The 219093-nt window shown below is 72.2% G+C and carries 192 protein-coding genes, 7 tRNA genes, 3 pseudogenes and 1 riboswitch (1 of these 203 only partly in view); of the genes and pseudogenes, 140 read left to right on the forward strand and 62 right to left on the reverse strand.

Annotated elements, in window-relative coordinates:
• The 3 genes in view from argB to ACIQ6R_RS25650 are tightly spaced (at most 32 nt apart) and all read left to right on the forward strand, a layout consistent with a single transcriptional unit that may run on beyond the window.
• On the forward strand, window positions 1–884 hold the 3' portion of the coding sequence (gene argB, locus ACIQ6R_RS25640; protein WP_404223667.1) for an acetylglutamate kinase. Its footprint begins 19 nt before the window's first position; the window shows 884 of its 903 coding nt (coding positions 20–903); its start codon lies beyond the left edge, outside the window; the stop codon is at window positions 882–884.
• A gap of 32 nt (window positions 885–916) precedes the next feature.
• Window positions 917–2125: an acetylornithine transaminase gene (locus ACIQ6R_RS25645; protein ID WP_404179608.1), complete on the forward strand. Its 1209-nt coding sequence runs from the start codon at window positions 917–919 to the stop codon at window positions 2123–2125.
• 7 nt (window positions 2126–2132) lie between these two features.
• A complete protein-coding gene (locus tag ACIQ6R_RS25650; RefSeq protein WP_404179605.1) occupies window positions 2133–2672 on the forward strand; it encodes an arginine repressor in 540 nt (179 codons plus the stop codon).
• 200 nt (window positions 2673–2872) lie between these two features.
• Here ACIQ6R_RS25650 and ACIQ6R_RS25655 read toward each other — a convergent pair whose 3' ends face one another.
• From ACIQ6R_RS25655 to ACIQ6R_RS25675, 5 genes are all read right to left on the reverse strand, one after another.
• On the reverse strand, window positions 2873–3610 hold the full coding sequence (locus ACIQ6R_RS25655; protein WP_404223860.1) for an FAD:protein FMN transferase: 738 nt from the start codon (window positions 3608–3610) through the stop codon (window positions 2873–2875).
• Window positions 3611–3665: 55 nt separating this feature from the next.
• The gene (locus tag ACIQ6R_RS25660) at window positions 3666–4460 is read right to left on the reverse strand and encodes an FMN-binding protein (protein ID WP_404223669.1); all 795 of its coding nucleotides are present in this window, start codon (window positions 4458–4460) and stop codon (window positions 3666–3668) included.
• Window positions 4461–4487: 27 nt separating this feature from the next.
• Entirely contained in the window at window positions 4488–5870 is a 1383-nt protein-coding gene (locus ACIQ6R_RS25665; RefSeq protein ID WP_404223670.1) for a ferric reductase-like transmembrane domain-containing protein, read from the reverse strand.
• Window positions 5871–5957: 87 nt separating this feature from the next.
• Window positions 5958–6677, reverse strand: a complete 720-nt coding sequence (locus ACIQ6R_RS25670) for a L,D-transpeptidase (protein WP_404223671.1) — start codon at window positions 6675–6677, stop codon at window positions 5958–5960.
• A gap of 3 nt (window positions 6678–6680) precedes the next feature.
• A complete protein-coding gene (locus ACIQ6R_RS25675) occupies window positions 6681–7268 on the reverse strand; it encodes a pyridoxamine 5'-phosphate oxidase family protein (RefSeq protein ID WP_404223673.1) in 588 nt (195 codons plus the stop codon).
• Window positions 7269–7387: 119 nt separating this feature from the next.
• Here ACIQ6R_RS25675 and argH point away from each other — a divergent pair, with 119 nt between their 5' ends.
• From argH to ACIQ6R_RS25695, 4 genes are all read left to right on the forward strand, one after another.
• Entirely contained in the window at window positions 7388–8815 is a 1428-nt protein-coding gene (argH, locus tag ACIQ6R_RS25680) for an argininosuccinate lyase (protein WP_404223675.1), read from the forward strand.
• 72 nt (window positions 8816–8887) lie between these two features.
• Window positions 8888–9859: an aldo/keto reductase gene (locus tag ACIQ6R_RS25685; protein ID WP_404223677.1), complete on the forward strand. Its 972-nt coding sequence runs from the start codon at window positions 8888–8890 to the stop codon at window positions 9857–9859.
• 118 nt (window positions 9860–9977) lie between these two features.
• Window positions 9978–10529, forward strand: coding sequence for a TetR/AcrR family transcriptional regulator (locus ACIQ6R_RS25690; RefSeq protein WP_404179584.1), 552 nt, complete (start codon window positions 9978–9980; stop codon window positions 10527–10529).
• On the forward strand, window positions 10526–12058 hold the full coding sequence (locus tag ACIQ6R_RS25695) for an MFS transporter (RefSeq protein WP_404223679.1): 1533 nt from the start codon (window positions 10526–10528) through the stop codon (window positions 12056–12058). The genes ACIQ6R_RS25690 and ACIQ6R_RS25695 overlap by 4 nt, the downstream gene beginning before the upstream one ends.
• A gap of 411 nt (window positions 12059–12469) precedes the next feature.
• On the opposite strand, the pseudogene ACIQ6R_RS25700 reads toward ACIQ6R_RS25695, so the two are convergent.
• Window positions 12470–13214, reverse strand: a pseudogene (locus ACIQ6R_RS25700) (lysophospholipid acyltransferase family protein).
• A gap of 125 nt (window positions 13215–13339) precedes the next feature.
• Between ACIQ6R_RS25700 and ACIQ6R_RS25705 the strand changes: the two are divergent.
• From ACIQ6R_RS25705 to ACIQ6R_RS25720, 4 genes are all read left to right on the forward strand, one after another.
• The gene (locus ACIQ6R_RS25705) at window positions 13340–13567 is read left to right on the forward strand and encodes a hypothetical protein (protein WP_404179577.1); all 228 of its coding nucleotides are present in this window, start codon (window positions 13340–13342) and stop codon (window positions 13565–13567) included.
• A 178-nt stretch (window positions 13568–13745) separates the two neighbouring features.
• On the forward strand, window positions 13746–14918 hold the full coding sequence (locus tag ACIQ6R_RS25710) for a glycerophosphodiester phosphodiesterase (RefSeq protein WP_404179574.1): 1173 nt from the start codon (window positions 13746–13748) through the stop codon (window positions 14916–14918).
• A gap of 75 nt (window positions 14919–14993) precedes the next feature.
• A complete protein-coding gene (locus ACIQ6R_RS25715) occupies window positions 14994–15488 on the forward strand; it encodes an RNA polymerase sigma factor (protein WP_404223680.1) in 495 nt (164 codons plus the stop codon).
• 57 nt (window positions 15489–15545) lie between these two features.
• On the forward strand, window positions 15546–16043 hold the full coding sequence (locus tag ACIQ6R_RS25720; RefSeq protein ID WP_404179568.1) for a GNAT family N-acetyltransferase: 498 nt from the start codon (window positions 15546–15548) through the stop codon (window positions 16041–16043).
• A 31-nt stretch (window positions 16044–16074) separates the two neighbouring features.
• Here ACIQ6R_RS25720 and ACIQ6R_RS25725 read toward each other — a convergent pair whose 3' ends face one another.
• Entirely contained in the window at window positions 16075–16491 is a 417-nt protein-coding gene (locus ACIQ6R_RS25725; protein ID WP_404223862.1) for a hypothetical protein, read from the reverse strand.
• 1 nt (window position 16492) lies between these two features.
• Complete coding sequence (locus ACIQ6R_RS25730; RefSeq protein WP_404179562.1) at window positions 16493–16852, reverse strand: hypothetical protein; 360 nt, start codon at window positions 16850–16852, stop codon at window positions 16493–16495.
• Window positions 16853–17113: 261 nt separating this feature from the next.
• Here ACIQ6R_RS25730 and ACIQ6R_RS25735 point away from each other — a divergent pair.
• The 9 genes and pseudogenes from ACIQ6R_RS25735 to ACIQ6R_RS25775 all read left to right on the forward strand — a co-directional run.
• Window positions 17114–17260: pseudogene (locus ACIQ6R_RS25735) on the forward strand (HAD family hydrolase); the annotation flags it as partial.
• Window positions 17261–17687: 427 nt separating this feature from the next.
• Window positions 17688–18746, forward strand: a complete 1059-nt coding sequence (locus ACIQ6R_RS25740; protein WP_404223682.1) for a methionine ABC transporter ATP-binding protein — start codon at window positions 17688–17690, stop codon at window positions 18744–18746.
• Complete coding sequence (locus tag ACIQ6R_RS25745; RefSeq protein WP_404179556.1) at window positions 18743–19480, forward strand: methionine ABC transporter permease; 738 nt, start codon at window positions 18743–18745, stop codon at window positions 19478–19480. Before ACIQ6R_RS25740 ends, ACIQ6R_RS25745 begins: the two co-directional genes overlap by 4 nt.
• A gap of 74 nt (window positions 19481–19554) precedes the next feature.
• Complete coding sequence (locus ACIQ6R_RS25750; protein WP_404223684.1) at window positions 19555–20382, forward strand: MetQ/NlpA family ABC transporter substrate-binding protein; 828 nt, start codon at window positions 19555–19557, stop codon at window positions 20380–20382.
• Window positions 20383–20528: 146 nt separating this feature from the next.
• Window positions 20529–21167 (forward strand): GNAT family N-acetyltransferase, encoded by a 639-nt coding sequence (locus tag ACIQ6R_RS25755; protein WP_404223686.1) that lies wholly within the window; start codon window positions 20529–20531, stop codon window positions 21165–21167.
• A gap of 119 nt (window positions 21168–21286) precedes the next feature.
• Complete coding sequence (cbiE, locus tag ACIQ6R_RS25760) at window positions 21287–22513, forward strand: precorrin-6y C5,15-methyltransferase (decarboxylating) subunit CbiE (protein ID WP_404179547.1); 1227 nt, start codon at window positions 21287–21289, stop codon at window positions 22511–22513.
• Between the two features lie 396 nt (window positions 22514–22909).
• Window positions 22910–26785: a nicotinate-nucleotide--dimethylbenzimidazole phosphoribosyltransferase gene (gene cobT / locus ACIQ6R_RS25765; protein WP_404223688.1), complete on the forward strand. Its 3876-nt coding sequence runs from the start codon at window positions 22910–22912 to the stop codon at window positions 26783–26785.
• A gap of 185 nt (window positions 26786–26970) precedes the next feature.
• Window positions 26971–28203 (forward strand): uroporphyrinogen-III C-methyltransferase, encoded by a 1233-nt coding sequence (gene cobA, locus ACIQ6R_RS25770; RefSeq protein ID WP_404223690.1) that lies wholly within the window; start codon window positions 26971–26973, stop codon window positions 28201–28203.
• Between the two features lies 1 nt (window position 28204).
• On the forward strand, window positions 28205–29023 hold the full coding sequence (locus tag ACIQ6R_RS25775; protein WP_404223691.1) for a TrmH family RNA methyltransferase: 819 nt from the start codon (window positions 28205–28207) through the stop codon (window positions 29021–29023).
• A gap of 247 nt (window positions 29024–29270) precedes the next feature.
• Here the strand turns inward: ACIQ6R_RS25775 and ACIQ6R_RS25780 are convergent, their stop codons facing one another.
• Window positions 29271–30782, reverse strand: coding sequence for a protein kinase (locus tag ACIQ6R_RS25780; RefSeq protein ID WP_404223692.1), 1512 nt, complete (start codon window positions 30780–30782; stop codon window positions 29271–29273).
• Between the two features lie 588 nt (window positions 30783–31370).
• Here ACIQ6R_RS25780 and ACIQ6R_RS25785 point away from each other — a divergent pair.
• The 3 genes from ACIQ6R_RS25785 (at window position 31371) to ACIQ6R_RS25795 (ending at window position 33094) form a co-directional block, all read left to right on the forward strand.
• A complete protein-coding gene (locus ACIQ6R_RS25785) occupies window positions 31371–31553 on the forward strand; it encodes a hypothetical protein (protein ID WP_404179536.1) in 183 nt (60 codons plus the stop codon).
• A 174-nt stretch (window positions 31554–31727) separates the two neighbouring features.
• Window positions 31728–32657, forward strand: coding sequence for a phosphotransferase family protein (locus tag ACIQ6R_RS25790; RefSeq protein WP_404223693.1), 930 nt, complete (start codon window positions 31728–31730; stop codon window positions 32655–32657).
• Window positions 32658–32788: 131 nt separating this feature from the next.
• Window positions 32789–33094, forward strand: a complete 306-nt coding sequence (locus tag ACIQ6R_RS25795; RefSeq protein WP_404223695.1) for a zf-TFIIB domain-containing protein — start codon at window positions 32789–32791, stop codon at window positions 33092–33094.
• A gap of 56 nt (window positions 33095–33150) precedes the next feature.
• Here the strand turns inward: ACIQ6R_RS25795 and ACIQ6R_RS25800 are convergent.
• The 5 genes from ACIQ6R_RS25800 to ACIQ6R_RS25820 all read right to left on the reverse strand — a co-directional run bounded on the left by ACIQ6R_RS25800 (window position 33151) and on the right by ACIQ6R_RS25820 (window position 33625).
• Window positions 33151–33222, reverse strand: a tRNA-Val gene (locus ACIQ6R_RS25800).
• 22 nt (window positions 33223–33244) lie between these two features.
• A tRNA-Val gene (locus ACIQ6R_RS25805) sits at window positions 33245–33316 on the reverse strand.
• A 51-nt stretch (window positions 33317–33367) separates the two neighbouring features.
• Window positions 33368–33439: transfer RNA gene (locus tag ACIQ6R_RS25810), tRNA-Val, on the reverse strand.
• A gap of 1 nt (window position 33440) precedes the next feature.
• A tRNA-Cys gene (locus tag ACIQ6R_RS25815) sits at window positions 33441–33514 on the reverse strand.
• Window positions 33515–33552: 38 nt separating this feature from the next.
• A tRNA-Gly gene (locus ACIQ6R_RS25820) sits at window positions 33553–33625 on the reverse strand.
• 177 nt (window positions 33626–33802) lie between these two features.
• Here ACIQ6R_RS25820 and ACIQ6R_RS25825 point away from each other — a divergent pair.
• The 3 genes from ACIQ6R_RS25825 to ACIQ6R_RS25835 are packed head-to-tail and all read left to right on the forward strand — an operon-like array spanning window position 33803 to window position 36549.
• Complete coding sequence (locus ACIQ6R_RS25825; RefSeq protein ID WP_404223696.1) at window positions 33803–34855, forward strand: chorismate-binding protein; 1053 nt, start codon at window positions 33803–33805, stop codon at window positions 34853–34855.
• Complete coding sequence (locus tag ACIQ6R_RS25830; RefSeq protein WP_404179525.1) at window positions 34852–35673, forward strand: aminotransferase class IV; 822 nt, start codon at window positions 34852–34854, stop codon at window positions 35671–35673. Before ACIQ6R_RS25825 ends, ACIQ6R_RS25830 begins: the two co-directional genes overlap by 4 nt.
• A gap of 51 nt (window positions 35674–35724) precedes the next feature.
• The gene (locus ACIQ6R_RS25835) at window positions 35725–36549 is read left to right on the forward strand and encodes a GNAT family N-acetyltransferase (protein WP_404223697.1); all 825 of its coding nucleotides are present in this window, start codon (window positions 35725–35727) and stop codon (window positions 36547–36549) included.
• Window positions 36550–36587: 38 nt separating this feature from the next.
• Here the strand turns inward: ACIQ6R_RS25835 and ACIQ6R_RS25840 are convergent, their stop codons facing one another.
• Window positions 36588–37112 (reverse strand): DsbA family protein, encoded by a 525-nt coding sequence (locus ACIQ6R_RS25840; RefSeq protein WP_404223700.1) that lies wholly within the window; start codon window positions 37110–37112, stop codon window positions 36588–36590.
• A gap of 190 nt (window positions 37113–37302) precedes the next feature.
• On the opposite strand from ACIQ6R_RS25840, the gene ACIQ6R_RS25845 reads away from it, so the two are divergent.
• Together ACIQ6R_RS25845 and ACIQ6R_RS25850 are read left to right on the forward strand one after the other, a co-directional pair.
• Window positions 37303–37752: a hypothetical protein gene (locus tag ACIQ6R_RS25845; RefSeq protein WP_404180118.1), complete on the forward strand. Its 450-nt coding sequence runs from the start codon at window positions 37303–37305 to the stop codon at window positions 37750–37752.
• Window positions 37753–37938: 186 nt separating this feature from the next.
• Complete coding sequence (locus tag ACIQ6R_RS25850) at window positions 37939–38118, forward strand: hypothetical protein (RefSeq protein ID WP_404179516.1); 180 nt, start codon at window positions 37939–37941, stop codon at window positions 38116–38118.
• 87 nt (window positions 38119–38205) lie between these two features.
• Here ACIQ6R_RS25850 and ACIQ6R_RS25855 read toward each other — a convergent pair whose 3' ends face one another.
• Window positions 38206–38766, reverse strand: coding sequence for a CGNR zinc finger domain-containing protein (locus ACIQ6R_RS25855; protein WP_404179513.1), 561 nt, complete (start codon window positions 38764–38766; stop codon window positions 38206–38208).
• A gap of 427 nt (window positions 38767–39193) precedes the next feature.
• On the reverse strand, window positions 39194–39607 hold the full coding sequence (locus ACIQ6R_RS25860) for an SsgA family sporulation/cell division regulator (protein ID WP_004002642.1): 414 nt from the start codon (window positions 39605–39607) through the stop codon (window positions 39194–39196).
• Between the two features lie 191 nt (window positions 39608–39798).
• Between ACIQ6R_RS25860 and ACIQ6R_RS25865 the strand changes: the two genes are divergently transcribed.
• The 9 genes from ACIQ6R_RS25865 (at window position 39799) to ACIQ6R_RS25905 (ending at window position 48156) form a co-directional block, all read left to right on the forward strand.
• Window positions 39799–40251: a TIGR02611 family protein gene (locus ACIQ6R_RS25865; protein WP_404179510.1), complete on the forward strand. Its 453-nt coding sequence runs from the start codon at window positions 39799–39801 to the stop codon at window positions 40249–40251.
• A gap of 79 nt (window positions 40252–40330) precedes the next feature.
• Window positions 40331–40402, forward strand: a tRNA-Val gene (locus tag ACIQ6R_RS25870).
• A gap of 436 nt (window positions 40403–40838) precedes the next feature.
• On the forward strand, window positions 40839–42140 hold the full coding sequence (locus tag ACIQ6R_RS25875) for an ABC transporter substrate-binding protein (RefSeq protein ID WP_404223702.1): 1302 nt from the start codon (window positions 40839–40841) through the stop codon (window positions 42138–42140).
• Entirely contained in the window at window positions 42140–43141 is a 1002-nt protein-coding gene (locus tag ACIQ6R_RS25880) for a carbohydrate ABC transporter permease (protein ID WP_404179504.1), read from the forward strand. Before ACIQ6R_RS25875 ends, ACIQ6R_RS25880 begins: the two co-directional genes overlap by 1 nt.
• Entirely contained in the window at window positions 43138–44067 is a 930-nt protein-coding gene (locus ACIQ6R_RS25885) for a carbohydrate ABC transporter permease (RefSeq protein ID WP_404223703.1), read from the forward strand. The genes ACIQ6R_RS25880 and ACIQ6R_RS25885 overlap by 4 nt, the downstream gene beginning before the upstream one ends.
• Window positions 44068–44079: 12 nt before the next feature.
• Window positions 44080–44679, forward strand: coding sequence for a hypothetical protein (locus ACIQ6R_RS25890; protein WP_404179499.1), 600 nt, complete (start codon window positions 44080–44082; stop codon window positions 44677–44679).
• Between the two features lie 132 nt (window positions 44680–44811).
• Window positions 44812–47547 (forward strand): Tat pathway signal sequence domain protein, encoded by a 2736-nt coding sequence (locus ACIQ6R_RS25895; protein WP_404223705.1) that lies wholly within the window; start codon window positions 44812–44814, stop codon window positions 47545–47547.
• A 39-nt stretch (window positions 47548–47586) separates the two neighbouring features.
• Window positions 47587–48045: an SRPBCC family protein gene (locus tag ACIQ6R_RS25900; protein ID WP_404179493.1), complete on the forward strand. Its 459-nt coding sequence runs from the start codon at window positions 47587–47589 to the stop codon at window positions 48043–48045.
• 39 nt (window positions 48046–48084) lie between these two features.
• Window positions 48085–48156, forward strand: a tRNA-Val gene (locus tag ACIQ6R_RS25905).
• 140 nt (window positions 48157–48296) lie between these two features.
• On the opposite strand, the gene ACIQ6R_RS25910 is transcribed toward ACIQ6R_RS25905, so the two are convergent.
• Window positions 48297–49022 (reverse strand): 3'-5' exonuclease, encoded by a 726-nt coding sequence (locus ACIQ6R_RS25910; RefSeq protein WP_404223707.1) that lies wholly within the window; start codon window positions 49020–49022, stop codon window positions 48297–48299.
• 171 nt (window positions 49023–49193) lie between these two features.
• Between ACIQ6R_RS25910 and ACIQ6R_RS25915 the strand changes: the two genes are divergently transcribed.
• From ACIQ6R_RS25915 to ACIQ6R_RS25930, 4 genes are all read left to right on the forward strand, one after another.
• On the forward strand, window positions 49194–49760 hold the full coding sequence (locus ACIQ6R_RS25915; RefSeq protein ID WP_210961489.1) for a DUF4365 domain-containing protein: 567 nt from the start codon (window positions 49194–49196) through the stop codon (window positions 49758–49760).
• On the forward strand, window positions 49757–51028 hold the full coding sequence (locus ACIQ6R_RS25920) for a hypothetical protein (protein WP_404223709.1): 1272 nt from the start codon (window positions 49757–49759) through the stop codon (window positions 51026–51028). Before ACIQ6R_RS25915 ends, ACIQ6R_RS25920 begins: the two co-directional genes overlap by 4 nt.
• A gap of 91 nt (window positions 51029–51119) precedes the next feature.
• The gene (gene thrS / locus ACIQ6R_RS25925; RefSeq protein ID WP_404223710.1) at window positions 51120–53096 is read left to right on the forward strand and encodes a threonine--tRNA ligase; all 1977 of its coding nucleotides are present in this window, start codon (window positions 51120–51122) and stop codon (window positions 53094–53096) included.
• A 149-nt stretch (window positions 53097–53245) separates the two neighbouring features.
• Window positions 53246–53794 (forward strand): HIT family protein, encoded by a 549-nt coding sequence (locus ACIQ6R_RS25930; RefSeq protein WP_404179481.1) that lies wholly within the window; start codon window positions 53246–53248, stop codon window positions 53792–53794.
• Between the two features lie 112 nt (window positions 53795–53906).
• Here ACIQ6R_RS25930 and ACIQ6R_RS25935 read toward each other — a convergent pair whose 3' ends face one another.
• Both ACIQ6R_RS25935 and ACIQ6R_RS25940 read right to left on the reverse strand, forming a co-directional pair.
• Window positions 53907–55568, reverse strand: a complete 1662-nt coding sequence (locus ACIQ6R_RS25935; protein WP_404179478.1) for a hypothetical protein — start codon at window positions 55566–55568, stop codon at window positions 53907–53909.
• 266 nt (window positions 55569–55834) lie between these two features.
• Window positions 55835–58033, reverse strand: a complete 2199-nt coding sequence (locus tag ACIQ6R_RS25940) for an elongation factor G-like protein EF-G2 (protein ID WP_404223712.1) — start codon at window positions 58031–58033, stop codon at window positions 55835–55837.
• A gap of 263 nt (window positions 58034–58296) precedes the next feature.
• Between ACIQ6R_RS25940 and pgsA the strand changes: the two genes are divergently transcribed.
• From pgsA to relA, 15 genes are all read left to right on the forward strand, one after another.
• Window positions 58297–58965, forward strand: coding sequence for a phosphatidylinositol phosphate synthase (gene pgsA / locus ACIQ6R_RS25945; protein WP_404179472.1), 669 nt, complete (start codon window positions 58297–58299; stop codon window positions 58963–58965).
• Window positions 58962–59894, forward strand: a complete 933-nt coding sequence (locus ACIQ6R_RS25950) for a phosphatidylinositol mannoside acyltransferase (RefSeq protein WP_404223713.1) — start codon at window positions 58962–58964, stop codon at window positions 59892–59894. Before pgsA ends, ACIQ6R_RS25950 begins: the two co-directional genes overlap by 4 nt.
• Window positions 59891–61054 (forward strand): glycosyltransferase family 4 protein, encoded by a 1164-nt coding sequence (locus tag ACIQ6R_RS25955; protein WP_404223714.1) that lies wholly within the window; start codon window positions 59891–59893, stop codon window positions 61052–61054. Before ACIQ6R_RS25950 ends, ACIQ6R_RS25955 begins: the two co-directional genes overlap by 4 nt.
• A 196-nt stretch (window positions 61055–61250) precedes the next feature.
• Window positions 61251–61793 carry a hypothetical protein gene (locus tag ACIQ6R_RS25960; protein ID WP_404223716.1) on the forward strand — a complete coding sequence of 181 codons (543 nt, stop codon included), beginning with the start codon at window positions 61251–61253 and terminating at the stop codon, window positions 61791–61793.
• A 143-nt stretch (window positions 61794–61936) separates the two neighbouring features.
• Window positions 61937–62848, forward strand: coding sequence for a pyridoxal 5'-phosphate synthase lyase subunit PdxS (pdxS, locus tag ACIQ6R_RS25965; RefSeq protein WP_393802068.1), 912 nt, complete (start codon window positions 61937–61939; stop codon window positions 62846–62848).
• Between the two features lie 18 nt (window positions 62849–62866).
• Window positions 62867–63475 (forward strand): pyridoxal 5'-phosphate synthase glutaminase subunit PdxT, encoded by a 609-nt coding sequence (pdxT, locus tag ACIQ6R_RS25970; RefSeq protein ID WP_404223718.1) that lies wholly within the window; start codon window positions 62867–62869, stop codon window positions 63473–63475.
• A gap of 51 nt (window positions 63476–63526) precedes the next feature.
• Complete coding sequence (locus tag ACIQ6R_RS25975) at window positions 63527–64279, forward strand: YebC/PmpR family DNA-binding transcriptional regulator (protein WP_121745926.1); 753 nt, start codon at window positions 63527–63529, stop codon at window positions 64277–64279.
• A 117-nt stretch (window positions 64280–64396) separates the two neighbouring features.
• The gene (gene ruvC / locus ACIQ6R_RS25980) at window positions 64397–64963 is read left to right on the forward strand and encodes a crossover junction endodeoxyribonuclease RuvC (RefSeq protein ID WP_404223720.1); all 567 of its coding nucleotides are present in this window, start codon (window positions 64397–64399) and stop codon (window positions 64961–64963) included.
• A complete protein-coding gene (gene ruvA, locus ACIQ6R_RS25985) occupies window positions 64960–65565 on the forward strand; it encodes a Holliday junction branch migration protein RuvA (protein ID WP_404179454.1) in 606 nt (201 codons plus the stop codon). Before ruvC ends, ruvA begins: the two co-directional genes overlap by 4 nt.
• A 27-nt stretch (window positions 65566–65592) precedes the next feature.
• On the forward strand, window positions 65593–66666 hold the full coding sequence (ruvB, locus tag ACIQ6R_RS25990; RefSeq protein ID WP_404223722.1) for a Holliday junction branch migration DNA helicase RuvB: 1074 nt from the start codon (window positions 65593–65595) through the stop codon (window positions 66664–66666).
• A 175-nt stretch (window positions 66667–66841) separates the two neighbouring features.
• A complete protein-coding gene (gene yajC / locus ACIQ6R_RS25995) occupies window positions 66842–67354 on the forward strand; it encodes a preprotein translocase subunit YajC (RefSeq protein ID WP_404223723.1) in 513 nt (170 codons plus the stop codon).
• A 133-nt stretch (window positions 67355–67487) separates the two neighbouring features.
• Window positions 67488–69287: a protein translocase subunit SecD gene (secD, locus tag ACIQ6R_RS26000; protein ID WP_404223725.1), complete on the forward strand. Its 1800-nt coding sequence runs from the start codon at window positions 67488–67490 to the stop codon at window positions 69285–69287.
• Between the two features lies 1 nt (window position 69288).
• On the forward strand, window positions 69289–70431 hold the full coding sequence (secF, locus tag ACIQ6R_RS26005; protein ID WP_404223726.1) for a protein translocase subunit SecF: 1143 nt from the start codon (window positions 69289–69291) through the stop codon (window positions 70429–70431).
• Window positions 70428–70976: an adenine phosphoribosyltransferase gene (locus tag ACIQ6R_RS26010; protein WP_404179439.1), complete on the forward strand. Its 549-nt coding sequence runs from the start codon at window positions 70428–70430 to the stop codon at window positions 70974–70976. Before secF ends, ACIQ6R_RS26010 begins: the two co-directional genes overlap by 4 nt.
• A gap of 172 nt (window positions 70977–71148) precedes the next feature.
• On the forward strand, window positions 71149–73686 hold the full coding sequence (relA, locus tag ACIQ6R_RS26015) for a GTP pyrophosphokinase (RefSeq protein WP_404179436.1): 2538 nt from the start codon (window positions 71149–71151) through the stop codon (window positions 73684–73686).
• Window positions 73687–73753: 67 nt separating this feature from the next.
• On the opposite strand, the gene ACIQ6R_RS26020 is transcribed toward relA, so the two are convergent.
• Window positions 73754–74983, reverse strand: a complete 1230-nt coding sequence (locus ACIQ6R_RS26020) for a DUF349 domain-containing protein (RefSeq protein ID WP_404179433.1) — start codon at window positions 74981–74983, stop codon at window positions 73754–73756.
• 135 nt (window positions 74984–75118) lie between these two features.
• Window positions 75119–75943 (reverse strand): peptidylprolyl isomerase, encoded by an 825-nt coding sequence (locus ACIQ6R_RS26025; protein WP_404223728.1) that lies wholly within the window; start codon window positions 75941–75943, stop codon window positions 75119–75121.
• Between the two features lie 183 nt (window positions 75944–76126).
• Here ACIQ6R_RS26025 and ACIQ6R_RS26030 point away from each other — a divergent pair, with 183 nt between their 5' ends.
• The 5 genes from ACIQ6R_RS26030 (at window position 76127) to rpsD (ending at window position 81320) form a co-directional block, all read left to right on the forward strand.
• Complete coding sequence (locus tag ACIQ6R_RS26030) at window positions 76127–76834, forward strand: MBL fold metallo-hydrolase (protein WP_404179427.1); 708 nt, start codon at window positions 76127–76129, stop codon at window positions 76832–76834.
• An 11-nt stretch (window positions 76835–76845) separates the two neighbouring features.
• Window positions 76846–78108 (forward strand): histidine--tRNA ligase, encoded by a 1263-nt coding sequence (gene hisS / locus ACIQ6R_RS26035; RefSeq protein WP_404223730.1) that lies wholly within the window; start codon window positions 76846–76848, stop codon window positions 78106–78108.
• Between the two features lie 200 nt (window positions 78109–78308).
• Window positions 78309–78971, forward strand: coding sequence for a vitamin K epoxide reductase family protein (locus tag ACIQ6R_RS26040; protein WP_404179421.1), 663 nt, complete (start codon window positions 78309–78311; stop codon window positions 78969–78971).
• An 82-nt stretch (window positions 78972–79053) separates the two neighbouring features.
• Window positions 79054–80409 (forward strand): replication-associated recombination protein A, encoded by a 1356-nt coding sequence (locus ACIQ6R_RS26045; RefSeq protein WP_404179418.1) that lies wholly within the window; start codon window positions 79054–79056, stop codon window positions 80407–80409.
• Window positions 80410–80705: 296 nt separating this feature from the next.
• Entirely contained in the window at window positions 80706–81320 is a 615-nt protein-coding gene (gene rpsD, locus ACIQ6R_RS26050) for a 30S ribosomal protein S4 (protein ID WP_003977321.1), read from the forward strand.
• Window positions 81321–81368: 48 nt separating this feature from the next.
• Here rpsD and ACIQ6R_RS26055 read toward each other — a convergent pair whose 3' ends face one another.
• Complete coding sequence (locus ACIQ6R_RS26055; protein ID WP_404223732.1) at window positions 81369–83555, reverse strand: ATP-binding protein; 2187 nt, start codon at window positions 83553–83555, stop codon at window positions 81369–81371.
• A gap of 165 nt (window positions 83556–83720) precedes the next feature.
• On the opposite strand from ACIQ6R_RS26055, the gene ACIQ6R_RS26060 reads away from it, so the two are divergent.
• The 13 genes from ACIQ6R_RS26060 to nusB all read left to right on the forward strand — a co-directional run bounded on the left by ACIQ6R_RS26060 (window position 83721) and on the right by nusB (window position 96877).
• Complete coding sequence (locus tag ACIQ6R_RS26060) at window positions 83721–84173, forward strand: DUF948 domain-containing protein (protein ID WP_404179412.1); 453 nt, start codon at window positions 83721–83723, stop codon at window positions 84171–84173.
• Between the two features lie 7 nt (window positions 84174–84180).
• Window positions 84181–84537, forward strand: coding sequence for a hypothetical protein (locus ACIQ6R_RS26065; protein ID WP_404179409.1), 357 nt, complete (start codon window positions 84181–84183; stop codon window positions 84535–84537).
• Entirely contained in the window at window positions 84537–87209 is a 2673-nt protein-coding gene (gene alaS / locus ACIQ6R_RS26070; protein WP_404223734.1) for an alanine--tRNA ligase, read from the forward strand. Before ACIQ6R_RS26065 ends, alaS begins: the two co-directional genes overlap by 1 nt.
• A gap of 86 nt (window positions 87210–87295) precedes the next feature.
• Complete coding sequence (gene ruvX / locus ACIQ6R_RS26075; RefSeq protein ID WP_404223735.1) at window positions 87296–87760, forward strand: Holliday junction resolvase RuvX; 465 nt, start codon at window positions 87296–87298, stop codon at window positions 87758–87760.
• A gap of 130 nt (window positions 87761–87890) precedes the next feature.
• Window positions 87891–89606: an endolytic transglycosylase MltG gene (gene mltG / locus ACIQ6R_RS26080; protein WP_404223737.1), complete on the forward strand. Its 1716-nt coding sequence runs from the start codon at window positions 87891–87893 to the stop codon at window positions 89604–89606.
• Window positions 89587–90426 carry a shikimate dehydrogenase gene (locus ACIQ6R_RS26085; RefSeq protein WP_404223739.1) on the forward strand — a complete coding sequence of 280 codons (840 nt, stop codon included), beginning with the start codon at window positions 89587–89589 and terminating at the stop codon, window positions 90424–90426. Before mltG ends, ACIQ6R_RS26085 begins: the two co-directional genes overlap by 20 nt.
• A gap of 207 nt (window positions 90427–90633) precedes the next feature.
• Complete coding sequence (gene aroC / locus ACIQ6R_RS26090) at window positions 90634–91818, forward strand: chorismate synthase (RefSeq protein ID WP_404179394.1); 1185 nt, start codon at window positions 90634–90636, stop codon at window positions 91816–91818.
• A gap of 32 nt (window positions 91819–91850) precedes the next feature.
• Window positions 91851–92333, forward strand: a complete 483-nt coding sequence (locus tag ACIQ6R_RS26095; RefSeq protein ID WP_404223864.1) for a shikimate kinase — start codon at window positions 91851–91853, stop codon at window positions 92331–92333.
• Window positions 92330–93421 carry a 3-dehydroquinate synthase gene (gene aroB / locus ACIQ6R_RS26100; RefSeq protein WP_404179391.1) on the forward strand — a complete coding sequence of 364 codons (1092 nt, stop codon included), beginning with the start codon at window positions 92330–92332 and terminating at the stop codon, window positions 93419–93421. The genes ACIQ6R_RS26095 and aroB overlap by 4 nt, the downstream gene beginning before the upstream one ends.
• A 161-nt stretch (window positions 93422–93582) precedes the next feature.
• Window positions 93583–94497, forward strand: a complete 915-nt coding sequence (locus ACIQ6R_RS26105) for a Pro-rich N-terminal domain-containing protein (RefSeq protein ID WP_404179388.1) — start codon at window positions 93583–93585, stop codon at window positions 94495–94497.
• Between the two features lie 201 nt (window positions 94498–94698).
• Window positions 94699–95805: an aminopeptidase P family protein gene (locus ACIQ6R_RS26110; protein ID WP_404179385.1), complete on the forward strand. Its 1107-nt coding sequence runs from the start codon at window positions 94699–94701 to the stop codon at window positions 95803–95805.
• A 68-nt stretch (window positions 95806–95873) separates the two neighbouring features.
• Window positions 95874–96440 (forward strand): elongation factor P, encoded by a 567-nt coding sequence (gene efp / locus ACIQ6R_RS26115; protein ID WP_404179382.1) that lies wholly within the window; start codon window positions 95874–95876, stop codon window positions 96438–96440.
• A gap of 2 nt (window positions 96441–96442) precedes the next feature.
• Window positions 96443–96877, forward strand: a complete 435-nt coding sequence (gene nusB / locus ACIQ6R_RS26120) for a transcription antitermination factor NusB (protein ID WP_055415925.1) — start codon at window positions 96443–96445, stop codon at window positions 96875–96877.
• A 210-nt stretch (window positions 96878–97087) separates the two neighbouring features.
• Here nusB and bldD read toward each other — a convergent pair whose 3' ends face one another.
• Entirely contained in the window at window positions 97088–97591 is a 504-nt protein-coding gene (gene bldD / locus ACIQ6R_RS26125) for a transcriptional regulator BldD (protein ID WP_007447547.1), read from the reverse strand.
• A 297-nt stretch (window positions 97592–97888) separates the two neighbouring features.
• Here bldD and pyrR point away from each other — a divergent pair, with 297 nt between their 5' ends.
• The 14 genes from pyrR to ACIQ6R_RS26195 all read left to right on the forward strand — a co-directional run bounded on the left by pyrR (window position 97889) and on the right by ACIQ6R_RS26195 (window position 114474).
• Entirely contained in the window at window positions 97889–98458 is a 570-nt protein-coding gene (gene pyrR, locus ACIQ6R_RS26130; protein WP_121745901.1) for a bifunctional pyr operon transcriptional regulator/uracil phosphoribosyltransferase PyrR, read from the forward strand.
• Window positions 98459–98571: 113 nt separating this feature from the next.
• Entirely contained in the window at window positions 98572–99552 is a 981-nt protein-coding gene (locus tag ACIQ6R_RS26135; RefSeq protein WP_404179378.1) for an aspartate carbamoyltransferase catalytic subunit, read from the forward strand.
• A gap of 4 nt (window positions 99553–99556) precedes the next feature.
• A complete protein-coding gene (locus tag ACIQ6R_RS26140; protein WP_404179375.1) occupies window positions 99557–100843 on the forward strand; it encodes a dihydroorotase in 1287 nt (428 codons plus the stop codon).
• Window positions 100840–101406, forward strand: a complete 567-nt coding sequence (locus tag ACIQ6R_RS26145) for a hypothetical protein (protein WP_404179372.1) — start codon at window positions 100840–100842, stop codon at window positions 101404–101406. The genes ACIQ6R_RS26140 and ACIQ6R_RS26145 overlap by 4 nt, the downstream gene beginning before the upstream one ends.
• The gene (gene carA, locus ACIQ6R_RS26150) at window positions 101403–102545 is read left to right on the forward strand and encodes a glutamine-hydrolyzing carbamoyl-phosphate synthase small subunit (protein WP_404223741.1); all 1143 of its coding nucleotides are present in this window, start codon (window positions 101403–101405) and stop codon (window positions 102543–102545) included. The genes ACIQ6R_RS26145 and carA overlap by 4 nt, the downstream gene beginning before the upstream one ends.
• Window positions 102538–105846: a carbamoyl-phosphate synthase large subunit gene (gene carB / locus ACIQ6R_RS26155; RefSeq protein WP_404223743.1), complete on the forward strand. Its 3309-nt coding sequence runs from the start codon at window positions 102538–102540 to the stop codon at window positions 105844–105846. The genes carA and carB overlap by 8 nt, the downstream gene beginning before the upstream one ends.
• A gap of 51 nt (window positions 105847–105897) precedes the next feature.
• A complete protein-coding gene (locus ACIQ6R_RS26160) occupies window positions 105898–107004 on the forward strand; it encodes a quinone-dependent dihydroorotate dehydrogenase (RefSeq protein ID WP_404223744.1) in 1107 nt (368 codons plus the stop codon).
• The gene (gene pyrF / locus ACIQ6R_RS26165) at window positions 107001–107846 is read left to right on the forward strand and encodes an orotidine-5'-phosphate decarboxylase (RefSeq protein ID WP_404223746.1); all 846 of its coding nucleotides are present in this window, start codon (window positions 107001–107003) and stop codon (window positions 107844–107846) included. The genes ACIQ6R_RS26160 and pyrF overlap by 4 nt, the downstream gene beginning before the upstream one ends.
• A gap of 223 nt (window positions 107847–108069) precedes the next feature.
• The gene (locus ACIQ6R_RS26170) at window positions 108070–108393 is read left to right on the forward strand and encodes an integration host factor (RefSeq protein WP_003977346.1); all 324 of its coding nucleotides are present in this window, start codon (window positions 108070–108072) and stop codon (window positions 108391–108393) included.
• A gap of 37 nt (window positions 108394–108430) precedes the next feature.
• The gene (gene gmk / locus ACIQ6R_RS26175) at window positions 108431–109024 is read left to right on the forward strand and encodes a guanylate kinase (protein WP_398136643.1); all 594 of its coding nucleotides are present in this window, start codon (window positions 108431–108433) and stop codon (window positions 109022–109024) included.
• 62 nt (window positions 109025–109086) lie between these two features.
• Window positions 109087–109359 carry a DNA-directed RNA polymerase subunit omega gene (gene rpoZ, locus ACIQ6R_RS26180; RefSeq protein ID WP_003977348.1) on the forward strand — a complete coding sequence of 91 codons (273 nt, stop codon included), beginning with the start codon at window positions 109087–109089 and terminating at the stop codon, window positions 109357–109359.
• 131 nt (window positions 109360–109490) lie between these two features.
• The gene (gene coaBC / locus ACIQ6R_RS26185; RefSeq protein ID WP_404179357.1) at window positions 109491–110693 is read left to right on the forward strand and encodes a bifunctional phosphopantothenoylcysteine decarboxylase/phosphopantothenate--cysteine ligase CoaBC; all 1203 of its coding nucleotides are present in this window, start codon (window positions 109491–109493) and stop codon (window positions 110691–110693) included.
• 240 nt (window positions 110694–110933) lie between these two features.
• Window positions 110934–112142, forward strand: coding sequence for a methionine adenosyltransferase (gene metK / locus ACIQ6R_RS26190; RefSeq protein ID WP_375913815.1), 1209 nt, complete (start codon window positions 110934–110936; stop codon window positions 112140–112142).
• Between the two features lie 181 nt (window positions 112143–112323).
• The gene (locus ACIQ6R_RS26195; protein WP_404223748.1) at window positions 112324–114474 is read left to right on the forward strand and encodes a primosomal protein N'; all 2151 of its coding nucleotides are present in this window, start codon (window positions 112324–112326) and stop codon (window positions 114472–114474) included.
• Window positions 114475–114600: 126 nt separating this feature from the next.
• Here ACIQ6R_RS26195 and ACIQ6R_RS26200 read toward each other — a convergent pair whose 3' ends face one another.
• Window positions 114601–115152: a hypothetical protein gene (locus ACIQ6R_RS26200; RefSeq protein WP_404223749.1), complete on the reverse strand. Its 552-nt coding sequence runs from the start codon at window positions 115150–115152 to the stop codon at window positions 114601–114603.
• A gap of 322 nt (window positions 115153–115474) precedes the next feature.
• Between ACIQ6R_RS26200 and fmt the strand changes: the two genes are divergently transcribed.
• The 10 genes from fmt (at window position 115475) to ACIQ6R_RS26250 (ending at window position 125685) form a co-directional block, all read left to right on the forward strand.
• Entirely contained in the window at window positions 115475–116407 is a 933-nt protein-coding gene (gene fmt, locus ACIQ6R_RS26205; protein WP_404179347.1) for a methionyl-tRNA formyltransferase, read from the forward strand.
• Window positions 116408–116487: 80 nt separating this feature from the next.
• Entirely contained in the window at window positions 116488–117915 is a 1428-nt protein-coding gene (locus tag ACIQ6R_RS26210; RefSeq protein ID WP_404179344.1) for an RsmB/NOP family class I SAM-dependent RNA methyltransferase, read from the forward strand.
• A 150-nt stretch (window positions 117916–118065) separates the two neighbouring features.
• Window positions 118066–118752, forward strand: a complete 687-nt coding sequence (gene rpe, locus ACIQ6R_RS26215; protein WP_055415908.1) for a ribulose-phosphate 3-epimerase — start codon at window positions 118066–118068, stop codon at window positions 118750–118752.
• Between the two features lie 77 nt (window positions 118753–118829).
• A complete protein-coding gene (locus tag ACIQ6R_RS26220; RefSeq protein WP_310874331.1) occupies window positions 118830–119873 on the forward strand; it encodes a sugar-binding domain-containing protein in 1044 nt (347 codons plus the stop codon).
• Window positions 119874–119917: 44 nt separating this feature from the next.
• A complete protein-coding gene (locus tag ACIQ6R_RS26225; protein ID WP_404223750.1) occupies window positions 119918–120271 on the forward strand; it encodes a barstar family protein in 354 nt (117 codons plus the stop codon).
• A gap of 108 nt (window positions 120272–120379) precedes the next feature.
• The gene (locus ACIQ6R_RS26230; RefSeq protein ID WP_404179336.1) at window positions 120380–121822 is read left to right on the forward strand and encodes a GuaB1 family IMP dehydrogenase-related protein; all 1443 of its coding nucleotides are present in this window, start codon (window positions 120380–120382) and stop codon (window positions 121820–121822) included.
• A 67-nt stretch (window positions 121823–121889) separates the two neighbouring features.
• A complete protein-coding gene (locus tag ACIQ6R_RS26235) occupies window positions 121890–122030 on the forward strand; it encodes a hypothetical protein (protein WP_404179333.1) in 141 nt (46 codons plus the stop codon).
• A 297-nt stretch (window positions 122031–122327) separates the two neighbouring features.
• Entirely contained in the window at window positions 122328–123815 is a 1488-nt protein-coding gene (locus ACIQ6R_RS26240) for an amino acid permease (protein WP_404179330.1), read from the forward strand.
• Window positions 123816–123842: 27 nt separating this feature from the next.
• The gene (locus tag ACIQ6R_RS26245) at window positions 123843–124295 is read left to right on the forward strand and encodes an Lrp/AsnC family transcriptional regulator (RefSeq protein ID WP_055415902.1); all 453 of its coding nucleotides are present in this window, start codon (window positions 123843–123845) and stop codon (window positions 124293–124295) included.
• A gap of 157 nt (window positions 124296–124452) precedes the next feature.
• Window positions 124453–125685 carry an MFS transporter gene (locus ACIQ6R_RS26250; RefSeq protein WP_404179328.1) on the forward strand — a complete coding sequence of 411 codons (1233 nt, stop codon included), beginning with the start codon at window positions 124453–124455 and terminating at the stop codon, window positions 125683–125685.
• Here ACIQ6R_RS26250 and ACIQ6R_RS26255 read toward each other — a convergent pair.
• Window positions 125633–126178 (reverse strand): Repetin, encoded by a 546-nt coding sequence (locus tag ACIQ6R_RS26255; RefSeq protein WP_404223751.1) that lies wholly within the window; start codon window positions 126176–126178, stop codon window positions 125633–125635. The two genes, ACIQ6R_RS26250 and ACIQ6R_RS26255, sit on opposite strands and share 53 nt — an antisense overlap.
• Window positions 126179–126740: 562 nt before the next feature.
• Here ACIQ6R_RS26255 and ACIQ6R_RS26260 point away from each other — a divergent pair.
• The gene (locus ACIQ6R_RS26260) at window positions 126741–127529 is read left to right on the forward strand and encodes a carbon-nitrogen hydrolase family protein (protein ID WP_404179323.1); all 789 of its coding nucleotides are present in this window, start codon (window positions 126741–126743) and stop codon (window positions 127527–127529) included.
• Between the two features lie 55 nt (window positions 127530–127584).
• Window positions 127585–129282, forward strand: a complete 1698-nt coding sequence (locus tag ACIQ6R_RS26265) for a flavin monoamine oxidase family protein (protein ID WP_404179320.1) — start codon at window positions 127585–127587, stop codon at window positions 129280–129282.
• 8 nt (window positions 129283–129290) lie between these two features.
• Here the strand turns inward: ACIQ6R_RS26265 and ACIQ6R_RS26270 are convergent, their stop codons facing one another.
• Together ACIQ6R_RS26270 and ACIQ6R_RS26275 are read right to left on the reverse strand one after the other, a co-directional pair.
• Entirely contained in the window at window positions 129291–130220 is a 930-nt protein-coding gene (locus ACIQ6R_RS26270; RefSeq protein WP_404223753.1) for an LLM class F420-dependent oxidoreductase, read from the reverse strand.
• Window positions 130221–130323: 103 nt separating this feature from the next.
• Window positions 130324–131019, reverse strand: a complete 696-nt coding sequence (locus ACIQ6R_RS26275; protein WP_404223755.1) for a DUF5995 family protein — start codon at window positions 131017–131019, stop codon at window positions 130324–130326.
• Window positions 131020–131194: 175 nt separating this feature from the next.
• Between ACIQ6R_RS26275 and ACIQ6R_RS26280 the strand changes: the two genes are divergently transcribed.
• On the forward strand, window positions 131195–132334 hold the full coding sequence (locus ACIQ6R_RS26280; protein WP_404223866.1) for a glycoside hydrolase family 6 protein: 1140 nt from the start codon (window positions 131195–131197) through the stop codon (window positions 132332–132334).
• Here ACIQ6R_RS26280 and ACIQ6R_RS26285 read toward each other — a convergent pair.
• Window positions 132316–133734, reverse strand: coding sequence for a uracil-xanthine permease family protein (locus tag ACIQ6R_RS26285; RefSeq protein WP_404223757.1), 1419 nt, complete (start codon window positions 133732–133734; stop codon window positions 132316–132318). The two genes, ACIQ6R_RS26280 and ACIQ6R_RS26285, sit on opposite strands and share 19 nt — an antisense overlap.
• Before the next feature lie 207 nt (window positions 133735–133941).
• Here ACIQ6R_RS26285 and ACIQ6R_RS26290 point away from each other — a divergent pair, with 207 nt between their 5' ends.
• Complete coding sequence (locus tag ACIQ6R_RS26290) at window positions 133942–134400, forward strand: acyl-CoA thioesterase (protein ID WP_404223759.1); 459 nt, start codon at window positions 133942–133944, stop codon at window positions 134398–134400.
• Here the strand turns inward: ACIQ6R_RS26290 and ACIQ6R_RS26295 are convergent.
• Window positions 134360–135571, reverse strand: coding sequence for an MFS transporter (locus tag ACIQ6R_RS26295; RefSeq protein ID WP_404223761.1), 1212 nt, complete (start codon window positions 135569–135571; stop codon window positions 134360–134362). The genes ACIQ6R_RS26290 and ACIQ6R_RS26295 overlap by 41 nt on opposite strands.
• 141 nt (window positions 135572–135712) lie before the next feature.
• On the opposite strand from ACIQ6R_RS26295, the gene ACIQ6R_RS26300 reads away from it, so the two are divergent.
• Window positions 135713–136927, forward strand: coding sequence for an ROK family transcriptional regulator (locus ACIQ6R_RS26300; RefSeq protein WP_404179303.1), 1215 nt, complete (start codon window positions 135713–135715; stop codon window positions 136925–136927).
• Between the two features lie 106 nt (window positions 136928–137033).
• On the opposite strand, the gene ACIQ6R_RS26305 is transcribed toward ACIQ6R_RS26300, so the two are convergent.
• The 4 genes from ACIQ6R_RS26305 to ACIQ6R_RS26320 all read right to left on the reverse strand — a co-directional run bounded on the left by ACIQ6R_RS26305 (window position 137034) and on the right by ACIQ6R_RS26320 (window position 141800).
• On the reverse strand, window positions 137034–137468 hold the full coding sequence (locus ACIQ6R_RS26305) for a hypothetical protein (protein WP_404223763.1): 435 nt from the start codon (window positions 137466–137468) through the stop codon (window positions 137034–137036).
• A gap of 31 nt (window positions 137469–137499) precedes the next feature.
• Entirely contained in the window at window positions 137500–138264 is a 765-nt protein-coding gene (locus ACIQ6R_RS26310) for an SDR family oxidoreductase (RefSeq protein WP_404223765.1), read from the reverse strand.
• Between the two features lie 105 nt (window positions 138265–138369).
• Window positions 138370–139257, reverse strand: coding sequence for an RNA polymerase sigma-70 factor (locus ACIQ6R_RS26315; protein WP_404223767.1), 888 nt, complete (start codon window positions 139255–139257; stop codon window positions 138370–138372).
• A gap of 167 nt (window positions 139258–139424) precedes the next feature.
• Complete coding sequence (locus tag ACIQ6R_RS26320) at window positions 139425–141800, reverse strand: chitinase C-terminal domain-containing protein (RefSeq protein WP_404223769.1); 2376 nt, start codon at window positions 141798–141800, stop codon at window positions 139425–139427.
• Between the two features lie 216 nt (window positions 141801–142016).
• Window positions 142017–142147: riboswitch (FMN riboswitch) on the forward strand.
• 152 nt (window positions 142148–142299) lie between these two features.
• Here ACIQ6R_RS26320 and ACIQ6R_RS26325 point away from each other — a divergent pair.
• The 9 genes from ACIQ6R_RS26325 to ACIQ6R_RS26365 all read left to right on the forward strand — a co-directional run bounded on the left by ACIQ6R_RS26325 (window position 142300) and on the right by ACIQ6R_RS26365 (window position 149631).
• On the forward strand, window positions 142300–142911 hold the full coding sequence (locus ACIQ6R_RS26325; RefSeq protein WP_404223771.1) for a riboflavin synthase: 612 nt from the start codon (window positions 142300–142302) through the stop codon (window positions 142909–142911).
• Complete coding sequence (locus tag ACIQ6R_RS26330; RefSeq protein WP_404179285.1) at window positions 142908–143552, forward strand: nicotinamide riboside transporter PnuC; 645 nt, start codon at window positions 142908–142910, stop codon at window positions 143550–143552. The genes ACIQ6R_RS26325 and ACIQ6R_RS26330 overlap by 4 nt, the downstream gene beginning before the upstream one ends.
• Window positions 143549–144838 carry a bifunctional 3,4-dihydroxy-2-butanone-4-phosphate synthase/GTP cyclohydrolase II gene (locus tag ACIQ6R_RS26335; protein ID WP_404223773.1) on the forward strand — a complete coding sequence of 430 codons (1290 nt, stop codon included), beginning with the start codon at window positions 143549–143551 and terminating at the stop codon, window positions 144836–144838. The genes ACIQ6R_RS26330 and ACIQ6R_RS26335 overlap by 4 nt, the downstream gene beginning before the upstream one ends.
• A 21-nt stretch (window positions 144839–144859) precedes the next feature.
• Entirely contained in the window at window positions 144860–145345 is a 486-nt protein-coding gene (ribH, locus tag ACIQ6R_RS26340; RefSeq protein ID WP_404179279.1) for a 6,7-dimethyl-8-ribityllumazine synthase, read from the forward strand.
• 34 nt (window positions 145346–145379) lie between these two features.
• Window positions 145380–145652, forward strand: a complete 273-nt coding sequence (locus tag ACIQ6R_RS26345; protein ID WP_030951748.1) for a phosphoribosyl-ATP diphosphatase — start codon at window positions 145380–145382, stop codon at window positions 145650–145652.
• A 48-nt stretch (window positions 145653–145700) separates the two neighbouring features.
• Complete coding sequence (gene hisG / locus ACIQ6R_RS26350) at window positions 145701–146558, forward strand: ATP phosphoribosyltransferase (RefSeq protein WP_404223775.1); 858 nt, start codon at window positions 145701–145703, stop codon at window positions 146556–146558.
• 20 nt (window positions 146559–146578) lie between these two features.
• Complete coding sequence (locus ACIQ6R_RS26355; RefSeq protein WP_404179273.1) at window positions 146579–147046, forward strand: PH domain-containing protein; 468 nt, start codon at window positions 146579–146581, stop codon at window positions 147044–147046.
• A 204-nt stretch (window positions 147047–147250) separates the two neighbouring features.
• Window positions 147251–148585: a hemolysin family protein gene (locus ACIQ6R_RS26360; RefSeq protein ID WP_404179270.1), complete on the forward strand. Its 1335-nt coding sequence runs from the start codon at window positions 147251–147253 to the stop codon at window positions 148583–148585.
• Entirely contained in the window at window positions 148582–149631 is a 1050-nt protein-coding gene (locus tag ACIQ6R_RS26365; protein ID WP_404179267.1) for a hemolysin family protein, read from the forward strand. Before ACIQ6R_RS26360 ends, ACIQ6R_RS26365 begins: the two co-directional genes overlap by 4 nt.
• A gap of 65 nt (window positions 149632–149696) precedes the next feature.
• Here the strand turns inward: ACIQ6R_RS26365 and ACIQ6R_RS26370 are convergent, their stop codons facing one another.
• On the reverse strand, window positions 149697–151556 hold the full coding sequence (locus tag ACIQ6R_RS26370) for an AAA family ATPase (RefSeq protein ID WP_404223777.1): 1860 nt from the start codon (window positions 151554–151556) through the stop codon (window positions 149697–149699).
• A 450-nt stretch (window positions 151557–152006) separates the two neighbouring features.
• On the reverse strand, window positions 152007–152642 hold the full coding sequence (locus tag ACIQ6R_RS26375) for a uridine kinase (protein ID WP_404223780.1): 636 nt from the start codon (window positions 152640–152642) through the stop codon (window positions 152007–152009).
• Between the two features lie 251 nt (window positions 152643–152893).
• On the opposite strand from ACIQ6R_RS26375, the gene ACIQ6R_RS26380 reads away from it, so the two are divergent.
• From ACIQ6R_RS26380 to ACIQ6R_RS26390, 3 genes are all read left to right on the forward strand, one after another.
• On the forward strand, window positions 152894–154279 hold the full coding sequence (locus ACIQ6R_RS26380; RefSeq protein ID WP_404223781.1) for a peptidase C39 family protein: 1386 nt from the start codon (window positions 152894–152896) through the stop codon (window positions 154277–154279).
• A 164-nt stretch (window positions 154280–154443) separates the two neighbouring features.
• Window positions 154444–154584 carry an SCO1431 family membrane protein gene (locus ACIQ6R_RS26385; protein ID WP_404179255.1) on the forward strand — a complete coding sequence of 47 codons (141 nt, stop codon included), beginning with the start codon at window positions 154444–154446 and terminating at the stop codon, window positions 154582–154584.
• Between the two features lie 82 nt (window positions 154585–154666).
• Entirely contained in the window at window positions 154667–155326 is a 660-nt protein-coding gene (locus ACIQ6R_RS26390) for a TetR/AcrR family transcriptional regulator (RefSeq protein ID WP_404223783.1), read from the forward strand.
• 63 nt (window positions 155327–155389) lie between these two features.
• Here the strand turns inward: ACIQ6R_RS26390 and ACIQ6R_RS26395 are convergent, their stop codons facing one another.
• Complete coding sequence (locus ACIQ6R_RS26395; protein ID WP_404223785.1) at window positions 155390–156640, reverse strand: glycoside hydrolase family 18 protein; 1251 nt, start codon at window positions 156638–156640, stop codon at window positions 155390–155392.
• Between the two features lie 358 nt (window positions 156641–156998).
• Between ACIQ6R_RS26395 and ACIQ6R_RS26400 the strand changes: the two genes are divergently transcribed.
• Window positions 156999–158171 carry an acyl-CoA dehydrogenase family protein gene (locus ACIQ6R_RS26400; RefSeq protein WP_404179246.1) on the forward strand — a complete coding sequence of 391 codons (1173 nt, stop codon included), beginning with the start codon at window positions 156999–157001 and terminating at the stop codon, window positions 158169–158171.
• Here the strand turns inward: ACIQ6R_RS26400 and ACIQ6R_RS26405 are convergent.
• On the reverse strand, window positions 158134–158433 hold the full coding sequence (locus ACIQ6R_RS26405; RefSeq protein ID WP_404179243.1) for a hypothetical protein: 300 nt from the start codon (window positions 158431–158433) through the stop codon (window positions 158134–158136). The genes ACIQ6R_RS26400 and ACIQ6R_RS26405 overlap by 38 nt on opposite strands.
• A 234-nt stretch (window positions 158434–158667) precedes the next feature.
• Window positions 158668–159105: a hypothetical protein gene (locus ACIQ6R_RS26410; RefSeq protein ID WP_404179240.1), complete on the reverse strand. Its 438-nt coding sequence runs from the start codon at window positions 159103–159105 to the stop codon at window positions 158668–158670.
• Window positions 159106–159373: 268 nt separating this feature from the next.
• On the opposite strand from ACIQ6R_RS26410, the gene ACIQ6R_RS26415 reads away from it, so the two are divergent.
• From ACIQ6R_RS26415 to fxsA, 4 genes are all read left to right on the forward strand, one after another.
• Window positions 159374–159814, forward strand: coding sequence for an Lrp/AsnC family transcriptional regulator (locus ACIQ6R_RS26415; protein WP_404179237.1), 441 nt, complete (start codon window positions 159374–159376; stop codon window positions 159812–159814).
• 115 nt (window positions 159815–159929) lie between these two features.
• Complete coding sequence (locus tag ACIQ6R_RS26420; RefSeq protein WP_404179234.1) at window positions 159930–161534, forward strand: amidohydrolase; 1605 nt, start codon at window positions 159930–159932, stop codon at window positions 161532–161534.
• 525 nt (window positions 161535–162059) lie between these two features.
• The gene (locus ACIQ6R_RS26425) at window positions 162060–162920 is read left to right on the forward strand and encodes a polyprenol monophosphomannose synthase (RefSeq protein ID WP_404223787.1); all 861 of its coding nucleotides are present in this window, start codon (window positions 162060–162062) and stop codon (window positions 162918–162920) included.
• A gap of 46 nt (window positions 162921–162966) precedes the next feature.
• On the forward strand, window positions 162967–163539 hold the full coding sequence (gene fxsA / locus ACIQ6R_RS26430) for an FxsA family membrane protein (protein ID WP_404179229.1): 573 nt from the start codon (window positions 162967–162969) through the stop codon (window positions 163537–163539).
• 175 nt (window positions 163540–163714) lie between these two features.
• Here the strand turns inward: fxsA and ACIQ6R_RS26435 are convergent, their stop codons facing one another.
• The 4 genes from ACIQ6R_RS26435 to ACIQ6R_RS26450 form a co-directional block, all read right to left on the reverse strand.
• Window positions 163715–164089, reverse strand: a complete 375-nt coding sequence (locus ACIQ6R_RS26435; RefSeq protein ID WP_003977404.1) for an RNA polymerase-binding protein RbpA — start codon at window positions 164087–164089, stop codon at window positions 163715–163717.
• Window positions 164090–164367: 278 nt separating this feature from the next.
• Window positions 164368–165732 carry an MFS transporter gene (locus ACIQ6R_RS26440; protein ID WP_404223788.1) on the reverse strand — a complete coding sequence of 455 codons (1365 nt, stop codon included), beginning with the start codon at window positions 165730–165732 and terminating at the stop codon, window positions 164368–164370.
• A 75-nt stretch (window positions 165733–165807) separates the two neighbouring features.
• Complete coding sequence (locus tag ACIQ6R_RS26445; RefSeq protein WP_404179224.1) at window positions 165808–166584, reverse strand: glycerophosphodiester phosphodiesterase; 777 nt, start codon at window positions 166582–166584, stop codon at window positions 165808–165810.
• Window positions 166581–167246, reverse strand: a complete 666-nt coding sequence (locus ACIQ6R_RS26450) for a YitT family protein (RefSeq protein WP_404223790.1) — start codon at window positions 167244–167246, stop codon at window positions 166581–166583. The genes ACIQ6R_RS26445 and ACIQ6R_RS26450 overlap by 4 nt, the downstream gene beginning before the upstream one ends.
• 101 nt (window positions 167247–167347) lie before the next feature.
• Here ACIQ6R_RS26450 and ACIQ6R_RS26455 point away from each other — a divergent pair, with 101 nt between their 5' ends.
• A complete protein-coding gene (locus ACIQ6R_RS26455; protein ID WP_404223792.1) occupies window positions 167348–168847 on the forward strand; it encodes a PLP-dependent aminotransferase family protein in 1500 nt (499 codons plus the stop codon).
• A gap of 193 nt (window positions 168848–169040) precedes the next feature.
• On the opposite strand, the gene ACIQ6R_RS26460 is transcribed toward ACIQ6R_RS26455, so the two are convergent.
• Together ACIQ6R_RS26460 and ACIQ6R_RS26465 are read right to left on the reverse strand one after the other, a co-directional pair.
• A complete protein-coding gene (locus ACIQ6R_RS26460) occupies window positions 169041–170807 on the reverse strand; it encodes a hypothetical protein (protein WP_404223794.1) in 1767 nt (588 codons plus the stop codon).
• A gap of 52 nt (window positions 170808–170859) precedes the next feature.
• On the reverse strand, window positions 170860–171054 hold the full coding sequence (locus ACIQ6R_RS26465) for a hypothetical protein (protein ID WP_003977410.1): 195 nt from the start codon (window positions 171052–171054) through the stop codon (window positions 170860–170862).
• 299 nt (window positions 171055–171353) lie between these two features.
• On the opposite strand from ACIQ6R_RS26465, the gene ACIQ6R_RS26470 reads away from it, so the two are divergent.
• The 5 genes from ACIQ6R_RS26470 to ACIQ6R_RS26490 all read left to right on the forward strand — a co-directional run bounded on the left by ACIQ6R_RS26470 (window position 171354) and on the right by ACIQ6R_RS26490 (window position 177219).
• Window positions 171354–171746, forward strand: coding sequence for an ankyrin repeat domain-containing protein (locus ACIQ6R_RS26470; protein ID WP_210961399.1), 393 nt, complete (start codon window positions 171354–171356; stop codon window positions 171744–171746).
• Window positions 171747–172078: 332 nt separating this feature from the next.
• Window positions 172079–173497 (forward strand): HEAT repeat domain-containing protein, encoded by a 1419-nt coding sequence (locus ACIQ6R_RS26475; protein ID WP_404223797.1) that lies wholly within the window; start codon window positions 172079–172081, stop codon window positions 173495–173497.
• A 601-nt stretch (window positions 173498–174098) separates the two neighbouring features.
• Window positions 174099–175226, forward strand: coding sequence for a glycosyltransferase family 4 protein (locus ACIQ6R_RS26480; RefSeq protein ID WP_404223799.1), 1128 nt, complete (start codon window positions 174099–174101; stop codon window positions 175224–175226).
• The gene (locus ACIQ6R_RS26485) at window positions 175223–176383 is read left to right on the forward strand and encodes a glycosyltransferase (RefSeq protein ID WP_404223802.1); all 1161 of its coding nucleotides are present in this window, start codon (window positions 175223–175225) and stop codon (window positions 176381–176383) included. The genes ACIQ6R_RS26480 and ACIQ6R_RS26485 overlap by 4 nt, the downstream gene beginning before the upstream one ends.
• Complete coding sequence (locus ACIQ6R_RS26490; protein WP_404223804.1) at window positions 176380–177219, forward strand: SGNH/GDSL hydrolase family protein; 840 nt, start codon at window positions 176380–176382, stop codon at window positions 177217–177219. Before ACIQ6R_RS26485 ends, ACIQ6R_RS26490 begins: the two co-directional genes overlap by 4 nt.
• 190 nt (window positions 177220–177409) lie before the next feature.
• Here ACIQ6R_RS26490 and ACIQ6R_RS26495 read toward each other — a convergent pair whose 3' ends face one another.
• Genes ACIQ6R_RS26495 through ACIQ6R_RS26515 form a run of 5 tightly spaced genes read right to left on the reverse strand, consistent with a single transcriptional unit; the run spans window position 177410 to window position 181868 of the window.
• Window positions 177410–178279 (reverse strand): biotin-dependent carboxyltransferase family protein, encoded by an 870-nt coding sequence (locus ACIQ6R_RS26495; protein ID WP_404179201.1) that lies wholly within the window; start codon window positions 178277–178279, stop codon window positions 177410–177412.
• Window positions 178276–178914 carry an allophanate hydrolase subunit 1 gene (locus tag ACIQ6R_RS26500; RefSeq protein ID WP_404223806.1) on the reverse strand — a complete coding sequence of 213 codons (639 nt, stop codon included), beginning with the start codon at window positions 178912–178914 and terminating at the stop codon, window positions 178276–178278. Before ACIQ6R_RS26500 ends, ACIQ6R_RS26495 begins: the two co-directional genes overlap by 4 nt.
• The gene (locus tag ACIQ6R_RS26505; RefSeq protein WP_404223809.1) at window positions 178911–179669 is read right to left on the reverse strand and encodes a LamB/YcsF family protein; all 759 of its coding nucleotides are present in this window, start codon (window positions 179667–179669) and stop codon (window positions 178911–178913) included. The genes ACIQ6R_RS26500 and ACIQ6R_RS26505 overlap by 4 nt, the downstream gene beginning before the upstream one ends.
• Window positions 179670–179715: 46 nt before the next feature.
• On the reverse strand, window positions 179716–180549 hold the full coding sequence (locus ACIQ6R_RS26510) for a putative hydro-lyase (protein ID WP_404223810.1): 834 nt from the start codon (window positions 180547–180549) through the stop codon (window positions 179716–179718).
• Window positions 180546–181868 (reverse strand): MFS transporter, encoded by a 1323-nt coding sequence (locus ACIQ6R_RS26515; RefSeq protein WP_404223812.1) that lies wholly within the window; start codon window positions 181866–181868, stop codon window positions 180546–180548. The genes ACIQ6R_RS26510 and ACIQ6R_RS26515 overlap by 4 nt, the downstream gene beginning before the upstream one ends.
• A gap of 185 nt (window positions 181869–182053) precedes the next feature.
• Here ACIQ6R_RS26515 and ACIQ6R_RS26520 point away from each other — a divergent pair, with 185 nt between their 5' ends.
• The 4 genes from ACIQ6R_RS26520 (at window position 182054) to ACIQ6R_RS26535 (ending at window position 190106) form a co-directional block, all read left to right on the forward strand.
• On the forward strand, window positions 182054–182749 hold the full coding sequence (locus ACIQ6R_RS26520; RefSeq protein ID WP_375916848.1) for a GntR family transcriptional regulator: 696 nt from the start codon (window positions 182054–182056) through the stop codon (window positions 182747–182749).
• 150 nt (window positions 182750–182899) lie between these two features.
• Window positions 182900–184426, forward strand: a complete 1527-nt coding sequence (locus ACIQ6R_RS26525; RefSeq protein ID WP_404179185.1) for a hypothetical protein — start codon at window positions 182900–182902, stop codon at window positions 184424–184426.
• A gap of 76 nt (window positions 184427–184502) precedes the next feature.
• Complete coding sequence (locus tag ACIQ6R_RS26530) at window positions 184503–185384, forward strand: hypothetical protein (RefSeq protein ID WP_375916842.1); 882 nt, start codon at window positions 184503–184505, stop codon at window positions 185382–185384.
• 51 nt (window positions 185385–185435) lie between these two features.
• Window positions 185436–190106 carry a hypothetical protein gene (locus tag ACIQ6R_RS26535; protein ID WP_404223815.1) on the forward strand — a complete coding sequence of 1557 codons (4671 nt, stop codon included), beginning with the start codon at window positions 185436–185438 and terminating at the stop codon, window positions 190104–190106.
• Here the strand turns inward: ACIQ6R_RS26535 and ACIQ6R_RS26540 are convergent.
• From ACIQ6R_RS26540 to ACIQ6R_RS26560, 5 genes are all read right to left on the reverse strand, one after another.
• Complete coding sequence (locus ACIQ6R_RS26540) at window positions 190103–191293, reverse strand: aromatic ring-hydroxylating dioxygenase subunit alpha (protein WP_404223817.1); 1191 nt, start codon at window positions 191291–191293, stop codon at window positions 190103–190105. The two genes, ACIQ6R_RS26535 and ACIQ6R_RS26540, sit on opposite strands and share 4 nt — an antisense overlap.
• Window positions 191290–192462, reverse strand: coding sequence for an N-methyl-L-tryptophan oxidase (solA, locus tag ACIQ6R_RS26545; protein WP_404179176.1), 1173 nt, complete (start codon window positions 192460–192462; stop codon window positions 191290–191292). The genes ACIQ6R_RS26540 and solA overlap by 4 nt, the downstream gene beginning before the upstream one ends.
• Before the next feature lie 21 nt (window positions 192463–192483).
• Window positions 192484–194937: an FAD-dependent oxidoreductase gene (locus ACIQ6R_RS26550; RefSeq protein ID WP_404223819.1), complete on the reverse strand. Its 2454-nt coding sequence runs from the start codon at window positions 194935–194937 to the stop codon at window positions 192484–192486.
• The gene (locus ACIQ6R_RS26555; RefSeq protein ID WP_404223820.1) at window positions 194934–196019 is read right to left on the reverse strand and encodes an S-(hydroxymethyl)mycothiol dehydrogenase; all 1086 of its coding nucleotides are present in this window, start codon (window positions 196017–196019) and stop codon (window positions 194934–194936) included. Before ACIQ6R_RS26555 ends, ACIQ6R_RS26550 begins: the two co-directional genes overlap by 4 nt.
• Before the next feature lie 315 nt (window positions 196020–196334).
• Complete coding sequence (locus tag ACIQ6R_RS26560) at window positions 196335–197159, reverse strand: IclR family transcriptional regulator (RefSeq protein WP_404223822.1); 825 nt, start codon at window positions 197157–197159, stop codon at window positions 196335–196337.
• 204 nt (window positions 197160–197363) lie between these two features.
• On the opposite strand from ACIQ6R_RS26560, the gene ACIQ6R_RS26565 reads away from it, so the two are divergent.
• Both ACIQ6R_RS26565 and ACIQ6R_RS26570 read left to right on the forward strand, forming a co-directional pair.
• On the forward strand, window positions 197364–197687 hold the full coding sequence (locus ACIQ6R_RS26565) for a bifunctional 3-phenylpropionate/cinnamic acid dioxygenase ferredoxin subunit (protein WP_404179164.1): 324 nt from the start codon (window positions 197364–197366) through the stop codon (window positions 197685–197687).
• Window positions 197684–198844, forward strand: a pseudogene (locus ACIQ6R_RS26570) (NAD(P)/FAD-dependent oxidoreductase); the annotation flags it as partial. The gene ACIQ6R_RS26565 and the pseudogene ACIQ6R_RS26570, both read left to right, overlap by 4 nt.
• 250 nt (window positions 198845–199094) lie before the next feature.
• On the opposite strand, the gene ACIQ6R_RS26575 reads toward ACIQ6R_RS26570, so the two are convergent.
• Entirely contained in the window at window positions 199095–199655 is a 561-nt protein-coding gene (locus tag ACIQ6R_RS26575; protein ID WP_404223824.1) for a hypothetical protein, read from the reverse strand.
• A gap of 426 nt (window positions 199656–200081) precedes the next feature.
• Here ACIQ6R_RS26575 and ACIQ6R_RS26580 point away from each other — a divergent pair, with 426 nt between their 5' ends.
• The 4 genes from ACIQ6R_RS26580 (at window position 200082) to ACIQ6R_RS26595 (ending at window position 204635) form a co-directional block, all read left to right on the forward strand.
• Window positions 200082–203060, forward strand: coding sequence for a nitrate- and nitrite sensing domain-containing protein (locus ACIQ6R_RS26580; RefSeq protein ID WP_404223825.1), 2979 nt, complete (start codon window positions 200082–200084; stop codon window positions 203058–203060).
• Window positions 203057–203491 (forward strand): roadblock/LC7 domain-containing protein, encoded by a 435-nt coding sequence (locus ACIQ6R_RS26585; protein ID WP_404223827.1) that lies wholly within the window; start codon window positions 203057–203059, stop codon window positions 203489–203491. Before ACIQ6R_RS26580 ends, ACIQ6R_RS26585 begins: the two co-directional genes overlap by 4 nt.
• Before the next feature lie 10 nt (window positions 203492–203501).
• Window positions 203502–203897, forward strand: a complete 396-nt coding sequence (locus tag ACIQ6R_RS26590; RefSeq protein ID WP_404223828.1) for a DUF742 domain-containing protein — start codon at window positions 203502–203504, stop codon at window positions 203895–203897.
• Window positions 203898–204029: 132 nt separating this feature from the next.
• Window positions 204030–204635, forward strand: a complete 606-nt coding sequence (locus ACIQ6R_RS26595; protein ID WP_404179152.1) for a GTP-binding protein — start codon at window positions 204030–204032, stop codon at window positions 204633–204635.
• 57 nt (window positions 204636–204692) lie between these two features.
• Here ACIQ6R_RS26595 and glpK read toward each other — a convergent pair whose 3' ends face one another.
• From glpK to ACIQ6R_RS26610, 3 genes are all read right to left on the reverse strand, one after another.
• Window positions 204693–206219 carry a glycerol kinase GlpK gene (glpK, locus tag ACIQ6R_RS26600; protein ID WP_404223831.1) on the reverse strand — a complete coding sequence of 509 codons (1527 nt, stop codon included), beginning with the start codon at window positions 206217–206219 and terminating at the stop codon, window positions 204693–204695.
• A gap of 73 nt (window positions 206220–206292) precedes the next feature.
• Window positions 206293–207042: an MIP/aquaporin family protein gene (locus tag ACIQ6R_RS26605; protein ID WP_375916798.1), complete on the reverse strand. Its 750-nt coding sequence runs from the start codon at window positions 207040–207042 to the stop codon at window positions 206293–206295.
• 580 nt (window positions 207043–207622) lie between these two features.
• Complete coding sequence (locus tag ACIQ6R_RS26610) at window positions 207623–209248, reverse strand: EAL domain-containing protein (protein WP_404179144.1); 1626 nt, start codon at window positions 209246–209248, stop codon at window positions 207623–207625.
• 149 nt (window positions 209249–209397) lie between these two features.
• Between ACIQ6R_RS26610 and ACIQ6R_RS26615 the strand changes: the two genes are divergently transcribed.
• On the forward strand, window positions 209398–210207 hold the full coding sequence (locus tag ACIQ6R_RS26615) for a M15 family metallopeptidase (RefSeq protein WP_404223833.1): 810 nt from the start codon (window positions 209398–209400) through the stop codon (window positions 210205–210207).
• Window positions 210208–210254: 47 nt separating this feature from the next.
• A complete protein-coding gene (locus tag ACIQ6R_RS26620) occupies window positions 210255–210791 on the forward strand; it encodes an NUDIX domain-containing protein (RefSeq protein ID WP_404223834.1) in 537 nt (178 codons plus the stop codon).
• Here the strand turns inward: ACIQ6R_RS26620 and ACIQ6R_RS26625 are convergent.
• Window positions 210782–213148: a TIM-barrel domain-containing protein gene (locus ACIQ6R_RS26625; RefSeq protein ID WP_404223836.1), complete on the reverse strand. Its 2367-nt coding sequence runs from the start codon at window positions 213146–213148 to the stop codon at window positions 210782–210784. The genes ACIQ6R_RS26620 and ACIQ6R_RS26625 overlap by 10 nt on opposite strands.
• 213 nt (window positions 213149–213361) lie before the next feature.
• On the opposite strand from ACIQ6R_RS26625, the gene ACIQ6R_RS26630 reads away from it, so the two are divergent.
• Entirely contained in the window at window positions 213362–215338 is a 1977-nt protein-coding gene (locus ACIQ6R_RS26630; RefSeq protein WP_404223837.1) for an acetoacetate--CoA ligase, read from the forward strand.
• A gap of 122 nt (window positions 215339–215460) precedes the next feature.
• A complete protein-coding gene (locus ACIQ6R_RS26635; protein WP_404223838.1) occupies window positions 215461–216351 on the forward strand; it encodes a hypothetical protein in 891 nt (296 codons plus the stop codon).
• Between the two features lie 72 nt (window positions 216352–216423).
• Here ACIQ6R_RS26635 and ptsP read toward each other — a convergent pair whose 3' ends face one another.
• Both ptsP and ACIQ6R_RS26645 read right to left on the reverse strand, forming a co-directional pair.
• A complete protein-coding gene (gene ptsP / locus ACIQ6R_RS26640) occupies window positions 216424–218094 on the reverse strand; it encodes a phosphoenolpyruvate--protein phosphotransferase (RefSeq protein WP_404223840.1) in 1671 nt (556 codons plus the stop codon).
• A 77-nt stretch (window positions 218095–218171) separates the two neighbouring features.
• Entirely contained in the window at window positions 218172–218621 is a 450-nt protein-coding gene (locus tag ACIQ6R_RS26645; protein WP_404179123.1) for a PTS glucose transporter subunit IIA, read from the reverse strand.
• Between the last annotated feature and the right edge of the window lie 472 nt (window positions 218622–219093).

A 219093-nucleotide genomic window follows, 5' to 3' on the forward strand; every position in this document is an offset into this window, starting at 1 on the left:
ACACCGCGCTCCCCAAGGCCCAGATCCTCATCGAGGCGCTGCCCTGGCTGACCCGGCACCACGGCAAGACCGTCGTCATCAAGTTCGGCGGCAACGCCATGATCGACGAGGACCTCAAGGCCGCCTTCGCCCAGGACGTCGTCTTCCTGCGCCACGCCGGCCTCAAGCCCGTCGTCGTGCACGGCGGCGGGCCGCAGATCAGCGCCGCGCTCGACAAGCACGGCATCGTCAGCGAGTTCAAGGCCGGCCTGCGCGTCACCACCGAGGACGCCATGGACGTCGTACGGATGGTGCTGGCCGGGCAGGTGCAGCGCGAGCTGGTCGGACTGCTCAACCAGCACGGCCCGTTCGCCGTCGGCCTCACCGGCGAGGACGCGCACACCATCACCGCCACCAAGCACCGGCCCGAGATCGACGGCGAGACCGTCGACATCGGGCGGGTGGGTGAGATCACCGAGATCGACACCGGCGCCATCGAGGCGCTGCTCGCCGACGGCCGCATCCCGGTCGTCTCGTCGGTCGCCCGCTCCCAGGACGATCACCATGTCTACAACGTCAATGCTGATACGGCGGCTGCGGCACTCGCTGCGGCGCTCGGCGCCGAGACTCTCATGGTCCTCACCGACGTCGAGGGCCTCTACGAGGACTGGCCGGACTCCGACGAGGTGATCAGCCGCCTCACCGCCGCCCAGCTGGAGAAGCTGCTGCCGGACCTGTCCTCGGGCATGGTGCCGAAGATGGAGGGCTGCCTGCACGCCGTACGCAACGGCGTCACCACCGCCCGCGTCATCGACGGCCGGGTCCAGCACTCGATCCTGCTGGAGATCTTCACCGACGAGGGCATCGGCACGATGGTCGTGCCGGACGAACAGGGGGAGCCGTGAGCAACACCGGGGGACCGACCACAGGGGGCGTCGTGAGCAACGAAGAGCTGACCGGGCGATGGCAGGGCGCGCTCATGAACAACTACGGCACCCCGCGCCTGCCCCTCGTGCGCGGCGAGGGCAGCCGGCTCTGGGACGCCGACGGCAACGAGTACCTCGACTTCGTCGGCGGCATCGCGGTCAACGCCCTCGGCCACGCCCACCCGGCGGTGGTGGAGGCGGTGAGCCGGCAGATCGCCTCCCTCGGCCACGTCTCCAACCTCTTCGTCGCCGAGCCGCCCGTCGCCCTCGCCGAACGGCTGCTCCAGCGCTTCGGCCGCGACGGCAAGGTCTACTTCTGCAACTCCGGCGCCGAGGCCAACGAGGGCGCCTTCAAGATCGGCCGGCTGACCGGGCGGCCGCACATGGTCGCCACCCACGGGGGCTTCCACGGCCGCACCATGGGCGCCCTGGCGCTGACCGGCCAGCCCGGCAAGCGGGAGCCGTTCCTGCCGCTGCCCGGTGACGTCACCCACGTACCGTACGGCGACCCGCAGGCGCTGGCCGCCGCGGTCACCGAGGAGACCGCCCTCGTCGTCATCGAGCCGATCCAGGGTGAGAACGGCGTCGTCGTCCCGCCCCCCGGCTACCTGAAGGCGGCCCGCGCCATCACCGCCGCCACGGGCGCGCTGCTCGTCCTGGACGAGGTGCAGACGGGCATCGGCCGGACCGGGCACTGGTTCGAGTACCAGGCCCACGAAGGCGTCCTGCCGGATGTCGTCACCCTCGCCAAGGGCCTCGGCGGCGGACTGCCGCTCGGTGCGACGGTCGCCTTCGGCCGCGCCGCCGAACTCCTCCAGCCCGGCCAGCACGGCACGACCTTCGGCGGCAACCCGGTCGCCTGCGCCGCCGGACTCGCCGTCCTCGACACCATCGCGGACGAGGGACTGCTGGACAACGTCAAGCGGCAGAGCGAGAAGATCCGCGGCGCGGTCGAGGCGCTCGGCCACCCGTTGATCGGCCACGTCCGGGGCGCGGGCCTCCTCCTGGGTATCGTGCTCACCGAGCCGCTCGCACCCCAGGTGCAGCAGGCGGCTCAGGACGCCGGAATCCTGGTGAACGCGCCCGCACCCGATGTCGTACGGCTGATGCCCGCGCTGAACCTCGGCGACGACGTGGTGGAGGCGTTCCTCGGGGCGCTGCCCGGCATCCTTGACCAGGCCGCCGACGCGGCCCACGGGGACGGACGATCCGGAGAATGAGACGACGATGAGCCATGCGCAGGAGCACGAGCAGACGGCCGGGCCCGCCCTTCCGCAGACCCGCACCGCACGCCACCGCCGGATCGTGGACATCCTCAACCGGCAGGCGGTGCGCTCGCAGAGCCAGCTGGCGAAGCTGCTCGCCGACGACGGGCTGACCGTCACGCAGGCGACGCTCTCCCGGGATCTGGACGAGCTGAACGCGGTGAAGATCCGCAACACCGACGGCGACCTCATCTACGCGGTCCCCAGCGAGGGCGGCTTCCGCACCCCGCGGGCCCCGCTCGGGGAGTCGGCGAAGGAGGAGCGGATGCGGCGGCTCTCGGCGGAGCTGCTGATCTCCGCGGAGGCGTCCGCGAACCTCGTGGTCCTGCGGACCCCTCCGGGGGCGGCGCAGTTCCTCGCCTCGGCGATCGACCAGGCCGAACTGCACGACATCCTGGGCACGATCGCGGGTGACGACACGCTGATGCTGATCAGCAGGGAGCCGACGGGCGGGCAGGCGCTGGCGGATCATCTGCTGCGGCTGGCTCAGAACCACCACTGAGCGCTGCGCGGCTTGTGCCGTCCATCGGGTGCGGGTGGTCGGTGGCCGGTCGCGCAGTTGCAGTTCCCCGCGCCCCTAAAGGCGTTGCAGTACGGCCGCCCGCCGCTGCGCCCACCCGTGGGCGCAGCGGCACCCCGCCAACGCGGGTGAGTGACAGCCCGGTGCCTCAGCCGCAGCGCAGGTCACACCAGAAACCCCACTCACCCCAGCCACCCTGCCAAACCCCCCGTACACCGCACCTCATCCCCCGCAGTCACCAACAGCCCCTCCACCCCGTCCAGAGACTCCAGCCACCGCAGCCCCTCCCGCGACCCCATCGCGAACGCCGCCGTCGCCCAGCAGTCCGCCCAGGTCAGCCGCGGCGCCACCACCGTCACCGCCACCAGATCGGTCACCGCGGAGCGCCCGGTGCGCGGATCGACGACGTGCGCGCCCCGCTCCGCGCTGCCGGACGTCGCCACGGCCAGCTCGGCCGCCCCCGCCGCCGACACGACCGCCGCCAGTCCGCCCGGACGCAGCGGGTCCGACACACCGACCCGCCACGGCCGCCCCGCCCCCGGCGTCCCCAGCACCTGCACGTCCCCGCCGCCGTTGACGCTGACGCCACTCGCACCGGCCGCCGCGACCCGCCGCGCGGCGCGCTCCACGGCCCAGCCCTTGACGATCCCGGTCGGGTCGAGACGGCCCTGGTACGACGTGCTGAACCAGCCGTCGCTCACCCGCTCCGCCTCCGCCGCCAGCTCCAGTACCTCGGCGACCTCGGGCGCGCACGCGTCGACGGTCAGTTCGCCGCGTGCCAGACGGGAGACCTGGCTGTTCTCCCGATAGGTGCTGAACACCTCGTCGACCCGGTGCAGCCCCGCGACCGCCTCGTCCAGTGCCGCTCGGACGGCCGCGGGTTCCCCGCCGCGGACGTCGAGGGAGAAGACGGTCCCCATCGTCTCCTCCACCCGACGCACCGCGGCGGGAGCCTGTGCGGGTTCGGCCACGGCGTCAGCCACCGGCCTGATCCAGCGCGGACTGGAGCGACTGCTTGTAGCCGGCGCTGGTGTAGGTGGCGCCGGAGACGGCGTCGATGTCGGCGGTGCCGGCGGCGATGGCGGCCTGGTTGAGTTCGGGTACGGCGTCGGCGGTGACCTGGTCGCTCTGCCCGCCCTTGGGAGCCTGGAGGGCCTCGGCGCCCGTGATCTTGCCGCCGCTGACGGTGACCCGGACCTGCACGGGCCCGTACTGGGTCTGCGCGGCGGCGCCGGTCAGCGTCTGAGTGCCCTGGGCGCCCCCGTCGGAGTCCTCGCCGCCCGAACCCTGTCCGGCGGACCCCGCGGACCCCGACCCCGCGGACCCCGCGGCCACCTTGTCCAGCGCGGACTGCAGCGACTGCTTGTAGCCGGCGCTGGTGTAGGTGGCGCCGGAGACGGCGTCGATGTCGGCGGTGCCGGCGGCGATGGCGGCCCGGTTGAGTTTGGGTACGGCGTCGGCGGTGACCTGGTCGCTCTGCCCGCCCTTGGGAGCCTGCACGGCCTCGGCGCCCGTGATCTTCCCGCCGTCCACGGTGAGCCGGACCTGTACCGGGCCGTACTGCGTGCTCGCCGCGTCACCGGTGACCGTGCCGGCACCCGCGCCCCGCCCGCCCTGCGGCGACTGCGCGGCCACCGGCGGCGCCGCGCCGCCCGCCGCCGCCGACGAGCCCGGGTCGGACGCCGGTTTCAGCGACAGCAGCAGCACGATCCCGGACACGGTCGCGGCGCCGGCGAGCACGGCACGCCGAACGGGGTGGCTTTTCCTCATCTGTCCTGGACTCCTGATGTCCGTCGCTCACATCTCGAACGACTCGTGATGGATACGGCGGGCGGGGACTCCCGCGCCGCGCAGTGCCTCGTACACCGACTGGGCGAAGCCGGGCGGCCCGCACAGGAAGACGTCGTGACGGTCGACGTCCGGGATCTTGCGGCTCAGGGTCTCCGCGGAGATGTCGGGGCGCTCCCCACCCGGGCTGTTGACCGCGTACATCAGCCGGGCCCCGCGCTCGTCGGCGATCCCGGCCAGCTCGTCCCACAGGGCCAGGTCCTGGGTGCTGTTGGCCCGGTAGAGCAGGGTGATGTCACCGGACGCGCCGGGCAGCGTCTCGAACAGCGCCCGCATCGGGGTGATGCCGACCCCGCCTGCCACCAGCAGTACCTTGCCGCGGCTGCGGCGCTGTGCGGTCAGCGCGCCGTACGGGCCCTCCGCCCACACCCGGGTGCCGGGCTCCAGCTCGCGTAGCCGGGCGCTGTGGTCGCCGATCGCCTTCACGGTGATCCGCAGCATGTCCGGGCGCGGCGCCGCCGACAGCGAGTACGGGTGCGAGCTGAACCGCATCCCCGGCGCCAGGAACCGCCAGCGGAAGAACTGCCCGGCCTCCGCACCCATCCGGTGCAGCCGGCGCCCGCCGATCAGCACCGACACGATCCCCGGCGTCTCCTCGATCACCGCCTCGACCCGCATGCGGTGCCGCAGGTTGAGGCGGAGGGGGGTCAGGACGCGGTACCAGAGGACGAGCGCGGTCACCGTCCCGTACAGCGCGTACCAGACGGTCTTCGCGACCGGCTCGACGGCGAAGTCGTTGCCGGTGGTGAGCTGGTGCCAGAAGGTCAGGAACACCGCCACGTAGGTGAGCAGGTGCACGTGGTACCAGGCGTCGTACGGGATCCGGCGGCGGACCGGGCCGGCGGACAGCAGTCCGATGAGGACCAGCAGTCCGGTGCCGATGGCGGCCTTGCCCATGTCGGGCAGCTGGTTCACGGAGCTGACCGTCTGCTGCACGATGTCGCCGAGGCCCTTGCCGGCCTGGGCGGCGTACCCCCACATGATCAGGAAGACGTGGGCGAGGACCAGGCACAGGGTGTAGCGGCCGGTCATGGCGTGCCAGCGGGCGACCCGGTCGGAGCCCACCCGCCGCTCCAGCGCCGGCACGCGCGCCATCTGGAGCACCACCAGCGCCATCAGGTACCCGGCGAGCAGACCGGTGATCCGGCCCGCGTTGAGGATCATGCCGGTCTGGTCGGAGATGGCGGGCGTGTTGCGCCACCACAGCCACAACACGCCCGCCGCGCCCGCCCACACGGCGAGCAGCAGGGGGACGGCGGGGGAGCGGCGCGGACGGATGCGCCGCATCGTCTGACGGCGGGCGGCACGGCCGCCGGCGAGCGTGGTGGTCACGGTTCCTCCGTGGGACTCGGCCCTTGGCCCACAGATACGCGCCGCACCACCGGAGCGTTCAGCCCGTGCCGGTACTCCCGCCTCCGTTCAGTAGCGCGTGATCGCCGTCGCCCCGTCCGAGGTGCCGATCGCGATGTGCGGCCGGGCCGCCGGGTCGGCCCACCGCAGGATGCGCCGCATCGCCTCCGCCGGCACCGACACGCAACCGGCCGTCGCCCCGCGCCCGTTGACGTGCAGGAAGATGCCCGCGCCGCGTCCGCGCACCGGGCGGTGGTAGTTGAAGCCGACGACCAGGGCGTGCGCGTACTGCGCCGTGTAGGTGATTAGGTGCTCGGCCTCGGCGGCCCGGCAGTCGGCGGGGCGCGGTTCGGTCCAGCGGTTGTAGGCGCGGGAGGCGTTGTCCTGGCACCACCAGGCGTCCTGGGTCACCGGACGGTATCGGTACGCCGTCCCGCGCGGCGCCGCCTGGATGCCGAAGGCGTACGGCAGGTCGTACAGCCCGGTCGGGGTGGTGTTCGTGCCCTGTGCGCGCGTCGCTCCGTCGGCCAGCCCGTTGGCGCCGAAACGGGCCGGTGCGGAACCGGCCTTCACCCATCGGCCGCCTCCGCCGCCGCCCCCGCGGTCCCACCAGGTGACCCGGCCCTCGGTCGAACCGGTCCGCGGGGCGACCGCGGTGATCAGCTGGGTGCCGCCGCCGGTGTCCGCCATCCGGGCCGGCAGCGGCCGGGGAGCGGGCCCGCCGGCGGGCGCGGCACCGAGCACGAGGAGGGAGGCGGAGACGAGGACGGCGGTGACACCGGGGCGCATGGCTCAGACGGTAGAGGGGGGCAGCGGCAACGGCAGCCCGGGGAGGCCGTCCAGGCTCGTCGCGATGTGGTCCTTCTTGGTGAAATACGCGCTGAGCGAGGCGTCGTCCTCGCGGGCGAACCGTCTGCCGTGCAGGTCCCGGTCGTTCTCGTACGCCATGTAGGGGACGGCGTAGCCGCAGCTGTCGCGGACGAGTTCGGCGGTGACCACGATGATCGCGCGCAGTCCGTGCGCGGTGGTGTCGATGTCCGGGAAGTGGGTGAGCAACTCCGGGAAGCGGGGGTCGTCGCGGAAGACCGGCTCGCCGCGACCGTGCACCCGGACGATGTTGGGCGGCCCCTGGAAGGCGCACCACATCAGCGTGATCCGCCCGTTCTCGCGCAGGTGGGCGACGGTCTCGGCGGTGGAGCCCGCGAAGTCGAGATAGGCCACGGTGAGTTCGTCGAGCACCGCGAAGCTGCCCGTGAGGCCCTTGGGGGACAGGTTGACCGTGCCGTCGCCGGCCAGGGGAGCGGTGGCGGTGAAGAAGAGGGGCTGTGCCTCGATGAAGGTGCGGAGTCTGCCGTCTATGCGTTCATAAGTCTTTCCCATGTCTAACGATTATGGAGTGCGAGGTGCGGCGGCGTCCCGTCGGCCTGCGAAATTGACGAATCATGCATCCCTCTGCATACTCATGCAAGACGGTGATGGCACGGTGAGGAGCGACACGAGTGAGCAACAACAGCGGTGACGTCCGGCTCTGGGGCGGCCGTTTCGCCGACGGCCCGGCCGAGGCCCTCGCGAAGCTGTCCGCGTCCGTCCACTTCGACTGGCGGCTCGCGCCCTACGACATCGCCGGCTCGCGTGCCCACGCGCGCGTGCTGCACGCGGCCGGGCTGCTCACCGAGGACGAGCTGACCCGGATGATCGCCGGGCTCGACCGGCTCGAAGCGGACGTCGCCGACGGCTCCTTCACCGGCACCATCGCCGACGAGGACGTCCACACCGCCCTGGAACGCGGCCTGCTGGAGCGGCTCGGCCCCGACCTCGGCGGCAAACTGCGCGCCGGGCGGTCCCGCAACGACCAGGTGGCGACCCTCTTCCGCATGTACCTGCGCGACCACGCCCGGACCGTCGGCGGCCTGATCGCCGACCTCCAGGACGCGCTGGTGGGCCTGGCCGAGGCCCACCCCGACGTGGCGATGCCCGGCCGCACCCACCTCCAGCACGCCCAGCCGGTGCTCTTCGCCCACCACGTCCTCGCCCACGTCCAGGCGCTGTCCCGGGACGCGGAGCGGCTGCGCCAGTGGGACGAACGCACGGCCGTGTCGCCGTACGGCTCGGGCGCCCTGGCCGGTTCCTCCCTCGGCCTGGACCCGGAGGCGGTGGCGAAGGACCTCGGCTTCGAGCACGGCAGCGCGGGCAACTCCATCGACGGCACGGCCTCCCGCGACTTCGTCGCCGAGTTCGCCTTCATCACCGCGATGATCGGCGTGAACGTCTCCCGGATCGCCGAGGAGATCATCATCTGGAACACGAAGGAGTTCTCCTTCGTGACCCTGCACGACGCGTTCTCGACGGGCTCGTCGATCATGCCGCAGAAGAAGAACCCGGACATCGCGGAGCTGGCCCGGGGCAAGTCCGGTCGCCTCATCGGCAATCTGACCGGCCTGATGGCCACCCTCAAGGCCCTCCCGCTCGCGTACAACCGCGACCTCCAGGAGGACAAGGAGCCGGTCTTCGACTCCATTGACCAGCTGGAGGTCCTGCTCCCCGCCTTCACCGGCATGATGGCCACCCTCACCGTGCACAGGGAGCGGATGGAGGAGCTGGCCCCGGCCGGTTTCTCGCTCGCCACCGACATCGCCGAGTGGCTGGTCAGGCAGGGCGTGCCGTTCCGCGTCGCCCACGAGGTGGCCGGCGAGTGCGTGAAGGTGGCCGAGGCCGACGGCAAGGAGCTGGACGAGCTGACCGACGAGCAGTTCGCGAAGATCTCCGCCCATCTGACCCCCGAGGTGCGCACCGTCCTCAACGTCCCCGGCGCCCTCGCCTCCCGCGGTGGCCGCGGCGGTACGGCGCCCAGCGCGGTCGCCGTCCAGCTCGCCGAGGTGAAGGCGGACGTGGCCGGCCAGCACGCGTGGGCGCACGCGAAGAAGTAGCGGCCGTGTGGCCGAGGGACATCGCGGTTACGTTGGTCAACAGCTCTAGCAGCCGACCGAACGGAGCCCGCGATGCCCTTCGCCCGCCTGGCCGCGGCCACGACCCCTACCTGTCACATCGGCCTGGGTCTCGCCGCCGTCGGCCGCCCCGGCTACATCAACCTCGGCCGTGACCGGGACCTGCCGGCCGACCGCAGCGTCGAGGCGATGCGCGAGCGCACCCACGACCTTCTCGACGCCGCCTACGCGCAGGGCGTCCGGTACTTCGACGCCGCCCGCTCCTACGGCCGCTCGGAGGAGTTCCTCGCCGACTGGCTCCGGGAGCGGCCGGACGTGGACGACGTGGTCGTCGGCAGCAAGTGGGGCTACACCTACACGGCCGACTGGTCGGCCGAGGCCGAGCGGCACGAGGTCAAGGACCACGGCGTCGCGACGTACGAGCGCCAGCGCGTCGAGACCGACGCCCTGCTCGGCGACCGGCTCGACCTCTACCAGATCCACTCGCTGACCCCCGACAGTCCGGCCCTCACCGACAAGGAACTGCACGCCGAGCTGGCCGAGGCCGCCGCGCGGGGTGTCACCGTCGGTTTCTCCACCAGCGGTCCCGCCCAGGCCGACGCGATCCGTGCCGCGCTCGCCGTGACCGTCGACGGGGAACCCCTCTTCCGCACCGTCCAGTCGACGTACAACGCGCTGGACACCTCGGCCGGGCCCGCGCTGGCCGAGGCGCACGAGGCCGGCCTCACCGTGATCGTCAAGGAGGGCATGGCCAACGGCCGCCTCGCCGAGCCGCATGCGCCGGCGGCCCTGAGGGCCGTGGCGGAGGAGACCGCCCTGGGCTGCGACGCGGTCGCCCTCGCGATGGTGCTGCGGCAGCCCTGGGCCGGTGTCGTCCTCTCCGGCGCCGCGACCGTGAACCAGCTCGGCTCCAACCTCCACGCCGCCGTCGTCGACCTCGACGACGACCAGGTGGCGCGCCTCGGCGCGCTCGTCGAGGACCCGGACACCTACTGGGAGCGGCGCGGGCAGCTGCCCTGGCACTGAGCCCCATCGGTGCGGGCAGCCGCCCGCACCGACTCCGGGAGGCCGTGAGATGCCCGAGAGGTGAGTCACGCATGCCCCACGTGAGACAGAGATGTCTCACGTGGGTTATCGTTGTCTCATGGCTGTTGATCGTGACCAGGTACTGCGCAGTGCCGCCGCCCTGCTGACCCGCAGGGCCACCGCGACCATGGACGAGGTCGCCAGGGCCGCCGGGCTGAGCCGCGCCACGCTGCACCGGCACTTCGCCGGGCGGGACGCCCTGGTCCGGGCCCTGGAGTCCCTCGGCATCGCCGAGTGCGAGGCCGCCCTGGACGCGGCCCGCCTCGACGACGGGCCGGCGGCCGACGCGGTGCGCCGGCTCGTGCGCGAGATCGAGCCCGCCGCCGGCCTGCTCGCCTTCCTCTACACCGAGAACCAGCTGTTCGAGGGCGAGGAGCAGAACGAGGGCTGGGCCCGCATCGACGCCCGGATGGCCGCGGTGTTCCGCCGCGGCCAGGAGAGCGGCGAGTTCCGCATCGACCTCACCCCCGCCTGGCTCACCGAGGCGCTCTACGGCCTGCTGGCCTCCGGCGCCTGGGCGGTGACCGAGGGCCGCGTGGCCCGCAACGACCTGACCCACATGATCGTCGAGCTGCTGCTCGGCGGCGCACTCCGGAGAGAGGAACCATGAACCGCACCCTGCGGCCGGCGCACACGAACGAGGCGGTGAAGCGCCCCGGCCGCTGGCTCGCGCTGTCCGTCCTCGTGCTGGCCGTGCTGCTGGTGGCCGTCGACGCGACCGTCCTCGGTCTCGCGACCCCCTACATCAGTGAGGACCTCGCCCCCACCGGCACCCAGCTGCTCTGGATCGGCGACGTCTACTCCTTCGTCATCGCCGGTCTGCTGGTCTCCATGGGCAGCCTCGGCGACCGCATCGGCCGCAAGCGGATTCTGCTCATCGGCGCCACGGCGTTCGGCGCGATCTCGGTCCTCAACGCCTACGCGTCCACGCCCGAGCTGATGATCGTCGCCCGGGCCCTGCTCGGCGTCGCGGGTGCCACCCTGATGCCCGCCACCCTCGCCCTGATCCGCAACCTCTTCCACGACCCGCGCGAACGCAGCCTCGCCGTCGGCATCTGGGGCGCCGCGGCGTCGGCCGGTGCGGCGGTCGGCCCGGTCGTCGGCGGGTTCCTGCTGGAGCACTTCTGGTGGGGCTCGGTCTTCCTCATCAACCTGCCGGTGATGGCCGTCCTGGTCGTCGTCGGCATCAAGCTCCTGCCCGAGTCCCGCAACCCGAACCCGGGCCCCTGGGACCTGCTCAGCGTCACCCTCTCGCTGGTCGGCATGGTCGGTGTCGTGTACGCCGTCAAGGAGGCCGCCGCGCACGGGTTCGCGTGGGCCACGCTCGCCGCCGGTCTGCTGGGCGCCGCCGCGCTCTACGGCTTCGTCCGCCGCCAGCTGACCATGCCGGTCCCGCTGCTCGACATGCGGCTGTTCCGCAATCGCGGCTTCAGCGGTGCGGTCCTGGCCGACCTGCTGACCATCCTGGGCCTGTCGGGGCTGGTGTTCTTCCTCTCCCAGTACCTGCAACTCGTGCAGGGCAGGCGCCCGTTCGAGGCCGGCCTGGCCGAACTGCCCGCCGCCGTCGGCGCGGTGGCGGCCGGTCTGATCGCCGGCCGCGTGGCCCGGCGCTTCTCGGTGCGTGCCGTGGTCTCCGGCGGGCTCGCCGCCGTCGGTCTGGCGCTGGCCGCGCTGACCGTCATCGGCCAGAACACGGGCTACCCGCTGCTCGGCGCGGTCCTGCTCGTGGTCGGCGTGGGCGCCGGCTTCTCGTTCACCGTCACCGCCGACGTGATCCTGTCCAGCGTGCCGGGCGAACAGGCGGGAGCCGCCTCCGCGGTCTCCGAGACGGCGTACGAACTCGGCGCCGCCCTCGGCATCGCGGTGCTCGGTTCCATCGTGACCGGCGTCTACCGCGACTTCACCGGCCCGGACGGCACCCCGGCCGCGGCACACGAGTCGCTGGGCGGTGCGGTGGAGGCCGCCTCGGACCTCCCCGCGCACACGGCCGAGGCCCTGTTGAGCGCCGCCCGCCAGGCCTTCGTCGACGGCCTGACCCTCGCGGCGGGCGTCGGCGCGGCCGTCCTCCTGGCCGCCGCCGTGGCCTCCTGGTTCCTGCTGCGGGGCCAGCGCCTGGAGGACGGGATGGAGCACCCGTAGGGAGCCGGGAGCCGGGAGCCGGGAGCCGGGAGCCGGGAGCCGGGAGTCGGGAGCCGGCCGGGGCGTGCCTCCGGCCGGCCGGACCGGCCGCGCGGGAACACCCGCCGTCGGCTACGCGCCGGCCCTCGCCGAACCCGCCCAGCACCGCGTCCTGCGGAACACCGGTGCGACGAGGGCGCGCCGGGCGGACCGGCGCCGGTCCGCCCGGCCGCTCCGGCAGCCGACGGCAGTCAGCGGCGCCCCGCCGGGACAGGCCCGGATGGCGGCCCCGCCTCGGTTCGGCCGGCCTCCGCGCGGCCGGACGCCGTCGCACCGACGCCGACGGCCTTGGGAAGGGCGGACGCCCACAACGCACGGACGGCGGGCCGCTCGATGAGCGGCCCGCCGTCCGTATCCCCGCGCTTCGCGGCCCTACGCGGCCTTGGCCTTGCTCGCGTACATGTCCACGTACTCCTGGCCGGACAGCCGCATGACCTCGGTCATCACGGAGTCGGTCACGGCGCGCAGGACGTAGCGGTCGCGGTCCATGCCCTCGTAGCGGGAGAACTCCATCGCCTCGCCGAAGCGGACCGTGACCTTGCCCGGCCGGGGCAGGCCCGCGCCCCCCGGCTGGAGTTTGTCGGTGCCGATCACGGCGAACGGGACGACGGGGGCGCCGGTCATCAGGGTGAGCCGGGCGATGCCGGTGCGGCCGCGGTAGAGGCGGCCGTCGGGGGAGCGGGTGCCCTCCGGGTAGATGGCGAAGACCTTGCCCTCGTCCAGCACGCGGCGGCCGGTCATCAGTGCCGCGACTCCGCCCCGGCCGCCGTCCCGGTCGACCGGGATCATGCCGACGCCGGTGAAGAACCAGGCCATCAGCCGCCCCTTGAGGCCCTTGCCGGTGACGTACTCGTCCTTGCCGATGAAGAAGACCTGCCGGTCGCACTTCAGGGGCATGATCACCGAGTCGATGAAGGTGAGATGGTTGCCGGCCAGGATCACCGGGCCGTCGCCCGGGATGTTCTCCACGCCCTCCACCTGTGGGCGGAACATCAGGCGCATGATCGGGCCGAGCACTGCCTTGATGAGCGCGAAGCGGGACAACGGGTCCTCCGGTGTCGGGGATGCGGTATGAGTCTGTGCAGGTGAGGACATTACTCGCGGCCGAGGGTGTCACGCACGTCGGGTCATCCGGGCGTTACCCGGTGTTGACACGCGTTCACCTGCGGTGCGGGAGGTTGTGCGGCTGTGACGCCCGTACGAGGATGTGAGGCAGGTCGCGTCCCGGGGGGAAGGAACCGCGTGCCGATCCTCGCCGTACTCGCCGTGCTCTGTGTCGTCATGGCCGCCGCCGTCACCGTCCTGGTCCGCAGGGACCGGCGTCGTTGGTCCGGGAGTCCGGACACGGCCCGGATCGAAGCACACGCGACGCGCGGACTGCGCGAGGCGCGCCGCTGGAGCCGTGCCGCCGACCCCTGCTCCGTGGCCACGGGGCTCGTCGGGCACCGCCACGACGACCGCGGCCACTGACCGCGTACCCCGCCCGGCCGCCCCGAAGCCGACGACACGTCAGACATCCCGCCCCACCGGCCCCTGGGCACCCGTACGACATCCCCACGCACCCGCGTGTTCCGGCCGCGGTCTCCCGCTCGTCATGTACGCGCCCCTACGATCGGCCCGCACCGACGGTCAACGACAGGAGGCCCTGATGGGAACACGGGAGTCGGACGAGCAGGCGGGCGGCACCGGACGGCGGGCGCTCCTCGGAGCGGTGGCGCTCGGAGCGGGCGGAGCCGTACTCGGCCTGTCCGGCACGGCGAGAGCCGCCGACGCCCGGCACGGCGGGGGACGCGGCGGCGTGCGGAGCCTGCCCGTCCCGACGGTCATCGGCCACCGCGGTGCCAGCGGCTACCGTCCCGAGCACACCTTCGGCGCCTACGAACTGGCCCTCGACATGGGCGCCGACATCGTCGAGGCCGGCGACCTGGTCCCCACCAAGGACGGTCACCTCGTCTGCCGGCACGAGCCGGAGATCGGCGGCACCACGGACGTCGCCGACCACCCCGAGTTCGCCGGCCGCAAGCGCACGAAGTCGCTCGACGGTGTCTCCGTCACCGGCTGGTTCACCGAGGACTTCACGCTCGCCGAGCTCAAGACGCTCCGCGCGACCGAGCGCATCCCGGCCAACCGCCCGCACAACACCCTCTACGACGGCCGCTGGGAGATCCCCACCTTCGAAGAGGTGCTCCGCTGGCAGAACGAGCAGACCCGCAAGCGCGGCAAGCAGGTCTGGATCTACCCCGAACTCAAGCACCCGACCTACTTCCGCAAGCTGGGCCTGGGGACGGAGGAGCGCCTCGCGCGGCTGCTGCGCGAGTACGGCAAGGACCGGAAGAACTCGCCCGTCATCATCCAGTCCTTCGAGCCCACCAGCATCCAGCGGATGAACAAGCTCGTCGGCAACCCCCTCGCCGTCCTGCTGTCCGGCGCGAAGAGCCGCCCCTGGGACTTCGTCGAGACGGGCGACCCGCGCACGACGGCCGACCTCATCACGCCGAAGGGCCTGAAGGAGATCGCCTCGTACGCGCAGGGCATCGGCCCGACCCTGGACCTGATCATCCCGAAGGACTCCGCCGGCCGGCTCACCGAGCCGACCACGCTGGTCCGCGACGCGCACCGCGCCGGCCTGATCCTTCACCCGTACACCATGCGCAACGAGAACCCCTTCCTGCCCGCGGACTTCCGCAAGGGCAGCGACCCGGATGCCTACGGCGATGTCTTCGGCGCGTTCCGGACCTACTTCGCCACCGGCATCGACGGCGTCTTCACCGACCACCCGGACACGGGCGTGCTGGCCCGCGAGGACTTCGTCAACAACTGAGCGACCGACCCCGGTTGGGGTGACCTTCGGCCGCCCGGTGCAACCCGCCGCCCGGGCGGCCGCGTCGACCTGCATATGACGCACGACCTGGTCACCTCCCTGCGCCCCCTGCTCGCCGCCGAGGCATCGGCCGAGGCGTATGCGTCGGGGGCCGAGCCCGGCGACCTCGAACAGGCGGTCTGGCTGCGCCTTCTGGAACGCCTGGAGGCCCACGGCCCGCCCCGCGACCCGCCTCGCTGGCTGCGCAGCGCCGTCCGCCTCGAGGCCCGCCGCACCCGCCGTACGGCCCGCGACGAGCGGCCGTACGAGACCGAACCGGCCGGCGCGGCCGAGTACGAACCCGAGCAGCTCGCGCTCACCGCGGCCAGGCACCGCGCCCTGCGCGACGCCGTGCGCCGGCTGCCCGGCCGCTGCCCCAGGCTCATGGAGGCCCTGCTGTCGCCGAAGGACCTCACATACCGGGAAATCGCGGGGGAGTTGGGTATCTCACAAGGCAGTCTTGGCCCGGAACGTTCCCGATGTCTGGGTTGTCTGCGCCGATTGCTGACGCCGGAGGTTGCGGCTTACTGAGGACGGGGATAGGAGTGGGGGACCACAGGTGATCAGGTGAGCGGGAGGCATGCACACATGGGCATGAGCGTGACCATCTCGGCGGCGACCGAGCAGGATGCCGAGCAGATCTTCCGGCTGCAGTACCTCTGCTTCCAGAGCGAGGCGGCGCTGTACGGCAACTACCGCATCGACCCGCTCGTCCAGACCCTCGACTCCGTGCGCCAGGAGGTCGCCGACGACTGCGTCTTCGTGGCGCGGCTCGGCGACGAGGTCGTCGGCTCGGTGCGCGGCGGGGTGACCGAGGAAGGGGCGGCGTCCATCGGCAAGCTGTGCGTCCATCCCCGCCTCCAGGGCCACGGCATCGGCGCCCGCCTGCTGCGTGCCGCCGAGTCCGCCCTCGCCGAGGAGCGCGGCGCCAAGCGCTTCCGCCTGCACACCGGTCACCGCAGCGAGAACAACCTGCGGCTGTACCGGCGGGTCGGCTACGAGACGGTGGGGACCGCGCAGGGAGCGGACGGCGTGCCCATGATCGTCCTGGAGAAGCCGGCCGAGGCGTACGTGACCACGGCCTGAAGGCGCCGCAGCCGTCCGGGCCCGGTCGCCGCTACGCGGTGCGGGCCCGGCTCAGCCAGTACACGGCCGAAAGCGGCAGCAGGACGGGGATGAAGAGGTACCCCATCCCGAAGTCCGACCACACGGTCGCGTCGGCGAAGGCGGACGGCTCCACCATCGTCCAGGTGCCGACCGTCAGGACGCCCACGAGCTCGGCGGCGCAGCACACCAGCGCCGCCTTGCGGGCCGTCTCGCCGCCGCGCACCAGGGTGTACGTGATGAAGCCGTAGACGACGCCCGCGACGGCCGACAGCGTGTAGGGGAGCGGCGCCCGGTCGAACTCGGTCGCGATCTGGTACGCCGACCGGGACACGGCGCCGACCACCATCACGCCGTACAGCCACACCAGCAGGATCCCGGGGCCGGCGATCAGCCGCCTCCGGTCCGTCTTCTCCTCCGCGGCCACCATCTCAGCCTCCCCAGATGTCATACAGCCGCACCTCCAGGACGGCGAGGACCACACCGCCGGCGGCGACCGTCACCGACCCCCAGCGGGTGCGCTCGGCCAGGGACATGAACCCCGCCGCCGGGACGCAGGCGAAGGCGCCCAGCAGATACGCCACGAAGATCGTCGTGCCCTGGCCGGGCTCCTCGCCGCGCGCCAGCTGCACGATCCCGACCACGAGCTGGACCAGCGCCAGCACCGAGACCACGGCCATGCCGATGAAGTGCCAGTCCTTCGTCGGCTGGTCACGGTAGGCCGCCCAGCCGCACCAGGCGGCGAGCAGCAGCGCGGCGACTCCGGTCACCAGCGTCAGGGCGTCAAGCATGGCAGCGACCCTATTACGGCCCAAAAGGCCCGCCGCCCCCGGCCCCGTCCGGCGAGGACCGGGCGCCCGTAGGGTCGGGACACAGAGATCCACGCCCAGGCCGTCCCGTGTCGACAGCGACGGAACCCTCGTCTCCTCCCTCGTCTCCTCCCTCGAATCCGTGCGGCGCTGCCGGACGCGCTGAGCCGGTGAGTGCGGGATCACAGCGCGGGAGTTCGCGCGGGCCGAGCTGCACGGCCGGCCGGCCGCGGAGACAGCCGCGAGGGTGGTCGCGCCGCCGGCGTGACCACCGTGGTGTTGGCCACAACCCACCGCGCCGACGCACTCGACGCCGACCTGGTGGTCACCGACCTGTCGGCCTTGTCGACACTGGTCACCGACGCGGGAGTCGAGACCTCCGTCCGGGGCCGATCCGCGCCCCCCGTGACCGACCGGCGTCCACCGCTGTCCAGTATCCGGACAGCGGTGACCGGTCAGGACCGTACGTCTGCTTTACTGATCGCATGAGCACGACGAGCGACCGCACCCCTGCGACCGAGGCGACCATGACGCCCGGTGCTCGTTGTATGTGTCGAATGTGCGCCTTCTAGAGGGCCCCCGCACCACCTGAGCCTCGCGCCCCGAAGCGAGCGCCCGGCTCGTACCCGCCACCGCGCCCCGCGCACGCGGCCGAGCCACGCCCCGCGCACACGTTTCTCCCCGGTTCCCCACGCCACCGCGCATCGCCGCCGCGAGAACCGTGCCGCGTTCCGAAGGACCCCAAGCCCCCGAAGAACAACGCCCCGTGCCCGGCGCACACCACCGCGCCGCGCACTCGACAGTGACGGAAACCCACGTGATCACCACATCGGGCCTCACGAAGGTCTATCGCTCACGCGGCCGCGAGGTCACCGCCCTGGACGGCGTCGACCTGCACGTCCGCGAGGGCGAGGTGTACGGCGTCATCGGTCAGTCCGGCGCCGGCAAGTCCTCGCTCATCCGCTGCGTCAACCTCCTGGAGCGCCCCACCGCCGGCACGGTCACCGTCGCCGGCCAGGACCTCACCGCGCTCGCCGGCCGCGGCCCCCGCGCCGGCAAGGAACTGCGGCAGGCGCGCAGCCGTATCGGCATGGTCTTCCAGCACTTCAACCTGCTCTCCACCCGGACCGTGCAGGACAACGTCGAACTGCCGCTGGAGATCCTCGGCAGGTCCAGGAAGGAACGTTCCCGCAAGGCGCTGGAGCTGCTCGACCTCGTCGGTCTCGCCGACAAGGCCAAGGCCTACCCGGCCCAGCTCTCCGGCGGCCAGAAGCAGCGCGTCGGCATCGCCCGCGCCCTGGCCGGCGACCCCAAGGTCCTGCTCTCCGACGAGGCGACCAGCGCCCTCGACCCGGAGACCACCCGCTCCATCCTCCAGCTGCTGCGCGACCTGAACCGGCAGCTCGGCCTGACCGTCCTGCTCATCACCCACGAGATGGACGTCGTCAAGAGCGTCTGCGACTCGGCCGCCCTCATGGACAGGGGCCGCGTCGTCGAGTCCGGCACGGTCGGCGAGCTGCTCGCCACCCCGGGCTCCGAACTGGCCGCCGCCCTCTTCCCGGTCGGCGGCGAAGCGTCCGGCGCCGACCGCACCGTCCTCGACGTCACCTTCCACGGCGAGGCCGCCACGCAGCCGGTCATCTCCCAGCTGTCCCGCACCTACAACATCGACATATCGATCCTCGGTGCCGCCATCGACACCGTAGGCGGCCTCCAGGTCGGCCGCATGCGGATCGAACTGCCGGGCCGCTACGAGGACAACGTGGTGCCCGTCGGCTTCCTGCGCGAACAGGGCCTGCAGATCGACGTGGTGAGCGAGACGCCGGACGAGCACGCGGACGCGCCGTCCCCGCTGGTGAAGGAAGGTGCCAAGTGACCTGGTCCGAGATGTGGCCCCTGCTGGAGCAGGCGTCCTGGGAGACCCTGATCATGGTCGGCTGGTCCACCCTGATCGCCGTGGTGGCCGGGCTCCCGCTCGGCGTGCTCCTCGTCCTCACCGACAAGGGCGGCCTGCTGCAGAACGTCCTCGTCAACAAGGTCATCGGCCAGATCGTGAACGTCGGCCGCTCGATGCCGTTCATCATCCTCATGGTCGCGCTGATGAGCTTCACCCGCTGGGTCACCGGCACGACCATCGGCAGCGAGGCCGCGATCGTGCCGCTCGCCATCGGCGGCATCCCCTTCTTCGCGCGGCTCGTCGAGACCGCCGTCCGAGAGGTCGACGGAGGGCTCGTCGAGGCCGTCCAGTCCATGGGCGGCAACAGCTGGACCGTCGTCCGCAAGGTCCTGGTCCCCGAAGCGCTTCCGTCGCTGATCGCCAGCACCACCACCACGATCATCGCCCTCATCGGCTACTCGGCCATGGCCGGCACCGTCGGCGGCGGAGGTCTCGGCGACCTCGCCGTCCGCTACGGCTACCAGCGCTTCGAGACCGGGCTGATGTGGATCACCGTCGCGATCCTCGCCGTCGTCATCTCGCTCATCCAGTTCGCCGGCGACTACGCCGCCCGCACCCTGCACCGCCGCGGCGGACGCGGGGGCGCCGGTCCCAGGCTGCGGCTGCTCAAGGCCAAGGAGCCCGCCGCGGCCGACGTGAGCAAGGCCGCGTAACCGGCCGCTCGACTTCTCCACGGACTCCCCGTCACCCGTAACGGGGTCGCACCACCTCAGGAAAGGCACTTTTCGTGCGTAACACCGCCAAGATCACCACCGCTGTCCTCGCCGCCGGGGCGCTCACCCTCGGACTCTCCGCCTGCGGCTCGGGCAAGGACTCCGCCTCCGACACCTCCGGCCCGCTGATCGTCGCCGCGAGCCCCACCCCGCACGCCGAGATCCTGAACTACGTCAAGGACAACCTGGCGAAGGACGCGGACCTCGACCTCGAGGTCAAGGAGTTCACCGACTACGTCACGCCGAACACGGCGACGGAGGACGGCTCGGTGGGGGCCAACTACTTCCAGACCCAGCCGTACCTCGACGACTTCAACAAGAAGAACGGCACCCACATCGTGTCCGTCGTCGACGTGCACCTGGAGCCCCTCGGCCTCTACTCCCACAAGGTCGACAAGGCCGACGGCCTGAAGAGCGGTGCGACCGTCGCCGTCCCGAACGACACCGTCAACGAGGGCCGCGCCCTGCAGCTGCTCGCGGCCAACGGGCTCATCACGCTCAAGGACGGCGTCGGCACCTCGGCGACCCCCTCGGACATCACCAAGAACCCGAAGAACCTCAAGTTCAAGGAGCTGGAGGCGGCCCAGACCCCCCGCTCCCTGGACGACGTGGACGCGGCCGTCGTCAACGGCAACTACGCCATCGAGGCCGACCTGAAGCCGGCCGAGGACTCCCTCCTCCTGGAGAGCGCCGAGGGCAACCCGAACAGCAACCTCCTCGCCGTCAAGGAGGGCCAGGAGGACGATCCGCGCGTGAAGAAGCTCGCCGAGCTCCTCAACTCGCCCGAGGTGAAGAAGTTCATCGAGGACAAGTACGCCGGCGCCGTCCTGCCCTCCTTCTGACCACACCGCCGGTCCCGCACGGGGTCCGTTCCGCGCGGGGTCCGCTCCGCACCGGGGCGGACCCCGTGATGTGGTTGAGTGCTTTCATGCTGCATGCTGGGCAGTTCGAGTAGGCCCTGACGGTTACACAGGTTACGGAGCGGCGCATGACGAGCACCTTCCCCAACATCTCCATCAGCACGGAGCGGTTGGTGCTGCGCCCCCTCGACGAGGACGACGTCCCCGCCCTCGCCGCCATGATGAACGACGAGCAGGTCGCCGCCTGGACCCACGTCCCCCAGCCCTTCTCCGAGCAGGCCGCACGTACCTGGATCGGCGAGTACGCCCCCGCCGAGCGCACGTCCGGCCGGGGACTCGACCTCGCGGTCACCGAGTTCCTCACCCAGCGCCTGGTCGGAGTCGTCCAGCTGACCAGGACCAACTGGCACGTACGGTCCACCGAGCTGTCGTACATCGTCGCCCCCTGGGCCCGGGGCGAGGGCTACGCCTCCGAGGCGGCGCTCGCCACCGCCCAATGGCTCTTCGGCGACCAGAAGTTCGAACGCATCGAGCTGCGCACCGCCGCCGACAACACCGCCTCCCAGCAGGTCGCCCAGAAGATCGGCTGCATCAGCGAGGGCGTCCTGCGCAACGCCTGCATAGCCCGGGTCCGCGCCGACGACGGTGTCTGGACGGACGTACGCACCGACTTCATCGTGTGGAGCCTGCTGCCGGAGGACCTCGAAGGCGCGGCCGGGCCACTGACCGACAACGACGGTTTCACCACCTTCACCGACTGGAACTGACCCGCGGGCGCTCCGACCACGCCACCGCCCCGCCCCCAGGCCGCACCAGGTACCCTCACGGAGCGCGCCGGCCAACGGTTCCGCGACCACGACCTGCGACATCCTGGAGACTGACGACGATGGCCGACCGGGTCACGGTGATCGGCTGGGACGGTTCGCCACTGACCGCCGCGGCACGCTCCGCACTGGGCGCCGCCACACTGGTGGCCGGTGCCGCCCACCACCTGGCACTTCCCGAGGTACCGCCCGCCGCCGAACGCATCCGCCTCGGCAGCGTCGCCCTCGCCGCCCGCCGCGTCGCCGCCCACCGCGGCACGGCGGTCGTACTCGCCGACGGCGACCCCGGCTTCTTCGGCGTCGTACGCACCCTGCGCGCCCCCGAGTTCGGCCTGGAGGTCGAAGTCGTCCCGGCGGTCTCCTCCGTGGCCGCCGCCTTCGCGCGCGCCGGTATGCCGTGGGACGACGCCCATGTGGTCGTCGCCCACCCCCGCACGCTGCGACGCGCGGTGAACGTATGCCGGGCCCACACCAAGGTCGCGGTTCTCACCTCCCCGGGCGCCGGCCCCGCCGAACTCGGCCTGCTGATGGAGGGCATCCACCGCACCTTCGTCATCTGCGAGGAACTCGGCACCACGCGCGAACGGGTCACCGTCGTCACCTCCGACAAGGCCGCCGACCACACCTGGCGCGACCCGAACGTCGTCATCGTCGTCGGCGGAAGCGTCGGCCCCGGCACCGCGACCGACGGCACGGGCTGGGTCGCCGGCCGCGACCCCGCCGCCGGTCCGCGCGGCTGGGCCCTGCCCGCGGAGGCGTACGGAGGCGAACTCGGCGAGGGCGAGACCGACCTGCTCCGCACGGCCCAACTCGCCCGGCTCGGCCCGCGCCTCGGCGACCTGGTGTGGGACATCGGCTGCGGCAGCGGCGCCTTCGCCACCGAGGCCGCCCGCGCGGGCGCCGCGGTCATCGCGGTCGACCGCGCCCCGGACGCCTGCGCCCGCACCGAGGCGACCGCCCGGCACTTCGGCGCCCAGCTCCAGATCGTGCACGGCACCGCCCCGTACGTCCTGGAGAACCTCCCCGAGCCCGATGTCGTCCGGGTCGGCGGCGGGGGAGCGGCCGTGGTCTCCGCGGTCGCCGACCGGCGGCCGCAGCGCATCGTCGCGCACGCCGCGACCCGGGACGCGGCCGAACTCGTCGGCCGGGACCTGACGGAGCACGGCTACCGGGTCGAGTGCGCCCTGCTGCAGTCCGTCGGACTCGACACCCGGGCCTGGACGGAGACCGAGCGGAGCGTCGCGTTCCTGCTCACCGGAGAAATCGTGCGGCGCGAAGCGCCTCGTTGAGGGGCGGTGGTCGGGCGACGGGCGGGACTTCCGGACCGCGCCCCGTGATCGGCTTGTCATACCGCGCGGGGTAGGCTGGCGGATTGTTGTACCGCACTCGGACACCCGGCAGTTCGTCGGTCATTGTCCGTAAAAACCCGCCCGATCCGGGCTGGGTGTGGTACGGCAGAACCGGAGGACGCGCAACGTGGCGCAGTCCACAGCGGGCCGTCGCGGATCAAGCTGTCGTGGCGGGGGAACGACCGCGACAATGCCACTCAATGGCTTTGTCGTCTTTTCCGGCGGGTCGTTCGTGCCGCTGGGCACGCACGCTCGTTCTTCACTACGGGGCGGTCGGTGCGCCGTCCCGGGTGTAGCTGGTCGTAGAAGCACTAACCGATGGGCGAGGGGTTACGCATGACCGACACCGGCCAGATCCCGGGCGAGGGGCTGCCGGAGGACGCAGGCATGGTGGAGCAGCCTGGCGTCCCCGCACCCGGCGCGTACGCCTACCTCTCCGAGTCCACCGCCGAGGACGAGGACCTGTTGCTGCTGCCGGGAGCCCAGGGCGCCTGGGGCAACGAGGTCGCGCCGCCCGCGCCGGAGCCGGTCGTCGAGACCGTGCACCAGCCGGGCCCGCACGAGATGTCCGGCCGTGACAGCGGCTCGGTCGACCTCGGCGGCGTCCGCCTGCCGGAGCCGGAAGTGGCACCCGAGCCCGCGTCCGCGCCGGCGCCACCGCGCAGGCCGCTGCACCTCGGTCCGCCGATCCCCGACACCTCCGCGAGCCCGGTCCGTTCCCTCGCCGACCGCGGCCCGGCCGACGCGCCGGTGCGGCACGCCGGCCCGCCGACCGCCGGTCCGGAGTACCTCGACGTCCCGCAGGCGGCCGCGATGTCACCGCAGGGGGCGGCGCCCTGGGGCGCGCACGCGGCGCCGCGGGCCCCGCAGCTCTCGGAGGCCCCGGTGAACGCCGAGGCGGTGCATGCGGAAACGGTTATTCCGGTACCGGAACAGGTGTCCGATCCGGTGGGCGCGGCCCAGGCGCTCGTGACCCGCGTGGCGACGGGGGCAGTGGCGGCGACGGGCGGGGAGGCCGGCGAGTCCGGCGAAGCGGGAGAGGCCGAGGCCCCGGTTGCCGACGCCCCCGCCGAGGCCCGGACCGAGACCGAGACCGAGACCGTGGTCGGCGACGGCGACGGCGACGGCGCCGATGCCGTGCCGGGCGACGAGACGACGTACGGTCCGCAGACGCCGATCGTCGGCGGCGCGGGCCAGGAGGCCGTGGCGGACGAGGTGCCCGCCCCAGAGGCTGCGGCGGAACAGGTCGAGCCCGACCCGGGTCCCGACCCCGCGGAGGAAGCCGCTCCGTCCCCCGAGGCGGTCACTGCGCAGCCCGCGCCCGCGCCCGCGCCCGCGCCCGCGCCCGCGCCCGCGCCCGCGCCCGCCCAGCCCGTCCAAGAGGCCCCCGAGCAGCCGGTGTCCGTGGACCCCCAGGTTGTCGAGGCCGCCGAGGAACCCGCGCCCGCGCCCGTCCAGGCGGTGGTGCCGGCCGAGGCTCCCGCGCCTGTCCAGGCGGTTGTGCCTGCCGAGGCTTCCGAGCCCGTCCAGGCGGTTGAGTCGACCGACGCTCCCGAGCCCGCTCAGACGGTTGTGCCCGCCGAGGCTCCCGAGCCGCACGAGGCCATGCTCACCGAGGCGCCCGCGGCCCCGGACGACCAGACCCCCGAGACGGTCGCGGGCGACCAGGTCCCCGAAGCACCCGCGGTCGTGCAGAACCCCGACGCGGCCGTGCCCGAGCACGCCGAACCCGAGCCGTCCCCGGAGGCACCGGCCGCGCCGCCCGCCACGGAGCAGCCCGTACCGCCACAGGAATCGGTCGAGCAGCCGGTACAAGGCGCGGCCCATCCGCAGCCCGAAGCGCGGCCCGAGCCGGCCGCGCAGCCCGCGCAGACAGCGGCGGCACACCCGCAGCCGGGCACGCAGCCCGACCCGCAGGACGCCGCCCCGCAGCCGGACGCCCAGCCCGCCGCCGAGATGCAGCCGGACCTCCAGCCCACCGCCGAAGGCCTGCCCGACGCCCAGCCCGCCGCCGGGATCCAGCCGGACGCCCAGCCCGTCCCGGACGACCCGCAGCCCGCTCAGGGCCCCCAGTCCCTCGTGGCCGCCGAAGTACCGCGGGAAACGATGGCGCCCCACAGCGTGCCCGAGCCAGGGGAGTCCGAGGTCACGATGACGGGCACCGTCGAGCCGGCGCCCCGCCCCGACGAGGCCGTGGGCGACCGCCCGGAGCAGCCCGTCGGTCAGTTCGTGCCGGTCGACGGCGGTCAGGTGCCCACCACCCCGCACCTCGCCCCGACACCGCCCGAGGCCCTTCTCCTCCCCTTGGAGGCGCAGGCTGACGCACAGGCGCCGGAGCACGTCGCCCCGGTCCCCGCCCCGCGCGAGGCCGGCCCCGAAGTCGCCCAGAGCGCCGACGACCTGGACACCCGCGCCGCCGACCAGGAAGACCCGCACGACGTGAGCACGGCCGCCGTGGCGGAAGTACGGCAGTCCACCGGCCCCGCGGCGCCCGCCTACGACGACGCCGAACGCGAGGCCGTCCTGAAGGTCATGCGCGAACGCCGCGACATCCGCAACGGCTTCCGCAGCGACCCCATCCCGCACGAGGTGCTGCTCCGCGTCCTGGAGGCCGCCCACACCGCGCCCTCCGTCGGCCACTCGCAGCCCTGGGACTTCGTCGTCATCCGCTCCGCCGACACCCGCCGCGCTATGCACGAACTGGCGATGCGTCAGCGCGAGGCCTACGCGAAGTCCCTTCCCAAGGGCCGGGCGAAGCAGTTCAAGGAACTGAAGATCGAGGCCATCCTCGACACCCCGGTCAACATCGTCGTCACCGCCGACCAGACCCGCGGCGGCCGGCACACCCTGGGCCGGCACACCCAGCCGCAGATGGCGCCGTACTCCTCCGCGCTCGCGGTCGAGAACCTCTGGCTCGCCGCCCGCGCCGAGGGCCTCGGCGTCGGCTGGGTCAGCTTCTTCGACGAGCGCGAGATGGTCCGCGCGCTGGGCCTGCCCGAACACCTGGACGTCGTCGCCTACCTGTGCGTCGGGTACGTCGACGAGTTCCCGGACGAGCCCGAGCTGATGCAGGCGGGCTGGTCCAAGCGCCGCCCGCTGTCCTGGGTCGTGCACGAGGAGACGTACGGCCGACGCGCCCTGCCCGGAGAGGACCCCCACGACCTGCTTGCCGAGACCGTCGCACAGATCCGCCCGCTCGACGCCAAGGCGCTCGGCGAGGCCTGGGAGCGGCAGAAGCGTATGACCAAGCCGGCCGGCGCGCTCGGCATGCTGGAGATCATCTCCGCCCAGCTGTCCGGCCTGTCCCGCCAGTGTCCGCCGCCCATCCCGGAGCCCGCGGCCGTCGCGGTCTTCGCCGGCGACCACGGGGTGCACGCCCAGGGCGTCACCCCCTGGCCGCAGGAGGTCACCGCCCAGATGGTGGCCAACTTCCTGGGCGGGGGAGCGGTCTGCAACGCCTTCGCCACCCAGGTCGGCGCCGAGGTGTGCGTCGTGGACGTCGGCGTCGCCACCGACCTGCCCGCCACCCCCGGCCTGCTGCCCCGCAAGGTCCGCGCGGGCACGTCCGACATGACCACCGGTCCCGCGATGACCCGCGAGGAGGCCAAGCAGGCCATCGAGGTCGGCATCGAGACCGCCCGCGACCTGGTGGCGGCCGGCAACAAGGCACTGCTCACCGGTGAGATGGGCATCGCGAACACCACCGCGTCCGCCGCGCTCATCTCCGTCTTCACCGGTGCGGACCCGGCCGACGTCACCGGCCGGGGCACCGGCATCAACGACGAGACGCTCGCCCGCAAGACCGAGGTCGTCCGCCGCGCGCTGGAAGTCCACCGGCCCGACCCGGCCGACCCCATCGGCGTCCTCGCCGCGGTCGGCGGCTTCGAGCACGCGGCCATGGTCGGCCTGCTGCTCGGCGGCGCCTCCCTGCGTACGCCGGTGATCCTGGACGGCGTCAGCGCCGGCGCCGCCGCCCTGGTGGCCCGCGCCATCGCTCCCGAGGTCCTCGCGGCCTGCATCGCGGGCCACCGCAGCGCCGAGCCCGGCCACGTCGCCGCGCTCAACAAGCTGGGCCTGCGCCCGCTGGTCGACCTGGACCTCCGCCTCGGCGAGGGCACGGGCGCGCTGCTCGCCCTGCCGATGGTGCAGAGCACCGCGCGGGCGATGCACGAGGTCGCGACGTTCGACTCGGCGGGCGTCACCGAGAAGTAGCAGCGGGGCGGGGCACGGCGACGCGACCGGCGATCCGTCGCCCGCCGCCCCGCTCCACCCCGCCGTACGCCGGACCGACCTCGTGCCGCCTCCGCGCGTCTCCTAGAATCCGCACGTATCCCCACGTCAGGGCCGCTCCATCGCCGCAGCGCCCACCGCACCGCCAGGACGAGGAGCCCTCCCTCATGGCCGAACACCCCGCCTACCCCGTAGGCCTCCGCCTCACCGGCCGTCGCGTGGTCGTCCTCGGTGGCGGTCAGGTCGCCCAGCGCCGCCTGCCCGCCCTCATCGCGGCGGGCGCGGACATCCGCCTCGTCTCTCCCGAGGCGACCCCCTCGGTGGAGGCCATGGCGGACGCGGGCGAGATCACCTGGGAGAGGCGCCCGTACGCGGAAGGCGACCTCGCGGACGCCTGGTACGCCCTGATCGCCACCAGCGACACCGACGCCAACACCGCCGCCTCCGCCGAGGCCGAGCGGCACCGAGTGTGGTGCGTCCGCTCCGACGACGCCGACCGGGCCACCGCCTGGACCCCGGCGACCGGCCACAGCGAGGGCGTCACCGTCGCCGTGCTCACCTCGAACGCGCGCGACCGCGACCCCCGGCACACCGCCGCCATCCGCGACGCGGTCGTGGAGGGCCTGCGCGACGGCACCCTCGTCGCCCCGCACCAGCGCACCCGCACCGCCGGAGTCGCCCTGGTCGGCGGCGGACCCGGCGACCCCGACCTGATCACCGTCCGCGGCCGCCGCCTGCTCGCCGAGGCCGACGTCGTCATCGCCGACCGGCTCGGCCCCCGCGACCTGCTCGCCGAGCTGCCGCCGCACGTCGAGGTCATCGACGCGGCGAAGATCCCGTACGGGCGCTTCATGGCCCAGGAGGCCATCAACAACGCACTGATCGAGCACGCCCGGCAGGGCAAGGCGGTCGTACGCCTCAAGGGCGGCGACCCCTTCGTCTTCGGCCGGGGCATGGAGGAGGCGCAGGCGCTGGCCGAGGCGGGCATCCCGTGCACCGTCGTCCCCGGTATCTCCAGCTCCATCTCCGTCCCCGGCGCTGCGGGCATCCCGGTCACCCACCGGGGCGTCGCCCACGAGTTCACCGTGGTCAGCGGCCACGTCGCCCCCGACGACGAGCGCTCCCTGGTCGACTGGCCGTCCCTCGCCAAGCTCACCGGCACGCTCGTGATCCTCATGGGCGTGGACAAGATCGGCAAGATCGCCGAGACCCTCGTCGCGCACGGCAAGTCCCCGAAGACCCCGGTCGCCCTCGTCCAGGAGGGCACGACGGCCGCCCAGCGCCGGGTCGACGCGACCCTTGCCACGGTCGCCGAGACGGTCGTCGCGCAGGAGGTCAAGCCACCCGCCGTCATCGTCGTCGGCGAGGTCGTCGGCGTCGGCCCGCACGGGGCGGCGTGACATGGCCGACCTCATCACGATCGACGATCCCGACGACCCGCGCCTGCACGACTACACCGGCCTGACCGACGTCGAACTGCGCCGCAGGCGCGAACCCGCCGAGGGCCTGTTCGTCGCCGAGGGCGAGAAGGTCATCCGGCGGGCCGGTGAAGCGGGCTACGCGATGCGGTCGATGCTGCTCTCGGCCAAGTGGGTCGACACCATGCGCGACATCATCGACGAGGCCCCCGCTCCGGTGTACGTCGTCGACCCGGCGCTCGCCGAGCAGGTCACCGGCTACCACGTGCACCGCGGCGCCCTCGCCTCCATGCAGCGCAAGCCGCTTCCCACGGCGGCGGACCTGCTGCGGACCGCCCGCCGTGTCGTCGTCATGGAGTCGGTCAACGACCACACCAACATCGGTGCCATCTTCCGCTCCGCCGCCGCGCTCGGCATGGAGGCGGTCCTGCTCTCGCCGGACTGCGCGGACCCCCTGTACCGGCGCAGCGTGAAGGTCTCGATGGGCGCGGTCTTCTCCGTGCCGTACGCCCGCCTCGGCACCTGGCCGGCCGGTCTTGAGGCGGTCCGCGAAGGGGGCTTCACGCTCCTCGCCCTCACCCCCGACGAGCGGGCCGAGTCCCTGGACGAGGTCGCCCCGCACCGGATGGACCGGGTGGCCCTCATGCTGGGCGCCGAGGGCGACGGCCTGTCCCGGCGGGCCCTGGCGGCGTCCGACGCGTGGGTCCGCATCCCGATGTCCCACGGCGTCGACTCCCTCAACGTGGGCGCGGCGGCGGCGGTCGCCTTCTACGCGGTGGCGACGGGCCGCCCCTCGGCGTAGAACCGGCAGGCCGACCAGCCACGGGCCTACGGGCCGGCCACCGGGCTAGGGGCCGGCCACCAGGTCTACGGGCCGGCCGCGCGGCCCAGGCCCCGGGCCGCGCGGCCGAGGACCGCAGGCCGGTCGCCGTCCGCCCGGGACCCCGACCGTCCTGACCCCGACCGTCCTGACCCCGCCGGCCCACAGCCCGTCAACGGTCCGCACCTCATCCGTCCACAGCCCGCCGACGGCCCGCGCCCCGCCCCGTCTACAGCCCGGACGCCCGGCCTCCGGGAGCGTAGTCCCCTACGTCCACCGGCTGCTGCCGCTCCTGCTGCGTCCGTACGCCGCCCCGTTCGTCGCCGAGGCCCCGTGCCGGCCCCTGGCAGCCCTGCGCGGCGGCGATGCCCAGTGCGACCAGCAGCGTCACGACCACGAACACGAACAGACGCTGCCGCAGCAGCCGCGGGTTGGCGGGCCGTCGCCAACGGGTTCCCGTGGGCCTCGACGCCGTACGGCCGGCTCCGCTGCGCGGCGCGGATCGTCCGCCGCCGTCGTTGCGGGAGGTGTTCCGGCCGGTGGTGTTCCGGCCGGTGGTGTTGCGTCCGGTGGTGTTGCGGGAGGCGGGAGTTGGCCGCGACCCGGACCGCGCCCCCGCTCCGCCGCCGCGCGAGGCGCTGCCGCCCCGGGCGGCGGATCCGTTGCGGGACGGCGTACCACCGCGCGCGGGTGAGCCGCCGCGTGACGGGTCGCCGCCGCGCGACGGATCGCCACCGCGTGCCGGAGCCGGGCCCCGCCCGCCCGAAGCGCTCCGCGGCGCGGGTGTGCCCTGAGCGCCCGGCCGGCCCTGCGGACGCCGCTGAGCACGCTCCGGGTAGGTGTCGGCGAGCCGCCCCGTGGGCAGGTCGGCCTCCGCGCTGCGCGGCGCGGGCGGCCGTACGTCGGCCAGGCCCTGGGCCTCCCGGGCGGCGATCTCCTTGAGCCGCAGCGACAGTTGCAGCGTGCTGGGACGCTCCTCGGGGTCCTTGGCCAGGCACGCCCGGACCAGCGGGGCGACGGCGTCGGGGACCCCGTGCAGCTGGGCCTCCTCGTGCACCACGCGGTACAGCATCACCTCGGAACTGCCGTGTCCGAAGGGCGAGTCTCCCATCGAGGCGTACGCCAGTGTGGCGCCCAGCGAGAACACGTCCGTGGCCGGTGTGACGGCCGCCCCGCGCACCTGCTCCGGCGCGAGGAACCCGGGGGAGCCGACCGCGGTGCCGACGTGCGTGAGCGTGGAGGCGCCCGTCGCCCAGGCGATGCCGAAGTCGATGATCCGCGGCCCCTTCGGGGAGAGCAGGATGTTGGACGGCTTCAGGTCCCGGTGCACCACCCCGGCCTCGTGCACCGCGACCAGGCCCTCGGACAGGGCGGCGCCCACGGCTGCGACGTCCGCCGCGCCGAGCGGGCCACCGTCGGCGACCTTGTCGTGCAGGGAGGGGCCGGGCACGTACTGCGTGGCGAACCACGGCCGGTCCGCCTCCAGGTCGGCGGCGACCAGCCGGGCGGTGCAGCCGCCGCGGATGCGCCGGGCCGCCGAGACCTCACGGGCGAACCGCGAGCGGAACTCCTGGTCCTCGGCCAGGTCCGGCCGGATGACCTTCAGCGCGACCCGCTGCCCCTTCTTGTCGGAGCCCAGGTAGACCACGCCCATTCCACCCGCGCCGAGCCGCCTGTGAAGCCTGAACGAGCCGACGACGCGCGGGTCCTCGCGCCTCAGGCGCATCATCGCCATGTTCATCCCCGCTGCCCGGTCCCTGTGACGAGCCACAGCTTACGTTTCCACGGCCGCCCGCGCGCAGAGGCCGCGCCCTCTCGGAACGACGGATTGTCAGTGCCGGGTGCGAGAGTTGAGGAGCGGTCAGGGAACGGGTGAGCGGCTCGGCACCGAGCCACCGGTGATCCCAACCACCCGCCGTGGGGAGGGGATTGGACCTGGAGAGGCGGAGCGGGTGGGGACGGCGGCGGGCACCGGAGAGGCGCCCCGCCCCCGCGGTGTGGCGACGGACGGCCTCGTGCGCAGGGCCGGGGCAGGAGTGCGCCCGGACCCGGCGGACGTGAGCGAAGTCACCGGACGGCGCGCGGATACCGGGGCACGGCGGGCTCCCCTCCGGGAAGACCCCGAGACCCGGGACCCGGTCTCCACCCAGGGGAGTACACCGCCGGTCATGGCTCATCCTCCGGGAGGCCCGGCAATCGGTACGAGGGCATGACGTCCGAGGAGCGCCGGACGCCTAGATTTGAGGTCAAGCGGCGGGTGCAGCACTCGTCCCCCGAGGTCAGACGCCCGCCGCTGCCAGAGACAACGGAATCGGTCAGGAGAGGGACCATGGCCCAGACGGTAACGCGGACGCTGGTCCGCACGCGGCGAAGCCGCCGTCAGGGACGTCGCCACCCCGCGGTGGCGACGCTCATGGCCCTGCCCCTGGCGGTCCTGCTCCTCCTCGTCTTCGACGGGTGGGAGACAGTGGCCACACAGGCGTCGTCCGTGGGTGTGATGCTGGGGCGCTGAGCGGCGACCCCAGGCCCGGAAGAGCGGTCCGGGCGGGGACATCCATCCATGAAACCCCGTGGGGACGGGGGTGCGGCGGACGGCAAAATGCCGGCGCAGCTGGGGAGCTGCGCCGGCATTGCTGTGCCTCCAGGGCCGAGCGGCGGCTGGCCGACGCCTGCGTACCCTCACCCCGTGACAACGGACCACCTCCTGCCCGCCCTGACGGCCCGCGTCAGGGAGACGGCCCACGCCGCCGCCTCGGCCTGCCCCTGCGGCGGTGCCCCCCTTGCCGACGCCACCCTCGCCGACCGCCCGGACGCCACTGTCGTCCGGCACGCCGGCACCGTCGCCAAGGCTCACGCGGCGGACGCCGACCCCGCCGAGCTGGCTCTCCGCGTCACCGTCGCCGCCCGCCTCCCCGGCATCCTCCTGCCGCCGCTCGCCCCGACGCCGGTGGCCCTGCACGGGCGGCTCGTCACGTCCTGGCCGTACGGCACCCCCGTGGACCCAAAGGACCCGGACGCGGCGCCCTGGGAGGACGCGGCCACCCTCCTCGCCCGCCTGCACCGGACACCGGCTCCCACCGCCGTGCCCGCCATGCGCGGCCCCGTGAAGGCCGCGCGGGCCGTCGCCCGCCTGCGGACCGCCGCCCCGCACCACCCCGCCACCGCCGCCGTGCTGCACGCCTGGGCCGCCCTCCCCGCCTGGGCCCGTGGGGAGGCCGCCATGCCGGACACGACCACCCTCTGCCACGGCGACCTCCACCTCGGCCAGTTCATACGCCACCCCGCGCCCGAGGGGCCCTGGCTGCTGATAGACGTCGACGACCTCGGCACCGGCGTCCCGGCCTGGGACCTGGCCCGCCCGGCGGCCTGGTACGCCTGCGGACTGCTTCCGCCCGACGACTGGAACCGCTTCCTGACCGCCTATCGCGCGGCCGGCGGCCCGGCCGTCCCGCCGCACGGCGACCCCTGGCCGGCCCTGGACGTCCCGGCCCGCGCCCTCACCGCGCAGACCGCCGCCCGGGCCGTCGCGAAGGCGGTCGCGGCGGACCGGCCCCTTGACGAGGCGGAACGGTCACTGGTCGACGCCTGCGCCCGGATGGCCCCCGTCGGCCCCTGAGGCCCCTGAGGCCCCCGGCCACGCGGTTGAGCCGAAGTTTCGCGCAGTAGGGTGCAACCGACCCGCGGCCGGACAGAGTCTGTCCTGGCGAAACGCGAAGCAGGACCGACCGGCGAGGAGTTGAGCCGAGCATGCAGTGCCCCAAGTGTCGCGCACCGATGCACACCTACAACCGCAACGGCGTTCAGATCGAGCAGTGCAGCGGTTGCCGCGGGATCTTCCTCGACTACGGCGAGCTGGAGTCGCTGACCCGGCTCGAAGCCCAGTGGTCCCAGTCCGCTCCGCCGTCGGCCCCGCCCGCCGCGCCGCAGGCCTACCCGCCTGCCGCGCCGCAGGCCTACCCGGCCGCTCCGGCTCCCGCCTGGGGCGCCCCGCAGCACGGCCACCACGGTCACCACCGTCAGAAGGGCTTCGGCCGCATGCTCTTCTCCAGCTGAGCGGGCGGGCGCACGACGAAGCCCCGGCCGTACGGAACGGCCGGGGCTTCGGTGTGTGGACGATACTGGGATTGAACCAGTGACCTCTTCCGTGTCAGGGAAGCGCTCTCCCGCTGAGCTAATCGTCCTGGGAGTGGTGCGAGTACTGCGTGCGCGATACTGGGATTGAACCAGTGACCTCTTCCGTGTCAGGGAAGCGCTCTCCCGCTGAGCTAATCGCGCGGGGATCCATACGGAGATGATCCGTACGGGTCGGTGATCCTTGCGGATCAGTGGACGATACTGGGATTGAACCAGTGACCTCTTCCGTGTCAGGGAAGCGCTCTCCCGCTGAGCTAATCGTCCTTGGAGGTGGAGACGGGATTTGAACCCGTGTAGACGGCTTTGCAGGCCGTTGCCTCGCCTCTCGGCCACTCCACCAGGAGTGCAGGAGACCCGGGAGGCCCCCTGTTCCCGCGAGCGGACGACGAGGTTCGAACTCGCGACCTCAACCTTGGCAAGGTTGCGCTCTACCAACTGAGCTACGTCCGCCTGTCGGTGCGGTCCGCTTGCGCGTCCCGGCGACGTCATGAACTCTAGCGGATTCCGGGGCCAGTACAAAAACGCGTTTGTGCAGCGTGCTGCGGTGCGTCCGCTCGCGGACCTGGTCAGGGCACCCGGAAGGACAGGTTCGGGTCACCTCCGGGACACCGGCCTAGACTCGACAACGTGCTCGACCTCCCTCCCCTCGCCCGCTTCGGCGACCGCCTCGCCACCGGTCTCCTCGACGTCACGAGCGATCCCGCCGCCCTCGACTCCACGGGGTTCTGGGCCGTCTGCGCGGACTTCGAAGGCCGTCTGACCTGCGCACGCTTCGCCGAGGTGCGGACCGCCCCGGTACCGGCGCCGGTACCGGGCGGGTGGCGGGGACCCGCCGTCGGTGACTGGGCGTCCTCCCTCGACCGCACCGCGTACACCGCGGCCGTACGGCGCATCCGCGAGCACATAGCCGCCGGCGAGGTCTACCAGGCCAACCTCTGCCGGGTCCTCTCGGCGCCGGTCGCCCCCGACGCCGACGTGGACGCCCTCACCGCCCTGCTCGCCCGCGGCAACCCGGCGCCGTACGCGGGAACGATCCGGCTGCCCGGGCGCGGCGTCGAGATCGCCACCGCCTCGCCCGAGCTGTTCCTGCGCCGGGACGGCCGGATCGTCGAGTCCGGGCCGATCAAGGGGACCGGGCGGACCGAGGCCGATCTGCTGGAGAAGGACTACGCCGAGAACGTGATGATCGTGGACCTGGTCCGCAACGACATCGGGCGGGTCTGCGCCACGGGGACCGTGACCGTGCCCGACCTGTGCGCCGTCGAGAAGCACCCGGGTCTCGTGCACCTGGTGTCGTCGGTACGCGGCGAGCTGCGCGCGGGCGCCGGCTGGCCGGAGCTGCTCGACGCGGCCTTTCCGCCCGGGTCCGTCACCGGCGCGCCCAAGTCGAGCGCCCTGCGGATCATCGACGCCCTGGAGACCGCGCCCCGGGGCCCGTACTGCGGGGGCATCGGCTGGGTCGACGCCGACCGGGGCGCCGGCGAGCTGGCCGTCGGCATCCGCACCTTCTGGATCGACCGGGCCGCAGGGCTCCTGCGCTTCGGCACCGGCGCCGGCATCACCTGGGGATCCGACCCGGAGGGGGAGTGGCGGGAGACCGAACTGAAGGCGTCCCGGCTGCTCGCGGTAGCGTCGGGCGCGTACGAGGTGAACGGAAGCGGAGAGGCGCTACTGACGTGAAGATCTGGCTCGACGGCGGGCTGCAGGACATCGAGTCCGCCCGCGTCTCCGTCCTCGACCACGGACTGACCGTGGGCGACGGCATCTTCGAGACGGTGAAGGCGGTGGACGGCAGGCCGTTCGCGCTGACCCGGCACCTCGACCGGCTGACCCGTTCGGCGCGCGGCCTGGGTCTGCCCGATCCCGACCTCGACGAGGTGCGCCGCGCCTGCGCCGCCGTCCTCGAAGCCAACCCCATGCCGCTGGGCCGGCTGCGCGTCACCTACACCGGCGGCCACGGCCCGCTCGGCTCCGACCGCGGCGAGCACGGCCCGACCCTCGTCGTCGCCCTCGGCGAGACCGGCCGCCGTCCCGACTCCACGGCCGTCATCACGGTGCCCTGGACCCGCAACGAGCGCGGTGCGCTCACCGGCCTGAAGACCACCTCGTACGCCGAGAACGTCGTCGCCCTCGCCCGCGCCCGCGAACGGGGCGCCTCGGAGGCGCTGTTCGGCAACACCGTGGGGCAGCTGTGCGAGGGCACGGGGTCGAACGTCTTCGTCGTCCTCGACGGCGAGATCCACACCCCGCCGGTCGCCTCCGGCTGCCTCGCCGGAATCACCCGGGCCCTGGCCGTCGAGTGGACCGGCGCCCGCGAGACCGATCTGCCGCTGGACGTCCTGGACCGCGCCGACGAGGTCTTCCTGACCTCCACGCTGCGGGATGTGCAGGCCGTGCACCGCGTCGACGACCGTGAACTGCCCGGCGCCCCGGGACCGGTGACCGCGAAGGCCATGAGGATCTTCGAGGAGCGGTCCGGGAACGACCTGGACCCGTAGAGCGCGGATATTCGGCTGCACTTCGCACCCCCGGCGGGTAGAACACCCGTGATGACCACGACCCTGCGGCCGACCGAGCCGCTTCAGCGCGCCGCCGACGGAACGCGTTCACGCCACTACCAGGTGTGCGTGAACAGCCGTCCCGCCGGCGCGATACACCTCGGCACCTCGAAGGCCTTCGGTGACTCGGTGGCCGTGATCCACAAGCTGCGCATCGACGAACCGGACCGCCGGCGCGGCCGTGGCACCGTGGCCGCCCTCGCGGCCGAGGAGATCGCGCGGGGCTGGGGCTGCGGGCAGATCGAGGTGAGCGTCGCCCCCGACGCCGGGGCGGGCCTGCGGCTCGCCCAGGCACTCGGCTACGTCCTGCGCACCCGCGGCATGACCAAGCCGCTCGGCGACACCCCGCCCGCCCTGCCCGCGGACAGCCGGGCGCGGCCCATGACACCGGACGAGTTCGGCGCCTGGCACGCCTATGAGTCGGAGCAGTACGCCCGGACCTGGATCGAGCGGGGCATGCCCGAGGCGGAGGCCCGCGAAAAGGCGCGCAGTGATCACGAGACGCTGCTCCCGCAGGGGCTGGACACGGAGAACATGCTGTTCAGCGTGGTGGAGCACGAGGGGACGCGGGTCGGTGTCCTGTGGCTGGCGCTGTACGAGGACCGGGCCTTCGTCTTCGACGTCGAGGCCGACGCGGCCCACCGGGGCCGGGGACACGGCCGCACGCTGATGCTGCTGGCCGAGGCGCAGGCCATCGCCGCGGGCCGAGCGCTGATCGGGCTCAACGTCTTCGCGGGGAACACCGCGGCCGAGCGCCTCTACGAGTCGCTCGGCTACGGGACGACGCGGTACAGCTTCTACAAACCGCTGCTCTGACAGCGGGTGGGGTGGGGCCGAGGGGGAGCGTTCCCGGCTCAGTCGGACTGTTCGGCCAGCAGCCGGTCCGCGATCTCCTCGACGCGCTCGCGCAGCCCCTCCTGACTCTTGCCGCCGTCGAGGCGCTCGCCGCCGATCACGTACGTGGGGGTGCCGGTCACGCCGATCGCCTTGCCCTCGGCCTGGTCGGCGTCGACGATCAGGATGTGCCGGCCGTCGATCAGCGCGGTGTCGAACTCCTCCGCGTCCATTCCCAGTTCCCGGGCCACCTCCACCAGGAAGGGCTCCCCCTCGCGGTCCAGCTCCGCCACCCGGCCCAGCACGGCCTCGGCGTACGGCCACCCCTGCCCCTGGGCGACGGCCTCCTCGGCGGCCTGGGCGGCGGCGAAGGAGTGCTTGTGCTTCTCCAGGGGGAAGTGCCGCAGCCGCAGCTCCAGGCGGTCGCCGTAGCGGGCGCGCAGGGCTCGGAGGTCGTCCAGGGCGGTGCGGCAGTCCGGGCACTGGAGCTCGCACCAGACGTCGAGGACGGGCGTGGCGGGACGGGCGGGGGAGGAGTCGCTCATGGCCCCATTCTCCCAGCCGGCGGGACCGTGCCCCGACCACAGCCGTACGACGGCCACCGGCACCTGGGGAGGAGCCGACCCCGAGATCTCCCTGATCTCGGGCCGCGGCATGGCCCCAGGGCGTCCGGACGGTGCAGGATGGAAGGGACAGAAGTACTCATGCCCGACCGAGCCCAGCCTGGAGGACCGGATGATTGCCGAGACCATCTGCTCCGCGGTGTCCGCGGCAGGCCTGGGCATCGCGGCGGTCACCGCGTACCGCAGGCGCTTCCTCACCGCGGTCCGCATCGCCGCCTACTCCCTCGTCCCGGTCGGCCTGGTGATGGCCGGGGTAGTCGAGTGGCTGGCCGACACGGCCTTCAGCCCGGTCGCCTGGGCCGGCTTCGCGGTGCTGGGTGTGTCCTGGGTGCTGTTCATGACCACGCGCACCGTGGAGCGCCGCCGCGGCGGCACCCGCAAGGAGCGCAAGGAGGCCCGCGCCGCCGCACAGCGCGACGCGGTCGCCCCGGCGGCCTCGGAGCCCTCCCTGGGTGCCGGCTCCGGCCCGGCCGCCCGGCCCGCGTCCCGACCTGCGACGACGTCCCGCGGCGAGGACGACTTCAGCGACATCGAGGCGATCCTTAAGAAGCACGGGATCTGACCGTCGGCCGACCGCCGACCCTCCGTCGGCGCCCCGGACTGAAACGACACAGCGGGTCCGACGCCGTCAGAGCATGCTCCGGAATGATCACGATCCGACCGGACATTGCGATATTCAACGAACTCCCGGTCGTTACGGGCGTGTTGATCGCGTAGGCCCCGCGCGCTGCGTCATCATCGCGGCGAGATGCCGGACACCACGCAGCTGGATACCCAGCTGGACCCGAGACAGAGCGAAACCGCGCGGACGCGGAGCGAACCGCGTGGCTGCCTCTTCGCCCTTTCCCAGCCACCGCTCATGATCTTCCTTGCGGTGATCGGGTGTCTGCTGCTCATGGCCTCGTTGCACGATCTGCTGATGCTGTGAGCCGTACCCGCGTTCCCCGGCGCCACCCGCCGGGGAACGCGTCGCCACCAAGGGCATCGGAGTGGGCACCGGTCGGGAAGGGCGGCGTCAGCCGGCTGCCTCTTTGCGCCGCGCCCGGTACGCCGCCACGTGCAAGCGGTTCCCGCACGTGCGGCTGTCGCAGTACCGTCGCGAGCGGTTCCGGGACAGGTCGACGAAGGCGCGCCGGCAGTCGGGCGCCTCGCACCGCCGCAGCCGCTCCTGCTCCCCGGCGACGACGAAGAACGCCAGCGCCATTCCGCAGTCGGCGGCCAGGTGGTCCGCGACGGAGGCGCCGGGCGCGAAGTAGTGGATGTGCCAGTCGTAGCCGTCGTGGTCGGTGAGCCGGGGCGTCGTTCCGGCAGCGGCGACCAGGTCGTTGATCAGACCCGCCGCGGCCCTGGGCTCGGGGGCCGCGAAGACCGCGGCGAACCGACCGCGGATCTTGCGCACCGCCGACAGGTCGAGCTCCGAGAGCACGCCGACGTCGCTGATCTCGTGCGTTCCCACAAATTCCTGGAGGGCCGCGACATCCGGCAGTCCGTCCGGCGCCGTTTCGTCCTCCGGCACGGTGTTCACCAGATCCACCACGGTGTCGAGGGCGCACCGGGTGTCGTGGGTGATCAGCACATTTCGCTCCCTGGCCTGGGGTCGGGCGGGCGCCCGCCGATGCTGGCCGATGGTAGTGGTTTCCGCGGCGGGCCAACCGGCTCCGATCGCGGTCCCGGCCGTCGGTCGCCGGTACAACGGCGACCGGCCTGCCTTCGTTCCCCGGAGAGGCCGCGGGAAGCGTCAGAAGCGGCGGGAGCCGGCAGGAGCGGTAGAAGCGGCGGGAGCCAGCAGGAGCGGTAGAAGCGTCAGAGGCGGCAGGAGGCAGCGCGAGGCGCGGTAGTGCCGGGCCCCGGCGCCGCACGCACACAGTCGCCGCCGGACGCGCACCGGCGCCGCCCCCGCGGAGATCCGCGGCGACGACGCCGGTGTGTGCCGTATTGCGCTTGTCCGGGCCCGTGCCGTCACCCCGAGTCGACGGCGACGGGCGGCTTCACGGTGCCTCGCCCTAGCTTTCCGCCAGGATGTGCGAGAGCTCCTGATCGAGATCGAAGTGCCGGTGTTCCGTGCCGGGGGGCACGGCGGCGTCTGTGCGCTTCAGGAAGGACTCCAGGGCCCGTGCCGGGGCCTCGAGCAGTGCCTCGCCCTCCGGGGAGCTCAGGGCGATGCACACGACGCCCTGGCCGTGACTGCGGGACGGCCAGACACGGACGTCGCCGGTCCCGGTGGGGCGGTGGAGACCTTCGGCGAGGAGGTCGCGGGCGAACACCCACTCGACGGTCTCCTCGGCTCCGGTGTGGAAGGTGGCGTGCACGGCGTAGGGGTCGGCCGTGTCGTACCGCAGGCCTGCGGGGACAGGCAGGGAGGACTCGCTCGACACAACGAGGCGCAGGTGCAGCTCGCAGCTGACCGTGGTGTTCATAAGCGCCAGGGCCTTTCGCTCAGTGTGCGCTCGGGGATTCGCACGTCGGCGAAATCGACATGCCACCTACGGTGCCGTTGTAAACCCCTCTGAGTGTTTTGCGTGTGTTTATGTAACTCTTCCGGCCGATAGATCGTTCGGGCTGTGCGCCCATTCCGGTGACAGGTTTCGCTCCGGTAGTGTTTGGCTGTATGAACACGGGGAGTAACACGTCCGGCGAGGCAGTCGTGGCGGAAGACCGTACGGGGACGGACGAGGCCGCGGTCGACCGCGCGCTGGGCTCGCGAGCGCCGGAATTCATCAAGGCGCGCCGCGCCCTGCACCTGAGCTGGCAGGTCGGCGTCTTCATCGTCGGCCTCGCGGTCGTGGTGGCCGGCGTCGCCATGCTGGTGCTGCCCGGGCCGGGCTGGGTCGTGATCTTCGGCGGCATGGCGATCTGGGCGACCGAGTTCGTCTGGGCCCAGCTGGTCCTGCGCTGGACCAAGCGAAAGGTCACCGAGGCGGCGCAGCGCGCCCTGGATCCCAGGGTGCGGCGCCGGAACATCATCCTGACCTCGATCGGCGTGGTCATCGTGTGCGTGCTGGCCGCGATCTACCTGTACAGGTTCGGGCTCCAGATGCCGTGGAAGATCGAGGACCAGTGATCCGCGGCGGGGGCCCGGCGACCCGGCCGCCGCTGGTCACGGGCACCCCCTGACATGGGGTAATGTTCTTCCTGCGTCCGGGCGATTAGCTCAGTGGGAGAGCGCTTCGTTCACACCGAAGAGGTCACTGGTTCGAACCCAGTATCGCCCACCGGATCATCAGACGGCCAGGCTCACCCTCGTGAGCCGGGCCGTTCTGTCATGCGGGTGCCCGGACGGTCCCGAGGTGTGCCCGAACGTCACGCGCCGCGCGTCCCGGGCGAGGCGTGCCCGAGCGTCGCGCCCCGCGTCCCGGGCCCGCCGCGCGGCCGTTCCGCTTCCGCGCACCTTCATCCAACCGTGACCTTCCGCGCCGCCCGGCCCGACGGCCCCGTCCGCGTTCGGCCCGTCGGCCACACCGCGCCGACCTCGGCCTTTCCGGCGCCGCCGACGGCGCGGCCGGGACGGTCGTCCGCGCTGTCCGCTCCCGGCGCCCATGAATTCCTGTCCGAATCATTGACGCGCCCCCGGGCCCTCCGTAACTTGTGCCAGCAAGCGCTTACTTGAAACGATTCATGGAGCGAAGGCGACGTCGCGGGGAGGCTCGTATGCAGCAGGGCGGGAATGCGGAGAGGCAGACCGGGAGGCGCACGATCCTCAAGGCGGCGGGAGCCTCACTGGCCGTCGCGGGGCTGGGTGCGACGGCCACCGCGTGCGGCGGCGGCAGCGGTTCGGGGGACGGAACGGTGACGATCCGTTACTCATGGTGGGGCGCCGAGGACCGGGCCGAACGCATCAACAAGACCATTGCGCTCTTCGAGAAGAAGTACCCCAAGATCAAAGTCAAGACCGACTTCCAGCCGTACACCGACTTCTGGAAGAAGTTCAACACCCAGGCCTCCGGCGGGAATCCGCCGGACGTCTTCCAGAATGCCATCGGATTTCTCCGCAAATACGACGCCAAGAATGTCCTGCTCGACCTGAGCGGCCAGGCCGAGGCGGGAAACCTCTCCATGGACGGCTTCCGGGCAGGCCTGGAGAAGTTCGGTGAGATCGACGGCAAACTCCTGGGCGTGCCCGTCGGTTCGAATTCGATGGCACTTGTCATCGACAAGCCCGTCTACACCAGGGCCGGCGGCAAGCCCGAACAGGGCTGGACCTGGGACGACTTCGACGAGGCGATGAAGAAGATCCGGGACAGGACGGGCCGCGCCGGAGACAGCGGCATGTACGGCGTCATGTACCTCTACGACCTGTACCTGCGGCAGAACGGCAAGGCCTTCTTCACCGAGGACGGGCTCGGTTTCTCCGAGGCGGATCTGACCGAGTGGTGGACGAAGGCGGAGAAGGGCGTGAAGTCCGGTCTGTTCGCCGACCCGAAGAAGGTCGCGCAGATCAAGCCCAAGTCGGCGCTCTCCGCGGAGCTCGCCGGCAGCGAGTTCACCTGGGACAACTTCACCGTCCGCTACACCTCCGAGGGCAAGAGCGAGTACGGTCTCGCGCCGATCCCCACCACGGACGGCAAGCGCACCGGCCAGTACCTCGGCTCGCTGATGCTCAGTGCCTACAAGCGCACCGAGCACCCCAAGGAAGTCGCCCAGTTCATCGACTTCATGGTCCACGACCCCGAGGTCGCCAAGATCATGGGCTACGACCGCGGCGTCCCGGCCACGCAGGCCCAGTACGAGGCGTACCGGCCGACCGACCCGGTCAACAAGGCGATCGCCGCCTACGAGGCGTCCCTCGTCGAGGCGGGCGTCCTGGAGCAGATCACCCCGCACCCGAACGGTGCCGACATCTGCGAGGCCGCCTTCCTGCGCATCGCCGAGGAGATGGCGCTCGGCGAGCGGTCCGTCGAGGACGCCGTGAAGCAGTTCTTCACCGAGTCGAAGACGGCTCTCGTCGGCTGATGGGAAGCGCCGTGACACACGCCCCTGCGAGGGAGGGCCTGGCCGAGGACTCCGAGCCGCGGCACGGTCCGGTGAAGTCCCCGCGCCCCGTCGGGCTGAAGCGGCGGGGCCGCCGGGAGAACCTGGCCGGCTATCTCTTCATGTCCCCCTGGATCGCCGGTTTCCTGCTGCTGACGGCGGGACCGATGGTCGCCTCGCTCTACTTCGCGTTCACCGACTACAACCTGTTCGACGCCCCCCGGTGGATCGGGTTGGACAACTTCTCCGAGATGTTCGGCGACCCGCGCTGGCGCCACTCGGTCCAGGTGACGCTGTGGTACGTCGTCGTCGGTACGCCGATCAAGCTGATCGCGGCCCTCGGCGTCGCGCTGCTGCTGGCGCAGAAGCGGCGCGGACAGGCCTTCTACCGGGCCGCCTTCTACGCGCCGTCACTGATCGGCGCGAGCGTGTCCGTCGCCATCGTGTGGAAGGCGATCTTCTCGGACGACGCGGTCGTCGACCGTACGCAGCAGTTCTTCGGGATCGGCGCCGGCGGCTGGACCGGCGACCCCGACCTGATCATCTACAGCCTGGTGGCCCTGACCGTATGGCAGTTCGGTGCCCCCATGGTCATCTTCCTGGCCGGCCTCAAGCAGGTGCCGCGCGAGCTGTACGAGGCGGCCGACGTCGACGGGGCGGGCAAGCTGCGGCAGTTCTGGAACATCACGCTGCCGATGATTTCCCCGGTCCTCTTCTTCAACGTCCTGCTGGAGACCATCCACTCCTTCCAGATCTTCAGCTCGGCCTACATCGTCGGCGGCGGTGCCGGAGGCAACGCCTGTGGTCCCGCGGACGGCACGATGGTCTACACCTGTTATCTGTACGTCCAGGGCTTCGAGAACAGCCGCATGGGCCTGGCCTCCGCCATGGCCTGGATGCTGCTGGTCGCGGTCGCTCTGGTCACCGCGGTGCTGTTCTGGTCGCAGAAGCGCTGGGTGCACTACGAGGAGGGCGGCCGATGAGCACGCAGGCCACTGGCGTCACCACGCAGGCCAGCGGCGCCACGCCGCCCCCGTCCACGAGGACCCCGTCCACCGGGGCGGCCGCGCTCCGGCGCGGGCTGCCCGGGTCGCTCGCCTGGCATCTCGGGTCGCTGGCGATCCTCGCCGTGATCCTCTACCCGGTGCTCTGGGTGATCGGCGGCTCCTTCAAGGAGAGCGGGGACATCGTCGGCAGCGTGGACCTCTTCCCGGGCGACCCGATCCTCTCCAACTACACGAGCCTCGCCGACGGCATCGCGGACATCTCGATCTCCACGTTCTTCTTCAACTCGCTCTTCCTCGCCGTCGGTTCGGTGATCGGGATCGTGGTGTCCTGCTCACTCACCGCCTACGCCTTCGCGAAGATCAGGTTCGCGGGCCGCAACCTGCTGTTCACGCTGATGATCGGCACGCTGCTGCTGCCGTACCACGTGCTGCTGATCCCGCAGTACGTGCTGTTCCGCAACATGGACATGATCAACACGTACACCCCGCTGCTGCTGGGGAAGTACCTGGCCACGGAGGCGTTCTTCGTCTTCCTGATGGTGCAGTTCATGCGCAACCTGCCCAGGGAGCTGGACGAGGCCGCCCGTCTCGACGGCTGCGGGCACTTCCGCATCTACTGGTCGATCGTGCTCCCGCTGTGCAGGCCGGCCCTGATCACCAGCGCGATCTTCACCTTCATCAACTCCTGGAACGACTTCATGGGCCCGCTGATCTACCTCAACGAGCCCGGCAAGTACACCGTCTCCCTCGGCCTGAAGATGTTCGTGGACCAGGAAGGGCTGGCGAACTACGGCGGCATGATCGCCATGTCGCTCGTCGCCCTGCTGCCCGTCCTCGCCTTCTTCCTGGCCTTCCAGCGTTATCTGATCGACGGCATGGCGACGTCCGGTCTCAAGGGCTGAGGTGAACCGATCATGACCGAGGTGCGTGCCAAGTCCGGTACGGAGCGGGGGGAGTCGCGGTTCGCGCAGGGGTTCGCCCTGTTCGCCGAGTGCCTGCTCACCGGGGTGTGGATCGCGGTGGCCTCGCTGCCGCTGGTCACCTACCCCGCCGCGTTCGCGGCCGGCGCGCGACATCTCGGGCGCCGGCTCGCCCACGAGCGCGGTGGCTGGCGGGAGTTCACGGCCGACTTCCGGGCGGCGGTGCGCCGCGGGTGGCTCGTCGGGCTCGCCGGGTGGGCCGCCCTGGCCGCGGTCTGGGTGGACGTGCAGGCCGTACGCAGCGGTCTGCCGGGCGGCCCGTTCGTGGGTGCCGTCGGGGTGCTCGCCCTGATCGGCGCCGCCGTGGCCGGGCTGCGCGCGGCGGCGGCCTGGCGGCCCGGCTCCTCCTGGCGCTCGCTGCTCGCACAGGCCGGGCGCCGCACCGTGCTCGACCCCGCGGGCTCCTTCCTGATCGTGGGCGGGCTGGCCGTCGTGGTCTGCTCGGCCTGGTTCAGCGCGCCGCTTGCGGTCGCCGTCCTCGGCGCCGTCGCGGCGGCGGCCGTCGCCGTGGAGGAGCGCTACCGGCGCCGCTGACGGCGGCGCCCCCGTCCCGGAGTCGGCGCCCGGCGCCGCCCCTCTTCCTGTCATGTGCGTGACAGCTCAGTCGCACGTCAGAGCCATGTCCTCGACACGCCCCGCACCCGCACGGAACGGAAAGGAAAGGCCATGTCCCCCATCCCCCGCAGGTCCCTCCTGAAGGCGGCCGCCGTCGCCGGAGCCGCCGCCCAGTTCAGCTGGACACTGGGCGCCGGGAACGCCCAGGCCGCACCCACCGCCAAGGACGCCGACGCCGACCCCGTCACCCTGGACTGGCTGGAGGACGGCGGCCTCGGCGCCGCACCCGGCTCCACCGTCGGCGTCCCCTGGCCCAAGGGCACGTACCGGGAGGACCAGGCGTTCGCCGTCACGGACGCGGACGGCAAGGCCGTACCCGTGCAGTCCTGGCCACTCGCGTACTGGCCGGACGGCTCCCTCAAGTGGACCGCGCACGCCGTCGCCTCGGGCGACGGCAGGCTCACCCTGACCGCCGGCACCCCGTCCGCGCCCGCGAAGAAGGTCACCGTCGACCAGCGTGGCGGCACCATCGACATATCGACCGGTGTCATCACCGCGAGAATCGCCAGGTCGGGATCGAAGCTGATCAAGTCGGTCACCAGAGGCTCCACCGAGATCGCGAGGAACGGCCGCCTCGTCCTGCTGCGCCAGCCCGAGATCGAGGACGGCGACCAGGGCACGGTCAAGTACGAGCGCTTCGACGGCGCCATCGACGCGGTGAAGGTCGAGCAGGACGGCCCGGTCCGCGCGGTCGTCCGGATCGACGGCAAGCACCGCAAGGGAGGCCGCGGCTGGCTGCCCTTCTCCATCCGCCTCTACTTCTACGCGGGCGCCGACTCCTTCCGCATGGTGCACACCATCACGTTCGACGGGAAGCAGGAGCCCGGCAAGGCGAGCGGCGACTTCATCCGCGGCCTCGGCGTCCGCTTCACCGTCCCGATGCGCGACGAGTCCTACGACCGGCACATCCGCATCGGCGGCGAGGGCACCGGCCTGCTGCGCGAGGCCGTCAAGGGCATCACCGGCCTGCGCCGCGACCCCGGCGCGGCCGTGCAGGCGGCGCAGTTCGCCGGCGAGAGGCTGCCCGACCCGTCCACCTGGGACCAGCGGGTCACCACCCGCCTGAAGTACATCCCCGAATGGGGCGACTACACCCTCTCCCAGCTCTCCGCCGACGGCTTCTCCCTGCGCAAGCGCACCAAGAAGGGCCACGGCTGGATCGGCGCCGGCGGCGGCCGTCGCGCCTCCGGCTTCGGCTACGTCGGCGGAACGAGCGGCGGACTCTCCTTCGGCCTGCGCGACTTCTGGGAGAAGCACCCCGCCCAGCTCGACATCCGCGACGCCCAGACCGACGAGGCCGAGGTCACCCTCTGGCTCTGGTCGCCCGAGGCCCAGCCCATGGACCTGCGCTTCTACCACGACGGCCTGGGCCAGGACACCTTCCCCGAGCAGCTCGAAGGCCTCAACATCACCTACGAGGACTACGAGCCCGGCTTCGGCACCCCCTACGGCATCGCCCGCACCTCCGAGCTGCTGTTCTGGGCCAACGCCGCCACCCCGAGCGCGGAGCAACTGGCCGAACAGGTCGAGGCCGTGCGCGTACTGCCCCAGTTGGCAGCCCCGCCGAAGCAGCTCATCAAGTCCAAGGTCTTCGGCCCTGGCCTCTATTCCGAGCCCGACCGCTCCACACCCGCCAAGGCGAAGATCGAGGACCACCTCGACTTCCTCTTCACCTACTACAAGGACCAGGTGGAGCAGCGCCGTTGGTACGGCTTCTGGGACTACGGCGACATCATGCACACGTACGACACCGCCCGCCACCAGTGGCGCTACGACATCGGCGGCTACGCCTGGGACAACTCCGAACTCTCCCCGGACCTCTGGCTCTGGTACGCCTACCTGCGCTCCGGCCGCGCCGACATCTTCCGCTTCGCCGAGGCCATGACCCGGCACACCGGCGAGGTCGACGTCTACCACCTCGGCGAATGGGCCGGCCTCGGCACCCGGCACGGCGTCCAGCACTACGCCGACAGCGCCAAGCAGCAGCGCATCGCCAACACCACCTACCGGCGCTACTACTACTTCCTCACCGCCGACGAACGCGTCGGCGACCTCATGCACGCCAACGTCGACTCCGACGAGACGTTCCTCGCCCTCGACCCGCTGCGCAAGATCCGCACCGAGCCCTACACCCCCGACCGGCACGCCCTGTCGATCGGCTTCGGCACCGACTGGAGCGGACTGGTCTCGGCGTGGCTGACCGAGTGGGAACGCAAGGGCCCCAAGTGGGAGAAGGCCAGGGCCCGCGTCCTGTCCACCATGGAGACCATCGCCGCCCAGCCCAACGGCTTCGTCCAGGGCAGCGGCCTGTACGACCTGGACACCGGGAGGTTCACCGTCGCCGACACCCCGAAGGTCGAGGTCTCCCACCTGTCGGCCGTCTTCGGGCTGAACGAACTGTGCGCCGAGCTGATCGACCTGGTCGACATGCCGGAGTTCGACGAGGCGTACTACGACTACTGCCGCTACTTCAACGCCTCCAAGAGCGAACAGGCGGCACGGTACGGCAGCAACTTCGGCAGCCTCATCCTCTTCCAGGGCCACTCGCGCCTCGACGCCTACGCGGCCGTGCGGACCGGGGACGAGAAGCTCGCCACGCGCGCGTGGGACAAGTTCTACAACTCCGACGGCTACAAGGAGTCCGCGCCCTGGAGGACGGAGAAGCTGAGCGGCCCGACCACGCTGGTGCCGGGCAGCGAGGCGAGCTGGGTGTCCACCAACGACACCGCGCTCTACGGCCTCGCGGCGATCGAGAACCTGGCACTTCTGGGGGACAGGATGCCGTAGCCGGCACGTGACGGACGCGGGCGGGGGCACACTCCACAGGTGGACTGGAACCATTACCGATTCCGCAGCCTGTGGGCGCTGCCCGCGCCCGTCCCGGCCGTCTACCGCGCGCTGGAACGGATCGAGGACTACCCCCGCTGGTGGCCCCAGGTGCGCGAGGTCACCCGGCTCGACGACACCAGCGGGATCCTCCGCTTCCGCTCCCTCCTCCCGTACGACCTGACCGCGACCCTGCGCGAGGGACGGCGCGATGCGGGCGCCGGGGTGCTGGAGGTCGCCATGACCGGCGACATGGAGGGCTGGGCGCGCTGGACGGTCGCCCCGCGCGGCTCCGGCGCCCTCGTCCGCTACGACCAGGAGGTCGACGTACGCAAGCCCCTGCTGCGCCGCCTCGCCGTGCCCGGGCGACCCCTGTTCCGGGCCAACCACCGGCTGATGATGCGGGCGGGACGGCGCGGACTGGCCGCCCACCTGGAAAGCGGTCGCCGAGCGGTTTGAAGGAAACGTGCCGGGCCCTGTATTGTTCAGTGCGTTCCCGGGCGATTAGCTCAGTGGGAGAGCGCTTCGTTCACACCGAAGAGGTCACTGGTTCGAACCCAGTATCGCCCACGTTCGCGAGAGCGACGTGTGTCCGCGGAAACGCGGACCACGTCGCTCTTTTCGTGTTCCGCGCGGCTTCGCCGCGCGAAGTGAGGGCTCCGCCACCCACACCCCCGCGCCCGACGTCGCCCTCGGCCGAAGTGGTGCGCTCACGCCGCCGCCGGCAGGTCCGGCCGCAGCGGCCAGGCCGGGTCCACCGCCTCCTCGGTCCCGTTGAGCGCGAACCACGCCTGCAGCCCCCGCGCCTGCCCCGCGTGCCAGACCGCCTGGAGCGTGTGCAGCTCGGCGGGGGACAGGCGCTCCAGTCGCCCCGGGAAGCGGCGCCCCACCGCCCGTACGACCTCCAGCGCGGCCTGCGCGTCGGCCGCCGCGTCGTGTGCGCCCTCCAGTTCGACGCCGTAGTGCGCGCACAGGTCGGTGAGGGTGCGGCGGCCCTTGCGGTACCGGTCCAGGTGTTTGTCGAGCACGCGCGGATCGAGGACGTGCAGCGACGTCCGCTCCACCCAGCGGCCGAGGGAGGAGGCGCGGTGCCGGCGCAACTCCCGGTCCAGCAGCGTGAGGTCGAACGGCGCGTTCATCACCACGAGCGGACGCCCGGCGCGGGCCTGCTCGGCCAGCGCCTCCGCTATCTCGTACATCACCGGCGCCGGCCAGCGGCCGTGGCGCTGCACATGCTCCTCCGTCAGCCCGTGCACCGCCGTCGCCGCCTCGGGCACCGGCACGCCCGGGTTCACCAGCCACCGGGTCACGCGCGGCCTCAGCCCCGGTGCGTCCTGCACGACGAGGGCCGCCGACACGATCCGGTCGGTCTCGACGTCCACACCCGTCGTCTCCGTGTCGAAGGCGGCCAGCGGCCCCTCGAACCAGCTCGTCATTGGGCACTCAACTCCTCGTCCGGATACGGCGGCTGACGCGCCGTCCTCTGTCCCGATTCGGTGATACCCGGGCTGTTTGCGGCGTACGCCGGAAGGACACAACAGGAGTACGAGTCTTCGCAGTTCAGCGACCCGCAGTGGGGATACACCAGTTCTGGAAGGCTGTTGGCCATGGCCATAGCGCAGCCCGAACGGGGCGGGCTGCTGCCCGAGCGCACGGCGCCCTCTCGCGGCTCTCTCGCCACCACCGCCTGCATGGAGACCTTGCAGGTCGGCTACCTCCACGCGGTCGCCGCGGCGGCGGGCTGCTCGCTCTCCCAGCCCTTCCCGGACAACGGCATCGACTGGCACGTCAGCCACAGCGCCCCCGGGCACACGGTCGACGACGAGGTCACCATCAAGGTGCAGCTCAAGGCGACGTACCAGATCCCGCCGAGCCCGCCCGGCCGCTTCTTCTCCTTCACGCTCGACAACGACCACCTGGCGAAGCTCGCCCGCACTCCGGTCTCGGTGCACAAGATCCTGGTCGTGATGATCGTCCCCCGGTCCCGTGACCAGTGGCTGCGGGCCGGGCACGACCGGCTCGACCTGAGGCACTGCTGCTACTGGACCAACCTCGCCGGACACCCGGTCACCGGCCGGCGGCGCACCACCGTGCGGATACCGACCGCGCGGGTCTTCGACGACCGGGCGCTGTGCGAGATCATGACGCGGGTCGGGACGGGAGGGAAACCATGACGCACCGCCCGACCGGCGAGCCCCTGCGCGCCGTGCGGCCGCACCCCGCCGACACCGTCGGCGACCCGGCGGGGTACGACGGCCGCCCGCCCGAGTCCGGCACCGTCGACCCGGCCGTGCTGACCGCCCTGCTCCACCGGCACGGCTGGCGGCGTCGCGGCGGCGCCCCGGGCCGCTACGGCCGCTGGACCCCGCCCGGCCCGGCCGCCGGCGCCACCAGCCTGCTGGTCCCCGTCAGCCGCGCCTTCCCCGACAGCGACGACCTGCTCGGCGAGGCGCTGCTCGCCCTGTCCCGCAGCGGCACGCCCGCCGCCCGCGAGATCCTCCTGTCCCTCGCCGTGCCCAGCGACGAGATCCGCTGGGGGCGCGACGTACCGACCGGGCCCGGCGGCACCGCCTCCTGGACCGTGGAGGAACAGCTGCGCTCCGCCGCCCGCCGGATGCTGCTCGCCGGAGCGCTCGCCACGCGCGCGCGTGCGGGCTACTACGGCGCCCGGCACCGGCGCGCCGCCGCCGAGACCCTGGAGAACGTCCTGGTCGGCCCTGCCCCCGGCGGCCGCCGGCTCACCGCGTTCGTGCCGGTCACCACCGGCCGCCCCCTCGCCGTGCGCCTCCACCACGCCCTCTACGCCGCCCGCGAGGCCGTCGACTACCGGCGGGCCACCGGCGGCATGGAGGCCTTCGACGCGGCCGTCGCGGCGGGCGTCAGCCACGAGCTGACCGAGGCGCTCGTCGCCCTGGTCCGCGGCACGGAGGGCGCGCGGATCGCCGTCGGCTGGGCGCCGGCCGCCGGTGTCCCCGAGGGCTGTGCCGCCCTCGCCGAGCCCGTCGAGTTCTCGCCCGGCGACCTGCCCGCCCTGCGCGAGGCCGCCGCCCGCTACCTGCGCGCCGAGCCCTCCGTGCCGGTCCGGATCACCGGCACCGTGGTCCGCATGCGCCGGTCCGGGCCACGTGGCGCGGGCACCGTACGGCTGCGGGTGCTGGCCGGAGCGGACGTCCCGCACGTGAGGATCTCGCTGGACGAGGAGGGCTACCGGATCGCCGGGCACGCCCATCTCGTCGGGCTGCCGGTGCGGGTGCTCGGCCGGCTGGAGAGCCGGGGCGGGTTCCGCCGGCTCACCGGCGCCTGCGAGATCGCCCCCGTACAGGTCGACGACGCGGAGCGGGACCGGCTGCTGAAGGCGGTCCAGGAGCATGTGGAGGTGGCGGCCTTCTTCGAGGAGACCTGCGGAGGTGACGGCGAGGACGACGGCGACCGCGGGGACTGATTTCGCGGTGAGCGGGCCGGGGTCGGTACGATCGCCCTCATGCGTGCGCTTTGGTATGGCGCCGCAGCCCCACTTCAGTCAGGAGAGACCGGTGTCAGACGTCCGTGTGATCATCCAACGCGATTCCGAGCGGGAAGAACGCGTGGTGACGACGGGCACGACGGCCGCCGAGCTCTTCGCCGGCGAGCGCTCGATCGTCGCCGCCCGCGTGTCCGGTGAGCTGAAGGACCTCGCCTACGAGGTCCAGGACGGCGAGACCGTCGAGGGTGTCGAGATCTCCTCCGAGGACGGCCTGAACATCCTGCGCCACTCCACCGCGCACGTCATGGCGCAGGCCGTGCAGGAGCTGTTTCCCGAGGCCAAGCTGGGCATCGGCCCGCCCGTCAAGGACGGCTTCTACTACGACTTCGACGTCGAGAAGCCCTTCCACCCCGATGACCTCAAGGCCATCGAGAAGAAGATGCAGGAGATCCAGAAGCGCGGCCAGCGCTTCTCGCGCCGTGTCGTCACCGACGACGCCGCCCGCGAGGAGCTCGCCGACGAGCCGTACAAGCTGGAGCTGATCGGCCTCAAGGGTTCCGCGTCGCACGACGACGGCGCGGACGTCGAGGTCGGCGCCGGCGAGCTGACGATCTACGACAACCTGGACGCCAAGACCGGCGAGCTGTGCTGGAAGGACCTCTGCCGCGGTCCCCACCTGCCCACCACCCGGAACATCCCGGCGTTCAAGCTGATGCGCAACGCCGCCGCCTACTGGCGCGGCAGCGAGAAGAACCCGATGCTCCAGCGCATCTACGGCACCGCCTGGCCGTCCAAGGACGAGCTGAAGGCGCACCTGGAGTTCCTCGCCGAGGCCGAGAAGCGCGACCACCGCAAGCTCGGCAGCGAGCTGGACCTGTTCTCCGTCCCGGAGCAGATCGGTTCCGGCCTCGCGGTCTTCCACCCCAAGGGCGGCGTGATCCGCCGGGTCATGGAGGACTACTCGCGGCGCCGCCACGAGGAGGAGGGGTACGAGTTCGTCTACACCCCGCACGCGACCAAGGGGAAGCTCTTCGAGACCTCGGGCCACCTGGACTGGTACGCCGACGGCATGTACCCGCCCATGCAGCTCGACGAGGGCGTGGACTACTACCTCAAGCCCATGAACTGCCCGATGCACAACCTGATCTTCGACGCGCGCGGCCGCTCGTACCGTGAACTGCCGCTGCGCCTGTTCGAGTTCGGCACCGTGTACCGGTACGAGAAGTCGGGCGTCGTGCACGGCCTGACCCGGGCCCGCGGCTTCACCCAGGACGACGCGCACATCTACTGCACCCGCGAGCAGATGTCGGAGGAGCTCGACAAGACGCTCACCTTCGTGCTGAACCTGCTGCGCGACTACGGCCTGACCGACTTCTACCTGGAGCTGTCCACCAAGGACCCGGAGAAGTTCGTCGGCTCCGACGAGGCCTGGGAAGAGGCCACCGAGACGCTGCGCCAGGTCGCCGAGAAGCAGGGCCTGCCCCTGGTCCCGGACCCGGGCGGCGCCGCCTTCTACGGCCCGAAGATCTCCGTCCAGACCAAGGACGCCATCGGCCGCACTTGGCAGATGTCGACCATCCAGCTCGACTTCAACCTGCCGGAGCGCTTCGACCTGGAATACACCGGCGCGGACGGTGCCAAGCAGCGCCCGGTCATGATCCACCGCGCGCTGTTCGGCTCGATCGAGCGCTTCTTCGCGGTGCTCCTGGAGCACTACGCGGGCGCCTTCCCGGCGTGGCTGGCCCCCGTCCAGGCCGTCGGCATCCCGATCGGCGACGCGCACGTCGAGTACCTGGAGAAGTTCGCCGTGGCGGCCCGGAAGCAGGGCCTGCGCGTCGAGGTCGACTCCTCCTCCGACCGCATGCAGAAGAAGATCAGGACGGCTCAGAAGCAGAAGGTCCCGTTCATGATCATCGTGGGTGATGACGACATGAACGCGGATACGGTGTCGTTCCGCTACCGCGATGGTTCGCAGGAGAACGGCATTCCGCGTGACCAAGCCATCGCCAAGCTCGTTGACGTGGTGGAGCGCCGCGTGCAGGTGTAGTGCTCCCCGCCGACGCGGGGATGGTCCGAAGATCCGCAAGGCGCACAAGCACAAGGTGCCGTGCTCCCCGCCTATGCGGGGTTCAGGCCCTCGGGGGTTACCTCGGGGGCCTTTCCCTGTCGCCGCACGCGACGCCATATGCTGCACGTATGACGAGTGAGCCGGAGCAGCAGTGGGGAGTGGGGACCCAGGACGCGTTCCAGCGCCTGTGGACGCCCCACCGGATGGCCTACATCCAGGGCGAGAACAAGCCGAGCGGCCCCGGCGCCGACGACGGCTGCCCCTTCTGCTCGATCCCGGCCAAGTCCGACGAGGACGGCCTGGTCGTACGGCGCGGCGCGCACGTGTACGCGGTGCTCAACCTGTACCCGTACAACGGCGGTCACCTGATGACGGTGCCGTTCCGGCACGTCGCCGACTACACCGAGCTGACCGACGTGGAGACCGCGGAACTCGCCGAGCTGACCAAGCAGGCGATGACGGCCCTGCGCACCGCGTCGGGCGCCCACGGCTTCAACATCGGCATGAACCAGGGCACCGTGGCCGGCGCGGGCATCGCCGCCCACCTGCACCAGCACGTCGTGCCCCGCTGGGGCGGCGACACCAACTTCATGCCGGTCGTCGGCCACACGAAGGTGCTGCCGCAGCTGCTGGGCGACACCCGCAAGATGCTGGCGGAGGCGTGGCCGGCGGCGTAGCCGCGGGCAGTCGTGCCGCTGGGGCGGCACGGGTGGGCGCAGCGGCACCTCGTCAGCGCCGGGTCGCGTGCCCCTCCCCGAGCCGCAACGCGCCCGGCACCTGAAAACAGACCTACGCGTTGTACAGGTCCGCTTTACCCGGCGTCGGATCCTGCACCGCCGTACTGAGGAACGCCGACCGCGTTCCGAACTTCTCCGTGTCCACGCCGTTCTCCTCCAGCACCCTGATCGCCGACGAGTGCACCACCCGCAGCACCGGCGCCGCCGCCCGCAGCGCGTCGTCGGCCATGAAGCGGTGGCGCCACGGCTGGTCCGCCCACGCGTGCCGCAGCCCGAACGGCTCCGGCAGGACGATCGTGCCGCCGAGCCAGTTCAGCAGCGGCGGATACCAGGTGAGCGGGGCGCGGACGGCGAGCCGTACGACCTCGTTCGCGGTGACCAGCGGGAGCATCACCTTGCGCGTCTCCCACGGCTTGAACGACTTGGCGACCTCCTTAGAGGGAGCCTCCGGCTTGGTGGTGAACAGCGGGTTCACCGGGCCCAGGGCGTGACCGGTGACCTCGATGCGCAGCGTCTCGTGCAGCACGGTCACCGTGATGAGCATGGTGATGACCAGCTGGCCGTCCCACAGGGTCCACTGGACGCCCAGGTAGTGCCGGTCACCGGCGCCGAACTGCTGCTTGTTGCAGATGTCCTGTATCGCGTGCGACTTGACCTGGTACGCCTCGACGTCCGTGCCCTCCGGACGGGACACCGCCTTGGCGTTCTCCCCGATGGGCGTCACGACCCAGTGCCGTATGGACGGCTTCGTGAAGCCGCCGGTGTTCAGCGGGCCGCGTTCCAGCATGCGCAGCTGGTCGTGGATGGCCCGGACGACGTCCCAGCTGCGGAAGGGGTGGATCTCCCGGGTCGGGTCGGCCGGCACCAGGTTCTCGGCGAGCTGCCAGCTGCCCCAGCGGGTGCCCATGCCGAGTATGCCCTTGGGGCCGGCGTAGAAGACCGAGTTGGACTGCTGCTCGGCGCCGAGCTTGGCCAGTGACTGGCGCAGCTGCTCGGCCGCGGTCTCGCCCGGGTTGCTGGGCACCGCCTCGGGGACCTTGGCGCCGACGCCGCTGCCCGACAGGAGGCTGTCCCAGCGCTCCCGCAGGTCCTTCGCCGTGCCCTCGCAGATCCGCTTGGCCCAGAACCAGCCGACGACGGGCAGGACGACCGCGGCGCGCGCGTACCAGGCCCAGAAGCCGGAGAAGGGCATCTTGACGAGGAACAGCACGGCCAGCGCGGCGATCGCCACGAGCACCGCGGTACCCAGCGCCCCGGCCTGCTTGTTCTCCGCCTTGGCGACGGTGGTGCGGATCTGGAAGCCGATCAGCCAGACCAGCATGCCGGGCAGGAACAGCAGACCGCACAGCACGATCACCGTGGACAGCCGGGCGTCGCGCGCCTTGCGGATGCCGTTGGCCGCCAGGCAGTGCTCGACGACCACCTGCGGCTCGGCGCCGAAGGACTGGATGAGGGGCTTGCGGCCGCTGCCCAGCATCCGGTCGGCCACCGCGCGGGAGAAGGCCTCGCCGAGGTTGGGACGGAAGATCGTGGCCCAGGGCCGGCCCGCGTTGAGGGTCGTCTGGTGCCACTCGTTGTCGGCCTTCTTGATCTCCTGCAACTCGCTGTCCCGGTAGGCGGCCGAGGCCAGCGCGAAGGTGGCCGTCTGGCCTCCGTCGTCCGTACGCGGCACCTGCGGTCCGAAGAAGTCCGCGTAACCGCCGTCAACGGTCATTCCCGCCCCCGATCGCCACCACTGTCGCTCCTGCGGCCTTCCCGACTTCCCTGCCCGGCACACCTGTTGATCAGGTCATCAGCGTATCCGCCGACACCGACATGCGGCACCGGACGGCCAAAAGAGCCCCCGCGCGCGCGGGCTGCCCCGGTGTTGCGCCGTCGTGCGCCCTGACCCGGCAGGCCGGTAACGAGCCTCTCCTGGACGGGAGTCGGACGCGCCACCGGCGCGGAGGGAGGTCCGCGCCGGCTCTCTGCCGCGAACCCCTAGGACGCCGCCCGCAGCTCCTCCCGGAGACGTTCCGCGATCTGCGGCGGCATCGGTTCGTGCCGCGCGTAACGGCGGCCGAAGCGCGCGGTGCCGTGCGTCAGGGAGCGCAGGTCCACCGCGTACCGGCCGATCTCCATCTCCGGCACCTCGGCCCGGATCAGGGTCCGTCCGCCGCTCGTCTGCTCGGTGCCGAGCACCTTGCCGCGCCGTCCGGACAGGTCGCTCATCACGGCGCCCACGTAGTCGTCGCCGACCAGCACGCTCACCTCGGCCACCGGCTCCAGCAGATGGATCCTCGCCTGCGCCGCGGCCTCCCGCAGCGCCAGCGCGCCGGCCGTCTGGAAGGCGGCGTCGGAGGAGTCCACCGAGTGCGCCTTGCCGTCCCGCAGCGTGACCCGCACGTCGATCAGCGGATGGCCTGCGGCGACGCCCTTGGCGGCCTGCGCGCGGACGCCCTTCTCGACGGACGGGATGAACTGCCGGGGCACCGCGCCGCCGACCACCTCGTCCACGAACTCGACGCCCGAACCGCCCGGCAGCGGCTCCACCTCGATCTCGCAGATGGCGTACTGACCGTGCCCGCCGGACTGCTTCACGTGCCGCCCGCGCCCGGCCGCCCGGTCCCCGAACGTCTCCCGCAGGGAGACCCGGTGGGGTACGACGTCGACCTGGACGCCGTAGCGGCTGCGCAGCCGTTCGAGCGCCACGTCGGCGTGGGCCTCGCCCAGGCACCACAGGACCACCTGGCGCGTGTCCTGGTTCTGCTCCAGGCGCATCGTCGGATCCTCGGCCACCAGCCGCGTGAGCCCCTGGGAGAGCTTGTCCTCGTCGGGCTTGCTGTGCGCCTGGATGGCGAGCGGCAGCAGCGGGTCGGGCATCTCCCACGGGGCCATCAGCAGCGGGTCGTCCTTGGCCGAGAGCGTGTCCCCGGTCTCCGCGCGGCTCAGCTTCGCCACGCACGCCAGGTCGCCCGCGATCACGTGCGAGACCGGCCGCTGCTGCTTGCCGAACGGCGTCGACAGGGCGCCGATCCGCTCGTCGACGTCGTGGTCCTCGTGGCCGCGGTCGGCCAGCCCGTGCCCGGAGACGTGCACCGTCTGGTCGGCGCGCAGGGTGCCGGAGAACACGCGGACCAGCGAGATCCGGCCGACGTACGGGTCGGAGGACGTCTTGACGACCTCCGCGACCAGCGACTCGTCGGGATCGCACATCCGCAGCTCGCGCGGAGCGCCGTCGGGTGTGGTGACCCGGGGCGCCTCGCGCTCCAAGGGGGTCGGGAAGCCGCGCGTGATCAGCTCCAGCAGCTCGACCGTGCCGAGCCCCTGCCGGGCGCCCTCGGCCGCGGGGGCGGCGGCCAGGACGGGGAAGAACACCCCGCGCGCCACGGCCCGCTCCAAATCCTCGATGAGCGTCTTGACGTCCACCTGCTCGCCGCCGAGATAGCGCTCCATGAGGGTCTCGTCCTCGCTCTCCGAGATGATCCCCTCGATCAGCATCGAGCGGGCCTCGTCGATCAGCGGCAGCTGCTCCTGGCCCGGCTCGGACTCCTCGCGCTCGCCGGACGCGTAGTCGAAGAGCTTCTGCGACAGCAGCCCGATGAGCCCCGTCACGGGCGCGTGCCCGTCGGGCGCCTGCGGCCCGTGCAGCGGCAGGTACAGCGGCAGCACGGCGTCGGGGTCGTCGCCGCCGAAGGCCTCCGCGCAGATCCGCGTCATCTCCTCGAAGTCCGCGCGGGCGGCCTCCAGGTGCGTGATCACGATGGCGCGCGGCATGCCGACGGCGGCGCACTCCTCCCACACCATGCGGGTCGAGCCGTCCACCCCGTCGGAGGCCGAGACGACGAAGAGGGCCGCGTCCGCCGCGCGCAGACCGGCCCTCAGCTCACCGACGAAGTCGGCGTACCCGGGAGTGTCCAGGAGGTTGATCTTGATGCCGTCCCATTCGACCGGCACCAGGGAGAGCTGTACGGAGCGCTGCTGCCGGTGCTCCATCTCGTCGTAGTCCGAGACGCAGCCGCCGTCCTCCACGCGGCCCGCCCGGTTCAGTGCTCCCGCCGTCTGCGCGAGAGCCTCCACCAGAGTCGTCTTGCCCGATCCGGAGTGGCCGACCAGCACCACATTCCGTACGGACGTGGGGTGGTCGGCCGCCGTAGCCCTTCCGGCGGCTCCGGGACGGGTGTGTGCCTTGTCGCCCATGTCCTTGCCTCCCGTGCACGGTGAGGTCACTGTGGGCGCGGACACGCGGGACCGCGTGCACTGGCGGCTCCGGCGACGCCCGCGGTCCTTCGAGCTTTCCACTCCCGTCACGCCGCGTCCATACGACGGACCCGATCCCGCCGCCCCACCGGCCGCCCACCAGGGGGTCAGGGTGCCCGTCCGTCGCCCACGCGCGCGCGTGGCTACGATGGGCCAGCCGGCGGCCAGCAGGGGCCGCGGCCACACCGACCGTCGGGAAGGCCATGCTGAACAAGTACGCGCGTGCATTTTTTACGCGTGTCCTCACACCGTTCGCCGCGTTTCTCATCCGCCGGGGCGTCAGCCCGGACACGGTCACGCTGATCGGCACCGCCGGGGTGGTCGCGGGTGCGCTGGTCTTCTACCCCATGGGTGAGTTCTTCTGGGGCACGGTCGTGATCACGCTCTTCGTCTTCTCCGACCTGGTCGACGGCAACATGGCACGCCAGCTCGGCCGCTCCAGCCGCTGGGGCGCCTTCCTGGACTCCACACTGGACCGGGTCGCCGACGGCGCGATCTTCGGCGGCTTCGCCCTCTGGTACGCGGGCGGCGGTGACGACATCGTGCTGTGCGCCGTGTCGATCTTCTGTCTGGCCAGCGGCCAGGTGGTGTCGTACACCAAGGCGCGCGGCGAGTCGATCGGCCTGCCGGTCGCCGTCAACGGGCTCGTCGAACGCGCCGAGCGCCTCGTCGTCTCGCTGGTCGCGGCCGGACTCGCGGGGCTGCACGCCTTCGGCGTGCCGGGCATCCAGTACCTGCTGCCGATCGCCCTGTGGATCGTCGCCGTGGGCAGCCTCGTCACGCTGATCCAGCGCGTCGTCACGGTCCGCCGGGAGGCGGCCGAGGCGGATGCCGCCGCGCAGGAGAGCCAGGGCACCGAGGCGGCGAAGTGAGCGCTCGGGACCGGCTGACCGACGGCCTGTACGGCGCCGGCTGGAGCACCGTGAAGAAGCTCCCCGAGCCGGTCGCCGCGCGGCTCGGACGCACCGTCGCGGACGTCGCCTGGAAGCAGCGCGGCACGGGCGTACGGCGCCTGGAGAGCAACTACGCGCGCGTGGTGCCGGACGCGAGCCCGGAGCGGCTCGCCGCCCTCTCGCGCGCGGGCATGCGCTCCTACCTGCGCTACTGGATGGAGTCCTTCCGGCTCCCGGCGTGGAGCGACGAGCGGATCAGGACGTCCTTGACCGTCAAGGACCTGCACTACCTCACCGACGGCATGGACGTGGGCAAGGGCGTCGTCCTGGCCCTCCCGCACCTGGCCAACTGGGACCTCGCGGGCGCCTGGGTCACCACCAGGCTGGGCATCCCCTTCACCACCGTCGCCGAACGCCTCAAGCCGGAGACCCTCTACGACCGCTTCGTCGCCTACCGCGAGGGCCTCGGCATGGAGGTCCTGCCGCACAGCGGCGGCACCGCCTTCGGCACGCTGGCCCGGCGGCTGCGCGACGGCGGCCTGGTCTGCCTGGTCGCCGACCGCGACCTGTCCGCCTCCGGCGTGGAGGTCGACTTCTTCGGCGATACGGCCCGGATGCCCGCGGGGCCCGCCCTGCTCGCGCTGCAGACCGGCGCCCGGCTGCTGCCGGTGACGCTCTGGTACGACGAGTCGCCCGTCATGAAGGGCCGGGTGCATCCGCCGGTCGAGGTCCCCGAGTCAGGTACCCGGGCCGAGAAGACGTCTGTCATGACACAGGCGCTGGCCGATGCCTTCGCCACGGGGATCGCCGACCATCCGGAGGACTGGCACATGCTCCAGCGTTTGTGGCTGAAGGACCTCGACCCCGCCAAGGCCCCCGCGGCGGCCGACGGGCAGGGCGCCTCGTGAGGATCGGCATCGTCTGCCCGTACTCCTGGGACGTGCCCGGCGGCGTCCAGTTCCACATCCGGGACCTGGCCGAGTACTTCATCCGTCTCGGCCACGAGGTCTCCGTCCTCGCCCCCGCCGACGACGACACCCCGCTGCCGCCGTACGTCGTCTCGGCCGGCCGCGCGGTGCCGGTCCCGTACAACGGCTCGGTGGCCCGGCTGAACTTCGGCTTCCTGTCGGCGGCCCGGGTGCGGCGCTGGCTGCACGACGGCGCCTTCGACGTCATCCACATCCACGAGCCGACCTCGCCCTCGCTCGGCCTGCTCACCTGCTGGGCGGCGCAGGGCCCGATCGTGGCGACCTTCCACACGTCCAACCCGCGCTCCCGCGCGATGATCGCCGCGTACTCGATCCTCCAGGCCGCTCTGGAGAAGATCAGCGCCCGGATCGCGGTGAGCGAGTACGCCCGCCGCACCCTCGTCGAGCACCTCGGCGGGGACGCCGTCGTCATCCCCAACGGCGTCGACGTCGACTTCTTCGCCGACGCCGAGCCCAATCCCGAGTGGCAGGGCGACACGATCGGCTTCATAGGGCGCATCGACGAACCCCGCAAGGGCCTGCCGGTGCTGATGCGGGCGCTGCCGAAGATCCTCGCCGCCCGCCCGGAGGCCCGGCTGCTGGTCGCCGGGCGCGGCGACGAGAAGGAGGCCGTGGCCTCGCTCCCCGCCGAACTGCGCTCCCGCGTGGAGTTCCTCGGCATGGTCAGCGACGAGGACAAGGCCCGCTTCCTGCGCAGCGTCGACCTGTACGTGGCCCCCAACACCGGCGGCGAGAGCTTCGGGATCATCCTGGTCGAGGCCATGTCGGCGAGCGCCCCCGTGCTCGCCTCGGACCTGGACGCCTTCGCCCAGGTCCTCGACCATGGCGCCGCCGGTGAGCTGTTCCCCAACGAGGATGCCGACGCACTGGCCGACGCGGCGGTGCGGCTGCTGGCGGACCCGGAGCGCAGAACCGCGCTCAGGGAGCGCGGCAGCGCCCACGTACGGCGCTTCGACTGGTCCACGGTCGGCGCGGACATCCTCTCGGTCTACGAGACGGTCACGGCGGGCGCGGCCGCGGTGGCGACGGACGACCGGGCGACCGGCCTGAGGGCACGCTTCGGACTGGCCCGGGACTGAGACCGGACTTCTCAGCCGAGGTCGGGCATCCTCAGCCCGTCCGGCGTCCGGCGTCCGGCGTCCGGCGTCCGGCGTCCGGCGTTCGAGGACGAGGCCGTTCAGGCCGAAGCGGGGGCCCGGGGGCGGCAGCCCCCGGCGACGGTCACCGTGAGGCACCCCGCCAACCCGGCGGAGCGCTCCCGTAGGGTTGCGCCCCGTGACCGCAACCCTCATCTGGATCCTGGTCGTCCTCATCGCGATCGGCCTGTACCTGAGCTGGACGGCGGGGCGGCTGGACCGGCTGCACGCCCGGATCGACGCCGCCCGTGCCGCCCTCGACGCGCAGTTGCTGCGCAGGGCGTCCGTGGCCCAGGAACTCGCCACCAGCGGTGTGCTCGACCCGGCCGCCTCCATCGTCCTGTACGAGGCCGCGCACGCCGCCCGGCAGGCCGAGGAGGAGCACCGGGAGGTCGCCGAGAGCGAGCTGAGCCAGGCCCTGCGGGCGGTGTTCGCCGACCCGCAACAGGTGGACGTCCTGCGCGAGGCGCCCGGGGGGGTGGAGGCGATCCGCGAGCTGGCCGAGGCCGTACGGCGCGTCCCGATGGCCCGGCGTTTCCACAACGACGCGGTGGGAGCGGCGCGCAGGCTGCGCGAGCACCGCAAGGTCCGCTGGTTCCGCCTCGCCGGACACGCTCCCTTCCCGCTGGCCTTCGAGATGGACGACGAGTCGCCGACGCCCCTGGTGGACAGGGCGGCGTAGAGCCGGCGCCCCGTCGGCCCGGCGGGCGTTCCGCGCCTCCGGGCCCAAAAGGATCCACCGGCTGTCCATTGGCCCTTGCTGTGGCCTGGTCCGTTCGCGTTTCCTCGGAGCTGCACAAACCCCCTTCCTTCAGTGAGGTACCCGTGTCCAGCACGCTCTCCGAGAACCAGGCCCCCGAGACCGGCACCGCCCGCGTGAAGCGCGGCATGGCCGAGCAGCTCAAGGGCGGCGTGATCATGGACGTCGTCACGCCGGAGCAGGCGAAGATCGCCGAGGACGCGGGCGCCGTCGCCGTCATGGCCCTGGAGCGGGTCCCGGCCGACATCCGCAAGGACGGTGGCGTGGCCCGGATGTCCGACCCGGACATGATCGAGGGCATCATCGGCGCGGTCTCCATCCCCGTGATGGCCAAGTCCCGCATCGGCCACTTCGTCGAGGCCCAGGTCCTGCAGTCCCTCGGCGTCGACTACATCGACGAGTCCGAGGTCCTCACCCCGGCCGACGAGGTCAACCACAGCGACAAGTTCGCCTTCACCACCCCCTTCGTCTGCGGCGCCACCAACCTCGGTGAGGCCCTGCGCCGCATCGCCGAGGGCGCCGCGATGATCCGCTCCAAGGGCGAGGCCGGTACCGGCAACGTCGTCGAGGCCGTCCGCCACCTGCGCCAGATCAAGAACGAGATCGCCCGCCTGCGCGGCTACGACAACAACGAGCTGTACGCCGCCGCCAAGGAGCTGCGCGCCCCGTACGAGCTGGTCCGGGAGGTCGCCGAGCTGGGCAAGCTGCCCGTGGTCCTCTTCTCCGCCGGTGGCGTCGCCACCCCGGCCGACGCCGCGCTCATGCGCCAGCTCGGCGCCGAGGGCGTCTTCGTCGGCTCCGGCATCTTCAAGTCCGGCGACCCGGCCAAGCGCGCCGCCGCCATCGTGAAGGCGACCACCTTCTACGACGACCCGAAGATCATCGCGGAGGCGTCCCGCAACCTCGGCGAGGCCATGGTCGGCATCAACTGCGACACCCTCCCCGAGACCGAGCGCTACGCGAACCGCGGCTGGTAGGACGAGGACACCGGATCCATGAGCGACACCCCCGTCATCGGCGTCCTGGCCCTCCAGGGCGACGTACGGGAGCACCTCGTCGCCCTGGCCGCGGCCGACGCCGTGGCCAGGCCGGTCAGGCGCCCCGAAGAACTCGCCGAGGTCGACGGCCTGGTCCTGCCCGGCGGCGAGTCCACCACCATCTCCAAACTGGCCGTCCTCTTCGGAGTGATGGAGCCCCTCCGCGCGCGCGTGCGGGACGGCCTGCCCGTCTACGGCACCTGCGCCGGCATGATCCTGCTGGCCGACAAGATCCTGGACCCGCGCTCCGGGCAGGAGACGGTCGGCGGCATCGACATGATCGTGCGACGCAACGCCTTCGGACGCCAGAACGAGTCCTTCGAGGCGGCCGTCGACATCAAGGGCGTCGAGGGCGATCCTGTGGAGGGCGTGTTCATCCGCGCACCCTGGGTGGAGTCCGTGGGCGCCCCGGCCGAGGTGCTCGCCGAGCACGAGGGCCACATCGTCGCGGTCCGCCAGGGCAACGCGCTGGCCACGTCGTTCCACCCGGAGCTGACCGGCGACCACCGCGTGCACCGCCTCTTCGCCGACATGGTGCGCGCGAACCGGGCGGCGGAGTCCTTGTAGGATTCCTGCGTTCGTTCGTTCAAAGACGGGTTACGCGAAGGAGACAGGCAGATGTCCGGCCACTCTAAATGGGCCACGACGAAGCACAAGAAGGCCGTCATCGATGCCAAGCGCGGCAAGCTCTTCGCGAAGCTGATCAAGAACATCGAGGTCGCGGCCCGGATGGGGGGCGTCGACATCGAGGGCAACCCGACGCTCTACGACGCCATCCAGAAGGCCAAGAAGCAGTCGGTCCCGAACAAGAACATCGACTCCGCGGTCAAGCGGGGCGGTGGCCTCGAGGCCGGCGGCGCCGACTACGAGACGATCATGTACGAGGGTTACGGCCCGAACGGTGTCGCGGTACTCATCGAGTGCCTCACCGACAACCGCAACCGCGCCGCCTCCGACGTCCGCGTCGCGATGACCCGCAACGGCGGCTCCATGGCCGACCCGGGCTCGGTGTCGTACCTGTTCAACCGCAAGGGCGTCGTGATCGTCCCCAAGGGCGAGCTGGGCGAGGACGACGTTCTCGCCGCCGTCCTGGACGCGGGCGCCGAGGAGGTCAACGACCTCGGCGAGACCTTCGAGGTGCTCAGCGAGGCCACCGACCTGGTCGCGGTCCGCACCGCCCTCCAGGACGCCGGCATCGACTACGAGTCCGCCGACGCCAACTTCGTGCCGACCATGCAGGTCGAGCTGGACGAGGAGGGCGCGAGGAAGATCTTCCGGCTGATCGACGCCCTGGAGGACAGCGACGACGTGCAGAACGTCTTCGCCAACTTCGACGTGAGCGACGAGGTCATGGAGAAGGTCGACGCGTAGCGCCGCCGCGCACACGACGATTCCGGCGGGCCGGGGACACGTCCCCGGCCCGCCGCCGTTGTCGGTGGCACCCGATAGCCTGCACAAACAGGCGATCGATGTGAGGGGAGCCGTGCGTTGCGCGTACTGGGGGTGGACCCGGGACTGACCCGCTGCGGGATCGGTGTCGTGGAGGGCGTCGCGGGCCGGCCGCTCACCATGCTCGGCGTCGGAGTGGTCCGCACACCCGCGAACGCCGAACTCGGCCACCGCCTGGTCGCCGTCGAGCAGGGCATCGAGCAGTGGCTGGACGAGCACCGGCCGGAGTGCGTCGCCGTGGAGCGCGTCTTCAGCCAGCACAACGTCCGCACGGTCATGGGCACCGCCCAGGCCAGCGCGGTCGCCATCCTGTGCGCCTCACGCCGCGGCATCCCCGTCGCCCTGCACACCCCCAGCGAGGTCAAGGCCGCCGTCACCGGCAGCGGACGCGCCGACAAGGCGCAGGTCGGTGCCATGGTCACCCGGCTGCTGCGGCTCGCCGAACCGCCCAAGCCCGCCGACGCCGCCGACGCCCTCGCGCTCGCCATCTGCCACATCTGGCGCGCCCCCGCACAGAACCGGCTCCAGCAGGCCGTGGCCCTGCACGCCGCCAAAGCCCCGAAGACCCCGAGAACCCCGACCGCACCGAAAGGCCGTACGCCATGATCGCCTTCGTCAGCGGCACGGTCGCCGCCCTCGCCCCCGACGCCGCGGTGGTCGAGGTCGGCGGCGTCGGCATGGCCGTCCAGTGCACGCCGAACACGCTCTCCACCCTCCGCCTGGGCAAGTCCGCCAAGCTCGCCACCTCCCTCGTCGTCCGCGAGGACTCGCTCACTCTGTACGGCTTCGCCGACGACGACGAGCGCCAGGTCTTCGAGCTGCTCCAGACGGCCAGCGGCGTCGGCCCCCGCCTGGCCCAGGCGATGCTCGCCGTGCACAGCCCCGACGCCCTGCGCAGAGCCGTCTCCACCGGTGACGAGAAGGCGCTCACCGCCGTACCCGGCATCGGCAAGAAGGGCGCGCAGAAGCTGCTCCTGGAACTGAAGGACCGGCTCGGCGAGCCCATCGGGGCCCCCGCCGTCGGCGCGCCGGTCAGCACCGGCTGGCGCGACCAGCTGCACGCGGCCCTCATCGGCCTCGGGTACGCGACCCGCGAGGCCGACGAGGCCGTCTCCGCGGTGGCGCCCCAGGCCGACGCCGCCGGGGGCACGCCCCAGGTGGGGCAGCTGCTGAAGGCGGCCCTGCAGACCCTGAACCGCGCCCGATAGCCCGTACCGAGAGCCGAGGCACACCTGATGAACTGGGACGACACGACCGACACGGACGCCGCGGGCGAACGGCTGGTGGGTGCGTCCGCCGATGGCGAGGACCAGGCCGTGGAGGCCGCCCTGCGCCCCAAGGACCTGGGCGAGTTCATCGGACAGGAGAAGGTCCGCGAGCAGCTCGACCTCGTGCTGCGTGCCGCACGCGCGCGCGGGGCGACCGCCGACCACGTGCTGCTCTCCGGCGCTCCCGGCCTCGGCAAGACCACCCTCTCGATGATCATCGCGGCCGAGATGGGAGCCCCCATCCGCATCACCTCCGGCCCGGCCATCCAGCACGCCGGCGACCTCGCGGCGATCCTCTCCTCCCTCCAGGAGGGCGAGGTCCTCTTCCTCGACGAGATCCACCGCACGTCGCGGCCCGCCGAGGAGATGCTCTACATGGCGATGGAGGACTTCCGCGTCGACGTCATCGTCGGCAAGGGGCCGGGCGCCACCGCCATCCCCCTGGAGCTGCCGCCCTTCACCCTGGTCGGCGCCACCACGCGCGCGGGGCTGCTGCCGCCCCCGTTGCGCGACCGCTTCGGCTTCACCGCGCACATGGAGTTCTACGGACCGGCCGAACTGGAACGCGTCATCCACCGCTCGGCCGGCCTGCTCGACGTCGAGATCGACACCGCCGGCGCCGCCGAGATCGCCGGCCGCTCCCGCGGCACCCCCCGCATCGCCAACCGCCTGCTGCGCCGGGTGCGGGACTACGCCCAGGTCAAGGCCGACGGCCTGATCACCCAGGAGATCGCCGCGGCGGCCCTCGCCGTCTACGAGGTGGACGAGCGGGGCCTGGACCGCCTGGACCGGGGTGTGCTGGAGGCCCTCCTCAAGCTGTTCGGCGGCGGGCCCGTGGGCCTGTCCACACTCGCCGTCGCCGTGGGGGAGGAGCGTGAGACAGTGGAAGAGGTCGCCGAGCCCTTCCTCGTCAGAGAGGGTCTGCTCGCCCGCACCCCGCGCGGGCGCGTGGCGACCCCGGCCGCATGGGCGCACCTCGGCCTCACCCCGCCGCGTTCGCAGACTTCCGGAAACGGACAACAGGACCTGTTCGGGGCGTGACGGCACCGTCACGAAGAGGACATTCGCCGGAGCAGGAACCCCGGTGCCATGCTGAGCGTTGTTCCATGCGCGCGGACTCGCTTAGACTCCGCCGATGCCGCCCTTGTCGGCGGCGCACACACCCCCAACCATCAGGCCGCTCACCATCGCGGTCGTGTGAAGGAAGTACCGACCCGTGAGTCTCGTGACCCTCCTCCCGTTCATCGTGCTCATCGGGGCCATGTTCCTGATGACCCGGTCGGCGAAGAAGAAGCAGCAGCAGGCCGCCGACATGCGGAACCAGATGCAGCCCGGTTCCGGAGTCCGCACCATCGGGGGCATGTACGCCACGGTCAAGGAGGTCAGCGAGGACACGGTCCTCCTCGACGCCGGGCCGGGCGTCGAGCTGCTCTTCGCCAAGAACTCCATCGGTGCCGTCCTCACCGACGACGAGTACAACCGCATCGTCCACGGCATCGAGCACGACCTGAAGTCCGACACCGACGTCGTCCCGGACGACGCCTCCTCCCTCACCGAGACCGACGCCTCCGCCGACGACGCTGCCGCCTCCGACGGCAAGTCCGTCGACCTCGGCAAGAAGGACGCGACCGACGAGCCGGCCGACGAGCCGACGGTCGACGCCGCGTCCGCCGAGGCGAAGACGGACGAGCAGCCGAAGAAGTCCGACGGCGGTTCCGAGGCGAAGTAGCCGTGCTCCGGGGTTGCGCGGGTCGATCCCGCGCGCCCCGTGTGACGCGCGGCTCGCACGGATCCGGACACCATGTGATGGCCGCCGGTGACGCCTACCCGGCGCGAAGCGGCCCGAGAGGGAGTACGCAAAGGTGGTAGCACCTAAAAAGGGAAAGAATGCGAGCGCTCAGAGTAAGCCCGGGCGCTCGCTGGCCCTGATTCTGATCGCCATCGTGGCGCTCACCGGAGGCATGTTCGCCTCCGGACACACGACTCCGCGTCTCGGTATCGACCTGGCCGGCGGCACGAGCATCACGCTCCGGGCCGTACCGGAGGCAGGCCAGGAATCGGCGATCAACAAGTCGAACATGGATACGGCCGTCGAGATCATGGAGCGCCGCGTCAACGGACTCGGCGTCCAGGAGGCCGAGGTCCAGACCCAGGGCGACCGGAACATCATCGTCAACATCCCCAAGGGGACGAACTCCAAGGAAGCCCGGGAGCAGGTCGGCACCACCGCCAAGCTCTACTTCCGTCCGGTCCTCGCCACCGAACTCTCCGGCGCGAACGCGACCGGCAGCCCCTCGCCGAGCAAGACCGGCGGCGCGTCGGACAAGGCGACGGACAAGGCCACGGACGGCGCGGCCGACAAGGACAAGGCCACCGACGGGGACAAGCCGAGCGGCTCGCCGTCCGACTCCGCCTCGGCGAGCGCCACCACCCAGGGCCGCGCCGCGAGCGACGCCCTGAAGGCCGACCCCAGTCCGTCAGCCAAGACCTCCGACGGCGCCTCCCCGTCCCCGAGCGCCAGCGCCTCCGGTGACGACGCGACCGCCAAGCTCCAGGCCGAGTACGCGAAGCTCGACTGCACCGACGCGGGCGCCCGCGCCAAGGCCGGTGACGGCTCCAAGCCCGGCGACTCGATGGTGGCCTGCGGTCAGAACTCGCAGGGCCAGTGGCAGAAGTACATCCTCGGCCCCGCGGCGGTCGACGGCACCGACGTCGACAAGGCCGAGGCCGTCTTCAACACGCAGACCGCCGCCGGCTGGACCGTGACCATGAAGTTCACGGACGGCGGTGCCAAGAAGTTCGCCGACATCACCGGCAAGCTCGCGCAGAACCAGTCCCCGCAGAACCAGTTCGCCATCGTCCTGGACAACGACGTCGTCTCCGACCCGTACGTCAGCCAGGCGCTCACCGGCGGCAGCGCGGAGATCTCCGGAAGTTTCACCCAGGAGGAGGCGCAGGGCCTCGCCAACATGCTGTCCTACGGCGCTCTGCCGCTGACCTTCAAGGAGGACAGCGTCACCACCGTCACCGCCGCGCTCGGCGGTGAACAGCTTCAGGCCGGTCTGATCGCCGGTGCGATCGGCCTCGTCCTGGTCGTCCTCTACCTGCTGTTCTACTACCGCGGGCTGTCGTTCATCGCCATCGCCTCGCTGCTGATCTCCGCCGCCCTCACCTACGTGATCATGTCGCTGCTGGGTCCGACCATCGGTTTCGCGCTGAACCTGCCGGCCGTCTGCGGTGCCATCGTCGCCATCGGTATCACGGCGGACTCGTTCATCGTGTACTTCGAACGCGTCCGGGACGAGATCCGCGAGGGCCGCTCGCTGCGCCCGGCGGTCGAACGGGCCTGGCCGCGCGCCCGACGCACCATTCTGGTCTCCGACTTCGTGTCCTTCCTCGCCGCCGCGGTCCTCTTCGTCGTCACCGTCGGCAAGGTCCAGGGCTTCGCGTTCACCCTGGGGCTGACCACACTGCTGGACGTGGTGGTCGTCTTCCTCTTCACCAAGCCGCTGCTGACGCTGATGGCCCGCCGGAGGTTCTTCGCGAGCGGCCACAAGTGGTCCGGCCTCGACCCGAAGAGCCTGGGTGCCAAACCGCCTCTGCGCCGCACGCGCCGTCCCGCCCGTCCGGCCGCCGGCCATGTCGACCCGAAGGAGGCGTGAGATGGGAAAGCTCGGCAACCTCGGCGCCCGACTGCACCATGGCGAGATCGGCTACGACTTCGTCAAGAACCGCAAGCTCTGGTACGGCATCTCCATCCTCATCACCATCACGGCCATCGTCGGCCTGGCGGTGCGCGGTCTGCACATGGGCATCGAGTTCCAGGGGGGCGCGGTCTTCACCACCCCGAAGAACATGAGCGCCTCGGTGGCCCAGGCCGAGGAGTACGCGGAGGAGGCTTCCGGCCACGACGCGATCGTCCAGAAGCTCGGTGACGGCAGCCTGCGCATTCAGATCGGCGGCACCGACACCGAGCAGTCGGACCGGATCAAGGAGGACCTCGCCAAGGACCTGAACGTAGAGGCCGAGAAGATCAACGCGGACCTGGTCGGCCCCAGTTGGGGTGACCAGATCGCGAACAAGGCCTGGCAGGGCCTCGGGATCTTCATGGTCCTGGTGGTGATCTATCTGGCGATCGCCTTCGAGTGGCGCATGGCGCTCGCCGCGTTCGTCGCGCTGGTCCACGACATCACCATCACGGTGGGCATCTACGCCCTCGTCGGGTTCGAGGTCACACCGGGCACGGTCATCGGTCTGCTCACGATCCTCGGTTACTCGCTCTACGACACGGTCGTGGTGTTCGACAGTCTCAAGGAACAGACGAGAGACATCACCAAGCAGACCCGCTGGACCTACGGCGAGATCGCCAACCGTTCGATCAACAGCACCCTGGTCCGCTCCGTCAACACCACGGTGGTCGCGCTGCTGCCGGTGGGCGGCCTGCTGTTCATCGGTGGCGGTGTCCTCGGCGCCGGCATGCTCAACGACATCTCGCTGTCGCTGTTCGTCGGCCTCGCCGCGGGCGCGTACTCGTCGATCTTCATCGCCACGCCGCTCGTCGCCGACCTCAAGGAGGCCGAGCCGCAGATGAAGGCGCTCAAGAAGCGCGTCCTCGCCAAGCGTGCCCAGGCCGGCGCCAAGGGCGAGCCGGCGGAGTACGCCGTCGACGAGGAGCGGTACTCCGACGCCGACTACGCCGACGACATCGACGGGCCCGAGGGCGCGGCCGCCGCGGTCGTCGGCCCCCGCAATCAGCCCGCGTCCCGTACCAGGGGCCGCGGCCGACCCTCGGGGAAGCGCCGATGACCGAGACGACCGACATCACGGAGCTGCTGCTCAGCCGCATCCGGGATGTGGCGGACTACCCGGAGCCGGGCGTGGTGTTCAAGGACATCACCCCGCTCCTGGCCGACCCGGCCGCGTTCGCCGCCCTGACCGACGCGCTCGCGGACGTCGCCGAGCGCACCGGCGCCACCAAGGTCGTCGGCCTGGAGGCCCGCGGCTTCATCCTCGGGGCCCCGGTGGCCCTGAGGGCCGGCCTCGGCTTCATCCCCGTGCGCAAGGCGGGCAAGCTCCCCGGAGCCACGCTCGGCCAGGCGTACGACCTGGAGTACGGCTCGGCCGAGATCGAGGTGCACGCCGAGGACCTGACCGCCGACGACCGCGTCCTGGTCGTCGACGACGTCCTCGCCACCGGCGGTACGGCCGAGGCCTCGCTGGAGCTCATCCGCCGGGCCGGCGCACAGGTCGCCGGCCTCGCCGTCCTCATGGAGCTGGGCTTCCTCGGCGGGCGGGCCCGTCTGGAGCCGGCCCTGGCCGGGGCGCCGCTGCGAGCGCTGCTCACGGTCTGACAGCTCTCGTCGCTCAGTGGAGGCGGGCCCGGAGGAATCCGGCGCCCGCCTCAGGCGTTTCTCGGGTTGACGGCCCTCACAGTGGCCGGAAGGCGATCCCCGGGCGCGGGATCGCTACCATGGGGTTTCCGGAGCCTGACCGGGGGACCCGGATCGCGCACGAGGAGTCCTCTTGCCAGACGAGGCCCAGCCACTGACCGCCGCAAAGCCCGAGTCCGCCTCGGCGCCCGCGGCGAAGCCCGCGCCCAGTTCGCCACAGGCGAAGAACGACACCCGCGGGCCGATCCAGCACGCCCCGGCCGCGCCCGTCGACAAGCCGGCCGATCAGCAGCCGCGTCCCAAGCCGATCCCGCCCGAGCGCGAACGGAACGCGCCCGTGGTCCGCGCGCCGTCCGGCCAGCCCGCCCGCTCCGGCTCCTCCAACCGCGTCCGCGCCCGCCTCGCCCGCCTCGGCGTGCAGCGCGCCAACCCGTACAACCCGGTCCTGGAGCCGCTGCTGCGGATAGTGCGCAGCAACGACCCCAAGATCGAGACGGCGACCCTGCGCCAGATCGAGCGCGCCTACCAGGTCGCCGAACGCTGGCACCGCGGCCAGAAGCGCAAGAGCGGCGACCCGTACATCACGCATCCGCTCGCCGTCACCACCATCCTCGCCGAGCTGGGCATGGATCCGGCCACGCTGATGGCCGGGCTGCTGCACGACACCGTCGAGGACACCGAGTACGGCCTGGAGGACCTGCGCCGCGACTTCGGCGACGTGGTCACCCTCCTCGTCGACGGCGTCACCAAGCTCGACAAGGTCAAGTTCGGTGAGGCCGCCCAGGCCGAGACCGTGCGCAAGATGGTCGTCGCCATGGCCAAGGACCCGCGCGTCCTGGTCATCAAGCTCGCCGACCGCCTGCACAACATGCGCACCATGCGCTATCTCAAGCGCGAGAAGCAGGAGAAGAAGGCGCGCGAGACCCTGGAGATCTACGCGCCGCTCGCCCACCGGCTGGGCATGAACACCATCAAGTGGGAGCTGGAGGACCTCGCCTTCGCGATCCTCTACCCCAAGATGTACGACGAGATCGTCCGCCTGGTCGCCGAGCGCGCCCCCAAGCGCGACGAGTACCTCGCCATCGTGACCGACGAGGTCCAGCAGGACCTGCGCGCGGCCCGCATCAAGGCGACCGTCACCGGCCGTCCCAAGCACTACTACAGCGTCTACCAGAAGATGATCGTCCGCGGCCGTGACTTCGCGGAGATCTACGACCTGGTGGGCATCCGCGTCCTCGTGGACACCGTCCGCGACTGCTACGCGGCGCTCGGCACCGTCCACGCGCGATGGAACCCGGTCCCCGGCCGGTTCAAGGACTACATCGCGATGCCCAAGTTCAACATGTACCAGTCGCTGCACACGACGGTCATCGGACCCAACGGCAAGCCGGTCGAGCTGCAGATCCGCACCTTCGACATGCACCGCCGCGCCGAGTACGGCATCGCCGCGCACTGGAAGTACAAGCAGGAGGCCGTCGCCGGCGCCTCCAAGGTCCGCACCGACGCGCCGAAGTCGTCCGGCAAGGGCAAGGACGACCACCTCAACGACATGGCGTGGCTGCGCCAGCTCCTCGACTGGCAGAAGGAGACCGAGGACCCCGGCGAGTTCCTGGAGTCCCTGCGCTTCGACCTCTCCCGCAACGAGGTCTTCGTCTTCACCCCCAAGGGCGACGTCATAGCGCTGCCCGCGAGTGCCACTCCCGTCGACTTCGCGTACGCGGTGCACACCGAGGTCGGCCACCGCACCATAGGGGCACGGGTCAACGGCCGGCTCGTCCCGCTGGAGTCCACCCTGGACAACGGCGACCTGGTGGAGGTGTTCACCTCCAAGGCGGCCGGCGCGGGTCCCTCCCGTGACTGGCTCGGCTTCGTCAAGTCGCCGCGCGCCCGCAACAAGATCCGCGCCTGGTTCTCCAAGGAGCGCCGCGACGAGGCGATCGAGCAGGGCAAGGACTCCATCGTCCGCGCGATGCGCAAGCAGAACCTGCCGATCCAGCGCATCCTGACCGGCGACTCCCTGGTCACGCTCGCCCACGAGATGCGCTACTCGGACATCTCCGCGCTGTACGCGGCGATCGGCGAGGGCCATGTCTCCGCGCAGAACATCGTGCAGAAGCTGGTGCAGGCGCTCGGCGGCGAGGAGGCCGCCACCGAGGAGATCGACGAGTCGGTCCCGCCGGCCCGCGGTCGCAAACGCCGGACCAACGCCGACCCGGGCGTCGTGGTCAAGGGCGTCGAGGACGTGTGGATCAAGCTGGCCCGCTGCTGCACGCCCGTCCCCGGCGACCCGATCATCGGCTTCGTCACCCGCGGCAGCGGCGTATCCGTTCACCGCAGCGACTGTGTGAACGTGGACTCGTTGTCCAGGGAGCCCGAGCGCATCCTGGAGGTCGAGTGGGCCCCCAGCCAGTCCTCCGTCTTCCTGGTCGCCATCCAGGTCGAGGCCCTGGACCGCTCCCGGCTGCTGTCGGACGTCACGCGCGTGCTGTCCGACCAGCACGTCAACATCCTCTCCGCGGCCGTCCAGACCTCCCGCGACCGCGTCGCCACCTCCCGCTTCACCTTCGAGATGGGCGACCCGAAGCACCTCGGGCACGTCCTGAAGGCCGTACGGGGCGTCGAGGGCGTCTACGACGTGTACCGGGTGACGTCGGCGCGCAGGCCGTCGTAGCGGCCACCCACACAGGCAGAGGGGCTCCCGTACGGCGTGTACGGGAGCCCCTCTGCCTGTGCGGGTGTCAGCCGCCGAACTCGTGCAGACCCTTCACGGCCTGGTCCAGCAGCGCCTGCCGGCCCTCCAGCTCACGCTCGAGCTTGTCGGCCTTCGCGTTGTTGCCCTGGGCGCGAGCCTGCTCGATCTGCGAGCGCAGCTTGTCCACGGCGGCCTGGAGCTGACCGGTCAGACCCTCGGCACGCGCGCGTGCCTCCGGGTTGGTCCGGCGCCACTCGGTCTCCTCGGCCTCCTGGAGCGCCCGCTCGACCGCGTGCATCCGTCCCTCGACCTTCGGCCGGGCGTCGCGCGGTACATGCCCGATGGCCTCCCAACGCTCGTTCACCGCGCGGAACGCGGCCCGGGCCGCCTTCAGGTCGGTGACCGGGAGGAGCTTCTCGGCCTCCTCGGCCAGCTCCTCCTTGAGCTTGAGGTTCTCCGTCTGCTCGGCGTCCCGCTCGGCGAAGACCGAACTGCGGGCGGCGAAGAACACGTCCTGGGCGCCGCGGAAGCGGTTCCACAGGTCGTCCTCGTGCTCGCGCTGGGCGCGGCCCGCGGCCTTCCACTCGGACATCAGGTCGCGGTAGCGCGCGGCCGTCGGTCCCCAGTCCGTCGAGTTCGACAGCGCCTCGGCCTCGCCGACCAGCCGTTCCTTGATCCGGCGGGCCTCCTCGCGCTGCGCGTCCAGCTGCGCGAAGTGCTGCTTGCGGCGCTTGGAGAACGCCGAGCGCGCGTGCGAGAAGCGGTGCCACAGCTCGTCGTCGGACTTGCGGTCCAGGCGCGGCAGGCCCTTCCAGGTGTCCACCAGGGACCGCAGCCGCTCACCGGCCGCCCGCCACTGGTCGGACTGCGCCAGCTCTTCGGCCTCGGCGACCAGCGCCTCCTTGGCGCCGCGCGCCTCGTCGGACTGCTTCGCCCGCTGCGCCTTGCGCTCCTCGCGGCGCTTCTCCACCAGCGCGACGAGCTTGTCCAGCCGGGCCCGCAGCGCGTCCAGGTCGCCCACCGCGTGGTGCGCGTCGACCTGTTCCCGCAGGTGGTCGACGGCGGTCTGGGCGTCCTTCGCCGACAGGTCGGTGGTCTTCACCCGCTTTTCGAGGAGGCCGATCTCGACAACCAGGCCTTCGTACTTGCGTTCGAAGTAGGCCAGCGCCTCCTCGGGGGAGCCTGCCTGCCAGGAACCGACGACCTGCTCGCCGTCGGCCGTACGCACGTACACGGTCCCCGTCTCATCGACGCGGCCCCACGGGTCGCTGCTCACAGCGCCTCCTCCACATGATGCCTGCGGAGGGCTTCGCTACCCCCGGGCATCGTCCACAGTTTCGTCACGGCCAACATAGGCGACCGGCGGGTGACCTGTCCGCATCCCGCGCGACCGAACTTTCGCTGATGAGGGTCAGGATTTCGTGACGGTGGCCTTGTCGATCACGACCGTCGCGTTGGGTGCCCCGTCGCCCGCTCCGGTGCTCTCGCCCGCTGCGGCGATCTTCTTCAGCACCGCCATTCCCTCGTCCGAGATGGTGCCGAACGGCGTGTAGCTGGGAGGCAGCGGGCTGTTCTGGTACACGAGGAAGAACTGGCTGCCGCCGGTGTTCGGTTGGCTCGTGTTCGCCATCGCCACCGTGCCCGCCGGGTACATGTTCTCCTTCAGGCTCTTGTCCTTCAGGTTCTCGTCCGGGATGTTGTATCCCGGACCGCCGTTGCCCTGGCCCGTCGGGTCGCCGCACTGGAGCACGTAGATCCCGTTGGTGGTCAGCCGGTGGCACGGCGTGTGGTCGAAGAAGCCCTTGCCGGCCAGGAAGTTGAACGAGTTGACGGTGTGCGGCGCCGCCGAGGTCTTCAGCGCGATGTCTATGTCGCCGCAGGTCGTCGCCAGCTTCATCGTGTACTTGGCAGACTTGTCGATGGTCATCGCAGGTTCCTTCTTCCAGGTCTGCGTCTTGACCTTGCCCTCGGCCGGCTTGTCGCACGGGTCCGGCGCCTTGCTGCTCGCCGAGGCGCTCGGGGTGACCTCGGCGCTCGCGTTCGTCTTGCCGTCGTCGTCCCCCAGGACCACGCCGGTCGTGTACAGCGCGACACTGCCGATCAGAATCACGCCGAGCACCGACGCGATCGCGGCGTTGCGCATGCGCGCCCTGCGCCGCGCGGAGGTGCGTCGCTGCTGCTGCCGCAAGAACTTCTCCCGGGCGAGCTGACGCCGCCGCTGCTCCTGGGTGACCACCGGGTTCTCTCCTCATGCGTCTTCGTGTGCCGACCGGTACGCGTGGATGCGATGAGCCGACCGTGGGCGTGTAGCCCCGTACCGTATATGGGTTCGCTGAGGAAACGGCACCGCCGGTAGGCTCTGACCATGGGCGCGGCCCGTTCGCAAGCCCACCCGTACCGACACAAACGAAGGACGATCGTGCTCATTGCCGGGTTCCCCGCCGGGGCCTGGGGGACGAACTGCTATCTCGTCGCCCCCGCCGCCGGTGAGGAGTGCGTGATCATCGACCCCGGCCATCAGGCCGCCCAGGGAGTCGAGGAAGCACTCGCCAAGCATCGGCTCAAGCCCGTCGCCGTCGTCCTCACCCACGGCCACATCGACCATGTGGCCTCGGTCGTCCCGGTGTGCGGCGCGCACGACGTGCCGGCCTGGATCCACCCCGACGACCGCTTCATGATGAGCGACCCCGAGAAGGGGATCGGCCGCACCATCGGCATGCCGCTCATGGGCGAGCTGACCGTCGGGGAGCCGGACGACGTCAAGGAACTGACCGACGGCGCGAAGCTGGAACTGGCGGGCATGGAACTGACCGTCGCGCACGCGCCGGGCCATACCAAGGGGTCGGTGACCTTCGGCCTGCCCGAGGCGGCGGACATCCCGCCGATCATGTTCTCGGGAGACCTGCTGTTCGCCGGCTCCATCGGACGCACCGACTTCCCCGGTGGCTCCATGGACGACATGCTCGAGTCCCTGGCACGCGTGTGCCTGCCGCTCGACGACTCGACCGTGGTGCTGTCCGGACACGGCCCCCAGACGACCATCGGCCAGGAGCGCGCCACCAACCCGTACCTGCGGCAGGTGGCATCCGGCCAGGGAGTCCCCGGGGCTCCCCGACGAGGAATGTGACGAGACCTTCCGTGAGCACCTTCAAGGCCCCCAAGGGCACGTACGACCTGCTGCCGCCGGACTCCGCCAAGTACCTGGCGGTCCGCGAGGCGATCGCCGCCCCGCTGCGCAACTCCGGCTACGGCTACATCGAGACGCCCGGTTTCGAGAACGTCGAGCTCTTCGCGCGCGGTGTCGGCGAGTCCACCGACATCGTGACCAAGGAGATGTACGTCTTCGAGACCAAGGGCGGTGACCGGCTCGCCCTGCGCCCGGAGACGACGGCTCCCGTGCTGCGCGCGGTCCTGGAGGCCAACCTGCACAAGGCGGGCAACCTGCCGGTGAAGGTCTGGTACTCGGGCTCGCAGTACCGCTACGAGCGCCCGCAGAAGGGGCGTTACCGCCACTTCTCCCAGGTCGGTGCCGAGGCGATCGGCGCCGAGGACCCGGCGCTGGACGCCGAACTGATCATCCTCGCCGACCAGTCGTACCGCTCGCTGGGCCTCCAGGACTTCCGCATCCTGCTCAACTCCCTCGGCGACCAGGAGTGCCGTCCGGTCTACCGCGCGGCGCTCCAGGCCTTCCTGCGCGGCCTCGACCTGGACGAGGAGACGCTGCGCCGCGCCGACATCAACCCGCTGCGCGTCCTGGACGACAAGCGTCCGGAGGTGCAGAAGCAGCTGACCGACGCCCCGCTGCTGCGCGACTACCTGTGCGACGCCTGCAAGGCGTACCACGAGGAGGTGCGCGAGCTGATCACGGCGGCCGGCGTGGTCTTCGAGGACGACCCGAAGCTGGTGCGCGGCCTCGACTACTACACGCGCACGACCTTCGAGTTCGTCCACGACGGGCTGGGCTCCCAGTCCGCGGTGGGCGGCGGCGGCCGCTACGACGGCCTGTCCGAGATGATCGGCGGCCCGTCCCTGCCGTCCGTGGGCTGGGCCCTCGGCGTCGACCGCACCGTCCTCGCCCTGGAGGCGGAGGGCATCGAACTGGACATCCCGTCCGTCACCTCCGTCTTCGCGGTACCGCTCGGCGAGGAGGCCCGCCGGATCCTCTTCGCCAAGGTCACCGAGCTGCGCAAGAACGGCGTCGCCGCCGACTTCTCCTACGGCGGCAAGGGCCTGAAGGCCGCGATGAAGGCCGCCAACCGCTCGGGTGCGCGCTACGCCCTGGTCCTGGGCGAGCGCGACCTGGCCGAAGGCGTCGTCCAGCTCAAGGACATGGAGTCCGGCGAGCAGGCGGCGATCGGCGTGAACGAGATCGTCGCGGAGCTGGAGTCGAGGCTCGGCTAGCAGGTCCGCGCGCCCCGTCACCCCTGGGGGCGCCCGTGTTCGCGCACGTGTGCCCCCGGGGAACGGACATCGGCCGGAACGCGCCGCTCCAGTGCGATCACCGGTGCGTTCTTATGTTCATCGAACGGTGGCCACACAGGTCCGTGCGGCACAATGGCCCTGCCCGAAGCAGGTCCGACTCAAGTGACGGAATCGGCGTGATGAGCAAGACGACAGTGAAGGACGTCTCCACCGTGGCAGAGCCCGCGCCGGAAGCCACCGCCGGAACACCGCGCGCCGAGGGCGGCAGCCGCGCCTTCGCCCTGCTGCTGGTGATCACGGGCGCGGCCGGAGTGCTCGCCGCCTGGGTCATCACGCTCGACAAGTTCAAGCTCCTCGAGGCCAAGGTCGCGGGCACGACGTTCACCCCCGGGTGCAGCCTCAACCCCGTCGTCTCCTGCGGCAGCGTCATGGAGAGCGACCAGGCGGCCGTCTTCGGCTTCCCCAACCCGATGCTCGGCCTGGTCACCTACGGCATCGTCGTCTGCGTCGGCGTGAGCCTGCTGGCGCGCGCGCGTTTCCCGCGCTGGTACTGGCTCACCTTCAACGCGGGCACGCTCTTCGGCGTCGGATTCTGCACCTGGCTGCAGTTCCAGTCCCTGTACCGGATCAACGCGCTGTGCCTGTGGTGCTGCCTGGCCTGGGTCGCGACGATCATCATGTTCTGGTACGTGACGTCCTTCAACGTCCGCAAGGGCTTCCTGCCCGCGCCGAACTGGCTCAAGGGCTTCTTCGGCGAGTTCACCTGGGTCCTGCCGGTACTGCACATCGGCATCATCGGCATGATGATCCTGACCCGCTGGTGGGACTTCTGGACCAGCTGACCGTCCGGGTCCCCCGGCCCACCCGGGCCGCCGGTCCACCGCGCCCCTCCGGTTGTCAGTGCGGTGATTTAGGGTTCAGAGCGTGGAGCCCGACCTGTTCACCGCCGCAGCCGAAGAACGCCAGGAGAAGGACCCGACCGGCAGCCCCCTCGCCGTGCGGATGCGCCCGCGCACCCTCGACGAGGTCGTCGGTCAGCAGCACCTGCTCAAGCCCGGGTCACCCCTGCGCCGACTGGTCGGTGAGGGCGCCTCCGGCCCCGCGGGGCCCTCCTCGGTCATCCTCTGGGGCCCGCCGGGCACCGGCAAGACCACCCTGGCGTACGTCGTCTCCAAGGCCACCAACAAGCGCTTCGTGGAGCTGTCGGCGATCACCGCGGGCGTCAAGGAGGTCCGCGCGGTCATCGACGGCGCCCGCCGCGCGGTCGGGGGGTACGGCAAGGAGACCGTCCTCTTCCTCGACGAGATCCACCGCTTCAGCAAGGCCCAGCAGGACTCCCTGCTCCCGGCCGTGGAGAACCGCTGGGTCACCCTGATCGCCGCCACCACCGAGAACCCGTACTTCTCGATCATCTCTCCGCTGCTCTCCCGCTCCCTCCTCCTCACCCTCGAACCCCTCACCGACGACGACGTCCGGGGCCTGCTCCGCCGGGCCCTGACCGACGAGCGCGGCCTGAAGGAGGCCGTCGGCCTCCCCGAGGACACCGAGGAACACCTGCTGCGCATCGCGGGCGGCGACGCCCGCCGCGCCCTCACCGCGCTGGAGGCCGCCGCCGGGGCCGCCCTGGACAAGGGCGAGGCCGAGGTCACCCTGGCGACGCTGGAGGAGACCGTCGACCGGGCCGCGGTGAAGTACGACCGCGACGGCGACCAGCACTACGACGTCGCCAGCGCCCTGATCAAGTCCATCCGCGGTTCCGACGTGGACGCCGCCCTGCACTACCTGGCCCGGATGATCGAGGCCGGCGAGGACCCCCGGTTCATCGCGCGGCGACTGATGATCTCCGCCAGCGAGGACATCGGCCTCGCCGACCCGAACGCCCTGCCGATCGCCGTCGCCGCCGCCCAGGCCGTCGCCATGATCGGCTTCCCCGAGGCCGGCCTCACCCTCAGCCACGCCACCATCGCCCTGGCCCTCGCCCCCAAGTCCAACGCCGCGACCACCGCCATCGGCGCCGCCCTGGACGACGTACGCAAGGGCCATGCCGGGCCGGTCCCCTCGCACCTGCGCGACAGCCACTACAAGGGCGCGGGCAAACTCGGACACGGTCAGGGGTACGTGTACCCGCACGACCTTCCGGAGGGCATCGCCGCCCAGCAGTACGCCCCGGACGAACTGAAGGACCGGACGTACTACACGCCGACCCGGCACGGCGCCGAGGCCAGATACGCGGACGCGGTGGAGTGGACCCGCGGGCACCTCGGTCGCAAGCGGTCCTGAGCAGCCTGTAGAATCGCCCGGAGCGCCGAGTCCCGCGCAGTCAGAACGGGACAACCGGCCGGAACCCCTCGGGGTTCCAGGAGCGTCGCGCACCGTCGATCGGTGTCGCGGGCAGCCCACCACCACCCGGAGTTCCGGGAGCGGTCGGTGGGCCACTCGCGTGCTGCACGTATGTGCCCAGACCAGGGGAGCGGCTGCCCGGCAGGTCCCACGCGGACCAGGCGGGTTTTCCCGGCTGCGGATTGCGACCTCCCTCAACCCTGACAAGCCGGATACTCAGAAAAGAGACACAGACAGTGGCGAACCAGCCCCGTCCCAAGGTCAAGAAGTCGCGTGCCCTCGGCATCGCGCTGACCCCGAAGGCCGTCAAGTACTTCGAGGCCCGCCCCTACCCGCCGGGCGAGCACGGCCGCGGCCGCAAGCAGAACTCGGACTACAAGGTCCGTCTGCTCGAGAAGCAGCGTCTGCGCGCGCAGTACGACCTCAGCGAGCGCCAGCTCGTCCGCGCCTACGAGCGTGCCTCCAAGACCAACATGAAGACCGGCGAGGCCCTGGTCATCGAGCTGGAGCGCCGCCTCGACGCGCTGGTCCTGCGTTCGGGTATCGCCCGCACGATCTACCAGGCCCGCCAGATGGTCGTCCACGGCCACATCCAGGTCAACGGTCAGAAGGTCGACAAGCCGTCCTTCCGTGTCCGCCCGGACGACGTCGTGCAGGTGCGCGAGCGCTCCAAGGAGAAGACGCTCTTCACGATCGCCCGTGAGGGTGGCTTCGCCCCCGACGGCGAGACCCCGCGCTACCTCCAGGTGAACCTCAAGGCCCTGGCGTTCCGCCTGGACCGTGAGCCGAACCGCAAGGAGATCCCGGTGATCTGCGACGAGCAGCTCGTCGTCGAGTACTACGCCCGCTGATCCAGCGAAAACGCTGAACGAGCAGGCCGCAGTACCACCAGCGGTACCTCAGCCCGCCGTCTCCCCGCCCTTCCGGGCGGGCGAGGCGGCGGGCTTCGCCGTCCGCGCGCCCGCCGTGGCCCGCCGCCCGCTCCCACGCGGCGCCGGCAGCGAGGCCGGCGCCCCGGGCCGCCGCAGCGCCCGCGACACCGCCTCCCGGCGGCCGAGCCGCGCCCCGTGCCGCACGCACTCCTCGTACCGCTCGTCGCCCAGCTGCTCCCGGGCCGCCGCCTCGCACAGCTCGTGCGGCGCGTTGTAGTGCGCCGAGCCGAACAGCGGCAGTCCCACCGACGGCCACATCCGCCCCGCCGCGCCCTGAAGCACCGCGGCCTCCGCCGCGTCGCCGTCCGCCACGGTGACCAGGGCCAGCAGTTCCACCGCCAGCACCGAGCCGAGCTGGTCCCGGAAACGGTGCGCACCGGCCAGGCAGTCGGTCAGCAACTCGCGGGCCCGCCCCGGTTCGCCGTCGCTCCACGCCGCGTAGGCCAGCACGTACAGGGCGTAGCCCCGGGTCCAGCGCTCGCCGTGGTCCTCGCACACCTGGCGCACGTCCTCGCACAAGCGCACCGCTTCCGGCAGATCGCCCTGGAACGCCCGGGTCATCGCCAGCTCCACCTGGCCCATCAGGACGTTGCTGTTGAGTTCGCCGATCTCCCGGTACCGCCGCAGCGCGGAGCGCAGCAGCGTCTCCGCACGCGGCATGTCGTCCGTGACCAGGGCCAGGCATCCGGTCCGGTGCTCCGCGTAGGCCATCGCCGTCGGGTTCGCCGACCGCTCGGCCTCCTCCCGGCACTCCTGGAGCGCCGCCAGCGCGGGCACCGTGTCGCCCTGCAGGATCGCCACGTAGCCGAGCACCCACAGCGCCTTCAGCCGGGACTGCTCGCCCGCCGTCCCCTCCACGTCCAGCCGCACCGCCTGCTCCAGCCAGCGCCGCCCCTCCGACAGCCGTCCGCAGCCGACCCAGTGGAACCACAGCGCGCCCGCCAGGTACTGACCCAGGTGAGCCTCGTCCGGCTCGGTCAGGCAGTGCTCCAGGGCGCTGCGCAGATTCGGCAGTTCCGCGTCCACCCGCGCGGCGACCTCGCGCTGGCGCGGCGAGAACCACTCCAGCTCGCACCAGGTCGCCAGGCCCATGTACCAGTCCCGGTGCCGCCGCCGCAGCCGCGTCGCGTCACCCGTCGCCTCCAGCCAGTCGGCGCCGTACGTCCGCACCGTGTCGAGCATCCGGTAGCGCGCCCCGGCCGGCGCCTCCTCGCGGGTCAGCACGGACTGCGCGAGCAGCGCGGAGAGCACGTCGAGGACGTCGTCGGCGGGCAGCCCCTCGCCGCTGCACACGTACTCGACGGCCTCCAGGTCGAACGGCCCGGCGAACACCGAGAGCCGCGCCCACAGCAGCCGCTCCGCCGGCGTGCACAGCTCGTGGCTCCAGCCGATCGCCGTGCGCAGCGTGCGGTGCCGGGGCAGCGAGGTGCGGTCCCCGCCGGTCAGCAGGCGGAAGCGGTCGTCCAGCCGTTGCAGCACCTGCCCCGGCGACAGCGCGTCCAGGCGCCCCGCCGCCAGTTCGATCGCCAGCGGGATCCCGTCCAGGCGCCGGCACAGTTCGCGTACCTCCCCGGATTCCTCCTCGTCGCCGGCGTCGTGCCCGTACGTCAGGTGCCGCTGCCCCGCCCGGACCGTCAGCAGCTCCACCGCCTCCTCCGGGCTCAACGGCGCCAGCGGGAAGCGCCGTTCCCCGGCCACGCCCAGCGGCCTGCGCCCCACCGCCAGCACCCGCAGCCCCGGAGCGCGGCCCAGCAGGTCGGTCGTCAGTGCGGCACAGGCGTCCACCAGGTGCTCGACCCCGTCGAGAACCAGGAGCGACTCCCGCTCGGCGAGGTGCGCGAGCAGCGTCTCGCGCGGCAGCCGGGTCGTGTGGTCGGTCAGGCCCAGCGCCTCCACGACCGCGTAGTCGACGAACTCCTCGTCGCGCACCGGCGCCAGCTCCACCCGCCACACCCCGTCCCGGGGCGCGCACCGCGCGGCCGCCCGCGCCGCCAGACGCGACTTCCCGACCCCGCCGGCCCCGGTCACGGTCACCAGCCGCCCGGAGCCCAGTGCCCCGACCAGCTCCGCGAGCTCCGTCGCTCTCCCCACGAACGTGTCGAGTTCCAGCGGTAGATTGCCGTGCGGGATGCCGTCGCGCCGATGGTCTCGCATAAAACACGGAGCGTACTGAACCGAATTCACTCCGTACAATCGCTTCTCGCGATTCCACCGCGCTGCGCCGCGCGCGGCCGGTAATCCGGTACGGAGCCCCGCGCCCGGCGCGATAGGCTCGGTGAACGACTTTCCCGATGTTCAGGTACGTCTTTCAGGGAGCGGGTGCACACAGTGTCCGGTGGCGAGGTGGCCGGGATCCTGGTGGCCGTCTTCTGGGCGATCCTGGTCTCCTTCCTCGCCGTCGCACTGGCGAGGCTGGCCCAGACGCTCAGGGCGACCACCAAGCTCGTGGCGGACGTGACCGAACAGGCCGTGCCGCTGCTGTCCGACGCCTCTTCGGCGGTGCGCTCCGCGCAGACCCAGATCGACCGGGTCGACGCGATCGCCTCGGACGTCCAGGAGGTCACGTCGAACGCCTCCGCGCTGTCCACCACCGTGGCCTCCACCTTCGGCGGCCCTCTGGTCAAGGTCGCCGCGTTCGGGTACGGCGTGCGCCGGGCACTCGGCGGTCGCAAGGAGGGCGTGCCCGCGGGCCCGGCCAAGGAGCCGCGGCGCACCGTGATCGTCGGCCGTACGATCCCGGTGGCGCGGCGGACGAAGCGGAAGAAGGACTGATCCAGCGATGTTCCGCCGTACGTTCTGGTTCGGCACCGGCGTCGCCGCCGGCGTGTGGGCCACCACCAAGGTCAACCGGAAGCTCAAGCAGCTGACCCCCGACAGCCTCGCCGCGACCGCGGCGAACAAGGCGCTCGACGCGGGCACCCGGCTCAAGGACCGCGCGGTGGGCTTCGCACTCGACGTCCGCGAGAACATGGCCCAGCGGGAGGCCGAACTGGACGACGCGCTCGGGCTGAACGCCCCCGTCGACCGTGAACTCCCCGAACCCCGGCGTCACAACGCCATCGAGAACCGCGACAACCCGAAGTCCGTCGTCGACGTCAGGGCGACGTACTCGTACAACCGGAATGAGGACCACTGATGGAGTCGGCCGAGATTCGTCGCCGCTGGTTGAGCTTCTTCGAGGAGCGCGGTCACACCGTCGTCCCTTCGGCGTCGCTCATCGCGGACGACCCGACTCTGCTGCTGGTCCCGGCCGGCATGGTGCCCTTCAAGCCCTACTTCCTGGGTGAGGTCAAGCCGCCCTTCGACCGCGCCACCAGCGTGCAGAAGTGCGTGCGCACGCCGGACATCGAAGAGGTCGGCAAGACCACGCGGCACGGCACGTTCTTCCAGATGTGCGGCAACTTCTCCTTCGGCGACTACTTCAAGGAAGGCGCCATCAAGTACGCCTGGGAGCTGCTCACCAGCCCCCAGGACAAGGGCGGTTACGGCCTCGGCCCCGAGCGCCTGTGGATCACCGTCTACAAGGACGACGACGAGGCCGAGCGCATCTGGCACGACGTCGTCGGCGTCCCCTCCGAGCGCATCCAGCGCCTCGGCAAGAAGGACAACTACTGGTCCATGGGCGTCCCCGGCCCCTGCGGACCGTGCTCCGAGATCAACTACGACCGCGGCCCCGAGTTCGGCGTCGAGGGCGGCCCCGCCGTCAACGACGAGCGGTACGTGGAGATCTGGAACCTCGTCTTCATGCAGTACGAGCGGGGCGAGGGCATCGGCAAGGAGGACTTCGAGATCCTCGGGGACCTGCCGAGCCAGAACATCGACACGGGCCTCGGCCTGGAGCGGCTCGCCATGATTCTGCAGGGCGTGCAGAACATGTACGAGATCGACACCTCCATGGCCGTCATCAAGAAGGCCACCGACCTGACCGGCGTGGCCTACGGCGACGCCCACGCCTCCGACGTCTCCCTGCGCGTGGTCACCGACCACATGCGCACCTCCGTGATGCTCATCGGCGACGGCGTCACCCCCGGCAACGAGGGCCGCGGCTACGTGCTGCGCCGCATCATGCGCCGTGCCATCCGCAACATGCGGCTGCTCGGCGCCACCGGTCCGGTCGTCAAGGACCTGATCGACGTCGTGATCGAGATGATGGGGCAGCAGTACCCCGAACTGATCACCGACCGCGAGCGGATCGAGAAGGTCGCCCTCGCCGAGGAGAACGCCTTCCTGAAGACGCTGAAGGCCGGCACCAACATCCTCGACACCGCCGTCAGTGACACCAAGGCCGCCGGTGGTGCCGTCCTCGCCGGCGACAAGGCCTTCCTGCTCCACGACACCTGGGGCTTCCCGATCGACCTCACCCTGGAGATGGCCGCCGAGCAGGGGCTCTCCGTGGACGAGGACGGGTTCCGACGCCTCATGAAGGAGCAGCGGGAGCGCGCCAAGGCCGACGCCCAGGCCAAGAAGACCGGCCACGCCGGCACCGGCGCCTACCGCGAGATCGCCGACCAGGCCGGTGCCACCGACTTCGTCGGCTACAGCGACACCGAGAGCGAGTCCCGAATCGTCGGCATCCTCGTCGACGGCGCCTCCTCCCCGGCCGCCACCGAGGGCGACGAGGTCGAGATCGTCCTCGACCGCACCCCGTTCTACGCCGAGGGCGGCGGCCAGATCGGCGACACCGGCCGGATCAAGGTCGACACGGGTGCCGTCATCGAGGTCCGCGACTGCCAGAAGCCGGTCCCCGGGGTGTACGTCCACAAGGGCGTCGTCCAGGTCGGCGAGGTCACCGTCGGCGCCAAGGCCCAGGCCTCCATCGACGACCGCCGCCGCAAGGCCATCGCCCGCGCCCACTCGGCCACCCACCTCACCCACCAGGCCCTGCGCGACGCCCTCGGCCCGACGGCCGCCCAGGCCGGCTCCGAGAACCAGCCCGGCCGCTTCCGCTTCGACTTCGGCTCGCCGTCCGCCGTTCCGACGGCCGTGATGACCGACGTCGAGCAGAAGATCAACGAGGTGCTCGCCCGCGACCTCGACGTGCGCGCCGACGTCATGGGCATCGACGAGGCCAAGAAGCAGGGCGCCATCGCCGAGTTCGGCGAGAAGTACGGCGAGCGGGTGCGCGTCGTGACCATCGGCGACTTCTCCAAGGAGCTGTGCGGCGGCACCCACGTGCACAACACCGCCCAGCTCGGCCTGGTCAAGCTGCTCGGTGAGTCGTCCATCGGCTCCGGCGTGCGCCGAATCGAGGCCTTGGTCGGCGTGGACGCCTACAACTTCCTCGCCCGTGAGCACACGGTCGTCGCCCAGCTCCAGGAGCTGATCAAGGGCCGCCCGGAGGAGCTCCCGGAGAAGGTCTCCGCGATGCTCGGCAAGCTCAAGGACGCCGAGAAGGAGATCGAGAAGTTCCGCGCCGAGAAGGTCCTCCAGGCCGCCGGCTCGCTCGCCGACTCCGCCAAGGACGTGCACGGCGTGGCCCTGGTGACCGGGCAGGTCCCGGACGGCACCACCGCCGACGACCTGCGCAAGCTGGTCCTCGACGTGCGCGGCCGTATCCAGGGCGGCCGGGCCGTCGTCGTCGCCCTGTTCACCACCGTCAACGGCAAGCCCCTCACCGTCATCGCCACCAACGACGCCGCCCGCGAGCGCGGTCTCAAGGCCGGTGACCTGGTGCGCACCGCCGCCAAGACCCTCGGCGGCGGCGGTGGCGGCAAGCCGGACGTCGCCCAGGGCGGCGGCCAGAACCCGGCCGCCATCGGTGACGCCGTCGACGCCGTCGAGCGCCTCGTGGCGGACAGCGCCAAGTGAGCGACGCCGCGAGCGGCCGGAGGGACGACGGCCGGATGGACCAACGGGCGGACCGCCGGACGGATGATCGTACGGACGGCCCGGTCATGCGCCGGGGTCGCCGTCTGGCGATCGACGTCGGGGACGCCCGTATCGGGGTCGCCTCCTGCGACCCCGACGGAATCCTGGCCACCCCGGTGGAGACCGTCCCCGGCCGCGACGTCCCGGCGGCGCACCGGCGGCTGCGCGGGCTGGTCGAGGAGTACGAGCCGATCGAGGTCGTCGTCGGTCTCCCACGCTCCCTCAAGGGGGGCGAGGGCCCGGCCGCGGCCAAGGTCAGGGGCTTCGCGCGGGAACTGGCTCAGGGCATCGCGCCGGTCCCGGTCAGGCTCGTCGACGAGCGGATGACGACGGTGACCGCCAGTCAGGGACTGCGTGCCTCGGGAGTGAAGTCCAAGAAGGGCCGGTCCGTCATCGACCAGGCCGCCGCTGTGATCATCCTCCAGCAGGCACTGGAATCCGAACGGGTGTCAGGCAGAGCGCCCGGCGAGGGCGTCGAAGTGGTCATCTGATCGCGATACGGTAACGTTCCGCGCGATGCGGAGGCATTCGAACAGCCACCGCACAGCAAGAGGTGGAACGGAAGCCGGCCCTACATGCGAGGTCGGGCACATCCCGTCGCCTCGCGGCTCTAGGGGATCGATGACTGAGTATGGCCGGGGCCCAGGCTCCGAACCGTGGCATCCGGAGGACCCGTTGTACGGGGACGGCGGATGGGGCGGACAGCAGGCCCACACGGGTCAGCAGTCCCCCTACGGCGGCCAGCCACAGCAGTATCCGGAGCAGCAGCAGTCGCAGCAGCAGTACGGCGACTGGGGCGACGGCGGCCAGTCCGCGTACGGTCAGCAGCCGCAGTACGACCAGTACGGTCAGCAGCACCCAGAGCCGCAGTACGACCAGTACGGTCAGCAGCGGTACGACCAGCAGCAGTACGCCCCTCAGGCACAGCCCCAGCAGAGTTACGACAACGGCGGCTGGGGCACCGGCGCGCATCCCCACGCGCAGTACCCCGCCGACCCGTCGGACCCCTACGGCCAGCAGTCCGCCGCCTATGGCGCGGAGCAGCCGGACTTCTACGGCACCCCGGAGGCGTACCCGCCGCCGGAACCGCCCGCGCGCCGGCGCACCGAGCCCGATCTCGAGCGCACCGACTGGGACCCCGGTCCCGACGAGGGCGAGCACGCCTTCTTCGCGGGCGGGGACGTGGACGGAGAGGACGACGACTCCGGCGGTCGCGGCCGCGGTGACCGGAGGGGCGGCCGGGGCGGCAAGCCCAAGAAGGGCCGCAACGGAGTCGCGTGCCTCGTGGTCTGCCTGGTGCTCGGCGGCGGCGTGGCAGGAGTCGGTTATTTCGGCTACCAGTTCTACCAGGATCGTTTCGGCGCCGCCCCGGACTACGCGGGCGACGGCAACGGCGAGCAGGTGACCGTCTCCATCCCCAAGGGCGCGGGCGGCTCGACCATCGGCCAGGAGCTGAAGCGGAAGGGCGTGGTGAAGAGCGTCGACGCCTTCATCGCCGCCCAGCAGAGCAACCCCCGCGGCAAGAGCATCCAGGACGGCGCGTACACGCTGCAGAAGGAGATGTCGGCCGAGAGCGCGGTCGAACTCCTGCTCAACCCCAAGAGCCGCAGCAACCTGATCATCGCCGAGGGCAAGCGCAACGTCGACGTCTACAAGATGATCGACAAGCGGCTCGGGGTGGACGAGGGCACCACGGCCGGCGTCGCCAAGACCGAGTGGAAGAGTCTCGGCCTGCCCGACTGGGCGATGAACCACAAGAACGTGAAGGACCCGCTGGAAGGATTCCTCTACCCGTCCAGCTACTCGGCGACCAAGGGGCAGAAGCCCGAGGACGTGCTGAAGCAGATGGTGGCGCGGGCGACCGAGCAGTACGAGAAGATCGGACTCGCGGAGAAGGCGGAAGGCCTCGGCCTCGACGGGCCATGGCAGCTGCTCACCGTGGCGAGCCTGGTGCAGGCGGAGGGCAAGACCCACGACGACTTCCGCAGGATGTCCGAGGTCATCTACAACCGGCTCAAGCCCACCAACACGGAGACCAACCAGGAGCTCCAGTTCGACTCGACCTTCAACTACCTGAAGGGCCAGAGCAAGATCCGCATCAGCGAGTCCGAGATCAACAGCAACCCGGACCCGTACAACACCTACACCAACAAGGGCCTGCCGCCCGGACCCATCGGCAACCCCGGCGCAGAGGCACTGCAGGCGGCGCTCGCACCCACGAACGACGGCTGGATGTACTTCGTGGCGACCGACGGCGTGAGCAAGACCGAATTCGCCAAGACGCACGATGAGTTCCTGAAGCTGAAGGAAAAGTTCGATGCCAGCTCGGGCAACTGACCATCGCCGAGCAGCCGTACTCGGCTCCCCGATCGCCCACTCCCTCTCCCCGGCACTGCACCGCGCCGCCTACGCCGAGCTGGGTCTCGCGAGCTGGACGTACGACCGTTTCGACGTCGACGAGGAGGCGCTGCCGGGCTTCTTCGAGCAGCTGGGCCCCGACTGGGCGGGGCTGTCGCTGACCATGCCGCTCAAACGGGCGGTCATCCCGCTGCTCGACGAGATCACCGAGACCGCGGCCTCCGTGGACGCGGTGAACACCGTGGTCCTCACCGAGGACGGCCGGAGGACCGGCGACAACACCGACATCCCCGGCATCGTCGCCGCCCTGCGCGAACACGGCATCGAGAAGGTCGAGACCGCGGCGGTCCTCGGCGCCGGCGCCACCGCCTCCTCCGCGCTGGCCGCGCTGGCCCGGATCTGCACCGGCGAGGTCGCCGTCTACGTACGCAGCGAGGCGCGCGCCGCCGAGATGCGGGGCTGGGCCGAGCGGCTGGACGTCGCCGTACGCATCGCCGACTGGGCGGACGCCGAGGAGGCGCTGCGCGCCCCGCTGGTGGTGGCCACCACGCCGGCCGGCACCACCGACGCCCTCGCCGCGGCCGTCCCCGAGATGCCCGCGACCCTCTTCGACGTGCTCTACGACCCGTGGCCGACCGCTCTCGCCGCCCGCTGGTCGGCGTACGGCGGAGCCGTCGTCAGCGGACTCGACCTGCTGCTCCACCAGGCGGTGCTGCAGGTCGAGCAGATGACGGGCCGCGCCCCGGCCCCGCTCGCCGCCATGCGCCGCGCGGGAGAGCGCGCCCTCGCGGACCGTTAGCGTCCCTCCGGCCCTCGTGCGTGCCCGCGGCGACGTTTGGCGTCCGCGCACCCGTCCGCCAGATGGACCGGCGGCCGGGCCGGGCGACTGGACGTGGGAGGATCGGAGGTGGCGGACCGGGGCCCGCGCACCCGGACACGCCGTCGCCGTACGCGGAGAAGACGCGTACGCAGGGCATAACCGGGGCGCGAGCACTGAGGAGCACCGTTGAGCAGGTTGCGCTGGCTGACCGCGGGGGAGTCCCACGGTCCCGCACTCGTCGCGACGCTGGAGGGTCTGCCCGCCGGCGTGCCGATCACCACGGACATGGTCGCGGACCACCTGGCGAGGCGGCGGCTCGGCTACGGTCGCGGCGCGCGGATGAAGTTCGAGCGGGACGAGGTCACCTTCCTCGGCGGCGTCCGGCACGGGCTCACCCTCGGTTCCCCGGTCGCGGTCATGGTCGGCAACACCGAGTGGCCCAAGTGGGAGCAGGTCATGTCCGCCGACCCGGTGGACCCGGAGGTGCTGGCCGGTCTGGCGCGCAACGCCCCGCTGACCCGCCCCCGCCCCGGCCACGCCGACCTCGCGGGCATGCAGAAGTACGGCTTCGACGAGGCCCGGCCGATCCTGGAGCGCGCCTCCGCGCGGGAGACCGCCGCCCGGGTGGCGCTGGGCGCGGTGGCGCGGTCGTACCTGAAGGAGACGGCCGGCATCGAGGTCGTCAGCCACGTCGTCGAGCTGGCCGCCGCCAAGGCTCCCTACGGCGTGTACCCGACGCCGGCGGACGTGGAGAAGCTGGACGCCGACCCGGTGCGCTGCCTGGACGCGGACGCCTCGAAGGCGATGGTCGCCGAGATCGACCAGGCGCACAAGGACGGCGACACCCTCGGCGGCGTGGTCGAGGTGCTGGCCTACCACGTCCCGGTCGGGCTCGGCTCGCACGTGCACTGGGACCGCCGGCTGGACGCCCGGCTGGCCGCCGCCCTCATGGGCATCCAGGCCATCAAGGGCGTCGAGGTCGGCGACGGCTTCGGACTGGCCCGGGTGCCCGGTTCCCAGGCACACGACGAGATCCTCACCGGCCCCGACGGCATCAAGCGGGCGTCCGGCCGCTCCGGCGGCACCGAGGGCGGTCTCACCACCGGCGAGCTGCTGCGCGTGAAGGCGGCCATGAAGCCGATCGCGACCGTGCCGCGGGCGCTGCAGACCGTGGACGTCGCCACCGGCGAGGCCGCGCAGGCCCACCACCAGCGCTCCGACGTGTGTGCCGTGCCCGCCGCCGGCATCGTCGCCGAGGCGATGGTCGCCCTGGTCCTGGCGGACGCGGTGGCGGAGAAGTTCGGCGGCGACAGCGTGGCCGAGACCCGCCGCAACGTCACCTCGTACCTCGACAACCTGGCCATCCGGTGACCGGGGCCCCGCTGATCGTCCTCGTCGGCCCGATGGGCGTCGGCAAGTCCACCGTCGGACAGCTGCTGGCCGACCGGCTCGGCGTCGGCTACCGGGACACGGACGAGGACATCGTCACCGGGCAGGGGCGCACCGTCGCCGACATCTTCGTCGACGAGGGCGAGGCGGCCTTCCGGGCCCTGGAGAAGCAGACCGTGCACCGGGCGCTCGCCGAGCACGACGGCGTCCTCGCCCTCGGCGGCGGCGCGATCCTGGACGCGGACACCCGCGGCCTGCTCGCCGGGCAGCGCGTCGTCTACCTCTCGATGGACGTCGAGGAGGCCGTCAAACGCACCGGCCTGAACGCCGCGCGGCCGCTGCTGGCGGTCAACCCGCGCAGACAGTGGCGCGAGCTGATGGAGGCCCGCCGCCACCTGTACGAGGAGGTCGCCACGGTCGTCGTGGCCACCGATGGGCGTACGCCGGAAGAAGTCACCCGAGCCGCCATCGACGCACTGGAGTTGAAAGAAGCATGAGCGAGGCAGTCACCCGGATCCAGGTCGGCGGCACCGCGGGATCCGACCCCTACGAGGTCCTGGTGGGCCGTCAGCTCCTGGGTGAACTCGGTGCTCTGATCGGCCCGAGGGCCAAGAAGGTCGCGGTGATCCACCCCGAGGCCCTCGCCGAGACCGGCGACGCCCTGCGCGCCGACCTCGCCGGGCAGGGCTACGAGGCGATCGCCATCCAGGTGCCCAACGCCGAGGAGGCGAAGACCGCCGAGGTCGCCGCCTACTGCTGGAAGGCGCTCGGCCAGTCCGGCTTCACCCGCACCGACGTCATCGTCGGGGTGGGCGGCGGTGCCAGCACCGACCTGGCGGGCTTCGTGGCCGCGACCTGGCTGCGCGGCGTGCGCTGGATCGCCGTCCCCACCACCGTGCTGGCCATGGTGGACGCGGCCGTCGGCGGCAAGACCGGCATCAACACCGCCGAGGGCAAGAACCTCGTCGGCGCCTTCCACCCGCCGGCCGGTGTCCTGTGCGACCTGGCCGCGCTGGACTCCCTCCCGGTCAACGACTACGTCTCCGGGCTCGCCGAGGTCATCAAGGCCGGCTTCATCGCCGACCCGGTGATCCTGGACCTGATCGAGTCCGACCCCCAGGCCGCGCGCACCCCGGCCGGACCGCACACCTCCGAGCTGATCGTGCGTTCGATCAGGGTCAAGGCGGAGGTCGTCTCCTCCGACCTGAAGGAGGCGGGTTTGCGGGAGATCCTCAACTACGGCCACACCCTCGGCCACGCCATCGAGAAGAACGAGCGCTACAAGTGGCGCCACGGCGCCGCGGTCTCCGTCGGCATGCACTTCGCCGCCGAACTGGGCCGCCTCGCGGGCCGCCTGGACGACGCCACCGCCGACCGCCACCGCAGCATCCTCGAAGCCGTCGGCCTGCCGCTGCACTACCGCCACGACCAGTGGCCCAAGCTGGTCGAGAACATGAAGGTCGACAAGAAGTCCCGCGGCGACCTGCTGCGCTTCATCGTCCTCGACGGTCTCGCCAAGCCCACCGTCCTGGAGGGCCCCGACCCGGCCGTCCTCCTCGCCGCCTACGGCGAGGTGGGCGAGTAGTACCCCGGCGTACCTTCCGTCCGATTCGCCTTGCGAGACGGGCACTTCGGACCGCCCCCGACCGTTCACCAAACGACGGCCGGGGGCGGTACCGTTCGGTAGCAAGCGGGCCCCGTCCCGCTGTCAGCGCCCATCGCCTGTACGAGACGGAGTGGCACCGGATGCAGCACGCAGTGGGTTCTCCGCTGCCGCCGCCCCATCAGCCGGGGCACGGACCGGCCGTCGGCTGGTCCCCGGCCGCACACCACCCGGGCCCCCACCAGGGTTCCGCCCCCGTTCCTCCGCCTGCGCCGGGATATCCCGTGCAGGCCCCGCCCCCCGTGGCGCCGCAGCAGGTCCCGCCCGCCGCGGCTCCCCAGCAGGCGCCGGCCCCGGGTCCGCACCAGGCTCCGCGTCCGCACCAGGCGGCCCCCGTCGCGCCCGTGCCCGACGCCACCGGCCATGTACCGCTGCCGCCCGGCGGCCCCGTGGCCGTGCCCAGCGTGCCCCCGGCCACGGCCGCCGCGCCCGACCCCACCACGACCACCCTCGCGGTGCTGCTCATCGGCCCCGCGGGTGCCGGCAAGACCAGCGTCGCCAAGTACTGGGCGGACCACCGTCGGGTCCCCACCGCGCACATCAGCCTCGACGACGTCCGCGAATGGGTCCGCTCCGGCTTCGCCGACCCCCAGACCGGGTGGAACGAGAACAGCGAGGCCCAGTACCGCCTCGCCCGCCGCACCTGCGGCTTCTCCGCACGCAACTTCCTCGCCAACGGCATCTCGTGCATCCTCGACGACGCGGTCTTCCCGGACCGCCCGGTCGTCGGCCTCGGCGGCTGGAAGCGGCACGTCGGCCCCGGCCTGCTCCCGGTCGTCCTCCTGCCGGGCCTGGACATCGTCCTGGAGCGCAACGCCGAACGCAGCGGCAACCGGCGCCTCACCGACGAGGAGGTCGCCCGCATCCACGGCCGGATGGCCGGCTGGTACGGCTCGGGTCTTCCGATCATCGACAACTCCCAGCTCGACGTCCCCGAGACGGCTCGCCTCCTGGACGAGGTCCTGTCCCGCTCGATAGCCAGCCCGCCGAACTGGTAACAGAGGGGAGTGTGCCGACTCGGGGGCGCGGGGCGGTATCGACACGCGGCTCCGCCGCGGGGCGCGACAAGCCCCCACCGGCCGGTGGACGCCCACAACGACAAGCCCCACCCCGGTCGGCGCACCGGCGTACACACACGCACCTCCCCACTCGGCCTCTCCCGAGCGGCGCCACCGCAGCGCAGCTCATACGCTCGGTTCATGTCAGAGGTGTACGCGGCCCGCCGGACGCGCCTACGAGAACGCTGCAACGCGGGCGGCAGCGCGGCGGCGCTCGTCTCCCGGCCCGCCAACGTGCGCTATCTCGCGGGCGCGGCCCCGCACGGCGCCGTACTGCTGCTGGGCGAGACCGAGGATCTCCTGGTCTGCTCCGGCCCGCCGGACGACAGGTCGGCGGAGGGCCGGGCCGACGAGTCCCTGCCGGTGCGCGCGCTGCCCGGACCCGGCGGCGACCCGGCCGTCGCGGCCACCGGCCTCGCCGCGGCCCAGGGCACCGAATCCCTCGCCACGGAGGACCACCACCTCACCGTGGTCCGGCACCGTGCCATGCGCTCGGTCGCGCCCCGGCTGCGTCTGACCGACCTCGGCCAGGCGGTCGAGCAGCTTCGGGTGGTCAAGGACGAGGAGGAGATCTCCTGCCTGCGCATCGGCGCCGAGATCGCCGACCAGGCGCTCGGTGAACTCCTGGAGTCGATCCTGGTCGGCCGTACCGAACGGCACCTCGCCCTGGAACTGGAGCGCCGACTGGTCGACCACGGCGCCGACGGGCCCGCCTTCCCCACCTCCGTCGGCACGGGCCCGAACTCGGGGCGTCGTGGTCACCGGCCCACCGACCGGCGCGTGGAGGAGGGCGACTTCCTCTCCGTCTGCCTGGGCGCGACCTACCGCGGCTACCGCTGCGAGATCGGCCGTACCTTCGTCATCGGCACCTCGCCGGCCGACTGGCAGATCGAGCTGTACGACCTCGTATTCTCGGCCCAGCGGGCCGGCCGGGAGGCCCTCGCGCCCGGCGCCGCCTGCCGCGACGTGGACCGCGCCGCCCGCCAGGCACTGGACTCGGCCGGGTACGCGGAGAACCTTCCGACGCTCACCGGTCACGGTGTCGGACTCGAAATCGACGAGGACCCGCAGTTGGCCCCCGCGGCCATGGGTAAACTGGACGCTTGTGTGCCGGTCACCGTCGAACCGGGGGTCCACCTCCCGGGTCGGGGCGGGGTCCGGATCGATGACACGCTCGTCGTACGCCCCGAGGCGGACGGCGGACCCGAGCTACTCACCATCACGACCAAGGAGCTGCTCGCGCTCTAGCCTTCGCGCTGCGCGCCTGCCCGCACCGGGGTCGTCCACGTCAGTCCAGTCCAGGAGATTCCGCAACCGTGGCTTCCACGAACGACCTCAAGAACGGCATGGTGCTCAAGCTCGAAGGCGGCCAGCTCTGGTCCGTCGTCGAGTTCCAGCACGTCAAGCCCGGCAAGGGCCCCGCCTTCGTGCGCACCAAGCTCAAGAACGTGCTTTCCGGCAAGGTCGTCGACAAGACCTTCAACGCCGGCGTCAAGGTCGAGACGGCCACTGTCGACAAGCGTGACATGCAGTTCTCGTACATGGACGGCGACTACTTCGTCTTCATGGACATGGAGACCTACGACCAGCTGCACGTCGACCGCAAGGCCGTCGGCGACGCCGCCAACTTCCTGGTGGAGGGCTTCTCCGCCACCGTCGCGCAGCACGAGGGCGAGGTGCTCTTCGTCGAGCTGCCCGCCGCCGTCGAGCTCACCATCCAGGAGACCGAGCCGGGCGTCCAGGGCGACCGCTCCACCGGCGGCACCAAGCCCGCCATCCTGGAGACCGGTCACCAGATCAACGTCCCGCTCTTCATCACCACCGGTGAGAAGATCAAGGTCGACACCCGCTCGAGCGACTACCTCGGCCGGGTGAACAGCTAACCGTGGCTGCCCGCAACACGGCCCGCAAGCGCGCCTTCCAGATCCTCTTCGAGGGCGATCAGCGCGGCGCCGACGTCCTGACGGTCCTCGCCGACTGGGTCCGGCACGCCCGGTCCGACACCCGGCAGCCGCCGGTGAGCGAGTACACGATGGAGCTGGTCGAGGGCTACGCCGAGCGCGCGAAGCGCATCGACGAGCTCATCGCCCAGTACTCGGTCGGCTGGACGCTCGACCGCATGCCGGTCGTCGACCGCAACATCCTGCGTCTGGGCGCGTACGAGCTGATCTGGGTCGACGCGACCCCGGACGCCGTCGTCCTGGACGAGATGGTGCAGCTGGCGAAGGAGTTCTCCACGGACGAGTCGCCCGCGTTCGTCAACGGCCTGCTCGGCCGGCTCAAGGACCTCAAGCCCTCGCTGCGTCGCGACGAGAGCTGAGAGAGGCCCCCAAGGCCCCGGGAGAGGCCCAACCACGCCGGAGGGCCCGCAGCGCGCCTGCTGCGGGCCCTCCGGCGTGTCTGCCCACGTCTCCCCGTGTCGCCCTGAGGCCCGCGCACACGGCCCGAGCACACAAGAAGCCGCCGGGGTGGCCGGAACCGCATGGTTCCGGCCACCCCGGCGGCACGTTTCTGCTGAGGCGGCTGCGGCTCAGAGCTCCTCGTGGGACGCCACCGCACGGCGCGCGTCCGCGTCCAGCACACCCCAGCTGATCAGCTGCTCGGTGAGGACCGAGGGCGACTGGTCGTAGATGACGGCGAGTGTGCGCAGGTCGTCCTGGCGGATCGAGAGCACCTTGCCGTTGTAGTCACCGCGCTGCGACTGGATCGTGGCGGCGTATCGCTGGAGCGGGCCCGCCTTCTCGGCCGGCACCGTGGCCAGCCGCTCCAGGTCGAGGACCAGCTTCGGCGGCGGCTCGGCGGCACCGCCAGGGGTGGTGCCGGGAAGCAGCTCCTGCACGGGAACGCCGTAGAAATCCGCCAGCTCGGCGAGGCGCTGCACGGTCACGGCGCGGTCGCCGCGCTCGTACGAACCGACCACGACGGCCTTCCAGCGGCCCTGGGACTTCTCCTCGACACCGTGGAGGGAAAGGCCCTGCTGGGTGCGGATGGCCCGGAGCTTGGCCCCGAGCTGTTTGGCGTATTCGCTGGACATATGGCTCCCCGGACAAGGTGTCGACGCGGCCTGCTGTGTTGCGAACCGCGCGGCTGGTAACTCACTGTGAGGTTACGCAGCGTTACTCTCCTGCGTCAAGCCGAATGGTCCGCACCGACTCTTCCGTGGTATCCGCCATCCGTTACGCCGAGCGGGTGACGCGAGTGCGGCAAAAGGGTGACGGGGGAGTGTCCGGGGGGTCGGCAGGACGGCCCTGTGAGCCTGATACCGTAGGTGGCGCATATCCGACGTCCTTTAAGGTCCGTCCCGTGAGGCGGAGAAGGAGGTCCGTTTCTTATGGACAAGCAGCAAGAAGCCCGGCCCGTTCTCGAAGGGCCCGACATCGCGCGGGTCCTCACCCGCATCGCCCACGAGATCGTCGAACGCGCCAAGGGCGCCGACGACGTGGTGCTCCTCGGCATTCCGACCCGCGGCGTCTTCCTCGCCCGGCGGCTCGCCGACAAGCTCGAGCAGATCACCGAGCGCAAGATTCCGGTCGGCTCGCTCGACATCACCATGTACCGCGACGACCTGCGCATGCACCCGCCGCGTGCGCTGGCCCGCACCGAGATCCCCGGCGACGGCATCGACGGCCGCCTGGTCGTCCTCGTCGACGACGTGCTCTTCTCCGGCCGCACCATCCGCGCCGCCCTCGACGCGCTGAACGACATCGGCCGCCCGCGCGCGGTGCAGCTCGCCGTCCTCGTCGACCGCGGCCACCGCGAACTGCCCATCCGCGCCGACTACGTCGGCAAGAACCTCCCCACGTCGCTGCGGGAGACGGTCAAGGTCCAGCTCGCCGAGGAGGACGGTCGCGACACCGTGCTGCTCGGTGCCAAGCCGGCCGCCCCGGGCGCCCACCCCTAGCACTCCGCGTACGCGTCCAGCCCTGCCGTACGCCCGCTCGGTGCGCCCGCACGCGTACCCGGCCGCCCGAATTATCCCGCTCTTCCGCTGAATCGCCTTACGGAGCCTCACAGATGCAGCGTCATCTCATCTCGGCCGCCGACCTCACCCGCGACGATGCCATCCTGATCCTCGACACCGCCGAGGAGATGGCCCGGGTCGCCGACCGGCCGATCAAGAAACTGCCGACCCTGCGCGGCCGTACCGTCGTCAACCTCTTCTTCGAGGACTCCACCCGGACCCGGATCTCCTTCGAGGCCGCCGAGAAGCGCCTGTCCGCGGACGTCATCAACTTCACCGCCAAGGGTTCCAGCGTCTCCAAGGGCGAGTCCCTCAAGGACACCGCCCAGACGCTGGAGGCCATGGGCGTCGACGCCGTCGTCATCCGGCACAGTGCCTCCGGCGCCCCGTACCGCCTGGCCACCTCCGGCTGGATCGACGCGGCCGTCGTCAACGCCGGGGACGGCACCCACCAGCACCCCACCCAGGCCCTGCTGGACGCCTTCACGATGCGCCGCCGCCTGGTCGGCCGCGACACCGGTCTCGGGAAGGACCTGGACGGACGCCGGATCACCCTCGTCGGCGACATCCTGCACAGCCGGGTCGCCCGCTCCAACGTCGACCTGCTGCACACCCTGGGCGCCGAGGTCACCCTCGTCGCCCCGCCCACCCTGTTGCCGGTCGGCGTCGAGACCTGGCCCTGCGAGGTCTCCTACGACCTCGACTCCACCCTGACCAAGTCCGACGCGGTGATGCTGCTGCGCGTGCAGCGCGAACGCATGAACGCCGCCTTCTTCCCCACCGAGCGCGAGTACTCCCGCCGGTACGGCCTCGACGGCGACCGCATGGCGAAGATGCCCGACCACGCCATCGTGATGCACCCCGGCCCGATGGTCCGCGGCATGGAGATCACCGCCGAGGTCGCCGACTCCGACCGCTGCACCGTCGTCGAACAGGTCACCAACGGCGTCTCCGTCCGGATGGCCGTCCTCTACCTGCTGCTCGGCGGTGCCGAGCCCGCCGTCACCCACGCCCGTCCCACCGAGGAGAAGTAAGAACATGAGCAAGATCCTGATCCGCGGTGCGAAGGTGCTGGGCGGCGAACCGCAGGACGTGCTGATCGACGGCGCGACGATCGCCGAGGTGGGCACGGGTCTGAGCGCCGAGGGCGCGGAGGTCGTCGAGGCCGGCGGCAAGGTGCTGCTGCCGGGCCTGGTCGACCTGCACACCCACCTGCGCGAGCCCGGCCGCGAGGACTCCGAGACCGTGCTGACCGGCACCCGCGCGGCGGCGAGCGGCGGCTACACCAACGTGTTCGCCATGGCCAACACCTTCCCGGTCGCCGACACGGCCGGTGTCGTCGAGCAGGTGTGGCGGCTCGGTCAGGAGTCCGGCTACTGCGACGTGCAGCCCATCGGCGCCGTCACCGTCGGCCTGGACGGCGTCAAGCTCGCCGAGCTGGGCGCCATGCACGAGTCCGCGGCCGGCGTCACCGTCTTCTCCGACGACGGCAAGTGTGTCCACGACGCCGTCATCATGCGCCGCGCCCTGGAGTACGTGAAGGCCTTCAACGGCGTCGTCGCCCAGCACGCCCAGGAGCCCCGGCTCACCGAGGGCGCCCAGATGAACGAGGGCGTCGTCTCCGCCGAGCTGGGCCTCGGCGGCTGGCCCGCCGTCGCCGAGGAGTCGGTCATCGCGCGGGACGTGCTGCTCGCCGAGCACGTCGGCTCCCGCGTCCACATCTGCCACCTGTCGACGGCCGGCAGCGTCGAGATCGTCCGCTGGGCCAAGTCCCGCGGCATCGACGTCACCGCCGAGGTCACCCCGCACCACCTGCTCCTCACCGACGAGCTGGTCCGGTCCTACAACCCGGTCTACAAGGTCAACCCGCCGCTGCGCACGGAGCGCGACGTCATGGCCCTGCGCGAGGCGCTCGCCGAGGGCACGATCGACATCGTCGCCACCGACCACGCCCCGCACCCGCACGAGGACAAGGACTGCGAGTGGGCCGCCGCCGCCATGGGCATGGTCGGCCTGGAGACCGCGCTGTCGGTGGTCCAGGAGACCATGGTGGACACGGGCCTGCTGGACTGGGCCGGCGTCGCCGACCGCATGTCCTTCAAGCCCGCGCAGATCGGACAGGCCACCGGGCACGGCCGTCCCGTCTCGGCTGGTGAGCCCGCCAACCTCACCCTCGTCGACACGGCATACCGTGGCCAGGTGGACCCCGCGGGCTTCGCCTCGCGCAGCCGCAACACCCCGTACGAGGGCCGCGAGCTGCCGGGCCGTGTGACGCACACGTGGCTGCGGGGCAAGGCCACGCTCGTCGACGGGAAGCTCACGTGACACCTGTAATCCTGCTGGCCGCCGAGAAGGAATCGGCGGAAGTGACCGACTGGGCCGCCCGCGTCGGCTGGGTCGTCGGCCTCGGACTGTTCGTCGCGCTCGTCTACTGGCTGATGCGCGAGGGCTGGAAGTGGCGCGGCACCCTCCAGGGCGACCTGCCGGAACTGCCCACCGCGCCCGACTCGCCCGGCGGGGCGAGACTGACGATGAGCGGCCGCTACCACGGCTCCACCACCGCCGGGCACTGGCTGGACCGCATCGTGGCGCACGGCCTGGGCACCCGCAGCCGGGTCGAGCTGACACTGACGGACGCGGGACTGGACGTCGTACGCCCCGGCGCGAGCGACTTCTTCGTCCCCGTAGCCGCCCTGCGCGAGGCCCGGCTCGACAAGGGCATCGCCGGCAAGGTGCTCACCGAGGGCGGACTGCTCGTGGTGACCTGGGCGCACGGCGACAAGATGATCGACTCCGGCTTCCGCTCCGACCACGCGGCCGAGCACAACGAGTGGGTCGAAACACTGAACGACATGATCAACAAGACGGAAACGGAAGGCGCGCGATGACGACCTCCACCCGGGGAGCCGGCAAGGCTCCCGCCGTACTCGTCCTGGAGGACGGCCGGACCTTCCGCGGCCGTGCCTACGGGGCCGTGGGGGCCACGTTCGGCGAAGCCGTGTTCTCCACCGGCATGACCGGCTACCAGGAGACCCTCACCGACCCGTCGTACCACCGCCAGGTGGTCGTGATGACCGCCCCGCACGTGGGCAACACCGGCGTCAACGACGAGGACATGGAGTCCAAGAAGATCTGGGTCTCCGGCTACGTCGTGCGCGACCCCGCGCGCGTGCCCTCCAACTGGCGTTCCACGCGCTCGCTGGACCAGGAGCTGGCCGCCCAGGGCGTCGTCGGCATCTCCGGCATCGACACCCGCGCCCTCACCCGCCACCTGCGCGAGCGCGGCGCCATGCGCGTCGGCATCTTCAGCGGCGACGCGATCCGGGACGACGCCGCACTGCTGGCCCGCGTCCAGGAAGCCCCCGAGATGACCGGCGCCGACCTCTCCGCCGAGGTCGCCACCACCGAGGCGTACGTCGTCCCGGCGATCGGCGAGAAGAAGTTCACCGTCGCCGCCGTCGACCTCGGCATCAAGGGCATGACCCCGCACCGCATGGCCGAGCGCGGCATCGAGGTGCACGTCCTGCCCGCCACGGCCACCGTCGAGGACGTCTACGCCGTCAACCCGGACGGCGTGTTCTTCTCCAACGGCCCCGGCGACCCGTCCACCGCCGACCACCCCGTCTCCGTGATGCGGGGCGTCCTGGAGCGCGACACCCCGCTGTTCGGCATCTGCTTCGGCAACCAGATCCTGGGCCGCGCGCTCGGCTTCGGCACCTTCAAGCTGAAGTACGGCCACCGCGGCATCAACCAGCCGGTGCAGGACCGTACGACCGGCAAGGTCGAGGTCACCGCGCACAACCACGGCTTCGCCGTCGACGCCCCGCTCGACAAGGTCTCCGACACCCCCTACGGCCGCGCCGAGGTCTCACACGTCTGCCTCAACGACAACGTGGTGGAGGGCCTCCGGCTCCTCGACAAGCCGGCCTTCAGCGTCCAGTACCACCCCGAGGCGGCGGCCGGCCCGCACGACGCCGCCTACCTGTTCGACCGCTTCGTGAAGCTCATGGAGGGCCAGCGTGCCTAAGCGCACCGATATCCAGTCCGTCCTGGTCATCGGCTCCGGCCCGATCGTCATCGGCCAGGCCGCCGAGTTCGACTACTCCGGCACCCAGGCGTGCCGCGTGCTCAAGGCCGAGGGCCTGCGCGTCGTCCTGGTGAACTCCAACCCGGCGACGATCATGACCGACCCGGAGATCGCCGACGCCACCTACGTCGAGCCGATCACCCCCGAGTTCGTCGAGAAGATCATCGCCAAGGAGCGGCCCGACGCGCTGCTGCCCACCCTGGGCGGCCAGACCGCGCTCAACACCGCCATCTCGCTGCACGGCAACGGCGTCCTGGAGAAGTACGGCGTCGAGCTGATCGGCGCCAATGTGGAGGCCATCAACAAGGGCGAGGACCGCGACCTCTTCAAGGACGTCGTGGAGGAGGTCCGCAAGAAGATCGGCCACGGCGAGTCGGCCCGCTCCTACATCTGCCACTCCATGGACGACGTCCTCAAGGGCGTCGAGGAGCTCGGCGGCTACCCGGTCGTCGTCCGTCCCTCCTTCACCATGGGCGGCGCCGGCTCCGGCTTCGCCCACGACGAGGAGGAACTGCGCCGCATCGCCGGGCAGGGCCTCACCCTCTCGCCGACCACCGAGGTGCTCCTGGAGGAGTCCATCCTCGGCTGGAAGGAGTACGAGCTGGAGCTGATGCGCGACAAGAACGACAACGTCGTGGTCGTCTGCTCCATCGAGAACTTCGACCCCATGGGCGTCCACACCGGCGACTCGATCACCGTGGCGCCCGCGATGACGCTGACCGACCGCGAGTACCAGGTGCTGCGCGACGTCGGCATCGCGATCATCCGCGAGGTCGGCGTCGACACCGGCGGCTGCAACATCCAGTTCGCGGTGAACCCCGCGGACGGTCGCGTGATCGTCATCGAGATGAACCCGCGCGTGTCGCGCTCCTCGGCGCTCGCCTCCAAGGCGACCGGCTTCCCGATCGCCAAGATCGCGGCCAAGCTCGCCGTCGGCTACACCCTGGACGAGATCCCGAACGACATCACGCGGGAGACCCCGGCCTCCTTCGAGCCGACCCTCGACTACGTGGTCGTCAAGGCCCCGCGCTTCGCCTTCGAGAAGTTCCCGAGCGCGGACTCCACGCTGACCACCACCATGAAGTCGGTCGGCGAGGCCATGGCCATCGGCCGTAACTTCACCGAGGCCTTCCAGAAGGCGCTGCGCTCGCTGGAGAAGAAGGGCAGCCAGTTCACCTTCGTCGGCGAGCCCGGCGACAAGGGCGAGCTGCTGCGCGAGGCCGTCCGGCCGACCGACGGCCGGATCAACGCCGTCATGCAGGCCATCCGCGCGGGCGCCACGCCCGAGGAGGTCTTCGAGTACACGAAGATCGACCCCTGGTTCGTCGACCAGCTCTTCCTCATCAAGGAGATCGCCGACGAACTCGCCGACGCTCCCGAGCTGACCGTCGACCTGCTCGCCGAGGCCAAGCGGCACGGCTTCTCCGACCAGCAGATCGGCGAGATCCGCGGTCTGCGCGAGGACGTCGTCCGAGAGGTCCGGCACGCGCTCGGCATCCGCCCGGTCTACAAGACGGTCGACACCTGCGCCGCCGAGTTCGCCGCGAAGACGCCGTACTTCTACTCCTCCTACGACGAGGAGACCGAGGTCGCACCCCGCGAGAAGCCCGCGGTGATCATCCTGGGATCCGGCCCGAACCGCATCGGCCAGGGCATCGAGTTCGACTACTCCTGCGTCCACGCCTCCTTCGCGCTCAGCGACGCCGGGTACGAGACCGTGATGGTCAACTGCAACCCGGAGACCGTCTCCACCGACTACGACACCTCCGACCGGCTGTACTTCGAGCCGCTCACCCTGGAGGACGTGCTCGAGATCGTCCACGCGGAGCAGCAGGCCGGTCCGGTCGCGGGCGTGGTCGTCCAGCTCGGCGGCCAGACCCCGCTCGGCCTGTCGCAGGCGCTCAAGGACAACGGCGTGCCGGTCGTCGGAACCCCGCCCGAGGCCATCCACGCCGCCGAGGACCGGGGCGCCTTCGGCCGGGTCCTCGCGGAGGCCGGCCTGCCCGCCCCCAAGCACGGCACCGCCACCACCTTCGCCGGGGCCAAGGCCATCGCCGACGAGATCGGCTACCCGGTCCTGGTGCGGCCCTCCTACGTCCTCGGCGGACGCGGCATGGAGATCGTCTACGACGAGACCCGCCTGGAGGCGTACATCGCCGAGTCGACCGAGATCAGCCCGTCCCGTCCGGTCCTGGTCGACCGGTTCCTGGACGACGCGATCGAGATCGACGTCGACGCCCTGTACGACGGCGAGGAGCTGTACCTCGGCGGCGTCATGGAGCACATCGAGGAGGCCGGCATCCACTCCGGCGACTCGGCGTGCGCCCTGCCCCCGATCACGCTCGGCGGCTTCGACATCAAGCGGCTGCGCGCCTCCACCGAGGGCATCGCCAAGGGTGTCGGCGTGCGCGGCCTGATCAACATCCAGTTCGCGCTGGCCGGGGACATCCTCTACGTCCTGGAGGCCAACCCGCGCGCCTCGCGCACCGTCCCCTTCACCTCGAAGGCGACCGCGGTGCCGCTGGCCAAGGCCGCCGCCCGCATCTCGCTCGGCGCGACCATCGCCGAGCTGCGGGCCGAGGGCCTGCTCCCGGCCACCGGCGACGGCGGCGAGCTGCCGCTGGACGCGCCGATCTCCGTCAAGGAGGCCGTGATGCCGTGGTCCCGCTTCCGGGACATCCACGGCCGCGGCGTCGACACGGTCCTCGGCCCGGAGATGCGCTCCACCGGCGAGGTCATGGGCATCGACTCCGTCTTCGGCACGGCGTACGCCAAGTCGCAGGCGGGTGCCTACGGGCCGCTGCCGACCAAGGGACGGGCGTTCATCTCGGTCGCCAACCGCGACAAGCGCTCGATGATCTTCCCGGCCCGCGAGCTGGTCGCCCACGGCTTCGAGCTGATGGCCACCTCCGGCACCGCCGAGGTCCTGCGCCGCAACGGCATCAACGCCACCGTCGTGCGCAAGCAGTCCGAGGGCACCGGTCCGAACGGCGAGAAGACCATCGTCCAGCTGATCCACGACGGCGAGGTCGACCTCATCGTCAACACCCCGTACGGCACCGGCGGCCGCCTCGACGGCTACGACATCCGTACGGCTGCCGTGGCCCGCTCGGTGCCGTGTCTGACGACGGTCCAGGCGCTCGCCGCGGCGGTCCAGGGCATCGACGCCCTCAACCACGGCGACGTGGGAGTGCGCTCGCTCCAGGAACACGCGGAATTCCTGACCGCGGCCCGCGACTAGCAGCCCCGAGGGGGACACCGGAAACGGTGTCCCCCTCTTCGTGAGGACACCATGTACAAGACCTTCTTCTCTCTCGTCTTCAAGCGGATGGACCCGGAGCGGGCACATCACCTCGCGTTCCGCTGGATCCGCCTCGCCGTCCGCGTCCCCGTCCTGCGCACCTTCGTCGCGGCCGTGCTCGCGCCCCGCTACAAGGAACTGCGCACCGAGGCCTTCGGCCTGCGCATGCACGGCCCCTTCGGGCTGGCCGCCGGCTTCGACAAGAACGCGGTGGCCATCGACGGTATGGCCATGCTCGGTTTCGACCACGTGGAGATCGGCACCGTGACGGGGGAGCCGCAGCCCGGCAACCCCAAGAAGCGGCTGTTCCGGCTGGTGGCCGACCGCGCCCTGATCAACCGCATGGGCTTCAACAACGACGGCTCCCTGGCCGTCGCCGCCCGCCTGGCCTCCCGCACGCCCGTCTTCCGGACCGTCGTCGGCGTCAACATCGGCAAGACGAAGGTCGTCCCGGAGGAGGAGGCCGCCGGTGACTACGTGAAGTCCGCCGAGCGGCTCGCCCCGCACGCCGACTACCTGGTCGTCAACGTCTCCTCCCCGAACACGCCGGGGCTGCGCAACCTCCAGGCGGTGGACCACCTGCGTCCGCTGCTGAGCGCCGTCCGCGAGGCCGCCGACCGCGCTGTCACCGCGCGGCGCGTCCCGCTCCTGGTCAAGATCGCGCCCGACCTCGCCGACGAGGACGTCGACGCGGTCGCCGACCTGGCCGTGGAGCTGGGCCTGGACGGGATCATCGCCACCAACACCACCATCGCGCGCGAGGGACTCGGGCTGACGTCCTCGCCGGTGCTCGTCCGGGAGACCGGCGGTCTGTCCGGCGCACCGCTCAAGGAGCGCTCCCTGGAGGTGCTGCGCCGCCTCTACGCGCGCGTGGGCGACCGGGTCACCCTGGTGGGCGTCGGTGGCGTCGAGACCGCCGAGGACGCCTGGCAGCGCATCCTGGCCGGGGCCACGCTGGTCCAGGGCTACAGCGCGTTCATCTACGAGGGCCCCTTCTGGGGCCGCGCCATCCACAAGGGGCTCGCCGCCCGCCTGCGGCAGAGCCCGCACGCCACCCTCGCCGACGCGGTCGGCGCCGACGTCAGGACGAACGCATGACGGTACTCGAACCCTTCGGCGCCCGGCTGCGCCGCGCGATGGACGAGCGCGGGCCGCTGTGCGTCGGCATCGACCCGCACGCCTCCCTGCTCGCCGAGTGGGGCCTGAACGACGACGTGGCCGGGCTGGAGCGCTTCAGCCGTACCGTCGTGGAGGCGGTGGCCGACCGGGTCGCCGTGCTCAAGCCGCAGAGCGCCTTCTTCGAGCGCTTCGGTTCGCGCGGCGTCGCCGTCCTGGAGAAGTCGGTCGAGGAGGCGCGGGCGGCCGGCGCCCTGGTCGTCATGGACGCCAAGCGCGGCGACATCGGCTCGACCATGGCCGCGTACGCCGAGTCGTTCCTGCACAAGGGCGCTCCGCTGTTCTCGGACGCGCTGACCGTCTCGCCGTACCTCGGCTACGGGTCCCTGAAGCCGGCCGTCGACCTGGCGCGCGAGAGCGGTGCGGGCCTGTTCGTGCTGGCGCTGACCTCCAACCCGGAGGGCGGCGAGGTCCAGCACGCGATCCGGGCCGACGGGCGGAGCGTCGGGGCGACGGTGCTGGCGCACCTGGCCGCCGAGAACGCCGGGGAGGAGCCCCTGGGGTCCTTCGGCGCGGTGGTCGGCGCCACTCTCGGCGACCTGTCGTCGTACGACCTGGGCATCAACGGCCCGCTCCTCGCGCCCGGCATCGGCGCCCAGGGGGCCACCCCCGCGGACCTGCCGCGGGTCTTCGGCGCCGCGGTGCGCAACGTCGTCCCGAACGTCAGCCGGGGTGTGCTGCGTCACGGTCCCGATGTGCCCGCGTTGCGGAAGGCCGCGGACCGTTTCGCGGAGGAGATCAGGACCGCGGTCACGGCGTCCTGACTCTGGATACATCCTCAAATCCGAGGCAGTATGTCCTAAAAGTCCAGCCTGACGGAGGCTGACCAGGACTTTTCCGCTGTTCTCGCTGACTCTTGAGGACTTGGACGCTAGTCTCCGGGAAGAGTCAACGGGCAAGCGTGTTGCTCGTAGCTCCCCAGGTGTGGGGCGACTAGGTTCCTCACCGGTCCGTATCCGACAGTTCGACATCCGAGGTGACGTAGGCGTGGCTCTTCCGCCCCTTACCCCTGAACAGCGCGCAGCCGCGCTCGAAAAGGCCGCCGCGGCTCGCCGGGAGCGGGCCGAGGTCAAGAATCGACTCAAGCACTCCGGCGCCTCCCTCCACGAGGTCATCAAGCAGGGCCAGGAGAACGACGTCATCGGCAAGATGAAGGTCTCCGCCCTCCTGGAGTCCCTGCCGGGCGTGGGCAAGGTCCGCGCCAAGCAGATCATGGAGCGACTGGGCATCTCCGAGAGCCGCCGCGTGCGCGGGCTCGGTTCCAACCAGATCGCTTCCCTGGAGCGTGAGTTCGGCAGCACCGGCAGCTGAGTCCGGACCACTCCGGGATTGCTGGAATAATCGCTGCATGGCTGCAACACCCCGGGGGACGTCCCCCGTACCCCCGGACGCACGTCCGCGGCTGACCGTGCTCTCCGGCCCCTCGGGGGTCGGCAAGAGCACGGTCGTCGCCCATATGCGCAAGGAACACCCTGAGGTCTGGCTGTCGGTCTCGGCGACGACCCGCAGGCCCCGCCCCGGCGAGCAGCACGGTGTCCACTACTTCTTCGTCACCGACGAGGAGATGGACAAGCTGATCGCCAACGGTGAGCTGCTGGAGTGGGCCGAGTTCGCCGGCAACCGCTACGGCACACCGCGTGCGGCCGTGCTGGAGCGCCTGGAGGCCGGTGAGCCGGTGCTCCTGGAGATCGACCTCCAGGGCGCGCGGCAGGTCCGCGAGTCCATGCCCGAGGCCCAGCTGGTATTCCTGGCCCCGCCTTCCTGGGATGAGCTGGTGCGCAGGCTCACCGGCCGGGGCACCGAGCCGCCGGAGGTGATCGAGCGCCGCCTCGCCGCGGCCAAGGTCGAGCTGGCGGCCGAGCCGGAGTTCGACCAGACCCTGGTCAACACCTCCGTCGAGGATGTGGCGCGCGAGCTGCTAGCCTTGACGAACGTCGTGTGATCGTTACTGGTCACCCTGCGAACATCCTGACTTCATCTTTCCCATCCATCGGAAGGTAGAGCGTGTCCTCTTCCATCTCCGCGCCCGAGGGCATCATCAACCCGCCGATCGACGAGCTCCTCGAGGCCACGGACTCGAAGTACAGCCTCGTGATCTACGCGGCCAAGCGGGCCCGCCAGATCAACGCGTACTACTCGCAGCTCGGCGAGGGCCTCCTCGAGTACGTCGGTCCCCTGGTGGACACCCACGTCCACGAGAAGCCGCTCTCGATCGCCCTGCGCGAGATCAACGCGGGGCTGCTGACCTCCGAGGCCATCGAGGGTCCGGCGCAGTAGTGCCGACAGTACCGGCGGTAGTATTTTCAGCCTGAAGCTGACTTTTCCACAGGCCCGGCAGTCCGACTGCCGGGCCTGTGGTGTGTGATGGGTCGTACGCGACATCCGAGCCGGGGAGACGGGGAGAGACGGTGGACAAGCCCAAGGTCGTTCTGGGGGTCAGCGGCGGCATCGCCGCGTACAAGGCCTGTGAGCTGCTGCGCAGGTTCACGGAGTCGGGGCACGAGGTCCGGGTCGTCCCCACCGCCTCCGCGCTGCATTTCGTCGGCGCCGCCACCTGGTCCGCGCTGTCCGGCAATCCCGTGTCGACCGAGGTGTGGGACGACGTCCACCAGGTCCCGCACGTGCGCATCGGCCAGCACGCCGACCTGGTCGTCGTCGCCCCGGCCACCGCCGACATGCTCGCCAAGGCCGCCCACGGCCTCGCCGACGACCTCCTCACCAACACACTGCTCACGGCCCGCTGCCCGGTCGTCTTCGCCCCCGCCATGCACACCGAGATGTGGGAGCACCCGGCCACCCAGGAGAACGTGGCGACGCTGCGCCGTCGCGGCGCCCTCGTGATCGAACCGGCCGTGGGCCGCCTCACCGGCGTCGACACCGGCAAGGGCCGGCTGCCCGACCCGGGCGAGATCTTCGAGGTCTGCCGCCGGGTGCTCGCCCGCGGCGTGCGCGAGCCGGACCTCGCCGGACGGCACGTCGTCGTCAGCGCCGGCGGCACCCGGGAGCCCCTTGACCCGGTCCGCTTCCTCGGCAACCGCTCCTCCGGCAAGCAGGGCTACGCCCTCGCCCGCACCGCCGCCGCCCGGGGCGCCCGCGTCACGCTGGTCGCGGCCAACGCGTCGCTGCCGGACCCGGCCGGCGTGGACGTGGTCCCGGTCGGCACGGCCGTGGAGCTGCGCGAGGCGATGCTGCGCGCCGCGGCGGACGCCGACGCCGTCGTCATGGCCGCGGCGGTAGCGGACTTCCGGCCGGCGACGTACGCCGCCGGGAAGATCAAGAAGAAGGACGACCAGGAACCCGCGCCGATCACCCTGGTGCGCAACCCGGACATCCTCGCGGAGATCTCCACGGACCGGGCCCGCTCCGGACAGGTGGTCGTCGGCTTCGCGGCCGAGACCGACGACGTCCTCGCCAACGGCCGGGCGAAGCTCAAGCGCAAGGGATGCGACCTCCTCGTGGTCAACGAGGTGGGGGAGCGCAAGACCTTCGGGTCCGAGGAGAACGAGGCCGTGGTCCTCGGCGCCGACGGCAGCGAGACCCCGGTGGCGCACGGCCCCAAGGAAGCCCTGGCCGAAACGGTGTGGGACCTCGTGGCCGAACGGCTCGGCTGAATGACTCATTCACTCCACTCGGCTCGCGAACCTCTCGCATTCGAGCGTGGCGGCCCTGGCCAAGGGTGCTTCGTTCCGGGCAGAATGCCCGTGCCGCAGGTCACAGCCCTTCCGAGAGGCGAGACGGGTGGGCCCGTGGCGGAGCGCGACCGATAAACTGTTCTCGGACGTCGCCGGGTGCAGCTCCCCGTGCCGTCCACCAATGATCAGCCAGCAGCCGCTGCAACCCCAGGGAGCGTTGTGTCCCGTCGCCTGTTCACCTCGGAGTCCGTGACCGAAGGTCACCCCGACAAGATCGCTGACCAGATCAGCGACACGATTCTCGACGCGCTACTGCGTGAGGACCCGACTTCCCGGGTCGCCGTCGAAACCCTGATCACCACCGGTCTGGTGCACGTGGCCGGCGAGGTCACGACCAAGGCCTACGCGGACATCGCCACGCTGGTCCGCGGCAAGATCCTGGAGATCGGCTACGACTCCTCGAAGAAGGGCTTCGACGGCGCCTCCTGCGGTGTCTCGGTCTCGATCGGCGCCCAGTCCCCGGACATCGCGCAGGGCGTCGACACGGCCTACGAGAACCGGGTCGAGGGCGACGAGGACGAACTGGACCGGCAGGGCGCCGGTGACCAGGGCCTCATGTTCGGCTACGCGTCCGACGAGACGCCGACCCTGATGCCGCTCCCGGTCTTCCTGGCGCACCGCCTGTCCAAGCGCCTGTCGGACGTCCGCAAGAACGGCACGATCCCCTACCTGCGCCCGGACGGCAAGACGCAGGTCACCATCGAGTACGACGGCGACAAGGCCGTCCGCCTCGACACGGTCGTCGTCTCCTCCCAGCACGCGAGCGACATCGACCTGGAGTCCCTGCTGGCTCCCGACATCAAGGAATTCGTCGTCGAGCCGGAGCTGAAGGCGCTGCTCGAGGACGGCATCAAGCTCGACACGGAGAACTACCGCCTCCTGGTCAACCCGACCGGCCGCTTCGAGATCGGCGGCCCGATGGGCGACGCCGGCCTGACCGGTCGCAAGATCATCATCGACACCTACGGCGGCATGGCCCGGCACGGCGGCGGCGCCTTCTCCGGCAAGGACCCGTCCAAGGTCGACCGTTCCGCCGCTTACGCGATGCGCTGGGTCGCCAAGAACGTCGTCGCCGCGGGCCTCGCCGCCCGCTGCGAGGTACAGGTCGCCTACGCCATCGGCAAGGCCGAGCCGGTCGGTCTCTTCGTGGAGACCTTCGGCACCGCCAAGATCGACACCGAGAAGATCGAGAAGGCGATCGACGAGGTCTTCGACCTCCGTCCGGCCGCCATCATCCGCGACCTCGACCTGCTCCGCCCGATCTACGCCCAGACCGCGGCGTACGGCCACTTCGGCCGCGAGCTCGCCGACTTCACCTGGGAGCGTACGGACCGCGTGGACGCGCTGCGACAGGCGGCGGGGCTGTAAGGCGCCCGAGCGCTCTGTCTGACGGCCGACGGCACGTCGCGAGGCCCGGTGTCCCCGGTGGGGACGCCGGGCCTCGGCGTGTCCGCGCCCGGGCGGGGCGGGTGCGTGGCGCGGCGGTGAGCGGTCGGGCGCCCTCCTTCGGCGCCGTCCTTTGTCAGTGGTCTTTGGTAGGAATGCAGGCGTGAGCAGCGAGAACGAACCCGCGGGCGGTGGCGCTCAGGACGCGCCGCCCGAGCAGCTCGCGCTCATCCGGGAGAGCGTGCGCGAGGCGAAGACGCCGCGGGCCAAGCCGCGGACCTGGCGTGGAGCCGCGCTCGCCAGGGAGCTGCCCGTCGCCCGGGTCCTCGTCGACAAGGGCGTACTCCACCTCGACAGGTACTTCGACTACGCCGTGCCCGAGGAGCTCGACGCCGACGCCCAGCCCGGCGTCCGGGTGCGGGTGCGGTTCGGCGCCGGGCGGCACCGGGTGCGGGACGGGCGGCGCGAGGGCGGGGGGCTCATCGACGGCTTCCTCGTCGAGCGGCTCGCCGAGTCCGAGTACTCGGGCCCCCTCGCCGCGCTGGCCCAGGTCGTCTCGCCCGAACGGGTGCTCGACGAGGAACTGCTCGGACTCGCGCGGGCGGTCGCCGACCGGTACGCGGGCAGCCTCGCCGACGTGCTGCAGCTCGCCGTACCCCCGCGCAACGCGCGCGCCGAGAAGCGGACGTCACCCGATCCGCTGCCCCCGCCGCCGGTGCCCGAGCCGGGGCCCTGGACGCGGTACGAGCAGGGGGCCGCGTTCGTGGCGGCCCTCGCCTCGGGAGGCGCCCCGCGCGCGGTGTGGAACGCGTTGCCCGGCCCGCGGTGGAGCGAGGAACTGGCGCGGGCGGTGGCGGCGACGCTGGCCTCCGGCCGGGGCGCGCTCGTCGTCCTGCCGGACGGGAGGGCCGTCGCCCGCGCCGACGCCGCGCTGACCGCCCTGCTGGGTGACGGACGGCACGCCGTGCTCACCGCCGACGCCGGGCCCGAGAAGCGGTACGCGCAGTGGCTCGCGGTCCGCCGAGGGGCCGTACGGGCCGTCGTCGGGACCCGCGCCGCCATGTTCGCGCCGGTGCGGGACCTGGGGCTGGTCGCCCTTTGGGACGACGGCGACGACAGCCACAGCGAGCCGCACGCCCCCCAGCCGCACGCGCGCGAGGTGCTGCTGCTGCGCGCCGCCCAGGACAGGTGTGCCTTCCTGCTGGGCGGCTGGAGCTGCACCGTGGAGGCCGCCCAGCTCGTGGAGACCGGCTGGGCACGGCCGCTGGTCGCCGCGCGGGAGCAGGTGCGGGCCGCCGCCCCGCTGGTGCGGACCGTGGGGGACCAGGACCTGGCCCGGGACGAGGCCGCCCGCGCCGCTCGGCTGCCGACCCTCGCCTGGAAGGCCGTCAGGGACGGGCTGCGGCACGGACCGGTGCTCGTGCAGGTGCCCCGGCGGGGGTACGTACCGCGGATGGCGTGCGCCGCGTGCCGGACACCCGCGCGCTGCCGGCACTGCTCGGGGCCGCTGGAGGGGCAGGAGTCCGGGGCCGCGCTGCGGTGCGGTTGGTGCGGGCGCGAGGAGGGAGGGTGGCACTGCCCGGAGTGCGGGGCGTTCCGGTTGCGCGCCCAGATCGTGGGGGCGCGCCGCACCGCCGAGGAACTGGGGCGGGCGTTCCCCGCGGTGCCGGTGCGCACCTCGGGGCGCGAGCATGTGCTGGACACCGTGCCCCAGGCGCCCGCGCTGGTCGTGAGCACCCCGGGTGCCGAACCCGTCGCCGAGGGCGGCTACGCGGCGGCCCTGCTGCTCGACGGCTGGGCGATGCTCGGGCGGCCCGACCTGCGCGCCGGTGAGGACGCGCTGCGGCGCTGGCTGGCCGCCTCCGCGCTGGTGCGCCCGCAGAGCGCCGGGGGGACCGTCGTCGTGGTCGCCGAGCCGACCCTGCGGCCCGTGCAGGCGCTGGTGCGCTGGGACCCCGTGGGCCATGCGGTGCGGGAACTGGCCGAGCGGGCCGAGCTGGGCTTTCCGCCGGTGTCGCGGATGGCGGCCGTGGCGGGGCCGGCGGAGGCGGTGGCCGGCTTCCTCGGCGCGGTCGAGCTGCCGCGCGAGGCCGAGGTGCTGGGTCCGGTGGCGCTGCCGGTCACGGCCGTGGGGCGGCCGCGGCGGGTGGGCTCGCCGCCGCCCGGGGAGCACTGGGAGCGGGCGCTGGTCCGGGTGCCGCCGGGGCGCGGCGCGGCGCTGGCCGGTGCGCTGAAGGCCGCTCAGGCGGCGCGGATGGCGCGGGGGAGCGACGCGGCGGTGTGGGTGCGGATCGATCCGCCCGACATCGGGTGACGGCGTGCGCGGAGGCGTATGCACGGAGACCCGCTGTCCTCCCGTGCGAACAGGGCGGACAGCGGGCTGGTGAGCAGGCGCGGCTCAGCGGTCGCGGCTCAGCGAGTGTGGCTCAGCGGTCGCGGCTCAGCCGTTGCGCGGGCCGGGGAAGGCCGTCGGCCGGACGTCGTCGCGCAGGGCCGGACTGCCCGCCGTCGGCTGGGTCGGCATGGAGCGGGCGGCCGGGACCGTGGGCACGGCGGGGAGGCCGGAGCCCACGTTGACCGGGTGGGTGCCCGTCGGTTCCGGTGCGTGCTCGGGGGTCTCGGTGGCGGGAGCCGACTGCGTCGCGGCGCGGCGGGAGCCGTAGCGGCGGTGCACCGCCTGCTTGGTGACGCCGAGTGCGGAGCCCACCGCGTCCCACGAGAAGCCGAGCGAACGGTCGAAGTCCACGGCGGCCGTGACCAGGGTCTCGACGCTGTCCCGCAGCTCCTGGGCGAGACGGACCGTCGGGGCGGGGGCCCGCCCGTAGACGACGAAGCCCGTCGAGGGGCCGGAGCGGCGCGGGCGGTAGACGTTGCCCAACTGGGCGGTGAGGGTACGCAGTGCGTCCACCTGCCGGCGGACCCGCTCGATGTCCCGCACCAGCAAGTGCAGGCTGGCCCGAGCCTGGGCGTCGTGGGTTGCGTGGTCGGCCATGAACAAGCCTCTCGAACCGGCGTTGAAAGGAATCGGGCCGCGCGGGCGGTCCGGTGGTCAACTCTTCCTTGACCAACGCGTGGGCGCTCCGGTGGTCACGGGGTGGGGGCGTGGCGGCATATGCGTGCGCCTGTGCTCGCCGGACGCGCGCCTCGGCCTTCGGCGGTGTTCTCTCCCACCCGCGTACCACTCGTTTCCAGTCGGTCGAGAGGCCGGGGTCTGCCGCGGGGGCGCGTCGCCGTCGGCGGCTGTCCGTCCGCGGCGGGCTCGTAGACTGGGGCGCTGCCCGACGTCCGCCACGCCCGAGAGGCCCGTCCCACCCATGAAGCTCGTCTTCGCCGGCACCCCCGAGGTCGCCGTTCCCGCCCTGGACGCACTGATCGCCTCCGGGCGCCACGAGGTGGCCGCCGTCGTCACGCGGCCCGACGCTCCGGCCGGGCGCGGGCGCCGGCTGGTCGCCTCACCCGTGGCCGAGCGTGCGGAGGAGGCCGGGATCGAGGTGCTCAAGCCCGCGAAACCGCGCGACCCGGAGTTCCTGGAGCGGCTGCGTGGGATCGCGCCCGACTGCTGCCCCGTCGTCGCCTACGGTGCCCTGCTGCCCCGCGTCGCCCTCGACGTGCCCGCCCGCGGCTGGGTCAACCTGCACTTCTCGCTGCTGCCCGCCTGGCGCGGCGCGGCTCCCGTGCAGCACGCGCTCATGGCGGGCGACGAGATCACCGGCGCGTCCACCTTCCTGATCGAGGAGGGCCTCGACTCCGGTCCCGTCTACGGGACGGTCACCGAGACCATCCGGCCCACCGACACCAGCGGCGACCTGCTGACCCGGCTCGCCTTCGCCGGCTCCGGGCTGCTCGCCGCCACCATGGACGGCATCGAGGACGGCAGCCTGAAGGCCGTACCGCAGCCGGCCGACGGTGTCACCCTCGCCCCGAAGATCACCGTCGAGGACGCCCGGGTCGACTGGACCGCCCCGGCGCTGCGCGTGGACCGGGTGGTGCGCGGCTGCACCCCGGCCCCCGGCGCCTGGACCACCTTCCGGGGCGAGCGGCTCAAGCTCGTGCAGGCCCTGCCCGTGCCCGACCGGACGGATCTCGCCCCGGGGCAGCTCGCCGCCGGCAAGAACAACGTGCACGTCGGCACCGGCTCGTACGCCGTCGAGCTGCTGTGGGTGCAGCCTCAGGGCAAGAAGCCGATGCGGGCCGCGGACTGGGCGCGCGGCGTGCGGATCGCCGACGGCGAGTCGCTCGGCGGCTGACCTGCGCCTCCGCAGCACCGTTCACCGGTCCGAAGTACGCTGGTGAGCGCACTTCAACCCACACCCGGAGCACCTTTTTCGTGAGCGAGCAGCCCCGTCGTCCCCGTAAGCCCGGCAAGCCGTACCGCAGGCCCCAGAAGGATCCCGTCCGCATCCTCGCCTTCGAGGCGCTCAGGGCCGTCGACGAGCGGGACGCGTACGCCAACCTCGTCCTGCCGCCGCTGCTGCGCAAGGCACGGGAGAAGGAGGGGCCGGAGAACTTCGACGCCCGGGACGCGGCCCTCGCCACCGAGCTGGTGTACGGGACGCTGCGCCGGCAGGGAACGTACGACGCGATCATCGCCGACTGCGTCGACCGGCCGCTGCGTGAGGTCGACCCGCCGGTGCTGGACGTGCTCGGCCTCGGCGTCCATCAGCTGCTCGGGACGCGGATCCCGAGCCACGCCGCCGTGTCCGCCACCGTGGAACTGGCGCGGGTCGTGCTCGGCGACGGGCGGGCCAAGTTCGTCAATGCCGTGCTGCGCAAGGTCGCGCGGGACGATCTCGACGGGTGGCTGGAGCGGGTCGCCCCGCCCTACGACGAGGACCCCGAGGACCACCTCGCCGTCGTGCACTCGCATCCGCGCTGGGTCGTCTCCGCGCTGTGGGACTCGCTCGGCGGCGGCCGGGCCGGCATCGAGGAACTGCTGGCCGCCGACAACGAGCGGCCCGAGGTCACCCTCGTCGCCCGCCCCGGACGGGCCACGGCCGACGAGCTGCTGGGCGAGGAGGCCGCCGTACCCGGGCGCTGGTCGCCGTACGCGGTGCGGCTGAGCGAGGGCGGCGAGCCCGGGGCCGTCGACGCCGTACGGGAGAACCGGGCCGGCGTGCAGGACGAGGGCAGCCAGCTCGTCGCGCTCGCGATGGCGAACGCGCCCCTGGACGGGCCGGACCGGCACTGGCTGGACGGGTGCGCCGGGCCGGGCGGGAAGGCCGCGCTGCTGGGTGCCCTGGCCGCGGAGCGGGGTGCCTTCCTGCTCGCCTCCGAGAAGCAGCCGCACCGGGCCGGCCTGGTGGCCAGGGCACTGGACGGGAATCCGGGGCCCTACCAGGTCATCGCGGCCGACGGGACCCGCCCGGCGTGGCGGCCCGGCAGCTTCGACCGCGTCCTGGTCGACGTGCCCTGCACCGGGCTCGGCGCCCTGCGGCGTCGCCCCGAGGCGCGCTGGCGGCGCCGTCCCGAGGACCTGGACGGTTTCGCCCCGCTCCAGCGCGGGCTGCTGCGCAGCGCCCTGGAAGCGGTACGGATCGGTGGCGTCGTCGGCTACGCGACCTGCTCACCGCACCTCGCGGAGACCCGCGCCGTCGTCGCGGACGTCCTCAAGCAGCACCCCGGCACCGAACTCATCGACGCCCGCCCGCTCCTGCCCGGCGTCCCCGACCTCGGCGAGGGCCCCGACATCCAGCTCTGGCCCCACCTGCACGGCACCGACGCGATGTACCTGAGCCTCATCCGCCGCACCGCGTGAACGCAGGCCCACCAGGCACTCGGCGGGGGCGCGGGCCGGAGGTCGTCGGTCGGGCGCGACCGGCCACCCCCGGCCCGCGCCCGACCAACGACCTCCGCCTACCTGGGACCCCTCCCGCCCCACCCCCGGAGGGCATGGCAGTCTTGGGGCATGGCCGCGCAGATCAACCCCAGCATCCTGTCCGCCGACTTCGCCCGCCTCGCGGACGAGGCCAAGGCGGTCGGGGGAGCCGACTGGCTCCACGTCGACGTCATGGACAACCATTTCGTCCCGAACCTCACGCTCGGCGTGCCGGTCGTGGAGTCCCTGGCCAGGGCGACGGACACCCCGCTGGACTGCCACCTGATGATCGAGGCCCCCGACCGCTGGGCGCCCCAGTACGTGGAGGCGGGCGCCGGTTCCGTCACCTTCCACGTCGAGGCGGCCGCCGCCCCGGTGCGCCTCGCCCGGGAGATCCGGGCCAAGGGCGCCCGCGCGTCCATGGCACTGCGGCCCGCGACGCCCATCGAGCCGTACGAGGATCTGCTCCCGGAACTCGACATGTTGCTGATCATGACGGTTGAACCGGGCTTCGGCGGGCAGGCGTTCCTCGACATCATGCTCCCGAAGATCCGGCGCACCCGTGAGCTGATCAAGAAGCACGGTCTGGAGCTGTGGCTCCAGGTCGACGGCGGGGTGTCGGCATCGACGATCGAGCAGTGCGCCGACGCCGGCGCCGACGTCTTCGTCGCGGGTTCCGCCGTGTACGGGGCGTCCGACCCGGCCGAGGCGGTACGTGCATTGCGCACGCAGGCCGAGGCGGCGACCGCCAAGGCGTCCTGGGCGTGCGACCACTGAGGAACAGAACGTGAACGGCTCCCATCAGGGCTGATCAAGTGCGCCGAATCTGCAAGGATGAACGGCGTATCCAGAGTGTGAACAGCAGTGAGGAGATCGCCGTGTCGGGTATGTCGGCGGGCCGTTCAGCCATGCGGATGGGACCCGCTGAGCTGGTCCAGGCGGCGGCCATGGCCCGCCGCTTCTACCTCGAGGGCAAGTCCAAGATCCAGATCGCGGAGGAGTTCGGCGTCAGCCGCTTCAAGGTGGCCAGGGTTCTCGAGACCGCCCTCGAGAGAGACCTAGTACGAATCGAGATCCGCGTGCCGGCCGAGCTGGACGCCGAGCGCTCGGACGCCCTGCGCGCCCGCTACGGGCTCAGGCACGCCGTCGTGGTGGAGTCCCCGGCCGACGCCGAGGAGACGCCCGACCCGGAGAATCTGGGCGAGGTGGCCGCCGACCTGCTCGGCGAGCTGGTCAACGAGGGTGACGTACTGGGCCTGGCCTGGGGCCGGTCCACCATCCACATGGCGGCGGCGCTCGACCGGCTGCCGCCGTGCACGGTGGTGCAGCTGACGGGTGTGTACGACGCCGGGACCGCCGAGCGCGGCTCGGTCGAGGCCGTGCGCCGCGCCGCCCAGGTGTCGGGCGGCGACGCCCACCCCATCTACGCGCCGATGCTGCTGCCGGACGCGGCCACCGCACAGGCGCTGCGCCACCAGACCGGGATCGCCCGGGCCTTCGAGTACTTCGACAAGGTCACCGTCGCCTGCGTCTCCATCGGCTCCTGGGAGCCCGGCATCTCGACGGTGCACGACATGCTCAGCGACGAGGAGCGCGCGCACTACGCCTCGCTCGGTGTCGCCGCCGAGATGTCCGCGCACCTCTTCGACGCCGAGGGGCGCCGGGTCGGGCGGGACCTGGGAGAGCGGTGCATCACGGTCAAGGCCGACCAGCTCCGCCGTATCCCCGAGGTCGTGGCGATCGCGGGAGGGGCGCGCAAGGCGGCGGCCATCGACGCGGTGCTGCGCTCCGGTCTGGTCACCAGCCTGGTGACGGACACGTCGGCCGCGGACTACCTGATGACGGTGGGCTCGGCGCCGAAGTCGACGCTCAACCGGACGGACCCGGACGGCATCTGACGGCTCGTCGGAGGGTCCGGGGCGGAGAGGGAGAAGAGGGTGACATGAACGAGGACCCCGCGGGACGGCTCGTGGTCACGCTGGACCTCGACGGGGTCACGGACAAGGCGGGCCTGATGGACCGCTGCGCCCGTGACCTGGCGCTGCCCGACTGGTTCGGCCGGAACTGGGACGCGCTCGCCGACTCACTCGCCGACCCCTCCGTCTGGCCCGAGGGCGCGGCGGACCGGGGGCTGGTGCTGGTCGTGCGGGGGTGGGGCGCGTACGCGCGGGAGCGGCCGGACGAGTGGTCCGTCGCCGAGGAGGTCTTCGCCGAGGCGACGGACCGCGGTCCGGGGCTCTTCGTGGCCCTCGGCCCTGGAGGATCCTCCAATCAGGTCGCTGACCAGCCTGGATGATCTGCCCGGGGGCTGTCGGCCACCAGCCGTGGGAGAATGAAGTACGTGCTCTTTCCCCCTGGCTGACCTGTCCGGGGGCCACCTCTGATCGACTGGGATGTGCAGCACGTGCGTTTCCTGAATGACATCCAGCCCTCGTACGACCTGACGTACGACGACGTGTTCATGGTGCCGAGCCGCTCCGCCGTGGGCTCCCGGCAGGGCGTGGACCTCGGCTCCCCGGACGGCACGGGCACCACCATCCCGCTCGTCGTCGCCAACATGACCGCCATCGCGGGCCGCCGCATGGCCGAGACGGTGGCCCGGCGCGGCGGCCTGGTGGTCATCCCGCAGGACATCCCGATCGAGGTCGTCACCGAGGTCGTCTCCTGGGTGAAGAGCCGCCACCACGTCCTGGACACCCCGATCGTGCTGGCCCCGCACCAGACCGTCGCCGACGCGCTGTCCCTGCTGCCCAAGCGCGCCCACAACGCCGGTGTCGTCGTCGACGAGGACCACAAGCCGATCGGCGTGGTCACCGACACCGACCTGACCGGCGTGGACCGCTTCACCCAGCTCGAAGAGGTCATGTCCAAGGATTTGATCCTCATCGACGCGGACATGGACCCGCGCGAGGCCTTCAACACCCTCGACGCCGCCAACCGCCGCTACGCGCCCGCCGTCGACAAGGACGGCCGCCTGGCCGGCATCCTGACCCGCAAGGGCGCCCTGCGCGCCACGCTCTACACCCCGGCGACCGACGCGAACGGCAGGCTGCGCATCGCCGCCGCCGTCGGTATCAACGGCGACGTGGCGGGCAAGGCCGAGCAGCTGCTGGACGCGGGCGTGGACACCCTCGTCATCGACACCGCGCACGGCCACCAGGAGTCGATGATCGGCGCCGTCAAGGTGGTGCGCGACCTCGACCCGCGGGTCCCGATCGTCGCGGGCAACATCGTCTCCGCCGAGGGCGTGCGCGACCTGATCGAGGCGGGCGCCGACATCATCAAGGTCGGTGTCGGCCCCGGCGCCATGTGCACCACCCGCATGATGACCGGCGTCGGCAGGCCGCAGTTCTCCGCGGTCCTGGAGTGCGCCGCCGAAGCGAAGAAGTACGGCAAGCACGTGTGGGCCGACGGCGGCATCCGGCACCCGCGCGACGTGGCGATGGCCCTCGCGGCCGGCGCGTCCAACGTGATGGTCGGCTCCTGGTTCGCGGGCACCTACGAGTCCCCGGGCGACCTCCAGCACGACGCCAACGGCCGCCCCTACAAGGAGTCGTTCGGCATGGCCTCCGCGCGCGCGGTGCGCAACCGCACCTCCGAGGAGTCGGCCTACGACCGCGCCCGCAAGGCGCTGTTCGAGGAGGGCATCTCCACCTCCCGGATGTTCCTCGACCCGACCCGCCCGGGCGTCGAGGACCTGATCGACTCGATCATCGCCGGGGTCCGCTCCTCCTGCACCTACGCCGGTGCCGCGTCCCTGGAGGAGTTCGCCGAGAAGGCCGTCGTCGGCATCCAGAGTGCCGCCGGCTACGCCGAGGGCAAGCCGCTGCACGCCAGCTGGAGCTGAGCGGGTCCCCAGTCCGAACGTCGTCGGGGTGGCTCGACGCAGGCCACCCTGACGCGACGCCGGACGTATGACGACCCCTCGGAGCATCGAGCCGCAGCACACCCCGCTGACCGCCGTGGCCCGCCTCGACGAGCTGCGCGCCCGCGAGTCCCCGGCCGGGGCCGGTGGCGACGAGGAATCGATCGCGGGTGAGCCGGACCGCCGCTGACCAGGGAGATCCACGGCCCGCCGGTCACGCGCGCAACGCTTCACAGCCTCCGCGCAACGAACACGCGCTCCGCCCCGGTGAACGCAACGATCGTGCGGAGATGCGCAAGGTTGCCGCATTACCGGGGACCCGCGCCCCTCGTAGTGTTCTGCGCTGTACGTGGCGTGGCGGGGACTCCGCTCGGTGGGTTCCCGCTCTTCACGAGCGTGCCCGCCGGTCCCCGCCGCTCCAGAGCCCGCCGCGAGCCCGTCCGCTCACACCGACGGGCGCGACCGGCAGCGACAAAGGAGTCAACGCGTGCTCGACCAAGGCGCACCCCCGCACCACGACGGACCGGCCACCCCCTCATCCCCGGGCCTGGCCGCGCGCCTCATGCGCCGCAAACCCGTGGAACGCCTGGTCGCCGAGGGCGGCCAGGGCGAGGGCGGCACCCTCCGCCGCTCCCTCGGCCTGTGGCAGCTGACGATGATCAGCATCGGCGCCACCCTCGGCACCGGCATCTTCGTCGTCCTCGGCGAAGCCGTCCCCAAGGCCGGCCCGGCCGTCACGCTCTCCTTCGTCATCGCCGGCCTCACGGCGCTCTTCTCGGCCCTGTCCTACGCCGAGCTGGCCGGCACGATCCCGGTCGCCGGGTCCTCCTACTCGTACGCCTACGCGACGATGGGCGAGCTGGTCGCGTGGGTCTGCGGCTGGTGCCTGGTCCTGGAGTACGGCGTGTCGGTGGCCGCCGTGGCCGTCGGCTGGGGCGAGTACCTCAACGAGCTCCTCGACGGCACCATCGGCGTCACCATCCCGGCCGCGCTGTCGGCCCCGCCGGGCGACGGCGGCCTCTTCAACCTGCCCGCGCTGATCGTGGTGCTCCTCGCCATGACGTTCCTGCTGGGCGGTGCCCGCGAGTCCGCGCGGGCCAACACCGTCATGGTCGTCGTCAAGATCGCCGCGCTGGTGCTGTTCTGCGCGATCGGCGTGCAGGGCTTCCGTTCCGGCAACTACGAGAACTTCATGCCGCTCGGCATGGCCGGGGTCAGCGCCGCCGGGGCGACGCTCTTCTTCTCGTACATCGGCTTCGACGCCGCCTCCACCGCCGGTGAGGAGGCCAAGAACGCCCAGCGCGACCTGCCCCGCGCGATCATGCTGTCCCTGGTCATCGTCACGGTGCTGTACGTCCTCGTCGCGGCCGTCGCCGTCGGTGCCAGGCCCTGGCGGACCTTCACCGACTCCGAGGCCTCCCTCGCCCAGATCATGACCGACGTCACCGGCCAGAGCTTCTGGGGCACCCTGCTGGCGTTCTGCGCGGTCGTCGCCATCGCCAGCGTCGTGCTGACCGTGCTCTACGGCCAGACCCGCGTCCTGTTCGCCATGTCCCGCGACGGGCTCGTGCCCAAGGTGTTCTCCCGGGTCCACCCGAAGACCGGTGCGCCCCGGGCCAACACGCTGATCGTCTCCCTGTTCTGCGGCGTCCTGGCCGCCGCGATCCCGCTGGGGCAGCTCGCCGACGCCACCAGCATCGGCACCCTCTTCGCCTTCGCCCTGGTCAACGTGGCCGTCGTGGTGCTGCGCCGGTCCCGTCCGGACATGCACCGCACCTTCCGGGTGCCGCTGGCGCCGGTCCTGCCGGCGCTGGGCTTCGCCTTCTGCGTCTGGATGATGGGCAGCCTGTCCACCGTCACCTGGGTGGTCTTCGGTGTCTGGATGGCCGTGGGGCTCGTGTTCTACTTCGTGTACGGCCATCGCCGTTCCCGGCTCGCCACGCCGGACACCTCAGACGCCCAGAAGCTCCAGTAGCTCCAGAAGTGAAGTGAACGACCCGCAGTGCTGAACGATCTCGACGAACGCATCGTGCACGCCCTCGCCGAGGACGCCCGCCGCTCCTACGCGGACATCGGGCAGTCGGTCGGCCTGTCCGCGCCCGCCGTGAAACGGCGCGTGGACCGGCTGCGCGCCACCGGAGCCATCACCGGATTCACCGTACGGGTCGACCCCGCCGCGCTCGGCTGGGAGACCGAGGGGTTCGTCGAGATCTTCTGCCGCCGCAACACCTCGCCGGAGACCATCCAGCGGGGCCTGGAGCGCTACCAGGAGGTCGTGGCCGCGTCCACCGTCACCGGGGACGCGGACGCGGTCGCCCAGGTCTTCGCCTCCGACATGCGGCACTTCGAACGGGTCCTGGAGCGGATCGCCGGGGAGCCGTTCGTGGAACGGACCAGGTCCGTGCTGGTGCTGTCGCCCCTGCTGCGGCGCTTCTCGTCGGGGTCGCCCACGTAAGTCGGGCCGTCTGCGGTAATCGCTGGGCAGCGGGCCGCGTGCCGTCTAGCATCGGTGCCATGACCTGGCGACATTGATCCACCAGCAGGGCCTCCTCTCGAGGGCCGCCTCGGACGCCGTACCTCCGGTGTCCGATCCGCCCCCTCGGGAAGGCCTCATGACTCTCTCACCCGAGCGTGCTCCCGCCACCGCCGGTATCCGGCGGCTGACGCGCACGCTGTACGGCTCCGCGTTCTGCGACGAGTTCGTCCTGCTGTACCCGGTGTACGCGCTGCTGTTCAGCGACACCGGTCTGTCGGTCTGGCAGATGTCCTCCCTGTTCGCCCTGTGGTCGCTGACCGGCGTGGTCCTGGAGGTGCCTTCCGGTGCCTGGGCCGACGCCGTCTCCCGGCGGCTGCTGCTGGTGCTGGGCCCGCTGCTCACCGCCGCCGGCTTCGCCCTGTGGGTGCTCGTGCCCTCCTACGGCGCCTTCGCGCTCGGCTTCGTGCTGTGGGGCGCCGGGGGAGCGCTCGGCTCGGGGGCGCTGGAGGCGCTGGTCCACGACGAACTGGACCGGGCCGGCGCGGCCGACCGGTACGCCCGCGTCATGGGCCGGGCGCGAGCGGTCGGGATCGCCGCGACGATGACCGCGATGGGCCTGGCCGGGCCCGTGTTCGCCTGGGGCGGGTACGAGGCGGTCGGCGCGGCGAGCGTGCTGGTCTGCCTGGCCGGGGCGGTGGTGGCCACCCGGTTCCCCGAGCACCGCACACCGCCCGCCGACGGTGACCGATGGTCCGCGGCCCTGCGCGCCGGACTCGCCGAGGCCCGCACCGACCGGTCCGTGCGCGGCGCGCTGCTCCTCGTACCGGCCGTGACGGCGGTGTGGGGCGCGCTCGACGAGTACACGCCACTGCTGGCGCACGACACCGGCGTGGCGCAGGAGACCGTCCCCTGGCTGCTGCTGGTGATCTGGGCCGGGGCAACGGCCGGCAGCCTGCTGGCCGGTGTCGCCGAACGCCTGACCACGACCGGGTTCGCCGCCCTGCTCACCGGCTCGGCGCTCGCCCTGGCCGTGGGCGCCGCGGCGGGCACCCCGGCCGCCCTGGTCCTGGTCGCGCTGGCCTTCGGCGGCTTCCAGCTGGCGACCGTGCTGGCCGACGCCCGTCTCCAGCAGCGCATCCAGGACACCGGCCGGGCCACCCTGACCTCGGTCGCCGGCCTCGGCACCGAGCTGGGCACCCTCGCCACCTACGGCGCGTACGGGGCGGCCGCCACGGCGACGGGGCACGGCACCGCGTTCGCCCTGTCCGCGGTGCCGTATCTGCTGACGGCGCTGCTGCTGGCCACCGCCGCCCGGACTAGAGCCGCGGCTGCCAGGGCACGACCTCGAAGTCGCCGGTTCCCTTCCTGACCTTCTCGAAGGGCGCCGAGGACACGCACCGGGGCAGCTCCCCACCCTCCGCGGGGTTGCCCGTCGCGGCCCAGCTGTAGCCCAGACGGTCATGGCGGCCCCGGTCGTGGACCGTGACGCCGACCCGTTTGCCCTCGGCGCCGGGCAGGTCGGAGTCGGTGATGACGCCGGAGACGACGGCCACGTCGCCGCCGGTCAGCAGGCAGTCGACGTCGGCCTTCGCCCGGGCGCCCTCGCCGTTCAGGTAGTGGCTGAACTCGAACGTTCCGGTGGCCTTGAGCGGGTCGTCGTTGTCCCCGGCCGCCAGATGCGCGTCGAAGGTGAAGGTGATGTCGTCCCCGGCCGACCGGTACAGCTTCGCGGTGCCGGTGAGCGCGGCGGCCTCCCTCGGGGGTCGCTCCTCGTGGGGGCCGGAGGCGACCGCGGCGCCCGTCGTGGCGGCGGTGAGGAGCAGTGCGGCGCAGAGTGCGGCGGTCATCGTACGGCGTTTCAAGGCGGTCCTCTCGTCGGCGGAAACTGGCGAACTGAACGCTCACCACTGTCCCGGCGCCGTGCTTCCACCACATCGCGCCCCGGGGTGAGTGCCCTCCGCCGCACGGCGGGCGCGGTCTGCCCCCTGGGGAGGAGCCGGGCGTGCGGAACCGGCCGTGCGGCCGGGGCGTGAGCGCGTGATGGCCCGCCGGGCGCCGGGAAGAGGGCGATCGGCTTGCCGACCGGTGCCCGGCGGCCGTTCGGCGGTCCCCACGGCGGTCGCCCGGTGGGGCGAGGACGGGCGGGCTGGCCAGGGGGAGGACGCGCGGGTGGCGAGGGGGCCGGGCCGGGTGAGTACGGGCGGGTGGCCAGGGCCGGCAGGCGGGGCGGCACGGGCGGCTGGGCGGTGGCGTCCGCGGCCGAGGGAGGGCGGGTGGGTGGGGTGCACAACGAATCGCCGTGGGGTGCCCCGCGAACGCAACGATCCGCTCACCGGCGCGCAACAGGTCCGTCTTGTCCGGCCGAGTCCGCCGACCGTACCGTCTATCTGGCCCCCGACCCCCTCCCACCGGTGAGGAACACGCATGCGCACCGCCCTGCTCCAGAGCTCCGGCCGCCCCGGCTCCACCGCCGAGAACCTCAAGGTCCTCGACGAGGCCGCGGGCCGGGCCGCCGCCGCGGGCGCCGGGCTGCTGGTGACCGCCGAGCTGTTCCTGACCGGATACGCGATCGGCGACGACATCGCCGTCCTCGCCGAGCCCGCCGACGGCGACTCCGCCGACGCCGTCGCGGAGATCGCCGGACGCCACGGCCTCGCCGTCGCCTACGGCTACCCGGAGCGGGCCGGCGAGAGCGTCTTCAACTCCGTCCAGCTCATCTCCGCCGACGGCACCCGTGCGGCGAACTACCGCAAGACCCACCTCTTCGGCTGCTTCGAGCGCGAACACTTCACACCTGGCGAGCAGCCCGTCGTCCAGGCGGAGCTCGACGGGGTGACCGTCGGCCTGATGATCTGCTACGACGTGGAGTTCCCCGAGAACGTCCGCGCCCACGCCCTGGCCGGCACCGACCTGCTGCTCGTCCCGACCGCGCAGATGCACCCGTTCCAGTTCGTAGCCGAGTCCGTCGTGCCGGTGCGGGCCTTCGAGAACCAGATGTACGTGGCGTACGTCAACCGCGTCGGCCGGGAGGGCGAGTTCGAGTTCGTCGGGCTGTCCGCACTCGCCGGACCCGACGGGACCGCCCGTGCCCGGGCCGGGCGTGCCGAGGAGCTGGTCCTCGCCGACGTCGACCCGGCCTTCCTCGCCGCCTCCCGCGAGGCGAACCCGTACCTGAAGGACCGCCGCCCCGGTCTCTACGGGCCCCTCGTCTGAGTCCCGAGCCCCGAGCCCTCACCCCCGTTCCACCTGTGCAAGGAGCCCGTACCCCATGACGTCCACCGTGCCCAACGCGATCGAGCACGCAGACGAGCAGCAGCCGCCGATCACCATGTTCGGGCCGGACTTCCCGTACGCGTACGACGACTTCCTCGCCCACCCGGCGGGTCTCGGCCAGATACCGGCGACCGAGCACGGCACCGAGGTCGCGGTCATCGGCGGCGGCCTGTCCGGCGTCGTGGCCGCCTACGAGCTGATGAAGATGGGCCTCAAGCCCGTCGTGTACGAGGCCGACAGGATCGGCGGGCGGCTGCGGACCGTCGGTTTCGACGGCTGCGACGAGACCCTGACCGCCGAGATGGGCGCGATGCGCTTCCCGCCCTCCTCCACCGCCCTCCAGCACTACATCGACCTGGTCGGCCTGAAGACCAGCCCCTTCCCCAACCCCCTCGCCGAGGCGACGCCCTCGACTGTCGTCGATCTCAAGGGCGAGTCGCACTACGCCGAGACGCTGGACGACCTCCCCCAGGTCTACCGCGACGTCGCCGACGCCTGGGCGAAGTGCCTCGAAGAGGGCGCCGACTTCTCCGACATGAACCGCGCCCTGCGCGAGCGCGACGTCCCGCGCATCCGCGAGATCTGGGCGAAGCTGGTCGAGAAGTTCGACAACCAGACCTTCTACGGCTTCCTCTGCGACTCCGAGGCCTTCAAGTCCTTCCGGCACCGCGAGATCTTCGGCCAGGTCGGCTTCGGCACCGGCGGCTGGGACACCGACTTCCCCAACTCCATCCTGGAGATCCTCCGCGTCGTCTACACCGAGGCCGACGACCACCACCGCGGCATCGTCGGCGGCTCCCAGCAGCTGCCCCTGAGGCTCTGGGAGCGCGAGCCGGAGAAGATCGTCCACTGGCCCCACGGCACCTCGCTGAAGTCCCTGCACGCGGACGGCGAACCGCGCCCGGCGGTGACCCGGCTCACCCGCACCGCCGGCAACCGCATCACCGTGACCGACGCCGACGGCGACATCCGCACGTACCAGGCGGCGATCTTCACCGCCCAGTCCTGGATGCTGCTCTCGAAGATCGCCTGCGACGACTCGCTCTTCCCGATCGACCACTGGACCGCGATCGAGCGGACGCACTACATGGAGAGCTCCAAGCTCTTCGTGCCCGTCGACCGGCCCTTCTGGCTGGACAAGGACGAGGACACCGGGCGGGACGTCATGTCGATGACGCTCACCGACCGGATGACCCGCGGCACCTACCTCCTCGACGACGGTCCGGACAAGCCCGCCGTCATCTGCCTCTCCTACACGTGGTGCGACGACAGTCTGAAGTGGCTGCCGCTGTCCGCGAACGAGCGGATGGAGGTCATGCTGAAGTCGCTCGGCGAGATCTACCCGAAGGTTGACATCAGGAAGCACATCATCGGCAACCCGGTGACGGTCTCCTGGGAGAACGAGCCCTACTTCATGGGCGCGTTCAAGGCCAACCTCCCCGGTCACTACCGCTACCAGCGGCGCCTGTTCACGCACTTCATGCAGGAGGAGCTGCCCGCGGACAAGCGGGGCATCTTCCTGGCCGGCGACGACATCTCCTGGACGGCCGGCTGGGCCGAGGGCGCCGTCCAGACCGCGCTGAACGCGGTCTGGGGCGTCATGCACCACTTCGGCGGGGAGACCGACGCGACCAACCCGGGCCCGGGTGACGTCTACGACGAGATCGCGCCGGTCGAGCTCCCCGAGGACTGACCTGTCCGTCAGACCCCGGCCGCGCGAGCCTTCTCGTACACCTCGGCGGCCAGGTCCTTCAGCTCCTCGGCGTCCCGCGCGGAACCCTGGAGGTCGATGAGGATCTCGGCGAGGCCGATCTCGGCGTGCGCGGCGAGGTCCTCGACGATCTGGTCGACGCTGCCGTGGAAGGGGCGGCGATCGGCGCCCTCGTGGGCCGACGCGCGATACCGGGCGTTGGCCCGCAGCACCGTGCGGATCGGCTCCGTGCGGCCCCGCTCGGCGGCCAGCTCCCGCAGCTGCCGCCACTGCTCGGCCACGACCCCGGCGCCGATGCCGTTCGGCAGCCAGCCGTCGGCGTGGTCGACCAGGCGGCGCCGGGCCCTGCCGCTGCCCGCCGCCAGCAGGACCGGGATCGGCCGGGCGGGCTTGGGTCCGACCACGGCGGACGCGATCTTCGTGAACTCACCGTCGTACACCACCGGATCCGGTCCCCAGACCGCGCGGCACACCTCGATCAGCTCGTCCAGGGCCCGCCCGCGCTCGGCGAAGGGCCGCACCGACGCCGCCGCGTACTCGTCGTGGGACCAGCCCGTGCCGAAGCCGGCGACCACCCGGCCGCCGCTCGCCGCGTCCAGCGAGGCCAGCGCCTTCGCCAGCTGGAAAGGGACGTGCAGCGGGGCGACCAGGACGCTGGAGCCCAGCTCCGCCCGTTCGGTGGCCGCGGCGGCGAGGGTCAGGGTGACCAGCGGTTCCGCCACGTGCCGGTACTCGTCGGGCCAGGGCAGGCCCTCGATGCCGTACAGCCCCTGGGTGGCGGGCTCGGGGAACAGGGCCCGTTCGAAGACCCACAGGCTCTCGTAGCCCAGCCGTTCCGCCGCGCGGGCCACGTCGGGGACGTCCTTGCCGAGGTCGTACTGCCGCATCTGGGGGAGGCCGAGTCCGAGCCGGGTCGTCATACCTGGGTGCTCCTTCGCAGTCGGGGTGCGATGTTGCCCGAGATCTCAACGTACAGCCACCGAACGGGAGTTCCGGGAGCGCGCACCGGGAGCGCCGGCCGGATCAGTCCGGCAGCGGGGTGAGCAGCATGCGGCCCGCGAGGCCCACCGCCGAGTCCAGACGTTGGGTGAACTCCCCGGCGACGTCGGGCAGCCGGCGCAGCGCCCACAGCGCGCGGGCCGACGCCCAGGTGGCGTCGCGGGCGCGCTCCAGGCTCCAGGAGCCGAGCAGATGGGTCAGCGGGTCGGCGATCTGCAGGAGGTCGGGACCCGGCATCAGCTCATCGCGGATCCGCTCCTCCAGCGACACGAGGAGATCACCCACCCGGTCGAACTCGTCCTCCAGATCGACGGGTTCGCAGCCGAGCGTACGGCAGGTGTCCACCACGGCCAGCGCGAGATCGTGGCCGATGTGCGCATTGATGCCCGCCAGCGCGAACTGCAGCGGCCGTACGCCGGGGTGGCGGCGGAACTGGAACAGGGGCCGCCAGCACGCGGGCGGCCGGTGCCCGTCCTCCAGCGCGTCGAGGGCGGCCAGATAGCGCTCCGCGAACCGTACGTCCAGCGCGATCGCGGCCCGGGCGTCCGGGAACCGTCCGCCGTCGATGTGCCGGTCGACGGCCTCCGTGACGGTCAGGTAGACGCGGTTGAAGACGGCCACCCCGTCCCGGGCGGGCAGCGTCGTGTCGAGGGCGCGCATCCGGGAGAGGACCGTGTCCACCGTCCGGACGGCCGCCGGGACTTGCTCGCAGTGCGCCATGGCGGCAGGGTCGCAGCTTTAGGCTGGCGGGAGTGCCGGCGGGCCCGACGCTTCCCCAGAACGGGGGAACGCGCCCACCGTGCGGGGGAGGGGGAAGCCGAACGTGTCAGGCCTTCGTGCCCGGCGTCTGGCCGCTCGCAGGGCCGAGCGCAGGCGTGCCGCCCGCCGCAGCGCGATGGTCGCGGCGGCGTCCGTCGTGATCGCGGTGGGCACCGCGGCCGGCATGCTGTCCGCGCTCGGCGACGACGGCGGAGGGGCGGACGAGGCCCGTCCGCAGGTGACGCGGTCACCGCGGCTGCAGTCCCTGCCCGTCGCGCCGTCCCCGTCCCCGTCCCCGCCGGTCTCCGCCTCGGCCTCCGCCTCCGCCTCGGCGAGCAAGGCGGCTCCCAGTCCCTCGCCGAAGAAGAGGTCCGCGACGGCCGGGAAGGAGAAGCCCCGGGCCGCCGCGGCCTCCACCCGGCTCTACCGGCACCCCCGGTCCCAGGTCCTCGACTGGGTCCGGGCCCACCCCGGCGACCCGCGTCAGGACGTCATCGAGTCGCGGATCGCCGACCATCCGGCGGCCGTGTGGTTCGCCGACTACACGCCCGGGACGATCACCTCCCGAGTCCGCGCCGTCACTTCCGGCGGTGCCGCCGAGGGCCGGGTGCCGGTCGTCGTGCCGTACGCGATACCCGACCGCGACTGCGGCGGCCACTCCCAGGGCGGGGCGCCCGACCTCGACGCCTACGACGACTGGATCGACCGCTTCGCCGCCGGGCTCGGCTCCGGTGATGTCATCGTCGTCCTGGAGCCCGACTCGGTCGCCCAGGCGGAGTGCCTGTCCGCCGGCGAGCGGGCCGACCGCTTCGCCTCGCTGGCCCGGGCGGGGCGCGTGCTGAAGGACGCCAACCCGAACGCCCGGGTCTACTACGACGCGGGGCACTCCGGCTGGCACGCGCCCGCCAAGCAGGCGGGCTGGCTCAGGCAGGCGGGCGCCGCCTCGGCCGGCTCCTCCGACGGCGTCTTCAGCAACGTCTCCAACTTCCACACCACGGCCGACGAGGTCGCCTACGACCGCGCGGTCCTCGACGCCCTCGGCGGCCCCGCGAGCCTGGGCGCCGTCATCGACACCAGCCGCAACGGCAACGGCGCCCCCTCCGACGGCGAGTGGTGCGACCCGGACGGCCGCAGGCTCGGCCGCGCACCGACCCTGAGCACCGGCATGGGGCGCGTCGACGCCTACCTGTGGGTCAAGCTGCCCGGGGAGTCGGACGGCTGCAAGGGCAAGCCGGGCACGTTCACCCCGTCCTACGCCTACGACTTGGCGCGCTGAGACCCGCCGCCGTCACCGCTGTCCCCGGCCGGCTCGTCGTACGACGACGTGCCCTCGTCCAGCAGCGGCGCTTGTGTCTTGAGGTGGGCCGGGGCGAAGGCCCGCAGCGCGTGGTAACCGGTGATGACGACCAGGGTGCCGAGCGCGATGCCGCTGAGCGAGAAGGTGTCGGTGAACTCCATGCTGACGTTGCCGACGCCGATGATGATGCCCGCGGCGGCCGGCACCAGGTTCAGCGGGTTGCGCAGGTCCACCTTGGCGTTGATCCAGATCTGGGCGCCCAGCAGCCCGATCATGCCGTAGAGGATGACGGTGATGCCGCCGAGGACGCCGCCCGGGATCGCGGCCACGACCGCGCCGAACTTCGGGCAGAGGCCGAAGAGCAGGGCGAAGCCCGCCGCGGCCCAGTAGGCGGCCGTCGAGTAGACCCGGGTCGCGGCCATCACGCCGATGTTCTCGGAGTACGTCGTGTTGGGCGGGCCGCCGACCGCGGTGGACAGCATCGAGCCGACGCCGTCGGCGGAGATCGCCGTGCCGAGCTTGTCGTCGAGGTCGTCACCGGTCATCTCGCCGACCGCCTTGACGTGTCCGGCGTTCTCCGCGATCAGCGCGATGACGACCGGCAGGGCCACCAGGATCGCCGACCACTCGAAGCTCGGCCCGTGGAAGGACGGCAGCCCGATCCAGTCCGCCTGGCCCACGGCGGAGAAGTCCAGCCGCCAGTGGTCGGTGAGCTTGCCGCTGCCGTCCACCGAGTGGATCTTGCCGAAGATCCGGTCGAGGACCCAGGAGAGCACGTAGCCGAAGACCAGTCCCAGGAAGATCGCGATCCGGGACCAGAATCCGCGCAGGCAGACCACGGCCAGGCCGGTGAACAGCATCACCAGCAGCGCCGTCCACTGGTCCTGCGGCCAGTACGTGGACGCGGTGACCGGGGCCAGGTTGAAGCCGATCAGCATCACCACCGCGCCGGTGACGATCGGCGGCATCGCGGCGTGGATGATCCGCGCCCCGAACCGCTGCACGGCGAGCCCCACCAGGAACAGCGCGGCGCCGACCACCAGCACCGCGCCGGTCACCGTGGCGCTGGTGCCGCCCTGGGCCCGGATCACCGCGGCGACGCCGACGAAGGAGAGCGAGCAGCCGAGGTAGCTGGGCACCCGGCCGCGGGTGGCGAGCAGGAAGATGACGGTCGCCACGCCCGACATCATGATCGCGAGGTTGGGGTCCAGGCCCATCAGGACCGGAGCCACGAAGGACGCCCCGAACATGGCCACCACGTGCTGGGCGCCGAGCCCGGCCGTGCGGGGCCACGAGAGCCGTTCGTCGGGGCGGACCACCGCTCCGGGTGCGGGCGTGCGCCCGTCACCGTGCAGCTTCCAGCGCACGCCGAGGTCCATGGTGAGGTTTCGCTTTCTCTGTACGTGAGGACTGTCCGCACCATTGTCGGGGGTACCGGACGGTCCCACGTCCCGCGCCCCCCGCTGACCAGCACCTTCCCGTCCACCGCTGCTGAGCGTCCGCTTAGGATGGAAGGAGCCGCCGTACGTGAGCACGTAAGGCCGGCCGTACGTGAGCACAGCCGAGCAGGACCAGGAGCCCCGCCCATGACCGCCGAAGCCCTCGCCGCGCCCCTTGTCTCCTACGGCCGGCTCGTCCCCGTCACCGTCCACTTCGACGACCTGGACGCGCTCGGCCTGCTGCACAACGCCCGCTACCCGGTGATGGTCGAGCGGGCCTGGGCCGAGCTGTGGACCGAGCACGGCTTCCGCTTCGAGGGCGACTGGGCGGCGGCCGGCGACGCCTGCAACGCGGTCAAGGAACTGACGATCACCTACGAGGCGCCGGTCACCCGGCCGGGCGCGTACGCCGTCCACCTCTGGCTGGACCGGCTCGGCACGACCGGGCTGACGTACGGCTTCCGGTTCTGCTCGGCGGACGGCGCCACCACGTACGCCCACGGCACCCGGGTGCTGGTCCGGCTGGATTCTCGGACGCTGCGCCCGGCGCCGTGGAGCGACACCTTCAGGACTGCCGGTCGGGCACTCCTGCGTTCGACGGACTGATCTTCGGGCGGTCCCGGTCCCCGGCCCGCAGCACCTTCGCGAACACCACCAGGCAGCAGGCCAGCGCGGTCACCAGACCGAACGACACCACCAGGCTCGTCGCCTGGGCCAGACCGCCGATCGCGCTCGGGGCGACCAGGCCGGAGGTGTACGTGATGGTGGCGACGCCCGCGATGGCCAGGCTGGGGTTGGAGCCGGCACGGCCGGCCGCCGCGAAGCACAGCGGGACGACCACGGCGATCCCGAGGCCCATCAGCGCGAAGCCGGTCATCGCCACCGCGGGATGGCCCCCGACGACGATGAGCAGGCCGCCGAGGGTGGCCAGCACACCGCTCACCCTGACCGTGCGCACCGCGCCGAACCGGTCCACCACCTTGTCGCCGGCGAACCTGGCCAGGGCCATGGTGAGTGTGAAGCCCGTCGTGCACGCCGCCGCCAGACCGGCCGAGGCCTCCAGCTGGTCCCGCAGATAGACCGCCGACCAGTCCAGGCTCGCGCCCTCCGCGAACACCGCGCAGAACCCGACCGCGCCGATCAGCAGCGCCGACCTGGGCGGCAGCGCGAACCTGGGGGGCGGGTCCTCGTCCTCGGCGGGCTGGAGGTCCAGCACCCAGGAGCAGGCCACCAGGCCCGCCACCGTCAGCACCGCGGCGGCCAGGACGTGGTGCAGCCGGGCGTCGGAGCCCAGGTGGGCGGCGAGCGTGCCGGCCGCCGAACCGACCAGGGCGCCCGCGCTCCACATGCCGTGCAGGCCCGACATGATCGACCTGTCGAGACGGTTCTCGATCTCGACGCCGAGCGCGTTCATCGCCACGTCCGACATGCCCGCCGTGGCGCCGTAGACGAACAGGGCGAGGCACAGGGTGAGCAGGTTCGGGGCGAGGGCCGGCAGGACCAGCGCCAGTGTCCACAGGGCCAGCAGGCCGCGCAGGGCGGTGCGGGCGCCGAAGCGGTGGCTGACGCTGCCGGCCAGCGGCATGGCGACCGACGCGCCGAGCGCCGGGAACGCGAGCGCCAGACCCAACTGGCCCGCGCTCACTCCGGCATGGTCCTGGATCCACGGCACGCGGGTAGCGAACGAGCCGGTGACGGCACCGTGCACGGCGAACACGGCCGCCACGGCGTACCGGGCGCGCCGCACCGTGCGTTGCTCGTAGACCACTGCGCTCATTCTCGGGCCCCTCCGTCGGGTCTGCGCGGCCGGCTCGGCTGCCTGGCGTCACTGCGTCGGGTAAATTATCAGGAACCCTGCCTGATAGATAGGGGATTACCGGCGCGGGCCCCCGCGCCGCCGATCTGGAAGGATCCCGGCATGCCCGCATCCCCGAGCACCGCCCGGGCCATCAACGACCGGCTCGCCCTGCGCCTGCTCCAGCAGGAGGGCCCGTTGACGGCAGGGCAGTTGAAGCAGCTGACCGGCCTGTCCCGCCCCACCGTGGCCGACCTCGTCGAACGCCTCACCGCCTCCGGCCTCATCGAGGTGGCGGGGGAGTCGGGCGAGCAGCGCCGGGGGCCGAACGCCAAGCTCTACGGCATCGTCGCCGAGCGCGCCCACCTCGCCGCCCTCGACGTACGCACCGGGGGCGTCGCCGTGCTCGTCTCCGACCTGCTCGGCCGGGTGCTGGCCGAGGCGTCCGTGCCGATCGGCGACGACACCGGCACCGGGCCCGCGGTGGAGCAGGCGGTGGGTCTGGTCGAGCGGGCGGCGAAGGAGGCCGGGGCCGACCGGCTGCACACCGTCGCCATCGGCGCACCGGGCCTGATCGACCCGGCGAGCGGCGAGCTCCGCGACTCCACCGGCCTTCCCGAGTGGCACCGCCGGCTGATGGTCGCGTTGCAGGAGAGGTTCCCCGAGGCGCGGGTCGGCGTCGAGAACGAGACCAACCTCGCCGCCCTGGCCGAGCAGCGCGACGGGGCCGCCCGGGACCGGGAGACGTTCGTCCTGCTCTGGCTCGGCCTGGGCATCGGCGCCGCGGTCGTCCTCGACGGCACGCTGCGGCGGGGCGTCTCCGGCGGCGCGGGTGAGGTCGGCTTCCTGCCGGTGCCCGGCACCTCGGGCCTGCCGTCGGCCACCGACTGCGACGGCGGGTTCCACTCCGTGGCCGGGGCGGCGGCGGTGACCGCCCTGGCGGCGCGGCACGGCGTGACGGCGACGTCCGACGGACCCGAGCCGTCCGCCGCCGCGCTGGTGCGGGAGGCGGTACGCCGGTCGGGAGCGGGCCGGGACCATGACCCGGACCCGGCCGCCGAGCGGTTCCTCGACGCGCTCGCCGACCGGGTCGCCCTCGGCGCCGCCGCCGTCGTCTCCGTCCTGGACCCCGGCTGCCTGGTGCTGGCCGGTGAGGTCGGCCGGGCCGGCTCCGACACCCTCGCCGCGCGCGTCCAGCACCGCCTCACCCGGATGTCACCGCTCGTCACCGAGGTACGGTCCAGCGCGCTGGGCGGCGGCGCCGTACTGCGCGGGGCCCTGCTGACGGCCCGTGACCGCGCCCAGGACGAGCTGTTCGCGCCGCCGGAGCGGTCCTGACCGGAGCGGTCCTGACCGGAGCGGACGTCCCGGCAGGGCGGCGCGCGTGCCGCGGGCCGGCCGCCGGGGCGTTCGCGCCCCTCCGAATATCGCGGCGGGATCCGCCTCAGGGCGCGGGCCGGCGCCCCGCGGGCCCGGGCTCCCGGAAGGCCGCCCCGTCCGCCGCCAGCCACAGCAGTGCCGCCGGCAGCAGGACCGCCACTCCCAGCAGCGCCAGGAACCCCGCGCCGCTCGCCGCGGAGAGGGGCTCCAGATGCTGGGCGTGGAAGAGGAGATGGGCCACGGAGGACACCAGGTAGGCCACCAGTGCCGTGATCACCAACCGCCGTTCCATCGCCGCCACCGCCGAGCACAGCACCACCGCGAGCGCGACGCTCGCTCCGCCGAAGTCCCGCAGCAGGTGCTCGTTGTAGGGCGGCAGGTGCGACACCCAGGGCCACTTCCAGAACAGGTCGGGCAGCAGCAGGATCCACAGCCCCAGCACCACCTGCGCACCGGCGAGCAGCCCCAGCCCCGCCCGCAGCCACGTCCGTCCGCTCATGTGCGCCGTCCGCGCGTCCGCTCCCGTCCGCTCATCCGCGCCGCCCGTCCGTCCCGCCACCGAACCGCTCCGCCAGGTACTCCTCGAACGTCCCCTTGCCCACCGCCCGCTCGGGCGCGAGGTGCCCGCCCGTGCGGAACCCCCGGTAAGCCTTCCCCGCGAGCGGCACCTTCACCACGGCCCGCCGGCGCCCCGTCGCGCCCAGGTAGGCGCGCCCCAGCGACTCGAACGTCCGCACCTCGGGTCCGCCCAGGTCAGCCACCCGCCCGGCGGGCGTGCCACCGGCCAGCTCGGCGAGCCGCTCCGCGACCTCCGCCACCTCCACCGGCTGGTCGCGGACACCGGCCGGCAGCAGCATGACCGGCGCCTTGGCCAGCGCCCGGAGCACCTGCACCACCAGGTCGTGGAACTGCGTCGCCCGCAGCACGGTCCAGCCGAGTCCCGACTCCTCCACCAGCCGCTCGACCGCGAGCTTGGACCGGTAGTAGCCCAACGGCACCCGGTCCACGCCGACGATCGAGATGTAGACCAGGTGCCCCACCCCGGCCCGCCGTGCCGCCGCGATCAGGTTCGTGGCCGCCTGCTCGTCGCCGCCGCGCGGGCTGGTCGCGCAGTGCACGACCGTGTCCACACCGCCGAGCGCCACGTCCAAGGCACTGCCGCCCGCACGCAGGTCGACGGCGTACGGCTGGGCGTGCCGGCTGAGCACCCGCACCTCGTGCCCGTCCGCGCGCAGCCGCTCGGAGACGAGCCGGCCGAGCGTGCCGGTGCCGCCCGTCACCAGGATCGTGGTCATGCTGTTCAGCCCCTTCGCCACGGCGGACGCTCCCGGACGGAGCGCCCTGTCGTCAGCTGGGACGGCGCGGCCGGTGCCGAATGTGACACTTCCGGCGAGGGAATGTCAGGGCTGCCCCAGCTGACGGCGCACGAAGACCAGCTTGTCCGGATTCAGCGTGACCTGCACCTGCGTGATGAGCCCGTCGCGCACGTCGAACGACATGACCCCGACGACCGTGTCGCCGACCCGTGCCACCAGCGCACCGGCGCCGTTGACCTCGGTGACGGAGATGTCCCAGTCGGCCGCGAACTTCGGGAGTCCGCCCAGCACGAAGCGGACGACCTTGGTACGGCCCTCGATCGCGCGCCGCACGGCGGTGACCTTGCCACCGCCGTCGCTCCACCAGACCACGTCCTCGGCGAGCAGCTTCTCCAGCCCGGCCAGGTCGCCGTCGCGGGCCGCCGTGAGGAACGACGTGACCAACTCCTCCTGCCGCTCGGGCGAGAGCGGGAAACGCTTCCCCGGCTCACCGACCCGTGCCACCGCCCGCCGGTAGAGCTGACGGCAGTTCGCCTCGGTCACATCCAGCACCTCGGCGATCTCGCGGTGCCCGTAGGCGAACGCCTCGCGCAGCACGTACACCGCCCGCTCGGTCGGCGTCAGCCGCTCCAGCAGGACGAGCATCGCCGTCGAGACGGCGTCACGCCGCTCGGCCGACTCCAGGGGGCCGAGGGTGCCGTCGGAGGTCAGCACCGGCTCCGGCAGCCAGGCGCCGACGTAGGTCTCGCGCCGGGCGCGGGCGGAGGTGAGGCGGTCGCGGCACAGGTTGGTGACGACCTTGGCGAGCCAGGCCGCCGGCTGCTCGATGCCCGCCCGGTCGGCCCCGCTGTAGCGCAGGTAGGCGTCCTGAACCGCGTCCTGAGCCTCGTCGGCCGAGCCCAGCATGCGGTAGGCCAGGCCGAACAGACGGGGCCGGTGGCGCTCGAACTCCTCGGCGGTCGCGGTCGTCATGTGCCTCAGCCTGCCAGAAGCCCGGCGGGCGCCTCGGAGGACCCGGCGGGCGGCTGGAGACCCGCGGGCGTCGCGAGACCCGCGGGCGTCGGGAGACCCGCGGGCGTTGGGAGACCCGGCGGCGGGCAAGGGCCTTCGTCACCGCCGCCGGGCCGGTCTCGCCGGGGTCAGCAGGCGCCGAGGTCCTGCCAGACGCCCCACTCACCGGTGGTGCCGGGCTCCTCGCCCTTCGTCCACCACTTGGACTTCCACGAGTGCCCCTCGTGGGACACGGTGATGCCGCCTCCGTACGGCGTGGCCGCGTCCCAGCCCGGGGCCGTGCACTGCCCGGTGCCGTCCGTCGGGCTCGGACTCGGGCTCGGGGATCCGGTCCCCGTGGGCGTGGGCGTCGGGGTCGGCGTCTGTGTCCCCGGCTCCACCACGGTCGTTCCCCGGGACAGATCGCCCGCCAGCGCGTACGTCTTCCCGCCGAAGGAGACCGTCCAGTTCGACGGCGTCGACACCGGCAGGTAGTAGACGAAGTCCACCGTCGTGGACGCCCCCGGCGCCAGCGACTGCCAGGCCGGCAGCTTCAGCGACACCCGGTGGTAGTCGCCCTTCAGGCCGCCCACGTTGCCGCCCGTGTGGTCGCTGCGGATCACCGAAGTGCCCCAGCCGGACTGGTCCTTGGCGTTGCCGGGCGCGGAGGTGGAGTAGTCGAACCGGAACTCCGTACCGCCGGGCAGCGCCGCCTTCGTGTTGTTGGTGATCTTCAGCTTGGGGCTGATCGGGTAGTTGGAGTCGCCGAGCGGGAACTCGCCGAACTCCACGTCGACGTCCAGCGCCTCGGCCGGCATGTCGATCGTGGCGCGCTCGGCGCCGTAGGGGGAGGCCGACTTGAACGTGTCGTACATCGTGTCGGTCAGCGTCGAGCCCGGCACGTACTGCCCCTTGCCCGCGTCCCAGGCGTAGTCGCCCGCGAGCTCCCACACCATCGTGCCGCCGATGCCCCGGTCGACCACGTAGTCCGCCTTGGCCTTGACCGACTGCTCGTCCTCGGTGGACAGGAAGACCTTCTTCTCGGCGTTCCACAGCCAGGGCGCGACCAGGGTGGAGTCGTACTTGCGGGCGTACGTCCCGGTCAGCCTCGTGTCCGCCGGGAAGCCGTAGTCGGTGACGTAGTCCCCGACGACGCCCTTCTCCAGGTTCTTGGCGTGCCACATCGGGTTGGAACCCGCGGGCGACTCCTTGCCGTTGGTGTCCAGGTCGTGCCACAGGTTGTCGATGCCGACCGCGCCGTCACCGCACTTGGTCAGGCCGGAGCCCGCCGGGCAGTCCGTGGCGGGTGCCTTGCCCCAGAGCCCGTCGGTGCCGCCGGTGACGTTCTTGAAGCCGCGCGTGTAGTACGGCAGCCCGATGTTGATGCGTCCGGCCGGCATCGAGCCGCGGAAGTAGTGGTAGGCCCAGTCGGTGTTGAGGTAGCCGATGCCGCCGTACTGAGAGGTGGTGTAGACGCCCGCGGCGGCGAGTTCGGAGTCCTTGCCGTCGTCGAAGAGGGAGGCGTTCGGGCCGACGTGCTCGTTCCAGGCGCCGTGCAGGTCGTACGACATGATGTTGACGTAGTCCAGGTACTTCTGGACCTGGAAGGTCTCCATGCCGCGCAGCAGGTAGCCGGAGGACGGCGCGGCGACGGAGAGGAGGTAGTGCCTGCCGTCCGCGGCGCCCGCGCGGTCGAGCTTCTCGCGCAGCGTCTTCATCAGGGCCGCGTAGCCCTTGACCAGCCCGGCCCGGCGGCCGTTGGCGAAGGACCAGTCGAGCGGGTTGCCGGCGTCCTTCATCGTCGTCGGGTACTCGTAGTCGATGTCGACGCCGTTGAAGCCGTACTTCCGCACGAAGTCGACCGCCGAGTCCGCGAAGGTCTCGATACCGGCCCGGTTGACCGAGCCGTCGGCGTTGGTGGCCATCGAGTAGAAGCCGCCCGAGTCCACGCGGGCGCCGTCGTCGGCGAAGTAGCCGCCCGTCTCGGCCCAGCCGCCCACCGAGATCATCGTCTTGACGTCCGGGTGCTGCTTCTTGAACTTGTTCAGCTGATTGAAGTGGCCCTTGTAGGGGAGACCCGGGTCCATCTCGGCGCCCTCGACCCCCGGCCACGTCATGCCGGTCGCCGGGTTGTTCGCGCTGTCCGAGCCGACGGAGAGCTTGTTGCCGCCGTCCACGTGGGCGAAGGCGTAGTTGATGTGGGTGACCTTGTCCCACGGGATGTCGGAGGCGAGATAGGCGGGCTTGCCGTCCTTGCCGGTGCGCCAGCTCGTGAAGTAGCCGATCACGCGGCGCGGGTGGTCGGAGCCCATCTTCTCGCGGCCCGCGGAGTCGTAGACCGAGCAGTAGGGGACGTCGACGCCGGGGGTCCGGTAGAGGCCGTCGGGGCGGCAGGTCTCCTGGTCGGCGGCCTGCGACGCGGTCGCGGGGAGGCCGGCGAGCAGCAGGCCGGCGACGGCGGCGGCCGCCGCGAACAGGGCGGGCCCCGCTCTGTGGCGGGATCTGGAGCGTGACGGGGAAGGCACAGTCGGTTCCTCTCCACGGAAGTTGCGCAGACCCTAGAGAGGACTAGACCAGTGAGTCAATAGGTATGGACCAATCTCAAGGTGGGGCGTCGGCTTGCCGGTTGGGGGTGACGGCGGCGCGGCCGGACCCGGTGCGGGAGCTTTCTGTGAGCCACCCCACACACTCCGTCCGCATGGACGGCGATCAGGCGTGGCACACTGGCCCTGTACCAGAAGCAGCGCACTCCGGGGTCGGTGAAAGTCCGAACCGGCGGTTACAGTCCGCGACCCGGTCGCCTCCAGCGACCGGTTGACCAGGTGAAATTCCTGGACCGACGGTTAAAGTCCGGATGGGAGGCAGTGCGCCGCGGGCGAGCACACGTGCGCGCCGCCGATCTCTGGGCTCGCCCGTCACGGGTGGGCCCGTCCGGCGTCGTCGCTCCCTGTGCCCTCGCTCGCGATCTCTGTCGCTCTCGACAGCCCCGGAGTCCGTGCCCGAAGAGGCAGGAGGACCCGGGAAGTGTTCACCGGAATCGTCGAAGAGCTGGGCGAGATCACCGCCGTCGAGACGCTCGACGACGCCTGTCGCTTCCGTCTGCGCGGTCCCTTGGTCACCGAAGGGGCACAGCACGGCGACTCCATCGCCGTCAACGGCGTCTGCCTCACGGTCGTCGACCACGAGGGCGACGAGTTCACCGCCGACGTGATGGCCGAGACCCTCGACCGCTCCAGCCTGGGCGTCCTCACCACCGGCTCCCGCGTCAATCTGGAGCGCCCGACCGCCGTCGGCGCCCGCCTCGGCGGGCACATCGTGCAGGGCCACGTCGACGGCACCGGCGAGATCCTGGAGCGCGAGCCCTCCGAGCACTGGGAGATCGTGAAGATCTCCCTGCCCGCGGACCTCGCCCGCTACGTCGTGGAGAAGGGCTCCATCACCGTCGACGGCATCAGCCTCACCGTCGTCGACGCCGGCCCCGACTTCTTCACCGTCAGCCTCATCCCCACCACCCTCGCCCTGACCACGCTGGGCCTTAAGCAGCCCGGCGACCCGGTCAACCTCGAGGTGGACGTCATCGCCAAGTACGTCGAGCGCCTGCTCGGCGCCCGGGCCGCTCAGGGGGGCACCGAGTGAACTGGCTCAACTCCGAGGCGTTCACGCTCTTCGACCAGCACATCAAGTGGTCGGACATGATCGGCAACGTGATCGGTCTGCTCGGCCTCGCGCTCGGCTGGCGGCGCTCGATCTGGACCTGGCCCGTGCAGTTCGTCTCCGGGCTCGTCCTCTTCACGGCCTTCGCCACCGCCCACCTCTCCGGCAGCGCCGGCAAGCAGATCGTCGTCATGGTGGTCGCCGCCTGGGGCTTCTGGCAGTGGAACCGCGGCCGGCAGCAGAGCCAGGACGGCTCCATCGCCGTCCGGTTCGCCACCTGGCGCGAGCGCGGCGTCCTGGTCGCGGCGGCAGCCCTCGGAACCCTCGCGGTCGGCGGCCTGTTCACCCTGTACCCGTCCCTGTCCTGGGACCCCTGGCCGGACGCGTACATCTTCGTCGGCACCGTCGTCGCCATGTACGCCCAGGCGCGCGGCATGGTCGAGTTCTGGTTCGCCTGGCTGCTGGTCGACCTGGTCGGCGTCCCGCTGAACTTCGCCAACGGCTTCGCCTTCTCCGGCTTCGTCTACGTCATCTACGGCGCGCTCGTCCTGTGGGGCCTGCGCGACTGGTGGCTGCGCTCCCGCACCTCGGCGCGGCCCGTCCCGGAAGGAGCGCCCGCATGAGCACGGCACCCATCCTCTACAGCACCGACGGCCTGGACGACCTGGCCCTCGACCCGATCGAACAGGCCATCGCGGACATCGCCGCCGGCCGCCCGGTCGTCGTCGTCGACGACGAGAACCGCGAGAACGAGGGCGACCTCGTCATCGCCGCCGAGAAGGCGACCGAGGAGATCGTCGCCTTCATGATGAGCGAGTGCCGCGGCCTGATCTGCGCCCCCATGGAGGGCGAGGAACTGGACCGGCTCCGCCTCCCGCAGATGGTCGACGACAACACCGAGTCGATGAAGACCGCCTTCACCGTCTCCGTGGACGCCACCGCCGCGCACGGCGTGAGCACCGGCATCTCCGCCTCGGACCGCGCCACCACCCTCCAGCTCCTGGCGAGCGGCGCCGCCGAACCCACCGACCTGGTCCGCCCCGGCCACGTCTTCCCGCTGCGTGCCCGCTCCGGCGGCGTACTCGTCCGCGACGGCCACACCGAGGCCGCCGTCGACCTCGCCCGCCTCGCGGGACTGCGCCCGGCCGGCGCCATCGTCGAGATCGCCGGCGAGGACGGGCGGATGCTGCGGCTGCCCGAGCTGATCCCGTTCGCCCGCAAGCACGGGCTGACGATCATCTCCATCGAGGACCTCGTCTCCTACCGCCGCAGCGAGGAGCCCACCGTCCGCCGCGAGGCCGAGGTCCGGCTGCCCACCCGACACGGCGAGTTCACGGCGTACGGCTACCGCTCCACCGTCGACGGCGTCGAGCACGTCGCCCTCGTGCACGGCGAGATCGGCGACGGCGCGGACGTCCTGGTCCGCGTCCACTCCGAGTGCCTCACCGGCGACGTCTTCGGCTCCCAGCGCTGCGACTGCGGCCCCCAGCTGGACGCCTCCCTGGACCGCATCCAGGCCGAGGGCAGGGGAGTGGTCGTCTACCTGCGCGGCCACGAGGGGCGCGGCATCGGCCTGATGTCCAAGCTGCGCGCCTACGAGCTCCAGGAGCGGGGCCGGGACACGCTCGACGCCAACCTGGAACTCGGCCTGCCCGCCGACGCCCGCGACTACGGCGCGGGCGCGCAGATCCTGACCGACCTCGGCGTGCGCGCCGTGCGCCTGATGACCAACAACCCGGACAAGAGCGACGCCCTCGAACGGCACGGCATCCAGGTCACCGGCCGCGAGCCGATGCCCGTCCAGGCCGGCGAGCACAACCTCCGCTACCTGCGCACCAAGCGGGACCGGATGGGACACGACCTGCCCTGGCTGGACACGACGCCCGTGTCCACCTGCGGCAACCAGTAAGCAAGGAACGCGAGGAGAGACGTGAGCGGCAAGGGTGCACCGGAGCTGTCCGTACGCAACGTGGGTGACCTGCGGGTCGCCGTCGTCGCGGCACAGTGGCACGACAAGGTGATGGACGGACTGGTGGACGGCGCCCTGCGCGCCCTGCACGAGCTGGGCATCGACGAGCCGACCCTGCTCAGGGTCCCCGGCAGCTTCGAGCTCCCGGTGGTCGCCAAGGTCCTCGCGGGCCGCGGTTACGACGCGATCGTCGCCCTCGGCGTCGTCATCCGCGGCGGCACCCCCCACTTCGACTACGTGTGCCAGGGCGTGACCCAGGGCCTCGTCCAGGTCTCCGTGGAGACCGGCGTCCCCATCGGCTTCGGAGTCCTCACCTGCGACACCGAGGAGCAGGCTCTGGACCGGGCCGGTATCGAGGGCTCCAACGAGGACAAGGGCCACGAGGCGGTGACCGCGGCCGTCGCCACGGCGGCCACGCTCCGCTCAGTATCCGAACCGTGGCGTTAGGCCGGTCGGCACTACGCGTAAAGTGGGCGCCACCATGTCCAAGAAGACTTTCGAGGAGCTCTTCACCGAGCTCCAGCACAAGGCCGCGAACGGCGACCCCGCCACCTCCCGCACCGCCGAGCTGGTGGACAAGGGGGTCCATGCCATCGGCAAGAAGGTCGTCGAGGAGGCCGCCGAGGTCTGGATGGCCGCCGAGTACGAGGGCAAGGAGGCGGCGGCCGAGGAGATCTCCCAGCTGCTGTACCACGTCCAGGTGATGATGGTCGCCCGCGGGATCTCCCTGGACGACGTCTACGCCCACCTGTAAAGCCCAGCCCCCCTTTTCCACCCCCTTCACGCAAAGGAAGCCGACCTCATGCTGCGCATCGCCGTCCCCAACAAGGGTTCCCTGTCAGGCCCCGCGGGGGAGATGCTGCATGAGGCCGGCTACCAGCAGCGCCGCGAGTCCAAGGAACTGCGCATCGTCGACCCGACCAACGAGGTCGAGTTCTTCTACCTGCGCCCCCGCGACATCGCGATCTACGTCTCCTCCGGCAAGCTCGACATCGGCATCACCGGCCGTGACCTGCTGATCGACTCCGGTGCCGAAGCCGAGGAGATCCTCCCGCTCGGCTTCGCCCGCTCCACCTTCCGCTTCGCCGGCAAGCCGGGCACCGCGAACGGCGTCGAGGACCTCGAGGGCCGGACCGTCGCCACCTCCTACGAGGGCATCGTCGCCGCCCACCTGGCCGACCGGGGCGTCGACGCCTCCGTCGTCCACCTCGACGGCGCCGTCGAGACCGCCATCGAACTCGGTGTCGCCGGGGTCATCGCGGACGTCGTCGAGACCGGAACCTCCCTGCGCAACGCGGGCCTGGAGGTCTTCGGCGAGCCCATCATGAAGTCCGAGGCCATCGTGATCCGCCGCTCCGGCGCGGAGCCCGACGACACGACCGAGCCCAAGGTGCAGCAGTTCCTGCGCCGCCTCCAGGGCGTCCTGGTCGCCCGGACGTACGTGATGATGGACTACGACTGCCGCGTGGAGATGCTGGAGAAGGCCGTCGCGCTCACCCCCGGCCTGGAGTCCCCGACCGTCTCCCCGTTGCACAACGAGGGCTGGGTCGCCGTCCGCGCGATGGTCCCGGCGAAGGAGGCCCAGCGGATCATGGACGACCTCTACGAGATCGGTGCCCGGGCCATCCTGACCACGGCCATCCACGCCTGCCGCCTCTGAGCGGGACCCGGAGCCATCCCATGCCCGACACCACGCCGGACCTGCCGGCCCTGCCCGTCACCTTCCGGCCGGGCCGCACCCGCGCCGTCCTGACCGTCCTCGCCGTCCTGACCTTCGCGGCCATCACGGCGGTCGGCATGCTGCTGGACGGTCTCGGCACGGGAGAGCGCCTCAGCTTCATGCTGACCGCTCTCCTCCTCGCCGGGGTCCTGTTCCTGCTGGCCCGGCCCCGGGTCACCGCCGACGAGACGGGCGTCACCGTCGTCAACCTCACCACCAAGCGGCGCCTGGCCTGGGCCGAGATCCTCCGGGTCAACCTCCGGCAGGGCGACCCCTGGGCCTTCCTCGACCTCAGCGACGGCACCAGCCTGCCCGCGCTCGGCATCCAGCCGGGCATCGCCCGGCAGCGCGCCATCCACGACGCACGCGCCCTGCGCGCCCTCGTCGAGGCCCGCTCCACCACTGCCCCCGAGGCACCACGCGGCTGACGCGGGGACGCCGCCCCTGCCACGGGTGCCCTTTCCGTGATTAATCTGGGAACGAGGACGCGGCCGTCGCATCCTCGCCCCTGTCGCTCCGACCGGTGCGCGGGGGTTCCCCCTACCCGAGGAGTGACTCCCTCCGGCGATGGACGGATCGTCCTGCAGTACCTGCGCCGCCCCCTGCTGTGACTCCCCACCGGCGGCGGCATCATGACCACCACCCCCCTGCTGCTCCTGGCAGCCGCCTTCCTGCTGATTCTCGCCAACGGCTTCTTCGTCGCCGCCGAGTTCGGCCTGGTGACCGTCGAACGCCCCGACGCCGAGCAGGCCGCCGCCGACGGTGACCGACGCGCCCGCCGGGTCGTCGAGTCCCTCAAGGAGCTGTCCTTCCAGCTCTCCGGCACCCAACTCGGCATCACCATCACCTCACTCGTCGTCGGCATGCTCGCCCAACCGGCGCTCGCCCAGCTCCTGGACGGCCCGTTCACCGCGAGCGGCGTCCCCGAGGGGGCCGTACCCGGCGTCTCCGTCGTCGTCGGCATGCTGCTGGCCTCGGCCGTCCAGATGGTGATCGGCGAGCTGGTGCCCAAGAACTGGGCGGTGTCCAAGCCGCTGCAGGTCGCTCGCTTCGTCGCGGGCCCGCAGCACGCCTTCGCCCGGCTGTTCCACCCGGTGATCGCCGCGCTCAACGCCGTGGCCAACCGCCTGGTCCGCGCGCTCGGCTTCGAGCCCGCCGAAGAGCTGGCCTCCGCCCGCACCCCCGGCGAGCTGGTCTCCCTGGCCCGGCACTCCGCCCGGGCCGGCGCGCTGGAACAGGACACGGCCGACCTCTTCGTACGGACCCTGTCACTGGGCGAACTGACCGCGCAGCACGTCATGACCCCGCGCGTGAAGGTCAGCGCCCTGCAGTCCTCGGCCACCGCCGAGGACGTGGTCAATCTGACCCGCGCCACCGGCCTGTCCCGTTTCCCCGTCTACCGGGAGAAGATCGACGAGATCGTCGGCATGGTCCACCTCAAGGACGCCCTCGCGGTCCCCGCGCCCGACCGGCTGCGCACCCCCGCCGGCCGCATCGCCCGCCCGGCGCTGCTCGTCCCCGAGACCCTGCCCGTACGACCGCTGCTCACCCGTCTGCGCAGCGAGCAGCCCATCGCGGTCGTCATCGACGAGTACGGCGGCACGGCAGGCGTCGTCACCCTGGAGGACATCGTCGAGGAGATCGTCGGAGAGGTCCGCGACGAGCACGACGGCCTCGACGTCCCCGAACTCGCCCCCGCCCCGCCCGAGGACGGCCGCCCCGCCTGGGACGTCGACGGCAGCTGCCGCGTCGACGCCCTGCGGCGCATCGGCCTCGACGCACCCGAGGGACCGTACGAGACCGTGGCCGGGCTCGTCGCCGACCTGCTCGGCCGCATCCCGGCCGTCGGCGACCGGGCGGAACTGCCCGGCTGGCGGCTCGCCGTCCGGCAGGTCGGCCACTACCGCGCCGAACGGATACGGCTGGTGCGAACGGCACCGGTGCCCGTGCTGGAGGCCGCCCGATGAGCGTCCTGCAGCTCCTCTTCGCGGCGCTGCTCGTGCTCGCCAACGGCTTCTTCGTCGGTGCCGAGTTCGCGCTGGTCTCGGTACGCCGCAGCCAGATCGAACCGCTCGGCACCGCCCGGGCCCGGCAGGTGCTGTACGGGCTGGAACGCCTGCCGCAGATGATGGCCGCGGCCCAGTTCGGCATCACCGTCTGCTCGCTGACGCTCGGTGCGGTCGCCGAGCCGACGGTCGCCCGCCTGCTGGAGCCGGTCTTCGAGTGGATCCACCTGCCGCACGGCGTGATCCACCCGCTCGGCTACGTGATCGCGCTGGCCGCGGTGGTCTTCTGCCACCTCGTCATCGGGGAGATGGTCCCGAAGAACCTGGCGATGGCCGCCCCCGAGAAGGCCGCCCTGTGGCTCAGCCCCGGCCTGGTCGCCTTCGCCCGCCTCTGCCGGCCGATCACCGCCGCGCTCGGCGCCTGCGCCCAGGGCATCCTGCGGCTGTTCCACGTCGAGCCCAAGGACGAGGTCGAGGCGGTCTTCACCAGCGAGCAGCTCAACCGGCTGGTGGAGGACGCCGGCCAGGCCGGCCTGCTCGACCCGGAGGAGCAGGAACGCCTGGAGGACGCGCTGGAACTCGGCTCCCGCCCGGTCACCGACGTACTGCTCGGGCGCGAGTCCCTGATCACGGTCAGCCCCTCGGTCACGCCGGGCGAGATCGTCGGGCTCACCGCCCGCACCGGGTACTCGCGCTTCCCGGTCGCGGCGGAGAACGGCGCCTTCATGGGGTACCTCCACGTCAAGGACGTCCTCGACCTGGTCCTGGACGCCGAGGACTCCGGCCGGGCCGTCCCGCAGCGGCTCTGGCGTCCGATGACGACCCTCCGCCCCGAACTGCCCCTCGACGACGCCCTCACCGTCATGCGCCGGGCGGCGACCCATCTGGCCCAGGTGACGGACGCGTCCGGGAAGGCGCTCGGGCTGGTCGCGCTGGAGGACGTCCTGGAGCTACTGGTGGGGGAGGTCAGGGACCCGGCCCACCGGGAGGTGACGCTGGCGACTTAGGCGCGGCGGCACCCGGCCACGCCGGACCGCGCACCCACCCCCGCCCCGCACCGGCACCGGGCGCCTCACACCCCCGGAGGATCCTGCGGCCCCCGCCCCGACAGCACCTCTCCGTACGCCTGCATCAGATCCGGCAGCCGCAACGTCGCCAGGTCGTCCCGGGTCAGCACCCCGGGATACGCCGACAACCGCAGATCCCGGTACGCGCAGCTCTTCTCGTACAGCGTCCGCAGAAACCGCCCGTTCCCCAACTCGTCGATCCACCCCTGGTCCACCACGTGCCCGGCGATCGAGCGCAGCTCGTCGAGTGCCTCCTCGTCCCACCCGTCCCCGTTCTCGGCCGCGAGCACCTCACCGATCGAGGTGAGCTCCAGCGGCCGGTACGACGGGAAGTCGACCCGCGTGGTGAAGCGGGAGGACAGCCCCGGGTTGGCCGTCAGCAGCCGGTCCATGCCCTCGGGATAGCCGGCCAGGATCACCACCAGGTGGTCCCGGTTGTCCTCGGCCCGCTTCAGCAGCACCTGCAACGCCTCGTCGCCGTACGCGTCGCCCTTGCCGTAACCGGAGTTGGACAGGGAGTACGCCTCGTCGACGAAGAGGACGCCGCCGAGCGCGGAGTCGATCAGTTCGTTGGCCTTCACGGCGGTCTGCCCGAGGTACTCGCCGACGAGGTCGGCCCGCTGCGCCTCCACCAGGTGGTCGCCGCCGAGCAGGCCGAGGGCGTAGAAGACACGGCCCAGGATGCGGGCCACTGTGGTCTTGCCGGTGCCGGAGGGGCCGGAGAAGACGAAGTGGCGTTTGGGTGGCTGGACCGGCAGCCCCTGCCCGGCCCGCAACCGCGCCATGTTCAGTTGCGCGGACAGGGCCTTCACCTGACGCTTCACCGGCTCCAGCCCCACCATGCGCTCCAGCTCGGCGAGCGCCTCCTCCAGTAACGCGGGGTCGGTGGGGCCGGTGGGCAGGGAGGGGTCCGGTCCGTCGGTCTTCTCGCGCACCGACGGACCGCTCAGCGGAGGCAGCGGGGCGGCGACCGGCGAGGGGTCGGGTGCGGAGACCTTGAGGTCGCGCTCCTCGGGGCCGAAGAGGGGATCGAGACCGTCCAGGCCCTCCGACCCCAATCCGGCCTGGGCGAGTCCCGCGAGGTCGGTGGAGTCGTCGTAGCCGTCGCCCTCGGCGATCGCCGCCAGCCGTGCCGAGGTGTCCATGAAGGCCGGGTCGACGCGGTGCACGGCCCGGTACAGCGGCAGTGCGGCGGCGCTGCGGCCCGTGCCCTCGTGGGCCCGCGCCAGCCAGTAGCGCAGTTCCTTGCGCTGCGGCTGCTCGCTGCGGCACCGCATGAGCGCCGCCGACAGCAGCGGCTCGGCCTGCCCGTACATCTCCAGGCGCACCCGGGCCATGCCGCTGAACAGGCCGGCCTCGATACCCAGCAGGGGATCGCCGAGCAGCGGGTCGGTGTGCCGGACGAGCTGCTCCCAGTCCTTGACGAGGTAGGCGCGGCAGGCGTGCAGGAAGCGGACCTGGGGGTCGGCGTCCACGGGCGGCAGCCCGGCCAGGGCCCGGTCCAGTTCCGGGACGTGGCGGCCGTCGAGCCAGTGGGAGGCGTGCGCCAGCAGCAGATCGCGGGGTTTCTCCAGTACCGGTTGCACCCACCAGCCCAGCCAGTACCAGGAGTTGAGCGTGCGGCGGTGGCGGGCGCGCTGCTCGCCGAAGCGCTCCCGGTGCCGGAACATCCTCAGCAGCGCGTTGGTGGTGTCGACGCGCAGCGCGTGCAGTCCCAGCCAGCCGTCGGCCATCGTGGGGTCGATGCGCACGGCGGCCCGGAACTCCTCCTCCGCCTGCGGATAGGCCCCCATGGTGTAGGCGTCCACGCCGCGCAGCCAGGCGAGGTCGGCCGGGGCCTGTGAGCCCTGCGTGCCGAAGTCCATCCCGTCCCCCACGTACCGTGCCCCCGTCGGTATGCCGCCGGGCGACCGCCCGCCGACCGCCTAGGTCAACGGCTGTGCCGCCGGACCGGAGTTGCAAGGTGCGCGCGGCAACCGCCCGTAGGTCGCACCGAGGGCATCGTACCCGCGGCGGTCTGTCCTCCGAAGGGTGCCGGGAGAGGCCGTTGCACGAGGTGGGAGCAGCTGGGGGAGTGGGCGGGACGGTGACCGTGGGTGAGCGGTTCGCGCCACGGAGCAGCCGGAAAACGTGCTCAGGGCAGAACGAAGCCCCCGATCACGGGGGAACAACCGGGGGCTTCGCGTCTGTCGGCGGCTCCGAATGGCCGCACATCCAGAACGTATGACCTGTACGGCCCCCGGGTCAAGCGGAGTTGAGGCACTCCGGCCAGTTGCCAGGTAGCGATCTTCACGAGTTCAGCACACTGCGGAGAGTCAGTCACCCTGAGTGAGAAAATGAGGCTCGGTGGCGGTTCCCGCGGGCCCCGGAAGCACCTCGTACCCCTGTTCCCTCTGCCGCACCAGAAGATGCGCGAAGGGGCGCGAGGGGTCGTCGGCGAAGTGCCGGCGTTCCGCCGGGACCCACCCGTCCCAGAACGTCCGCTGCTCCGCTCCGTCGCGCGCCCGCCCCCGTGACCACGCCTCTTCGCGCGGCAGCTCCATCCAGAACAGGTGGGCCAGGTGCGGACGCAGCGCCTCGCGGCCGGCACCGACACCCTCCACCAAAACCACCGGGGCCGGTGGCAGTGGGCGGGGCGCCTCGAAGGACCGGGCCCGCCAGTCGTAGACGGCGTAGTGCGCGGTGTCGCCGCGCCGCAAGGGCTCGATCACCTGGCTCAGCAGCCGTCCGGTCCAGTCGAACAGTTCGTCGTGGGTGGCGATGTCGTCGAGGTGCAGCACCGGCACGACGCCCAGCTCGGCGGCCAGCCGGCCGGCGAACGTGGACTTCCCGGAGCCGGCGTGCCCGTCGACGCCGATCAGGCGCACGGGCCCGCAGGAAGGGGGGAGCCGGCGGAGCCGGGCTGCGAGGTCGTGGATGGCGGGTCCTGGGCGGCGCGTCGGGGCGGACATCGTTCGCCCCGCACTTTAGCCGCGCCGGCCCGCCTCCCGACGCCCGGACCGGCCTGCGAGCCGCTGTCGGCCGCCCCACCCTTCCGTCCCTCACTCCTCCGCCTCCCCGCCCTCCCACGCCACTGGTCGACACCAATATTCGTGGCGTGGCGTGCGCAGAAGTGCTGGCAGGAGTGGGCGCCTGCGGCCATAGTTGGCGCACATCCGTGCAACGGACCCGCCCGACTCGGACACCTGGGGGTCTTCCGTCCATGAGCAGAGCCGAACAGCCGTCCCGCAGAACCGTCCTGGCCGCAGCCGTCGCAACCGCTGTGGCGGGCAGCGCGATCCCGGCCACCGCCGAAGCCGCGCCCGGCGCGGGCACCGGCGGCGCGGACCCCGACCGCGACCGCGACACCGCCCGACAGGTCGACTACCGCGCCTGGACCACGTTCCGGGACTGGCGGCGCGGAACCGCGCAGGGCACCCGCCCGGTCGCGGGCGCCCGGCCCGGTGTCGTGATCGGTGCCCCGGTCGGCACCGCCGACTACACCGACCCGCACACCGGCAGGACCACGGCCTGGGAGTACGCGACCTGGACCTCGCCCGTCCACCGGCTCGCCGTGCCCTCGACCGAGGTCATCGCCTCCTGGAACGCGCACACCCCGAGCGGCACCTGGCTCCAGGTCGAGCTCAAGGGCACCTACTCCGACGGCACGGACACCCCCTGGTACGTGCTGGGCCGCTGGGCGGCCGGCGACGGCGACCAGGACATCCGGCGGACCTCGGTCGACGACCAGGGCGACGGCAGGAGCAGCGTCTGGACGGACACGTTCGCCATCGACGACGCCTCCACCGGCCTGCGCCTGGCCTCCTACCGGCTCAAACTCACCCTCCACCGCCGCCCCGGCACGAGGACCACGCCGACCGTATGGCGGCTCGGCGCGATGGGCTCCGACGTCCCCGACCGCTTCACCGTCCCCGCCTCCACCCCCGGCCTCGCCCAGGAACTGCGCGTCCCGCGCTACTCGCAGGAGATCCACAAGGGCCAGTACCCCGAGTACGACAACGGCGGGGAGGCCTGGTGCAGCCCCACCTCCTCGCAGATGATCATCGAGTACTGGGGCGGTCGCCTCACCGAGGAGCAGCTCGCCTGGGTCGACCCCTCCTACGCCGACCCGCAGGTCTGCCACGCGGCCAGGTACACGTACGACTACCAGTACGCCGGCTGCGGCAACTGGCCCTTCAACGCCGCCTACGCGGCCACCTTCAAGGGCCTGCAGGGCGTGGTCACCCGCCTCGGCTCCCTCACCGACCTGGAGACGCTGATCGCGGCCGGCATCCCGGCCATAACGTCCCAGTCCTTCCTGGAGAAGGAGTTGACGGGAGCCGGTTACGGCACCTCGGGACACCTGATGACCGTGATCGGCTTCACCGCCGACGGCGACGTGATCGCCAACGACCCGGCCTCGGACGACAACGAGGCCGTGCGCCGCGTCTACAAGCGGCGTGAGTGGGAGAACATCTGGCTCAGGACGAAGCGGTACAACGCCGCCGGCAAGGTCGCCTCCGGCACCGGCGGCGTCTGCTACCTGTACTTCCCGGCCCACCCGAGCCCGCGCCAGCGCAAGGCCCTCGCGGCGGTGGGCGTGCGCTGACCCGTACCGCGACGACGGCCCCCGGCACAGCGGAAGCACCGCCCGGGGGCCGTCCGCTGTGACCAAGGTCTCCGCCGCAAAAGCCGCTCACGGTGGCAAGGTGGACAGGGTTACCGCCGGGGGAGCCGGGGGAGTCCACCGAACGTCGAGATCAGCGAGAAGCCATGAGCGCACACACCGCCACCGCCGCCCGTGTCCGTACCGGCGGCCCCAAGGACGACGGTCCGAAGATCCTCGAGCACGTCATGGGCTGGACCCTCGTCGTGGTGATCGCGATGTTCGTGGTGCAGCTGGGCCTGCTGTGACGTGACCCTCGTGTGACCTGCCCCACGATCCGACCTGCCATACTGCGGAGGTCCCGCCCCCCGTAGGAGACCAGGGTCGAAATTGAATATTAGTCAACAGCGTGCCCACGCCCGTCCCCGGGCGCGCGGCACAGAGCGCTCGGCGGCACGCCGCGCCGAACTCATCGCCATCGGGCGGAGGTTGTTCGCCGACACGTCGTACGACGCGCTCTCGATGGACGACATCGCCCGCCAGGCGCATGTCGCCAAGGGGCTGATCTACTACTACTTCCAGTCCAAGCGGGGCTACTACCTGGCGATCATCCAGGACTCCGTCGCCGACCTGGTCACCACCGCCGCGCGCGGCACCGAACTGCCCCAGGTGGACCGCGTCCACCGCACCGTCGACGGCTATCTGCGCTACGCCGAGCACAACCAGGCCGCCTACCGCACGATCGTCAGCGGCGGAGTGGGCTTCGACGCCGAGGTGCACGCCATCCGGGACGGTGTCCGCGAGGCGATCGTCGCCACCATCGCCGAAGGGGCGTACGGCCGCTCCGACGTCGGACGGCTGGCCCGCATGGGGCTGCTCTCCTGGGTGTGCAGCGTCGAGGGCGCCACCCTGGACTGGATCGGCCGCCCCGGACTGCCCCGCGAGACCATGCGCGACCTGCTCGTGAAGACGCTCGGCGGCACCCTGCGTGCCATCGAGGAACTGGACCCCGCCTACCCGGCCCCGGCCCCCGCCCGCCGGGACGCCTGACAGGCGCGGCGGAGGGGCGGAGACCCGAGCCGGCCTCCGCCCCTCCGCCCCCCGTGGATCAGGTCAGTTGATCGCCTTGATCAGTTCGCCGTCGGCGGTGTCACCGCTCAGCTCCCAGAAGAACGTGCCGCCCAGGCCCTGCTGGTTCTTGTACGTCATCTTGGTCGCGATGGTCTGCGGAGTGTCGTAACTCCACCAGTCGCTCCCGCACTTGGCGTACGCGGTGCCGGCCACCGTGCCGGTCGCCGGGCACTTGGACTTGAGCACCTTGTAGTCCTCGATGCCGTTCTCGTAGGTCCCCTTCGCCGGGCCGGTCGCGGTGCCGCCGGGGGCGGACTGGGTGACGCCGGTCCAGCCGCGGCCGTAGAAGCCGATGCCGAGCAGCAGCTTCGACGACGGAATGCCCAGGCCCTTGAGCTTCGCGATCGTCGCCGAGGTGTGGTAACCCGCCTTCGGAATACCGGAGTACGAGTGCAGCGGCGAGTGCGGAGCGGTCGGGCCGGTGGCGTCCCAGGCGCCGAAGAAGTCGTACGTCATGGGGTTGTACCAGTCGACGTACCGGGCCGCGCCCGCGTAGTCGGCCGCGTCGATCTTGCCGCCGGGTGTCGCGTCGGCCGTGATCGCCGCGGTGACCAGATAGTCCTGGCCGAACTCGGTACGCAGTGCGCTCATCAGCTTCGGGAACGCCTCCCTGCCGCTGGTGTCGCAGCTCAGACCGCAGGCGTTCGGGTACTCCCAGTCGATGTCGATGCCGTCGAAGACGTCGGCCCACTTGGAGTTCTCGACCAGGTCGTGGCAGGACCGGGCGAAGGCGGCCGGGTTCCTCGCGGCCTCCGCGAAGCCGCCGGACCAGGTCCAGCCGCCGAAGGACCACAGGATCTTGAGGTCCGGGTGCTTCTTCTTCAGCTTGAGCAGCTGGTTGAAGTTGCCGCGCAGCGGCTGGTCCCAGGTGTCGGCGACCCCGTCGACGGACTCGGCCGCGGTGTACGCCCGGTCGGTCGCCGCGTAGCCGTCGCCCATGGCGCACTTGCCGCCGGTGACGTTGCCGAAGGCGTAGTTGATGTGGGTCAGTTCGGCACCCGAACCGGACGTCTCGATGTTCTTGGCGTGGTACTTGCGGTCGTAGGTGCCCCATTCGGTGAAGTAGCCGACGACCTTCGAACCGGCCGCCGCCTGCGCGGCGGGTGTCTCCGGAGCGGCCGTGGCCGCGGTCGTGCCGGCGCTGGCCAGCAGCCCCGCGCCGAGGGCGGCGGTGCAGAGCGCGGAGAGGAGCGTCCGGACGGGGCGGACGCGGGGGAGGTGCGGGACGTGCATCGGGTGTCTCCTCGTGGGGGGAAGAGGGAACGCGCGCCGATTGGCATGAACGCGGTAGGGCGTTCGGGCCGTCACCGTAGAAGGACTAGACCAGTGTGGTCAATGGTGCGGACCATTTCCCCGGCGCGGGCGCCGGGATCGGGTCCTCCCGCACCGGCCGGAGCATTTCTTGAAGTAAGCGGTCGTTAACTGGTGACTCCATGCCTCCGATCGGGCATACTCACAGCGCACAGCCGCTGGTCAGCCGCTTCCGCGACCCGGGAGTGCGAGCATCGGCCAGGCCCGAACGACCTGGCGGAACCGCCTCCACCCAAGGCGCACGTCCGCCGATGTGCCCGACAGGGAGGAGAGCGTCGCCATGCCCGACCGCGCCCCGCAGCCGGTGGACCGGCAACTGCCCACGGACGAGGCACGGGATCTGATCTCGCTCGTCCGCGACATCGCGCAGCGTGAGATCGCCCCGAGCGCGGCCGAGGAGGAGGATGCCGGACGCTTCCCCCGCGAAGTCTTCACCCTGCTCTCCGGCTCCGGCCTGCTCGGCCTGCCCTACGACGCCGAGTACGGCGGCGGCGAGCAGCCGTACGAGGTCTACCTCCAGGTACTCGAAGAGCTCGCCGCGGCCCGGCTCACCGTCGGCCTCGGCGTCAGCGTGCACACGCTCGCCTCCTACGCGCTCGCCGCCTACGGCACCAAGGAGCAGCAGGTCGAGCACCTGCCCGCGATGCTCGGCGGCGGCCTGCTCGGCGCCTACTGCCTCTCCGAACCCGCCTCGGGGTCCGACGCCGCCTCGCTGCGCACCAAGGCCGTACGCGAGGGCGACGACTGGGTGCTCACCGGCACCAAGGCGTGGATCACGCACGGCGGCATCGCCGACTTCTACACGGTCATGGCGCGCACGGGGGAGGAGGGGCCGCGCGGGATCACCGCCTTCCTCGTCCCCGGTGACGCCGAGGGGCTGAGCGCCGCGGTGCCCGAGAAGAAGATGGGGCTGAAGGGCTCGCCCACCGCGCAGGTCCACCTCGACGGCGTGCGGGTCTCCGACGCCCGGCGCCTCGGAGACGAGGGCCAGGGCTTCGCGATCGCCCTGTCCGCACTCGACTCCGGGCGGCTCGGCATCGCCGCCTGCGCGATCGGCGTGGCCCAGGCGGCGCTGGACGAGGCGGTGTCGTACGCGGCCGACCGGCGGCAGTTCGGCAAGCCGATCTCCGACTTCCAGGGGCTGCGCTTCATGCTCGCCGACATGGCGACCCAGATCGAGGCCGGCCGCGCGCTGTACCTGACGGCGGCACGGCTGCGTGACGCCGGACTGCCGTTCGCCAAGCAGGCCGCCATGGCCAAGCTGCACTGCACCGACACGGCGATGCGGGCCACCACCGACGCCGTGCAGATCCTCGGTGGGTACGGCTACACCGCGGACTTCCCGGCCGAGCGGTACATGCGCGAGGCCAAGGTGCTGCAGATCGTCGAGGGCACCAACCAGATCCAGCGGATGGTCATCGCCCGTCATCTCGCGGGTCCAGAGGGACGCTGAAGGCGCCGGCGACGCGGAAGTCGCCGGTGGTGAACAGGTCCCCGGTGGTGGTGAAGTCCCCGAGGTCGCGCGGCGGCGCCGCGAGCCGCACCCACTCCGGGTCGTGGCGTCCCGGCAGGGTGCGGCCGCGGTCGGCCCAGGTCCGCATCAGCTCACGGTAGATCGGCGGGTCCGGGAGTTGCGGAGCGGGCGGAACCGGTCCCGCGGGCACCGGGACGAACACACGGCGCCGATGCTCGGTCGCCGAGTACGTGAGGGTCATACCCGGGCAACGCGGCAAAGGCGGACAGGTCACCGGCGCGCGGAATCGAGTGTGAGTTCACGGGCGTCCGCCGTCGAGTCGCCGTTGCCGAACCTGGGCCGACGTACGGCCGCGCCGTACCGGCCCGACCGGGCGAGAACGCACCCACCCGCGCCGAGGCGCCTGCTGTGGGCCGTGGCGCGGGTGGGTCGGCCGGAATCGGGTGTCCCCCCGGACGGTCGGCGCTCGGGCGGCTCAGGCCGCCTCGCGCCGCATCGTCGGCACACGCATCGGGCGCGAGCCCGGGCCGCCGACGTGGGAGAAGGGCTGCGTCCGCCAGTCCAGGCCCTGGGGGAGCGTCAGCAGCAGGGCGGTGTCCTGCTCGTGGGGCCGGAAAGACTCGTCCGCTGGGCGGGCCTCGGTGGCCCGGCGGCCGGTGCCGGCGCAGACCGAGAGCCCGAACGGGTTCCACGGCGAGGCGCACAGGGCGTGCTCCGGCAGCACCTCCTCGTCCGCCAGCAGGGCGATGGGCTGGGCGCAGTCCGGGCAGATCACCCGGTACATCTCGAAGGTGTCGTAGGTGTCGAGTTCCTCGTCGTCGAAGGCGTCGGGTTCGACGCCCTCCGATACGGGCTCGACGACCGGCTGCTGCCGCTTGGGCGCGGTACGACCAGGGCGCTTAAGACTCTGCATGGGATTCTCCCCCTCGGGCTGGGCCGTGACGGCACTGCGGCCTCGACCACAGCAAGCACTTCCCGTCCCCCCTACGGGGTAATCACGAGAACATCACGGAGACCGTCCGGGGGGTGTGGTCTTCGTCACATGCCGCTCGTGGATGCCCCGTGCGGCGGGTTTGTCCCCACTCGGCCCTCCGGCCGGCTCCCCGTCACATCACGAACCGGGCATGACCTGGGCTGCTCAGGTATCCGAGGAGATCAACCGCACTGTAGGTTCTTGCGCCATGGAGGAGCTGGACCGACAGATCGTGCAGCTGCTCGTCAAGGACGGGCGGATGAGCTACACAGACCTGGGCAAGGCCACGGGCCTGTCCACGTCGGCCGTGCACCAGCGGGTGCGGCGGCTGGAGCAGCGTGGCGTCATCCGCGGTTACGCCGCGGTCGTCGACCCGGAGGCCGTCGGGCTGCCGATCACCGCCTTCATCTCGGTGAAACCGTTCGACCCCAGCGCCCCCGACGACATCGCGGACCGCCTGGCCGGTGTCCCCGAACTCGAGGCCTGCCACAGCGTGGCGGGCGACGAGAACTACATCCTCAAGGTGCGCGTGTCGACCCCGCACGAACTGGAGGAACTGCTCGCCCGGGTGCGTTCCCTCGCCGGGGTGTCGACACGGACCACCGTGGTGCTGTCGACGCCGTACGAGGCCCGGCCGCCGCGCATCTGACCGGCGGCGCGCGGCCCCCCCGCCGTCGCGGATCCGCCCCCGCGGGGCGCGCACACCCCCGCGCGGCGCCGACCTGCGTGCGGAGCCGTTCGCGCCAGGGGCGAGACTGGTGTCCATGAGCGAGCCCACCACCCCGTCCACGACCGTCCTGCTGCGCCGCGGCGAGGTCCACAGTCCCGCCGACCCCTTCGCGACGGCGATGGTCGTCGAACGCGGCCAGGTCGCCTGGGTCGGCTCCGAGGGCGCCGCCGACGCCTTCGCGGACGGCGTGGACGAGGTGGTCGACCTGGACGGCGCCCTGGTCACCCCGGCGTTCACCGACGCACACGTGCACACCACGTCCACCGGCCTCGCCCTCACCGGCCTCGACCTCTCCGGTGCCCCCACCCGGGAGGCGGCCCTCGCCCTCGTACGGGACTTCGCCGCGGCCCGCCCGGACGACCGGGTCCTCCTCGGCCACGGCTGGGACGCCTCCCGCTGGCCCGACGGGCTCCCCCCGACGCGCGCCCAGCTGGACGAGGCCACCGGCGGCCGCGCCCTCTACCTCAGCCGTATCGACGTCCACTCGGCCGTCGTCACCACCGCCCTGCTCGACCTCGTCCCCGGTGACGTCGCCCGCGCGGACGGCCCGCTCACCGCCGGCGCCCACCACGCCGTACGCGCCGCCGCCCTCGGGGCCGTCGCCCCCGCCCAGCGCGCCGAGGCCCAGCGCGCCGCCCTCGCGCACGCCGCCTCCCTCGGCATCGGAACCGTTCACGAGTGCGCAGGGCCGGAGATCTCCTCCGAGGACGACCTCACCGGCCTGCTGCGGCTCGCGGCCGAGGAGACCGGGCCGCGCGTGATCGGCTACTGGGCCGAACAGGACGTGGACAAGGCGCGGGAGCTGGGCGCGATCGGCGCCGCCGGCGACCTCTTCGTGGACGGCGCCCTCGGCTCGCACACCGCCTGTCTGCACCAGCCGTACGCCGACGCCGGCCACACCGGCACCGCCTACCTGGACGCCGCCGCGGTCGCCGCCCACGTCGTCGCCTGCACCGAGGCCGGCCTCCAGGCGGGCTTCCACGCCATCGGCGACGCCGCCGTGACCGCCGTCGTGGCGGGCGTGCGCGCCGCCGCCGACAAGGTCGGCCTCGCCCGTGTCCGCGCCGCCCGCCACCGCGTCGAGCACGCCGAGATGCTCACCCCCGAGACCGTCGCCGCCTTCGCCGAACTGGGCCTGACCGCCTCCGTGCAGCCCGCCTTCGACGCGCTGTGGGGCGGCGAGGAGGGCATGTACGCCAAGCGTCTGGGCGCCGAGCGGGCCCGCACGCTCAACCCCTTCGCGGCCCTGCTGCGCGCCGGTGTCCCGCTCGCCTTCGGCTCCGACAGCCCGGTCACGCCCCTCGACCCGTGGGGCACCGTCCGGGCCGCCGCCTTCCACCGCACGGCGGAGCACCGCGTCTCCGTGCGTGCGGCGTTCACGGCGCACACGCGCGGCGGCTGGCGGGCGATCGGACGCGACGACGCGGGCGTCCTGGTGCCGGGCGCGCCCGCCGACTACGCCGTGTGGCGTACCGGCGAACTCGTGGTCCAGGCCCCCGACGACCGGGTGGCGCGCTGGTCGACCGACCCGCGCTCCGGCACCCCCGGCCTGCCCGATCTGACTCCGGGACGGGACCTGCCCGTCTGCCTGCGCACCGTGGTGGGCGGCCGCACGGTCTTCGTACGGCCGGGCGAGTGATCCACACGGCCGACGGGGCGATGATCTTCTCCCGCGTGCGACCTGCGCGTCCTCCGCGCTGACCTGGGCTTTGATGCGGAAGCCGCAGGTCGAGCGACTGTTGACAGGCGACGGCGGGGGGCCGGTAGGTTCGGCCGAGTCCACCACCGGACGTCCGACCGGGGAATCTTCCGCGCACGCGTCGCGGCGCCGCTGGGTCAGGGACGGTGTGCCGCACCGGGGCACCGCCACTGGGAGCCAGGCTCAGCGCTCGCGCCGCGACGAGGGAACGTTCCGGCCGGTCGGGAGGTGTGACCCGGGTGGGGCCCGGGCGCTCAGTAGACAACGGCCTAGGTCGACCCGCAGCCGGCGGGTCCCAGGTCGGCCCGAAGGGCGCCGGGCCCCCATCCGCCGTGCGAACGGCCTTAATCGGCCATCCATACCCCGGTCCCGGGAAAACGACACCACCGTACGGACGTCCTGTCACGTCGCCGCAGGCCGCGGCCATTATGGTGGTCCTCTGCGTACGGACATGAAGGGGCAGCGGTGAACGACGGCGACGGGACGCCCGCGGTAGCGGGGCAGGGGAGGCGGTTCGGCCCCCTGGGCACGGCCTTGGTGATCATTCCGACCTACAACGAGGCGGAGAACATCAAGGCGATCGTCGCGCGCGTGCGTGAGGCGGTCCCCGAGGCGCACGTTCTCGTGGCCGACGACAACAGCCCCGACGGCACCGGCAAGCTCGCCGACGAGTTGGCCGCCGAGGACGACCACGTCCAGGTCCTGCACCGCAAGGGCAAGGAGGGCCTGGGAGCCGCCTACCTCGCGGGCTTCCGCTGGGGCCTGGAGCATGGCTACGGCGTGCTGATCGAGATGGACGCCGACGGCTCCCACCAGCCCGAGGAACTGCCCCGCCTGCTGACCGCCCTCAAGGGCGCCGACCTGGTGCTCGGCTCCCGCTGGGTGCCCGGCGGCAGGGTGGTGAACTGGCCCAAGTCCCGCGAATTCATCTCCCGCGGGGGCAGCATGTACTCGCGCCTCGCGCTGGACCTGCCACTGCGCGACATCACGGGCGGCTACCGGGCCTTCCGCCGCGAGACCCTGGAAGGGCTCGGCCTGGAGGAGGTCTCCTCGCAGGGCTACTGCTTCCAGGTCGACCTCGCCCGCCGGGCGGTCAAGGCGGGTTACCACGTCGTCGAGGTGCCGATCACGTTCGTCGAGCGCGAACTCGGCGACTCCAAGATGAGCCGCGACATCCTCGTGGAGGCGCTGTGGCGGGTCACCACGTGGGGCGTGGGAGAGCGGGTCGGCAAGGCCCTGGGCCGCGACAGACAGCCCGTCAGGGCGACGAGCGAGTCGGACGAGTCGGACGACAAGTCGACACAGACGCCTGACAAGAACGCCTGATCGTCCCCTTACGCCACGCTGAGCCGGGGCCAGGCACACTGGTGGTATGACGACTGGCGCCCAGACCCCCAGTTCCCCCGCCCGGCCCCCGCGCTCCAGGCTGCGCACGTTCCTGCCGCTGGGCATCGCCGCGTGGCTCGTGCTGGAGATCTGGCTGCTGACCGTGGTCGCGGGCGCTTCCAGCGGGTTCGTGGTCTTCCTGCTGCTGGTGGCGGGCATCGTCCTCGGGTCCGTGGTGATCAAGAGCGCGGGCCGCCGGGCCTTCAGGAACCTCACGGAGACGCTGCAACAGCAGCAGTCCGGCGTCATGCCCGCGGCCCGCCCGAACAGCGAGGGCAACGGCCTGATGATGCTGGGCGGGCTGCTCCTGATACTCCCCGGCCTGATCTCGGACGCGCTGGGCCTGCTCATGCTGCTGCCCCCGGTCCAGAAGGCCGTGAGCCGCTATGCGGAGCGGACGGTGGAGCGCAAGCTCCGGGAAGCCGGCCCGGGCACCCTGGGCGACGCCTTCCGCCAGGCCCGCATGCACCAGCCGGACGGCAAGGTCGTCCAGGGCGAGGTCATACAGGACGACCGGGGCGACGCGCCGCAGGACCCCCGCCCTCCGCTGACGCGCTGACCCCTCCGCGGCCAGGGCCCCCGGACACACCGAGACCGGGGGACACACCGAAACCCGGGGCCATATTGAGACCGGGGACACACCGAAACCAGGGGGCACACCAAAACCGCGGGTGCCGTACGTGAGCTTCACGTACGGCACCCGCGGTGTTCGGTTTGCTGTTTACGGTTTTCCGCTACGCACTCTTGCGGCTGTCTCGCGGGTGCACCGCGATGTTCATCGCGCCGGAGCGCAGAACGGCCAGCCGCTCCTCGAGGACCTCTTCGAGTTCCTCGCGGGTGCGCCGCTCCATCAGCATGTCCCAGTGCGTACGCGCGGGCTTGGCCTTCTTCTCCTCAGGGCCGTCGCCGTCCACGAGGAGTGCCTGGGCCCCGCAGACCTTGCACTCCCACTCCGGCGGGATCTCCGCCTCGACCGAGAAGGGCATCTCGAATCGATGCCCCTTCTCGCATGCGTACTCCACGGCCTGGCGCGGGGCCAGGTCGATGCCGCGGTCCGTCTCGTAGCTGGTCACCACGAGGCGCGTGCCGCGAAGAGCTCGCTCACTCATGAATCGTGCCTCCCGGGCTTGTCGCCCACAGGACAGGTGTCGCTGTCGTCGTCATCCGGTCAACGTCCGGGCGGCGGTAAAGATTCCCGTCCCGACTCCCGTTCCGGGCGTCTGCGTCGCCGTCGCAGTCGCAGCCTTGCAACCAGTGCAGTACCCGCCGACGTCCGGTTTGTCACCTCTGCTGGCAGATGTGACATAGCGTTTCGGCACCTTTGACGCGCAGTAACGGTACGCCTGGCAGGCCAAACGCGTACACTACAGCCCTTTCGCGCCGAGTGCTAAATCCTTTCGGGTACGGGGTTGCCCGCGTCGCCGATCGCCCGTCGCACCGGGACCCGCGCGAGCAGCGCGAAACCGAGCACGAAGAACGCCACCAGCGAGATGATCGCGTCCCGGTAGCTCCCGGTCAGCTGGTAGGTGAGCCCGAACAGCAGCGGCCCGAGCCAGCTCATCCCGCGGTCGCTCAGCTCGTACGCCGAGAAGTACTCGGCCTCCTTGCCGGGCGGGACCAGGTGGGAGAACAGGGAGCGGGACAGTGCCTGGCTGCCGCCCAGCACGAGTCCGATCCCGGCGGCCAGCACGAAGAACCACACCGGCTCCCCGGCCGGCAGGAAGTACCCGGCCGCGAGCGTGACCGTCCACGCGACCAGCGACCCGAGGATCGTGCGCTTCGCCCCGTACGTCCGCGCCAGCCGGCCGAGCGCCAGCGCGCCCGCCACCGCCAGCAGCTGGACCAGCAGGACGGCCACGATGAGCGTGGACTGCCCGAGGCCCAGTTCCTCGGAGCCGTACACCGAGGCCTGGGAGATCACCGTCTGGATGCCGTCGTTGTAGACGAGGTACGCGAGCAGGAAGGCCAGGGTCAGCGGGCGGCGCCGCATGTCGCGGACGGTCGCCGCGAGCTGCCGGAACCCGGGCAGGGCGGCCTCCCGCGCGCTCCCGTGTACCCGCGCGGGGCTACGGCGGTCGCGCAGCCGCCGTAGCGGAATGAGCGCGAAGGCGCCCCACCACAGGCCGGCCGAGGCCAGGCAGACGCGGACCGCCGCGCTCTCGCTCAACCCGAAGGAGTCATGGGCCGTGTAGAGGATCAGGTTCGCGACCAGGACCAGCGCCCCGGCCGCGTAGCCGAAGGCCCAGCCGCGCGAGGAGACCGCGTCGCGTTCCTCGGGCGGGGCGATCTGGGGCAGGTAGGAGTTGTAGAGCATCATCGCCACGGACTGCGCGGCGTTGGCGACGACCAGGAGCAGTCCGCCCAGCAGGTAGCGGTCGCCGTCGAGGAAGAACATGCACGTGGTGGCCGCGGCCCCGGTGTACGCGGCGGCGGCGAGGAGCAGCTTCTTGCGGCCCGAACGGTCGGCGGCGGCGCCCACCAGGGGCATCACGAGCACCGCGACGATCACCGACAGCGACACCGAGTACGCGAAGAACGACCCGGCCCGCACGGGTATGCCGAGCGGATGGACGTATCCGTCCGCGTCCGCCGCCGACTCGGCGACCGACGTCAGATAGGGGCCCAGGAACACGGTGAGCACGCTCGTCGAGTAGACCGAGCACGCCCAGTCGTAGAAGTACCAGCCGCGCTGCTCGCGCCGCCGGTCGGCGGCCCCGTCGGCCGCGTCCGTCCGCAGGGTGTCGGTGCCCACCCGTGCCCTCGCTTCCCCGTGAACGCGCGACGTCCCGAGGGTTCGGCCGCGGACCTCGGACGGTCCCGGACCGTCTCAGACCCAGACGCCGCGGTCCTCCATGACCTTGCGCAGTGTGTCGATGTGATCGGTCATGATGCCATCCACTCCCAGGTCCAGGAGCCGGTGCATGCGGCCGGGGTCGTTCACCGTCCAGACGTGCACCCGCAGCCCCAGCGTGTGGGCGGCGCGCACGAAGCGGTGGTCGACCACCTGGATACCCGACTGGGCCTCGGGCACCTGCGCGGCCACCGCCGAGCGGCGCGGCGCGGCCGGGACGCCCCAGGAGCGCAGCCGCAGATTCAGGACGCCCCGGGTGCCGTACGAGGTGGCCAGTCGTGGGCCGGCGAGGCGCTGGGCGCGGACCACGCGTGCCTCGGAGAACGAGCCGACGCAGACGCGGTCCCAGGTGTTCGTCCGTTCGATCAGCTCCAGGAGCGGCAGCAGCGCCGGCTCCGCCTTCACGTCGATGTTCCAGCGCACCTCGGGGAAGGTCTCCAGGAGTTCCTCGAAGAGCGGCACCGGTTCCTCGCCCGCCACGCGCGCGCGGCGCACCTTCTCCCACGAGAGGTCGGCGATCCGGCCGGCCCCGTCCGTCACCCGGTCCAGCGTCGCGTCGTGGAAGGCGACGAGCTTCCCGTCCCGCGTGGCGTGGACGTCGGTCTCGATGTACCGGTATCCCGTCTCGACCGCGCGCCGGAACTGCCGCAGCGTGTTCTCCAGGCCGTCCGCCGCACCGCCCCGGTGGGCGAAGGCGATGGGGCCGGGGTGATCCAGGTAGGGGTGGCGGGGGTGGCGTATCGGGGTGGTCACCGACGCAGTATCGCGCGCCGGGGTTGACCGGCGGCAACCACCGTGCTGCCGTCGGATGCCGACGGAACGGCGAACACGCGCAAGAAGACCTGGGCGAGCGGGCCGATCGTCACGGCGTACAGCAGGGTGCCGATACCGACCGTGCCGCCGAGGGCGAAACCCGTCACCACGACGGTGATCTCGACGGCCGTGCGCACCAGGCGCACCGAGTGTCCGGTGCGCTGGTTCAGCCCGGTCATCAGGCCGTCGCGCGGCCCCGGACCGAACCGTGCGGCGATGTACAGCCCGGTCGCCGCGCCGTTCAGGACGATCCCCGCCGCCATCATGGCGACGCGCGGCGTCCAGCCGTGGGCGTCGGGCACGACGGCCAGCGTGGCGTCCATCGCGGCGCCGATCACCAGCACGTTGGAGACCGTGCCCAGGCCCGGTCGCTGGCGCAGCGGGATCCACAGCAGCAGCACCGCCGCGCCCAGGAGGGTCAGCACCACGCCCATCGACAGGCCGGTGCGCTCCGCGAGGCCCTGGTGCAGCACGTTCCAGGGCTCCAGACCGAGTCCCGACCTGACCAGCAGTGCCGAACTCGCGCCGTACAGCACGAGACCACCGTAGAGCTGCGTCAGTCGTCGCGCGAGATGCCGCTGCCCGGATCGCTGCCTGGACAAGAGGTCCCCCTTGGGTGGTGGTAGTGGCCTGCTGCATGACACCCTGTGGCTTGAGAAGGAGAGCCAACCATGGCCAATTCGGAGAAGGTGGACTGATTTCCATGGCGCAGTGGACCTCGGCCGTGGGAGCGGGACAGCTCGCCCGGCTGCTCGGCTCCCAGCAGGACCGCCCGGCCGGGCCCGGCACCCGCCGCCCGCCCGCCTACCGCGCGCTCGCCGACGGCATCCGGCTGCTGGTGCTCGAAGGGCGCGTACCGGTCGCCGCCCGGCTGCCCGCCGAACGCGAGCTGGCCCTGGCCCTGACCGTCAGCCGCACCACCGTCGCCGCCGCCTACGAGGCGCTGCGCGCCGAGGGCTTCCTGGAGTCCCGGCGCGGCGCGGGCAGCTGGACCGCCGTACCGGCCGGGAACCCCTTGCCGGCGCGCGGCCTGGAGCCGCTGCCGCCCGAGGCCCTCGGCTCCCTGATCGACCTCGGCTGCGCGGCGCTCCCCGCGCCCGAGCCCTGGCTCACCCGCGCCGTGCAGGGCGCCCTGGAGGAACTTCCCCCCTACGCGCACACCCATGGCGACTATCCGGCCGGGCTGCCCGCGCTGCGCGCGATGATCGCCGAGCGCTACACCGCGCGCGGGATCCCGACCATGCCCGAGCAGATCATGGTGACCACGGGCGCGATGGGCGCGATCGACGCCATCTGCCACCTCTTCGGAGGGCGCGGCGAGCGCATCGCCGTGGAGTCGCCCTCGTACGCCAACATCCTCCAGCTGATGCGCGAGGCCGGGGCCCGGCTGGTCCCGGTCGCGATGGCCGAGGGGCTCACCGGCTGGGACGTGGACCGCTGGCGCCAGGTGCTGCGCGAGGCCGCGCCCCGCATCGCGTACGTCGTCGCCGACTTCCACAACCCCACCGGCGCGCTCGCCGACGACGACCAGCGGCGGCGGCTGGTGGAGGCGGCCCGGTCGGCGGGGACGGTGCTCGTGGCCGACGAGACGATGAGCGAGCTGTGGCTGGACGACGAGGTCGAGATGCCGCGCCCCGTGTGCGCCTTCGACCCGGCCGGGTCCACGGTCGTCACCGTGGGCTCCGCCAGCAAGGCCTTCTGGGCGGGGATGCGCATCGGCTGGGTCCGCGCCGCACCCGACGTGATCCGCAGCCTGGTCGCCGCGCGCGCGTACGCCGACCTGGGCACGCCGGTACTGGAGCAGCTGGCCGTGAACTGGCTGTTCAGCACGGGCGGCTGGGAGCAGGCCGTCGCGGTGCGGCGCGAGCAGGCCCGCCAGAACCGGGACGAGCTGGTGGCCGCGGTGCGCCGGGAACTGCCCGAGTGGGAGTTCGAGGTGCCGCGGGGCGGGCTGACGCTGTGGGTGCGGACCGGGGGCCTGTCCGGCTCTCGGCTCGCCGAGGCGGGGGAGCGTGTGGGCGTCCGGGTCCCGTCCGGGCCGCGCTTCGGGGTCGACGGGGCCTTCGAGGGCTATGTCCGGCTGCCGTTCACCGTCGGCGGCGCGGTGGCCGAGGAGGCGGCGGCGCGACTGGCCGCGGCGGCCCGATTCGTGGAGAACGGAGGCGTCGGGGGCGGCGAGCCACCGCGGACGTTCGTGGCGTAGCGGGAGCGTGCCGCCGGGAGGGGGCGGGTCACCTCTGGGTCCGTTCCCCGGAGGTGCCGTCCTGGCGGCCGACGTCTCGGCGGGCGGCTCCGGACACGGAAGGCGGCCCGGGCGCGGCTCGTGGCGGGCCCGGGCCGTCTTGGGGCCGGTGGACAGGGGAGGGGCGCCGGGGCCGTGGCCGGCCCGGCGTTCGTCAGGAGGTCTCGGCCGCCACCGCCTTGGCGGGAACCGTCTCCGGCGTGGCCGACTCGACGGCGGGCACCTCCCGCGCCGCCGCCTCCACCGCGACCGGCGCCGGCCCGGCGTCCGGCAGCGGCTCGGCTTCCGCCTGTGGGCTCTCCGGCTCGGGCTCGCCCGTGGCGGCCTTCTTCTCCATCTTCTCGGTCTTCTCGATGGAGATCTTCTTTCCGGCCGCCCTTTCGTCCACGGGCACCTGCTCACCGTCCGCCGGGGTCGTGCGCGGGGGCAGCAGGTCGAGCACCGCCTGCCGGTGGGCGTCGCTCGTCGCGTCGTCGTAGGGGTCCGGAGTGGCCGGGACCTGGAGGCGGTGCACCGGTCCGTTGCCCAGGCGGGCGTATCCCCGGCCGGGCGGGACCTGGTCCACGGGCGTGGTGTGCGGGGGAGCGCCGAGCACCGTCGCCAGCTCGTCCGGCGTGGCCGGGCCGAGGACGACGCGCGCGCGTGTGTGCTGCCGTACGGCGTCGCTGAGGCTGTCCAGGGAGTCCAGCTGGTCGGCGACGACCACCGTGACGTTCGCGGCGCGGCCGTGCCGCAGGGGGACCTGGAGCAGGGACTGCGGGTCCTTGCGGCCGTCCGCGGCGGCCAGGTGCGGGAAGGCGCTCGGCCGGTCCAGGAAGACCCACAGCGGCCGCTTGGTGTCGTCGGGCGCGGGCCGGCCCTCCTGGCGGGCCCGGTTGAGGGAGATCAGCCGGCGTTCCGTCTCGGAGGCGGCCCACTCCAGACTGGTCAGTGCTCCGGTGAGGCCGCACTCGACGGCCAGGACGCCGTCCCGGCCGACCAGGCAGGCGTACTCGCCGGTGCCACCGCCGTCGACGATCAGCAGGTCGCCGTGGGTGAGGGCCTGCAGCGCGATCGAACGCAGCAGGGTGGACGTGCCGGTACCGGGCTGCCCCAGGACCAGCAGGTGGGGCTCGGTCGAGCGGATGCCGGTGCGCCAGACGACCGGGGGCACGTCGCGCTGCTCCTCGCCGTGGGTGAGCGGGAGGGTGCGCTGGACCCTGGTCGGGTCGGTGAAGCCGAGGACGGTCTCACCGGGCGCCGTCACGAAGCGCTGGACGGCGATGTCGGTGGGCAGCGCCGCGAGCACGTCGACGGAGAGGTGGTTGGCCTCCTCGTCCCACGTGAAGCGGTACTCCCGGCCCCGCCCGGACTTGGCGGTGAGCAGGTGCTCGATCCGGGCGCGGGCCTCGGCCTCCCCGTCGGTGAAGTACGCGGGGTAGCGGATCACCAGGTGGGCGAAGCGGCCGGTGTCGTCGAACTCGTACGCGGGGAACGCCTTCTCCCACGCGCCGCCGTGGGCGTACAGAGGATCGGGGTCCTCGGCGAGGGAGAAGTACGGGACGAGCGCCTCGTAGAGCGAATGGAGACGCTTGGCCTGGGAGTCGTCGGGGCCTTCCGGCTCCGGCGGGGTGCGGTCCCTGCCCTGCCAGGCCGCCGCCGCCATCAGGGTGATGGCGGCGAGCAGCGGGCCGTACGGCACCAGTGCCACGACCAGGACCACCGAGGCCACCAGGAACAGCAGCGCGCCGCGCCGGTCCTTGGGGGTCTCGGTCCATCTGCGCCGCGCGGCCGCGGCCAGGCGGCGCAGACCGCGGGCGATCGTGATCAGCGGCTGGAGGACGTCGGTGGCGCTGTCGGCCGCCGTCCGTGCCAGCTCCCGGCTCCGGGCGAGCTGTGCGCCGCCGTTGCTCAGAATGCGGGGGAGGGGCCGCCGGGCCACTGCTGCCTCCTGGAAGTGCGTACGTGAGGGTGTCGGGCGGGGGATCGGGCCGTCAGAACTTGATTCCTCCGAGGAGGCCCGCAAGGCTCTCGCCGCCCGCCTTGATGCTCGGGGCGATGGCCGTACTCGCCAGGTAGAACCCGAACAGGACCGCGACCAGCGCGTGCGAGGCCTTGAGGCCGTCCTTGCGGAAGAAGATGAAGACGACGATGCCGAGCAGGACCACGCCTGAGATCGAGAGGATCATGTGAGTTCTCCTGGTTCGCGGGGACAGTCACCATGAGTACTTCCAGGCTCACAGCATGTATCCATACGATAAAAGGTGCAAATGGGGGAAATTCGGCGGAATTACCCCAGGTGGCGGAGTAGTCCTTGGGCCGGTTGAGCAGGGCTGTTGCGCCCTGCCGGTTCCGTGCTGATCTTTACCTCGGGCACTTCGGCTCATGTGCGGCGCGAGCCAGTACCCTGGCGATTCACCCGCACGGCCGCACCGCTCGCGACCGTGCGCACAGTCCCCGGTATGCGCAGTGAGAGGTGGTCCGGCCGATGAGTGAAGCCCCCGACCCGGAGGTCGTGGAGCTGGCGACGAAGATCTTCGATCTGGCCCGGCAGGGACGGACCGAGGAACTGGTGGCCTATGTGGACGCCGGCGTTCCTGCCAATCTCACCAACGACCGCGGCGACTCCCTCGTCATGCTCGCCGCCTACCACGGCCACGCCGACGCGGTGCGCGCGCTGCTGGCCCGTGGCGCCGAGGCCGACCGCGTCAACGACCGGGGGCAGACCCCGCTCGCCGGTGCCGCCTTCAAGGGTGAGACGGAAGTGACCAGGGCGCTCCTGGAGGCCGGCGCGGATCCGTCCGCGGGCACGCCGTCGGCCGTCGACACGGCGCGGATGTTCGCCCGGACCGAGCTGCTGGAGCTGTTCGGCGCTCAGTGACCGGAAGCCGATCCGGTACTGCTCCGGGTCTGCTCCACTCTTTCTGACCAGGGAAAATACGAATAACGGGGGAGGCGGTACCAGGCCGCCGAAATTTCGGTCGCGGCAGATGTGACCGCCGGGTCATCATGACGACGTGGTTCACGGACGTGATGGCTGGGCAGATGTTGCCGCACCGCGCGGGCCGTGACACGGCCCGCAAGGGCCACCGACGAGAGGCAGGAACATGGTCTTCGGCAAGCAAGAGACGGCGGGCGCTCCGACGTGTTGGCGCACGGCCAGGTAACGCGTGCTCCCCGGTTGCGTCGACGCTTGATGTGAGGCTGTTTCCCATGTTCGATCCGGTCATAGCGCCCAGCGGTACGCTGCTCGGCCTGCTTCAGCGGGGTCGCGGCGACGGCACGCTGCATGCGCTCACCGCTCCGCGCGCCGAAGCGCTCGCGGCACTGAACCACTGCGTGCTGCACGACCCCCGCCATGACTGGCAGGTCGAGAACCGCTCCCTCTACTACGCCCGCCTCTACCTCGACCTCAACGGCGAGCTGGACGCGATCGAGGCCCACCTCTTCGATCCCGAGGACATCCTCGAGGCCGACGAGTCACGCACCGGGCTGGCCCTCGCGGTCCTCGGGCACCTGGCCTCCTACGGCAGGCTCGACGCGCTCCAGCTGTTGCGCGGGTACGCCGCCCACGGCGTCAACTGGGCGTGGGCCCTGGACGAACTGGCGCTGCGCGACGACGACGCCGGACTGCGCTCGCTCGCCGCGCCCGTGCTGGCCCGCTTCCCGCACGATGCCGAGGGCGACGCCGAGCTGGCCGTCGCCGTGCGGGACGCCTTCGAACCCCGGCCCTGGCGGCTGTGGGCCGACGATCCGCGCGAATCGATCGCCACGCGCGTGCGTGCCGCTCACGAGACGGGCTGTTTCGACCGCTGGCAGCGGCAGATGAGCCCCACCGGACCGCGTCCGGGCTGGAGCGTGCGGGCCGTCTTCGAGTGGGCCCAGCAGGGCGTCGAGCGTGGCGCGGCGCTCCATGTGCCGGCCGCCCGGTGTCTGACGGCCGTCGCCGGCCCCGAGGACCGGCCCGAGATCGTCGAGGCCGCGCGGTCCGGCGACGAGGGCGCCCGCTGCACCGCCCTGCGCTATCTCGCCGACGGCAACGATCCGGACGCCCTCGGGCTGATCGAGGGTGCCGTGACCAACGGCTCGACGCCGGTCGTGGAGGCCGCCGTCGCCGCCTTCGAGCGCATGCGCAGCGTCGCCGCCGTCGACCTGGCGCGCCGCTGGGTGCACCGGCCCGACGCCTTGGGCGCCGCCGCCGGGCGGGTACTCGCCTGCCGGGGCGGAACCCGGGACCGCGACCTCGTCCTCGCCGCCCTGCGTGAGGCGGTACGCGGCGAAGGCCCCGACGCGCCGACCCTGTGGACCCTCGTCGACGGCACCGGACGGCTCGGCATCGCCTGCGCCGCGCCCGTCCTGCGCCACATCTACCGCGAGACCGCCTCCTCCCACCTGCGCGGCCGGGCCGCCCGAGCGCTGGCCGCCACCGACCCGTCCTTCGCCGCCGGGTTCGCCATCGAGTGCCTGTGGGACTGCGAGGAGACCACCCGCGAACTCGCCGCCCGCCACGCCGAGACCGGCGACAACCGCGTCGTCGAACGGCTGCGCAGGCTCGCCGCCGATCCGGCCGAGGAGGACGAGGTCCAGACGGCCGTACGCAGCCGCTTCGGCCCGGACGCGTCGGCCGTGTGAGCGGCGGGGCGGCCGGGAGCTGGTCGGCGTGAGCGGGTGCTGGTCGGGCGTGAGCTGGTCGGCGTGAGCGGAGGCTGCTCGGCGTGAGCGGAAGCTGCTCGGCGCGGGCGGACGGAGCAGCCCGTGCGGGCCTGCGGGGGCGGGCCCGTGTCCGGCGTGATGGAGAACCGAGGCGATCGGACAGAGGTGTCCGCCGCGTGCGGGCCGCTGTCGCCCGGAACGAGCGGCCGGCCACCCCGCCCTCCTCGCGCGCGGCGGTACCGGGCGCCGCCCACCGGTCCACGAAGACCGGTCCACGAAGGCCGGGCCCCGCGCGCGCCGAGCGGGCCCGGAGGCCTGAAGCCCGCCGGACGCGGGAGGGTTCCCGGCATTGGGCGGCGCCCCCTGCCGCCGACGGGCGGGGCGGCTCCGCGCGAGCGGGCGTCACGCCCACGTGACGCGGGGCGGCAGCCCCTCCGTGTGAACGACGGATGGCCCGCGGGTACGGCGGGTGTGGCCGCGATCCGACCCGCCCGGGTGGCAGGGCAACGCTCATGGGACGTTCCTCGGCCGGAAAGATCGACGTTGACGCGAGCACGTCCAGTCCGGCGACAACACCGGTATGCGTGTCGTCATCGTGACCGAATCCTTTCCCCCCGATGTGAACGGCGTCGCCCACTGCGCGCTCCAGACCGCCCGGCACCTCGTCGACCGCGGTCACGACTGCGTCGTCGTCGCCCCGGCCACCGCGCCGGGCAACGCGGCGGACACCTCCGCCGCGTGCCCCCTCGTCCGGATCCCCTCCCTCCCGCTCCCCGGCTACCCCCAGGTACGCGTCGCCCTCCCCAGCCGCCGCGTGGCAGCCGCGATCGCCGAACACCGCGCCGACCTCGTCCACCTGGCCAGTCCCTTCGTCCTGGGCGTCCGGGGCATGGCCGCCGCCGCCCGGCTCGGTGTCCCCGCCGTAGCCGTCTACCAGACCGACCTCGCCGGATACGCCCGTACGTACATGGGAGCGGGCGAGGCGGCCGCCTGGCGGCGCATCCGCTCCGTGCACTCCGCCGCCGACCTCACCCTCGCCCCGTCCGGCGCGGCCCTGCGCGACCTCCGGGCCCACGGTGTGCCCCGGGTCTCGCTCTGGCCCCGCGGGGTGGACACCGTCCGCTTCCGGCCCGACCGGCGCGACGAGGCGCTGCGCCGCGAACTGGCCCCGAACGGTGAGCTGATCGTCGGCTACGTCGGCCGGCTCGCCCCCGAGAAGCAGGTGGAACTGCTCGCCGGGGTCTGCGGCCTGGACGGCGTGCGCGTCGTGGTCGTCGGCGACGGACCCAGCCGGCCCGGTCTGGAGCAGGCGCTGCCCGGCGCGCTCTTCCTCGGCCGCCGTACCGGCGACGACCTCGCCCGGGTGTTCGCCTCACTGGACGTCTTCGCGCACACCGGTCCCTTCGAGACGTTCTGCCAGACCGTGCAGGAGGCCATGGCGAGCGGCGTGCCCGTCGTCGCGCCCGCCGCGGGCGGGCCGCTGGACCTCGTCGCCCACGGGCGCACCGGGCTGCTCGTGCCGCCGCGCGACGCCGCGGCCGTACGGGACGCGGTGTGGTCGCTGACCGCCGACCCCGCGCTGCGGGCCGCGTACGGGGCGGCCGGGCGGGCGGCCGTCGAAGGGCGCACCTGGGCGGCCGTCGGCGACCGGCTGATCGGCCACTACACGGACGTACTCGCCACACGGAAGGCGGTGCTGGCGGCATGAGCGGCGCACTGCGGATCGTCCGGCTCGCCAACTTCGTCGCGCCCGCGTCCGGCGGCCTGCGCACCGCGCTGCGCGAGCTGGGCAAGGGCTACCGTGCGGCCGGACACGACCCCGTCCTCGTCGTCCCCGGCGAGCACGCCGACGACCGGGAGACCGAACAGGGCCGGGTGATCACCCTCCCGGGACCGCTGCTGCCGGGCACCGGCGGCTACCGCGTCCTGACCGGCAAGCGGCGCGTGGCGGCGCTGCTGGAGGAGCTGGCACCCGACCGGCTGGAGGTCTCCGACCGGACCACACTGCGCTGGACCGGCAAGTGGGCCCGGCGGGCCAGGGTCCCCGCCGTGATGGTCTCCCACGAGACCACCGACGGTGTGCTGCGCACCTGGGGCCTGCCCGAGGAGGCCGCCCGGCGCACCGCGGACGCCCTCAACACCCGCACGGCGCACACCTACGCGCGCGTGGTGTGCACCACGGAGTTCGCCGAGCGGGAGTTCGTCCGCATCGGCGCCCGCAACGTCGTACGGGCTCCCCTGGGCGTCGACCTGGCCGGGCGGCACCCGGCGCTGCGCGATCCGGGGCTGCGCGCCCGGTACGCGCGCGTGGACGAGACGTTGCTGGTGCTGTGCTCCCGGCTGTCCGTGGAGAAGCGGCCGGGCACGGCGCTCGACGCGCTGGCGGCGCTGCTTCGGCGCGGCGAGCGGGCGGCGCTGGTGGTGGCGGGGGACGGGCCGTTGCGCGCGCGGCTCGAACAGCGGGCGCGGGAGCGCGGGCTGCCGGTGACCTTCCTCGGCCACGTCGCCGACCGCGGGCTGCTCGGCGCGCTCCAGGCGTCCGCCGACGTGTGCCTGGCGCCCGGACCGGCCGAGACCTTCGGACTCGCCGCGCTGGAGGCGATGGCCTGCGGCACGCCCGTGGTGGCCAGCGCGTCATCGGCGCTGCCGGAGGTGATCGGCTCCGCCGGGGACGTCGCCGCCGACCACGGGGAGGCCTTCGCGGACGCCGTGGACCTGCTCCTCGGACGCCGGGAGGTGGACCGGAGGGAAGCGGCACGCGCGCGTGCGGAGTGTTTCGGCTGGGACGCGGCGGTCGGGGCGTTCCTGGCCGCGCACGACGCGACGGTCCCCACGCTTGCCGTGCTGCCGGAGGCCGGGTCATGAGACGTGTCCGGTTCGTGGCCCTCGGCGACTCGCTGACCGAGGGGGTGGGGGACCCGGTGCGGAACGGGTGGCGCGGCTGGGCCGCGCTGCTCGCCGCCGGGCTCGCCGAGGAACCCGTGGAGTTCACCAACCTCGCCCTCAGCGGGGCGCAGGCCCGGGACGTCGCCGAGCGGCAACTGCCCGCGGGTCTCGCCCTGCGCCCCGACCTCGTGTCCGTCGTCGTCGGCGTCAACGACACCCTGCGCTGCTCGTTCGACCTCGGAGCCGTCGCCGCCCGGCTCGACCAGGTGTACGCCGCCTTCACCGGACAGGGCGCTCTGCTGCTCACGGCGTGCCTGCCGGACCCCGGGGCGATGCTCGGACTGCCGGGAGCGCTGGCCCGCCCACTGGCCCGGCGGCAACGGGCGGTCAACGCCGTCGTGCACGCCCTGTCCGACCGCTACGGGGCCGTGCACCTGCACGCGAGCGAGGGCGACTGGACCACGGACCGCGCGATGTGGAGCGCGGACCGGCTGCACCCCGGCGAGCGGGGCCACCGGCAGCTGGCCCTGCGCTTCCACGCCCTGCTCGCCGAGCGCGGCGACGCCTCCGGGCCCGCGCCCTCGCCCGAGAACGAGTTCCCCGCCCCCACCCGATCGGCGAGCCTGTGGTGGCTGGCCACGGCCGGCACCGGCTGGGTGGCCCGGCGCTGTACGGACCTGCTGCCCCAGCTGCTGACGCTGGCCGCCGACGAACTGCGCCACCACGCGCGCGGGACGAGCGCCCGGCTCGACCTGCGCACGTCCGCCGCGGTCTCCGCCGCGCTGTCGACGACGGAGCGGCCGGAGGCGGCGTGACCGGAGGCGGCGTGACCGGCGGCGCGCGGCGCGTGCCGGTGCGGTCGCGCGGCGCCGTGAACGGAGGGCGGACCACACAGGTACCGCGGCGCGGGCACCTCGCCGTCGTCGTACGGCGTCGGTGCGCGCGCACGGCAGTACGCGGACCGGCGGCAGCGGCGCCCGGCACCCGGCGTACGCGCGGACGGTGTCAGTGCCGGTGTACGGCGACGAAGCGCACCGGCGTCCCCGGTGGCGTCTGGGCCGCCGCCGGGAGGTCTGCGGTGCGGACCACGCCGATGACCGGGTAGCCGCCGGTCGTCGGATGGTCGGCCAGGAACACGACCGGTCTGCCGTCGGGCGGCACCTGAACCGCGCCCAGCACCATGCCCTCGCTGGGGAGTTCGCCCGCGCGGGCGCGTTGCAGTGCCGGTCCGTCCATGCGCAGCCCGATGCGGTTGCTCGCGGGCGACACCCGGTACGCGCGGGAGGTGAACGTCCGTACCGCCTCGGGCGTGAACCAGTCGGCGCGCGGGCCCGGCGTCACCCGCAGGACCAGTTCCGCCGGGGGCGCCGGCTGCGGGGCGACGTCCACGCGCACGTGCTGCCCGCACGGCCGCCCCAGGGGCAGCACCGTGCCGTCCGTGAGGGGCGGTGGCCCGAGGCCGGACAGCAGGTCGGTGGAGCGGCTGCCGAGGACCGGTTCGACGAGGATGCCGCCGGAGACGGCCACATAGCTGCGGACGCCCGAGTCGGCCGCCCCGACGTTCAGCAGCGCACCGGCCGGCACGTCGACCGGCGCCCCCCAGGGCACCGGCCGTCCGTCCACCGTCACGGAGCAGGGCGCGCCGCCGACCGCCACCGTCACCGCGCAACGCGGACGCACGGCGCAGCCGGTGAGCGTGGTCTCCAGGACGGCGGCGTCGGGCGGGCATCCGACGAGCCGGAGGACCAGCGCGGCCGCGGGCGCGTCGAGTGCCCCGGAGCGGGGGACGCCGAGGTGCGCGTGTCCGGGGCGGCCCCGGTCCTGCACGGTGGTCAGGGCCCCGGCCCGGACGACGGCGAGCGCACGGTCCGTCATGAACCCCCCTGATGCTCGTGCAGGTGCCCGCGGGCGACGAACCGCACGCGCGTGCCCGGCGACAGCAGCGCCGCCGGCACGCGTGTGTGGTCCCACAGCACGGCGTCCGTGGTGCCGATCAACTGCCAGCCGCCCGGCGACGAGCGCGGATACACGCCGGTGTACGGACCCGCCAGTGCCACCGAACCGGCCGGCACGGCCGTGCGCGGAGTGTTCCGGCGCGGGACGTCGTAGCGCGCGGGCAGACCGGTGAGGTAGCCGAACCCGGGCGCGAACCCGCAGAAGGCGACGCGGAACTCGGTACCCGCGTGAACACGGCCCACCTCGTCCTCCGCCACGCCCCAGTGCGCGGCGACGTCGGCCAGGTCCGGACCGTCGTAGCGGACCGGGATCTCGACGACGTGCCCCGCGCGCGGGGGAGCGGACGGCACCTCGGCGGCGGCAAGTTCGGACGCCAGCCGGGCCGGGTCGGCGAGGTCGTCGAGGAGGACGGTGCGGGCCGCGGGGACGATCTCCCGGGCCGCGAGGGTGCCCTCCGCGCGGCGCCGCAGCAGCTCCGCGTGCAGTGCCTCGGCCTCCTCGCCCGAGGAGACCTCGACGAGCAGGGCGTGGTCGCCGACCGGCAGGACGTTCATGCGAAGGCCTCCACACGGACGCCCGACGCCTCCAGTCGCTGCCGGACCCGGCGGGCCAGTTCCACCGCGCCGGGCGTGTCGCCGTGCACGCACAGGGAACGGGCCCGGACCTCGACACGTGCCCCGGAGCGGGCGGTGACCGAGCCGGAGACGGCCAGGCCCACCGAGCGCTCCACGACGGCGTCCGGATCGGCGACCACGGCACCCTCCCGCCCGCGCGGCACGAGCGTGCCCTCGTCGGTGTACGCGCGGTCGGCGAACGCCTCCGTGACGACCGGCAGCCCGGCCCGGCCGGCCAGCTCCAGCACGCGTGAGCCGGGCAGCCCGAGCACGGGCAGCGCGCCGCCCGCGAGGAGCACACCGTCGACCACCGCCGCGGCCTGCTCCGCGTCCCGCACCACCCGGTTGTACAGGGCACCGTGCGGCTTGACGTAGGCCACGCGGGAACCGGCCGCGCGCGCGAACACCTCCAGGGCGCCGATCTGGTAGGCCACCTCGGCCGCCAGCTCGGCGGGCGGCACGTCCATCGCGCGCCGCCCGAAACCGGCCAGGTCCCGGTAGGAGACCTGGGCGCCGATCGTCACGCCCCGCTCGGCCGCCAGCTCGCACACCCGCCGCATGGTGACCGGATCACCAGCGTGGAAGCCGCAGGCCACGTTGGCGCTGGTGACGACCGAGAGCAGGCCCTCGTCGTCGGTGAGCCGCCAGCGGCCGAAACCCTCGCCGAGGTCGGCGTTGAGGTCGATCGAGGTCATGTCTCCAGTGTCTCCGGTTTCCGGCCTGTGTCGGGACATCCCGGGATCAGGCCACGCGGTACCGCTCGTCCCGTGCGTCGGTGAGGAACATCTGCCCCGGCGCGTGGGTGAGGGCGAAGGGCGGACGCGAGGCCATGACCGCCGCCTGCGGGGTCACCCCGCACGCCCAGAACACCGGGATGTCGTCCGGCCCGGCGTCCACCGGGTCGCCGAAATCCGGCCGGTCCAGATCGTCGACGCCGAGCGCCGACGGGTCCCCGCAGTGCACCGGGCTGCCGTGCACGGCGGGGAGCAGGCTGGTCTCGCGGATCGCCGCCGACAGGTGAGCGGGCGGCACCGGGCGCATGGACACCACCATCGGCCCGCGCAGCCGCCCGGCCGGACGACACTGCCGCGTGGTGACGTACATCGGGACGTTGCGCCCCTGCTCGACATGGCGGATCGGGACGCCGGCCGCGGTCAGCGCCCACTCGAAGGTGAAGCTGCAGCCGATCAGGAACGACACCAGGTCGTCCCGCCAGTGCGCGCGTACGTCCGTCGGCTCGTCCACCAGCTCGCCGTCCCGCCACACCCGGTAGCGCGGCAGATCGGTGCGCAGGTCGGCGTCGTCGGCGAGCGCGGTGGTCCAGGACCCGGCGTCCGTGACGTCGAGGACCGGGCAGGGCTTCGGGTTGCGGGTGCAGAACAGCAGCATGTCGTACGCCCAGTCGGCGGGCACCGAGATCAGGTTGGCCTGGGTGTGGCCGGCCGCGACCCCGGCCGTGGGGCCGGTGAGCCCTTCCCGGAAGCGGGAGCGGGCCGTTCTCGGGCTCCACGCGCGCGCGTGTTCGTCGACGAGGGCGATCGGCCGGTCCCCGGTCGCGTGGTGCGAGCGCTTCATGCCAGCTCCCTTCCGCGCGTCTCGGGCAGCCCCAGCAGAGCCAGCGCCGCGATGCCGTAGCCGATGGCGCCGAAGACCAGCGCGCCACCCACGCCCCAGCTGTCGGCCAGGAAGCCGACCGTGGTCGGGAACACGGCGCCCACGGCGCGTCCGGTGTTGTACGTGAAGCCCTGGCCGGCGCCGCGCACGGCCGTCGGATACAGCTCGCTCAGGTACGAACCGAAGCCGCTGAAGATCGCCGACATGCAGAAGCCGAGCGGGAAACCGAGTACCAGGAGCAGGGTGTTGGCGCCGCTGGGGATGTTCGCGTACGCCAGGATGCACAGCGCCGACAGCAGCGCGAAGAGCCAGATGTTGCGCTTGCGGCCCAGCCGGTCGGTGAGATAGCCGCCGGTGAGGTAGCCGATGAAGGCACCCGAGATGAGGAAGGTCAGATAGCCGCCGGTGCCGACGACCGACAGGTCGCGCTCGTCCTTCAGGTACGTCGGCACCCAGGTGGCGAGGGTGTAGTAGCCGCCCTGGACGCCGGTGGAGAGCAGGCTCGCCCAGAGCGTGACGCGCAGCAGGCCCGGCGAGTCGGCCGTGCCCGGCTTGAAGATCGCCGCGAACGAGCCTTTTCCCGCGCCTTTCCCGCGGGCCTCGGCGGCCTTGGGCGCGTCGTGGACACTGCGCCGCACCCAGACCACGAGCAGCGCGGGCAGCGCGCCGGTCCAGAACATGACGCGCCAGGCCAGATCGTCGCCGACCAGCGAGAACACCAGCGTGTACACGACCACGGCGAGCGCCCAGCCCACGGCCCAGGAGCTCTGGATCACGCCGAGGGTACGGCCCCGGTGCTTGGCGCTCGCGTACTCGGCGACCAGGATCGCGCCGACCGCCCACTCGCCGCCGAAGCCCAGACCCTGCAGGGCGCGGAAGACCAGCAGCGTCTCGTAGTTGGGCGCGAAGCCGCAGGCCACCGTGAAGACGGCGTACGTGATCACGGTGAGCAGCAGGGCCTTGACCCGGCCGACGCGGTCCGCCAGGACGCCCGCGAGGGCGCCGCCGACCGCCGAGACGACCAGCGTGACCGTCGTCAGCAGACCGGTCTGGCCGCTGTCCAGGCCGAAGTACGCGGCCAGCGCGACCATGGTCAGCGGCAGCGTGAAGTAGTCGTACGAGTCGAGCGCGTAGCCGCCGAACGCGCCGCCGAAGGCGCGGCGGCCCCGCGGGCCGAGGGCGCGCAGCCAGCCGAACGGGCCGCTGTCCGAGGCGTGTTCACCCGCGCCGGTGGGAGGGGCCTCGGCGGACAGGGCCTGCGGTGGAGGGGTTGTGCTCATGGGCACCTCGCAGTGGGAGGACGGAGGGTGCTTGTCGAGAGTGAGCCGGTCGGTGCGGCGGCGTGGGTGGGGGGGAGGGGGGGAGCGGACGCCGTGTCGTCACTTCATGGCACCGTAGAGGATCGTTCAACGATCCCTCAATACCCATGTTGTTTCGTTCTGGTATCTGCGATTGAATTCCGGGCATGGCAGAGCAGTTGACGGGACTGGCCGACGACCGCGCCCTCCTCGGGCGGACCAGCACCGCCGAGCGGGTCTCGGACATCCTCAGGAGCCGGATCGCCGAGGGCTACTTCCCGCCCGGGACCCGCCTGTCGGAGGACAGCATCGGCGGCGCGCTCGGCGTCTCCCGGAACACACTGCGCGAGTCGTTCCGGCTGCTCACCCACGAACGCCTGCTCATCCACGAGCTGAACCGCGGCGTCTTCGTCCGGGTCCTGACCGTCGAGGACGTCGAGGACATCTACCGCACCCGCGCCCTCGTCGAGTGCGCCGTCGTCCGGGGCCTCGGAGAGCCGCCGTACGGCCTGGACGGACTCGCCGGGGCCGTCGAGGACGGGCGGCGGTCGGCCCGCGAAGGTGACTGGAAAGGTGTGGGTACGGCCAACATCCACTTCCACCGGGAACTGGTGGCCCTCGCCGGCAGCGAACGCACCGACGAGCTGATGCGCAGCGTCTTCGCCGAACTGCGCCTCGCCTTCCACGTCGTGGACGACCCGAGGCGCCTGCACGAGCCGTACATCGCACGGAACGCGGAGATCCTCGCGGCCCTGGAGACCGGCGAGCGGGAGACGGCGGAGCGGCTGCTCGCGGTCTACCTCGAGAACTCGCTGAAGCGCGTCGTGGAGGTCTACCTGCGGCGGGTCGGCGACGAGGGATAGACCACCGCGGGCGGGACCGCGAATCGACGGGCGACAGGCCACCGCGGGCGGGACCGAGAGATCAGGGCGGGCCGCCCGCGACGCCTGTCGCGTCGGGGTCCATCTGCGTCGTTTGGGTCGTTGTCAGACCGAGGACCTAGTCTGTGCACCGTGACTTCGCCTGCATCGACGGACAGCGCTCCGCCCCAGCTCAGCGCGGGGCCGCGCCCCGCCCCGGGCCCGGCCGCCGACGAGGGGCTGGCGCGGCGGCTGCGCGCGCTCGCCTGCACGGCGCCGCTGCACGACCTCGACGCACGCAAGGCCAACCTCGCGGGTGAGTACTCGGTGTACGGCATGGCGGAGGTCGCCCTCTCCGCCATCGACCTCGTCACGCTGAACATGGACTTCGACACGGGTGCCGACCACGACCAGATCGTGGCCCGGCTGATCCCGCGCGTCGCGGCCCAGGCCCCCGCGCGGCCGGCCGCCGAGCACGAGCGGGTGGCCCGCTGGGTCCTGGAGAACCTGATCAACGTCGGCAGCGTCGACCGCGGCTTCCGCGCGGTGTACGGCACTTTCGGGCCGGACGGCACCTATGTGCGCCGCGACTACGACTTCAAGCTGTTGGAGGAGGTCCCGGGCCCCGGCGGCACCGTCTACCTCCGCACCACCGACGAGGCGGTCAACGTCCTCGTCGGCGCCCTGGACACCGACGTCACCAGCGCCCAGATCGCCGCCGAGGTCAAGCTGGAGGTGCTGATCAGCCGCGGCCGGCTCGCCGACGCCCAGCTCGCCGCCGAGCAGGCCCGGTACCGGACCGTGCAGTACTCGGAGACCCTGCGCAGGGCCCTGGACGCCACCCGGCGCAACGTCCGCGCGGTGGACTGGCTCACCGCCGTCCCCGACATGATCGCCGAAGCCCTGGACCACGTCGCCGACCGGTACCGCCACGAGAACGCGATCCTCACCAACATCCGCAAGGCGCGCGACGAGTCCGAGGACCCCGAGCACAAGCGCCGCGCGGCCGAGCTCGTCGACATCGTCAAGGACTGCATCCGCCGCCACACCCAGCTCCAGTCCCGCCTCCTGGAGGCAGGCCCGCTCTTCCGCGCCGAACAGGACCGGCAGGCCTTCGCCACCCCCCTGACGACCTCGGGCCTGGACCTGTACGGCCATCTCGTCGCCCCCGTCCTGCCGCTGCCCGTGGAGCGGGCACTCCGCGTGACCGACGCCTTCTTCGCCCGCGGCACCGGTATGCGCACACCCGTCTCCGTCCGGGTCGGCGACCTCGTCGACATACTCCTGACCCCGCCCGTGGAGCGGGAACACCTGGGCGCCGAGATGCCGGAGCCCGACCTGATCGCCACCCCGGACGACAGCCGCTTCAGCGAGGAGCAGCTCGCGGCGGCCATGGAACTGCTCGACCTGCCGCACGACGCCCCGCGGCGGCTGTCGGGGCTGCTGGCCGACGCCCGCGCCCGCGACGCGGAACTGCCGTATCTCGTCGCCCTGCTGGCCGTCCACGCGGCCAGCCCGCCCGTCGGCACCGCATACCGCCAGGGCGAACCGAAGCTCTTGTTCGCCGTGGACGACGGCACCGAACTGGACGACCCCGAGTTCGGCGGCGCCGACCTCATCGTCGGCACAGCGTTGCTGGACGCGGCCGGGATGGCCGCGGACCGCACGGAGGCGGCATGACCGGCTCCCACGACCTCGCCCCCGAGCACCTGCAACAGCGGCAGCACCAGCACCAGCACAGCAAGGAGTACCGACCGTGACCGAGCACGTCGACCGGAGCGAACCGGAGGCGGGTGCCGCACCGGCCACCGCGGCCGTCACGCCCGCCGACGCCGCCGACGCGGCGCGGCTCGTCGCCTTCGGCCTCCAGCCCAAACTGCTGCCCGCGCGCGACCAGGAGTACGCCGACCTGCTGCGCCGCTACCGCGAGGACCCGCCCTTCGCCCGGCTCGCCGACGCCGTGGCGGCCGGCCTCGGGCTGATCGTCCTGGAGGTGTCCCCGCGCGCGGGGATGGCCGTGACCGCCGCAGAGGACTCGGTGTTCGCCGTCCGCATGGGCGACTACGCGCGTCGTGCCGCCACCGACTCCGGCGACCGCTTCCTGCACGGACTGGCCCACCTCGCCGTCGCCGCCATGGCCTACCCGCGCCCCGAGGACCTCGCCGACGACGGCTACATCGGCCGTGTCACGGTCAACGGAGTGGACGCCTTCGTCCGCCAGGCCTGCCGACGACTGGAGGAGCGGGCCGAGGAACAGGGCGAGAACACCGACCCGGCCACCGACGCCCCGGGCCTGGAGTCCGCCTGGCGGATCTGGGTCAGACGCAGCGCGACCGGCGCCACCAAGGACGCGCGCAGACTCCCCGGCTCCACCACCGGCATCGTCGGCAAGGCCGCCGCCTTCCTCACCGAGTCCGGCTTCCTCCAGCGCACCGGCGACGACAACGGCGGCACCTACCGCACGACGGCCCGCTACCAGCTCCAGGTGCGCGACATGGCGGGCAGCGCCGCCATGGCCGAGCTGCTGGACCTGGGTGTCGTCCCGGTGACCGACGGCACGGCGACACTGCTGCCCGCCGACGAGACGGAGGACCTGGAGCTGGTCGCCGACGCCGGACTGCCGTTCCACTCCTCCTGACACCGCCCACGCCCCGCACCCCACTTTCACGAAGACTTACGAGAGTCCGCCATGTACGAGCTGTCCAGGGTCCGCCTCTACTCCATCGGACCCGCCGGTGCGCGCTACGCCGACACCGTGCTTGACCTGCGCGGTGTGGGCGAGCCCGTGCCCGACCCCGCGCCCGCGCAGGCGGAGTTCTTCGAGGAGGAGCCCGTCGGCCCGCCGCGCCGGCCCGCGCCCGCCGGCGTGCTGTTCCTGGAGAACGGCGGCGGCAAGTCCGTCCTGCTCAAGCTGATCTTCTCGGTGATGCTGCCGGGCCACCGCAACACCCTGGGCGGCGCCAGCTCCGGCGTGCTGCGCAAGTTCCTGCTCGCCGACGACTGCGGACACGTGGCGCTGGAGTGGCAGCACGTGCAGACCGGCGAGTGCGTCGTCGTCGGCAAGGCCAGCGAGTGGCGTGGCCGCCAGGTCTCGGGCGACCCGCGGAAGTTCGCCGAGGCCTGGTACTCCTTCCGGCCCGGCCCGGGGCTGACCCTGGACAACCTGCCCGTCGCCGAGGCCAACGCCGTACGCCCGCCCGTCGAGGGCGTCTCCGGCGCCCAGGGCAGGCGCCGCACCATGAAGGGCTTCCGGGACGCCATCACCGAGGCCGGCAAGGCCTACCCGCACCTGGAGGTGCACTGGGAGGAGATCCACGACCGCTGGATCGAGCACCTCGGCGACCTGGGCCTGGACCCCGAACTCTTTCGCTACCAGCGCGAGATGAACGCCGACGAAGGCGAGGCGGCCGGCCTCTTCGCGGTCAAGAAGGACTCCGACTTCACCGACCTGCTGCTGCGCGCCGTCACCGACACCCGCGACACCGACGGACTCGCCGACCTGGTCAGCGGCTTCGGCAACAAGCTCGGCCGGCGCGCCGAACTGATCGCCGAACGCGACTTCACCGCCGGGTCCGTCGACCTCCTCGGCCGGATCGTCGAGGCCGCCGACGCCCGCACCCGCGCGCGCGACATCCACACCGCCGCCGAACGCCGGACCAGGACCCTGGCCCGCCGGCTCTCCGCCCGCGGCGCCCAGGAGCGGGTCCGGGCCGGCGATCTCGCCCAGCGGGTCACCGCCGCCGCCTACGCCGTCACGCACGCCGAGTCGGCCCGGGACCGCAGCTCCCTCATCGCCGCCGAACTCGCCTACCGGCACGCCTCCCTGGCCCTGACCGGGGCCGAGAAGTCGGCCGCCGCGCAGAAGCGTGAACTCGCCGACGCGCGCACCCTGCACTCCGCCTGGCAGGCCGCCGAGGCCGTCCTGCGCCACCGCGCCGCCGCCGACCGCGTCGCCCGCGTGTCCGCCGCCATCCAGGAGGCCGAACGGGACGCGGCGCCCGCGCTCGCCGCCCGCGCCAAGGCCGCCGTCGAACTCGTCCGCGCCCTGCACGCGGCGGCCGGGAAGGCCGAGCACCACGCCAACGAGGAGGAAGCGCGGTCCGCCTCCCTCCAGGAGGTCAGCGACGCCGCCCACCGGGACTCCACCACCGCGGCCACCGAGGCGCAGCGCGCCCGCAGCGAGGCCGGGCATCTGCGCCAGCGCCTCACCGAGGTCGAGCAGGAGACCGCCGAGGCGGTCCGCGCCGGCTGGCTCGACGACAGCACGCCCGACGCCGATCCCGCCCGCGCCGCCCTCGCGGCCAGCGACGCCGAGAAGACGACCGTCGCGGCCTGGGACACGGCCCGTGAGGCGGCACGCCGGGCCACGGAGAACGCGCGCGAGGCCGCCGCCGCGGAGAGCCGCGCCGAACTGACGGCGGCCCGCGCGGCGGACGCGGCCACCGCGGCCGAGCGCGCCCACGCGGCCGAGCACCGCACGGCCGAGGCCCTGACAGCCGAGGAACGGCTCGCCGAACTGCTCGGCCTGGCCGCCGAGCCCCGGCCCGGCATCCCCCAGCCCCGCCAGAACGCGGACCGCGACGAGCGAACCGTCGTTCCCAGGTCCTCGGAGGGGGCGCTGACCCCCGAAGAACTCGACCGCTTCGCCGACGAACTGCGCGAGCTGCTCGACGACACCGTCTCCTCCGCCGAACGCCAGCTGTTCGACCTGCGCACCGCCGCCGCCGACGACTCCCGCATCCTCGGCGCCCTCGGCGACGGCGGACTGCTGCCGCCCGGCCCGGACGTACTGGCCACCGTGGAGTTCCTCGGCGAACACGGCATCCCCGCCCTGCCCGGCTGGCGCTACCTCGCGCAGGCCGTCGACCCCGCCGACCACGCGCGCGTGCTGGCCGCCCGTCCCGAACTGGTCGACGGCGTGATCATCACCGACCCCGACTCGCACACCCGCGCCCGGGACGTCCTCGGCGACGCCGCCCTGCTGCCGCGTTCCGCCGTCGCCGTCGGCACGGCCGCCGCCCTGCTCGCGCCCACCCCGGCGCCGGACTCCGACACCGACACCGGCGATGTATTCCTCGTACCGCCGAACCCCGCCATGCACGACGAGCACGCCGCCGACGAGGAGCGGCACGCGCTGCGCGCACGGGCGACGGAGCGGGACGAGGAGATCCGCACGCTCGCCGCCCGGCTCGGCAAGGACCGGGAGCTGGCGGCCCGGCTCGCCTCCTGGCGCACCGGCTGCCCCGCCGGCCGCCTCGCCGAGCTGGCCCGGACCGCCCAGGAGGCACGCGCCTTCGCCGAGGAGGCCGAGGCCGAGCTGACCGAGGCGCGGACCGCGCGGGCCGAGGCCGACGAGAGCGCCGCCGAGGCCGTGAGGATGCGGGACGAGCGGCAGGAGGCCGCACAGAAGGCCCGCCGCGCCGCCGACGCCCTCGCCGGACTCGCCTTCCGGCTGCGCGAGCGCGCCGGCTGGCAGGCCAAGCTCCGCGAACTGGCCGACGAGGGCGCCGAGGCGGAGGCCCGCGCACAGGCCTGCCTGGAACGCGCCCGCGCCGCCGACGAGGACCGCCGCGCCGCCCAGCGGGCCGCCGACGACGCCCGCCGCACCGCCCGCACGCTGCGCGCCGAGCGCTCCGAGATCGCCGGCGCCCCCGACGACGTACCCTCCGAAGCACCCGAGAACGGCACGGACGAGCCGAAGGCGTCCCTGCCCGCCCTCCGCGAGGCCTACCGTGCCGCCTCCCAGCTCTACGAGCAGGTCGGCGTCGGCACCGACCTGCGCGCCGAGCAGGCCCGCGCGGAGAGCGACGAGAGCGCGGCCCGCGCCGAGCTGGACCGGCTCAGCAACAAGGTCCGCACCCGGGCCGGGCAGTTGCTGGAGTCGCCCGACGGCTCCGACGGCCCCTCCCGGCAGGCTGCGGCCGCCCGCGCCGAGGAACTGGTGCAGCTCCTGGAGACCCGCATGTCGCACGCGAGCGAACAGCTCGGCCGGCTGCGCGGCGAGGCCGAACGGCACGCGCCCGAGGACGGGGACGCCCACACCGAACTCCCCGAGGACCTCCTCCCGCGCGACGCCGAACACGCCCAGACGCTGCTGCGCACGGCGACCGCCGAACTCGCCTCCCGCACCGAGGCACTGACCCAGGCCCGCGCCGCCCACGCCGAACTGCTCGACACCCACCGCGCCGCCGAGGACGCGGCCGGCGGATTCGACGAGATCGCCGCCATGCTCCGCGACCTGCTGCGCGAGCACACGCCCGAGGAGGAGCAGGAGGAGCCCGAGCCCTACCCGGGCGGCCTAGAGGAGGCCCGCCGGTCCGCCGCCGAGGCCCGCCGGTCGCTGCGTGGCTGCGCCGCCGACCTGTCCGCCGCCGAGGCAGCCGTACGCGAGGCGAGCGACGTCCTCGTCCGGCACGCCAACTCCACCCGCTACGAACAGGTGCGCACCCCCGCCCGCCAGCAGATCCGCGAGCTGCCCGCCTCCGCGCTGCCCGAGCACGCGGGCGCATGGGCGGACGCCTTCGCGCCCCGCCTCCGGGTCCTGACCGACGAACTGGCCCAGCTGGAGCGCAACCGCGACTCGATCGTGGACCGGCTGCGCGGCCTGGTCGAGTCGGCCCTCGCCACCCTCCGCTCCGCCCAGCGGCTCTCCCGGCTTCCGGAGGGCCTCGGAGAATGGTCGGGGCAGGAGTTCCTGCGCATCCGCTTCGAGGAACCCGACCAGGCCACGCTCACCGAGCGGCTCGGCGAGGTCGTCGACGAGGCCACCCGCGCGGCCGTCAAGAAGAACTCCGACCTGCGCCGCGACGGCATGTCCCTGCTGCTGCGCGGCGTCGCCGCCGCCCTCCAGCCGAAGGGCGTCGCCGTCGAGATCCTCAAGCCCGACGCCGTACTGCGCGCCGAGCGCGTCCCCGTCGGCCAGATGGGCGATGTCTTCTCCGGTGGCCAGCTGCTCACCGCGGCCATCGCCCTGTACTGCACGATGGCCGCGCTGCGCAGCAACGACCGGGGGCGCGACCGGCACCGCCACGCCGGCACCCTGTTCCTCGACAACCCCATCGGTCGCGCGAACGCCACCTATCTGCTGGAGCTCCAGCGGGCCGTGTCCAACGCCCTCGGCGTCCAGCTCCTGTACACCACAGGCCTGTTCGACACGACCGCGCTCGCCGAGTTCCCGCTGGTCATCCGGCTGCGCAACGACGCCGACCTCAGGGCCGGCCTCAAGTACATCAGCGTGGAGGAACACCTGAGGCCGGGACTGCCCCAGCCGGTCCCGGCCGCCGAGGGCGAGGGCGAGGCGGTGCACAGCGAGATCACGGCGACGCGCATGTTCAAGCGCCCCGCGCAGTCACCGGCCTAGGAGGAGTCGGCAGGACCGGGGTCAGCAGGACCGGAGTCGGCAGTGCCGGGGCCAGGGCCGTCACCGAGCCGTTCCAACAGCCACTCGTGGAAGATCCCGATGTGGTGCTCGGTCGGCACCAGGACGCCGCCCGCTCGGTAGGCCCGGGACGACATCGCCGGCTGGGTCCGCTCGCAGGCCGCGAAGTCCTGCGTGTTGACCCGGTGGAACAGCTCCACGGACCGCGACAGATTCGCCCCCGAGGCCACCACGTCCGGTGCGTACAGCCAGTCGCACTCGACGACCGTGCGGTCCTCGGCGAGCGGGAACATGCGGTGCAGGATCACGTGGTCCGGTACCAGGTTGACGAAGACCGTCGGCTTGACGGTGACGGCGTAGTAGCGGCGGTCCTGGTCCTCCGCCACCCCGGGCAGCCTGCCGAAGCCCTCGCTGCCGTCGACCGTGAACCCCTTCACCTCCTCGCCGAACTCGGCGCCGTGGCCGACGTAGTACTGGGCCGCGTAACCGTCGGCGAACTCCGGCAGCACGTCGGTGAGTTCGGGGTGGATGGTCGCGCAGTGGTAGCACTCCATGAAGTTCTCGACGATCAGCTTCCAGTTGGCGCGCACGTCGTAGGTCGTGCGCCGGCCCAGCGCCAGCTGCTCCGTCCCGTACCGCTCGATCGCGGCCGCGTCGCCGAGCCGTTCGACGGCCGCCCCCATCACGGTCTCCTCGAAGGAGGGCGGCGTGTCCGCCAGGCACACCCAGGCGTAGCCGAGCCACTCGCGCAGGGCGACCCCGACCAGGCCGTACGCGGAACGGTCGACGTCCGGCATCTTCGTCAGGTTGGGCGCGGCCACCAGCCTGCCGTCGAGGTCGTACGTCCACGCGTGGTACGGACACTGGAGACCGCGGCGCACCTGCCCGGACTCCTCCGTGCACAGCCGGGCCCCGCGATGCCGGCAGATGTTGAGGAAGGCCCGCAGCTCGCCCGCGCGGGTACGGGTGACCAGCACGCTCTCCCGGCCGACCTGCACGGTGCGGAAGGCACCGGGCCGGTCCAGGTCGGCGCCGCGGACGGCACAGAACCACATCGACTCGAAGACGTGCCGCTGCTCCTGCCGGAAGACCTCCGGGTCGGTGTAGTAGTGGCCCGGCAGGGTCGCGATGAGGCTGGGGGACACGGGGGGCAAGGGAGTCGTCGTCACGTGAGTGCTCCTGATGCGGGCGCGGCGGCGGCGAGACGGGCGGGGTCGAACAGACCGATGGGGTGGGCGGTGCTGCCGGTCAGGGCCAGGTCGGCGAGGATCTCGCCGACGACGGGCACGAACTTGAAGCCGTGTCCGGAGAAGCCGCAGGCCACGGTGACCGAGTCGGGGTGCGCGGGGTGCCGGGCGATGACGAAGTGTTCGTCCGCTGTGGTGGTGTACATGCAGGTCGCGGCCTTGAGGAAGGTTCCGGGCAGATCCGGGATGCGGCCGGACATGTGATCGGCCATCGCCTCGACCTCGTGGTCGTAAACCGTCCGGTCGATGGTCTCCGGGGTGGTGGCCCGCCCCTTGCGGAAGAAGGCGACCTTGGCACCCATGTCGGGGCCGTCGATGGCCGGGAAGCCGTACACCTGGACGCCGGCCGCGTCCTCCCAGACGTAGATCGGCTGGTTGGCGGGGAGGAAGGGGCGGGTGCCGTTCGTCGGCTGGAACCAGTACATGACCTGCCGCTCGACCGTGAAGGACACGCCCAGGTCCGTCAGCAGTCGCGGTGCCCAGGCGCCCGGGCAGATCACCAGTCGGGAGGCGGTGTAGGTGTTCTCGGCGGTGTGCACCCGGACACCGTCCCGGTACGGCTCCCAGCGCGTCATCGGCTCGTCGAAGTGCAGGTCGGCGCCCTGCCGGGTGGCGAGCTGGAGGTGGGCGGCGACGGTGTTCTCGGGGCGCAGGAGACCGGCCTTGGCCTCGTACAGCGCGACCTCGTCGGCCGCCGGCGTGAGGGTCGGGAAGCGGCGGCGGATCTCCCGGGCGTCCAGCATCTCGTGCGGCAGGTCCCACTCGCGTGCCGAGCGCAGCGAGCCCGACACGGTCCACGAGTCGGGCCGGCCGACCATCACCCCGCCGCACAGGAGGGCGATGTCCCGGCCGGTGGCCCGCTCCAGGTCCTCGTACAGTTCGTACGCACGCAGGAGGAGGGGCACGTAGGCCGGGTCCTCGAAGTACGACTGCCGGGTGACCCTGGAACCGCCGTGGCTCGAGCCCCGATTGTGCACCGGGCCGAACTTCTCCAGGCCCAGCACGCGCGCGCCCCGTGCGGAGAGGTGGTGCGCGGCGGCGCTGCCCATGCCGCCGAGACCGATGACGATCACGTCGTAGGTGGGGGACAACAGGGGCCTCCTGGGGGCGTCCTAGCGGCGGATGCGGGTCATCTTCGGGTCGAACAGCGGCTCGTCGACGACCGTGGCGGGCACCTTCTCGCCGAAGTACTCCACGTGCACGCCGGCGCCGGTGGCCAGACCGGCCGGGAGCCAGGCGTACGCGACGCAGCGGCCGAGCGTGTAGCCGTAGGCGGCGCTGGTCACGTAACCGGCGGGTGTGCCGTCAACGTGGACCGGTTCCCTGCCGAGGACCACGGCGGCCGGGTCGTCGAGGAGGAGCGGGGTGAGGCGCCGGGCCGGTTCGCCCGCGCGTTCCAGCGCGGCCCTGCCGACGAAGTCCGCCTTGTCCATGCGGACCGCGAAGCCGACGCCCGCCTCGTACGGGTCGTGCTCGTCGGTCATGTCGGTGCCCCAGGCCCGGTAACCCTTCTCCAGGCGCAGGGAGTTGAAGGCGGAACGCCCGGCCGCGACCACGCCGAGTTCCCGGCCCGCCTCCCAGAGCGTGTCCCAGAGCCTCAGCCCCAGGTCGGCCGTGGTGTACAGCTCCCAGCCGAGTTCACCGACGTAGCTCAGGCGCATGGCCGTGACCGGGACATGGCCGATGTACGTCTCCTTGGCGCGGAAGTAGCCGAACGCCTCGTGCGAGAAGTCGTCCGGGGTCAGCGGCTGGACGAGGTCGCGGGCGAGCGGGCCCCAGACGCCGACGCAGCAGGTTCCGGAGGTGACGTCCCGGATGTGCACTCCGTCGGGTGCGTGGCGCAGGAGGTGGTCGAGGTCAGCGGGGGAGTTGGCGCCGGCCTGGAAGCGGTCGGGGGAGAGGCGGGCGACGGTGAGGTCGGAGCGGATGCCTCCGGTGTCGTCGAGGAGCAGCGTGTAAGTGACCGCGCCCGGCTTCTTGCGGAGGTTGTTGGTGGTCATGCGGTCGAGGAAGTCGAGGGCTCCGGGGCCGGTGACCTCCAGGCGGCGCAGCGGGGTCATGTCGTACAGGGCGACCTTCTCGCGGGTCGCCCGCGCCTCGGCGGCCGCGATGGGGGACCAGTGGCGGGCCGACCAGTCGTCGCGGTCGGGAAGCGTGAGGCCTTCGACGAGTTCGGCGTTGGCCTCGTACCAGTGCGGGCGCTCCCAGCCGCCGCCCTCCAGGAAGTACGCGCCGAGCTGCTGCTGCCGGGCGTGGAAGGGGCTGACCCTGAGCGGGCGGGGGCGCTCCATCGGCTCAAGCGGGTGGAGGACGTCGTACACCTCGACGAACTGCTGCGCGCCGCGCTCACGGATGTATGCCGGTGAACGCTGCGCCTCCTCGAAACGCGTGAGGTCGCATTCGTGCACGTCGAGCGACGGCCGCCCGTTCACCATCCACTCGGCGACGGCCTTGGCGACACCGGCCGAGTGGGTGACCCAGACGGCCTCCGCCAGCCAGAAGCCGCGCAGGGAGCGGGACTCGCCGAGGACGGGCATGCCGTCCGGGGTGAAGGAGAAGACGCCGTTGAAGCCCGACTCGATCTCCGCCTCGCGCAGGGCGGGCATCAGCCGTCGGCAGTCCTCCCAGCTCGGCGCCCAGTCGTCCGGGGTGAAGGGGTACGAGGACGGCATCTCCATGTCGCGGTCGCGGGCCTCGTCGTAGGCGGGGACGGCGAACGGGTCCACGGGCAGCGGGCGGTGGGCGTAGGAGCCGATGCCCAGACGGTCGGTGTGCTCCCGGAAGTACAGGTCGCGGTCCTGGAAGCGGAGGATCGGTTTCGAGGCCTCCGCCGTGGCGCCGCTCAGCTCCGGCAGCGGTCCGGTCCTCGCGTACTGGTGGGCGAGCGGTTGCAGGGGGACGTCGACGCCGGCCATGCGTCCGACGACCGGGCCCCAGAAGCCGGCCGCGGAGACCACGTGGTCGGCGGGGAAGGTGCCCCGGTCGGTGACGACCCCCGCGACCCTGCCGTCCCGTCGCTCGATGCCGGTGACCGTGTGCCGGTCCAGGAAGCGGGCGCCGCGCGCGGTGGCGCGGTCCAGCTGCGCGCGGGAGGCGTGCAGGGCGCGGGCCAGGCCGTCCTCGGGGGTGTGGAAGCCGCCGAGCACCACCGACTCGTCGAGGAGCGACCAGAGTTCCTTGCACTGGGCGGCGTCGACGACCTCGCCGCGCACGCCCCAGGCCGCGGCGTAACCGGCCCTGCGGTGCAGGTCGGCGAGGCGTTCCGGGGTGGTGGCCAGCTCCAGGCCGCCGACCGGCTGGAAGCAGGGCACGCCGTCCGATTTGAGGGAGGTGAACTTCTCGACGGTGTACCGGGCGAACGCCGTGAGCGTCCTCGACGGGCTGGTCCGGAAGACGAGGCCGGGCGCGTGCGAGGTCGAGCCGCCGGGGGCGGGCAGCGGGCCCTGTTCGAGGACGGTGACGTCCTGCCAGCCGCGGGCGGTCAGTTCGTCGGCGAGCGAGCAGCCGACGATGCCGGCGCCGATGACGACCACACGGGGCGAGGGATGGGTGTCGTGGCCGCTCACAGGACCACCACCGAGCGCAGTACCTCGCCGCGCCGCATCTTGGCGAACGCCTCCTCCACCCGGTCGAGCGAGATCGTCTCCGAGACGAAGGCGCCCAGGTCCAGCAGCCCGTACAGGTACTGGTCGATGAGGAACGGGAAGTCGCGGCTCGGCAGGCAGTCGCCGTACCAGGAGGACTTGATCGCGCCGCCCCGCGAGAACACGTCGATGAGCGGCAGTTCGACCGCAGTCTCCGGCGTGGGCACGCCGACCTGGACCAGCACGCCCGCGTGGTCGCGCATGTAGAAGGCCTGGCGGAAGGTCTCCGGGTGCCCCACCGCGTCGATCGCGATGTCCACGCCGTGGCCGTCGGTGAGGGCGCGGACCGCCTCGATCGGGTCCGTGCCACGGGAGTCGACGGTGTGCGTGGCGCCGAACCGCTCCGCCCGGTCCAGTTTCCGGCCGTCGACGTCAACCGCGATGATCTTCATGGCGCCGTTGAGGGCGGCACCCGCGATCGCCGCGTTGCCGACGCCGCCGCAGCCGATGACGGCGACCGAGTCGCCACGGCCCACGTTGCCCGTGTTGACGGCGGCGCCGTAACCGGCCATCACGCCGCAGCCGATCAGGCCGGCCGCCTCGGGGCGCGCGGCCGGGTCGACCTTCACCGCTTGGCCGGCCGCGACCAGCGTCTTCTCGGCGAAGGCGCCGATACCGAGCGCGCTGGTCAGCGGGGTGCCGTCCAGCAGCGTCATCGGCTGGGCGGCGTTGCGGGAGTCGAAGCAGTACCAGGGACGGCCGCGTCGGCAGGAACGGCAGCCCCCACAGGGCGCCCGCCAGGCCAGCACCACGTAGTCGCCCTGCTGAAGATCGGTGACTCCCTCGCCGACCGCCTCGACGGTGCCGGCCGCCTCATGGCCCAGCACGAAAGGGAAGTCGTCCGTGATCGCGCCCTCGCGGTAGTGCAGATCCGTGTGGCAGACCCCGCAGGCCTGTACCGCGACGAGCACCTCGCCCGGTCCCGGGTCCGGGACGACGATCGTCTGCACCTCGACCGGTGCGCCCTTCTTCACAGCGACTACGGCACGGACCTCGTGGGGCACGACAAGCTCCTCTGCTGTTGCGCATTACACGATGGGTTGCGCTATGAGGAACATACTGAGAACGCCGCCGAGCGGCCGTCAAGGGGTGCGGGTGAACCCTTGGCAAAAGGGCCGGGGGGAGTGTCGGAGGCTGAAATCAGCCGGACACACGACGGCACGGGACCGGAGGAATCCAGTCGGATTCCTCCGGTCCCGTGCCCTTGGTTCGCCTCGCTCCGTCCCGGCCTTTGCCGCCCCGCCCCGCCCCGCCCCGCCCCGTCCCGCCCCCGTCCCGTCCTGTGCCGTCCGGTTCTGTGCCGGGCCGCCCGGTCCGGGTCAGCAGCCGTACCCCATGCGGCGGGACAACTCGACCCCCGCCGCCAGCGCGCGCTTCGCCAGGTCGGGCAGCCGCTCCGGCGTCAGCCGGTACACCGGACCCGAGACGCTGATCGAGGCGATCACCTTGCCGTCGTGGGAACGGACGGGTGCCGCCACGGCCGCGAGCCCGATCTCCAGCTCCTCCTGCGTGATCGCGTAGCCCTGCTCGGCCACGGTCTCCAACTCGCCGCGCAGCACCGCCGCGCCGGTGACGGTGTGCTCGGTGAACCGGTGCAGCGGGCGGGCCAGCAGGCCCTCGCGCAGGGTGGTCGGCAGGTGGGCGAGGAGCACCTTGCCGCTGGCGGTGGCGTGCAGCGGGGTACGCCGGCCGAGCCAGTTCTGTGCCGTCACGGAGGCGGTGCCGCGCGCCTGCATGACGTTGACCGCCGCGTCGTCGTCCAGCACCGCGATGTTCGACGTCTCGCCGAGCTCGTCGGCGAGTTCGCGGCAGACGGGCACACCCTCCTGCGAGATGTCCAGGCGCACCGCGGCCGCCCCCGCGAGGCGCAGTACGCCGGCGCCCAGGTAGTACTTCCCCCGCTCCTTCTCCTGGGCCACCAGGCCGCGGTTCTCCAGCACGCCGAGCAGCCGGAAGGCGGTGGACTTGTGCACGTCCAGCTCGTCGGCGATCTCGGTGACGCCCGCCTCGCCGTGCCGGGCGAGGATCTCCAGGACGCTCACGGCGCGGTCCACCGACTGCACGCCGCTCGCCGTCCCTCTGCCCACCTGCTTGTTCTCCACGCGGTCCTCACCATGGTCGGGCTGCTTCTGTGTGCGGGTCATGGCTCAACTCTCACCACCTGGCGGCCCCGTCCGGACCGCATCTGCGGGAAGCCCTTGACGCCACGGGCGCCCGCCCGGATTCTGTTGCGCATAGCGCTCTCCAGTGCGCCATGTGAAACATCATGTTACCGAAGCGTCCGGATCCCGGAAGGGTACGCGTTCCGCGCCCGTCGGGACACGTGTTCCGGACCGAGAGGGGAGCCCATGATTCCCGTCTGCCGCCTCGAAGACCTCCCCAAGGGCGAGTCCACCCGGGTCGGAACGAGTCCGCCGATCGCCGTCTTCCACACCGACGACGGTGATCTCTACGCCATCGACGACACGTGCAGCCACCAGGACGCCTCCCTCTCCGAGGGCTGGCTGGAGGGCTGCCTGATCGAATGCCCGCTGCACGCCGCGTCGTTCGATCTCCGTACGGGCCGGCCGACCTGTCTCCCGGCCCGCAGGCCCGTGCGAACCCACCGCGTCATCCTCCACGAGGGTGTCGTACACGTCGATCTCGCCGCGGAGGAGGGGAGCGCCGCATGAGGACCGTGACCGTCGTCGGAGCCTCGCTGTCCGGCCTGTACGCCGCCCGGGAACTGCGCGCCCAGGGGTTCGACGGCCGGCTGGTGATCGTCGGCGACGAACCCCACCGCCCCTACGACCGGCCTCCCCTCTCCAAGGACTTCCTCACCGGCCGGGCCGACGAGGACCAGCTCGCGCTCACCGACGCCGAGGAGGCCGCCGAACTGGACGCCGACTGGCTGCTCGGCGTCCGGGCCCGCGGCCTGGACGCCCGCGGCCGGACCGTGCTGCTCGACGACGGCCGCACCGTGTCCACCGACGGCGTCGTCGTCGCCACCGGTGCCTCCGCCCGGCGCCTTCCGGGCGACGGCCTCGCGGGCGTCCACACCCTGCGCACTCTGGACGACGCCCGCGCTCTGCGCGCGGAACTCACCCGCGGCCCGCGCAGGGTCGTCGTGATCGGCGGCGGCTTCATCGGCGCGGAGACCGCCTCCTCCTGCGTAGCCCTCGGCCACAGCGTCTCCGTCGTCGAGGCCGCCCCGCTCCCGCTCGTGCCCCAACTCGGCGCCGAGATGGCCGCCGTGTGTGCCACGCTGCATCGCCGCGGGGGTGTCGAACTCGTCACCGGGGCGTCCGTTGCCGCACTGCGCGGCACGGTCGCCGTGACCTCGGTGGCACTCTCCGACGGCCGAGATCTGCCCGCCGACGTCGTGATCGTCGGCATCGGCGCCACACCCAACACCGCCTGGCTGGCGGGCTCGGCGCTCGTTCTGAACGACGGTGTCCTCTGCGACGACGGCTGTGTGACGTCGCTGCCGCGGGTGGTCGCCGTCGGCGACGTGGCCCGCGTCGGGGGCACGCGCGCGGAACACTGGACCTCCGCCACGGAGCAGCCCCGGGTGGCCGTGACCAACCTGCTCGCCGGGCGCACCGTGGAGTGCGCGAGGACGGTGCCGTACTTCTGGTCCGACCAGTACGGAGCCCGTCTCCAGTTCGCCGGCCGGCGCCGGGAGGGAGACACCGTCCGCATCGTCGAGGGCGCGGTCGCCGACGGCGTACCGGCCGCCGACGGCTTTCTCGCCCGCTACGAACGGGACGGCCGTACGACCGCGGTGCTCTCCGTGGATCGCCCACGCCCCTTCATGCGGGCCCGACGCGAACTCGCCCACGCCGAGCGGACACAGCCGACGGACAACCAATCCCGGCCGGCGGGCAGTCAGGCTCAGCCGATGGACAACCAGTCCCATTCGGCGGGCAATCAGGCTCAACCGGCGGACAACCCGACCCAGCCGGCGGGCAGTCAGACACAGCCGACGGTCGGTTGGGGGCAACCGACAGAGGATCGAGTGCAGCCGACGGGCGATCGCGTTCGGTCGGCGGTGCGGTGAAGGGTGGCCGCTGCCCGAGCCCGGACCTTCACCCGGCCACTCAGGAGTGCGACAGCCGCCCCGCGCCGCCCCGCCGGCGTATCCGCTCCTGGGCCCGCTCCGCGGACCGGGCCTGCCGCCTGGCCCGCCGACGCTCGCGGCGCATGGCCCGCGCGGTGCTGCTCGGCATCGACACCACGCCGTGCCGCTGATTCCAGACCTGCCGCGTCACCCAGACGTCCAGCACGCCCCACGTGGCCACAACCGTGCCCGCCACGCTGCCGATCATCATGGGGAAGGCCAGCCAGGATCCCGCCATCGTGCACAGGAAGGCCACCATCGCCAGTATCAGCGTCACGGCGACGACGAGTACCGCGCGCACGGCCGCCGTCCGCACCGGATCCGGAAGACGCCGCCGCCGGGCGGGCTCCTCCGTCCACAACGGCCGGTAGGCCGACTCTTCCCGCGCTTCCCGCCCCTCCGACCGCTCCGTGCGCATACGGACCGTCGCGTCCGGCCCGGCCGCCGGAATGTCGCGATCCGGCGCTCCGGGAACCGAGCGGGCCGTCGACTCGGCCGCACCGCCGTCCTCGGGCGCCCTGCGCCGCTCCGCCGTGCCCATCAACATGTCACTCCCCACCGCCAGCAGACCGCTCGTCCGTGTCCGAAGACACGGCTCCCCTCTGGCTGCCCGGCTTGCGCTGCTTTACGCCGCCCGGGGGCGGGATGCGGCTCCTGTGGCCGATTCCGCCTCCATTTCCCGTAGTGAATGACGAACGGCCGACCCTCAAGATTCCCGAGAATCCCGCACAGTCGAAGATTTTCGGCCATTCCGCCCGCCAGGCCGGAAGAACGCTCGGCAGCACCCGCCACCGGAACCCGTAGGAATCTCCCGTAATGACCGGACAACTGGCCACCGCCGACCGCTGGTGCGGAGGTTCGGCCTCCGGACGGGCCTTCGAGTTACCTGTGCGTCAGTAGTAGGCTCGCGCCGTTTGTTGACGTACATGTGTACCCCCCGCCAGTGGGGGTCGAGCTGGGGGAGGCCATGCGCTTTCGCGGGAAGTCGATCCGCCGGAAGATCGTGGCGCTGCTTCTCGTGCCGCTGGTGTCCCTGACCGCGATCTGGGCCTTCGCCACGGTGCTGACGGGACGCGAGGCGGGCCGGCTGTTCAGCGTCTCGACCGTCGTCGAGGAGATCGGCTACCCGGTGGAGGACACCGTCCGTGTCCTCCAGCAGGAACGCCGCCAGACCCTCGTCCACCTCGCCGACCCGCGCGCCTCCGACGGGCTTTCCGCCCTGCGGCGCAGCCGCACCGCCACCGACGAGGCCATCGCCGAGATCCGCGGCAACGCCGCGAAGGCCGACGTACGCGACGCGCTGAGCCAGGCCGAGGAGGAGCGGCTCACCGCCGTCCTGGACGCCTTCGACGGCATCGGCTCGCTGCGCCGCAGCGTCGAGGACGGCACCGTCGACCGCGCGCAGGCGCTCGGCCTCTACAACCGCCTGGTCGACCCCTGTCACGAACTGCTCGCCAACCTCCACGTAGTCGACGACGTGAGCCTGGACAAGCAGTACCGCGCCCTCGTCAACGTCTCCCGCGCCCGGGAACTGCTCTCCCGCGAGGACGCCCTTCTCGGCTCCGCCCTGGTCACCGGTCGGCTCACCCGCGCCGAGATACGCGACGTCTCCGACCTCGTGGCCCAGCGCACCGTGATGTACGACATCAACCTCCCGCTGCTGCCCGCCGCCGAGCGCGGGCGGTACCAGCGCTTCTGGAAGAACGCCGCCTCCGCCCCCCTGCGCGTCGCCGAGGAGGCCGCCGTCGCCGGCGAGGCCGGCCCGCCCCGCGGCGTCACCGCCAAGAGCTGGGACACCGCCGCGGGCAGCGTGCTCGACGAACTCGGCGCCCTGGACGACCACGCCGCCGACCGCTACCAGGACCGGGTCGACCCGGTCGCCATGAACACCATCGCCAAGGTGGTCGTCGCCGGCGCCCTCGGCCTGATCGCTCTGCTGTTCTCGCTCTTCCTGTCCGTACGTGTCGGCCGCTCCCTCATCCGCGACCTCAGGCAATTGCGCCTGGACGCCCACGAGGCGTCCGGTGTCCGCCTGCCCAGCGTGATGCGCCGCCTCTCGGCGGGCGAACAGGTGGACGTGGAGACCGAGGTGCCGCGGCTGGAGTACGACAAGAACGAGATGGGCGAGGTCGGCCAGGCCCTGAACACCCTCCAGCGTGCCGCCGTGGAAGCCGCCGTCAAGCAGGCCGAACTCCGGGCCGGCGTCTCCGAGGTGTTCGTCAACCTCGCCCGCCGCAGCCAGGTGCTGCTGCACAAGCAGCTCACCCTGCTCGACACCATGGAGCGCCGCACCGAGGACACCGAGGAACTCGCCGACCTGTTCCGCCTCGACCACCTGACCACCCGTATGCGCCGGCACGCGGAGGGCCTGGTCATCCTCTCCGGCGCCGCCCCCTCCAGGCAGTGGCGCAAGCCCGTCCAGCTCATGGACGTGGTCCGGGCCGCCGTCGCCGAGGTCGAGGACTACGAGCGCATCGAGGTCCGCCGCCTGCCCCGCATCGCCGTCACCGGACCGGCCGTCGCCGACCTCACCCACCTCGTGGCCGAACTGCTGGAGAACGCCACGGTGTTCTCGCCGCCCCACACCGCCGTGCAGGTCATGGGCGAGCGCGTCGCCAACGGTTTCACCCTGGAGATCCACGACCGCGGCCTCGGCATGGCGGCCGACGCCCTCCTCGACGCCAACCTCCGGCTCGCCGAGACACCGGAGTTCGAGCTGTCCGACACCGACCGGCTCGGCCTTTTCGTCGTCAGCCGGCTCGCCCAGCGACAGAACGTCCGGGTGTCCCTCCAGCCTTCCCCGTACGGCGGCACCACCGCGGTCGTCTTCGTCCCCGACGCGCTGCTCACGGACGACGCCCCGGACACCAACGGCGTCGGCTTCCGCCTGGACCGCCCCCAGCAGGTCAAGGAGAAGGAGCGGGAGGAGAGCCGCCGTTCCGACCTCGCCCACGTGCCCGCACGGCTGCCGGGCCGCCCGGCCCCGCTGCTCGACGGGCCGGTCGAACTCGAGGCGCCGGTCGACCTGGACGCCCTCGGCGACCTGCCGGGTGGGCTCGGCGACGAGGACAGCGAACGGGGTGGCCTGTTCCGCCCGCGCCGCTCCCTCGTGGCGGCCGAGGACGACCAGGAGGTCCGTCGCGCCGAACGGCGACGTCAGGAGCCCGGTCACACAGGCGAGTCGCGCCAGGGGGCGCTCCGGGGCGAGGAGGACGAGGTGAACACGCCGCTCGCGCTGCCCCGCCGCCGGACCCCCAAGCTGGTCAGTTCACACGGGCGTCCGGTGCCGGAACGGGCCGCCCGGGACACCATGGACGAGGCGCCCGCGGCAGGAGCCGAGCGCGCGGAAGGCAGCGCCCACCCGCGGTCACGATCCGCCGAGCCGCCCGCCCTGCCCACCCGCCGTCGTCGCGAGGAACGAATCGACGCAGGCATGGACCGTCGTGGCGACGCCGGCATGGACCGTCGTGGCGACGCCCGCACCGGCGGCCGCGCCGACGCTCGTACCGAGGGTCGTACCGGGGGCCGTGCCGAAAGGCGCGACGCCGACCGCACGGCGTCCGAGGCGCTCCCGTCGCTCCCGGCCCGCCGCCGCGGCGTGTCTCCCGAGCGCGGGGGCTCCACGTCCGGCGACGGCGAGGACCGCGCGCGTGACGCCGACCGCACACCCGGCGTCCCGGGGAGTGCCCAGGACGCCTCCGGACCCGGCACCGGCGCGCTGCCCCGGCGCGTACGGCAGGCCAACCTGGCCCCCCAGCTCAGGCAGAGCCCCGAACCGCCCGCCGAGGACCGCTCCGACCGCGACGCCGAGGAAGTACGCAGCCGTATGGCCTCGCTCCAGCGCGGCTGGCAGCGCGGCCGCAAGGAGAACGCCACGGAGGACGACGTCCCCGGCGGCACAGCACCACAAGCACCACAACGAACGACTAAGGGGGACGGTCGATGACCGCACCGAAGGCGACCGGCCACACCTCGACCAGGTCCGGGGAGCTCAACTGGCTCCTCGACGACCTGGTGGACCGTGTCGCGAGCATCCGCAAAGCCGTCGTCCTGTCCGGCGACGGTCTGGCGACCGGGGCGTCCAAGGACCTGACCCGGGAGGACAGCGAACACCTGGCCGCCGTGGCGTCCGGTTTCCACAGCCTCGCCAAGGGCGTGGGGCGTCACTTCGAGGCGGGCAGCGTCCGGCAGACGGTCGTCGAACTCGACGACGCCTTCCTGTTCGTCACGGCCGCCGGCGACGGCAGCTGTCTGGCCGTCCTGTCGGACGCCGACTCAGACGTCGGCCTGGTCGCCTACGAGATGACCCTCCTCGTCAAGCGGGTCGGCGTGCACCTGGGCACCGCTCCGCGCACCGATCTGCCCGCGGGCGGGTAAGTGGGATGACATGAGCGCAGACGGTCAGGGAAGAAAACACTGGTTCGACGACGAGGCCGGGCCCGTCGTCCGTCCGTACGCCATGACGCGCGGCCGCACCACCAGTGCGGCCCAGCACCGCCTCGACCTCATCGCGGTGGTCGTCACGGAACCCCACGCGGACGATCCGGAGGCGGACGTCACGCTCTCCCCGGAGCACGTGGACATCGTCGGGCTGTGCCGGGAAGCGCCGCAGTCGGTCGCCGAACTCGCCGCCGAACTCGACCTGCCCATCGGGGTCGTGCGGGTCCTGGTCGGAGACCTCGTGGACATCGAACTCGTCCACGTGAACCGGCCCGTGCCCCCGGCCGAACTGCCGGACGAGGACATTCTGCGCGATGTGATCAGCGGACTGAGGGCACTGTGAACCGGCCCCCGGGCACGACAAGCAGCACGACAAGCAACACGGCAAGCAGCACGACAAGCGGCACGACCGTCGGCATGACCAGCGGCATGGCGAGTGGCACGTTAAGTGGCACGTTTTAAGGAGAAGAGATCGATGATCTTCGGGCGTTCTCAGCGCGGCAAGCCGCCGGTCGAGCCCGTCACGCTCAAGATCCTGGTGGCCGGCGGCTTCGGCGTCGGCAAGACCACTCTCGTCGGCGCGGTCAGCGAGATCAGGCCGCTGCGCACCGAGGAACTGCTCACCGAGGCCGGGCGGCCCGTCGACGACGTCAGCGGTGTGGAGGGCAAGCACACCACCACGGTGGCCATGGACTTCGGGCGGATCACGCTGCGCGAGGACCTGGTGCTGTATCTCTTCGGTACGCCCGGCCAGGAGCGGTTCTGGTTCATGTGGGACGAGCTCTCCGAGGGCGCGCTCGGCGCCGTCGTCCTGGCCGACACCCGCCGCCTGGAGGACTGCTTCGCCGCCGTCGACTACTTCGAGCGCCGTTCCATCCCGTTCCTGGTCGGCGTCAACCGCTTCGAAGGGGCGGCCCGCTATCCGGCCGAGACCGTCCGCCAGGCCCTCGACCTCGACGCCGACGTGCCCCTGGTGATGTGCGACGCCCGCGACCGGGAGTCGGTCAAGGAGGTCCTCATCGGCGTGGTCCAGCACGCCATGGCCCAGGCGGCGGACCGCCGCAGCGTCGTCACCACCTGACGGCTCGGGGCACGGCGACGACACCCACGCGCGCGTGCCCCCGAGCCCGCCCGGCGCCTAGCCGTCGCCCTCGCCGTCCTCCAGCCAGTCGAGACTCTTCTCCACCGCCTTGCGCCAGTTTCGGTACTCGCGGTCCCGCACCGACGTCTCCATGGCGGGCGCCCACTCGACGTCCCGCTGCCAGTGCGTCTTGAGTTCGTCGAGGTCGTCCCACACACCGGTGGCCAGTCCGGCCGCGTACGCGGCACCCAGGCAGGTCGTCTCGGACACCCGGGGCCGGATCACCGGTACGCCCAGCACGTCCGCCTGGTGCTGCATCAGCAGGTTGTTCCTCGTCATGCCGCCGTCGACCTTCAGGGCCGTGATGCGCACCCCCGAGTCCTGGTACATGGCGTCCACGACCTCGCGCGTCTGCCAGCTCGTCGCCTCCAGCACCGCGCGCGCCAGGTGCGCCTTGGTGACGTACCGGGTCAGCCCGGTGACGACCCCGCGCGCGTCCGAGCGCCAGTACGGGGCGAACAGCCCGGAGAAGGCGGGCACGATGTACGCGCCCCCGTTGTCCGCCACGCTCGCCGCCAACGTTTCGATCTCATCGGCGCTGCGGATGACGCCGAGCTGGTCGCGGAACCACTGGACCAGGGCCCCCGTGATGGCGATCGACCCTTCCAGGCAGTAGACGGGCGCCTCGTCACCGATCTGGTAGCCCATGGTGGTCAGCAGCCCGCTCTTCGACGGCACGGGCCGGTCACCGGTGTTGAGCAGCAGGAAGCTGCCCGTGCCGTAGGTGTTCTTCGCCGTGCCCACGTCGTAGCAGGCCTGCCCGAACACGGCTGCCTGCTGGTCGCCCAGGGCGGAGGCCACGGGAACGCCGGCGAGCTGGCCGACGGCGGTCCCGTACACCTCGGCGGAGGACCTGATCTCGGGGAGTACGGCCTCGGGGATGTTCATCGCCGACAGGATCGAGGGGTCCCACCGGAGTGTCCGCAGGTCCATCAGCATGGTGCGCCCGGCGTTGGTCACGTCGGTGACGTGCTGCCCGCCGTCCGTGCCGCCGGTCAGGTTCCAGATCAGCCAGGAGTCGACGGTGCCGAAGGCGATCTCCCCGCGCTCGGCGCGGGCCCTCAGGCCGGGCACGTTGTCGAGCAGCCAGGCCGCTTTGGGTCCGGAGAAGTAGCTGGCCAGTGGCAGCCCCGTCTGTTCGCGGAAACGGTCCTGCCCGTCCGCGCCGCCCAACTGGCGGCACAGCGCGGAGGTACGGGTGTCCTGCCACACGATGGCGTTGTGCACGGGCTTGCCGGTCGCGCGGTCCCACAGGACCGTCGTCTCGCGTTGATTGGTGATGCCCAGCGCGCTGAGCCGGTCGGCGCGCAGCCCGGCGCCCGCGAGCGCCCCGGCGACCACGGCCTGAACCTTGGACCAGATCTCGGTGGCGTCGTGCTCCACCCAGCCGGGCTTGGGGAAGATCTGGCGGTGCTCGCGCTGGTCGACGGCGACGATCGCGCCGTCCTGGTCGAAGATGATGCAGCGGCTCGAGGTGGTGCCCTGGTCGATCGCGGCGACGTACTTCGTGGAGTGGTCCGTCATGGCTACCCCTTGGGCTGGGCTGGGTTCAGAGGACTGCGGAGGCGGTGCGGAGGCGACGTCTCTGGCGGGCCGTTCAGAAGGCCACGTTGTAGATGAGCCCGGCGAGCGCTCCGCCGATCAGCGGGCCGACCACCGGGACCCAGGCGTAACCCCAGTCGGAGGTGCCCTTGTTCGGGATCGGCAGGAAGGTGTGCACGATGCGCGGGCCGAGGTCACGGGTCGGGTTGATGGCGTAACCGGTCGGCCCCCCGAGGGAAAGGCCGATCCCGACGACGAGCAGCGACACGATCAGCACCAGCGTCCCCGACTCGCCGAGTCCCTCGGTCAGTCCGAAGGCGAGGATCGGCAGGACGAGTCCGACGGTGGCGATGATCTCGGTGACCAGGTTGGCTACCGGGTGCCGGATCTCCGGGATGGTGGAGAAGATGCCGAGCGTCGGTACCGGCTCGTCCGCCGTGCCCTCGGTGGTGCCGGTCTTGCGGACGTTGGCCTGGAACTGGGCGAAGTACGTGAGGTAGCACAGGACGGCACCGATCATCGCGCCGATGAACTGCCCCAGCACATAGACCCAGACCTTGCCCCACTCGCCGGTGTCGACGGCGATCCCGAGGGTGACGGCGGGGTTGAGATGCCCTCCGGAGAGCGGGGCTGCGGTATAGGCGCCCGCCAGCACACCGAATCCCCAGCCGAACGCGATCACCACCCACCCCGACGCCCGCGCCTTGCTGTACCTCAGGGTCACGGCGGCGCAGACACCCGCACCGAAGAGGATGAGGATCGCGGTACCGATGATCTCGCCGACGAAGATGTCTCCGTTGCTCATGGCGGCTCCTAGGCCCTGGCCCGGGGCGATCGGCCCCGGCCTCCTGTGCGCGGTGCGTCTCCCCCGACGGCCTCCGCCGCGGGGCGTGAGTGACGAGCGTGCCGTAGCAGCCGAACCGCCCGTGGGGGAGTGGGCCTCGAAGCACAGGAGTGCCCGCGCGACGCAGTGCCGGAATACGCCGAGATGTACGGCGATGTCGACTGACACCGGAAGTGTTCACCGGCGCCCAGGGAGCGTCAAGGTGGCCGACCGCAACGGTTCAGGACCCGCCGGGCGACCCGCGCGGGGTGCGTGTCCACGTGAGCCCGCCTGGACGGTGGCTGCCGACAGGCGCTCGTGGTGCCGTAGCGGTCGGTGCGCGCGCCTGCCGACGAACAGCGCGTGCGCGCGCGTGGCGGCCAACAGCGCGTGCGCGCGCGTGCCTGCTGGAAATGCGTGCACGCGCGTGCCGGCCAACAACGCGTGCACGCACGTGTCGGCGACAGCGCCCCGCACCTCGGGCTCGGCGACGCCGCCCGATACCATCCCGGGCGCCGTCCCTCCCGGCGCCCACTCGCCGGCTCGGCCGAGGGCGGCCGGGTCACCCCGCCGTCGCCGTCGCCCGGTCCGAGCCGCGTCGGACCTCGTGCCCCGGCGCACCGGCCCGGCCCAGCACCCAACTCGCCCCGTGCAGCCCCTTCGCGGCCTTCTTCAGCGGCGCCAGCCAGGCAGCCGCCTGCCGGTGGTCCGGCACACTGCCCGGTCCGCACAGGACCGTCGCCAACGACAGCGTCACGGGCCGTCCGCCGGCCGACCACGGCACGTCCAGCACGGAGGCGGCCAGCGGATCCAGCCCTTCCGGGTCGGTGAGCACCAGGAAGTCGTCACCGCCGATATGCCCCACGCGCGCGGACCCCGCGGTCGTCTGCGACAGCGCCCGCCCGACCGCCCGGATCAGCTCGTCGCCCGCAGCGAACCCGGCCCCGTCGTTGACCTGCTTGAAGTGGTCCACATCGAGCCAGCTCAGCGCGAACGCCCGCCCGTCCGCGATCCGCCGGTCCACCTCTCCCGTGATCGCGTCCGAACCGGGCAGCCGGGTCAGCGGATTGAGCCCGGCAGCCTCCTCCACCCGGCTCTCGGCCAGCGCCCGCACGAGGTCCGCGAGCCGCACGACGCCCACGCACCGCCCGTGCGCGTCCACCACGGCCACGTCGTCCGACGTGCGGCCCCGGCCGCCGACGGCCACCACGTCCAGCACCTCCCACGCCGTCGCGTCGACGCCCACCGTCCGGGGCGCGTCGCCGAGCTTCTCGGCGGGCCGGTCGGCGTACAGGGCGTGGCCGTAGCGCCCCGACATCGACAGCAGGAAGCGGGACCGGTGCACCGACCGTACCGGAACCCCGTCCCGGTCCACGAGCAGCACCCCGGACACGTCCGGCGCCCCGGTCAGCAGCGCCCGCACCTGCCCCGCCGACGCGGTCGCGGGCAGCAGGGCGGCCGGCCGTACGAACTGCCGTACCGAGGGCCCCGAGCGCGGCGCCGGTACGACACCGGGGGAGCCGGGCGGAACGTACACGTCCGCCGCCGGCAGCCGCGCGGGCGGCGCGAAGAGCTCCCCCTGCGCCAACTGCGCCCCGGCCGTCCGCGCGGCAGCGCACTGCGACTCCGTCTCGACGCCCTCGACGGACAGCAGCGCCCCCAACTCGTCGCACAGCACCCGCATCGCCCGTACGGCTGCCGGCCGGGCCAGCAACGACGCGTCGAGCTTCACCAGCTCCGGCGCCAGATCCGTCAGCAACCGCAGCGGCGCGTCCCCGTCACCGACCCCGTCCGCGCAGATCCGGAACCCCTGACCCCGCAACGCGCTCACCGCCTCCAGCAGGGCCTGCCGCGGCACATGCGTGTACGGCGGACAGACGTCGACCGTCACCTCCCACGGCATCCGTCCCGCCTCGCGCACGGCGCCGTGCAGTCCTTGCAGGCCACCGAGGTCGGCGAGCGTGCCCGCGAACACGTTGACGTGCAGCGGGAGCAGCGTCTCCCTGCGCACCGCCGCGCGGAACGCCGCCACCGCCAGCCGACCGTCGAGTTCGGGGTCGCGGCGCGCCTCCGCCAGGATGTCGCCGGTCTCCGGACGGGCGAGTATCTCCAGCGCCGCCACCCCGCCGGTCAGCAGATTGACCACCGGTTGGAAGGCGAAGCGGAGAGTGTCCGTCCAGGAGCGCACGGGAGCAGAATGGCGCCACAGACCCCGGCCCGGGCCCAGTTCACGCGACGTTCACGCAGCATTTCGACGTGCTCCCAGGGCGTACGGACGGCGAGTCGCCGACCCGCCCACTTCCCCCGCGGAGTCCACCCCTGATAGATGCAGGGAACATGACACGACTCTCCACCACGCTCCGCGGCCTGGTCACCACCTTCGCCGCCCTGCTCGCCGTCACGGCCCTCCCCGCCACCGCCCAGGCCAAGCCGGAGCCGAGGGCCCCGGAGGACTTCGTGGCCCTGAGAAGCGTCGCCCCCACGATCATCCAGGAGATGCGCTACACCACTGCGCACAACTTCGTCGGCGAGCGCATCGACGGCTACCGGCAACCCCTGTGCATCCTCACCCGCCCCGCCGCCGAAGCCCTCCACCGGGCCCAGACCCGGCTGCTGCGCCAGGGCTACTCCCTCAAGGTGTACGACTGCTACCGGCCCCAGCGCGCCGTCGACCACTTCGTCCGCTGGGCCGAAGACCTCGACGACCAGAGGACGAAGGCCGAGTTCTACCCGGAGGTCGACAAGACCCGCCTCTTCGCGGACGGCTACATCGCCGCGAAGTCCGGCCACAGCCGCGGCTCGACCGTGGACCTCACGATCGTGAAGCTCCCGGCGAAGCCGACCCGGCCCTACCGCCCCGGTCAGCCCTTGGTGCCCTGCTTCGCACCCCAGGACGAGCGCTTCCCCGACAACTCCGTGGACATGGGCACCGGCTACGACTGCTTCGACACCCGCTCACACACCCTCGACCCGCGTATCCAGGGCGCCCAGCGCGCCAACCGGCTGCTGCTCAAGAACACCCTGGAGTACGTCGGCCTCGTGAACCTCCCCGAGGAGTGGTGGCACTTCACCTACAAGCCCGAGCCCTACCCGGACACTTACTTCGACTTCCCCGTCTCCGCCAGGTCGCTCGCCGGCCGCCACTGAAACGCCTGCCGGAGCCGCCCCCTCCAGAATCGGATACAGTCCGCCGCGTGTTCGATACTGAAACCTTCGCTCCCAACTCCGTCCCCGGCTCCCACTGTTCGAGCTGCGGCACGCTCTACGGAGAGGGCGTCTCCGGCTGGCCCCGCACCTGCCCCGCGTGCGGCACCGTGGCCTACCGCAACCCGCTGCCGGTCGCGGTCGCCCTCCAGCCCGTGTACGACACGCAGGGCACCGCCCTGGTGGTCATCACCCGCACCGTGGCCCCCGCGCGCGGGGGCGTCGCACTGCCCGGCGGCTACGTCGACGACCGGGAGGACTGGCGGCAGGCCGTCGTCCGCGAACTCAAGGAGGAGACGGGCATCGACGCGGCGAGCCGCGACGTGCGCCTCGCCGACGCCATGAGCTCGCCCGACGGCCACCTGCTGCTCTTCGGGATGCTCCCCGAGCGGTCGGCCGAGGGCCTCCCGTCGTCCACCGCCACGCACGAGACCGAGGGATGGCACCTGCTGCGCAGGGCCGAGGAGCTCGCCTTCCCGCTTCACACCCGAGCCGTGCGGGCCTGGTTCGAGGGCCGCTACATCTGAGCCGAGCCCTCCACGAGCCCACGGACACGGACCGGGCAGGACGGCTCGCTCACGCCGTCCTCGCCCTCCCGCTCCACGACCACCCGTCCCCCGTCCCAACGCGAGACGTACCGCTCGATCTCCGGTTCCCCCCAGCCGTCGCCCGCGTCCGGCACGACCAGACCCCCGCCGGTCCGCCCCCGCGCGGGCGCCCACACCTCCAGCGCCGGCCCGCCGTCCTCCCCACGCACCGGAAGCACGGCTCCCGCGCGCGCGAGCACCGGGATCCGCGCCAGAGGCGCATCGACGAGAACCTGCGCCGGGCCCTGGTACGCCCGCTCCGTCACCACGTCGTACCAGCGTCCGCGCGGCAGCTGCACCGCCCGCCGGTCCGCCCCCGGGTCCAGCACCGGCGCCACCAGCAGACAGTCGCCCAGCAGGAAGGCGTCCTCGCAGTCCCGCAACGCCCGCTCCTCCGGCGTCGACCACCACAGCGGACGCACATAGGGCGCACCCGTACGCCGGGCCAGATGCGCCAGCGTCACGAAGTACGGCAGCAGCCGCCGCCGTTCGACGAGCGCCACGCGCGCGTGCTCCAGCACCTCGGGACCGAACTCCCACGGCGCCCCGTGCCCCCCGTGCGTGCGGAACAGCGGAAGATGGGCGGCCAGTTGCAGCCACCGCAGATACAGCTCAGGAGACGGAGTCCCGCCGGCCCCGCCCACATCCGGCCCCGCGTACGGCACCCCGCACAACCCGAGCCCCATCACCAGCGACAGCGACGCCCGCAGCCCGGGCCAGCCCGTGGCCACGCTCCCGGACCACGCACCGCCGTAACGCTGCATGCCGACCCACCCGGAGCGCGAGAAGACGAACGGCCGCTCCTCGGGCATCAGCGTCCGCAATCCCTCGTACCCGGCGCGGGCCATGCACAACGCGTACACGTTGTGCGCCTCCCTGTGGTCACCGCCTCGCCCCTCCAGAAAGTGCCGGGCCGAACGCGGCAGCGTCGCCTCCCCGAACGCGGCGAACGAGGTGGGTTCGTCCAGGTCGTGCCAGAACCCCGCGAACCCCTGCCCGAGCCGCTCCTCGTAGAGCCCGCCCCACCACTCACGCACACACGCGCGCGTGAAGTCCGGAAAGACCACGTCGCCGGGCCACCCCACGCCCCGGACGACCGGCCCCGAGGCGTCCCGCACGAACACGTCCTCGCTCGTCCCGCCGTCGTACACGGCGTTGCCGGGCACGGCCGGGACCGCGGGACCCACGACCGACACCAGCCGGACACCGTCCCGCCGCAGCTCCTCGGCAAGGACGGGCAGCTTGGGGAACCGCTCCTCGTCCACAGTGAACACCTGGAGGCCGTCGAGATGGTCGACGCCCAGGTGAACAGCGTCGAGCGGCAGATCACGCTCCTGATGGCCGGCGACGATCCGCCGCACCTCCTGCTCGTCGCCAGGACCCGACCACGCGTGATGGTGACCGAGCGCCCACGCGGGCGGCAGCGCGGGCGCCCCGGTCAGCGAGGCCCAGGCGAGCAGCACGCGCGCGGGGGTGCCCACCGTCACCCAGCAGCGCAGCGGACCACCGTCCATCCGCAGCACACTCCGCCCGGGCCGGTCATGCCCGGACCCAGCCCCCTCCTCGCCCTCCCGCAACGCCACCGTGCCGTCCCACGAAGTGTCGTGGAAGACCAGATGCGTCCCCGCGTCGGCCACCACCAGATGCACCGGCATCGTCACGGACAACGGGTCCTCGCCCGCAGCGAACGGCAGGCCGGGACCGGTGTTCCACAGCCGGTACGTGCCCATACGCAGCCGAGGTCCCGCGGCCCGCCCACCGAGCCCGAAGAACCGTGCGTCCGCCGCGACCTCCGACCGCTGCGTCCAGCGCGCCGGACCACCGCCGACCGGCTCCCACCAGCGGGGCGGCAGCTCACGGCGCAGCACCACGCCCCCGGGCGTACGGACCTCGATCGCGCCGTGCCGGGACACCGCCACGGTCGCCCGCTCGGCCACCACCCGCCAGCCGCCGTCCTTGTCCGGCTCCAGCACCGCCCGCGGATCCGGCTGCGGACAGCGGCCCGCCAACGCGTACGACGGCTCCGGCCCGGCACCGTCCCAGCCCCAGAACACGGCCCCGTTCACGGCGACGAGGACGCGCAGCTCCGAACGGCTGAACCGGACGACACCGCCCCCGGGCCCCGGCTCCACCGCCTGCATCGGACCCGGCACCCGCGCACGCTCCGCACCCCGCGGCGGCAGCCCCGCGGCGTCGGCCCGCCGCCTGCGCCACGCCGCCCGTACGCTACGCAACCCCTGCGCCGCCCCCGCAGAACCGACCGCCTTCATCGAACGCACCAGGTCACGACCGTCCATGCTGCTCACCCTGCCACCGACGACCTCCCGCGCGGGCGTCGTTCAACTGCCGTTCACCCGTGACGGGACCACATCTTCACGACACCGACTATGTGGGGCGCGCCCTGGTGCAGAAGTCGATCACGTGGCATCGTCCGTGTCAGCCGCGTCACGCGCACACCCCAGCCCGTGCGCGGAGGACGCACACGACGCGCACAGTCCGGGAGCCGCCCCATGTCGACCGTGAACCCCCAGCCGCTCTGGCAGCCAGATCCGCAGCTCATCGCCGAGGCACGGATCACCAGGTTCCGGAGCTGGGCAGCCGAGCACCACGGCGCCCCCGCCGAGGGCGGCTACGCCGCACTGCACCGCTGGTCCGTCGACGAACCGGACACCTTCTGGAAAGCCGTCACGGAATGGTTCGACGTACGTTTCTCGACCCCCTACGCGCGCGTGCTGGGCGACCGCTCCATGCCCGGCGCCCGGTGGTTCCCCGGCGCCACGCTCAACTACGCCGAGCACGCCCTGCGCGCGGCGGCCACCCGCGCGGACGAACCGGCCCTCCTGTACGTCGACGAGACCCACGAACCGAGCCCCGTCACCTGGGGCGAGCTGCGCCGCCAGGTCGGCTCGCTGGCCGCCGAACTACGCGCCCTCGGCGTGCGCCCCGGCGACCGCGTCAGCGGCTACCTCCCGAACATCCCCCAGGCCGTGGTCGCCTTCCTCGCCACCGCGGCAGTAGGCGGCGTCTGGACCTCCTGCGCCCCCGACTTCGGCGCCCGCAGCGTCCTCGACCGCTTCCAGCAGGTGGAACCCGTCGTCCTGTTCACCGTCGACGGCTACCGCTACGGCGGCAAGGAACACGACCGCCGCGACACCGTCGCCGAACTCCGCCGCGAACTGCCCACCCTGCGCGCCGTCGTCCACATCCCGCTCCTCGGCTCCGACACCCCCGAGGGCGCGCTGGAATGGGCGACGCTGACGTCCGCCGACACGGACCCCGTCTTCGAGCAGGTGCCCTTCGACCACCCCCTGTGGGTGCTCTACTCCTCCGGCACCACAGGCCTGCCCAAGGCCATCGTCCAGTCCCAGGGCGGCATCCTGGTCGAGCACCTCAAACAGCTCGGCCTGCACTGCGACCTCGGCCCCGAGGACCGCTTCTTCTGGTACACGTCGACCGGCTGGATGATGTGGAACTTCCTCGTCTCCGGCCTGCTCACCGGCACCACGATCGTCCTCTACGACGGCAGCCCCGGCTATCCGGACACCGGCGCCCAGTGGCGCGTCGCCGAACGCACCGGGGCCACCCTCTTCGGCACCTCCGCCGCCTACGTCATGGCCTGCCGCAAGGCCGGCGTGCACCCCGCCCGCGACCACGACCTCTCCCGGGTCCAGTGCGTGGCCACCACGGGCTCTCCGCTCCCGCCCGACGGCTTCCGCTGGCTGCACGACGAGTTCGCGGAGAGCGGGGCGGACCTGTGGATCGCCTCCGTCAGCGGCGGCACCGACGTGTGCTCCTGCTTCGCGGGCGCCGTCCCCACCCTCCCGGTGTACATCGGCGAACTCCAGGCCCCCGGACTCGGCACCGACCTCCAGTCCTGGGACCCGAACGGCGGCCCCCTCACCGACGAGGTCGGCGAACTGGTCGTCACCAATCCCATGCCCTCGATGCCGATCCGCTTCTGGAACGACCCCGACGGCAGCCGCTACCACGACAGCTACTTCGACACCTACCCCGGCGTCTGGCGGCACGGCGACTGGATCACCGTCACCTCCCGCGGCTCCGTCGTCATCCACGGCCGCTCCGACTCCACCCTCAACCGGCAGGGCGTCCGCATGGGCTCGGCCGACATCTACGAGGCCGTCGAGCGACTGCCGGAGATCAGGGAATCCCTCGTCATCGGCGTCGAGCAGCCGGACGGCGGCTACTGGATGCCCCTGTTCGTGCACCTGGCCCCCGGAGCCTCCCTCGACGACGCCCTTCTGTCCCGCGTCAAGCGGACCATCCGCGAACAGCTGTCCCCGCGCCACGTCCCCGACGAGGTCATCGAAGTCCCCGGCATCCCGCACACCCTGACCGGCAAGCGCATCGAGGTCCCGGTCAAACGACTTCTCCAGGGCACCCCGCTGGAGAAGGCCGTCAACCCGGGCTCCATCGACAACCTCGACCTGCTCCACTTCTACGAGGACCTCGCCCGCAAACGCACCTGAACAGACCCTCGACGGGCCGGCCGCCCCCGACGGAGGCCGGCCCCGCGCGCCTCACCCGGCGCCGTTGTCAGTGCCGCCGATTACTGTGAGTGAGCATTGATCGACAGCGCACAGGGGGAAAGATGGCGCACACCGACCAGACCACGCGACGCGTCCTGCGCCGGGAAATCGCCGGCACCATCGGACTGCTCACCGACGAACACGATTTCCGCGCCATGCGGCGCTACCGCAGCTTCACCTTCGACGACCACGCCGCCTATCTCCACCAGGTCGAAGCCCTGCTCAGGGCACGCGCGGCACAGGGCACCCACACCACCATCGCCCTCTTCGACCCGGAGGAGTACGCCGACTTCTGCTCGGCCGCCGGACTCGACCCCGACGCCCCCGCCAGCCGCACCCGGTTCACCGCCGAACTCGCCGCCGGCGGACCGACCGTCCCGTACGAGGGCCAGCCCCTCGCCGAGCTCCTCCCGGCTCTCGTCGACGAAGCCGTCCGCCAGGCCACCTGGGAGTACGCCTCCAACCTGCTCGCCCGCCTCGGCAACTGCGCCACCTGCGGCGAAGACCTCGGGCGAGCCGCCTTCACCCGGGCTTCGCGCCTTCTCCGCCGCATCCTCGAAACGGCGCCCCCGGGCAACCGGCACCTGGTCTGCAGCATCACGGGCACTCCGGAGACCCTCCTCTCCGTCCTCCACGCCGACGAGGACACCGACGGCACCCCGCACGTCGACGAGGCCGAGGCCCTGGAGTTCACCGGCGTCCTCGCCCTCGGCCTCGCCACCCACAGCCCCGGCGGACTCGTCATGCGCGTCAGCCCTCCGAGCGGACCGGACCGCATCCACGGCTGGCGCCTGCGGGGATACGGCCTCGAACCCCTCACCGCCGGTGAGGTCTTCGACGCCTACTGCACCGACGTCGAGTCCGGCGACCTCATCTCCCCGGAATCCAACGTCGACTACTGCGCACCGCCCGACCTCGGCGACGACCACCTGCCACCGGGACACCACCACTGAACGCGTGCGGGGCGCCCCACCCGAAGGTGGAACGCCCCGCACCCACAACCACAGCGACGGCCTCGCCCGGCCCTACTCGCCGGACAGCACCGCCTGAGCGGCGTTCCGCGCCTCCTCGGCGCTGTCCGCCGCCCGGGCGGCCGCCGCGGCACGCTCACACTGCGCCAGCGAGAACTTCGCCAGGGTCGCCCGGACGTAGGGAAGCGACGCCGCACCCATGGACAGGGAGGTGACGCCGAGACCCGTCAGTACACACGCCAGCAGCGGGTCCGACGCGGCCTCACCGCAGACGCCACAGCTCTTGCCCTCGGCCTTCGCCGCTTCCGCGGACAGCGCGACCAGGTCGAGCAGCGCCGGCTGCCACGGGTCCTGCAGCCGGGACACCGCACCCACCTGTCGGTCGGCGGCGAAGGTGTACTGCGCGAGGTCGTTCGTCCCGAGCGACAGGAACTCGACCTCCTGCAGCACCGAGCGCGCCCGCAGCGCGGCCGACGGAATCTCCACCATCGCGCCGAACTTCGCCTGCAGCCCGGCCTCACGGCACGCGTCCGCGAAAGCCTTGGCATCGGTCCGGTCCGCCACCATGGGGGCCATGACCTCGAGGTAGACCGGAAGCCCCTCAGCCGCCTTCGCCAGCGCCGTCAGCTGCGTGCGCAGCACGTCCGGGTGATCGAGCAGCGTCCGCAGACCTCGCACGCCCAACGCCGGGTTCGGCTCGTCGCCCGGGGTCAGGAAGTCCAGCGGCTTGTCCGCGCCGGCGTCCAGCACGCGCACTACGACCCGGCCCTCGGGGAACGCCTCCAGTACCTGCCGGTAGGCGGTGACCTGCTTCTCCTCCGACGGCGCGTTCTCGCTGTCGTCGAGGAAGAGGAACTCGGTACGGAACAGACCGACGCCCTCCGCCCCGGCCTGGACCGCCGCGGGCACGTCCGCGGGACCCCCGATGTTCGCGAGCAGCGGCACCTTGTGACCGTCAGAGGTCGCCCCCGGCCCCGTCGACGCGGCCAGCGCTGCCTTGCGCTCCGCCGCCTCCGCCTCCAGCTGCCCCTTCTTCTCCTCGGTGGGGTTCACGAAGATCTCACCGGTGCTGCCGTCGACGGCGACGACCGTGCCCTCGGGCAGCTCCCCGGCCCCCGGAAGCGCCACCACGGCCGGCACACCGAGCGCCCGCGCGAGAATCGCGCTGTGACTGGTCGGCCCACCCTCCTCGGTGACGAAGCCGAGGACCAGCGTCGGGTCCAGCAGCGCCGTGTCGGCGGGAGCCAGGTCCCGCGCGATGAGGACATACGGCTCGTCACTGTCCGGAACGCCCGGCATCGGCACCCCTAGCAGACGGGCGACGATACGATTCCGCACGTCGTCGAGGTCGGCCACGCGGCCGGCCAGGTACTCACCGGCACCGGCCAGCAGGGCGCGATACGCGGCGAAGGCGTCGTACACCGCGCGCTCGGCCGTGCTGCCGACGGCGATGCGCCGTTCCACGTCCGCCATGAGCTCGGGGTCCTGGGCCATCATGGCCTGGGCCTCGAGCACGGCCTGGGCCTCGCCCCCCGCCAGATTGCCGCGCGCCATCAGATCGGCCGCCACAGCCTCCACGGCCTTGCGCGCGCGTCCCTGCTCGCGCTCGGCGTCCTCGGCAGGAATCTGCTTGGCCGGGGGCTCGAGCACAGCAGTCCCCATGTGCCGAACCTCGCCGATCGCCACACCGTGGCTCACACCGACGCCTCGCAGCGTTGTCTCCATCTCACCCGTCCCGATCGTGCGGCGGGTCCCGCCGCCGCGGTGGTTGTCCTACCAGCCGTCACACGACGGCACTGACGTCACTTCCAGAGAAAGAGACTCTCGCCGGCCTTCACTTCGCCGTCCTCACGGAGCTCGGTGAGGGCCTCGGCCGTCGCCTCCAGAGCCACGACGGGACAGACGGGCGACTTGCCGGCGGCCTCGACGGCGACCGGGTCCCAGCGCACCACGCCCTGCCCGCGCACAACGGTGTCGCCCTTGTTCACCAGCAGTTCGAAACCCTCACCGTTGAGCTGCACGGTGTCGATGCCGAGATGGGTCAGCACACCGTGCCCGCTGTCGTCGACCACGACGAAGGCGTGCGGGTGAAGGGACACGATGACGCCGTCCACGGGCGCGACAGCCTCGGAAGCCTCGCGTACGGGGTCGATGGCGGTACCCGGGCCGACCATGGCCCCGGAGAAGACGGGATCGGGCACGGCGGCCAGTCCGATGGCACGTCCTGCGAGCGGGGACGAGACGGTGGTCATGGGAAGCCTCCCAGTGGCGGAGATGTATACGGGCCGTCACTGCCTGTCCCGGACGGCGCACTGTGCAGCAGGGTATGTCATAGGAAGTACCGGTTCCGCATGAGTGTTCCGATTAGAGGTCTAGACCACAGTCCCCACGGATTTGCACCCGTTCCACGGCTCCGTGTACAGTCGTTACTCCTGCCTGAGGTTGAGCGACGCGAAGCAAGGTGTCCTCGCCCCGGCGGAACCCAACTTGTCAGATCCTATCGCTGGATCGCCTTCTGCATGCCCGCAGGACGGTGGTCAGAAGCACCGGGAAAGCCTGATAGTGTTGGAAACACCGAAGGGAAGCGCCCGGAGGAAAGCCTGAGAAAGTCTCTCGGGTGAGTACAAATGAAGCGTCCGTTCCTTGAGAACTCAACAGCGTGCCAAAAGTCAACGCCAGATATGTTGATACCCCGACCTGATCGGTTTTTCGATCGGGTTGAGG

It is taken from the genome of Streptomyces sp. NPDC096048, assembly GCF_044763415.1.
Classification (GTDB): Bacteria; Actinomycetota; Actinomycetes; order Streptomycetales; family Streptomycetaceae; genus Streptomyces.

Bases quoted from the DNA above. Each gene is read 5' to 3' on its own strand.
- ACIQ6R_RS26355 (WP_404179273.1), top strand. From the start codon at position 146,579: ATGCCCGACACCACGCCGGACCTGCCGGCCCTGCCCGTCACCTTCCGG.
- ptsP (WP_404223840.1), bottom strand. From the start codon at position 218,094: ATGGAGACAACGCTGCGAGGCGTCGGTGTGAGCCACGGTGTGGCGATC.
- bldD (WP_007447547.1), bottom strand. From the start codon at position 97,591: ATGTCCAGCGAATACGCCAAACAGCTCGGGGCCAAGCTCCGGGCCATC.
- ACIQ6R_RS26515 (WP_404223812.1), bottom strand. From the start codon at position 181,868: ATGAGCACAACCCCTCCACCGCAGGCCCTGTCCGCCGAGGCCCCTCCC.
- ACIQ6R_RS26645 (WP_404179123.1), bottom strand. From the start codon at position 218,621: ATGACCACCGTCTCGTCCCCGCTCGCAGGACGTGCCATCGGACTGGCC.
- ACIQ6R_RS26010 (WP_404179439.1), top strand. From the start codon at position 70,428: ATGACCGAGACGACCGACATCACGGAGCTGCTGCTCAGCCGCATCCGG.
- ruvB (WP_404223722.1), top strand. From the start codon at position 65,593: ATGAACTGGGACGACACGACCGACACGGACGCCGCGGGCGAACGGCTG.
- ACIQ6R_RS26455 (WP_404223792.1), top strand. From the start codon at position 167,348: ATGGCGCAGTGGACCTCGGCCGTGGGAGCGGGACAGCTCGCCCGGCTG.
- ACIQ6R_RS25780 (WP_404223692.1), bottom strand. From the start codon at position 30,782: ATGAACATGGCGATGATGCGCCTGAGGCGCGAGGACCCGCGCGTCGTC.
- ACIQ6R_RS26625 (WP_404223836.1), bottom strand. From the start codon at position 213,148: ATGGACGGTCGTGACCTGGTGCGTTCGATGAAGGCGGTCGGTTCTGCG.
- ACIQ6R_RS25730 (WP_404179562.1), bottom strand. From the start codon at position 16,852: ATGCTTGACGCCCTGACGCTGGTGACCGGAGTCGCCGCGCTGCTGCTC.
- ACIQ6R_RS26040 (WP_404179421.1), top strand. From the start codon at position 78,309: ATGAGCAAGACGACAGTGAAGGACGTCTCCACCGTGGCAGAGCCCGCG.
- ACIQ6R_RS26580 (WP_404223825.1), top strand. From the start codon at position 200,082: ATGCGCTTTCGCGGGAAGTCGATCCGCCGGAAGATCGTGGCGCTGCTT.
- ACIQ6R_RS25860 (WP_004002642.1), bottom strand. From the start codon at position 39,607: ATGAACACCACGGTCAGCTGCGAGCTGCACCTGCGCCTCGTTGTGTCG.
- ACIQ6R_RS25890 (WP_404179499.1), top strand. From the start codon at position 44,080: ATGACCGAGGTGCGTGCCAAGTCCGGTACGGAGCGGGGGGAGTCGCGG.
- ACIQ6R_RS25865 (WP_404179510.1), top strand. From the start codon at position 39,799: ATGAACACGGGGAGTAACACGTCCGGCGAGGCAGTCGTGGCGGAAGAC.
- ACIQ6R_RS26500 (WP_404223806.1), bottom strand. From the start codon at position 178,914: ATGAACGTCCTGCCGGTCGGCGACCACGCCCTGCTCGTCGAGGTCTCC.
- ACIQ6R_RS26345 (WP_030951748.1), top strand. From the start codon at position 145,380: ATGTCCAAGAAGACTTTCGAGGAGCTCTTCACCGAGCTCCAGCACAAG.
- ACIQ6R_RS25725 (WP_404223862.1), bottom strand. From the start codon at position 16,491: ATGGTGGCCGCGGAGGAGAAGACGGACCGGAGGCGGCTGATCGCCGGC.
- ACIQ6R_RS26495 (WP_404179201.1), bottom strand. From the start codon at position 178,279: ATGACGGACCGTGCGCTCGCCGTCGTCCGGGCCGGGGCCCTGACCACC.
- secF (WP_404223726.1), top strand. From the start codon at position 69,289: ATGGGAAAGCTCGGCAACCTCGGCGCCCGACTGCACCATGGCGAGATC.
- ACIQ6R_RS26565 (WP_404179164.1), top strand. From the start codon at position 197,364: ATGATTCCCGTCTGCCGCCTCGAAGACCTCCCCAAGGGCGAGTCCACC.
- ACIQ6R_RS26480 (WP_404223799.1), top strand. From the start codon at position 174,099: ATGCGTGTCGTCATCGTGACCGAATCCTTTCCCCCCGATGTGAACGGC.
- ACIQ6R_RS25650 (WP_404179605.1), top strand. From the start codon at position 2,133: ATGAGCCATGCGCAGGAGCACGAGCAGACGGCCGGGCCCGCCCTTCCG.
- ACIQ6R_RS26605 (WP_375916798.1), bottom strand. From the start codon at position 207,042: ATGAGCAACGGAGACATCTTCGTCGGCGAGATCATCGGTACCGCGATC.
- fmt (WP_404179347.1), top strand. From the start codon at position 115,475: ATGAAGCTCGTCTTCGCCGGCACCCCCGAGGTCGCCGTTCCCGCCCTG.
- ACIQ6R_RS26290 (WP_404223759.1), top strand. From the start codon at position 133,942: ATGACCGCCGAAGCCCTCGCCGCGCCCCTTGTCTCCTACGGCCGGCTC.
- ACIQ6R_RS26285 (WP_404223757.1), bottom strand. From the start codon at position 133,734: ATGGACCTCGGCGTGCGCTGGAAGCTGCACGGTGACGGGCGCACGCCC.
- ACIQ6R_RS26300 (WP_404179303.1), top strand. From the start codon at position 135,713: ATGCCCGCATCCCCGAGCACCGCCCGGGCCATCAACGACCGGCTCGCC.
- ACIQ6R_RS25840 (WP_404223700.1), bottom strand. From the start codon at position 37,112: ATGAGCGACTCCTCCCCCGCCCGTCCCGCCACGCCCGTCCTCGACGTC.
- ACIQ6R_RS26160 (WP_404223744.1), top strand. From the start codon at position 105,898: ATGTACAAGACCTTCTTCTCTCTCGTCTTCAAGCGGATGGACCCGGAG.
- ACIQ6R_RS26485 (WP_404223802.1), top strand. From the start codon at position 175,223: ATGAGCGGCGCACTGCGGATCGTCCGGCTCGCCAACTTCGTCGCGCCC.
- ACIQ6R_RS25935 (WP_404179478.1), bottom strand. From the start codon at position 55,568: ATGACCGTTGACGGCGGTTACGCGGACTTCTTCGGACCGCAGGTGCCG.
- fxsA (WP_404179229.1), top strand. From the start codon at position 162,967: ATGACGACTGGCGCCCAGACCCCCAGTTCCCCCGCCCGGCCCCCGCGC.
- ACIQ6R_RS25835 (WP_404223697.1), top strand. From the start codon at position 35,725: ATGACCACGACCCTGCGGCCGACCGAGCCGCTTCAGCGCGCCGCCGAC.
- ACIQ6R_RS26055 (WP_404223732.1), bottom strand. From the start codon at position 83,555: ATGCGAGACCATCGGCGCGACGGCATCCCGCACGGCAATCTACCGCTG.
- ACIQ6R_RS26365 (WP_404179267.1), top strand. From the start codon at position 148,582: ATGAGCGTCCTGCAGCTCCTCTTCGCGGCGCTGCTCGTGCTCGCCAAC.
- gmk (WP_398136643.1), top strand. From the start codon at position 108,431: ATGGCTGCAACACCCCGGGGGACGTCCCCCGTACCCCCGGACGCACGT.
- ACIQ6R_RS26400 (WP_404179246.1), top strand. From the start codon at position 156,999: ATGCCCGACCGCGCCCCGCAGCCGGTGGACCGGCAACTGCCCACGGAC.
- ACIQ6R_RS26260 (WP_404179323.1), top strand. From the start codon at position 126,741: ATGCGCACCGCCCTGCTCCAGAGCTCCGGCCGCCCCGGCTCCACCGCC.
- ACIQ6R_RS25920 (WP_404223709.1), top strand. From the start codon at position 49,757: ATGACGCACCGCCCGACCGGCGAGCCCCTGCGCGCCGTGCGGCCGCAC.
- ACIQ6R_RS26310 (WP_404223765.1), bottom strand. From the start codon at position 138,264: ATGACCACGATCCTGGTGACGGGCGGCACCGGCACGCTCGGCCGGCTC.
- ACIQ6R_RS26575 (WP_404223824.1), bottom strand. From the start codon at position 199,655: ATGGGCACGGCGGAGCGGCGCAGGGCGCCCGAGGACGGCGGTGCGGCC.
- ACIQ6R_RS25875 (WP_404223702.1), top strand. From the start codon at position 40,839: ATGCAGCAGGGCGGGAATGCGGAGAGGCAGACCGGGAGGCGCACGATC.
- ACIQ6R_RS26275 (WP_404223755.1), bottom strand. From the start codon at position 131,019: ATGGCGCACTGCGAGCAAGTCCCGGCGGCCGTCCGGACGGTGGACACG.
- ACIQ6R_RS26470 (WP_210961399.1), top strand. From the start codon at position 171,354: ATGAGTGAAGCCCCCGACCCGGAGGTCGTGGAGCTGGCGACGAAGATC.
- ACIQ6R_RS26395 (WP_404223785.1), bottom strand. From the start codon at position 156,640: ATGCACGTCCCGCACCTCCCCCGCGTCCGCCCCGTCCGGACGCTCCTC.
- ACIQ6R_RS25720 (WP_404179568.1), top strand. From the start codon at position 15,546: ATGGGCATGAGCGTGACCATCTCGGCGGCGACCGAGCAGGATGCCGAG.
- ACIQ6R_RS26335 (WP_404223773.1), top strand. From the start codon at position 143,549: ATGAGCACGGCACCCATCCTCTACAGCACCGACGGCCTGGACGACCTG.
- ACIQ6R_RS26095 (WP_404223864.1), top strand. From the start codon at position 91,851: ATGGGCGTCGGCAAGTCCACCGTCGGACAGCTGCTGGCCGACCGGCTC.
- pyrR (WP_121745901.1), top strand. From the start codon at position 97,889: ATGGACAAGCAGCAAGAAGCCCGGCCCGTTCTCGAAGGGCCCGACATC.
- ACIQ6R_RS26235 (WP_404179333.1), top strand. From the start codon at position 121,890: ATGACGACCCCTCGGAGCATCGAGCCGCAGCACACCCCGCTGACCGCC.
- hisG (WP_404223775.1), top strand. From the start codon at position 145,701: ATGCTGCGCATCGCCGTCCCCAACAAGGGTTCCCTGTCAGGCCCCGCG.
- cobT (WP_404223688.1), top strand. From the start codon at position 22,910: ATGACCGACACCGGCCAGATCCCGGGCGAGGGGCTGCCGGAGGACGCA.
- ACIQ6R_RS26410 (WP_404179240.1), bottom strand. From the start codon at position 159,105: ATGCAGAGTCTTAAGCGCCCTGGTCGTACCGCGCCCAAGCGGCAGCAG.
- ACIQ6R_RS25795 (WP_404223695.1), top strand. From the start codon at position 32,789: ATGCAGTGCCCCAAGTGTCGCGCACCGATGCACACCTACAACCGCAAC.
- ACIQ6R_RS26385 (WP_404179255.1), top strand. From the start codon at position 154,444: ATGAGCGCACACACCGCCACCGCCGCCCGTGTCCGTACCGGCGGCCCC.
- ACIQ6R_RS26585 (WP_404223827.1), top strand. From the start codon at position 203,057: ATGACCGCACCGAAGGCGACCGGCCACACCTCGACCAGGTCCGGGGAG.
- ACIQ6R_RS25930 (WP_404179481.1), top strand. From the start codon at position 53,246: ATGACGAGTGAGCCGGAGCAGCAGTGGGGAGTGGGGACCCAGGACGCG.
- ACIQ6R_RS25690 (WP_404179584.1), top strand. From the start codon at position 9,978: ATGGCTGTTGATCGTGACCAGGTACTGCGCAGTGCCGCCGCCCTGCTG.
- ACIQ6R_RS25775 (WP_404223691.1), top strand. From the start codon at position 28,205: ATGGCCGACCTCATCACGATCGACGATCCCGACGACCCGCGCCTGCAC.
- cbiE (WP_404179547.1), top strand. From the start codon at position 21,287: ATGGCCGACCGGGTCACGGTGATCGGCTGGGACGGTTCGCCACTGACC.
- ACIQ6R_RS26505 (WP_404223809.1), bottom strand. From the start codon at position 179,669: ATGACCTCGATCGACCTCAACGCCGACCTCGGCGAGGGTTTCGGCCGC.
- ACIQ6R_RS25675 (WP_404223673.1), bottom strand. From the start codon at position 7,268: ATGGGAAAGACTTATGAACGCATAGACGGCAGACTCCGCACCTTCATC.
- ACIQ6R_RS26295 (WP_404223761.1), bottom strand. From the start codon at position 135,571: ATGAGCGCAGTGGTCTACGAGCAACGCACGGTGCGGCGCGCCCGGTAC.
- ACIQ6R_RS25975 (WP_121745926.1), top strand. From the start codon at position 63,527: ATGTCCGGCCACTCTAAATGGGCCACGACGAAGCACAAGAAGGCCGTC.
- ACIQ6R_RS26200 (WP_404223749.1), bottom strand. From the start codon at position 115,152: ATGGCCGACCACGCAACCCACGACGCCCAGGCTCGGGCCAGCCTGCAC.
- ACIQ6R_RS26135 (WP_404179378.1), top strand. From the start codon at position 98,572: ATGCAGCGTCATCTCATCTCGGCCGCCGACCTCACCCGCGACGATGCC.
- ACIQ6R_RS26370 (WP_404223777.1), bottom strand. From the start codon at position 151,556: ATGGACTTCGGCACGCAGGGCTCACAGGCCCCGGCCGACCTCGCCTGG.
- ACIQ6R_RS26420 (WP_404179234.1), top strand. From the start codon at position 159,930: ATGAGCGAGCCCACCACCCCGTCCACGACCGTCCTGCTGCGCCGCGGC.
- ACIQ6R_RS26225 (WP_404223750.1), top strand. From the start codon at position 119,918: ATGAACGAGGACCCCGCGGGACGGCTCGTGGTCACGCTGGACCTCGAC.
- ACIQ6R_RS25670 (WP_404223671.1), bottom strand. From the start codon at position 6,677: ATGCGCCCCGGTGTCACCGCCGTCCTCGTCTCCGCCTCCCTCCTCGTG.
- ACIQ6R_RS26465 (WP_003977410.1), bottom strand. From the start codon at position 171,054: ATGATCCTCTCGATCTCAGGCGTGGTCCTGCTCGGCATCGTCGTCTTC.
- ACIQ6R_RS25695 (WP_404223679.1), top strand. From the start codon at position 10,526: ATGAACCGCACCCTGCGGCCGGCGCACACGAACGAGGCGGTGAAGCGC.
- ACIQ6R_RS25910 (WP_404223707.1), bottom strand. From the start codon at position 49,022: ATGACGAGCTGGTTCGAGGGGCCGCTGGCCGCCTTCGACACGGAGACG.
- ruvA (WP_404179454.1), top strand. From the start codon at position 64,960: ATGATCGCCTTCGTCAGCGGCACGGTCGCCGCCCTCGCCCCCGACGCC.
- ACIQ6R_RS25940 (WP_404223712.1), bottom strand. From the start codon at position 58,033: ATGGGCGACAAGGCACACACCCGTCCCGGAGCCGCCGGAAGGGCTACG.
- ACIQ6R_RS25710 (WP_404179574.1), top strand. From the start codon at position 13,746: ATGGGAACACGGGAGTCGGACGAGCAGGCGGGCGGCACCGGACGGCGG.
- ACIQ6R_RS26595 (WP_404179152.1), top strand. From the start codon at position 204,030: ATGATCTTCGGGCGTTCTCAGCGCGGCAAGCCGCCGGTCGAGCCCGTC.
- ACIQ6R_RS26065 (WP_404179409.1), top strand. From the start codon at position 84,181: ATGTTCCGCCGTACGTTCTGGTTCGGCACCGGCGTCGCCGCCGGCGTG.
- pyrF (WP_404223746.1), top strand. From the start codon at position 107,001: ATGACGGTACTCGAACCCTTCGGCGCCCGGCTGCGCCGCGCGATGGAC.
- ACIQ6R_RS25785 (WP_404179536.1), top strand. From the start codon at position 31,371: ATGGCCCAGACGGTAACGCGGACGCTGGTCCGCACGCGGCGAAGCCGC.
- ACIQ6R_RS26510 (WP_404223810.1), bottom strand. From the start codon at position 180,549: ATGAAGCGCTCGCACCACGCGACCGGGGACCGGCCGATCGCCCTCGTC.
- ACIQ6R_RS26475 (WP_404223797.1), top strand. From the start codon at position 172,079: ATGTTCGATCCGGTCATAGCGCCCAGCGGTACGCTGCTCGGCCTGCTT.
- ACIQ6R_RS26535 (WP_404223815.1), top strand. From the start codon at position 185,436: ATGTACGAGCTGTCCAGGGTCCGCCTCTACTCCATCGGACCCGCCGGT.
- pgsA (WP_404179472.1), top strand. From the start codon at position 58,297: ATGCTGAACAAGTACGCGCGTGCATTTTTTACGCGTGTCCTCACACCG.
- pdxT (WP_404223718.1), top strand. From the start codon at position 62,867: ATGAGCGACACCCCCGTCATCGGCGTCCTGGCCCTCCAGGGCGACGTA.
- ACIQ6R_RS26085 (WP_404223739.1), top strand. From the start codon at position 89,587: ATGCCAGCTCGGGCAACTGACCATCGCCGAGCAGCCGTACTCGGCTCC.
- ACIQ6R_RS26280 (WP_404223866.1), top strand. From the start codon at position 131,195: ATGGTCGCGGCGGCGTCCGTCGTGATCGCGGTGGGCACCGCGGCCGGC.
- ACIQ6R_RS26250 (WP_404179328.1), top strand. From the start codon at position 124,453: ATGACTCTCTCACCCGAGCGTGCTCCCGCCACCGCCGGTATCCGGCGG.
- ACIQ6R_RS25880 (WP_404179504.1), top strand. From the start codon at position 42,140: ATGGGAAGCGCCGTGACACACGCCCCTGCGAGGGAGGGCCTGGCCGAG.
- ACIQ6R_RS26360 (WP_404179270.1), top strand. From the start codon at position 147,251: ATGACCACCACCCCCCTGCTGCTCCTGGCAGCCGCCTTCCTGCTGATT.
- ACIQ6R_RS26435 (WP_003977404.1), bottom strand. From the start codon at position 164,089: ATGAGTGAGCGAGCTCTTCGCGGCACGCGCCTCGTGGTGACCAGCTAC.
- ACIQ6R_RS25915 (WP_210961489.1), top strand. From the start codon at position 49,194: ATGGCCATAGCGCAGCCCGAACGGGGCGGGCTGCTGCCCGAGCGCACG.
- ACIQ6R_RS25845 (WP_404180118.1), top strand. From the start codon at position 37,303: ATGATTGCCGAGACCATCTGCTCCGCGGTGTCCGCGGCAGGCCTGGGC.
- aroB (WP_404179391.1), top strand. From the start codon at position 92,330: ATGAGCGAGGCAGTCACCCGGATCCAGGTCGGCGGCACCGCGGGATCC.
- cobA (WP_404223690.1), top strand. From the start codon at position 26,971: ATGGCCGAACACCCCGCCTACCCCGTAGGCCTCCGCCTCACCGGCCGT.
- ACIQ6R_RS26615 (WP_404223833.1), top strand. From the start codon at position 209,398: ATGACACGACTCTCCACCACGCTCCGCGGCCTGGTCACCACCTTCGCC.
- ACIQ6R_RS25885 (WP_404223703.1), top strand. From the start codon at position 43,138: ATGAGCACGCAGGCCACTGGCGTCACCACGCAGGCCAGCGGCGCCACG.
- ACIQ6R_RS26415 (WP_404179237.1), top strand. From the start codon at position 159,374: ATGGAGGAGCTGGACCGACAGATCGTGCAGCTGCTCGTCAAGGACGGG.
- ACIQ6R_RS26265 (WP_404179320.1), top strand. From the start codon at position 127,585: ATGACGTCCACCGTGCCCAACGCGATCGAGCACGCAGACGAGCAGCAG.
- rpe (WP_055415908.1), top strand. From the start codon at position 118,066: ATGGCCGCGCAGATCAACCCCAGCATCCTGTCCGCCGACTTCGCCCGC.
- ACIQ6R_RS26590 (WP_404223828.1), top strand. From the start codon at position 203,502: ATGAGCGCAGACGGTCAGGGAAGAAAACACTGGTTCGACGACGAGGCC.
- ACIQ6R_RS26110 (WP_404179385.1), top strand. From the start codon at position 94,699: ATGTCAGAGGTGTACGCGGCCCGCCGGACGCGCCTACGAGAACGCTGC.
- ACIQ6R_RS26305 (WP_404223763.1), bottom strand. From the start codon at position 137,468: ATGAGCGGACGGACGTGGCTGCGGGCGGGGCTGGGGCTGCTCGCCGGT.
- ACIQ6R_RS26490 (WP_404223804.1), top strand. From the start codon at position 176,380: ATGAGACGTGTCCGGTTCGTGGCCCTCGGCGACTCGCTGACCGAGGGG.
- ACIQ6R_RS26635 (WP_404223838.1), top strand. From the start codon at position 215,461: ATGGCGCACACCGACCAGACCACGCGACGCGTCCTGCGCCGGGAAATC.
- ACIQ6R_RS26380 (WP_404223781.1), top strand. From the start codon at position 152,894: ATGAGCAGAGCCGAACAGCCGTCCCGCAGAACCGTCCTGGCCGCAGCC.
- ACIQ6R_RS26405 (WP_404179243.1), bottom strand. From the start codon at position 158,433: ATGACCCTCACGTACTCGGCGACCGAGCATCGGCGCCGTGTGTTCGTC.
- ACIQ6R_RS26315 (WP_404223767.1), bottom strand. From the start codon at position 139,257: ATGACGACCGCGACCGCCGAGGAGTTCGAGCGCCACCGGCCCCGTCTG.
- ACIQ6R_RS25685 (WP_404223677.1), top strand. From the start codon at position 8,888: ATGCCCTTCGCCCGCCTGGCCGCGGCCACGACCCCTACCTGTCACATC.
- ACIQ6R_RS25850 (WP_404179516.1), top strand. From the start codon at position 37,939: ATGCCGGACACCACGCAGCTGGATACCCAGCTGGACCCGAGACAGAGC.
- ACIQ6R_RS26520 (WP_375916848.1), top strand. From the start codon at position 182,054: ATGGCAGAGCAGTTGACGGGACTGGCCGACGACCGCGCCCTCCTCGGG.
- ACIQ6R_RS26105 (WP_404179388.1), top strand. From the start codon at position 93,583: ATGCAGCACGCAGTGGGTTCTCCGCTGCCGCCGCCCCATCAGCCGGGG.
- ACIQ6R_RS25755 (WP_404223686.1), top strand. From the start codon at position 20,529: ATGACGAGCACCTTCCCCAACATCTCCATCAGCACGGAGCGGTTGGTG.
- mltG (WP_404223737.1), top strand. From the start codon at position 87,891: ATGACTGAGTATGGCCGGGGCCCAGGCTCCGAACCGTGGCATCCGGAG.
- ACIQ6R_RS26630 (WP_404223837.1), top strand. From the start codon at position 213,362: ATGTCGACCGTGAACCCCCAGCCGCTCTGGCAGCCAGATCCGCAGCTC.
- ACIQ6R_RS26140 (WP_404179375.1), top strand. From the start codon at position 99,557: ATGAGCAAGATCCTGATCCGCGGTGCGAAGGTGCTGGGCGGCGAACCG.
- ACIQ6R_RS25660 (WP_404223669.1), bottom strand. From the start codon at position 4,460: ATGAGGAAAAGCCACCCCGTTCGGCGTGCCGTGCTCGCCGGCGCCGCG.
- ruvX (WP_404223735.1), top strand. From the start codon at position 87,296: ATGCGCCGGGGTCGCCGTCTGGCGATCGACGTCGGGGACGCCCGTATC.
- ACIQ6R_RS26375 (WP_404223780.1), bottom strand. From the start codon at position 152,642: ATGTCCGCCCCGACGCGCCGCCCAGGACCCGCCATCCACGACCTCGCA.
- alaS (WP_404223734.1), top strand. From the start codon at position 84,537: ATGGAGTCGGCCGAGATTCGTCGCCGCTGGTTGAGCTTCTTCGAGGAG.
- ACIQ6R_RS26270 (WP_404223753.1), bottom strand. From the start codon at position 130,220: ATGACGACCCGGCTCGGACTCGGCCTCCCCCAGATGCGGCAGTACGAC.
- ACIQ6R_RS26560 (WP_404223822.1), bottom strand. From the start codon at position 197,159: ATGACCCGCACACAGAAGCAGCCCGACCATGGTGAGGACCGCGTGGAG.
- carA (WP_404223741.1), top strand. From the start codon at position 101,403: ATGACGACCTCCACCCGGGGAGCCGGCAAGGCTCCCGCCGTACTCGTC.
- glpK (WP_404223831.1), bottom strand. From the start codon at position 206,219: ATGACGGACCACTCCACGAAGTACGTCGCCGCGATCGACCAGGGCACC.
- ACIQ6R_RS25655 (WP_404223860.1), bottom strand. From the start codon at position 3,610: ATGGGGACCGTCTTCTCCCTCGACGTCCGCGGCGGGGAACCCGCGGCC.
- ACIQ6R_RS25715 (WP_404223680.1), top strand. From the start codon at position 14,994: ATGACGCACGACCTGGTCACCTCCCTGCGCCCCCTGCTCGCCGCCGAG.
- ACIQ6R_RS25895 (WP_404223705.1), top strand. From the start codon at position 44,812: ATGTCCCCCATCCCCCGCAGGTCCCTCCTGAAGGCGGCCGCCGTCGCC.